Origin of the sequence: Kosakonia oryzae, assembly GCF_001658025.2 — a bacterium.
Lineage (GTDB): Bacteria > Pseudomonadota > Gammaproteobacteria > Enterobacterales > Enterobacteriaceae > Kosakonia > Kosakonia oryzae.
The window spans coordinates 230,686-456,107 of record NZ_CP014007.2 but is presented as its reverse complement, the minus strand read 5'-3'; the positions used below and the strand labels follow the sequence as shown (position 1 = coordinate 456,107).

220 protein-coding genes and 2 pseudogenes (2 of these 222 only partly in view) are annotated in these 225,422 nt (G+C 55.2%); 86 read left to right on the top strand and 136 right to left on the bottom strand.

Features of this window, described 5'->3' with window-relative positions:
- The 16 genes from rpsH to rpsJ all read right to left on the bottom strand — a co-directional run.
- A protein-coding gene (gene rpsH, locus AWR26_RS02140) for a 30S ribosomal protein S8 (RefSeq protein WP_043956332.1) crosses the window boundary here: on the bottom strand, positions 1–39 show its 5' end (the start). It extends 354 nt beyond the left edge of the window; only the first 39 of its 393 coding nucleotides appear in the window; the start codon lies at positions 37–39; its stop codon lies beyond the left edge, outside the window.
- Positions 40–72: 33 nt separating this feature from the next.
- Complete coding sequence (gene rpsN / locus AWR26_RS02135; protein ID WP_007369817.1) at positions 73–378, bottom strand: 30S ribosomal protein S14; 306 nt, start codon at positions 376–378, stop codon at positions 73–75.
- Between the two features lie 14 nt (positions 379–392).
- Positions 393–932 (bottom strand): 50S ribosomal protein L5, encoded by a 540-nt coding sequence (rplE, locus tag AWR26_RS02130; protein WP_001096200.1) that lies wholly within the window; start codon positions 930–932, stop codon positions 393–395.
- A gap of 14 nt (positions 933–946) precedes the next feature.
- Positions 947–1,261, bottom strand: coding sequence for a 50S ribosomal protein L24 (gene rplX / locus AWR26_RS02125; protein ID WP_000729185.1), 315 nt, complete (start codon positions 1,259–1,261; stop codon positions 947–949).
- A 10-nt stretch (positions 1,262–1,271) separates the two neighbouring features.
- Positions 1,272–1,643: a 50S ribosomal protein L14 gene (gene rplN, locus AWR26_RS02120; protein ID WP_004388611.1), complete on the bottom strand. Its 372-nt coding sequence runs from the start codon at positions 1,641–1,643 to the stop codon at positions 1,272–1,274.
- Between the two features lie 165 nt (positions 1,644–1,808).
- Entirely contained in the window at positions 1,809–2,063 is a 255-nt protein-coding gene (rpsQ, locus tag AWR26_RS02115; RefSeq protein WP_003031120.1) for a 30S ribosomal protein S17, read from the bottom strand.
- Positions 2,063–2,254, bottom strand: coding sequence for a 50S ribosomal protein L29 (gene rpmC / locus AWR26_RS02110; protein WP_004388609.1), 192 nt, complete (start codon positions 2,252–2,254; stop codon positions 2,063–2,065). Before rpmC ends, rpsQ begins: the two co-directional genes overlap by 1 nt.
- Positions 2,254–2,664, bottom strand: a complete 411-nt coding sequence (rplP, locus tag AWR26_RS02105; protein WP_007369814.1) for a 50S ribosomal protein L16 — start codon at positions 2,662–2,664, stop codon at positions 2,254–2,256. Before rplP ends, rpmC begins: the two co-directional genes overlap by 1 nt.
- Positions 2,665–2,676: 12 nt before the next feature.
- Positions 2,677–3,378 (bottom strand): 30S ribosomal protein S3, encoded by a 702-nt coding sequence (gene rpsC / locus AWR26_RS02100; protein WP_000529945.1) that lies wholly within the window; start codon positions 3,376–3,378, stop codon positions 2,677–2,679.
- A 17-nt stretch (positions 3,379–3,395) separates the two neighbouring features.
- A complete protein-coding gene (gene rplV / locus AWR26_RS02095; RefSeq protein WP_007369813.1) occupies positions 3,396–3,728 on the bottom strand; it encodes a 50S ribosomal protein L22 in 333 nt (110 codons plus the stop codon).
- Positions 3,729–3,742: 14 nt separating this feature from the next.
- Complete coding sequence (gene rpsS / locus AWR26_RS02090; protein ID WP_064563297.1) at positions 3,743–4,021, bottom strand: 30S ribosomal protein S19; 279 nt, start codon at positions 4,019–4,021, stop codon at positions 3,743–3,745.
- A 16-nt stretch (positions 4,022–4,037) separates the two neighbouring features.
- Positions 4,038–4,859, bottom strand: coding sequence for a 50S ribosomal protein L2 (gene rplB, locus AWR26_RS02085; RefSeq protein WP_007369812.1), 822 nt, complete (start codon positions 4,857–4,859; stop codon positions 4,038–4,040).
- 17 nt (positions 4,860–4,876) lie between these two features.
- Positions 4,877–5,179: a 50S ribosomal protein L23 gene (gene rplW / locus AWR26_RS02080; RefSeq protein ID WP_000617546.1), complete on the bottom strand. Its 303-nt coding sequence runs from the start codon at positions 5,177–5,179 to the stop codon at positions 4,877–4,879.
- Positions 5,176–5,781 (bottom strand): 50S ribosomal protein L4, encoded by a 606-nt coding sequence (gene rplD, locus AWR26_RS02075; RefSeq protein ID WP_064563295.1) that lies wholly within the window; start codon positions 5,779–5,781, stop codon positions 5,176–5,178. Before rplD ends, rplW begins: the two co-directional genes overlap by 4 nt.
- A 10-nt stretch (positions 5,782–5,791) precedes the next feature.
- Complete coding sequence (gene rplC / locus AWR26_RS02070) at positions 5,792–6,421, bottom strand: 50S ribosomal protein L3 (RefSeq protein WP_007369810.1); 630 nt, start codon at positions 6,419–6,421, stop codon at positions 5,792–5,794.
- Between the two features lie 32 nt (positions 6,422–6,453).
- Positions 6,454–6,765, bottom strand: coding sequence for a 30S ribosomal protein S10 (rpsJ, locus tag AWR26_RS02065; protein ID WP_001181005.1), 312 nt, complete (start codon positions 6,763–6,765; stop codon positions 6,454–6,456).
- A gap of 375 nt (positions 6,766–7,140) precedes the next feature.
- Between rpsJ and AWR26_RS02060 the strand changes: the two genes are divergently transcribed.
- On the top strand, positions 7,141–7,596 hold the full coding sequence (locus AWR26_RS02060) for a prepilin peptidase (protein ID WP_071892586.1): 456 nt from the start codon (positions 7,141–7,143) through the stop codon (positions 7,594–7,596).
- On the opposite strand, the gene bfr is transcribed toward AWR26_RS02060, so the two are convergent.
- The 11 genes from bfr to fkpA form a co-directional block, all read right to left on the bottom strand.
- Positions 7,593–8,069, bottom strand: coding sequence for a bacterioferritin (gene bfr, locus AWR26_RS02055; RefSeq protein ID WP_007369807.1), 477 nt, complete (start codon positions 8,067–8,069; stop codon positions 7,593–7,595). The two genes, AWR26_RS02060 and bfr, sit on opposite strands and share 4 nt — an antisense overlap.
- A 71-nt stretch (positions 8,070–8,140) precedes the next feature.
- Positions 8,141–8,335, bottom strand: coding sequence for a bacterioferritin-associated ferredoxin (gene bfd / locus AWR26_RS02050; RefSeq protein ID WP_064563293.1), 195 nt, complete (start codon positions 8,333–8,335; stop codon positions 8,141–8,143).
- Positions 8,336–8,497: 162 nt separating this feature from the next.
- The gene (gene tuf, locus AWR26_RS02045) at positions 8,498–9,682 is read right to left on the bottom strand and encodes an elongation factor Tu (RefSeq protein ID WP_064563291.1); all 1,185 of its coding nucleotides are present in this window, start codon (positions 9,680–9,682) and stop codon (positions 8,498–8,500) included.
- 69 nt (positions 9,683–9,751) lie between these two features.
- The gene (fusA, locus tag AWR26_RS02040) at positions 9,752–11,866 is read right to left on the bottom strand and encodes an elongation factor G (protein WP_064563290.1); all 2,115 of its coding nucleotides are present in this window, start codon (positions 11,864–11,866) and stop codon (positions 9,752–9,754) included.
- A 98-nt stretch (positions 11,867–11,964) separates the two neighbouring features.
- Complete coding sequence (rpsG, locus tag AWR26_RS02035; RefSeq protein ID WP_007369802.1) at positions 11,965–12,435, bottom strand: 30S ribosomal protein S7; 471 nt, start codon at positions 12,433–12,435, stop codon at positions 11,965–11,967.
- A 97-nt stretch (positions 12,436–12,532) separates the two neighbouring features.
- Positions 12,533–12,907, bottom strand: a complete 375-nt coding sequence (rpsL, locus tag AWR26_RS02030; protein ID WP_043956330.1) for a 30S ribosomal protein S12 — start codon at positions 12,905–12,907, stop codon at positions 12,533–12,535.
- Between the two features lie 124 nt (positions 12,908–13,031).
- A complete protein-coding gene (tusB, locus tag AWR26_RS02025) occupies positions 13,032–13,319 on the bottom strand; it encodes a sulfurtransferase complex subunit TusB (RefSeq protein ID WP_064563285.1) in 288 nt (95 codons plus the stop codon).
- Between the two features lie 7 nt (positions 13,320–13,326).
- Complete coding sequence (tusC, locus tag AWR26_RS02020; RefSeq protein WP_064563283.1) at positions 13,327–13,686, bottom strand: sulfurtransferase complex subunit TusC; 360 nt, start codon at positions 13,684–13,686, stop codon at positions 13,327–13,329.
- Positions 13,686–14,072, bottom strand: coding sequence for a sulfurtransferase complex subunit TusD (gene tusD, locus AWR26_RS02015; protein WP_043956327.1), 387 nt, complete (start codon positions 14,070–14,072; stop codon positions 13,686–13,688). Before tusD ends, tusC begins: the two co-directional genes overlap by 1 nt.
- Positions 14,072–14,794, bottom strand: coding sequence for a helix-turn-helix transcriptional regulator (locus AWR26_RS02010; protein ID WP_043956326.1), 723 nt, complete (start codon positions 14,792–14,794; stop codon positions 14,072–14,074). Before AWR26_RS02010 ends, tusD begins: the two co-directional genes overlap by 1 nt.
- Before the next feature lie 152 nt (positions 14,795–14,946).
- Positions 14,947–15,816, bottom strand: coding sequence for an FKBP-type peptidyl-prolyl cis-trans isomerase (gene fkpA, locus AWR26_RS02005; RefSeq protein ID WP_064563281.1), 870 nt, complete (start codon positions 15,814–15,816; stop codon positions 14,947–14,949).
- A gap of 238 nt (positions 15,817–16,054) precedes the next feature.
- Between fkpA and AWR26_RS02000 the strand changes: the two genes are divergently transcribed.
- Entirely contained in the window at positions 16,055–16,273 is a 219-nt protein-coding gene (locus AWR26_RS02000; protein ID WP_043956324.1) for a protein SlyX, read from the top strand.
- Between the two features lie 164 nt (positions 16,274–16,437).
- Here AWR26_RS02000 and slyD read toward each other — a convergent pair whose 3' ends face one another.
- The 4 genes from slyD to kefG all read right to left on the bottom strand — a co-directional run bounded on the left by slyD (position 16,438) and on the right by kefG (position 19,687).
- A complete protein-coding gene (slyD, locus tag AWR26_RS01995) occupies positions 16,438–17,025 on the bottom strand; it encodes a peptidylprolyl isomerase (protein WP_007369795.1) in 588 nt (195 codons plus the stop codon).
- Positions 17,026–17,119: 94 nt separating this feature from the next.
- Complete coding sequence (locus AWR26_RS01990) at positions 17,120–17,320, bottom strand: YheV family putative zinc ribbon protein (RefSeq protein ID WP_007369794.1); 201 nt, start codon at positions 17,318–17,320, stop codon at positions 17,120–17,122.
- A 10-nt stretch (positions 17,321–17,330) separates the two neighbouring features.
- The gene (gene kefB / locus AWR26_RS01985; protein ID WP_064563279.1) at positions 17,331–19,136 is read right to left on the bottom strand and encodes a glutathione-regulated potassium-efflux system protein KefB; all 1,806 of its coding nucleotides are present in this window, start codon (positions 19,134–19,136) and stop codon (positions 17,331–17,333) included.
- Entirely contained in the window at positions 19,136–19,687 is a 552-nt protein-coding gene (kefG, locus tag AWR26_RS01980; protein ID WP_043956322.1) for a glutathione-regulated potassium-efflux system ancillary protein KefG, read from the bottom strand. Before kefG ends, kefB begins: the two co-directional genes overlap by 1 nt.
- 178 nt (positions 19,688–19,865) lie before the next feature.
- Between kefG and AWR26_RS01975 the strand changes: the two genes are divergently transcribed.
- Both AWR26_RS01975 and AWR26_RS01970 read left to right on the top strand, forming a co-directional pair.
- Positions 19,866–21,770, top strand: coding sequence for an ABC transporter ATP-binding protein (locus AWR26_RS01975; RefSeq protein WP_064563276.1), 1,905 nt, complete (start codon positions 19,866–19,868; stop codon positions 21,768–21,770).
- A 27-nt stretch (positions 21,771–21,797) separates the two neighbouring features.
- Positions 21,798–22,730 (top strand): LysR family transcriptional regulator, encoded by a 933-nt coding sequence (locus AWR26_RS01970; RefSeq protein ID WP_064563274.1) that lies wholly within the window; start codon positions 21,798–21,800, stop codon positions 22,728–22,730.
- Positions 22,731–22,834: 104 nt separating this feature from the next.
- Here the strand turns inward: AWR26_RS01970 and mdcH are convergent, their stop codons facing one another.
- From mdcH to AWR26_RS01920, 10 genes are all read right to left on the bottom strand, one after another.
- Positions 22,835–23,731, bottom strand: coding sequence for a malonate decarboxylase subunit epsilon (mdcH, locus tag AWR26_RS01965; protein ID WP_064563272.1), 897 nt, complete (start codon positions 23,729–23,731; stop codon positions 22,835–22,837).
- Positions 23,731–24,348 (bottom strand): malonate decarboxylase holo-ACP synthase, encoded by a 618-nt coding sequence (locus AWR26_RS01960; RefSeq protein WP_064563270.1) that lies wholly within the window; start codon positions 24,346–24,348, stop codon positions 23,731–23,733. The genes mdcH and AWR26_RS01960 overlap by 1 nt, the downstream gene beginning before the upstream one ends.
- A gap of 2 nt (positions 24,349–24,350) precedes the next feature.
- Positions 24,351–25,310 (bottom strand): AEC family transporter, encoded by a 960-nt coding sequence (locus AWR26_RS01955; RefSeq protein ID WP_064563268.1) that lies wholly within the window; start codon positions 25,308–25,310, stop codon positions 24,351–24,353.
- Positions 25,311–25,436: 126 nt separating this feature from the next.
- Positions 25,437–26,237, bottom strand: coding sequence for a biotin-independent malonate decarboxylase subunit gamma (mdcE, locus tag AWR26_RS01950; RefSeq protein ID WP_064563266.1), 801 nt, complete (start codon positions 26,235–26,237; stop codon positions 25,437–25,439).
- Positions 26,234–27,070 carry a biotin-independent malonate decarboxylase subunit beta gene (locus AWR26_RS01945; protein WP_064563264.1) on the bottom strand — a complete coding sequence of 279 codons (837 nt, stop codon included), beginning with the start codon at positions 27,068–27,070 and terminating at the stop codon, positions 26,234–26,236. Before AWR26_RS01945 ends, mdcE begins: the two co-directional genes overlap by 4 nt.
- The gene (gene mdcC, locus AWR26_RS01940; RefSeq protein ID WP_035888973.1) at positions 27,063–27,362 is read right to left on the bottom strand and encodes a malonate decarboxylase acyl carrier protein; all 300 of its coding nucleotides are present in this window, start codon (positions 27,360–27,362) and stop codon (positions 27,063–27,065) included. The genes AWR26_RS01945 and mdcC overlap by 8 nt, the downstream gene beginning before the upstream one ends.
- A 9-nt stretch (positions 27,363–27,371) precedes the next feature.
- Entirely contained in the window at positions 27,372–28,229 is an 858-nt protein-coding gene (locus tag AWR26_RS01935) for a triphosphoribosyl-dephospho-CoA synthase (protein WP_064563262.1), read from the bottom strand.
- The gene (gene mdcA / locus AWR26_RS01930) at positions 28,229–29,884 is read right to left on the bottom strand and encodes a malonate decarboxylase subunit alpha (RefSeq protein ID WP_043956313.1); all 1,656 of its coding nucleotides are present in this window, start codon (positions 29,882–29,884) and stop codon (positions 28,229–28,231) included. The genes AWR26_RS01935 and mdcA overlap by 1 nt, the downstream gene beginning before the upstream one ends.
- Before the next feature lie 245 nt (positions 29,885–30,129).
- Positions 30,130–31,113, bottom strand: coding sequence for a 5-bromo-4-chloroindolyl phosphate hydrolysis family protein (locus tag AWR26_RS01925; RefSeq protein WP_064563260.1), 984 nt, complete (start codon positions 31,111–31,113; stop codon positions 30,130–30,132).
- 15 nt (positions 31,114–31,128) lie between these two features.
- Positions 31,129–32,253 (bottom strand): toxic anion resistance protein, encoded by a 1,125-nt coding sequence (locus tag AWR26_RS01920; RefSeq protein ID WP_064563258.1) that lies wholly within the window; start codon positions 32,251–32,253, stop codon positions 31,129–31,131.
- Positions 32,254–32,430: 177 nt separating this feature from the next.
- Between AWR26_RS01920 and AWR26_RS01915 the strand changes: the two genes are divergently transcribed.
- From AWR26_RS01915 to AWR26_RS01905, 3 genes are read left to right on the top strand one after another with little or no spacing between them, the layout of a single operon-like run.
- Positions 32,431–33,450 carry a hydrolase gene (locus AWR26_RS01915; protein WP_043956311.1) on the top strand — a complete coding sequence of 340 codons (1,020 nt, stop codon included), beginning with the start codon at positions 32,431–32,433 and terminating at the stop codon, positions 33,448–33,450.
- Positions 33,447–33,665, top strand: a complete 219-nt coding sequence (locus AWR26_RS01910) for a YheU family protein (RefSeq protein WP_064563256.1) — start codon at positions 33,447–33,449, stop codon at positions 33,663–33,665. Before AWR26_RS01915 ends, AWR26_RS01910 begins: the two co-directional genes overlap by 4 nt.
- Before the next feature lie 55 nt (positions 33,666–33,720).
- A complete protein-coding gene (locus tag AWR26_RS01905) occupies positions 33,721–34,590 on the top strand; it encodes a phosphoribulokinase (protein ID WP_064563254.1) in 870 nt (289 codons plus the stop codon).
- A gap of 29 nt (positions 34,591–34,619) precedes the next feature.
- Here the strand turns inward: AWR26_RS01905 and AWR26_RS01900 are convergent, their stop codons facing one another.
- Complete coding sequence (locus AWR26_RS01900; protein ID WP_007369771.1) at positions 34,620–35,024, bottom strand: OsmC family protein; 405 nt, start codon at positions 35,022–35,024, stop codon at positions 34,620–34,622.
- Positions 35,025–35,336: 312 nt separating this feature from the next.
- Between AWR26_RS01900 and crp the strand changes: the two genes are divergently transcribed.
- Both crp and AWR26_RS01890 read left to right on the top strand, forming a co-directional pair.
- Positions 35,337–35,969 carry a cAMP-activated global transcriptional regulator CRP gene (gene crp / locus AWR26_RS01895; protein ID WP_000242755.1) on the top strand — a complete coding sequence of 211 codons (633 nt, stop codon included), beginning with the start codon at positions 35,337–35,339 and terminating at the stop codon, positions 35,967–35,969.
- A 47-nt stretch (positions 35,970–36,016) separates the two neighbouring features.
- Positions 36,017–38,095, top strand: a complete 2,079-nt coding sequence (locus tag AWR26_RS01890) for a YccS/YhfK family putative transporter (protein WP_064563252.1) — start codon at positions 36,017–36,019, stop codon at positions 38,093–38,095.
- Here AWR26_RS01890 and argD read toward each other — a convergent pair.
- The 6 genes from argD to AWR26_RS01860 all read right to left on the bottom strand — a co-directional run bounded on the left by argD (position 38,085) and on the right by AWR26_RS01860 (position 42,882).
- Positions 38,085–39,305, bottom strand: coding sequence for a bifunctional acetylornithine/succinyldiaminopimelate transaminase (gene argD / locus AWR26_RS01885; RefSeq protein ID WP_064563250.1), 1,221 nt, complete (start codon positions 39,303–39,305; stop codon positions 38,085–38,087). The genes AWR26_RS01890 and argD overlap by 11 nt on opposite strands.
- 87 nt (positions 39,306–39,392) lie before the next feature.
- Complete coding sequence (gene pabA, locus AWR26_RS01880) at positions 39,393–39,956, bottom strand: aminodeoxychorismate synthase component 2 (protein ID WP_064563248.1); 564 nt, start codon at positions 39,954–39,956, stop codon at positions 39,393–39,395.
- A gap of 30 nt (positions 39,957–39,986) precedes the next feature.
- Complete coding sequence (locus tag AWR26_RS01875; protein WP_064563246.1) at positions 39,987–40,589, bottom strand: putative adenosine monophosphate-protein transferase Fic; 603 nt, start codon at positions 40,587–40,589, stop codon at positions 39,987–39,989.
- Entirely contained in the window at positions 40,579–40,749 is a 171-nt protein-coding gene (locus AWR26_RS01870) for a YhfG family protein (protein WP_064563244.1), read from the bottom strand. The genes AWR26_RS01875 and AWR26_RS01870 overlap by 11 nt, the downstream gene beginning before the upstream one ends.
- A 106-nt stretch (positions 40,750–40,855) precedes the next feature.
- Positions 40,856–41,428 carry a peptidylprolyl isomerase A gene (gene ppiA, locus AWR26_RS01865; protein WP_064563241.1) on the bottom strand — a complete coding sequence of 191 codons (573 nt, stop codon included), beginning with the start codon at positions 41,426–41,428 and terminating at the stop codon, positions 40,856–40,858.
- 155 nt (positions 41,429–41,583) lie between these two features.
- Complete coding sequence (locus tag AWR26_RS01860; RefSeq protein ID WP_064563238.1) at positions 41,584–42,882, bottom strand: cytosine deaminase; 1,299 nt, start codon at positions 42,880–42,882, stop codon at positions 41,584–41,586.
- Positions 42,883–43,121: 239 nt separating this feature from the next.
- On the opposite strand from AWR26_RS01860, the gene nirB reads away from it, so the two are divergent.
- The 3 genes from nirB to cysG all read left to right on the top strand — a co-directional run bounded on the left by nirB (position 43,122) and on the right by cysG (position 47,459).
- Positions 43,122–45,665, top strand: coding sequence for a nitrite reductase large subunit NirB (gene nirB, locus AWR26_RS01855; RefSeq protein ID WP_064563236.1), 2,544 nt, complete (start codon positions 43,122–43,124; stop codon positions 45,663–45,665).
- On the top strand, positions 45,662–45,988 hold the full coding sequence (nirD, locus tag AWR26_RS01850) for a nitrite reductase small subunit NirD (protein ID WP_007369761.1): 327 nt from the start codon (positions 45,662–45,664) through the stop codon (positions 45,986–45,988). Before nirB ends, nirD begins: the two co-directional genes overlap by 4 nt.
- Before the next feature lie 106 nt (positions 45,989–46,094).
- On the top strand, positions 46,095–47,459 hold the full coding sequence (gene cysG, locus AWR26_RS01845) for a siroheme synthase CysG (protein WP_064563233.1): 1,365 nt from the start codon (positions 46,095–46,097) through the stop codon (positions 47,457–47,459).
- A gap of 44 nt (positions 47,460–47,503) precedes the next feature.
- On the opposite strand, the gene trpS is transcribed toward cysG, so the two are convergent.
- The 12 genes from trpS to AWR26_RS01785 all read right to left on the bottom strand — a co-directional run bounded on the left by trpS (position 47,504) and on the right by AWR26_RS01785 (position 57,503).
- Positions 47,504–48,508, bottom strand: coding sequence for a tryptophan--tRNA ligase (trpS, locus tag AWR26_RS01840; protein WP_007369759.1), 1,005 nt, complete (start codon positions 48,506–48,508; stop codon positions 47,504–47,506).
- Positions 48,501–49,259, bottom strand: coding sequence for a phosphoglycolate phosphatase (gene gph, locus AWR26_RS01835; protein WP_064563231.1), 759 nt, complete (start codon positions 49,257–49,259; stop codon positions 48,501–48,503). Before gph ends, trpS begins: the two co-directional genes overlap by 8 nt.
- Entirely contained in the window at positions 49,252–49,929 is a 678-nt protein-coding gene (gene rpe, locus AWR26_RS01830; protein WP_064563229.1) for a ribulose-phosphate 3-epimerase, read from the bottom strand. The genes gph and rpe overlap by 8 nt, the downstream gene beginning before the upstream one ends.
- A 47-nt stretch (positions 49,930–49,976) precedes the next feature.
- Positions 49,977–50,798 (bottom strand): adenine-specific DNA-methyltransferase, encoded by an 822-nt coding sequence (gene dam / locus AWR26_RS01825; protein ID WP_043956299.1) that lies wholly within the window; start codon positions 50,796–50,798, stop codon positions 49,977–49,979.
- A gap of 67 nt (positions 50,799–50,865) precedes the next feature.
- Complete coding sequence (damX, locus tag AWR26_RS01820; RefSeq protein WP_064563227.1) at positions 50,866–52,161, bottom strand: cell division protein DamX; 1,296 nt, start codon at positions 52,159–52,161, stop codon at positions 50,866–50,868.
- Positions 52,162–52,249: 88 nt separating this feature from the next.
- The gene (aroB, locus tag AWR26_RS01815; RefSeq protein WP_064563225.1) at positions 52,250–53,338 is read right to left on the bottom strand and encodes a 3-dehydroquinate synthase; all 1,089 of its coding nucleotides are present in this window, start codon (positions 53,336–53,338) and stop codon (positions 52,250–52,252) included.
- A gap of 55 nt (positions 53,339–53,393) precedes the next feature.
- On the bottom strand, positions 53,394–53,915 hold the full coding sequence (gene aroK, locus AWR26_RS01810) for a shikimate kinase AroK (RefSeq protein ID WP_002920267.1): 522 nt from the start codon (positions 53,913–53,915) through the stop codon (positions 53,394–53,396).
- A 286-nt stretch (positions 53,916–54,201) separates the two neighbouring features.
- The gene (gene hofQ, locus AWR26_RS01805) at positions 54,202–55,434 is read right to left on the bottom strand and encodes a DNA uptake porin HofQ (protein WP_071892579.1); all 1,233 of its coding nucleotides are present in this window, start codon (positions 55,432–55,434) and stop codon (positions 54,202–54,204) included.
- Positions 55,349–55,747: a HofP DNA utilization family protein gene (locus AWR26_RS01800; protein ID WP_064563221.1), complete on the bottom strand. Its 399-nt coding sequence runs from the start codon at positions 55,745–55,747 to the stop codon at positions 55,349–55,351. Before AWR26_RS01800 ends, hofQ begins: the two co-directional genes overlap by 86 nt.
- On the bottom strand, positions 55,737–56,198 hold the full coding sequence (locus AWR26_RS01795) for a HofO family protein (RefSeq protein WP_064563219.1): 462 nt from the start codon (positions 56,196–56,198) through the stop codon (positions 55,737–55,739). The genes AWR26_RS01800 and AWR26_RS01795 overlap by 11 nt, the downstream gene beginning before the upstream one ends.
- Positions 56,182–56,718 carry a PilN domain-containing protein gene (locus tag AWR26_RS01790; protein WP_064563217.1) on the bottom strand — a complete coding sequence of 179 codons (537 nt, stop codon included), beginning with the start codon at positions 56,716–56,718 and terminating at the stop codon, positions 56,182–56,184. Before AWR26_RS01790 ends, AWR26_RS01795 begins: the two co-directional genes overlap by 17 nt.
- A complete protein-coding gene (locus AWR26_RS01785) occupies positions 56,718–57,503 on the bottom strand; it encodes a hypothetical protein (RefSeq protein WP_064563215.1) in 786 nt (261 codons plus the stop codon). Before AWR26_RS01785 ends, AWR26_RS01790 begins: the two co-directional genes overlap by 1 nt.
- 119 nt (positions 57,504–57,622) lie before the next feature.
- Here AWR26_RS01785 and mrcA point away from each other — a divergent pair, with 119 nt between their 5' ends.
- On the top strand, positions 57,623–60,175 hold the full coding sequence (gene mrcA, locus AWR26_RS01780) for a peptidoglycan glycosyltransferase/peptidoglycan DD-transpeptidase MrcA (protein ID WP_064563213.1): 2,553 nt from the start codon (positions 57,623–57,625) through the stop codon (positions 60,173–60,175).
- Between the two features lie 66 nt (positions 60,176–60,241).
- On the opposite strand, the gene nudE is transcribed toward mrcA, so the two are convergent.
- Positions 60,242–60,802: an ADP compounds hydrolase NudE gene (gene nudE, locus AWR26_RS01775; RefSeq protein ID WP_007369747.1), complete on the bottom strand. Its 561-nt coding sequence runs from the start codon at positions 60,800–60,802 to the stop codon at positions 60,242–60,244.
- A 315-nt stretch (positions 60,803–61,117) separates the two neighbouring features.
- Here nudE and AWR26_RS01770 point away from each other — a divergent pair, with 315 nt between their 5' ends.
- The 5 genes from AWR26_RS01770 to pckA all read left to right on the top strand — a co-directional run bounded on the left by AWR26_RS01770 (position 61,118) and on the right by pckA (position 67,251).
- Complete coding sequence (locus AWR26_RS01770) at positions 61,118–63,250, top strand: intracellular growth attenuator family protein (protein ID WP_064563211.1); 2,133 nt, start codon at positions 61,118–61,120, stop codon at positions 63,248–63,250.
- Between the two features lie 63 nt (positions 63,251–63,313).
- Positions 63,314–63,991, top strand: coding sequence for a GMP/IMP nucleotidase (gene yrfG / locus AWR26_RS01765; RefSeq protein ID WP_064563209.1), 678 nt, complete (start codon positions 63,314–63,316; stop codon positions 63,989–63,991).
- A complete protein-coding gene (gene hslR / locus AWR26_RS01760) occupies positions 63,991–64,392 on the top strand; it encodes a ribosome-associated heat shock protein Hsp15 (protein ID WP_007369744.1) in 402 nt (133 codons plus the stop codon). Before yrfG ends, hslR begins: the two co-directional genes overlap by 1 nt.
- Before the next feature lie 24 nt (positions 64,393–64,416).
- Positions 64,417–65,295, top strand: coding sequence for an Hsp33 family molecular chaperone HslO (gene hslO / locus AWR26_RS01755; protein WP_064563207.1), 879 nt, complete (start codon positions 64,417–64,419; stop codon positions 65,293–65,295).
- Between the two features lie 336 nt (positions 65,296–65,631).
- Positions 65,632–67,251, top strand: coding sequence for a phosphoenolpyruvate carboxykinase (ATP) (gene pckA, locus AWR26_RS01750; protein WP_064563205.1), 1,620 nt, complete (start codon positions 65,632–65,634; stop codon positions 67,249–67,251).
- A 45-nt stretch (positions 67,252–67,296) separates the two neighbouring features.
- Here the strand turns inward: pckA and envZ are convergent, their stop codons facing one another.
- Positions 67,297–68,649 carry a two-component system sensor histidine kinase EnvZ gene (envZ, locus tag AWR26_RS01745; RefSeq protein WP_064563204.1) on the bottom strand — a complete coding sequence of 451 codons (1,353 nt, stop codon included), beginning with the start codon at positions 68,647–68,649 and terminating at the stop codon, positions 67,297–67,299.
- Positions 68,646–69,365, bottom strand: a complete 720-nt coding sequence (gene ompR / locus AWR26_RS01740) for an osmolarity response regulator transcription factor OmpR (RefSeq protein WP_001157751.1) — start codon at positions 69,363–69,365, stop codon at positions 68,646–68,648. The genes envZ and ompR overlap by 4 nt, the downstream gene beginning before the upstream one ends.
- A 227-nt stretch (positions 69,366–69,592) precedes the next feature.
- Here ompR and greB point away from each other — a divergent pair, with 227 nt between their 5' ends.
- The 5 genes from greB to feoC all read left to right on the top strand — a co-directional run bounded on the left by greB (position 69,593) and on the right by feoC (position 75,824).
- On the top strand, positions 69,593–70,066 hold the full coding sequence (gene greB, locus AWR26_RS01735; RefSeq protein WP_035888949.1) for a transcription elongation factor GreB: 474 nt from the start codon (positions 69,593–69,595) through the stop codon (positions 70,064–70,066).
- 99 nt (positions 70,067–70,165) lie between these two features.
- Positions 70,166–72,505 carry a Tex family protein gene (locus AWR26_RS01730; RefSeq protein ID WP_064568938.1) on the top strand — a complete coding sequence of 780 codons (2,340 nt, stop codon included), beginning with the start codon at positions 70,166–70,168 and terminating at the stop codon, positions 72,503–72,505.
- Positions 72,506–72,994: 489 nt separating this feature from the next.
- Positions 72,995–73,222 carry a ferrous iron transporter A gene (gene feoA, locus AWR26_RS01725; protein ID WP_064563202.1) on the top strand — a complete coding sequence of 76 codons (228 nt, stop codon included), beginning with the start codon at positions 72,995–72,997 and terminating at the stop codon, positions 73,220–73,222.
- Between the two features lie 32 nt (positions 73,223–73,254).
- Complete coding sequence (gene feoB / locus AWR26_RS01720; protein ID WP_064563200.1) at positions 73,255–75,573, top strand: Fe(2+) transporter permease subunit FeoB; 2,319 nt, start codon at positions 73,255–73,257, stop codon at positions 75,571–75,573.
- Positions 75,574–75,584: 11 nt separating this feature from the next.
- Entirely contained in the window at positions 75,585–75,824 is a 240-nt protein-coding gene (feoC, locus tag AWR26_RS01715) for a [Fe-S]-dependent transcriptional repressor FeoC (protein WP_064563198.1), read from the top strand.
- A gap of 33 nt (positions 75,825–75,857) precedes the next feature.
- Here feoC and bioH read toward each other — a convergent pair whose 3' ends face one another.
- Entirely contained in the window at positions 75,858–76,628 is a 771-nt protein-coding gene (bioH, locus tag AWR26_RS01710) for a pimeloyl-ACP methyl ester esterase BioH (RefSeq protein WP_064563196.1), read from the bottom strand.
- Positions 76,629–76,666: 38 nt separating this feature from the next.
- Between bioH and gntX the strand changes: the two genes are divergently transcribed.
- The 3 genes from gntX (at position 76,667) to gntT (ending at position 79,740) form a co-directional block, all read left to right on the top strand.
- Positions 76,667–77,341 (top strand): DNA utilization protein GntX, encoded by a 675-nt coding sequence (gene gntX, locus AWR26_RS01705; RefSeq protein WP_064563194.1) that lies wholly within the window; start codon positions 76,667–76,669, stop codon positions 77,339–77,341.
- 58 nt (positions 77,342–77,399) lie between these two features.
- A complete protein-coding gene (nfuA, locus tag AWR26_RS01700) occupies positions 77,400–77,975 on the top strand; it encodes a Fe-S biogenesis protein NfuA (RefSeq protein WP_007369733.1) in 576 nt (191 codons plus the stop codon).
- A 448-nt stretch (positions 77,976–78,423) separates the two neighbouring features.
- Positions 78,424–79,740, top strand: coding sequence for a gluconate transporter (gntT, locus tag AWR26_RS01695; RefSeq protein WP_064563193.1), 1,317 nt, complete (start codon positions 78,424–78,426; stop codon positions 79,738–79,740).
- Positions 79,741–79,807: 67 nt separating this feature from the next.
- Here gntT and malQ read toward each other — a convergent pair whose 3' ends face one another.
- Both malQ and malP read right to left on the bottom strand, forming a co-directional pair.
- Positions 79,808–81,895 carry a 4-alpha-glucanotransferase gene (gene malQ / locus AWR26_RS01690; protein WP_064563191.1) on the bottom strand — a complete coding sequence of 696 codons (2,088 nt, stop codon included), beginning with the start codon at positions 81,893–81,895 and terminating at the stop codon, positions 79,808–79,810.
- A gap of 9 nt (positions 81,896–81,904) precedes the next feature.
- Positions 81,905–84,298, bottom strand: coding sequence for a maltodextrin phosphorylase (gene malP / locus AWR26_RS01685; RefSeq protein ID WP_064563189.1), 2,394 nt, complete (start codon positions 84,296–84,298; stop codon positions 81,905–81,907).
- Between the two features lie 581 nt (positions 84,299–84,879).
- Between malP and malT the strand changes: the two genes are divergently transcribed.
- Complete coding sequence (gene malT, locus AWR26_RS01680; RefSeq protein WP_043956278.1) at positions 84,880–87,585, top strand: HTH-type transcriptional regulator MalT; 2,706 nt, start codon at positions 84,880–84,882, stop codon at positions 87,583–87,585.
- On the opposite strand, the gene AWR26_RS01675 is transcribed toward malT, so the two are convergent.
- The 3 genes from AWR26_RS01675 to glpE are packed head-to-tail and all read right to left on the bottom strand — an operon-like array spanning position 87,586 to position 89,579.
- Positions 87,586–88,344, bottom strand: coding sequence for a DeoR/GlpR family transcriptional regulator (locus AWR26_RS01675; RefSeq protein WP_007369728.1), 759 nt, complete (start codon positions 88,342–88,344; stop codon positions 87,586–87,588).
- Between the two features lie 17 nt (positions 88,345–88,361).
- Positions 88,362–89,192 (bottom strand): rhomboid family intramembrane serine protease GlpG, encoded by an 831-nt coding sequence (glpG, locus tag AWR26_RS01670; protein ID WP_064563187.1) that lies wholly within the window; start codon positions 89,190–89,192, stop codon positions 88,362–88,364.
- Positions 89,193–89,249: 57 nt separating this feature from the next.
- On the bottom strand, positions 89,250–89,579 hold the full coding sequence (glpE, locus tag AWR26_RS01665; RefSeq protein ID WP_043956275.1) for a thiosulfate sulfurtransferase GlpE: 330 nt from the start codon (positions 89,577–89,579) through the stop codon (positions 89,250–89,252).
- A 189-nt stretch (positions 89,580–89,768) separates the two neighbouring features.
- Here glpE and glpD point away from each other — a divergent pair, with 189 nt between their 5' ends.
- The gene (glpD, locus tag AWR26_RS01660; protein WP_064563185.1) at positions 89,769–91,274 is read left to right on the top strand and encodes a glycerol-3-phosphate dehydrogenase; all 1,506 of its coding nucleotides are present in this window, start codon (positions 89,769–89,771) and stop codon (positions 91,272–91,274) included.
- Between the two features lie 93 nt (positions 91,275–91,367).
- On the opposite strand, the gene glgP is transcribed toward glpD, so the two are convergent.
- The 6 genes from glgP to asd all read right to left on the bottom strand — a co-directional run bounded on the left by glgP (position 91,368) and on the right by asd (position 102,180).
- Entirely contained in the window at positions 91,368–93,815 is a 2,448-nt protein-coding gene (gene glgP, locus AWR26_RS01655) for a glycogen phosphorylase (RefSeq protein ID WP_064563183.1), read from the bottom strand.
- Positions 93,816–93,834: 19 nt separating this feature from the next.
- On the bottom strand, positions 93,835–95,268 hold the full coding sequence (gene glgA / locus AWR26_RS01650) for a glycogen synthase GlgA (RefSeq protein ID WP_064563181.1): 1,434 nt from the start codon (positions 95,266–95,268) through the stop codon (positions 93,835–93,837).
- 91 nt (positions 95,269–95,359) lie between these two features.
- Positions 95,360–96,643: a glucose-1-phosphate adenylyltransferase gene (glgC, locus tag AWR26_RS01645; protein WP_043956271.1), complete on the bottom strand. Its 1,284-nt coding sequence runs from the start codon at positions 96,641–96,643 to the stop codon at positions 95,360–95,362.
- A gap of 14 nt (positions 96,644–96,657) precedes the next feature.
- Positions 96,658–98,634, bottom strand: a complete 1,977-nt coding sequence (gene glgX / locus AWR26_RS01640; protein WP_064563179.1) for a glycogen debranching protein GlgX — start codon at positions 98,632–98,634, stop codon at positions 96,658–96,660.
- Positions 98,631–100,817 (bottom strand): 1,4-alpha-glucan branching enzyme, encoded by a 2,187-nt coding sequence (gene glgB, locus AWR26_RS01635; protein ID WP_064563177.1) that lies wholly within the window; start codon positions 100,815–100,817, stop codon positions 98,631–98,633. The genes glgX and glgB overlap by 4 nt, the downstream gene beginning before the upstream one ends.
- Positions 100,818–101,073: 256 nt before the next feature.
- Positions 101,074–102,180 carry an aspartate-semialdehyde dehydrogenase gene (gene asd / locus AWR26_RS01630; RefSeq protein ID WP_064563176.1) on the bottom strand — a complete coding sequence of 369 codons (1,107 nt, stop codon included), beginning with the start codon at positions 102,178–102,180 and terminating at the stop codon, positions 101,074–101,076.
- Positions 102,181–102,355: 175 nt separating this feature from the next.
- Between asd and AWR26_RS01625 the strand changes: the two genes are divergently transcribed.
- From AWR26_RS01625 to AWR26_RS01615, 3 genes are all read left to right on the top strand, one after another.
- Positions 102,356–102,949, top strand: coding sequence for a YhgN family NAAT transporter (locus AWR26_RS01625; RefSeq protein WP_007369718.1), 594 nt, complete (start codon positions 102,356–102,358; stop codon positions 102,947–102,949).
- A gap of 70 nt (positions 102,950–103,019) precedes the next feature.
- Positions 103,020–103,202 (top strand): type II toxin-antitoxin system HicA family toxin, encoded by a 183-nt coding sequence (locus AWR26_RS01620; protein ID WP_064563174.1) that lies wholly within the window; start codon positions 103,020–103,022, stop codon positions 103,200–103,202.
- Positions 103,203–103,226: 24 nt separating this feature from the next.
- Positions 103,227–103,664, top strand: coding sequence for a type II toxin-antitoxin system HicB family antitoxin (locus tag AWR26_RS01615; RefSeq protein ID WP_043956268.1), 438 nt, complete (start codon positions 103,227–103,229; stop codon positions 103,662–103,664).
- Positions 103,665–103,743: 79 nt separating this feature from the next.
- Here the strand turns inward: AWR26_RS01615 and gntU are convergent, their stop codons facing one another.
- The 5 genes from gntU to AWR26_RS01590 form a co-directional block, all read right to left on the bottom strand.
- Positions 103,744–105,084 (bottom strand): gluconate transporter, encoded by a 1,341-nt coding sequence (gene gntU / locus AWR26_RS01610; RefSeq protein ID WP_064563172.1) that lies wholly within the window; start codon positions 105,082–105,084, stop codon positions 103,744–103,746.
- Positions 105,084–105,614 (bottom strand): gluconokinase, encoded by a 531-nt coding sequence (gntK, locus tag AWR26_RS01605; RefSeq protein WP_035888931.1) that lies wholly within the window; start codon positions 105,612–105,614, stop codon positions 105,084–105,086. The genes gntU and gntK overlap by 1 nt, the downstream gene beginning before the upstream one ends.
- Before the next feature lie 137 nt (positions 105,615–105,751).
- Entirely contained in the window at positions 105,752–106,747 is a 996-nt protein-coding gene (gene gntR, locus AWR26_RS01600) for a gluconate operon transcriptional repressor GntR (RefSeq protein ID WP_043956265.1), read from the bottom strand.
- 106 nt (positions 106,748–106,853) lie between these two features.
- On the bottom strand, positions 106,854–107,549 hold the full coding sequence (locus AWR26_RS01595) for a pirin family protein (protein ID WP_064563170.1): 696 nt from the start codon (positions 107,547–107,549) through the stop codon (positions 106,854–106,856).
- A gap of 123 nt (positions 107,550–107,672) precedes the next feature.
- Positions 107,673–108,710 carry an oxidoreductase gene (locus AWR26_RS01590; protein ID WP_064563168.1) on the bottom strand — a complete coding sequence of 346 codons (1,038 nt, stop codon included), beginning with the start codon at positions 108,708–108,710 and terminating at the stop codon, positions 107,673–107,675.
- A 315-nt stretch (positions 108,711–109,025) separates the two neighbouring features.
- Here AWR26_RS01590 and yhhY point away from each other — a divergent pair, with 315 nt between their 5' ends.
- Positions 109,026–109,517, top strand: coding sequence for an N-acetyltransferase (gene yhhY, locus AWR26_RS01585; protein WP_064563165.1), 492 nt, complete (start codon positions 109,026–109,028; stop codon positions 109,515–109,517).
- 35 nt (positions 109,518–109,552) lie between these two features.
- On the opposite strand, the gene ggt is transcribed toward yhhY, so the two are convergent.
- Positions 109,553–111,313 carry a gamma-glutamyltransferase gene (ggt, locus tag AWR26_RS01580; protein ID WP_064563163.1) on the bottom strand — a complete coding sequence of 587 codons (1,761 nt, stop codon included), beginning with the start codon at positions 111,311–111,313 and terminating at the stop codon, positions 109,553–109,555.
- 123 nt (positions 111,314–111,436) lie between these two features.
- On the opposite strand from ggt, the gene AWR26_RS01575 reads away from it, so the two are divergent.
- On the top strand, positions 111,437–111,853 hold the full coding sequence (locus tag AWR26_RS01575; RefSeq protein WP_064563161.1) for a DUF2756 family protein: 417 nt from the start codon (positions 111,437–111,439) through the stop codon (positions 111,851–111,853).
- Here AWR26_RS01575 and ugpQ read toward each other — a convergent pair.
- The 10 genes from ugpQ to livK form a co-directional block, all read right to left on the bottom strand.
- Complete coding sequence (gene ugpQ / locus AWR26_RS01570) at positions 111,847–112,587, bottom strand: glycerophosphodiester phosphodiesterase (protein ID WP_064563159.1); 741 nt, start codon at positions 112,585–112,587, stop codon at positions 111,847–111,849. The genes AWR26_RS01575 and ugpQ overlap by 7 nt on opposite strands.
- A complete protein-coding gene (locus AWR26_RS01565) occupies positions 112,584–113,657 on the bottom strand; it encodes a sn-glycerol-3-phosphate import ATP-binding protein UgpC (RefSeq protein ID WP_064563158.1) in 1,074 nt (357 codons plus the stop codon). The genes ugpQ and AWR26_RS01565 overlap by 4 nt, the downstream gene beginning before the upstream one ends.
- Position 113,658: 1 nt before the next feature.
- Entirely contained in the window at positions 113,659–114,504 is an 846-nt protein-coding gene (gene ugpE / locus AWR26_RS01560) for a sn-glycerol-3-phosphate ABC transporter permease UgpE (RefSeq protein WP_043956258.1), read from the bottom strand.
- Positions 114,501–115,388: a sn-glycerol-3-phosphate ABC transporter permease UgpA gene (ugpA, locus tag AWR26_RS01555; RefSeq protein ID WP_064563156.1), complete on the bottom strand. Its 888-nt coding sequence runs from the start codon at positions 115,386–115,388 to the stop codon at positions 114,501–114,503. Before ugpA ends, ugpE begins: the two co-directional genes overlap by 4 nt.
- A gap of 101 nt (positions 115,389–115,489) precedes the next feature.
- Positions 115,490–116,806, bottom strand: a complete 1,317-nt coding sequence (gene ugpB, locus AWR26_RS01550; RefSeq protein WP_064563154.1) for a sn-glycerol-3-phosphate ABC transporter substrate-binding protein UgpB — start codon at positions 116,804–116,806, stop codon at positions 115,490–115,492.
- 364 nt (positions 116,807–117,170) lie between these two features.
- Entirely contained in the window at positions 117,171–117,884 is a 714-nt protein-coding gene (gene livF / locus AWR26_RS01545; protein WP_043956256.1) for a high-affinity branched-chain amino acid ABC transporter ATP-binding protein LivF, read from the bottom strand.
- A gap of 1 nt (position 117,885) precedes the next feature.
- Positions 117,886–118,653, bottom strand: coding sequence for a high-affinity branched-chain amino acid ABC transporter ATP-binding protein LivG (livG, locus tag AWR26_RS01540; protein WP_064563152.1), 768 nt, complete (start codon positions 118,651–118,653; stop codon positions 117,886–117,888).
- On the bottom strand, positions 118,650–119,927 hold the full coding sequence (locus AWR26_RS01535) for a high-affinity branched-chain amino acid ABC transporter permease LivM (RefSeq protein ID WP_064563150.1): 1,278 nt from the start codon (positions 119,925–119,927) through the stop codon (positions 118,650–118,652). The genes livG and AWR26_RS01535 overlap by 4 nt, the downstream gene beginning before the upstream one ends.
- A complete protein-coding gene (livH, locus tag AWR26_RS01530) occupies positions 119,924–120,850 on the bottom strand; it encodes a high-affinity branched-chain amino acid ABC transporter permease LivH (RefSeq protein ID WP_043956253.1) in 927 nt (308 codons plus the stop codon). The genes AWR26_RS01535 and livH overlap by 4 nt, the downstream gene beginning before the upstream one ends.
- 54 nt (positions 120,851–120,904) lie before the next feature.
- Positions 120,905–122,014: a high-affinity branched-chain amino acid ABC transporter substrate-binding protein LivK gene (livK, locus tag AWR26_RS01525; protein ID WP_064563148.1), complete on the bottom strand. Its 1,110-nt coding sequence runs from the start codon at positions 122,012–122,014 to the stop codon at positions 120,905–120,907.
- A 427-nt stretch (positions 122,015–122,441) separates the two neighbouring features.
- Here livK and panM point away from each other — a divergent pair, with 427 nt between their 5' ends.
- Positions 122,442–122,825, top strand: coding sequence for an aspartate 1-decarboxylase autocleavage activator PanM (gene panM, locus AWR26_RS01520; RefSeq protein WP_064563146.1), 384 nt, complete (start codon positions 122,442–122,444; stop codon positions 122,823–122,825).
- A 181-nt stretch (positions 122,826–123,006) separates the two neighbouring features.
- Here panM and AWR26_RS01515 read toward each other — a convergent pair whose 3' ends face one another.
- Positions 123,007–124,110 carry a branched-chain amino acid ABC transporter substrate-binding protein gene (locus AWR26_RS01515; RefSeq protein ID WP_007369697.1) on the bottom strand — a complete coding sequence of 368 codons (1,104 nt, stop codon included), beginning with the start codon at positions 124,108–124,110 and terminating at the stop codon, positions 123,007–123,009.
- 241 nt (positions 124,111–124,351) lie between these two features.
- Positions 124,352–125,617 (bottom strand): 4-aminobutyrate--2-oxoglutarate transaminase, encoded by a 1,266-nt coding sequence (locus AWR26_RS01510; protein ID WP_064563145.1) that lies wholly within the window; start codon positions 125,615–125,617, stop codon positions 124,352–124,354.
- Between the two features lie 103 nt (positions 125,618–125,720).
- On the opposite strand from AWR26_RS01510, the gene pdxR reads away from it, so the two are divergent.
- Entirely contained in the window at positions 125,721–127,214 is a 1,494-nt protein-coding gene (gene pdxR / locus AWR26_RS01505; protein ID WP_064563143.1) for a MocR-like pyridoxine biosynthesis transcription factor PdxR, read from the top strand.
- A 56-nt stretch (positions 127,215–127,270) separates the two neighbouring features.
- Here the strand turns inward: pdxR and rpoH are convergent, their stop codons facing one another.
- The 4 genes from rpoH to ftsY form a co-directional block, all read right to left on the bottom strand.
- On the bottom strand, positions 127,271–128,128 hold the full coding sequence (gene rpoH / locus AWR26_RS01500) for an RNA polymerase sigma factor RpoH (protein ID WP_007369694.1): 858 nt from the start codon (positions 128,126–128,128) through the stop codon (positions 127,271–127,273).
- Positions 128,129–128,398: 270 nt separating this feature from the next.
- A complete protein-coding gene (ftsX, locus tag AWR26_RS01495; RefSeq protein ID WP_064563141.1) occupies positions 128,399–129,457 on the bottom strand; it encodes a permease-like cell division protein FtsX in 1,059 nt (352 codons plus the stop codon).
- Positions 129,450–130,118 carry a cell division ATP-binding protein FtsE gene (gene ftsE, locus AWR26_RS01490; protein WP_064563139.1) on the bottom strand — a complete coding sequence of 223 codons (669 nt, stop codon included), beginning with the start codon at positions 130,116–130,118 and terminating at the stop codon, positions 129,450–129,452. The genes ftsX and ftsE overlap by 8 nt, the downstream gene beginning before the upstream one ends.
- 2 nt (positions 130,119–130,120) lie before the next feature.
- Positions 130,121–131,491 (bottom strand): signal recognition particle-docking protein FtsY, encoded by a 1,371-nt coding sequence (ftsY, locus tag AWR26_RS01485; protein WP_064563137.1) that lies wholly within the window; start codon positions 131,489–131,491, stop codon positions 130,121–130,123.
- Positions 131,492–131,680: 189 nt separating this feature from the next.
- On the opposite strand from ftsY, the gene rsmD reads away from it, so the two are divergent.
- The gene (gene rsmD, locus AWR26_RS01480; protein ID WP_064568937.1) at positions 131,681–132,286 is read left to right on the top strand and encodes a 16S rRNA (guanine(966)-N(2))-methyltransferase; all 606 of its coding nucleotides are present in this window, start codon (positions 131,681–131,683) and stop codon (positions 132,284–132,286) included.
- Positions 132,276–132,545, top strand: coding sequence for a DUF1145 family protein (locus AWR26_RS01475; RefSeq protein ID WP_175518634.1), 270 nt, complete (start codon positions 132,276–132,278; stop codon positions 132,543–132,545). Before rsmD ends, AWR26_RS01475 begins: the two co-directional genes overlap by 11 nt.
- Before the next feature lie 24 nt (positions 132,546–132,569).
- Here AWR26_RS01475 and AWR26_RS01470 read toward each other — a convergent pair whose 3' ends face one another.
- Positions 132,570–132,929, bottom strand: a complete 360-nt coding sequence (locus AWR26_RS01470) for a DUF2500 domain-containing protein (protein ID WP_064563132.1) — start codon at positions 132,927–132,929, stop codon at positions 132,570–132,572.
- Positions 132,930–133,058: 129 nt separating this feature from the next.
- Between AWR26_RS01470 and AWR26_RS01465 the strand changes: the two genes are divergently transcribed.
- Positions 133,059–133,685: a lysoplasmalogenase gene (locus AWR26_RS01465; RefSeq protein ID WP_064563130.1), complete on the top strand. Its 627-nt coding sequence runs from the start codon at positions 133,059–133,061 to the stop codon at positions 133,683–133,685.
- A 75-nt stretch (positions 133,686–133,760) separates the two neighbouring features.
- A complete protein-coding gene (gene zntA, locus AWR26_RS01460) occupies positions 133,761–135,980 on the top strand; it encodes a Zn(II)/Cd(II)/Pb(II) translocating P-type ATPase ZntA (protein ID WP_064563128.1) in 2,220 nt (739 codons plus the stop codon).
- Here the strand turns inward: zntA and tusA are convergent.
- Complete coding sequence (gene tusA / locus AWR26_RS01455; protein WP_007369684.1) at positions 135,977–136,222, bottom strand: sulfurtransferase TusA; 246 nt, start codon at positions 136,220–136,222, stop codon at positions 135,977–135,979. The genes zntA and tusA overlap by 4 nt on opposite strands.
- 188 nt (positions 136,223–136,410) lie before the next feature.
- Here tusA and AWR26_RS01450 point away from each other — a divergent pair, with 188 nt between their 5' ends.
- Positions 136,411–137,076, top strand: a complete 666-nt coding sequence (locus AWR26_RS01450) for a 7-cyano-7-deazaguanine/7-aminomethyl-7-deazaguanine transporter (RefSeq protein ID WP_007369683.1) — start codon at positions 136,411–136,413, stop codon at positions 137,074–137,076.
- Positions 137,077–137,148: 72 nt separating this feature from the next.
- On the top strand, positions 137,149–137,706 hold the full coding sequence (locus tag AWR26_RS01445; protein WP_043956241.1) for a DcrB family lipoprotein: 558 nt from the start codon (positions 137,149–137,151) through the stop codon (positions 137,704–137,706).
- Between the two features lie 93 nt (positions 137,707–137,799).
- Here AWR26_RS01445 and AWR26_RS01440 read toward each other — a convergent pair whose 3' ends face one another.
- Entirely contained in the window at positions 137,800–138,996 is a 1,197-nt protein-coding gene (locus tag AWR26_RS01440; protein ID WP_064563125.1) for an MFS transporter, read from the bottom strand.
- A gap of 146 nt (positions 138,997–139,142) precedes the next feature.
- Here AWR26_RS01440 and AWR26_RS01435 point away from each other — a divergent pair, with 146 nt between their 5' ends.
- The 20 genes and pseudogenes from AWR26_RS01435 (at position 139,143) to acpT (ending at position 156,310) form a co-directional block, all read left to right on the top strand.
- Positions 139,143–140,192, top strand: a complete 1,050-nt coding sequence (locus AWR26_RS01435) for an AI-2E family transporter (RefSeq protein WP_064563123.1) — start codon at positions 139,143–139,145, stop codon at positions 140,190–140,192.
- Positions 140,193–140,626: 434 nt separating this feature from the next.
- A complete protein-coding gene (locus tag AWR26_RS01430) occupies positions 140,627–141,016 on the top strand; it encodes a hypothetical protein (protein ID WP_064563121.1) in 390 nt (129 codons plus the stop codon).
- Positions 141,017–141,089: 73 nt separating this feature from the next.
- Complete coding sequence (locus AWR26_RS01425) at positions 141,090–142,148, top strand: methyltransferase (protein ID WP_064563119.1); 1,059 nt, start codon at positions 141,090–141,092, stop codon at positions 142,146–142,148.
- A 75-nt stretch (positions 142,149–142,223) separates the two neighbouring features.
- On the top strand, positions 142,224–142,946 hold the full coding sequence (locus AWR26_RS01420) for a beta-ketoacyl synthase chain length factor (protein ID WP_064563117.1): 723 nt from the start codon (positions 142,224–142,226) through the stop codon (positions 142,944–142,946).
- Positions 142,925–143,745, top strand: a pseudogene (locus AWR26_RS01415) (lysophospholipid acyltransferase family protein). Before AWR26_RS01420 ends, AWR26_RS01415 begins: the two are co-directional and overlap by 22 nt.
- Positions 143,726–143,983, top strand: a complete 258-nt coding sequence (locus tag AWR26_RS01410) for a phosphopantetheine-binding protein (protein WP_007369675.1) — start codon at positions 143,726–143,728, stop codon at positions 143,981–143,983. The pseudogene AWR26_RS01415 and the gene AWR26_RS01410 overlap by 20 nt, the downstream one beginning before the upstream one ends.
- A 12-nt stretch (positions 143,984–143,995) precedes the next feature.
- Positions 143,996–144,247: an acyl carrier protein gene (locus AWR26_RS01405; RefSeq protein ID WP_064563115.1), complete on the top strand. Its 252-nt coding sequence runs from the start codon at positions 143,996–143,998 to the stop codon at positions 144,245–144,247.
- Positions 144,248–144,253: 6 nt separating this feature from the next.
- Positions 144,254–144,835: a COG4648 family protein gene (locus AWR26_RS01400; protein WP_407658770.1), complete on the top strand. Its 582-nt coding sequence runs from the start codon at positions 144,254–144,256 to the stop codon at positions 144,833–144,835.
- Positions 144,832–146,190, top strand: a complete 1,359-nt coding sequence (locus AWR26_RS01395) for an AMP-binding protein (RefSeq protein WP_064563111.1) — start codon at positions 144,832–144,834, stop codon at positions 146,188–146,190. Before AWR26_RS01400 ends, AWR26_RS01395 begins: the two co-directional genes overlap by 4 nt.
- Entirely contained in the window at positions 146,177–146,530 is a 354-nt protein-coding gene (locus tag AWR26_RS01390) for an ApeI family dehydratase (RefSeq protein WP_064563109.1), read from the top strand. The genes AWR26_RS01395 and AWR26_RS01390 overlap by 14 nt, the downstream gene beginning before the upstream one ends.
- Positions 146,521–148,224 carry a glycosyltransferase family 2 protein gene (locus AWR26_RS01385; protein ID WP_064563107.1) on the top strand — a complete coding sequence of 568 codons (1,704 nt, stop codon included), beginning with the start codon at positions 146,521–146,523 and terminating at the stop codon, positions 148,222–148,224. The genes AWR26_RS01390 and AWR26_RS01385 overlap by 10 nt, the downstream gene beginning before the upstream one ends.
- A gap of 2 nt (positions 148,225–148,226) precedes the next feature.
- On the top strand, positions 148,227–148,649 hold the full coding sequence (locus AWR26_RS01380; protein ID WP_064563105.1) for an acyl-CoA thioesterase: 423 nt from the start codon (positions 148,227–148,229) through the stop codon (positions 148,647–148,649).
- The gene (locus AWR26_RS01375) at positions 148,646–149,251 is read left to right on the top strand and encodes an outer membrane lipoprotein carrier protein LolA (protein WP_064563103.1); all 606 of its coding nucleotides are present in this window, start codon (positions 148,646–148,648) and stop codon (positions 149,249–149,251) included. Before AWR26_RS01380 ends, AWR26_RS01375 begins: the two co-directional genes overlap by 4 nt.
- Positions 149,220–151,541 (top strand): MMPL family transporter, encoded by a 2,322-nt coding sequence (locus AWR26_RS01370; protein ID WP_064563101.1) that lies wholly within the window; start codon positions 149,220–149,222, stop codon positions 151,539–151,541. Before AWR26_RS01375 ends, AWR26_RS01370 begins: the two co-directional genes overlap by 32 nt.
- Positions 151,538–152,122: a DUF3261 domain-containing protein gene (locus tag AWR26_RS01365; RefSeq protein ID WP_064563099.1), complete on the top strand. Its 585-nt coding sequence runs from the start codon at positions 151,538–151,540 to the stop codon at positions 152,120–152,122. The genes AWR26_RS01370 and AWR26_RS01365 overlap by 4 nt, the downstream gene beginning before the upstream one ends.
- 1 nt (position 152,123) lies before the next feature.
- Complete coding sequence (locus AWR26_RS01360; RefSeq protein ID WP_064563097.1) at positions 152,124–153,293, top strand: beta-ketoacyl-[acyl-carrier-protein] synthase family protein; 1,170 nt, start codon at positions 152,124–152,126, stop codon at positions 153,291–153,293.
- Complete coding sequence (locus tag AWR26_RS01355) at positions 153,290–153,766, top strand: ApeP family dehydratase (protein WP_064563095.1); 477 nt, start codon at positions 153,290–153,292, stop codon at positions 153,764–153,766. The genes AWR26_RS01360 and AWR26_RS01355 overlap by 4 nt, the downstream gene beginning before the upstream one ends.
- Positions 153,763–154,494: a 3-ketoacyl-ACP reductase FabG2 gene (locus tag AWR26_RS01350; RefSeq protein WP_007369663.1), complete on the top strand. Its 732-nt coding sequence runs from the start codon at positions 153,763–153,765 to the stop codon at positions 154,492–154,494. Before AWR26_RS01355 ends, AWR26_RS01350 begins: the two co-directional genes overlap by 4 nt.
- Positions 154,491–155,720: a beta-ketoacyl-ACP synthase gene (locus tag AWR26_RS01345; RefSeq protein ID WP_064563093.1), complete on the top strand. Its 1,230-nt coding sequence runs from the start codon at positions 154,491–154,493 to the stop codon at positions 155,718–155,720. Before AWR26_RS01350 ends, AWR26_RS01345 begins: the two co-directional genes overlap by 4 nt.
- A gap of 2 nt (positions 155,721–155,722) precedes the next feature.
- Positions 155,723–156,310, top strand: coding sequence for a 4'-phosphopantetheinyl transferase AcpT (gene acpT / locus AWR26_RS01340; protein WP_064563091.1), 588 nt, complete (start codon positions 155,723–155,725; stop codon positions 156,308–156,310).
- Here the strand turns inward: acpT and arnF are convergent.
- The 8 genes from arnF to AWR26_RS01300 form a co-directional block, all read right to left on the bottom strand.
- Positions 156,264–156,665, bottom strand: coding sequence for a 4-amino-4-deoxy-L-arabinose-phosphoundecaprenol flippase subunit ArnF (arnF, locus tag AWR26_RS01335; RefSeq protein ID WP_064563089.1), 402 nt, complete (start codon positions 156,663–156,665; stop codon positions 156,264–156,266). The genes acpT and arnF overlap by 47 nt on opposite strands.
- Entirely contained in the window at positions 156,662–157,000 is a 339-nt protein-coding gene (gene arnE / locus AWR26_RS01330; RefSeq protein WP_007369659.1) for a 4-amino-4-deoxy-L-arabinose-phosphoundecaprenol flippase subunit ArnE, read from the bottom strand. Before arnE ends, arnF begins: the two co-directional genes overlap by 4 nt.
- Positions 156,997–158,655: a lipid IV(A) 4-amino-4-deoxy-L-arabinosyltransferase gene (arnT, locus tag AWR26_RS01325; protein WP_064563087.1), complete on the bottom strand. Its 1,659-nt coding sequence runs from the start codon at positions 158,653–158,655 to the stop codon at positions 156,997–156,999. Before arnT ends, arnE begins: the two co-directional genes overlap by 4 nt.
- A complete protein-coding gene (arnD, locus tag AWR26_RS01320) occupies positions 158,652–159,554 on the bottom strand; it encodes a 4-deoxy-4-formamido-L-arabinose-phosphoundecaprenol deformylase (RefSeq protein WP_064563085.1) in 903 nt (300 codons plus the stop codon). The genes arnT and arnD overlap by 4 nt, the downstream gene beginning before the upstream one ends.
- A gap of 2 nt (positions 159,555–159,556) precedes the next feature.
- On the bottom strand, positions 159,557–161,536 hold the full coding sequence (gene arnA / locus AWR26_RS01315; protein ID WP_064563083.1) for a bifunctional UDP-4-amino-4-deoxy-L-arabinose formyltransferase/UDP-glucuronic acid oxidase ArnA: 1,980 nt from the start codon (positions 161,534–161,536) through the stop codon (positions 159,557–159,559).
- The gene (gene arnC / locus AWR26_RS01310) at positions 161,533–162,516 is read right to left on the bottom strand and encodes an undecaprenyl-phosphate 4-deoxy-4-formamido-L-arabinose transferase (protein WP_064563081.1); all 984 of its coding nucleotides are present in this window, start codon (positions 162,514–162,516) and stop codon (positions 161,533–161,535) included. Before arnC ends, arnA begins: the two co-directional genes overlap by 4 nt.
- A gap of 1 nt (position 162,517) precedes the next feature.
- On the bottom strand, positions 162,518–163,654 hold the full coding sequence (gene arnB, locus AWR26_RS01305) for a UDP-4-amino-4-deoxy-L-arabinose aminotransferase (RefSeq protein WP_064563079.1): 1,137 nt from the start codon (positions 163,652–163,654) through the stop codon (positions 162,518–162,520).
- Positions 163,655–164,080: 426 nt separating this feature from the next.
- Positions 164,081–164,587 carry a phenolic acid decarboxylase gene (locus AWR26_RS01300; RefSeq protein ID WP_007369652.1) on the bottom strand — a complete coding sequence of 169 codons (507 nt, stop codon included), beginning with the start codon at positions 164,585–164,587 and terminating at the stop codon, positions 164,081–164,083.
- Between the two features lie 98 nt (positions 164,588–164,685).
- Here AWR26_RS01300 and AWR26_RS01295 point away from each other — a divergent pair, with 98 nt between their 5' ends.
- The 7 genes from AWR26_RS01295 to nikR all read left to right on the top strand — a co-directional run bounded on the left by AWR26_RS01295 (position 164,686) and on the right by nikR (position 170,940).
- Positions 164,686–165,543, top strand: coding sequence for a LysR family transcriptional regulator (locus AWR26_RS01295; protein ID WP_064563077.1), 858 nt, complete (start codon positions 164,686–164,688; stop codon positions 165,541–165,543).
- Positions 165,544–165,668: 125 nt separating this feature from the next.
- Positions 165,669–167,237: a nickel ABC transporter substrate-binding protein gene (nikA, locus tag AWR26_RS01290; protein WP_064563075.1), complete on the top strand. Its 1,569-nt coding sequence runs from the start codon at positions 165,669–165,671 to the stop codon at positions 167,235–167,237.
- Positions 167,234–168,175, top strand: a complete 942-nt coding sequence (gene nikB, locus AWR26_RS01285; protein ID WP_064563073.1) for a nickel ABC transporter permease subunit NikB — start codon at positions 167,234–167,236, stop codon at positions 168,173–168,175. The genes nikA and nikB overlap by 4 nt, the downstream gene beginning before the upstream one ends.
- Entirely contained in the window at positions 168,175–169,008 is an 834-nt protein-coding gene (gene nikC / locus AWR26_RS01280) for a nickel ABC transporter permease subunit NikC (RefSeq protein ID WP_064563071.1), read from the top strand. Before nikB ends, nikC begins: the two co-directional genes overlap by 1 nt.
- Positions 169,008–169,772 (top strand): nickel import ATP-binding protein NikD, encoded by a 765-nt coding sequence (nikD, locus tag AWR26_RS01275; protein ID WP_064563069.1) that lies wholly within the window; start codon positions 169,008–169,010, stop codon positions 169,770–169,772. Before nikC ends, nikD begins: the two co-directional genes overlap by 1 nt.
- A complete protein-coding gene (gene nikE / locus AWR26_RS01270) occupies positions 169,769–170,554 on the top strand; it encodes a nickel import ATP-binding protein NikE (RefSeq protein WP_064563067.1) in 786 nt (261 codons plus the stop codon). Before nikD ends, nikE begins: the two co-directional genes overlap by 4 nt.
- Complete coding sequence (gene nikR / locus AWR26_RS01265; RefSeq protein ID WP_007369644.1) at positions 170,542–170,940, top strand: nickel-responsive transcriptional regulator NikR; 399 nt, start codon at positions 170,542–170,544, stop codon at positions 170,938–170,940. Before nikE ends, nikR begins: the two co-directional genes overlap by 13 nt.
- On the opposite strand, the gene AWR26_RS01260 is transcribed toward nikR, so the two are convergent.
- Positions 170,941–172,032 carry an iron-containing alcohol dehydrogenase family protein gene (locus AWR26_RS01260; protein ID WP_064563065.1) on the bottom strand — a complete coding sequence of 364 codons (1,092 nt, stop codon included), beginning with the start codon at positions 172,030–172,032 and terminating at the stop codon, positions 170,941–170,943.
- Positions 172,033–172,257: 225 nt separating this feature from the next.
- Here AWR26_RS01260 and purB point away from each other — a divergent pair, with 225 nt between their 5' ends.
- From purB to AWR26_RS01240, 4 genes are read left to right on the top strand one after another with little or no spacing between them, the layout of a single operon-like run.
- Positions 172,258–173,625, top strand: coding sequence for an adenylosuccinate lyase (gene purB, locus AWR26_RS01255; protein WP_064563064.1), 1,368 nt, complete (start codon positions 172,258–172,260; stop codon positions 173,623–173,625).
- Entirely contained in the window at positions 173,622–174,149 is a 528-nt protein-coding gene (locus AWR26_RS01250; protein ID WP_064563062.1) for a GNAT family N-acetyltransferase, read from the top strand. Before purB ends, AWR26_RS01250 begins: the two co-directional genes overlap by 4 nt.
- 11 nt (positions 174,150–174,160) lie before the next feature.
- Positions 174,161–175,306, top strand: coding sequence for an amidohydrolase (locus AWR26_RS01245; RefSeq protein WP_064563059.1), 1,146 nt, complete (start codon positions 174,161–174,163; stop codon positions 175,304–175,306).
- Positions 175,303–176,625: an MmgE/PrpD family protein gene (locus AWR26_RS01240; protein ID WP_064563056.1), complete on the top strand. Its 1,323-nt coding sequence runs from the start codon at positions 175,303–175,305 to the stop codon at positions 176,623–176,625. Before AWR26_RS01245 ends, AWR26_RS01240 begins: the two co-directional genes overlap by 4 nt.
- Here the strand turns inward: AWR26_RS01240 and AWR26_RS01235 are convergent.
- Genes AWR26_RS01235 through AWR26_RS01220 form a run of 4 tightly spaced genes read right to left on the bottom strand, consistent with a single transcriptional unit; the run spans position 176,622 to position 181,474 of the window.
- Complete coding sequence (locus AWR26_RS01235; RefSeq protein ID WP_064563053.1) at positions 176,622–178,898, bottom strand: molybdopterin-dependent oxidoreductase; 2,277 nt, start codon at positions 178,896–178,898, stop codon at positions 176,622–176,624. The two genes, AWR26_RS01240 and AWR26_RS01235, sit on opposite strands and share 4 nt — an antisense overlap.
- Positions 178,899–178,900: 2 nt before the next feature.
- Entirely contained in the window at positions 178,901–179,662 is a 762-nt protein-coding gene (locus AWR26_RS01230) for an amino acid ABC transporter ATP-binding protein (RefSeq protein ID WP_064563050.1), read from the bottom strand.
- The gene (locus AWR26_RS01225; RefSeq protein WP_007369636.1) at positions 179,655–180,581 is read right to left on the bottom strand and encodes an amino acid ABC transporter permease; all 927 of its coding nucleotides are present in this window, start codon (positions 180,579–180,581) and stop codon (positions 179,655–179,657) included. The genes AWR26_RS01230 and AWR26_RS01225 overlap by 8 nt, the downstream gene beginning before the upstream one ends.
- On the bottom strand, positions 180,581–181,474 hold the full coding sequence (locus AWR26_RS01220; protein ID WP_064563047.1) for an ABC transporter substrate-binding protein: 894 nt from the start codon (positions 181,472–181,474) through the stop codon (positions 180,581–180,583). Before AWR26_RS01220 ends, AWR26_RS01225 begins: the two co-directional genes overlap by 1 nt.
- A gap of 222 nt (positions 181,475–181,696) precedes the next feature.
- Between AWR26_RS01220 and AWR26_RS01215 the strand changes: the two genes are divergently transcribed.
- Positions 181,697–182,491, top strand: a complete 795-nt coding sequence (locus tag AWR26_RS01215) for an SDR family NAD(P)-dependent oxidoreductase (protein ID WP_064563044.1) — start codon at positions 181,697–181,699, stop codon at positions 182,489–182,491.
- Positions 182,492–182,526: 35 nt separating this feature from the next.
- Here the strand turns inward: AWR26_RS01215 and AWR26_RS01210 are convergent, their stop codons facing one another.
- From AWR26_RS01210 to AWR26_RS01175, 8 genes and pseudogenes are all read right to left on the bottom strand, one after another.
- Positions 182,527–183,525, bottom strand: coding sequence for a GNAT family N-acetyltransferase (locus AWR26_RS01210; protein ID WP_064563041.1), 999 nt, complete (start codon positions 183,523–183,525; stop codon positions 182,527–182,529).
- Positions 183,526–183,624: 99 nt separating this feature from the next.
- Positions 183,625–184,602 (bottom strand): AEC family transporter, encoded by a 978-nt coding sequence (locus AWR26_RS01205; RefSeq protein ID WP_064563036.1) that lies wholly within the window; start codon positions 184,600–184,602, stop codon positions 183,625–183,627.
- Between the two features lie 142 nt (positions 184,603–184,744).
- On the bottom strand, positions 184,745–185,260 hold the full coding sequence (locus AWR26_RS01200) for a hypothetical protein (RefSeq protein WP_064563033.1): 516 nt from the start codon (positions 185,258–185,260) through the stop codon (positions 184,745–184,747).
- Positions 185,261–185,466: 206 nt separating this feature from the next.
- Positions 185,467–185,718: pseudogene (locus tag AWR26_RS01195) on the bottom strand (RHS domain-containing protein); the annotation flags it as partial.
- A gap of 433 nt (positions 185,719–186,151) precedes the next feature.
- Positions 186,152–186,769: a hypothetical protein gene (locus AWR26_RS01190; protein WP_064563026.1), complete on the bottom strand. Its 618-nt coding sequence runs from the start codon at positions 186,767–186,769 to the stop codon at positions 186,152–186,154.
- Positions 186,770–186,777: 8 nt separating this feature from the next.
- Positions 186,778–191,286: an RHS repeat-associated core domain-containing protein gene (locus tag AWR26_RS01185; protein ID WP_064563023.1), complete on the bottom strand. Its 4,509-nt coding sequence runs from the start codon at positions 191,284–191,286 to the stop codon at positions 186,778–186,780.
- A gap of 3 nt (positions 191,287–191,289) precedes the next feature.
- Complete coding sequence (locus AWR26_RS01180) at positions 191,290–191,703, bottom strand: DcrB-related protein (RefSeq protein WP_064563021.1); 414 nt, start codon at positions 191,701–191,703, stop codon at positions 191,290–191,292.
- The gene (locus tag AWR26_RS01175) at positions 191,703–193,625 is read right to left on the bottom strand and encodes a type VI secretion system Vgr family protein (protein ID WP_064563018.1); all 1,923 of its coding nucleotides are present in this window, start codon (positions 193,623–193,625) and stop codon (positions 191,703–191,705) included. Before AWR26_RS01175 ends, AWR26_RS01180 begins: the two co-directional genes overlap by 1 nt.
- Positions 193,626–194,148: 523 nt before the next feature.
- Between AWR26_RS01175 and AWR26_RS01170 the strand changes: the two genes are divergently transcribed.
- On the top strand, positions 194,149–194,853 hold the full coding sequence (locus AWR26_RS01170; protein ID WP_064563015.1) for a GNAT family N-acetyltransferase: 705 nt from the start codon (positions 194,149–194,151) through the stop codon (positions 194,851–194,853).
- A 44-nt stretch (positions 194,854–194,897) separates the two neighbouring features.
- On the opposite strand, the gene AWR26_RS01165 is transcribed toward AWR26_RS01170, so the two are convergent.
- From AWR26_RS01165 to AWR26_RS01150, 4 genes are all read right to left on the bottom strand, one after another.
- A complete protein-coding gene (locus AWR26_RS01165) occupies positions 194,898–196,007 on the bottom strand; it encodes a phosphoserine transaminase (protein ID WP_043956192.1) in 1,110 nt (369 codons plus the stop codon).
- A gap of 27 nt (positions 196,008–196,034) precedes the next feature.
- Positions 196,035–197,261: an ATP-grasp domain-containing protein gene (locus AWR26_RS01160; protein WP_064563011.1), complete on the bottom strand. Its 1,227-nt coding sequence runs from the start codon at positions 197,259–197,261 to the stop codon at positions 196,035–196,037.
- A 313-nt stretch (positions 197,262–197,574) separates the two neighbouring features.
- A complete protein-coding gene (locus AWR26_RS01155; protein WP_064563008.1) occupies positions 197,575–198,987 on the bottom strand; it encodes a hypothetical protein in 1,413 nt (470 codons plus the stop codon).
- 171 nt (positions 198,988–199,158) lie between these two features.
- Positions 199,159–200,349: a BaiN/RdsA family NAD(P)/FAD-dependent oxidoreductase gene (locus tag AWR26_RS01150; protein WP_064563005.1), complete on the bottom strand. Its 1,191-nt coding sequence runs from the start codon at positions 200,347–200,349 to the stop codon at positions 199,159–199,161.
- A gap of 227 nt (positions 200,350–200,576) precedes the next feature.
- Here AWR26_RS01150 and pitA point away from each other — a divergent pair, with 227 nt between their 5' ends.
- Positions 200,577–202,073: an inorganic phosphate transporter PitA gene (gene pitA / locus AWR26_RS01145; protein WP_064563000.1), complete on the top strand. Its 1,497-nt coding sequence runs from the start codon at positions 200,577–200,579 to the stop codon at positions 202,071–202,073.
- Between the two features lie 73 nt (positions 202,074–202,146).
- Here the strand turns inward: pitA and uspB are convergent, their stop codons facing one another.
- Complete coding sequence (gene uspB, locus AWR26_RS01140; RefSeq protein ID WP_007369618.1) at positions 202,147–202,482, bottom strand: universal stress protein UspB; 336 nt, start codon at positions 202,480–202,482, stop codon at positions 202,147–202,149.
- Positions 202,483–202,932: 450 nt separating this feature from the next.
- Here uspB and uspA point away from each other — a divergent pair, with 450 nt between their 5' ends.
- Positions 202,933–203,370, top strand: a complete 438-nt coding sequence (gene uspA, locus AWR26_RS01135) for a universal stress protein UspA (RefSeq protein WP_064562997.1) — start codon at positions 202,933–202,935, stop codon at positions 203,368–203,370.
- 66 nt (positions 203,371–203,436) lie between these two features.
- Here the strand turns inward: uspA and rsmJ are convergent, their stop codons facing one another.
- From rsmJ to AWR26_RS01120, 3 genes are all read right to left on the bottom strand, one after another.
- Positions 203,437–204,189, bottom strand: a complete 753-nt coding sequence (rsmJ, locus tag AWR26_RS01130) for a 16S rRNA (guanine(1516)-N(2))-methyltransferase RsmJ (RefSeq protein ID WP_064562994.1) — start codon at positions 204,187–204,189, stop codon at positions 203,437–203,439.
- Positions 204,190–204,193: 4 nt separating this feature from the next.
- A complete protein-coding gene (prlC, locus tag AWR26_RS01125; protein ID WP_064562991.1) occupies positions 204,194–206,236 on the bottom strand; it encodes an oligopeptidase A in 2,043 nt (680 codons plus the stop codon).
- Positions 206,237–206,390: 154 nt separating this feature from the next.
- On the bottom strand, positions 206,391–207,662 hold the full coding sequence (locus AWR26_RS01120; RefSeq protein WP_064562988.1) for an acid phosphatase: 1,272 nt from the start codon (positions 207,660–207,662) through the stop codon (positions 206,391–206,393).
- Between the two features lie 193 nt (positions 207,663–207,855).
- Here AWR26_RS01120 and AWR26_RS01115 point away from each other — a divergent pair, with 193 nt between their 5' ends.
- Together AWR26_RS01115 and gorA are read left to right on the top strand one after the other, a co-directional pair.
- Positions 207,856–208,698, top strand: a complete 843-nt coding sequence (locus tag AWR26_RS01115) for a 23S rRNA (adenine(2030)-N(6))-methyltransferase RlmJ (RefSeq protein WP_043956184.1) — start codon at positions 207,856–207,858, stop codon at positions 208,696–208,698.
- 82 nt (positions 208,699–208,780) lie between these two features.
- Entirely contained in the window at positions 208,781–210,133 is a 1,353-nt protein-coding gene (gene gorA / locus AWR26_RS01110) for a glutathione-disulfide reductase (RefSeq protein ID WP_064562985.1), read from the top strand.
- A 182-nt stretch (positions 210,134–210,315) separates the two neighbouring features.
- Here the strand turns inward: gorA and AWR26_RS01105 are convergent, their stop codons facing one another.
- The 3 genes from AWR26_RS01105 to AWR26_RS01095 form a co-directional block, all read right to left on the bottom strand.
- Positions 210,316–210,921 (bottom strand): histidine phosphatase family protein, encoded by a 606-nt coding sequence (locus AWR26_RS01105; RefSeq protein ID WP_064562982.1) that lies wholly within the window; start codon positions 210,919–210,921, stop codon positions 210,316–210,318.
- An 82-nt stretch (positions 210,922–211,003) separates the two neighbouring features.
- Positions 211,004–211,084: a damage-inducible type I toxin DinQ gene (gene dinQ / locus AWR26_RS01100; RefSeq protein ID WP_139227969.1), complete on the bottom strand. Its 81-nt coding sequence runs from the start codon at positions 211,082–211,084 to the stop codon at positions 211,004–211,006.
- 373 nt (positions 211,085–211,457) lie between these two features.
- Positions 211,458–212,351, bottom strand: a complete 894-nt coding sequence (locus AWR26_RS01095; RefSeq protein ID WP_074922581.1) for a LysR family transcriptional regulator — start codon at positions 212,349–212,351, stop codon at positions 211,458–211,460.
- A gap of 132 nt (positions 212,352–212,483) precedes the next feature.
- On the opposite strand from AWR26_RS01095, the gene aguB reads away from it, so the two are divergent.
- Both aguB and aguA read left to right on the top strand, forming a co-directional pair.
- Entirely contained in the window at positions 212,484–213,368 is an 885-nt protein-coding gene (aguB, locus tag AWR26_RS01090) for an N-carbamoylputrescine amidase (RefSeq protein ID WP_007369608.1), read from the top strand.
- 3 nt (positions 213,369–213,371) lie between these two features.
- A complete protein-coding gene (gene aguA, locus AWR26_RS01085) occupies positions 213,372–214,454 on the top strand; it encodes an agmatine deiminase (protein WP_064562977.1) in 1,083 nt (360 codons plus the stop codon).
- 33 nt (positions 214,455–214,487) lie between these two features.
- Here the strand turns inward: aguA and AWR26_RS01080 are convergent, their stop codons facing one another.
- Positions 214,488–214,916 carry a GNAT family N-acetyltransferase gene (locus tag AWR26_RS01080; protein ID WP_227122151.1) on the bottom strand — a complete coding sequence of 143 codons (429 nt, stop codon included), beginning with the start codon at positions 214,914–214,916 and terminating at the stop codon, positions 214,488–214,490.
- 275 nt (positions 214,917–215,191) lie between these two features.
- Here AWR26_RS01080 and AWR26_RS01075 point away from each other — a divergent pair, with 275 nt between their 5' ends.
- Positions 215,192–216,841, top strand: a complete 1,650-nt coding sequence (locus AWR26_RS01075; RefSeq protein WP_064562975.1) for an alpha,alpha-trehalase — start codon at positions 215,192–215,194, stop codon at positions 216,839–216,841.
- 69 nt (positions 216,842–216,910) lie between these two features.
- Here the strand turns inward: AWR26_RS01075 and AWR26_RS01070 are convergent, their stop codons facing one another.
- A complete protein-coding gene (locus tag AWR26_RS01070) occupies positions 216,911–218,500 on the bottom strand; it encodes an STY4199 family HEPN domain-containing protein (protein ID WP_064562973.1) in 1,590 nt (529 codons plus the stop codon).
- Between the two features lie 157 nt (positions 218,501–218,657).
- Between AWR26_RS01070 and AWR26_RS01065 the strand changes: the two genes are divergently transcribed.
- Together AWR26_RS01065 and AWR26_RS01060 are read left to right on the top strand one after the other, a co-directional pair.
- On the top strand, positions 218,658–219,194 hold the full coding sequence (locus AWR26_RS01065) for a GNAT family N-acetyltransferase (RefSeq protein WP_064562972.1): 537 nt from the start codon (positions 218,658–218,660) through the stop codon (positions 219,192–219,194).
- Positions 219,195–219,262: 68 nt separating this feature from the next.
- A complete protein-coding gene (locus AWR26_RS01060) occupies positions 219,263–219,661 on the top strand; it encodes a YdeI family stress tolerance OB fold protein (RefSeq protein WP_064562969.1) in 399 nt (132 codons plus the stop codon).
- A 44-nt stretch (positions 219,662–219,705) separates the two neighbouring features.
- Here AWR26_RS01060 and AWR26_RS01055 read toward each other — a convergent pair whose 3' ends face one another.
- On the bottom strand, positions 219,706–220,464 hold the full coding sequence (locus AWR26_RS01055) for an SDR family NAD(P)-dependent oxidoreductase (protein ID WP_064562966.1): 759 nt from the start codon (positions 220,462–220,464) through the stop codon (positions 219,706–219,708).
- A gap of 118 nt (positions 220,465–220,582) precedes the next feature.
- On the opposite strand from AWR26_RS01055, the gene AWR26_RS01050 reads away from it, so the two are divergent.
- From AWR26_RS01050 to AWR26_RS01040, 3 genes are all read left to right on the top strand, one after another.
- Complete coding sequence (locus AWR26_RS01050; RefSeq protein WP_043956174.1) at positions 220,583–221,482, top strand: LysR family transcriptional regulator; 900 nt, start codon at positions 220,583–220,585, stop codon at positions 221,480–221,482.
- A 54-nt stretch (positions 221,483–221,536) separates the two neighbouring features.
- On the top strand, positions 221,537–222,568 hold the full coding sequence (gene yhjD / locus AWR26_RS01045) for an inner membrane protein YhjD (RefSeq protein WP_064562963.1): 1,032 nt from the start codon (positions 221,537–221,539) through the stop codon (positions 222,566–222,568).
- Between the two features lie 273 nt (positions 222,569–222,841).
- Positions 222,842–224,158 carry an MFS transporter gene (locus AWR26_RS01040; RefSeq protein WP_064562960.1) on the top strand — a complete coding sequence of 439 codons (1,317 nt, stop codon included), beginning with the start codon at positions 222,842–222,844 and terminating at the stop codon, positions 224,156–224,158.
- A 37-nt stretch (positions 224,159–224,195) separates the two neighbouring features.
- On the opposite strand, the gene AWR26_RS01035 is transcribed toward AWR26_RS01040, so the two are convergent.
- Positions 224,196–225,422 carry the 3' portion of an AsmA family protein gene (locus AWR26_RS01035; RefSeq protein WP_064562957.1) on the bottom strand. 828 nt of this gene lie beyond the right edge of the window, so the window shows 1,227 of its 2,055 coding nt (coding positions 829–2,055); its start codon lies off the right edge, out of view; its stop codon occupies positions 224,196–224,198.

Here is a 225,422-nt window from a genome sequence, read left to right as displayed (position 1 = left end):
ACGGGTCAGCATATCCGCGATCGGATCTTGCATGCTCATCTGTCTTTACTCCCGTGATTCAATTGGTGACAATTACCAGCTAGCCTTTTTCAGACCCGGGATTTCACCGCGCATAGCGGATTCACGGACCTTAATACGGCTCAACCCGAACTTCCGCAGGAAACCATGCGGACGACCAGTTTGACGGCAGCGGTTACGCTGACGAGACGGGCTGGAATCACGCGGCAGACTCTGCAGCTTGAGAACAGCATTCCAACGATCTTCGTCGGAAGCGTTCACATCAGAAATGATCGCTTTCAGTTCAGCGCGTTTCGCGAAGTATTTTTCAGCTAAAGCTACGCGTTTAACTTCGCGTGCTTTCATTGATTGCTTAGCCATGAAGTAACCCTACCTTACTTGCGGAACGGGAAGTCAAAGGCAGCCAGCAGAGCACGGCCTTCTTCATCAGATTTCGCAGTAGTGGTAATGGTAATATCCAAACCACGCACGCGGTCGACTTTATCGTAGTCGATCTCTGGGAAGATGATCTGCTCACGGACACCCATGCTGTAGTTACCACGACCGTCGAAAGACTTAGCGGACAAGCCACGGAAGTCACGGATACGCGGTACAGCAATAGTGATCAGGCGCTCAAAGAACTCCCACATGCGTTCGCCACGCAGAGTCACTTTACAGCCGATCGGATAGCCCTGACGGATTTTGAAGCCCGCAACAGATTTGCGCGCTTTGGTGATCAACGGTTTTTGACCGGAGATAGCTGCCAGATCAGCTGCTGCGTTATCCAGCAGTTTCTTGTCAGCGATCGCTTCACCAACACCCATATTCAGGGTGATCTTCTCGACCCGAGGGACTTGCATGACAGAATTGTAGTTAAACTCAGTCATGAGTTTCTTAACTACTTCGTCTTTGTAGTAATCATGCAGTTTCGCCATCGTACTACTCCAAATTACTTGATAGTTTCGCTATTAGACTTGAAGAAACGGACTTTTTTACCGTCTTCGAATCTAAAGCCTACACGGTCAGCCTTGCCGGTTGCCGCATTGAAGATTGCAACGTTAGAAACCTGAATTGCAGCTTCTTTTTCAACGATGCCACCTGGTTGGTTCAGGGCCGGAACCGGCTTCTGATGTTTCTTAACCAGATTGATACCTTCAACAATGACCTTGCCGGAAGACAGGACATTTTTTACTTTACCGCGCTTACCTTTATCTTTACCGGTTAACACGATAACTTCGTCATCACGACGGATTTTAGCTGCCATGATTCGCTCCTTAGAGTACTTCTGGTGCCAGAGAGATGATTTTCATAAACTTCTCAGAACGAAGTTCACGAGTAACCGGCCCAAAAATACGCGTACCGATAGGCTGCTCGCTGTTGTTGTTCAGAAGAACACAAGCATTACCATCGAAGCGAACGACAGAACCGTCAGGGCGACGAACACCCTTCTTGGTGCGCACCACTACCGCCTTCAGCACATCACCTTTTTTGACCTTACCACGCGGAATTGCTTCTTTAATGGTGATCTTGATGATGTCGCCTACGCCTGCGTAGCGACGGTGCGAGCCACCCAGAACCTTGATACACATTACGCGACGTGCACCGGAGTTGTCGGCGACGTTCAGCATAGTCTGTTCTTGGATCATTTCAGTGCTCCGCTAATGTCAACTACTACTGAAGACCCTAAAATCAGGGTCGTTAAAAAGCCCCATATCGAGGGCGCGGCATTATAACACCGGATCTCGGATATGGGTAGAAAAAATAAACGGCTCATCGCTGAGCCGTTTATTCGTTTGAGAACGCGTACTGTATTACAGAACAGCTTTCTCTACAACGCGAACCAGCGTCCAGGACTTAGTCTTGGACAGCGGACGGCATTCGCGGATTTCAACCACGTCGCCAGTGCCGCATTCGTTGTTCTCGTCATGTACGTGCAGTTTAGTCGTACGTTTGATGAATTTACCGTAGATCGGGTGTTTCACGAAACGCTCGATAGCAACAACAATGGATTTCTCCATTTTGTCGCTAACAACACGACCTTGCAGAGTACGGATTTTATCGGTCATTACGCACCCGCCTTCTCAGTCAGTAAAGTCTTAACGCGTGCGACATCACGACGCACTTGCTTCAACAGGTGAGTCTGTTGCAGCTGGCCACTTGCAGCCTGCATACGCAGGTTGAACTGCTCGCGCAGCAGGTTAAGCAGCTCGGTGTTCAGCTCTTCAACGCTCTTTTCACGCAGCTCTTTTGCTTTCATTACATCACCGTCTTAGTTACAAAGGTGGTTTTAATCGGCAGTTTTGCTGCTGCCAGCTCGAAGGCTTCACGGGCCAGCTCTTCCGGAACGCCGTCCATTTCATACAGGACTTTACCCGGCTGAATCAAGGCAACCCAATATTCCACGTTACCTTTACCTTTACCCATACGAACTTCCAGCGGCTTCTCGGTGATCGGTTTGTCCGGGAATACACGGATCCAGATCTTACCCTGACGCTTAACAGCACGAGTCATAGCACGACGTGCTGCTTCGATCTGACGAGCGGTCAGACGACCACGGCCAACAGCTTTCAGACCGTAAGTGCCGAAGCTCACATCCGTGCCCTGCGCGAGACCACGGTTGCGGCCTTTGTGCACTTTACGGAATTTTGTACGCTTTGGTTGTAACATCAGCGACGCTCCTTATTTACGGCCTTTACGCTGCTGCTTTTTAGGTTGAGCAGCCGGTTTTTCCGGTTGTTCAACTGCAGCCATACCACCAAGGATCTCACCTTTGAAGATCCACACTTTTACGCCGATTACACCGTAAGTGGTGTGCGCTTCGGAGGTGTTGTAGTCGATGTCAGCACGCAGAGTGTGCAGCGGAACGCGACCTTCACGGTACCATTCGGTACGTGCGATCTCAGCGCCACCCAGACGGCCGCTAACTTCAACTTTGATACCTTTAGCGCCCAGACGCATTGCGTTCTGTACAGCACGCTTCATAGCACGACGGAACATAACACGACGTTCCAGCTGAGAAGTGATGCTATCAGCAACCAATTTTGCGTCCAGTTCAGGTTTACGAACTTCGGCGATATTGATCTGAGCAGGAACGCCAGCGATATCCGCTACGACCTTGCGCAGTTTTTCAACGTCTTCACCTTTTTTACCGATAACGATACCCGGACGAGCAGTGTGAATGGTCACACGGATGCTCTTAGCCGGACGCTCGATAACGATACGAGATACAGACGCTTTAGCCAGTTCCTTAGTCAGGTACTGACGTACTTTAAAATCGCTGTCCAGGTTGTCAGCGAATTCTTTGGTGTTCGCAAACCAGGTAGAGTTCCATGGTTTTACAATACCCAGGCGAATACCATTAGGATGTACTTTCTGACCCATTGCTAGTCTCCAGAGTCTCAGCGATCGGACACAACCACAGTAATGTGGCTGGTGCGCTTCAGGATGCGATCTGCACGACCTTTCGCACGCGGCATAACGCGCTTCATGCTCGGGCCTTCGTCTACGAAAATTTTCGCAACTTTCAGATCGTCAATGTCAGCGCCATCGTTGTGTTCAGCGTTAGCAATGGCAGATTCCAGAACTTTCTTGACCAGTACAGCCGCTTTCTTGTTGGTGTAGGTCAGAATATCCAGAGCCTGCGACACTTTCTTACCGCGAATCAGGTCAGCAACAAGGCGAACCTTCTGAGCAGAAGAACGAGCATGGCGATGTTGAGCTAAAGTTTCCATCTCTTCCTCCTACCTTATTTCTTCTTCGCTTTTTTATCAGCAGCATGGCCGCGATAAGTACGAGTCGGTGCGAATTCACCCAGTTTGTGACCGACCATTTCGTCGGAAATAAATACTGGAACGTGCTGACGACCATTATGGACAGCGATGGTCAAACCGATCATGTTAGGAAAGATCGTTGAACGACGGGACCAAGTGCGCTGGGGCTTCTTGTCTCCGCTTTCCACCGCTTTCTCTACCTTCTTCAGCAAGTGCAGGTCAATAAAAGGACCTTTCTTGAGAGAACGTGGCATGGCTTATCCTCTAAAATTATTTGCTACGGCGACGTACGATGAATTTATCAGTACGCTTGTTGCTGCGGGTCTTCTTACCTTTGGTCTGAACGCCCCACGGAGTTACCGGGTGCTTACCAAAGTTACGACCTTCACCACCACCATGTGGGTGGTCTACTGGGTTCATCGCAGTACCGCGAACGGTAGGACGAACACCACGCCAGCGTGCAGCACCTGCTTTACCCAGAACGCGCAGCATATGCTCAGCATTGCCAACTTCGCCCAGAGTAGCGCGGCACTCAGCTTCAACTTTACGCATTTCACCAGAACGCAGACGCAGGGTGACATAAGCACCGTCACGCGCAACGATCTGAACGTAAGTACCAGCAGAACGTGCCAGCTGACCGCCTTTACCTGGTTTCATTTCTACGTTATGAACGGTAGAACCAACCGGGATATTGCGCATCGGCAGGGTGTTACCCGCTTTGATTGCAGCATCAACGCCAGACTGAATCTGGTCGCCAGCTTTCAGGCCTTTAGGGGCCAGGATGTAACGGCGTTCGCCGTCTTTGTACAGAACCAGCGCGATGTTCGCGGAACGGTTCGGATCGTACTCAAGACGTTCAACAACTGCCGGGATACCATCTTTGTTGCGTTTGAAGTCAACAATACGGTAAGCCTGCTTGTGGCCACCACCGATATGACGAGTGGTGATACGGCCATTGTTGTTACGACCACCGGATTTGCTGTTTTTTTCCAGCAACGGAGCAAAAGGTTTGCCCTTGTGCAGCTCAGGGTTAACCACTTTAACTACGTGGCGACGACCCGGAGATGTCGGTTTACATTTAACAACTGCCATTGTATTACTCCTCCGACTTACTCAGCGCCGCCAACGAAGTCCAGATTCTGGCCTTCTTTCAGGGTGACGTAAGCTTTTTTCCAGTCGCTACGACGACCGATACGCTGTCCGTGACGTTTAACTTTCCCTTTAACTACCAGGGTGTTAACGACTTCGACTTCGACTTCAAACAGTTTCTGCACAGCAGCTTTAATTTCTGCTTTGGTCGCGTCTTTAGCAACTTTGAGAACGATGGTGTTAGTTTTTTCCATCGCAGTAGACGCTTTTTCAGAAACGTGCGGTGCACGCAGCACCTTCAGCAGACGTTCTTCACGAATCATGCCAGCATCTCCTCAACTTGCTTAACAGCATCAGCAGTCATTACGACTTTGTCGAAGGCGATCAGGCTAACCGGGTCGATACCAGTCGCGTCGCGAACGTCAACCTTGTGCAGGTTGCGCGCGGCCAGGAACAGGTTCTCGTCCAGCTCACCGGTGATGATCAGCACATCTTCCAGAGCCATGTCTTTCAGTTTCTGAGCCAGCAGCTTGGTTTTCGGTGCTTCAACAGAGAACTGCTCGACAACGATCAGACGCTCCTGACGTACCAGTTCGGACAGGATGCTTTTCATCGCGCCGCGGTACATCTTTTTGTTAACTTTTTGACTGTGGTCCTGCGGACGCGCAGCGAAGGTCACGCCACCAGAACGCCAGATCGGGCTCTTGACAGAACCGGAACGAGCTTGGCCTGTACCTTTCTGGCGCCACGGTTTTTTACCGGAACCAGTTACTTCAGCACGGGTCTTCTGAGCACGAGTACCCTGACGAGCACCAGCTGCATAAGCTACAACAACCTGGTGTACCAGCGCTTCGTTAAAGTCACGACCGAAGGTAGTTTCGGAAACAGTCAGCGCGCTCTGCGCGTCTTTCAATACTAATTCCATTGCTATCTCCTCACGCCTTCACAGCTGGTTTAACGATCAGGTCGCTACCGGTTGCACCCGGGACAGCACCTTTAACCAGCAGCAGGTTGCGCTCAGCGTCAACACGTACTACGTCCAGGCTCTGAACAGTTACACGCTCATTACCCAGCTGACCTGCCATTTTCTTGCCCTTGAACACTTTGCCCGGAGTCTGGTTCTGACCGATAGAACCCGGAACGCGGTGAGACAGGGAGTTACCGTGGGTAGCGTCCTGGGTACGGAAGTTCCAGCGCTTAACGGTACCTGCGAAACCTTTACCTTTAGAGGTGCCAGTTACGTCAACTTTTTTAACTTCAGCAAACAGCTCAACGCTAATTGCCTGACCTACAGTGAACTCTTCGCCATCAGCAAGACGGAATTCCCACAGGCCGCGGCCAGCTTCTACGCCAGCTTTAGCAAAATGGCCAGCTTCCGGCTTGGTTACACGGTTAGCTTTTTTAGCACCGGTGGTAACCTGGATAGCGCGGTAGCCATCGTTAGCCAGATCTTTAACCTGAGTAACGCGGTTTGCTTCAACTTCGATTACGGTTACTGGGATAGATACGCCATCTTCAGTGAAGATGCGGGTCATGCCCACTTTTTTACCGACTAAACCAATCATTGTTTCAACCTCTCAATCGCTCGATGACCTGATTAACCCAGGCTGATCTGCACGTCTACACCGGCAGCCAGGTCCAGACGCATCAGAGCATCAACGGTTTTCTCGGTTGGCTCAACGATGTCAACCAGACGCTTGTGAGTGCGAATTTCGTACTGATCGCGCGCGTCTTTGTTAACGTGCGGGGAGATCAGAACGGTAAAGCGCTCTTTGCGGGTCGGCAGCGGGATCGGACCACGGACCTGCGCACCAGTACGCTTGGCAGTCTCGACGATTTCCGCGGTTGATTGATCGATCAGACGATGATCAAACGCTTTCAGGCGGATACGGATTCTTTGGTTCTGCATGAGACCAGAGCTCCAATTATTTATAGACGAAAATAATTACTCCTCACACCCATTACGATTGATGGGGGAGTGTAATCGTTCATAACATAGCCCCCCGATTGGGGGCATTGTTAGCAGCTAAAAACACTGCCGGGGTTCAGATTGAACCCGCCGTCAATTACGACAAGCCCGCGCATTATACGTAAATCTGGGCTGGACGCAAGTGCCGTTTAGAAAATAAGCAATATTGCGCGCAACTTCGCAGAAGAAATGTCGTTGCAATCAATCAGACGATATTTCTGGCGAGTTCTCTCGTGATTTTGCAGAAATACATTATGCAGTCATCCACTCCTTCGCCACTCTCCGGGTACGAGATCACTCTTTACTTGAGGCAAAATGCTCTTTCTCTTTATCTATTTATTCCTGAACTTGCTACTCGTCTGGCATGACATTCGTAGCGGTCTGCTCCCTGACCGTTTTACCTGCTCTTTATTATGGGCCGGGCTTTGCTGGCACAGCCTTTCCCATATGGCTTTTTTGCCATATGCCGTATGGGGAGCAATCGCCGGCTATTCTGCTTTTGCTGCTGTCTACTGGGGTTATCGCCTGTGGCGTGGCCGGGAAGGAATGGGATATGGAGATGTAAAATACTTTTCTGCGCTGGGGGCCTGGCATGGTTGGGAAAGTTTGCCCACTCTGGTTGTCATTGCATCTTTGTTGGCCTGTTGCGTCGCAGGAATCAGATGCATCTGCACTCATAACTGGCAGCCATTAAAAAACCCGCTGCCGTTAGGTCCATTTTTGGCGGCCGCGGGTCTGCTGACTGGATACCCAACACTGGTATCGTTTTAATCTTCAACTTTGATTTGCGATTGGAGATAGTTCTGAATACCAATTTTCGCAATCAGATCGAGTTCTGTTTCGAGCCAGTCAATATGGTGCTCTTCTTCGGCGAGAATATTGATCATCATATCGCGGCTGACGTAATCATGAACGCTATCAGCATAGGCAATGGCTTCGCGCAGATCTTTTGCGCCTTCCAGTTCCAGCCTGAGGTCAGATTGCAGCATCTCTTCGACATCTTCCCCTATTCCGAGCTTGCCCAAATCCTGCAAGTTCGGTAATCCTTCAAGAAACAAAATACGCTCGATGTACTGATCAGCATGTTTCATTTCATCAATGGATTCGTGGTATTCAACGTCGTTGAGGCGCGTCAGCCCCCAGTTTTTGAACATTCTCGCATGGAGAAAGTATTGGTTTATTGCGACAAGCTCATTTCCCAATAATTTATTGAGATAATTTATGATTTTAACATCACCTTTCATTATGTAGTCCCTCCGCTTCCACTTATTGAAGCGTAGATGCGCCTACAGGGATGTCAAAAAAAGATAGTGCCTTAAGCGATCTCTTGATATTCCGGCATCTGTGTAAGTTCGTTCTGCATAATCTCTCTTGCCGCACGAACACACTTACCGCATTGATTTCCCACCGGAACAAATTTGCGAAGCTGCTGAAATGATTGGGGGTGGAACTGGCGAACTGCCTGACGAATTTTTTTATCACTTACACCATTACACAAACAAACGTACATGAATCACTCCCGTTCACTTTATGCACAGAAGTCTAAATGAGAATGGTTACGATTACAATAGCACGATCGTAAAGGTACATCGGCAGAAAAGATAAAATTGTGACCAAATAACAGATAGCAAAAAGGGCGCCGAAGCGCCCTTTTTCATTCAAAGCTAAATAATTAGCTGACAACTTTTGCTACAACACCCGCGCCAACGGTACGGCCGCCTTCACGGATTGCGAAACGCAGACCTTCGTCCATCGCAATTGCGTGAATCAGGGTAACAACCATTTTGATGTTGTCGCCCGGCATTACCATCTCCACGCCTTCCGGCAGTTCGATGGTGCCTGTCACGTCAGTTGTACGGAAGTAGAACTGCGGACGGTAACCTTTGAAGAACGGAGTGTGACGGCCGCCTTCGTCTTTGGACAGGATATAAACTTCAGATTCAAATTTGGTGTGCGGATTGATGGAACCCGGCTTCGACAGTACCTGACCACGTTCGATATCTTCACGTTTGATACCACGCAGCAGAATACCCACGTTCTCGCCCGCACGACCTTCGTCCAGCAGTTTGCGGAACATTTCAACACCAGTACAGGTGGATTTCGCGGTAGGTTTGATACCCACGATTTCAACTTCTTCACCTACTTTGATGATGCCGCGCTCTACACGACCGGTAACAACGGTACCACGGCCGGAGATGGAGAATACGTCTTCGATCGGCAGCAGGAACGGCTTGTCAATCGCACGCTCCGGTTCCGGGATGTAGGAATCCAGGAAGCCAGCCAGTTCGATGATTTTCGCTTCCCACTCTGCGTCGCCTTCCAGCGCTTTCAGAGCAGAACCGTGAACGATCGGCGTGTCGTCTCCCGGGAAATCGTACTGAGACAGCAGTTCGCGAACTTCCATCTCAACCAGTTCCAGCAGCTCTTCGTCATCAACCATGTCGCATTTGTTCAGGAACACGATGATGTACGGAACGCCTACCTGACGAGCCAGCAGGATGTGCTCGCGGGTCTGCGGCATCGGGCCGTCAGTCGCAGCAACAACCAGGATCGCGCCGTCCATCTGCGCAGCACCGGTGATCATGTTTTTAACATAGTCGGCGTGCCCCGGGCAGTCTACGTGCGCGTAGTGGCGAGTCGGGGTGTCATATTCAACGTGAGAAGTGTTGATGGTGATACCACGAGCTTTTTCTTCCGGCGCGTTATCGATCTGATCGAACGCGCGAGCAGAACCACCGTAGGCTTTTGCCAGAACGGTAGTGATTGCAGCAGTCAGGGTAGTTTTACCATGGTCAACGTGGCCGATTGTGCCGACGTTAACGTGCGGTTTTGTACGTTCAAATTTTTCTTTAGACACGGCTTTATTCCTTACTATAGTGCTCTCCCCTTCGGGAGAGAGCACGGACTTTGGTTTTAACCCTGAGGCTTATTTACCACGGGCTTCGATTACGGCCTGAGCAACGTTGTTCGGTGCATCATCATACTTCAGGAATTCCATAGTGTATGATGCACGACCCTTGGTCAGAGAACGCAGCTGGGTTGCGTATCCGAACATTTCAGACAGCGGCACTTCAGCATGAATCTTAACGCCAGTGACTTCAGATTCCTGACCGCGCAGCATACCGCGACGACGGCTCAAGTCACCGATAACGTCACCGGTGTTCTCTTCCGGAGTTTCTACTTCAACCTTCATGATCGGCTCAAGCAGAACTGGTTGCGCTTTCTTAAAGCCTTCTTTAAAGGCGATAGACGCAGCCAGTTTAAACGCCAGTTCAGAGGAGTCAACGTCGTGGTAAGAGCCGAAATGCAGACGAATACCAATATCTACTACCGGGTAACCAGCCAGCGGGCCAGACTTCAGCTGCTCCTGGAAGCCTTTATCAACGGCAGGGATGTATTCGCCAGGAATTACACCGCCTTTGATGTCGTTGATGAACTCGTAACCTTTCGGGTTAGAGCCCGCCTCCAGTGGGTAGATGTCGACAACAACATGACCGTACTGACCGCGACCACCAGACTGCTTGGCGTGTTTGCCTTCGACATTGTCAACTCTTTTGCGAATCGCTTCACGGTAAGCAACCTGAGGTTTACCGACGTTCGCTTCAACGTTGAATTCACGTTTCATACGGTCAACGATGATGTCGAGGTGCAGTTCACCCATACCAGCGATGATGGTCTGGTTAGATTCTTCGTCAGTCCATACGCGGAATGACGGGTCTTCCTTCGCCAGACGGCCCAGAGCCAGACCCATTTTTTCCTGGTCAGCTTTGGTTTTCGGTTCTACTGCGATGGAGATTACCGGTTCCGGGAATTCCATACGTTCCAGAATGATCGGGTTATCCGGGTCACACAGAGTGTCACCAGTGGTCACGTCTTTCAGACCGATAGCAGCAGCGATATCGCCTGCACGAACTTCTTTGATCTCTTCACGCTTGTTAGCGTGCATCTGAACGATACGACCGAAACGCTCACGTGCAGCTTTCACGGAGTTCAGGGCAGTATCACCAGAGTTAATCACACCAGAGTACACGCGGAAGAAGGTCAGGTTACCAACGAACGGGTCGGTAGCAATTTTGAACGCCAGCGCAGAGAACGGCTCTTCGTCGCTTGCGTGACGCTCAGCCGGAGTATCTTTACCATCGTCCAGGATACCGTTGATCGCAGGTACGTCAGTCGGGGACGGCAGGTAGTCAACTACCGCATCCAGCATCGCCTGAACACCTTTGTTCTTGAACGCAGAACCACAGGTTACCAGGATGATTTCGTTGTTCAGAACGCGCTGACGCAGAGCAGATTTGATTTCCGCTTCAGTCAGTTCTTCACCACCCAGGTATTTCTCCATCAGCTCTTCAGAAGCTTCAGCAGCGGATTCGATCAGATTCTGGTGCCATTCTTCAGCCAGATCCTGCATGTCAGCCGGGATATCTTCGTATTCGAAGGTTACGCCCTGGTCTGCATCGTTCCAGTTGATGGCTTTCATTTTCACCAGGTCAACAACACCGGTGAAACCTTCTTCAGCACCAATTGCCAGCTGCAGCGGAACCGGGTTCGCGCCCAGACGGGTTTTGATCTGACCAACAACTTTCAGGAAGTTAGCGCCCATACGGTCCATTTTGTTAACGAACGCGATGCGCGGAACTTTATATTTGTTAGCCTGACGCCATACGGTTTCAGACTGCGGCTGAACACCACCAACTGCGCAGTAAACCATTACCGCACCGTCAAGAACACGCATGGAACGTTCTACTTCGATGGTGAAGTCAACGTGCCCAGGGGTGTCGATGATGTTAATGCGATGCGGTTCATACTGCTTCGCCATACCAGACCAGAATGCAGTAGTTGCTGCGGAGGTAATGGTAATACCACGCTCCTGCTCCTGCTCCATCCAGTCCATGGTTGCGGCGCCGTCATGAACTTCACCGATTTTGTGGTTTACACCGGTGTAGAACAGAATACGTTCGGTAGTCGTGGTTTTACCGGCGTCGATGTGCGCACTGATACCGATGTTACGGTAGCGTGCGATGGGTGTTGTACGAGCCATTTGATTCCTCGTTTGTCTCTTAGGCGCTCAGATTTAAGTTGCCAAACGGCGGACGACTTACTGGAAGCGCCCGCCTGGTGACTAAAACTCCGAAGGGATTACCAACGGTAGTGTGCGAACGCCTTGTTGGCTTCGGCCATACGGTGAACGTCTTCACGTTTCTTAACTGCAGTACCTTTGTTGTCTGCAGCATCAGAAAGTTCGTTCGCCAGGCGCAGAGCCATGGATTTATCACCGCGTTTACGAGCAGCTTCAACGATCCAACGCATTGCCAGGGCATTACGACGAACCGGACGAACTTCAACCGGAACCTGATAAGTAGAACCACCAACGCGGCGAGACTTAACTTCGACAGTCGGACGCACGTTTTCGAGGGCTACTTCGAAAGCTTCCAGTTCATTTTTACCAGAACGCTGAGCCAGGGTCTCCAGCGCGCTGTATACGATTGCTTCTGCAGTAGATTTTTTACCGTCTACCATCAGGATATTTACAAATTTAGCCAGCAGTTCTGATCCGAACTTCGGATCCGGCAGAATTTTACGCTGACCAATAACACGACGACGTGGCATGGAAATACTCCGTTGTTAATTCAGGATTGTCCAAAACTCTAAGAGTTTAGTTTGACATTAAAGTTAAAACAGTTTGGCCTTACTTAACGGAGAACCATTAAGCCTTAGGACGCTTCACGCCGTACTTGGAGCGAGCCTGCTTACGGTCTTTAACACCAGAGCAGTCGAGCGCGCCACGAACAGTGTGGTAACGAACACCCGGGAGGTCTTTAACACGACCGCCACGGATCAGGATCACGGAGTGCTCCTGCAGGTTGTGACCTTCACCACCGATGTAGGAAGTCACTTCGAAACCGTTGGTTAAACGAACACGGCATACTTTACGCAGTGCGGAGTTCGGTTTTTTCGGGGTGGTAGTATATACGCGAGTACATACGCCACGTTTTTGCGGGCATGCTTCCAGCGCAGGCACGTTGCTTTTTGCAACTTTGCGAGTGCGTGGTTTGCGTACCAGCTGGTTAACTGTTGCCATTAAATAGCTCCTGGTTTTAGCTTTTGCTTCGTAAACACGTAATAAAACGACCTCATATAATATGAGGACGCAGAATTTTATGGCTGTGCTGAAAAGGTGTCAAGAAATATACAGCGATCCCACATTACCAATGCATCTGAACGGCGTGTTTTACCGTCAGGCTAACGAAATCAGTATAGCCAACCCTGACAACACTGCTCGAAATTTGACCGTTCAATCCGCGTGCTTGCACATCATCATTTAACGCATGAATGGTTACGGGGGCATTTAGCAATAAAGGAATATAACGGCTGCCTTCCAGCGCCGCCGTGACGCCATCCGATAACAGCAGTAGATCATCGCCAGAGCGCAACATGCGCAACAGCGCCGCCATATCGCATTGCCAGGGAGAGTGGGACAAAGTATGCAGCATAGGCGCCTCAAAACGTCAGTACGACAGTGTACTCATCGAGCTGTTCACGCAGCGCTTCCGGCTCCAGCTGTTGCGCAGGTAAGACGAAAGCCGCCTCCTCACCGAGACCGCGTTCGCGTAGCGAGGCCGCACACAGCCAGCACTGTTCAATGTCGTACAAAGGAAGGACTTTAAAGGTGGCGATGTAATCACGCGCCAGAATCGCATCCGGCTGCTGCCCGGCTAATAGCTGAAACACGCCGTCGCCGATAAAAAACACGCCAATCCCGTCGGTGAATGCCGAGGTCGCGAGTAAGGCATCCAACCCTTCACGCCCGGAGGATGAACCGTGCGGCGCGGAAGTAAAGACAAATGCAATACGCTTCATCAAAACTGCACCACCCGATCGCAAGAGAGCGCAGCTTCCGCCAGCGCGCCCAACCCGGTGAGTGAAAAACCTGCCTGTAAATTTGCGGCAGGCAGCGCTAATCGCTCAGCTTCATTGTCATCAACCACGCCACGGCGCAGTGCGGCGGCGACACAGATATGCAATTCGACCTGCTGTTCATCATGCAAACGCTGCCAGGCGCGTACAAGATCAAACTCATCGCTGGCGGGCGCCGTAAGCGCATTTGCGTTATTTACCCCTTCACGATAGAAGAAGACGCTGCTCAGCGTATGTCCGGCTTCCAGCAACGCCAGCGCAAATTGATAAGCGCTACTGGCTTGCTGAGTGCCGTACGCCGGGCCGGTGACCATCAGGGCAAAACGCATTAACGATCCTGTCCGGAAAAATCACCGCTTTTGAACTGGCGGATGTAAAGATAAACGGTATGTTTCGAGATATTCAGTCGATCGGCTACCTGGTTAATCGCATCTTTAATGTCGAAGATACCCTTCTCATAAAGGTTCAGCACAATCTGGCGATTCTTGGCATTATTGGAAACGTTGCGATCGGCATTAACCTCTTCGATGGTGAACTCCAGAGTTTGCATCACCAAATCTTCTACCGAAGAGGCAAAGTTGACGGACGAGCCAACATCCGGAGTTTCCGGCGGGATAAAGGTGTTCATGATTTGCGAGAACGGCACATCAAGGTTCATGTTGATGCACAGCAGGCCAATCACCCGGTGATCGCGGTTACGGATAGCGATAGTCACTGACTTCATCAGCACGCCGCTTTTCGCGCGTGTGAAGTAGCATTTGGAGACGCTACTGTCGGCACCGGTCATATCGTGCAGCATGCGCAGGGCAAGGTCGGTAATCGGCGAGCCAATTTTACGTCCTGTGTGTTCGCCGTTCGCAATGCGGATAGCGGAACATTTCAGGTCTTGCAGGGAGTGCAGAACGATTTCGCAGTGTGAGCCAATGAGCATCGCTAACCCGTCCACCACCGCCTCGTAGGATTTAAGGATATCGAAGTCGGTCTGATCGAAAGGACGTTGATCCAGTAAATCAAGTTCACTGGTTTCGTTGGTTAATAGCGACCTGGACATGAAAAAAAACACTCCTTTTCAGGAGCCTGTCGTTAACTTTTCAGGGCAGGCTCAGTATTTATATGGGGATATAAATTAATACATCGTACGTTAAGATTATATCCTTACTACAAAAAAAAACGCCGCCCGGAGGCGGCGTTTTTTTCACACTGTTACTTGGTGCCAGTATCGGCAGCTTTCGCATCAGCAGGTTTATCTGCGGCAGCCGGAGCAGCATCTGACGCGGCAGCATCCGCTTTCGGCGCAGCGGCGTCAGCTTTCGGAGCCGGTTTGATATCCAGCAGCTCTACGTCAAACACCAGCGTGGAGTTAGCAGGAATCCCCGGAACGCCGGTTTTACCGTAAGCCAGAGCCGGTGGGATCACCAGCTTGATTTTGCCGCCTTTCTTGATGTTTTTCAGGCCTTCAGTCCAGCCCGGGATCACGCCGTCGAGGCGGAAGGAGAGCGGTTCGCCACGGGTATAGGAGTTATCGAACTCTTTACCATCAATCAGCGTACCTTTGTAGTTCACAACAACAGTGTCGCTGTCTTTCGGCGCATCGCCAGTCCCTTCTTTTTCGACTTTGTACAGCAGGCCGGAATCAGAGGTTTTCACACCTTTCTCTTTGGCGAAGGCGTCACGGAAGGTTTTACCTTTCGCTTCGTTGTCAGCAGCGTCTTTCTCCATACGTTCTTGCGCGGCAGTTTTCACGCGCGTTTCGAACGCTTGCAGCGTTTGTTCAATTTCCTGGTCGCTCAGTTTGCTCTTATCAGCAAACGCGTCCTGAACGCCGGCGATCAGCTGGGCTTTGTCCAGTTTGATGCCCAGTTTTTCCTGCTCTTTCAGGGAATTTTCCATATAGCGGCCCAGAGACGCGCCCAGCGCATAAGCAGATTTCTGGTCGTCATTTTTAAATGCCGCTTTGCTGTCAGCTGCAGCAGCAGTCTCTTTCTTCGCCGTCTCCGCAGCGAAAGAGATCGGTGCATGAAGAGCAACGGCCATTGTGGTCGCCAGCAGCGTGACTTTAAACAGTGATTTCATCCATTTCTCCAGGGGCCGGGGCATCTCGCCCCAGGGTTAAACATTAAAGTAAGAAGCGTACTATAAAGCGTTGCGGTAGAAATCAACATAAGGACACTACCCGAATTCACCTGTTTTCTGACTATTTTTGTTTAAATTAGTTTCTGATTTTCTGACGTAATGCTGTACCGCATGACAAACTTCAGTAAAATTCGCCCGGTTTATGAAATTTGAGCCGGAAGCAGACCCGAGGTGAAGAATGCAAGAGCTAACAACAGAAGCGCGACTGGCTGAACTGGAGAGCAAACTGGCTTTTCAGGAGATAACGATCGAAGAGCTAAACCAGACGGTTATTGCCCACGAACTGGAGATGGCAAAACTGCGCGAGCATCTGCGACTGATGGCAGAAAAACTCAAAGCCAGCCAGCCTTCTCATATGGCATCGCCGTCAGAAGAAACGCCGCCGCCCCATTATTAAGGCGTAAAAAAAGCGGGTTTCCCCGCTCAGTGCATAAATCCCTAAGTATTTCGTGTTGCAGGCAGGCGGCAAACTTGAAAATCCCCGGGAGCATAGAAAACTATGTGGCCGGGGTTTGAAAGTGAAGCCAACGCGCCTGCAGTGCGAAAGACGACAGGATTTTATTAGTGGCAACCGCAGCCGCCGTTACCACCGCAACCACCTTTACCATGGTCATGACCATGATCGTGGCCGTGACCGCCGCAGCAGCCGTCGTGATCGTGGTCGTGGTCATGATCGTGGCCATGCGCACCGTGAACGTGGCCATGAGCCAGTTCTTCTTCAGTCGCTTCGCGGATCGCGACAACTTCAACGTTGAATTTCAGGTTCTGGCCAGCCAGCATGTGGTTGCCATCAACCACAACGTGGTCGTCTTCGACTTCGGTAATTTCTACCGGTACTGGGCCCTGGTCGGTTTCTGCCAGGAAGCGCATGCCAACCTGCAGCTCGTCAACGCCCATAAAGACGTCTTTCGGTACGCGCTGCACCAGGTTTTCATCGTACTGACCGTAAGCGTCGTTCGCGCCAACCGCCACATCGAATTTATCGCCGACTTCGTGACCGTCCAGCGCGTTTTCCAGACCAGAGATCAGGGAACCGTGACCGTGCAGATAGTCCAGCGGCGCACTCACCGGAGACTCATCAACCAACACACCGTCTTCTGTACGTACCTGGTAAGCCAGGCTGACCACCAGGTCTTTTGCTACTTTCATGATATCTCCTGAGCGTGGGAAAATTACTGGCGCAGATTGTAGCGGAATTCTGCACCCGTGTACCCTTTAGCTTAAAAAAAGCTGCCCGATATGGCTAGTCCGGATGAAAAATCCCAATAACTTGCTCATCTTTGCGAACATGATCGCGGGCTTCTTTATCGGCTTCACGCATCTGATGTCCGCACTTAACGCACTCAACTATATCGACATTATTTTCACGCCACATCGCCAGCGAATCCTTCGCCTGGCATGAAGGACAAACCGCCCCGGCAATAAAACGTTTACGTACAGCCATTCGAATCCCCTTATTCAAACTCGTCCCAGCCATCCAGCTGGCGACGCTCTTGTTGCATTTCACGCTGGAAAATCTCCTCCAGCTCGCGCCGCGCTTCGCGTACGCGGGAAATTTGTAGTGTATCGGTATGCACCGGCATCAGTTCGCGCAGCATACGCATATCCAGCCGTTTAAAATGCAGTTGCGCGCGCTGCGCCTGGTGAGGATGCATCCCCAGCGAAATAAGTGCCTTGCGCCCCAACTCCAGCGCACTGGAGAAGGTTTCGCGGGAAAACTGCGTCACGCCGGCCTGCAGCAGCTCGTGCGCTTCCACACGCCCCCGCGCCCGCGCCAAAATGGCCAGATGCGGGAAATGTTGCTGACAGATTTCCACCAGTTTCATCGTATCCAGCGGATCGTTGCAGGTAATAACGATGGATTGTGCTGATTCCGCACCCGCCGAGCGTAGCAGTTCCACCTGTGTCGCATCGCCGTAATAAACTTTATAACCGTACTTACGCATCAGGTTAACGGCGCTGATATCCCGCTCCAGCACGGTAATGCGCATCTTATTCGCCATCAGCAAGCGGCCAATCACCTGACCAAAGCGACCAAACCCGACGACAATCACCTGCGGTTTGTCATCTTCCACCCACGGCGCTTCGTCTTCATCTTCCGGCGTGTTAAAGCGCCATGAGAGCAGCTTATCGATGCCGCGCATCAGTAACGGCGTGGTCATCATCGACAGGGTGACAGTGACCAGCAACAGCGCCATCTGATCGTGCTGAAACAAGCGCTGGGATGAGGCAGAAGAGAAGAGCACAAACGCAAACTCTCCCCCCTGGCTAAGCACGCCGGCAAACTGCATTCGCTCCGAACTGCGCAGTCCATACACGCGCGCCAGCACGTACAGCACCAGCGTTTTGATCACCACTAGCACCGCAACACTCATCACCACCCATAACAGGTGGGTATAAAGCACACCCAGATTCAGCGCCATACCGACAGAAATAAAGAACAGACCGAGCAGTAAACCTTTAAACGGCTCGATAGCGATTTCCAGTTCGTGGCGATATTCGCTCTCTGCCAGCAGCACACCGGCAATAAAAGTACCGAGCGCCATCGACAGCCCCAGCGCATCCATAAACAGCGCCGAGCCGAGCACCAGCAACAGCGTTGCTGCAGTAAAAACCTCGCGTACGCCTGAACCGGCGATAAAGCGAAACACCGGGCGCAACAGATAGCGCCCGCCAATCAGCATGCCAGCAAAGGCCAGCACCTTCATGCCGACCTTCATCCAGTCAAGATGATCGTCGCCATTTCCCGCCAGCAGCGGCACCAGTGCCAGCGCCGGGATCACCGCTAAATCCTGAAACAGCAACACAGAAAAACCCAGTTGCCCGGATTCGCTGCGATTCATGCCTTTATCGCGCATCAGTTGCAGCGCCATCGCCGTCGATGACATCGCAAGGCCGATACCGCCAACTACGGCGGCCTGCCAGGCGAATTGCGTCAACATCAGCAATCCGGCCAGAATCGCCGCGCTCAGCAGCACCTGCGCGGCACCGACACCGAAAATCGAGCGCCGCAATTCCCAAAGTTTGGCCGGATTCAGTTCCAGCCCGATGATAAACATCAGGAACACCACGCCCAGCTCGGAGAAGTGGAGAATTTCGTCAACGTCGCTGATAAACCCCAGCCCCCATGGGCCAATGGCAATCCCCGCCAGCAGATAACCAAGCACGGCGCCAATGCCAAGCCGGGCAGCCAGCGGTACGGCGACGACAGCAGCGAAAAGAAACAGCACACCGGCCAGTAGCAGCGCGGAACCCTCCATCAGCGACCTCCTGGCGACAGCGGCGACGCCAGCCAGTCGCCGTAAGCTTTGGCGTGATTCGCCAGTTCCTGCGGCGGCTGCCTGCGCGCCCAATAAACAATGATCGGGCTAAGCCAGTGCATACGGCACATGGCGGCAGTCAGCTCAAACGGGCGCAGAATGTCATTCATTGAGTAGCGATTCAGGCCATCATGACGATAAGCCGCCTCCGGCTCGCCGGTGGTGACCACGCTACGCCAGTACTTTCCCGCCAGTTGATTCCCGCCAATACCGCTGGCAAAACCGCGGCTTAACACGCGATCCAGCCACTCTTTGAGCAATGCCGGACAGCTATAGGTATACAGCGGGTGCTGAAAGACGATCACGTCATGCTCGCGCAGCAACGCTTGTTCATAAGGAATATCGATAAAGAAATCGGGATAGCGCGCGTAGAGATCGTGCACCGTGACATTTTGGAGCTGCATTGCCGGTTTAAGCAAAACCCGATTAGCCACCGAGTCCTGAGATTCCGGATGGGCATACAGCAGCAACACTTTGGCTGTCTGCGACATCATTCCCCTCCCGGGTGTCGTACCTGTTATTCTTCCGGCGCGGCCGCTTTTGCCCGCCCAGAATGATTTTGTCTATCGCCTTCATTTTGGGCTACCATTGCGGCCCCGGTACGGCATTTGGCCGTAACCTTACATTATCATAATGACAAATTAACATAGTCTGAACATACGGCGCCTTATGATTGTTTTCTCCTCGTTACAAATTCGTCGCGGTGTGCGTGTCCTGCTGGATAACGCCACGGCCACCATTAATCCGGGCCAGAAAGTCGGTCTGGTGGGTAAAAACGGCTGCGGCAAATCAACGCTGCTGTCGCTGCTAAAAAACGAGATGAGCGCCGATGGCGGCAGCGTCACGTTTCCGGGCACCTGGCAACTGGCGTGGGTGAATCAGGAAACCCCGGCCCTGAACGAGGCGGCGATAGACTATGTGATAGACGGCGATCGTGAATATCGCAAACTGGAAGCCGAGCTGAACAGCGCCAACGAGCGCAATGACGGCCATGCCATCGCCACGGTACATGGCAAACTCGATGCCATTGACGCCTGGACTATCCGTTCCCGCGCCTCCAGCCTGTTGCACGGGCTGGGCTTTACCAACGAGCAACTCGATCGCCCGGTAAGCGACTTCTCCGGCGGCTGGCGCATGCGTCTGAACCTCGCGCAGGCGCTGATTTGCCGTTCAGATTTACTGCTGCTCGATGAACCGACCAACCACCTGGATCTGGACGCGGTGATCTGGCTGGAGAAGTGGCTGAAGAGCTATCAGGGCACGCTAATTTTGATCTCCCACGACCGCGATTTCCTCGATCCGGTGGTCGACAAAATTCTGCATATCGAACAACAAAGCCTGTTCGAATATACCGGCAACTACAGTTCGTTCGAGCGCCAGCGTGCAACGCGTCTCGCCCAGCAGCAGGCCACTTACGAAAGCCAGCAGCAGCGCGTGGCGCACCTGCAAAGCTTTATTGATCGCTTCAAAGCGAAAGCCAGCAAAGCCAAACAGGCGCAGAGCCGTATCAAAATGCTTGAACGCATGGAGCTGATTGCGCCAGCGCACGTTGATAACCCGTTCCATTTCAGCTTCCGCGCGCCGGAAAGCCTGCCGAACCCATTACTGAAAATGGAAAAAGTGAGCGCGGGCTACGGCGATCGCACCATTCTGAATGCCATCAAGCTGAACCTGGTACCCGGTTCGCGTATTGGCCTTCTGGGGCGCAACGGCGCGGGTAAATCAACGCTGATCAAAATGTTAGCCGGTGAACTGGCGCCGCAAAGCGGTGAAATCGGCCTGGCGAAAGGCATCAAGCTGGGTTATTTCGCCCAGCATCAACTGGAGTTTTTACGCGCGGATGAGTCACCGCTGCAACACCTGGCGCGCCTGGCACCGCAGGAGCTGGAGCAGAAGCTGCGCGATTATCTCGGCGGTTTCGGTTTTCAGGGCGACAAGGTTACCGAAGTGACGGAACGCTTCTCCGGTGGCGAAAAAGCGCGGCTGGTGCTGGCGCTAATCGTCTGGCAGCGCCCGAACCTGCTGCTGCTCGATGAACCGACTAACCACCTGGATCTCGATATGCGCCAGGCGCTGACCGAAGCGTTGATCGAATTCGAAGGCGCGCTGGTCGTCGTTTCGCACGATCGTCACCTGCTGCGCTCTACGACTGACGATCTCTACCTGGTGCACGACGGCAAAGTGGAGCCGTTTGAAGGCGATCTGGAAGATTATCAGCAGTGGCTGAGCGACGTGCAGAAGCAGGAAAGTCAGCCCGCAGAAGCCGCAAAAGATAACGGCAACAGCGCTCAGGCACGTAAAGATCAAAAGCGTCGCGAAGCGGAACTGCGCACGCAAACCCAGCCGCTGCGTAAAGAGATCGCCCGGCTGGAAAAAGAGATGGAAAAACTCAACGCGCAGTTGGCGCAGGCCGAAGAGAAGCTCGGCGACAGCGGGCTGTACGATCAAAGCCGTAAAGCCGAGCTGACCACCTGCCTGCAACAACAGGCGACGGCGAAAGCCGGTCTGGAAGAGTGTGAAATGGCGTGGCTTGAAGCGCATGAGCAGCTGGAAGCGATGCTGCAAGGGGAATAACGGGCGATAACAGCGGGCGAGAGAGTTATGAATCTGGATATCACTAACGACATTACGTTTCGCAAGCTGGGCATTTTCATGACGTTTATGGAAAAGGGAAATATCGCCCGCGCGGCGGAAACCCTTAACCTGAGCGGCGTCAGCGTGCATCGCGCGCTGCATACGCTGGAAGAAAATGTGCGTTGCCCGCTGTTCGTGCATAAAGGGCGCAACCTGCTCCCGCTGCCTGCGGCCTGGACGCTGATGGAGTATTGCCAGGAAGTCATGCAGTTGATGGAGCGCGGGCTGGATGAAGCGCGGAAAACGGCGGGCGTCGGTCAGGGCCGTTTACGTGTTGGCACGCTTTACTCGCTGACGCTGGAAACCGTGCCGAGGCTTATTATGGGCATGAAATTGCGCCGTCCGGATCTGGAAATGGATCTGACTATGGGGTCAAACGAGGCGCTGCTGCATATGCTGGAAGAGGGGACGCTCGATGCCATTCTCATCTCAATCTCCGGCAGTGAACTCGACCACAATAATTTCGAAATGCTGCCGCTGTTCCATGACGATATCTTTCTTGCTGCGCCAGCCAGCGCCACGCTGAAAAGCGACGACTTTGCCGATCTGCGCGATTATCGTACGCAAAAATTCGTCTCGCTGGCCGAAGGGTTCGCCACTTACGCCGGCTTCCAGGAAGCGTTTCATATTGCTGGCTTCGAGCCGGAAATTGTCACCCGCGTAAACGACATTTTTTCCATGCTCAGCCTGGTGCAGGCGGGCGTGGGTTTTTCCCTGATGCCGGGAAGAATGAAAAAGGTGTACGAAAGCTCCCTGCAGTTGCTGCGTCTCGCCGAGCCGTATCAGATGCAACAGTTGATCGCCATTGTCTTCGCCCGCAACCGCGAGCACGATCCCAATTTACTGGCGCTGGCCGCCGAAGGGCGAATGTACGCCCGCAGTCTGGGGGATAGCGCCTGATTTTTGCCGGATGGTGGCTGCGCCTTATCCGGCAATCAACCTTCACCGCAAGCCGTTCGCTAACCTGCAAGCCCGATACGCGGAGCGCCATCGGGCAAGCGAACTTATCCACGCAGCCGCTTAGCCAGATGCAGCGCGACATCCGCACCACTTCTTTCCAGCGAAATGCATTCGCCGTTCCACGCCGCCTGGCGCGTCAGACAGGTCAGAATACCGCCCGGCGGCATCTCAATCGCCAGCCTTGCGTCGCGTTCATTCGCGGCAACCATCGCCTCCTGCCAGCGCACGGTGCGCGCCATATTACGCGCCAGATCGTCAGCAATTTTTTCCGGCTGCCACAGCACACGACCAGTACTGCCGCTTAAATAAGCGCATTGCGGCCGGTTCAGCGTGACGTGGGTAAAGGCCTGCGCCAGTTTTTCCGCGGGCGCAGCCAGCAGTTCACAATGCGAAGGCACGCTGACCGCCAGACGCTGCGCTTTGTTTGCGCCTTTGGCCAGCGCACGCTGCGCGACCAGCGCCATCGCCTCATCACTACCGGCGATGACAATCTGCGTTTCCGCGTTCAGGTTGGCGATATACGCTCCGCTCCCTTCGAGCAGCATTTCCACGACAGGCAGCGTCAGCCCCATAATTGCCGTCAGGCCGTACCCATGCGGCCAGGCCTGTTCCATCAAGTCGCCGCGCAGCGCGACAAGCTGCAAGGCATCGCGGAAATCAAGCGCTCCGGCCACGACGGCAGCGGGAAATGCGCCAATCGATAATCCACAGGTAATATCCACTGTCATGCCCCGGCGCTGTAGCTCCCGCGCCCAGGCGACACCGGAAATCAGCAGCGCCAGTTGTACGGCACGCGTATGTTCTAATGCCTGCGGCGTATCGAGTGAATCCACTTCCGCGCCTAATATTTCACGCGCTTGCGCCAGTTCAGTGCCAGGCAGCCCGTGCAACATACCGGGACGCTGCGTCCCCTGCCCCGGAAAGGTAAACAGAATTTTCATTACGCCTCCCTGTACCACGGATCGCTGACCAGCCGCGGCCCATGATTGGTTTTCAGCATTGCCCGCCCATCGCGTAACCACTCCGCCAGCGCAAAACCGCTATTCGGCGTCTCAATCTGGGTATCCGCCCGGCACAATCCACCGCTCAGTTGCTGTTGCCAGCGTAAAAGATCATCGGGGGAAAGCGGCTGCGGAGCGCGGATCAGCAGGTCAAGATCGCTGGTCGCATGGATAACCGGAATCCCCGTCGCCAGCGCGTAGCCGGTGCTGCCGGTCACGCCCCATATCCACGGCCAGTTCTGCTGCGCCAGTTGCGCAGCCAGTTGCACCGGCGGCTGAGAAATAAAGGGGGAACGAAGCAGTTCCAACGGTGCGACAAGCTGCTCTGGTGAGACGATGCGGGTAATGCGCTCTGGCCTCACCCACCCCGCAGCGCGCTGATCGCGTCGCAAACCGCGCACGCCAACGGGGATTCGCCCGTCCTGAACAACATCACGCCGCACCACTACCGGTAAACCGGCATGCCACACTTCATCGACCCAGGGTTCAGTTACCCCTTCCAGCGCATCGCGTGCGCCAAGCCAGAGAAGATCGTGCGGGCGTAATGTTGTGGTCATGATTACATTCCTGAAGTCAGCGAGATAAACAGCGGCAGCGACAGGATACACAGTACAGAGCTTAACAGCAGTACCGCTTCCGCATCCGGCGACTGCACGCCAAAGCGGTTACCAAATACCACGCCGAAGAAACCAGCCGCCAACGCAATCATCAGGATCGCGGTGATAGCGACAGAGCCATGCAGGCCCAGCACCAGCACAATCCCCCAGGCGATAGCAGGCTGGATCAGCAGTTTGGTGATCGTGGCGGAGATAACCATCGTGTTGATAGCAAGTTTACGCGCCGAGAGGATCACCCCGGTCAGGAACAGCGCCGCAGCGGTCGCAGACAGGCCAAGCGGTTTGATGGAAGCCAGCAGCAGTTCCGGCATTTTGAGACCAAACGCTGAAAGCACAACCCCCAGCAGCGGTCCCCAGACAATCGGTTTTTTCACCGAACGCCACATCAGCACCGGCAGCATTGCCAGCGTAGAACCTGTGTTGCCGCCTTCCGCACGCGCTTTTTCACGTTCGAGGATCAGCAGGCAGAACGGCGTCATCAGTACCGAACCGCAGGCAATGGAAACCGCGACGGAAAGAGACGTTGCAGACCCTTCGCCCAGTACGCTACCGAGGATCGGCAGCCCCAGCGCAGCGTAGTTTGGCAGCGCCACTGTCAGGGTTAATACCGCAGCATCCTGCGGCGATTTTTTGAAGACAGAGACCGCCAGGAAGTAGATAGCCGCGTAGGTGATCCACATCGCGAGAACCAGCACCACAATCAGCGGCGACTGGGCGATGATACCGGCCCACGGCGTTTGTACGGTCGCGCTAAACAGCGCGGCGGGCAAGGCAAAATCCATTACGAAGATATTCAGCAGGGAAACGTTCTTGTTGTCGACCATTTTGGCCTTCCCTGCCCAGAAACCCAACAGCATGATGACAAAAATGGGTGCGAGGGCATGAACAATTACATAAGTCATAGATCACCTATAAGCCTTTAAGAAAAAAGAGAAATAGCGCGATGGTTATTATTTTCAGATGCAGAATGCCGCGTGGGCGCGGCGCACGCGCCCACGGGTTTGCTATCTGGCAGGTTTCTTTTTTACTTACCAGCTTGCTTTCATGCGTTCGCGCACAAGAGCGGAGCTGCGGCGGTTGTCAGCACCCAGACGGTTTTTCAACGTGGTGTCCTGACGAGCGTCTTTGATTGCCTGTTGCAGAGTGTTCTTCACCTGCGCCAAATCGCTTTCTGAAGGCGCATCCGGATTGCTGATGTTCAGCAGATCCGACAGCAGCCCCAGCGTGGCATAGTTGCTAATGTCGTAGGCCATCGGCGGAATGGTCGCCGCCAGTTTTTCCAGCGCTTCCACGGTACGCAGCGTAATGCGTGCCGCCGAGTCTTTACCCATTGCGTGGATCAGCACACCGGAATCGTTAAATGCGATCAGGCGGTTGGCCTGGTAGCCGTGAGCCAGAAACGCCCCGGACATCGCTTTACCGACGATCATACCAATCACCGGGTGGCCCGCCAGACGCGCATTGGCATACGCCGCAGCCGCGCCAGCCAGCGCCTGGTGAATACCAAATGCCTCTTCGCGACGGCCGTAAGCCTGGCTTGGCACGTCAATCACCGCAATGATCGGGCGTTTCATGCTGCTGTTCGCATCGGCAGCGACCGTTTCGCTGACCACTTTCGCCAGCGTCCAACCCTCCAGCAAACCGACTTCGCCTTTCGCGGCACGCGGGTAGTGGTTGTTGGCGTCCGGCACCACGGCGATAAAACGCACCGCTTCACCGTTCACCTGACCATCAGCGGCCTGTACGGACGGGCACAGCCCGCTCAGACGTTGCGCATTCGGTGCCAGTTTTTCCAGCCATAAGGCACCACGGCTGACTGTCGTGTTCATGCTTTACCCTCCCCGGCAAATAACGCGTTGATCTGTTCGGCATCCGCTTGTTTACGGGTGTCGAACCGGGTCAGACGTTGCAGATAATCGTCGTAGTTATCGGTGCGGTGTTTCGCCGGAACACCTTTAGCAAGGGCGTCATTCATCGCGTTTTTCACCGCGTTCACGCCGTCGCCGACCAGCGCATCCACCAGCCCGCTGCGATAACGCACTTCACCGCCGGTCATGCTCCAGATAAACGGACGGTCGCGGGAGTCGTACTCTTCAATCCCCGCTTCCTGCTCAATCACCTGCGGGCCGTTCAGACCGAGACGCGCTTCGCGAGTCACAATCAGATAGCTACACAGCGCGGCGGCGATAGACATCCCACCGAAGCAGCCCACCGTACCGGCAACAATACCGACAACCGGGGTATAACGACGCAGGTCAACGATCGCCGCATGAATATCGGCAATCGCCGCCAGGCCGAGGTTGGCTTCCTGCAGGCGAACGCCGCCGGTTTCAAGGCACAGAACCGCCTGTGTCGGGATCCCTTTGCGGTTATCTTCTGCCGCCAGTTCCAGTGCCGCCGCCATTTTCGCGCCGGAGACTTCGCCCATACTGCCGCCCTGGAACGCGCCTTCAATCGCCACGACAACAGCCGGTTGACCATTGATGGTGCCTTTGGCGACTACCATGCCGTCATCTGCCTGCGGAACAATGCCCTGCGGCCCTAACCACGGGGAGATAATGCCCTCAAACGGATCCAACAATTCGCGGTAGCTGCCTTCATCCAGCAGCGCCTGCGCGCGCTGACGCGCTTTGAGTTCGATAAAACTGCGATCGTCACGCATAGCTCACCTCTTCGAATACCTGTTCGATACGGATGCGCGCCACACCGGGCGTCGCGCCGAAATCGTGAATCACAAGCTGGCCAGCGGGCAGCGTGCTGACCAGCCCCAGACGGGTGAACAGCGCTTCCCAACGTCCACGGCTGTTGTCCACGGAGGTGGTGATATCGATTGTCAGTGTCTGCCCCTGGTCGGCGGTGAATAACACCTCCATATCCCCGGAGCCTACAACGCCTGCCAGTGCTTTACCGCGCAATACGCGGCCGGCAGGCACAGTGATCGTGATATGTTCCATAACTTCCTCTTAATTCGCTAAATAAGGCGTGGTCAGGCGATCGAGAAACAGTGTGGCGGCCAGTAAATCCGCCGCGCCGCCGGGTGAAGCGTTCAGCGCCAGCATTTGCCTGTCGAGGTCAGCCAGCGCTTGCCAGCCGTGCGGATGGGCAACACCGCCTGCCTGCAACACATGCCGTGCGCCTGTGCGCATCGTCTCCAGCCCTTCCAGACCGGCGCGCGATAAAACACAGGTGTCGCTGAGCGAGGTCATGATCGCCATCAACGCATCCAGCCGTGCGGCAGTTTCGTTGCCGCCGCGCTGGCGGCTTTGCTGCAACTGCGGCAGCGCCAGCTTCATGATGTGTGGAAACGCCTGCTGCGCTTCTTCGCGCGCGCCGGGCACCCGATAACGGTGGGTGGCGCGCAGGCCTTTACTGAACACTTTCGGCGCGGCCTCGTCCGGCAGTTGCGCCAGCTTTGCGGCGGTGGCGGTGATCGCCTCAGCCGAACCGCTGCCGCCGAGCATGGCGACAGCGCTAACCAGCAACCCCAGCGCCCAAATAGCCCCACGGTGTGTATTCACACCGCCGGTTGCTGCCATCATCTGCTGCTCGCCTTCACGGCCCAATCGCCCGATGGTTTGTCTGAGCGCCACATCCACCGGCCGTAACCAGCTCTGTTGCGCCAGCGCCTGAAACGTGGGGGTCAGGCTGTGCGCGGAACGCTCCATCAGTTCAAGCGTTAAATCGTGGTGCGCACCCTTCCCCCGACTGTCCACCAGACCGGGCTTGGGGCTTAATCGTGCTTCGTCAATCAGACTCTGTGTGGCGGCTCGCGCCAGCCAATCGGCACCGCCTTCAGCTTCAATCCGTGGCAGAAGTTTCATTACCAGCTCCGGAATTTCGCAGGTGGGTTGTAAAGACCGCCGGACCATTCCACCAGGTCCGCCACGCTGCTGGCTGCCAGCAACGAACGGGTAGCGTCAGTACGACGAATGCCCATATCTTCCGGGTAAACTACTTTGCCGCTCTGACGAAGTTGCGCCACGCGTTTGGCGTCAACACCCAGACCGATATCGGTGATACCGGCCACCGCCGCTACCATCGCTCGGCGCTCTTCGATGCTTTCTGCACGATAGAGGTAAGCGATCCCCTCTTCGGTCAGTACGTGAGTCACGTCATCGCCATAGATCATGACGGGTGCCAGCGGCATGCCGGAGGTTTTCGCCACTTCAACAGCGTCGAGTTTTTCCACAAAAGTCGGTTTCGCCCCGGCCTGGAAGGTTTCGACCATCTGCACGACCAGTTTTTTACCGCGTTGCATCGGATCCGGTTCGGTGATCATGTTCAGCCAGGCAGGTGTTGCATGGCGACGACCGTGCGGGTCATGCCCCATATTTGGCGCGCCGCCGAAGCCGGAAAGACGACCGCGGGTAACCGTGGAGGAGTTCGCCAGCCCATCAACCTGTAACGTGGAGCCGATAAACATATCCACCGCGTACTGGCCCGCTAACTGGCAGAACGCACGGTTGGAACGCATTGAGCCGTCAGAACCGGTGAAGAAGACGTCCGGACGCGCGCGAATATACTCTTCCATCCCCAGTTCGCCGCCGAAGCAGTGCACGCTTTCCACCCAGCCGCTCTCAATCGCCGGGATCAGCGTCGGATGCGGGTTCAGCGTCCAGTGTTTACAGATTTTGCCTTTCAGACCGAGCTGTTCGCCGTAGGTTGGCAGCAGGAGTTCAATCGCCGCCGTATTGAAACCGATACCGTGGTTCAGCGACTGCACCTGATGTTCTGCGTAGATGCCTTTGATCGCCATCATCGCCATCAGGATGTGTTCTTGCTTGATCAGACGCGGATCGCGGGTAAACAACGGTTCGATAAAGAATGGTTTGTCCGCCACCACCACGTAATCGATCCACGAGCCAGGGATATCGACGCGCGGCAGATCGCATTCGTCATCCACCAGTTCGTTGACCTGGGCAATAACAATGCCATCGCGGAATGCGGCCGCTTCCACCAGCGCTGGCGTATCTTCGGTGCTTGGGCCGGTGTAGAGGTTACCTTTACGGTCGGCTTTGTAACCGGCGATCAGCGCCACGTTCGGACACAGGTCAACGTACAGGCGGGAGTAAAGTTCGATGTAAGTGTGGATGGCGCCGATTTCCAGCAGGCCATCTTCCAGTAGCTGCGAAATACGCAGGCTCTGCGTACCGGAGAAAGAGAAATCGAGCTTGCGAGCGATGCCTTTTTCGAAGATATCAAGATGTTCGCTACGGCCGACGCTCGGCATAATCATATGCAGGTCGTGCACTTTCTGCGGATTAACTTCAGCGAGCGAGCGGGAGAGAAAATCCGCCTGCTTTTGGTTGTTCCCTTCGAGAACGACACGGTCGCCGGGGGCGATCAGTTTTTCCAGCATGGCGACAAGGTCGCCGGTCGGCAGTACCTTGCCCTGCACGGGAATGGACGCCAGGCGACGCTGTTTCTCGCTGCGCCGTGTGTTCCATACCTGTGCTGGCGTTTGCCCAGATAACATTGTTAACCTCCTGATTCAGCTCATCATTTTGACTTGCTTAACACTGAACTCAGTGTGCGCGTTGCTAAGAGAAGCATCAATTAAGGAGGCGATAAAATCATTAGTCTGAAAGTAATAATCAACGAAACAATTTGTGATGTGGATCAGTTTCGCCGGGTACGAAAAGTATTATGGAGCGAGGGATGAGAGTGGGTGACGGCAGAAGAAAAAGGCCTGCACCCGCGCTATTGCGGGTACAGGCGCTTTTATTTCACATAGCCGTCTGTTTTAAGAAGTTTATCCAGCGTTCTGAGCTCTGAGTCAAAATCGTCCGTGTCGTTTTCCAGCAGCGCCTGATGCTGCTGATGAAAAGCACTTCTTAAGCGGATCAACATATCCAGTTGATCTTGTGTTGTCTTTTGGCGCAACTCATCGTCTATCAACTGCTTTGAAAGGGACTGCCCCTGCGTCACGATCATTTCAACGCCTGGCAAGTAGCGATCCAAAAACCGCCGTCCGGGCACTTCATCCCGCTCGTCAGTCTTCATGCACACCACAATCTGCTGCGCCGAATGAATGATTTGAGCAAGCTCAACCAGCAGCGGTCCTGGCAGATCGCTAATACGTTCCAGACGAGATATCCGCTGCGCCAGCGCTTTATCCGAATCAGCAAGCTTTTCTTTCTCTCTTTCCGCTTCGGCAAACATTGCCAACCGGGCCTGTTGCCGGCGGGCGTTAACTTTCAGCGCCTGCTCGTACAGGAGGCATCCGGCAAATATCAAGGCAAACAGCGTCAGGTAAACAGGATGCGCGGTGTATTCATAGATCGAGCCATAACTCAACGCGGCCGAGAACCATAAAAACAGATACCAGAGGTGGATTTTACCCAGTTTGCTCCACCAGCTTCTGTAGATGTGCACCAACAGCGCCATTGTTCCTGCCCAAAATGGCAGCGCTATCGCATCGCCCACAAAAAGCCAGCAAAAGCCCGCCAGCATCCCGACACCCAGCGCGGTACGATCGAAGAACAACGTGCGGCAGAGCAAAATAAAACAAAACCAGTCCACCACAGCGAAGCTCGTTTCTATCCCGCCCGCTTCACTACCCAGCCTTGTATTAGCCTGCGTGGCGTACGGAGCAAAATAGGCGGAATACATCCCTCCAATGAAAAACATAAATAGCTGGAGAGAGACCCGATTCAAACGCTTGCTATAAATAGCGTCCAGCCGCATTCCTGCTTTATCGAACATCCTCTTTCTCCCGCCTTACTGCTGACGCACCGCGCCGTTGGCAATAGACGCCAGGCGGCTGCGCAGATCGTTTTCCATCGTGACCAACTCTTTTTCCACCTCGGCTCTGCGCTGGCGCGCATCGGTAGCGATCTTCACCGAGTCTTCAATGGTGCTAAGCAACCGCGTCTGCACCTCACGCAGGGTTTCGATATCCACTACCGAACGCTCCACTTCACGCGCCGTTTCCAGCGTTCCGGTTTGCAGCATTTCCGCATTGCGGCGCAGTAAGTCGTTGGTCGTATCGGCAACATCTTTTTGCAGCTTTGCCGCCTGACGCTGAGTCTGTAATGACATTGACAGCGCAATCTGGCTCTTCCAGACAGGAATAGTAGAAAGAATGCTGCTCTGGATCTTTTCCGCCAGGGACTGGCTGTTACTTTGCATCAGGCGGATTTGCGGCGCGGACTGCATTGCAATGGTGCGCGACAGCATCAAATCATGCAGACGACGCTCAAAGCGCTGGATGCTCTCCAGCAGATCCCGAAGGCGCTGCGCGTTCATCGGATCGCTTGTCGCCTGCGCCTGCAAAGCGGGTAGTTCGTTCTGTTTGATCTGCTCCAGCTTTTGCTTGCCGGCAATAATATGCAGCGTAATTTGCTGAAAAACGTCGCGGTTACGATCAAAGAGGATCTCCAGAACGGAAATATTACGCAGCAGATCTACCATCGCTTCATTCAGCTTTTCGGTGATGGTATCGACCTGCTTCGCCAGCGTCTGGTACTCCAGCATGGTGCGCTCGATGCGGTTAAACAGCGATCCCAACAACGGCAGTGAAGCGAGGAAACCCGGTTTTTGCTCGAAGGCGCTGATATCCACCTGCTTGATTTTCATCAGTAGATCGGTCAATTGCGCGCCAATCACGCCAGCGTCTTTCGCCCGGACTTCCTGCATCAGCGATTCGGAAAACTGCGAGATGCTGTTCATGGTTTTGGCGCCAAAGGCCAGCGAGAACACCGGATCGTTAATATTAATTTCTTCAACAATATTCTGGATTTGCGTTTGCTCGGCTGGGGTTAAATTTTCACTGCCGGGTAAGTCGTTAATTGCCTGATTGAGTTGCTGTGGTGCCGCAAGGTCAAGCGAGGTATTTTCCGTCATCCAATGAGTCCTCAATGAGTGAAAAGCGGACAGCAGTAATGGAATAAAATTGCTGATTTATTAAATCGTTATAAGGCTGTCCGTAGAGCGTAATACGGTACAACAGCAGCAAAGTATTAAACAGCTTAAATATTCGCAAGTATAATAAGCGTCAGTTTCTTGAGATGATTTAACACGATGGCAGATATTACACCTGCAAATCTTCTTGAAAATCAGGAAGATTCGCACAACTTTCATCCGATGCCGGGTGCGCGGAATCCGCATCTACAAACGATGCTGCCTCGCATTCTACGCCGCCGCTTACAGTTTGATCCCTGGTGGCAGCGCCTGGAGCTGCCGGACGGCGACTTCGTCGATCTCGCCTGGAGCGAAGAGCCCGGGCAGGCAAAACACAAACCGCGTCTGGTCGTGTTTCACGGGCTGGAAGGTAGCCTGCATAGCCCGTATGCGCATGGTCTGATCCATGCGGCAAAAGAGCGCGGCTGGCTGGGCGTGGTGATGCATTTTCGCGGGTGTAGCGGCATTCCCAACCGCCTGAACCGCATCTACCACTCCGGTGAAACCGAAGATGGCACCTGGTTTTTACGCTGGCTGCCAGAAACCTTCGGCCCGGCACCGACCGCAGCGGTAGGTTATTCGCTGGGCGGCAATATGCTCGGCTGTCTGCTGGCCAAAGCCGATGATTCTCTTCCCGTTGATGCAGCCGTGATCGTCTCTGCGCCATTGATGCTGGAAGCGTGCAGCTATCATATGGAAAAAGGGTTTTCCCGCTTTTATCAGCGTTACCTGCTAAATTTGCTGAAAGCGAACGCCGCACGCAAATTAAGAGCCTATCCTGGCTCGCTGCCGACAACGCTGCCAGCACTGCGGAAAGTGCGGCGTATTCGCGAGTTTGACGATCTGATCACCGCCAAAATTCACGGCTTTGCTGATGCGCTGGATTACTATCGCCGCTGTAGCGCCATGCCGCAGTTGCCGTTGATCCGCAAACCGACGCTGATCATTCACGCCAAAGACGATCCATTTATGGATCATAACGTTATTCCGGACGCCGGGTATTTACCGCCGAATATTGAGTACCAACTGACAGAACACGGCGGTCATGTCGGGTTTGTCGGCGGTACGCTGCGCCGACCAGAAATGTGGCTGGAAAAGCGCATTCCGGATTGGCTTTCCACCTGGCTGAGAACATCATGATTATTCCCTGGCAAGAGATTGACGCCGACACGCTGAACAATCTGATTGAGAGCTTTGTCTTGCGCGAAGGCACCGATTATGGTGAACATGAACGTTCGCTAGAACAAAAGGTCGCTGACGTTAAACGTCAACTGCAACGCGGTGAAGCTGTACTGGTGTGGTCGGAACTGCACGAGACGGTAAATATTATGCCGCGTGGGCAGTTCCACAATTAACCGGGTAGATGGCGGCTGACTATACTGCAAACACAGTTTTATTCAGGGAGTTGCTATGTCCGCCAAACATCCGGTCATCGCCGTTACTGGCTCCAGCGGCGCGGGAACCACCACGACCAGCGTCGCCTTCCGTAAAATCTTCGCCCAGCTCAACATGCATGCCGCAGAAGTGGAAGGTGACAGCTTCCATCGCTTTACCCGTCCGGAAATGGATATGGCGATCCGCAAAGCCCGCGATCTTGGGCGGCATATCAGTTACTTTGGCCCGGATGCCAATGACTTTGGCCTGCTCGAACAGACCTTTAGCGAATATGGCCAGAGCGGAACCGGGCAAACGCGTAAATATCTGCATACCTACGATGAAGCGGTGCCGTGGAATCAGGTTCCGGGCACGTTTACGCCCTGGCAACCGCTGCCGGAACCCACCGACGTGCTGTTTTACGAAGGGCTGCACGGCGGCGTAGTGACACCGCAAAATGACGTGGCGCGGCACGTTGATTTACTGGTTGGCGTGGTGCCGATCGTCAACCTGGAGTGGATCCAGAAACTGATTCGCGACACCAGCGAACGTGGGCACTCCCGTGAAGCGGTGATGGATTCGGTGGTTCGCTCGATGGAAGATTACATCAACTTTATCACCCCGCAGTTTTCCCGCACGCACATCAACTTCCAGCGCGTGCCGACGGTCGATACTTCTAACCCATTTGCCGCAAAAGGCATTCCGTCGCTGGATGAAAGCTTTGTAGTCATTCACTTCCAGAATTTGCAGGGCATTGATTACCCGTGGCTGTTGGCGATGCTGCAGGGTTCGTTTATTTCCCATATGGATACGCTGGTGGTACCGGGCGGCAAGATGGGGCTGGCGATGGAATTGATTATGACGCCGCTGGTGCAACGGCTGATGGAAGGGAAAAAGATTAAGTAGCCCGGCAAGCCTGGCGCCGGGCCAGGGCATCAGGCTTCGATAACCTCGTAGGAGTGAGTGATCTTCACGGCCTTCTCCAGCATCAGCGCTACGGAGCAATATTTTTCCGCCGACAGATCCACCGCGCGGGAAACCGCCGCGTCTTTCAGCGCCTTACCGGTGACGATAAAGTGCAGATTGATGTGCGTAAACAGACGCGGTGCCTCTTCACGGCGCTCGGAAGTCAGCTTCACTTCGCAGTCGGTCACGTCGTGGCGCCCTTTCTGCAGGATGGAAACGACGTCGATTGCACTGCAACCGCCCGCCGCCATCAGCACCATCTCCATCGGGCTTGGCGCTTTATCCCCGGAATTACCGTCCATCAGAATTTGGTGGCCAGATGCGGACTCACCCAGGAAGGTCAACCCTTCAACCCATTTCACACGTGCCTGCATTTTATACACTCCGGAGTAGTAATTTTCTCCACAGATTACGCGTACATAACAAAACTCGCAACGGAAGGCGACCTGCGTCATGCTGAAGCGAGACACCAGGAGACAGGCGTGAAAACCTATGCTAAAACAATCTGGATGCTACAAAGATAAATGGATGTTACGCATGTATGCATGACATCGTAGATTAGAGGCCGCAGATAACGCTGACGGCCCACTTCTCAGGACATGAGAAGCTTTGATTGCAACCCCGCAAGCAGGCTGAAACCTATATCCCCGCTTTCGGAGCCAGCTTATAACAGAGGATAACCGCGCATGGTGCTTGGCAAACCGCAAACAGACCCGACTCTCGAATGGTTCTTGTCTCATTGCCACATTCATAAGTACCCGTCGAAGAGCACGCTGATTCACCAGGGTGAAAAGGCGGAAACGCTGTATTACATCGTTAAAGGCTCAGTGGCAGTGCTAATCAAGGATGAGGAAGGTAAAGAGATGATTCTCTCTTACCTTAATCAGGGTGATTTTATCGGTGAACTGGGCTTGTTCGAAGAAGGTCAGGAGCGCAGTGCCTGGGTACGCGCCAAGACCGCTTGTGAAGTCGCCGAAATTTCCTACAAAAAATTCCGTCAGCTTATCCAGGTGAACCCGGATATTCTGATGCGTCTCTCCGCGCAGATGGCGCGTCGCCTTCAGGTGACCTCGGAGAAAGTCGGCAACCTGGCGTTCCTGGACGTAACGGGCCGTATCGCGCAGACATTGCTTAATCTGGCAAAACAGCCGGACGCAATGACTCACCCGGACGGCATGCAGATTAAAATCACTCGCCAGGAGATTGGCCAAATCGTTGGTTGCTCCCGTGAGACTGTCGGCCGCATCCTGAAAATGCTGGAAGATCAAAACCTGATCTCCGCCCACGGCAAAACCATCGTGGTATACGGAACACGTTAATCCGTAAAACGGCGCATCGTTTACCCGGCGCGCCGTTTTCTCTCCTCATGTGGCGCAGGCTGATTTATCACCCCGAAATCAACTACGCACTGCGACAAACGCTGGTGTTATGTCTGCCTGTGGCGATTGGCCTGCTCGTCGGCCATCTGCAACAGGGTCTGCTTTTCTCACTCGTTCCCGCTTGCTGCAACATTGCCGGTCTCGACACGCCGCATAAGCGCTTCTTTAAGCGCCTGATGATTGGCGGCTGTCTGTTTGCAGGTAGCAGCCTGGCGGTGCAATTGTTGCTGGCGGAAGATCTTCCGCTGCCGCTGATCTTTACCATGCTGACTCTGCTACTGGGCGTCACGGCCGAGATCAGCGCATTGCACGGGCGTTTATTGCCCGCCTCGCTGATTGCCGCCATCTTCACGCTCAGCCTCGCCGGGAATATGCCGGTGTGGGAGCCACTGCTGATCTACACGCTGGGCACGCTATGGTACGGGCTGTTTAACTGGTTCTGGTTCTGGATGTGGCGAGAACAACCACTGCGCGAATCGTTAAGTTTGCTCTACCGGCAACTGGCTGATTATTGCGAAGCCAAATACAGCCTGCTGACGCAGCATGCCGATCCGGAAAAAGCCCTGCCGCCGCTGCTTGCACGCCAGCAAAAAGTGGTGGATATGATTAGCCAGTGCTACCAACAGCTGCATATGCTGGCGGCCAATCAGCATAACGACTACAAACGCCTGCTGCGCGTTTTCCAGGTCGCGCTGGATTTGCAAGAGCATATTTCCGTCAGCCTGCACCAGCCGGAAGAGGTACAAAAGCTGGTTGAACAAACCCACGCCGAGCAGGTGATTCGCTGGAATGCGCAGACCGTCGCCGCCCGTTTACGCGTGCTGGCGGACGACATTCTCTACCATCGCTATCCGACGCGTTTCACAATGGAGAAGCAAATCGGCGCGCTGGAAAAAATCGCCCGCCAGCACCCGGATAATCCGGTAGGCCAGTTTTGCGCCTGGCACTTTAGCCGCATCGCCCGCGTACTGCGTACGCAGCGTCCTCTGTACATCCGCGATCTGATGGCGGAGAAGCAGCGTCGATTGCCATTGCTCCCGGCGCTGAAAAGCTATTTATCCCTGAAATCTGCCGCGCTGCGTAATGCGGCGCGCATCAGCGTAATGCTCAGTATTGCCAGCCTGATGGGCAGCGCCCTGCATCTGCCGAAGCCCTACTGGATCATGATGACGATTATGTTTGTCACGCAAAATGGTTATGGCGCGACACGCGTGCGCATTGTCCACCGGGCGGCAGGAACCCTTGCCGGGCTGGTGATCGCCGGGATCACGCTGCACTTTCATGTTCCGCTCGGTTTTACGCTGACGGCCATGTTATTGATTACGCTGGTCAGCTATCTGATTATCCGCAAAAGTTACGGCTGGGCGATGGTCGGTTTTACCATTACCGCGGTGTACTCATTGCAACTGCTGACCTTAAATGGCGAAGAATTTATTGTCGCGCGGCTAATCGATACCTTAATTGGCTGCCTGATCGCCTTTGGCGGTATGGTCTGGTTGTGGCCGCAATGGCAAAGCGGCTTGCTGCGTCAGAATGCCCACGACGCGCTGGAAACAGATCAGCAGGCGATTCGCCTGATCCTCAGCGATGACCCGCAGCCAACACCGCTCGCCTGGCAGCGTATGCGCGTCAACCAGGCACATAATGCACTTTTTAACTCGCTCAATCAGGCAATGCAGGAACCCGGCTTTAACACCCGCTATCTGGAAGATATGAAGTTGTGGGTCACACACAGCCAATTTATTGTCGAACATATCAATGCGATGACCACGCTGGCGCGCGAGCATACGATGCTGACGCCGGAACTGGCGCAGCGCTATTTGCAGTCCTGTGAAATTGCGCTGCAGCGTTGTCAGCAGCGGCTGGAGTATGACGGGCCGGGAGAGTCCGGTGACGTCAATATTCTGGAAGCGCCGGAAACGCTGACCCACGGGCCAATGAGCACGCTTGAACAGCATTTACAACGGGTTATCGGGCATCTGAACACCATGCACACCATTTCGTCAGTGGCATGGCGTCAGCGCCCGCATCACGGCATTTGGCTAAGCCGACGTCTTAACCATTAACCACTTTCTCGACTGCGCTGGCAAAGCGGCGCATCCCTTCATCAATATCCTGCTCGTCAATAACCAGCGACGGTGCAAAGCGCATGACGTCCGGACCGGCGTTCAGCACCATTACGCCCGCCTCTGCGGCAGCATAGAGAAAATCACGCGCGCGGCCTTTAAACGGCGCAGTCAATTCAGCGCCAACCAATAGTCCCATGCCGCGAATTTCGCTAAAGAGTTGATATTTTTCGCCGATCTGCTGCAAATGCTTGACGAAAAGCTGGCGTTTAGCATTCACACCGTTGAGCACTTCCGGCGTGTTGATAATGTCAAAAGCCGTTCCCGCAACCGCGCAGGCCAGCGGATTGCCACCATAGGTGGAGCCATGTGAACCGGCGTGGAACACGCTGGCGATCTCATTGGTCGTCAGCATCGCGCTGATCGGGAAACCGCCCCCCAGCGCTTTCGCACTGGTCAGAATGTCCGGCGTTACGCCATAGTGCATATAAGCAAACAGATCGCCGCTACGGCCCATGCCGCATTGCACTTCATCAAATACCAGCAGCGCTTTGTGCTGATCGCACAGTTCGCGCAGACCCTGCAAAAACTCCGGCGTTGCTGCCGTAACACCGCCTTCGCCCTGGATCGGCTCGACCACCACCGCGCAGGTATGATCATCCATGACAGCTTTCACCGCGTGCAGATCGTTGAATGGCACATGAATGATGTCGGCCGGTTTCGGGCCAAAGCCATCGGAATATTTCGGCTGACCACCCACCGTGACGGTAAACAGCGAACGACCGTGGAAGGCATTGTGGAAGGCAATAATTTTGGTTTTATACGGACTATGGCGAGTAGATGCATAAAAACGCGCCAGCTTAAAGGCGGTTTCGTTCGCTTCCGTGCCAGAGTTCATAAATACCACGCGTTCGGCAAAAGTCGCGTCAATCAGTTTACGCGCCAGACGCAGAGCCGGTTCGTTGGTGAACACATTGCTAATATGCCACAGCGTTTCACCCTGCGTTTTCAACGTTTCTACCAGCGCGGGATGACAGTGACCTAACGCAGTTACCGCAATTCCACCTGCAAAATCAACATACTCTTTACCCTGCTGATCCCACACACGACTGCCTTTTCCCTTCACCGGGATAAACTCGGCCGGTGCGTAAATTGGCAGAATCACTTCATCGAAGTTTGCACGCGTTACCGCGTCTTGCTGAGTTGCCATGTCTTGCCCATCCAGTTTTTTGTCGCATTGATTATGAAAATATAATCACGAAATATGCATAAAAAATCACTGCATGGCAACCAGAAATCACCGTTTGAGGAAGTTTTCCAGTAACTGGTGGCCCTGCTCGCTAAGAATGCTTTCCGGGTGAAACTGTACGCCTTCCAGATCCCACTGCCGGTGGCGAATCCCCATTATTTCCCCGCTTTCCGTGCGTGCAGTGACTTCAAAGCAGGCGGGTAGCGTAGGCGGGTCAATCACCAAAGAATGGTAACGGGTGACGGTTAACGGATTATTAAGCCCGGTAAATACGCCGCGGTTGTTATGGGTAATGGGCGATGTTTTGCCGTGCATCACTTTTGCCGCACGGACAATCTTCGCGCCAAAAACCTGGGCAATCGCCTGATGACCAAGACAGACGCCCAGCAGAGGAAGTTTGCCTGCATAATGGCGAATGGCTTCCAGCGAAATACCGGACTCATCCGGTGTACAGGGACCAGGCGAGATAACGATTTTTTGCGGTGCCAGCGCGGCAATATCCTCAAGCGCCAGCTCATCGTTACGCCTCACCTCCACCCTTGCGCCCAGTTCGCAAAAGTATTGATACAGGTTCCAGGTGAAGGAGTCGTAATTGTCGATAAGCAGGATCATAGCGGCCTCGGTAAAATAAACCGCGCTAGTTTACTCGCTTTCGACAGCTTCGCTTACCACTTTACGGAAGATGGCGCATAGCGGATCTAAATCCCCCATCGCTCCGGCCTGGTTCGCCGCGCTCCAGCGTTCAGGCACGATACCGCGCCAGTCCAGAATGTAACCGGCATGCAGCGCAAGCTGTTCAAAAAAGATGCGCTGTGCGATGCCATTGCCGAGACGGAAGGGATGCAGCACATTGATTTCACAGTAATAGTGTGCAAGCCGTTCAATAAACGCATCCGAAGAGAGGCCGCACAGCCACTCTTCCTCTTCCAGTTGCTGCATCAGTGCGTTGCCCTCTTTTTCGATGTATTCGAAATGGCAAAAACGCGTATCGCCCTCGTAAATATCCACTTCCCGGAACTTCCCGGCCCAGTCGAACACATCCTGGTAAAGGTGATGATGAATAGCGCACAGATGCGGAAGCCCGCGCGCCAGCGGCCCCAGTTCGAGCGTCGCTGCGCGTAGTGCCGTCAGCTCATAAGCGGCTTGCTCCAGACGCTGCGCCTGGTGAATACCCAGCAGGTTGCGCATCATATTCAGGCCTGGGTAGAGGTACGGATCGCGGCCATCGCCAAATTTATCGCTCATAGTGCCTCCGGAGTTCTGCAAGTCGAATGTTGGCTTCTTCGGCGGTGAGCGTCACCAGCGCAGTGTCCACGCCTTCCAGTCGTCGGCTGGCCTGGAAGTTCACATTACGCTGCTGCTCCCAGAGACGGGATTTTTGCCTGTCGGTGAGTTTTTTCGGCATAGCGCCTCCCTGTTTGCACATGTAGTTGCCCAAATTATAAGCAGCAATTTAACGTTACGCAGGGAAGCAAACTAAGCACGGGCGAAAAACCCGTGCGAAAGGAGTGTTACGGCAGCACTTTTGCGGAAAGGATAACAACCGGTTTTGACGGGACATTCTGGTACGGGCCGACATCGTGCGTAGGCACCTGAGAAATTTTATCCGCCACATCCATCCCTTTCACGACTTTACCAAATACCGCATAGCCGAAATCACGCTGGCCGTGGTCAAGGAAAGCGTTATCCGCAACGTTGATGAAGAACTGGCTGGTTGCGCTGTCTTTATCCGCAGTACGCGCCATTGCAATGGTGCCGCGCGTGTTACGCAGGCCGTTGTCAGCTTCGTTTTTGATCGGCGGGTTAGGCTGTTTTTGTTGCATCTGCTCGTTGAAACCACCGCCCTGCACCATGAACCCCGGGATCACACGATGAAACGTCGTGTTGTTGTAGAAACCGTTGTTAACATAATCAAGGAAGTTTTTCACCGACACAGGGGCTTTCTGGTTGTTCAGCTCCAGTTCGATATTACCTGCGGAGGTGGTGAGCAGAACATGGGGGTCGCCTTTTGCAGCTATCGCAGCAGGGGAAAGAGCAGAAAGGGCAAACACAGCCACAACAGCCGCCAGAGTCGATTTAACCATAGGGTTTCCTTAACGAAGTGCAGTAAAGAAAGCGAGTGGCTTGATTCTAAAGAGCAGTCAGCCAGCAGGCCAGCCTTTTACTTAATTTTACGTATTTGGAAACATATGTAACATCAGACCGCTCACAATCGCAAGATACGGTCTGACGCCACAGGTTACCGGGTGTGATAACGGCTAAACTGAACCTCTTCACCGCCGCTATCCATCTTCACCCAACTTTGCGCAGGCTGCGTACTGGCAATCACTCGCCCCTGACGAATAGACCATCTCACCGGTGCCTGGCAACGCACAGCATCAAACCCGCTTTCCACCGGCAAAATAATCATATTGGCCGGGTTGCCGGGGACAATACCGTACTGCGTCAGACCGAAAGTTCTGGCGCTGTTATGGGTGATTAAACGCAGCCCCTGATCAATTTGTTGATAGCCCATCAACTGGCAGACATGCAGCCCCATATGCAGCACCTGCAGCATATTGCCCGTACCGAGCGGATACCAGGGATCAAACACATCATCATGACCAAAGCAGACGTTGATCTCCGCCGCCAGCAGCTCTTTCACCCGCGTAATGCCCCGACGTTTCGGATAATCATCAAAACGCCCTTGCAGATGAATATTGACCAGCGGATTGGCAACGAAGTTGATGCCGGAAAGCTTCAGCAGGCGGAACAGCCGCGAAGTATAAGCGCCATTATAAGAGTGCATGGCGGTGGTATGACTGGCCGTCACACGCGGGCCGATACCCATTTTTAGCGCCAGTGCAGCCACCGTCTCGACAAAACGCGACTGCTCGTCATCGATCTCATCACAGTGAATATCCAGCGGACGGTCATATTTTTGCGCCAGTGCGAAGGCAATATGCAGCGATTCCACGCCGTACTCGCGGGTAAACTCAAAATGCGGGATCGCCCCGACAACATCGGCACCCAGATGTAACGCCTCTTCCAGCAACTCCGCACCATTGGGGTAAGAGAGAATGCCTTCCTGTGGAAACGCGACAATCTGCAGATCGATCCACGGCGCGACCTCCGCTTTCACTTCCAGCATCGCTTTCAGTGCGGTCAGGGAAGGATCGGAGACATCAACATGGGTGCGCACATGCTGCACGCCATTGGCCATTTGCCACTTCAGCGTCTGCCAGGCGCGTGCTTTCACATCCTCATGGCTAAGCAACGCCTTGCGTTCCGCCCAGCGTTCAATCCCCTCAAACAGCGTGCCGGACTGGTTCCAGTTCGGTTCACCGGCGGTTTGCGTAGTATCAAGGTGGATATGCGGTTCGATAAACGGCGGCAGCGCCAGGCCGCCGCGAGCATTCAGCACTTCGAGGCTATCGCTATGCGTTGCGCCCATCGGCGTAATTTCGCCAAAGCACCCCTGCTCAATGGCGATTTGCCACAGCCCTTCACGATCGGGTAAATGCACATTCTGAACCAACCAAAGCGGTGTTGCCGACATAGCATGCCTCCGTGTTTTCGTCAGATATCTTGTATCAGAGACGCGAGCAAAAACCCGCTTTTTTTTGCACACATTTAACGCAAACCATAAAAGCCATGGATATCCGCAACTTATAAAAACCAAGAAAAATCAATGAGCTACTCATTAAGTGGTAGGCGAAGATGTATTTGATGCACATCAATAAGTAGGGGGGCTGAATCGTTAAGGTAGGAGGTAATAGAAAAGAAATCGAGGCAAAAATGAGCAAAGTCAAACTCGCTATTATCGGTAACGGCATGGTCGGCCACCGTTTTATTGAGGATCTCCTCGATAAAACCGACGCCGCTCAGTTCGATATTACTGTCTTTTGTGAAGAGCCGCGTAAAGCCTACGACCGCGTCCATCTCTCATCCTATTTTTCTCATCATACTGCCGAAGAGTTGTCGCTGGTTCGCGAAGGTTTTTACGAAAAACACGGTGTAAAAGTGCTGGTAGGCGAACGCGCCATTACCATCAATCGGCAGGAAAAAGTGATCCACTCCAGCGCCGGGCGCACAGTCTATTACGACAAGCTGATCATGGCGACCGGCTCCTATCCGTGGATCCCTCCGATCAAAGGCTCGGAAACGCAGGACTGCTTCGTCTACCGCACCATTGAAGATTTAAACGCCATTGAAGCCTGCGCGCGTCGTAGCCGTCGTGGCGCGGTGGTCGGCGGCGGCCTGCTGGGCCTGGAAGCCGCTGGCGCGCTGAAAAATCTCGGCGTCGAAACGCATGTGATCGAATTCGCCCCGATGCTGATGGCCGAGCAACTCGATCAGATGGGCGGCGAACAGCTGAAGCGTAAAATCGAAAGCATGGGCGTGCGCGTTCACACCAGCAAAAACACCAAAGAGATCGTGCAGGAAGGCAGCGAAGCGCGCAAAACCATGCGCTTTGCCGACGGCAGCGAGCTGGAAGTGGACTTTATCGTCTTCTCAACCGGTATCCGACCGCGCGACAAGCTGGCGACGCAGTGCGGCCTGGAAGTGGCGCAACGTGGCGGTATCGTGATCAACGATAACTGCCAGACCTCCGATCCGAACATCTACGCCATCGGCGAATGCGCCAACTGGAATAACCGCGTGTATGGCCTGGTCGCGCCGGGTTATAAAATGGCGCAGGTCGCTGTAGATCATATTCTGGGTACGCAAAATGCCTTTGAAGGCGCGGATCTCAGCGCCAAACTGAAGTTGCTCGGTGTTGATGTGGGCGGTATCGGCGATGCGCATGGCCGTACGCCGGGTTCTCGCAGCTATGTTTATCTCGACGAAAGCAAAGAGGTTTACAAGCGCCTGATCGTCAGCCCGGATAACAAAACCCTGCTCGGCGCGGTGCTGGTGGGCGACACCAGCGATTTCGGCAACCTGCTGCAACTGGTGCTCAACGCCATCGAACTGCCTGAGAATCCGGATGCGCTGATCCTGCCTGCACATGCCAGCAGCGGCAAACCGTCAATCGGTGTCGATAAGCTGCCGGACAGCGCGCAAATCTGCTCCTGCTTCGACGTGACCAAAGGCACGCTGATCGCCGCCATCAATAAAGGCTGTCATACCGTTGCTGCGCTGAAAGCCGAAACCAAAGCCGGTACCGGCTGCGGCGGTTGTATCCCGCTGGTGACGCAAGTGCTGAACGCAGAACTGGCAAAACAGGGTATCGAAGTCACCAACAATCTGTGCGAGCACTTTGCCTACTCGCGCCAGGAGTTGTATCACCTGATCCGCGTGGAAGGGATTAAATCCTTCGACGAGCTGCTGGCGAAATACGGTAAAGGCTACGGCTGCGAAGTATGTAAACCGACCATTGGTTCGCTGCTCGCTTCCTGCTGGAACGAGTACATCCTGAAACCACAACATACGCCGTTGCAGGACACCAACGACAACTTCCTCGCCAATATCCAGAAAGACGGTACGTATTCGGTGATCCCGCGCTCCGCAGGCGGCGAAATCACGCCAGAAGGGTTGATGGAAGTGGGCCGTATCGCCCGTGAATTTAACCTGTACACCAAAATCACCGGTTCGCAGCGTATCGGCCTGTTCGGCGCGCAAAAAGACGATCTACCGGAAATCTGGCGTCAACTTATCGACGCCGGTTTCGAAACGGGCCATGCGTACGCTAAAGCATTACGTATGGCGAAAACCTGCGTTGGCTCCACCTGGTGTCGCTACGGCGTTGGCGACAGCGTTGGCTTTGGCGTCGAACTGGAGAATCGCTACAAAGGCATCCGTACGCCACACAAAATGAAATTCGGCGTTTCCGGTTGTACCCGCGAGTGTGCGGAAGCGCAGGGGAAAGATGTCGGCGTTATCGCCACCGAAAAGGGCTGGAACCTGTATGTTTGCGGTAACGGCGGTATGAAACCGCGCCATGCGGATCTGCTGGCTGCCGATCTCGACCGTGAAACCCTGCTGCAATACCTCGATCGCTTTATGATGTTTTACATCCGCACCGCCGACAAGCTCACCCGTACCGCTTCCTGGCTGGAGAGCATGGAAGGCGGCATTGAGTACCTGAAAAGCGTGATTATCGACGACAAGCTGGGCTTTGACGCGCAACTGGAAGAAGAGATGACCCGCCTGCGTGAAGCGGTAATTTGCGAATGGACAGAAACCGTGAACACGCCTGCTGCCCAGACGCGCTTCAAACACTTTATCAACAGCGATCGCCGCGACCCGAATGTGCAAGTGGTACCGGAACGCGAACAACATCGCCCGGCAACGCCCTATGAACGTATTCCGGTCGTATTAGTGGAGGAAAACGCATGAGCCAGTGGAACACTATCTGCAAAATCGATGACATCGTGCCTGCCACCGGCGTCTGCGCGCTGGTAAACGGCAAACAAGTCGCCGTTTTCCGCCCGCGCCATGACGATCAGGTTTTTGCCATCAGTAATATTGATCCCTTCTTTGAAGCCAGTGTGCTTTCGCGTGGGATTATCGCCGAGCATCAGGGCGATCTATGGGTGGCAAGCCCGCTGAAAAAACAGCGTTTCCGTCTGCGCGATGGCCTGTGTATGGAGGATGAAAGCCGTTCTGTCGCGCATTTCGACGCGCGAGTAAAAGAGGGCGAAGTCCAGATCAAAGCCTGACTCTCCAGCGGGAGCGCAACGCTCCCGCGCCTTCAAGATTCCCTTAACTTCCGCAGTTCTCTTGCTGGTATGCTACGTCGAACAACAACAATACCGAGGTAATGTCGTGGATCATTTGCCCATTTTCTGTCAATTACGCGATCGTGCATGCCTGCTGGTTGGCGGCGGCGATGTTGCCGAACGCAAAGCCCGGCTGCTGATGGACGCAGGCGCCCGGCTGACCGTTAACGCACTCGCGTTTACGCCGCAGTTTACCGTCTGGGCGGCAGAAGGCATGCTGACGCTGGCGGAAGGCGCGTTCGAAGAGACGCTGCTTGATGATTGCTGGCTGGCTATCGCCGCCACGGATAACGAAGCCGTTAACCAGCAGGTCAGCGCTGCGGCTGAAGCGCGCCGCATCTTCTGTAATGTGGTCGATGCTCCCACGCAGGCGAGTTTTATCATGCCGTCAATTATTGACCGCTCACCGCTGATGGTGGCCGTCTCCTCCGGCGGCACTTCGCCGGTACTGGCGCGTTTGCTGCGTGAGAAGCTGGAATCGCTGCTGCCGCAGCATCTCGGCCATGTTGCCCACTTTGCCGGTAAGCTACGCAGTCGCGTAAAGCGCCAGTTCGCCAGCGTCGGCGAACGCCGCCGTTTCTGGGAGAAACTGTTTGTTAACGACCGGCTGGCGCAATCTCTGGCGAACCAGAATACTTCGGCGGTAGAGAAAATCACCGAACAATTGCTGACCGAACCGCTGGATAACCGTGGCGAAGTGGTGCTGGTGGGCGCAGGTCCTGGCGATGCCGGATTGCTGACGTTGAAAGGTTTGCAGCAGATCCAGCAGGCCGATGTGGTGGTCTACGATCGTCTGGTTTCCGATGAGATCATGAATCTGGTGCGCCGCGACGCCGATCGTGTCTTTGTCGGTAAACGCGCAGGCTATCACTGCGTGCCGCAGGAAGAGATCAACCAGATCCTGCTGCGCGAAGCGAAGCAGGGCAAACGCGTTGTGCGTCTGAAGGGCGGCGATCCGTTCATTTTCGGCCGCGGCGGTGAAGAGCTGGAAACCTTGTGCCATGCAGGAATTCCCTTCTCCGTTGTACCGGGGATTACCGCGGCATCCGGCTGTTCGGCCTATTCAGGCATTCCCCTGACGCACCGCGATTATGCGCAAAGCGTACGGCTGGTAACGGGGCATCTGAAAACTGGCAGCGAGCTGGACTGGGCCAACCTGGCGGCAGAAAAACAGACGCTGGTGTTTTATATGGGCTTAAATCAGGCCGCCACCATTCAGGCACAGCTCATTGAACACGGTATGCAGACCGATATGCCAGTGGCGCTGGTGGAAAACGGGACCTCGGTACAGCAGCGTGTGGTGAGTGGTGATTTATCGCAACTCGGCGAACTGGCGCAGCAGGTGGAAAGCCCGGCGCTGATTATTGTGGGTCGCGTCGTGGCGCTACGCGATAAGCTGAAGTGGTTTTGAAATAAATTGCCGGATGGCGGCTTCGCTCATCCGGCAATTATCAATTACGGTTTGGCGACAAAGCCAATCGCTTCGTAGACTTTCTTCAGCGTTTCAGAGGCGCGTGCGCTGGCTTTCTCGGCCCCCTCTTTCATCACCTGCTGCAGGAAAGCTTCGTCATTGCGGTAGCGATGATAACGCTCCTGCAACTCGGTCAGCATGCCGGAAACCGCTTCCGCCACTTCGCCTTTCAGATGACCGTACATTTTGCCTTCGAAGTGCTGTTCCAGCTCCGGAATGCTCTGGCCGGTAACGGCGGAGAGAATATCCAGCAGGTTGGAAACGCCCGCTTTGTTGGCGATATCATAACGCACAACCGGCGGCTCGTCGGAATCGGTCACCGCGCGTTTGATTTTCTTCACCACGGATTTCGGATCTTCCAGCAGGCCAATCACGTTATTACGGTTATCGTCCGACTTAGACATTTTCTTCGTCGGCTCCAGCAGTGACATCACGCGCGCACCGGATTTCGGAATGAACGGTTCCGGCACTTTAAAGATATCGCCGTAGATTGCGTTAAAACGCTGAGCGATATCGCGGCTCAGTTCCAGATGCTGTTTCTGATCTTCCCCAACCGGCACCTGATTGGTCTGATACAGCAAAATATCCGCCGCCATCAGTACTGGATAATCAAACAGACCGGCGTTGATGTTTTCCGCATAGCGAGCAGATTTGTCTTTGAACTGCGTCATACGGCTCAGCTCACCAAAATAGGTGTAGCAGTTCAGCGCCCAGCCCAACTGGGCATGTTCAGTCACATGCGACTGAACGAAAATAGTACTTTTCTGCGGATCAATACCACAGGCCAGATACAGCGCCAGCGTATCCAGCGTCGCTTTACGCAGCGCCTGCGGATCCTGACGCACGGTAATTGCGTGCTGGTCAACGATACAATAAATACAGTGGTAGTCGTCCTGCATGTTTACCCACTGACGCAGCGCACCCATATAGTTGCCAATGGTTAGTTCACCTGAGGGCTGTGCGCCACTAAAGACGATGGGCTTAGTCATTTTTCATTTCCTGATGTTCAATATGCGAAAGCCCAAATGCGGGCAGTAAGTCCTTAAAGTGATCAAAGACGAGGTCTGGTTCGCTCAGGGTGATCGCTTCGCCGTAGTTATAACCGTAAGTCAGGCCCACAGAAACGCTGCCTGCCGCTTTCGCCGCCAGGATATCGTTACGCGAATCACCCACGAAAAGTAGCTCGTGAGGCTGAATATTGAGCTTTTTACACACCAGAAGCAACGGTTCCGGGTGCGGCTTTTTGTTCACCACATCGTCGCCGCCGGCGACAAACGAGAAGAATTGTGCGATATCAAGCGCTTCCAGCAGTGGAGCGACAAACGGCGTCGGTTTGTTGGTCACCAGCGCCAACGGCATGCCTTTGGCGTGCAGCGCCGCCAGGGTGTCAGCCACATCCGGAAACAGAAAACTGCCCTCTTCCACCGTCTCTTCGTAATAATGATTAAACAACTTACGCAGCATGCGAATCTGCTCTCCCTGCGCAACATGCTCTTCAATGTCTGGCTTGCCCTGCGCAGCACGCTGAATAGAGCGTTCCTGGCGCGACCAGTGGAATGCGCGTTCCATCAGCACATCCGCGCCGTTACCAATCCAGGTCACCACGCGCGCTTCACCGGCCTGAGGGAGTTCCAGCGCATACAACGCGCTGTCTACGGCGGCCGTCAACCCCGGCGCGCTATCCACCAGCGTGCCATCCAGATCGAACGCCACACCTTGAATTGACTGCAATTTATCCATGACTTACCTTCGCCAGTTCGCTACGCATTTCATCAATAACCTGTTTGTAATCCGGCTTATCAAAAATTGCTGAACCCGCCACGAACATATCCGCACCAGCAGCGGCAATCTCGCCGATATTGCTGGCTTTAACCCCGCCATCGACTTCCAGACGAATATCAAAACCGGAAGCATCAATGCGGCGGCGAACTTCGCGCAGTTTATCCAGCGTATGCGGAATAAAGGACTGACCACCAAAACCGGGGTTCACTGACATCAGTAGGATCACATCCAGCTTGTCCAGCACATAATCCAGGTAGCTCAGCGGCGTCGCCGGGTTAAACACCAGCCCCGCTTTACAACCCTGCTCTTTGATCAGTTGCAGCGTGCGGTCAACATGCTCGGAAGCTTCGGGATGAAAGGTAATGATGCTCGCACCTGCGGCGGCGAAATCCGGCACCAGGCGGTCAACCGGTTTCACCATCAAATGCACGTCGATAGGCGCGGTGATGCCGTAGTTGCGCAGCGCTTTGAGCACCATCGGCCCGATAGTCAGGTTCGGTACGTAATGGTTGTCCATCACATCGAAGTGGACAACGTCGCCGCCAGCGGCCAGCGCGTTGGCAGTGTCTTCGCCCAGGCGAGCAAAGTCAGCCGATAAAATCGAAGGGGCAATCAAATACTGTTTCATCCGCATCTCCTTGAGAAAATAGGGTCTGGCAACGCGGCGAAAGCGAGTTAAGGTGTCGCCGGGCGATAGAGCGCCAGCAATTCATCCACCTTTTTACGTGTGCCGCCGTTACTGCTGATACTGCGGCGCACTTTCACCACATGCAATTTTGCCTGATGATACCACTCACGCGTCAACGCAGTGTCGTGGTTGGAAATCAATACCGGGATCCGGTTCTGCACCAGATTCTCAGCAATGGCGGCAAGGTGCGCCTGCTGCTCCAGACTGAAACTATTTGTGTGGTACGCCGTAAAGTTTGCCGTTGCAGAAAGCGGGGCATAGGGCGGATCGCAGTAGACGACTGAATTTTCGTCAGCGCGCGCCATGCTGTCGGCATAGGATTCGCAGTAAAAAAAGGCATTCTGCGCTTTTTCCGCGAAGTGATACAACTCCGCTTCCGGAAAATAGGGTTTCTTATAGCGACCGAACGGCACATTAAATTCGCCCCGCAGGTTATAACGGCACAGGCCGTTATAACCATGTCGGTTGAGGTACAAAAACAGCAGCGCGCGCCGGAACGGATCCTGGCACTGGTTAAATTCCTCACGCAGCTGATAGTAAATCACCGACTGGTTCGTCGCAGGCATGAACAATTCGCGCGCATGCTGAACGTATTCATCAGGGCGGTTTTTGACGATGTTATAGAGACTAATCAAATCGCTGTTGATATCAGCGAGGATGTAGCGGGAGAACGAAGTGTTAAGAAACACCGAACCCGCGCCGACGAACGGCTCGATCAGGCATTCACCCTTTGGCAGATGCCTTCCGATATCGTCCAGCAGGGGGTATTTCCCCCCTGCCCATTTCAAAAAAGCGCGATTCTTTTTCATGCTGACTGATTACTTACACTCTCTCCGGCTGTGGAGAAAGCTCCGACAGCATCCTGCGCTTTAAACATTACTTCAGATCGGCCTGAACCTGATGGAGCGGCTTGGCCCACGGGTTTTTCGCCTGCACATCAGTGGGAAGCGTAGCAACTGCGCGTTTTGCATCATCTTTTGATGCATACACGCCGCTTACCAGCACATACCACGGCTGGCCGTTACGCGTCGTCTGATAAACCACGAAGTTTTTAAGATTTTCTTTCTTCGCCCACGAATTCAGGTTGTTGTAATTCGATGAACTGCTAAGTTGCAGCGTGTAATGACTGCCCGGAGCCGATTTCAGCGCGCCAACATTCCCGGTTGAGACTGCGCTGCTTGCAGCAGGTGCGGAAGATGCGGCATTGGCCGCTGGCGCGGTGGCCTTCGGCTGTTGTACCGGCTCAGCAGTCGCGGCCGTTGTCGTTGTCGCAGGTGCTTTCACCGGAGCCGTTATAGCAGTCTCAGTGCGTTTTGGCGGCTGGGCAACCGGTTTTGACTCGGCTTTCGCGACCGGTGCTTTAACGACCGGTTTTGGCTCAATCACCATCTGTTTACGCTCAGGGCGAGTTGCAGACGGATGATTTTCTGTCGTCTGCCGCGCGTTGCCGTTATGCACAGGCGCTACCGTTGCAGGTTCTGTTGGCAACGTGGAGCTGACCGCATTGTCAATCTGCGACTGGCTTTGCGGCTGCGACAGCGCGGTGTTCAGATCGCCCTGAACTTCCACACGCTGCTGTCCCGCAGGCGTTGCAGGCGATTCACCCTGAGAGGGCGTCGAGGAGATCGGCGGTAAGGTAACATCCTGCGGTGCCGGTGCATTGCCAGCAGGTTGCTGGGCTGGCGATGTGCCGGCAGCGGGCTGCGCGTTATTCGCCTGGTTAGCGGCGGCGGAGCTATCCGCACTGCCATTGTTACCGGAGAGATCGATATTCTTCTCTACCGGAGCATTCTGTTCATTGGCCGTGGAAGGCGCAGGGGATTTCAACGCAGAACCGATACCGATAATGAGCAACAGTAGCACCAGAACGCCAATGCCCATCATCATGTACTGGCGCGAAGCAGGTTTCGCGGCAGCCGCTTTCTTACGCTTGCGCGGACGACGTTCTTCACGCTCTTCGTCCAGAGCATCTTCTTCTTCGTCGTAGCCCTCTTCTTCGCGCTCATCACGCGCCCGGCGGGTACGCGAAGGACGGCGGTCGTCGGCATCGAGATCAATATCATCGAAATTGATCTGCGGTTCATCGACACGATCGGAAGATTGACGAGAACGACCAGTACGACGATCGCTGGGATCGGTTTTCAGCTCGTCTTCTGGTTTGTATTCATCCATTTAACACCCCACACAAAGGCGTATGCCACGACATGCATAGCGCCCGAAGTTAAACGTCACGCAAGAGGTGACCTGACCTTTCTAATAGTTACGCCTGCTGACAATCAGCAATAGCGCCAAGTACTACGTCGTGCGACACTCCGCCGCGGACTTCACTCTTCCCTATTGCCAACGGGAGCACTAAGCGCATTTCCCCCGCCAGCACTTTTTTATCGCGCATCATATGTGGCAGATAGGCTTCAGCCGCCATTTCATGCGGCCCCTGCACTGGCAAGCCAGCACGCTTGAGCAGCACTTTGATACGCTGCGTGTCTGCTTTGCTGAACTGACCAAGACGCTCAGAAGCATGTGCCGCCATCACCATGCCAGCCGCGACAGCTTCACCGTGCAGCCAGTTACCGTAGCCCATTTCCGCTTCAATAGCATGGCCGAAGGTATGCCCCAGATTCAGTAAAGCACGTAAGCCGGTTTCCCGCTCATCGGCAGCGACAACTTCAGCTTTCAGCTCACAGCAACGCCGGATGCAGTATGCCATCGCCGGACCGTCGAGACGCAGAAGCGCATCCATATTCTGTTCCAGCCAGTCAAAGAACTCACCGTCAAGAATAATGCCGTATTTGATCACTTCCGCGAGACCGGAGGAGAGTTCACGGGCCGGAAGGGTTGCGAGGCAATCAAGGTCAATAACGACAGACGCTGGCTGGTAGAACGCGCCGATCATGTTTTTGCCAAGGGGGTGGTTTACTGCCGTTTTACCGCCAACGGAGGAATCAACCTGAGACAGAAGCGTGGTTGGAACCTGAATAAAGCGTACGCCGCGCTGATAGCTGGCCGCTGCAAAACCGGTTAAATCACCGATTACGCCGCCACCCAGGGCAACCAGCGTCGTGTCACGCCCATGTGGTTTTTGCAACAAAGCAGTAAATACGGTATCCATCACCGTCAGGCTTTTATATTGCTCGCCGTCGGGAAGAATCACGCTATCGACCTTCACGCCAGCCTGTTCAAGAACGTGGCGGACCTTATCAAGATAGAGCGGAGCCAGTGTTTCATTAGTGACCAGCATCACCTGATCACCAGACTTCAGAGGCGAGAAGGAAGCTGGATCGTTAAACAAACCAGCCGCGATGGTGATAGGGTAACTACGTTCCCCGAGAGTGACTGTGATCCTCTCCATGACGCGACATCCACCTTAGTTGCTTAAACCCGCAGGCCTGTGTATTAAGCCAGAATTAGTTGCTTTCCAGCATATGGATAATCTGGTTTGCGACCACTTTAGCGCTCTGGTCGTCAGTGCGAATGGTCACGTCTGCAATCTCTTCGTACAGAGGATTACGTTCGTCAGCCAGTGCTTCCAGTACTTCACGCGGTGGTGCGTCCACTTGCAGAAGCGGGCGTTTTTTATCACGTTGAGTGCGAGCCAATTGCTTTTCGATAGTGGTTTCCAGATACACCACTACGCCACGGGCGGAGAGACGATTACGGGTTTCGCGAGATTTCACAGAACCACCGCCAGTCGCCAAAACGATGCCCTGTTTTTCCGTCAGCTCATTGATGATTTTTTCTTCGCGATCGCGGAAACCTTCTTCACCTTCAACATCGAAGACCCAGCCCACATCAGCTCCGGTTCGTTTCTCAATCTCTTGATCAGAATCGTAAAATTCCATATTGAGTTGTTGAGCTAACTGACGCCCAATAGTGCTTTTGCCGGCACCCATAGGCCCAACCAGAAAGATATTGCGTTTCTCTGCCATTTTTTCGGTACTACTAAGACTATTCGTTGATGATAAACCCGCTTCGCAGATACCCAGCGTAGCAGGACATGAACTGAAACCTCATATGCGATAGTGCGAGAGTCAGATCGAAAATTATCTCAGTACTCCGGCTTGTTTGGCAACTGAATAAACACGTTATCCTTCACGCTGCTTGCTATACGACGGAGACCACTGACGCTCAAATCGGTACTCCTTGTAAGCTAAATCATCTCTCACGTCAAACACCTGGACCAAGTTCCGAAGAAAAAGGGGGATTACGGCAGGTTTAATGTACCGCAGCCAACCTGGGGGTAATAAATACGACCAGCTCTCGCCGTTCGCTATCCTTCCCATCCTGACGGAATAGCCGGCCAATGCCAGGCAGAGACCCAAGCCCCGGAATTTGGTTTTTATCCGTGGTGCGCTTTTGCGAAAAAATTCCGCCAAGCGCCAGCGTGTCGCCGCTTTTAACCTCCACCAACGTTTCAATTTCCTGTTTATCAATCGCCAGGGCCTCCCCTCCGGACTGTTGCAGCACCTGGCCAGGCATATTCTGACTGATACGCAGCTTCAGGCGAACGCGTTTATCAGGCAGCACAGTTGGCGTCACTTCCATCCCCAGCACAGCCTCGCGAAATTCGACCGAGGTATTATTTTCGCCGTTGGCAACCTGATAAGGAATTTCGCTCCCCTGTTTGATGCTGGCTGGCTGCCGGTGTGAAGCCAGCAGACGTGGACTGGCGATAATTTCCAACTGCTGCTTTTGCTCCAGCGCGGAAAGCTCCAAATCGAGTAAGCGGGCATTAATACTGCCGATATTGAACCCCACGCGCGTACTGGCATCGGGAACAGAGAGGTCCGCAGATAATGCGTTTATCTGCCCCCGCGCTGTTTCGGCGCTCTGCGCCAGCCCCCATTTAACACCCAGCTCGCGCAGGCTTTTTTCATTGATGGTGACAATATGCGCCGCCAGCTCAACCTGTTCGACCGGTAAATCCATTTGCACCACCCATTTTTCGAATGTTGCCAGCCCCTCTTTATTATCCCGGATCAGCAAGCGGTTAAGCCGCGAGTCCACGGTTATGGCGCCTTGCGGGCTAAGCAGTTTTCCTCCCGCTTTTGCCAGCTCTTCGGCGTCCGCATAGCGCAACACGATGCTGCGCGTTTGCAGCGGGGCATTCTGTTTTTGTCGGGCCTGCCGGGCATCCTGCTCTGCCTGTTTTTGTTGCTGCCACGACGCGGAGTGAACCTGCCAGATTGTCCCCTTCTGGCTAAGCGTTAACCCGGCGCTTTCTGCCACGGTTTGCAACGCCTGCCGCCAGGGAACATCGGTTAAGTGCAGCGACAACGTGCCGCTGACGTCTTTCTGGATCACCAGATTTTGCTTTTCAATCTCGGCCAGCGCCTGTAGCACCTGTACAACCGGCACATCATCAACGGTCAGCGTGACGAGCTGCGTTGTCGCTGTGCTGGCGTACGGCAGGGCGAAGAGCATGAAGCCCGTTATCCATTTTTTCATTCTGAGTTCCTTCTCGTTTCCAGCGCCACTGCGCCGGGATGCAATCCTTACCTGTGGAAATGTGCAGTTCATCCACGGTGAAAGAAACAACGCGCCAGCCCGTTGGCAACAACTCGCCCGCAGCGACCCGATGCCAGTGTTCACTGGCATCACGCAATATGCCCACCGCATGCTTGCCCTGAATCATGCCGTGAAACTGCCATTGATTCAGTTGGGCGAGCTGGCAGGTATCCGGCGGTGGTTGGAAAGGGTCGCGCATTCCGCTCAACAGCAGGCATAACGCACAGGCAAAAACCACGCGTTCAGCGATCATCGTCATGCTCCAGTTGCAGGGTAAAACGCAACAAATCAGTGCCAGCTGCCAGCGAAAATGCCGGAACCTGCATGCCGTAACTGGCAAGGCGCGCAAAAGTTTCTGTCACCGGTTCCCAGCGAGTTTCCAGTACCAGCTCTCCGCCATTTTTTCCAGGCTGCCAGCGGATGAGTTGCCTGTTGGTCTCCTGAAAATCCAGAGGGCTAAAAGGCTGCGCGGCGGGTAAGGGCTCGCTTTCTGTTGGCGGGAATAACGCACGTAGAGCGCGCCACTGATCCTGTAATGCGGCCTGTTGCCCGCGTAGCTGAATGATTAACTGCGCCTGCGCCGCACTAAGCGGAGAAATGGCTAACCACCACAGCAAAAGCAAGCTGCAAATCATGCTGAGCAGCCAGCATGCCGTACGTTGCCACGGCGATAACGCAAACCAGAAATCAGCGTTCAGGGACATCCTTGTTCTCCTTATTAAGCTGGTAGTGAAATTGCCAGCGCCCCTGTGCATCCCGCTCCATTGCGCCAGTTGGTTGTAACTGAAACCCCGCGATGCTGCGCAGTTGCTGTTCAAGCACACCTAATGCCCGAACTGAGCGGGCAAAGCCTGATAGCGTCAATTGGTTTTGCTGCCAGCGCAGTTGCGTCAGCCAGGCGTTCTGCGGGAGATTTGCGGCCAGGCTAAGCAAGCGGGGCTGCCATGCCTGCGTATCCTGCCGCCGCTGTTTGCGAACCTGCTCCCTGCGCCACGCCTCTTGGCGCGCCAGCAAAGGTTTTTCACCCGCCTTCAGCGAGGCCAGCAACGCAGCATCGGCTTGCTGCCAGAGAGCTCGCCCGTGAAGTTCGACTGCTACCGATGCTCGCCAAAGCAAGCCAACGCCGCCTGTCAGCAGTAGGCTGGCGATAAAAACGCTCATCCAGAAACGCACTCTGCGCCGCCGCCGGTATTGCCGCCAGGGCAGAAAATTCACGCCAGCCATCAATATCCCCTGGCGACGGCCAGCCCGAGAGCGACAGCATAGCGATCTCCTGCTGTCGGCAACGGCGGCTGGCGCGAAGGTACCGCGCTCCAGCAATCAAAGCCGCCGGGTGAATCGCTGCACTGCACAATTTCATCAGCAGGCAGCCCCAGCACGCTGGCTAACTGAATAGCGCTATCGGCGTCCTCCTGCGCACGACGGCCCCAGCTCTCTTTCGTTGCCCATAACCATTGCCGTTCGTCGCGCCACACCAGGCAACGAGCAGGCGGAACGAGCCAAGGCAGTAAAGCCTGCAACGCACTGGCATCGGGCGTAATAGAAGAGAGGTGCAGTGAGAGGGCCTGCGCCATATCGAGCAGCACCGCCACATCTTTATTCTGCGCCGCGGTCACGCCATAGGTTTTTCCCGGCTCATCTTCCGTAAAATCAAAGCAGAGCTCGTTTTCCGCCATTTCCAGTTCGCGTGCCATAGCCTGTGATACCCAGCGGTTAAGCGCCTCTTCACGCAGCGCAATAGCCGGACGTGGTAGCTTTTTTTGCAGGGTTTGTCCGGCGGGAAAGGCCAGCCGGACACAGTGCCGTTGCGGTAAAGATTGTCGCCAGGGACGCAGCGCGGCAAGAAGCGGCTCGGGTGTTTTAATACGCCCTTGAACAATCGTTCCGGCAGGTAAAGGAAAGTGCCACCAGCGGCGTAAAGCCTGACCGCCACGAGCGGCGGCAAGCGCCACAATAAAGATTCCATCTTGTTGAATATGCAGCCCAATTTGCCAGTGCCTGAATGCCATAAGTTACGATCTCCTTATCGTCTGCGGGGATGACGCTATATCAATGCATCAGGCTTGCCTTTATACTACCGCGCGGTTGTTTATAAACTGCCCAAATGACTCTTAATGGGAAATCTCCAGTGAAGTTCGTAAAGTATTTATTCATCCTTGCAGTCTTTTGCATTCTGCTGGGAGCAGGCTCGATTTACGGTCTGTACAAATATATTGAGCCACAGTTACCCGATGTCGCGACGCTCAAAGACGTCCGGTTACAGATTCCAATGCAGGTATACAGCGCAGATGGCGAATTGATCGCGCAGTATGGTGAAAAGCGCCGTATCCCGCTGACCCTGAGCCAAATTCCGCCAGAACTGGTAAAAGCGTTTATCGCGACTGAAGATAGCCGTTTTTATGAGCACCATGGTGTTGACCCGGTGGGGATTTTCCGTGCCGCCAGCGTCGCGCTCTTCTCCGGTCATGCATCACAGGGAGCCAGTACCATTACGCAGCAGTTAGCGCGTAACTTCTTCCTGAGCCCGGAACGCACCATGATGCGTAAAATCAAAGAGGTGTTCCTGGCGATCCGTATTGAGCAGTTGTTGAGCAAAGACGAGATCCTTGAGCTTTACCTCAACAAAATCTACCTCGGTTATCGCGCTTATGGCGTGGGCGCTGCGGCACAGGTCTATTTTGGTAAGTCAGTCGATCAACTGACGCTAAGTGAAATGGCGGTCATCGCCGGTCTACCGAAAGCGCCATCGACTTTTAACCCGCTCTATTCCCTTGACCGGGCAACCGCACGTCGTAACGTTGTGCTGGCGCGTATGGAAAGTGAAGGCTATATCACTGAACAGCAAGCCGACCAGGCGCGCAGCGAGGCGATAGACGCAAACTACCATGCGCCGGAAATCGCCTTCTCCGCCCCTTATCTTTCCGAGATGGTGCGTCAGGATATGGTCGCCCGTTATGGCGACAAAGCCTATGAGGATGGCTACCGCGTTTACACCACCATTACGCGTAAAGTGCAGCAGGCTGCGCAGGACGCCGTACGCAATAACGTGATGGATTACGACATGCGCCACGGCTATCGTGGTCCGTCGAATGTGTTGTGGAAAATCGGTGAACCCGCGTGGGACAGTAAAAAAATCACTGACTCGCTGAAAACGCTGCCGACTTACGGGCCGCTCTCTCCGGCGGTCGTCACCAGCGCAAATCCCCAGGAAGCCGTGGCGATGATGGCTGATGGCACATCGGTTTCATTGCGCATGGACGGCATCCGCTGGGCTCGCCCTTACCGCTCAGATACGCAGCAAGGCGCCACGCCACGTAAAGTGACGGATGCCGTACAGGCCGGGCAACAGATTTGGGTGCGCCAGGTCGATAACGCCTGGTGGCTGGCACAGGTGCCGGATGTGAACTCTGCGCTGGTCTCTATCAACCCGCATAATGGCGCGGTACTGGCGCTGGTCGGCGGCTTTGACTTTAACCAGAGCAAGTTTAACCGTGCAACCCAGGCGCTGCGCCAGGTGGGTTCGAACATCAAGCCGTTCCTGTACACGGCGGCGATGGATAAAGGTCTGACGCTGGCAAGTATCCTCAACGATGCCCCGATTTCCCGCTGGGATGTGGGTGCAGGTTCCGACTGGCGGCCAAAGAACTCGCCGGATGAATATGCCGGTCCAATCCGTCTGCGCCAGGGGCTGGGGCAATCGAAGAACGTAGTGATGGTACGTGCAATGCGTGCGATGGGCGTTGATTATGCCGCAGAGTATTTGCAGCGCTTCGGTTTCCCGGCACAAAACATTGTGCATACTGAATCGCTGGCGCTGGGCTCAGCCTCATTTACGCCGATGCAGGTGGCAAGAGGCTATTCGGTGATGGCGAACGGTGGGTTCCTGGTCGATCCGTACTACATCACGAAAATCGAAAACGATCAGGGCAATGTGCTGTTTGAGGCGCGCCCGAAAGTGGCCTGCGCCGATTGCGACATTCCGGTGATTTACGGCGAAACGCCGAAATCAAATGTGCTGGAAAACAAAGATATGGAAAACGTCGCCACGTCGCTGGAGCAGCAAAACAGCTCGGTGCCGCAGCCACAACTGGAGCAGGCAAACCAGGCGCTGGTTCAGCGCAGCGGCGGTGAAGAGTATGCGCCGCATGTAATTAGTACGCCGCTGTCGTTCCTGATTAAAAGTGCGCTGAACAGCAACATCTTTGGCGAACCTGGCTGGCAGGGTACGGGCTGGCGCGCGGGACGCGATCTCAAGCGTAACGATATCGGCGGTAAAACCGGCACCACCAACAGCTCGAAAGATGCCTGGTTCTCCGGTTATGGTCCGGGCGTTGTCACTTCCGTATGGATCGGTTTTGACGATCATCGTCGCGATCTGGGGCGAACCACTGCTTCCGGCGCGATCAAAGATCAGATTTCCGGCTACGAAGGCGGTGCGAAAAGCGCCCAGCCAGCCTGGGATGCTTACATGAAAGTGGTGCTGGATGGTGTGCCGGAAGATCCGTTAACGCCGCCGCCGGGCGTGGTCACCGTCAACATCGACCGTAGCACCGGGCAGTTGGCCAGTGGTGGCAGCAGCCGTCAGGAGTACTTCATAGAAGGAACTCAGCCGACGCAGCAAGCAGTACATGAAGTGGGCACGACGATCATTGATAATGGGGAAACGCACGAGCTGTTCTGATAGCGCGTGAACCCAGGAAAGCAAAAAGGGCGCTGCGGCGCCCTTTTTATTTATGATTTTGTGCCGTCAGAGCCGACCCTGCCCTTTTAGCCATTCACGCACTAAAAACAGCGCGCTGACATTGCGGGCTTCATTGAAATCCGGGTCTTCCAGCAAATCCATCAAGTGCTTCAGCGGCCAGCGCACCTGCGGCAGCGGCTCCGGTTCATCGCCCGGCAGCGACTCCGGATAAAGATCTTCCGCCACGATAATGTTCATCTTGCTGGAGAAATAGGAGGGGGCCATACTGAGTTTTTTCAGGAAAGTAAGCTCTTTTGCGCCAAATCCTACTTCTTCTTTTAACTCACGGTTCGCCGCTTCGTATATACTCTCACCGGGATCGATAAGCCCTTTGGAAAACCCCAGCTCGTAAGATTCGGTTCCAACGGCGTATTCGCGGATCAGAATCAGGTGCTCGTCCACAATCGGCACAATCATTACTGCTTCGTGCGTAGAGGGACGCATGCGCTCGTAAACACGGCGCACACCGTTGCTGAACTCCAGATCCACGCTTTCAACGTTAAAAAGTCGTGAAGAGGCGACCGTTTCTACGTTAAGAATGGTGGGTTTTTGCAATGATTTGCTCATTATTATCGGTCTTTGCAGAGAAACTTACGTTATTGTGCGACACTACGCACTGTTTCGGCAATGTCAATCGCCGCTAATTTACATTCTTGTAACCTCTCTGAAAGCAACCCCAATTTATCAAAAAAGTCAATAGGTTGATTTAAAACTAAGAATTTGCTGATATTCCCGCTTGGGTGGTTTTGCTATTCTTTCTCGCAATGGTATGCGCTTAAAAATTCTCAAGTAATTTCTTGCTTACAGCGGCCAGCCACATTAAATGTTTACAGGAAGGGTGCAACTGACTACACCTGTTAGAAAAAGTAAGATGGGGAAAGCATGAGCACCATTTTGATTTTTTTCGCTGCTATGCTGGCCTGCGCATTCCTCGCTGGATGGATTTTCAGGTTCAGGTCTCAACGCCGGTACAGGTTGCCTCATTTACAGGCATTTACCGGCGCGACAACCCGTAAACTCTTGCCAGAGGAGCGCGATGCTGTTGAGCGCTACCTGGACGCGCTTTCCCGTATACAAAATACGCCAGGCCCAACGGGCGCTACGGCTGCGCCGGTCTCCATCAAACTCAATGCTCAAAGCAACACCGTCCTGTTTGTCTCGCACTCGATCACGCGTTATGGCATCACCACCGATGCTCCCAACAAATGGCGCTACTATCTCGATTCTGTCGAAGTGCATCTGCCGCCCTCCTGGGAGCAATACATTACCGATGAGAACAATGTTGAGCTGATCCGCACCGATTCCATGCCGCTGATCATTTCGTTAAACGGCCATACGCTTAGCGAATATATGCAGGAAGAGCGCAGCGGCGAGCTGGAGCTCGTATCGTCCACACGTTCCGCTATTCGCGGCGAAGAGACAGAACAGATAGAGCTGCTGAATATTCGCCGTGAAACACCGGAAGAGTACTCATTAAGCCGCCCGGATGGTATGCGTGAAGCGTTGCTGATCTGCGCCTCTTTTTTACTCTTTTTCTTCTGTCTGGCGGCGCCGGAGGTTTTCGTTCCGTGGCTGGCGGGCGGCGCCGTGATGCTGTTCGCTGCGGGGATGTGGGGGCTGTATGCGCCGCCGGCGAAAAACACGCTGCGCGAAATTCATTGTTTGCGCGGTACGCCAAAGCGCTGGGGGCTGTTCGGTGAAAACAATCAGGAGCAGATGAATAACATCTCTCTGGGGATTATCGATCTGATTTATCCCCGCCACTGGCAGCCCTTTATCACTCGCGATCTCGGTCAGCAAACAGATATCGATATTTATCTGGATCGCCATGTTGTTCGCCAGGGACGCTTTTTGTCCCTGCATGACGAAGTGAAAAATTTCCCGTTGCAGCACTGGGTGCGCAGTGCGGTGATCGCCACCGGTTCGCTGGTGGTGGTGGCGATGCTGCTGATTTGGGTGCCGCTGGACATGCCGATCAAATTCACCGTTTCGTGGATTAAAGGCGCGCAAACTATCGAAGCGAGCAGCGTTAATCAGCTTGAATCCGCCGGATTGCGCATCGGCGATACGCTGCGGATCAGCGGTACCGGCATGTGCAACATCCACACGCAAAACTGGTCATCGCGCCAGATATCGCCATTTACGCCGTTCGACTGTTCGCAGATTATCTGGAATAACGCCCCCCCACTGCCCTTGCCGGAATCGGATACCGTGACCAAAGCCACTGCACTTGCACAAGCAGTGAGCCGTCAGCTACACCCGACAGCCGAAGATGATTCACGTGTTAGCCCGGTGCTACGCTCAGCTATTCAAAAGTCGGGTATGGTCTTGCTGGATGATTTTGCTGATATCGTACTGAAAACCAAAGATTTATGCTCAGCAGAAGATGATTGTCTGAGGTTAAAAAATGCACTGGTAAACCTCGGAAACAGTAAAGACTGGGATACGCTGACCAAACGCGCCAGCGATGGCAAGCTGACCGGTGTTAACGTGCTACTGCGTCCGGTGAGCGCCGAATCTCTGGATAATCTGGTGACCACCTCAACCGCACCTTTTATCCTGCGCGAGACAACCCGTGCCGCACAGGCGCTGAACAGCCCGGCGCCGGGCGGGTTCCTGATTATTAGCGAAGAGGGTAACGAGCTGGTGGATCAGCCCTGGCCGCCAATTGCGCTGTATGACTACCCGGCGCAGGAACAGTGGACCGAGTTTCAACGGCTGGCGCAGATGCTGATGCAGACGCCGTTCCACGCTGAAGGGATCATTACCAATATCTATACCGACGCCAACGGTACCCGGCACATTAGCCTGCACCGCATGCCGGATGCTACGGGCTTGTGGCGCTACGCCGGAACAACACTACTGCTGTTTGCCATGGTCATTTGTTGCCTCTATAACGGCGTGCTGGCGCTGCGTCGCTACCAGCGTAACCGTACGCGCCTCGAAGAGATTACGCAGTATTACGAAAGCTGCCTGAATCCGCGCCTGCTTCCTACGCAGGACAGCCTTACCTGATAACCATCCGCAACGTGAGCTGTGTTAATCTGTCGCGCACGTTTTCCCCTGGCTGGAGTTTTAATGCACCTTGATATTGCATGGCAGGACGTTGATACCGTTCTGCTGGATATGGACGGCACTTTGCTTGATCTGGCGTTTGATAACTTTTTCTGGCAAAAACTGGTGCCAGAAACTTTCGCCGCTCAGCAAGGGCTAACGCCAGAGGAAGCGCAGAACGTTCTTCGCCAGGAGTATCACGCAGTGCAGCATACGCTAAACTGGTACTGTCTGGATTACTGGAGCGAACGTCTCGGACTGGATATTTGTGCGATGACGACACAGCAAGGGCCGCGCGCAGTGCTGCGTGAAGATACGGTGCCTTTTCTGGATGCGCTGAAAAAAAGCGGTAAGCGCCGTATTCTGCTGACCAATGCGCACCCGCACAATCTTGCCGTCAAGCTTGAGCATACGGGTCTGGCTTCGCACCTTGATTTATTACTTTCCACCCATACATTTGGTTATCCGAAAGAGGATCAGCGCCTGTGGCAGGCCGTAGCGAAAGAGACCGGGCTATGTGCCGAACGGACGCTGTTTATCGACGACAGCGAACCGATTCTCGATGCAGCAGCAACCTTTGGCATTCGTTACTGCCTTGGCGTGACGAACCCGGATTCCGGGCTGGCAGATAAACGCTATCTGCGCCACCCTGGAACCAATGACTACCGTTATCTGATCCCCTCACTTCTCAAGGAGATGTGATGAAACAGCAGCCCGCGCAAGAAGTCCGTCTGGATAAATGGCTGTGGGTGGCGCGTTTTTATAAAACCCGCGCCCTCGCCCGCGAGATGATTGAAGGCGGCAAAGTGCATTACAACGGTCAGCGCAGCAAGCCGAGTAAAATCGTCGAGCTGAATGCCACGCTCACGCTGCGCCAGGGAAACGACGAACGTACCGTGGTCGTCAAAGGCGTGACGGATCAGCGCCGCCCGGCAACTGAAGCCGTTGAGCTGTATGAAGAGACGGCTGAAAGTATTGAGAAACGTGAAAAAATGGCGCTGGCGCGTAAGCTGAACGCGCTGACAATGCCGCACCCCGATCGCCGACCGGACAAAAAAGAGCGCCGCGATCTGCTGAAATTTAAATCTGGTGGCAGCGAGTAACGCGCACCTGCAAGAGAGATAATCATGGCCAATCAAGACCAATTACACCGCTATCTGTTTGAAAATTATGCCGTGCGCGGCGAACTGGTGACTGTTTCCAACACCTGGAAACAGGTACTGGAAAACCATAACTATCCGCTGCCGGTAAAAACGCTGCTCGGTGAACTGTTGGTTGCGACCAGCCTGCTGACCGCCACCCTGAAATTCGCCGGCGATATTACCGTGCAGTTGCAGGGCGATGGCCCGATGAATCTTGCGGTGATCAACGGTAACAACCGCCAGCAAATGCGCGGCGTTGCCCGCGTGCAGGGCGACGTCCCGGCCGATGCCGATCTGAAAACGCTGGTGGGTAACGGCTATCTGGTGATCACCATTACGCCGGAAGAGGGCGAGCGTTATCAGGGCGTGGTTGGCCTCGAAGGCGATACGCTGGCGGCGTGCCTGGAAGATTACTTTATGCGTTCAGAACAGCTGCCGACCCGCCTGTTCATCCGCACGAGTGAAGTGGATGGCCAACTGGCGGCTGGCGGTATGCTGCTGCAGGTACTGCCCGCGCAGGAAACCCAGGCCAACGATTTTGAACACCTGGCGGTTCTGACTGAAACGGTAAAAGCGGAAGAGCTGTTCTCCCTGGCGGCAGAAGATGTGTTATGGCGTCTGTACCATGAAGAAGAGGTCACGCTGTACGATCCGCAGGACGTTGAATTTAAATGCACCTGTTCGCGTGAACGATGCGCTGCGTCGCTGAAAACGCTGCCGGATGAAGAAGTGGACAGCATTATTGCCGAAGAAGGTGAAATCGATATGCACTGCGATTACTGCGGCAATCACTATCTGTTTAATGCGATGGATATTGCGGAGATCCGCAATAACGCCTCTCCGGCCGACCCGCAGGTTCATTAATTCCCCTTCCCTCATGCCGCCCTCGGGCGGCATTTTTTGCATTACACGTCACGTTTCCGCTAAAATCACAAATGTAATCCTTACGTAATTTTCTTTCATGAAAGCGATTACACTCACAAAGTGACGGTTAAAAATATCGGCTTATAGCCTTTTGGGAACATTTTCCCGATTATTGTCACTGTTTTTGCCACAATACATCTCGCTAATTGACGCAAATAACAGCGTTTTGCAGAAGTCAGCTTTATCGGGATTCGAAAATCTATGAACATCGTCCGGGTAAGCGGCGATAAACAACCCTACAATTTCAGGCAGTACAATTGGCTAAGGAGTAGTGACATGCGCGTTAAGAGCTTAACCCCGCAAGATCTCAAGGCTTATGGTATCAACGATGTTCAGGATGTCGTCTACAACCCCGATTACGATACGCTGTATCAGGAAGAGCTCCGTCCAGACCTGGAAGGATTTGAGCGTGGTGTGCTGACGAATTCTGGTGCTGTCGCCGTCGACACCGGTATTTTTACCGGCCGTTCGCCAAAAGATAAGTACATTGTCCGAGATGAAACCACCCGCGACACCGTGTGGTGGGCCGATAAAGGCAAAGGCAAGAACGACAACAAACCGCTCTCGCCGGAAGTCTGGAAGCATTTAAAAGGCCTTGTGACGGAGCAACTCTCCGGCAAGCGTCTGTTTATTATCGATGCGTTTTGCGGCGCGAACCCGGACAGCCGTCTTTCAGTCAGATTTATCACCGAGGTCGCCTGGCAGGCGCACTTCGTCAAAAACATGTTTATTCGCCCGACGGATGAGGAGCTGGCAGGCTTCAAGCCCGACTTTATCGTGATGAACGGGGCGAAATGCACCAATCCACAGTGGCAGGAGCAGGGCCTCAACTCGGAGAATTTCGTTGCCTTTAACCTGACCGAACGCATCCAGTTGATCGGCGGAACCTGGTACGGCGGCGAAATGAAAAAAGGGATGTTCTCGATCATGAACTACCTGTTGCCGTTAAAGGGGATCGCCTCGATGCACTGTTCTGCTAACGTCGGCGAGAAAGGCGACGTTGCAGTCTTTTTCGGCCTTTCCGGCACCGGCAAAACGACCTTGTCCACCGATCCGAAACGTCGCCTGATCGGCGATGACGAGCACGGCTGGGATGACGACGGCGTCTTCAACTTTGAAGGCGGCTGTTACGCCAAAACCATCCGGCTTTCGGAAGAGGCTGAACCGGATATCTTCCACGCCATCCGCCGCGATGCGCTGCTGGAAAACGTCAGCGTCCGCGACGACGGCAGCATCGATTTTGATGATGCGTCGAAAACGGAAAATACCCGCGTGTCGTATCCGATTTACCATATTCACAACATCGTCAAACCCGTGTCGAAAGCCGGTCACGCCACGCGAGTGATCTTCCTGACCGCTGACGCGTTCGGCGTATTACCGCCGGTGTCCCGCCTGACAGCCAGCCAGACGCAGTACCATTTTCTCTCTGGCTTTACCGCTAAACTGGCCGGAACAGAGCGCGGCGTGAACGAGCCGACGCCAACCTTCTCCGCCTGCTTCGGCGCAGCATTCCTGTCGCTGCACCCGACGCAGTATGCTGAAGTGCTGGTAAAACGGATGCAGGCTGCTGGTGCGCAGGCGTATCTGGTGAACACGGGCTGGAACGGAACCGGCAAACGCATCTCCATCAAAGATACGCGGGCGATTATCGACGCGATTCTGGATGGTTCGCTGGACGATGCGGAAACCCTCACCCTGCCGATGTTCAACCTGGCGGTGCCGACATCGTTACATGGCGTTGATTCTCGCATTCTCGATCCGCGCAATACGTACGCATCGCCGGAACAGTGGCAGGAGAAAGCGACGCAGCTGGCGAAGCTGTTTATTGAGAACTTTGATAAATATACCGATACCGCAGCCGGAGCGGCGCTGGTCAGCGCCGGACCGAAACTGTAATTCGGCTACGCAAGAGAAACAAAACCCGCCATCCGGCGGGTTTTTTTATGCGTCTTTGGAGGATCCGCTCAGGCGAACAACCGGGATTGGCAGCCAGGCGCGAATCGACAATCCGCCGCGCTCGCTGGTGCCTAACTCCAGCAGGCCGTTATGGTTATCGATGATTCGCTGTACGATAGCCAGCCCTAAACCGGTGCCGCTGGTACTACGTGCGCTGTCGCCGCGAACAAACGGCTGGAACAGATGTTCACGCTGTTCAGGTTTAATCCCCGGCCCGTCATCCTCAACCTGGAACCAGGCGCGATTCAGTTCAGTGCCGCTGCTAACCTTGATCCAGCCGTTACCGTAGCGCGCCGCATTCACTACCATATTGGCGACTGCACGCTTAATGGAGAGCGGGTGCATGCGTACAAAAATCTCGCTGTCGTTCAGACCCGTTTCGATCTCACGTTCGTAACCGCTTTCGGCGGCAATGACCTCACCCAGCACGGCATTCAGATCCGCCACTTCCATCGGCATCTCCTGGCCGGTACGCAGGTAATCGATAAACTGCTCGATGATCGCGTTACACTCTTCGATATCTTTATTAATCGATTCAGAGAGATAACCATCTTCTTCCGCCATCATCTCCGTCGCCAGACGGATACGCGTCAGCGGCGTGCGCAAATCGTGGCTCACCCCGGCCATCAGCAGCGTGCGATCGTCCGCCAATTGTTTCACCCCGGCGGCCATCTGATTAAAAGCGCGGGTAACGGAACGAACTTCTGACGCGCCGTATTCACGTAGCGGTGGCGGAATATGCCCTCGCCCAACCTTCAGCGCCGCATGTTCAAGATCCACCAGCGGTCGGTTCTGAATACGAATAAAGAGCCAGGCGCCGCCTATCGCCAGCAGCATAATTGCCAGCGTGTAGCGGAACAGCGGCGAAAAATCGCCCTGGTGGATCTCCGTCAGCGGCACGCGCACCCAGATATTGGGCGACAGCCACGTTTTCAGCCACACCACCGGAGAGCTTTTGTTCACTTCAACGCGCACTTCGGTCGGGCCGCCGAGCTGCTGCGCCATCTGCTGACTTAAGAATTCATAGTGCTGCGCCCAGCGCAGACCCGCGTCTTCCGCCGCTTCATTGGAATAGAGAGAAATGCCCAGTTCGCGGTAAATTTCGCGACGAAACGCCGGTGGCACCACCAGTTGCGTCCCATCCTCCAGTTGCAATTTGTCGGTCATCAGCATACGAACTTCGTAAGCAAGCACCTTATTAAACTGCTGGAGGCTGGGCAAAATGGCGAAATTCAGCACCACAAGGTATGTCGTCACCAGGCTGACGAACAGCAAAGTGACGATAAGCAACAGCGTTCGGGCAAATGAACTTCGCGGCGAGAAGCGCACGCGCATCATGCTTTAGAACCGTCCGGCACAAATACGTAGCCCAGGCCCCAAACGGTCTGGATATAGCGCGGATGCGCCGGATCTTCTTCCACCATGCGGCGCAGGCGGGAGATCTGCACGTCGATGGAACGTTCCATCGCTGAATATTCACGGCCGCGCGCCAGATTCATCAGCTTGTCGCGGGAGAGCGGCTCGCGCGGGTGGCTAACCAGTGCTTTCAGCACGGCAAACTCACCGCTGGTTAACGGCATCGGCTCATCTTCACGGAACATCTCGCGCGTGCCGAGGTTCAGTTTGAACTTACCAAACGCAATTACCGCTTCTTCCTGCGACGGCGCGCCCGGCAGTTCATTCGCCTGACGACGCAATACCGCGCGGATACGCGCCAGCAGTTCACGCGGGTTAAACGGTTTCGGAATATAGTCGTCGGCGCCGATTTCCAGGCCAACAATACGGTCCACTTCTTCCCCTTTTGCCGTCACCATAATGATCGGCATCGGGTTGCTCTGGCTACGCAGGCGGCGGCAGATGGAGAGACCATCTTCCCCCGGAAGCATCAGATCCAGCACCATCAGGTGGAAAGATTCACGGGTTAACAACCGATCCATTTGTTCGGCGTTCGCCACGCTACGAACCTGGAAGCCCTGCTCGGTAAGGTAACGCTCAAGTAATGCGCGCAGACGCATGTCGTCATCCACTACCAGAATCTTATAATTCTCTTGCATTGTTTATACTCCCAAAGGTTCCGAAATTTCTGTTTCCGTATTCTAAAAAAGTGCGCGTTAACGACCAGCGAAATCTGGTATAAATTCTAGTCGAAATTGTTACAAAGCATATTTAACAGCAAGTTATATGCATTCAACGTCACATAAAACATGATTAATCCACACTTTACGCAATACCGTTTGTAAAGTCTGTACATCAAAGCGTGTCACAAACAGAAGGCCGAAGTATGAAAACGCCCCTGATCACCCGCGAAGGTTATGACAAACTGAAGCAGGAACTCGATTTTCTCTGGCGTCAGGAGCGCCCGGAAGTCACGAAAAAAGTGACCTGGGCGGCAAGCCTGGGCGATCGCAGCGAAAACGCTGATTATCAGTACAACAAAAAACGCCTGCGCGAAATAGACCGCCGGGTTCGTTATCTGACGAAATGCCTGGAAAACCTGAAAATTGTTGATTATTCACCGCAGCAGGAAGGCAAAGTCTTCTTTGGCGCATGGGTGGAGATCGAAAACGATGACGGCGATACTCTGCGCTTTCGCATCGTTGGCTACGATGAGATCTTTGGCCGCAAGGATTACATCTCTATCGATTCGCCGATGGCCCGCGCCCTACTGAAAAAAGAAGCGGGTGATGTGGCGGTCGTACAAACACCGGGCGGCGAAGCTACCTGGTACGTCAACGAAATCGAATATGTGAAATAACCGCCACAGAACAATCCAGGAACCACCCCGGCGACTGGCATTTTACAGTGCCAGTCCGTATAACTATCCGCTGATTTTGTTCAGAAGATGATGAAAGAAATGATGAATGATTCGCTCTGCCGCATTATTGCGGGTGAACTTCAGGCACGAACCGAACAGGTGGAATCCGCCGTTCGCCTGCTTGATGAAGGGAATACCGTGCCGTTTATCGCGCGCTACCGTAAAGAGGTCACCGGCGGTCTGGACGACACGCAATTGCGTCAGCTCGAAACCCGCCTTGGTTACCTGCGCGAGCTGGAAGAGCGCCGCCAGGCAATCCTGAAATCGATTGGCGAGCAGGGCAAACTCAGCGATGAACTGGCGAAAGCCATCAACGGTACGCTGAGCAAAACCGAACTCGAAGACCTCTATCTGCCTTACAAACCGAAGCGTCGCACGCGCGGGCAAATTGCGATTGAAGCCGGTCTCGAACCGCTGGCAGACCAACTGTGGAATGACCCGTCGCAGGATCCGGAAACGCTGGCCGCCACGTTTGTTGATGCGGATAAAGGTGTTGCTGACAGCAAAGCGGCGCTGGATGGCGCGCGTTATATCCTGATGGAGCGCTTTGCTGAGGATGCGGCCCTGCTGGCGAAAGTCCGTGACTATCTGTGGAAAAACGCCCATCTCGTGGCGACGGTGGTCAGCGGCAAAGAGGAAGAAGGCGCGAAATTCCGCGACTATTTCGATCATCACGAACCGGTTTCTACTGTTCCTTCGCACCGCGCGCTGGCGATGTTCCGCGGGCGTAATGAGGGCGTGCTGCAACTGGCGCTGAATGCCGATCCACAGTTTGACGAGCCGCCGAAAGAGAGCCACTGCGAGCAGATTATTATCGACCATCTCGGCCTGCGCCTGAATAACGCCCCGGCAGACAGCTGGCGCCGTAGCGTCGTGAGCTGGACGTGGCGCATTAAGGTCCTGATGCATCTGGAAACAGAATTAATGGGTACCGTGCGCGAACGCGCGGAAGATGAAGCGATTAACGTCTTCGCCCGTAACCTGCACGATCTGTTGATGGCCGCGCCGGCCGGGCTGCGCGCAACGATGGGGCTCGATCCGGGCCTGCGTACCGGCGTAAAAGTGGCGGTGGTCGATGCCACCGGCAAACTGGTCGCAACCGACACGATTTATCCGCACACCGGGCAGGCCGCGAAAGCGGCGGTTACTGTGGCGGCGCTGTGCGAGAAACACAACGTCGAACTGGTGGCGATCGGTAATGGTACGGCATCGCGCGAGACCGAGCGTTTTTACCTCGATGTGCAGAAACAGTTCCCGAAAGTGACCGCGCAGAAAGTGATTGTCAGCGAAGCGGGCGCATCAGTCTACTCCGCCTCTGAGCTGGCGGCGCTGGAGTTCCCGGATCTCGACGTTTCTCTGCGCGGCGCGGTGTCTATCGCCCGCCGTTTACAGGATCCACTGGCTGAGCTGGTGAAAATCGACCCGAAATCAATCGGCGTTGGCCAGTATCAGCATGACGTCAGCCAGACACAACTGGCGCGTAAACTCGATGCGGTCGTTGAAGACTGCGTGAACGCCGTCGGCGTTGATCTGAATACCGCCTCGGTGCCGCTGCTGACGCGCGTGGCTGGTTTAACCCGCATGATGGCGCAAAATATCGTCTCATGGCGCGATGAAAACGGTCAGTTCCAGAACCGTCAGCAACTGCTAAAAGTGAGCCGCCTTGGGCCGAAAGCCTTTGAACAGTGCGCAGGCTTCCTGCGTATTAACCACGGCGACAACCCGCTGGATGCTTCCACCGTTCACCCGGAAACCTATCCGGTGGTCGAGCGAATTCTGGCGGCAACCGCACAATCCCTGCGCGATTTGATGGGTAACAGCGCCGAGTTACGTAAGCTGAAACCGTCCGAGTTTACCGACGAGCAGTTCGGCGTGCCGACCGTCACCGACATCATCAAAGAGCTGGAGAAACCGGGCCGCGACCCGCGTCCGGAGTTCAAAACCGCGACCTTCGCCGAAGGCATCGAAACCATGAACGATCTGTTGCCGGGCATGGTGCTGGAAGGCGCAGTGACCAACGTCACCAACTTTGGCGCGTTCGTTGATATCGGCGTGCATCAGGACGGGCTGGTGCATATCTCCTCGCTGGCGGATAAGTTCGTTGAAGATCCGCATACGGTGGTGAAAGCGGGCGATATCGTGAAGGTGAAAGTGTTGGAGGTCGATCTGCCGCGTAAACGTATCGCATTAACCATGCGTCTGGACGAACAACCGGGCGACAGCAACAGCCGTCGCGGCAGTGGTAATGGTGCTAGTCGTGATGCCGGTAACCGGAACAGCGCGCGTCCGGCGAAATCACCGCGGGATCGCAGCCCTCAACCCGGCGGCAACAGCGCAATGATGGATGCGCTGGCGGCGGCGATGGGTAAAAAACGCTAATCATCTCCCCCTCTCCTACGGGGAGGGGTATTTTTCTGTGCAACCCCTTTGAAAAACGTATTTTCTTTTATCATTTCTACGCGCAATGATTATTAACGCATTATTTTTATTGATAATTTATATTCAAAATTATTAACCCATTTCTGTCATTGTATTATTTATATGCAGCACCTGACCCGCCATTTTCTCGTCGCATCACTTTTAAATATCAATAAAACATTATGTCTGGCGAATAAATAACAAACATTTCTTATGTGTTAATAATTTGTTTCGCTGCACAAAATACTATACGTGCTAATTATTGAGCTGCATCAAATTAAAATCGAATTGTGGTTTTGTTTAGTGCGCAGGTGCATTTTTATTATTGAAGATAAAAACTATTCTCATTACCATTGTTCGCATTGATTATTCTTTACTCTCTCTGGCTTACCGTGCGCTGTGTCTTCGCACGGCAAATATTGGTTCGCAGCAAGAAAATAAGTAGGCGCTATGCAATTCTCTCCTGAAAGCGTGTGGAAAATTACCGGCTTCTCACAGCAAATAAGCCCGGCCTGGCGGCAAAAACTATTGTCATTGGGTATGTTGCCCGGCTCATCTTTTAATGTGGTACGGGTGGCGCCATTAGGCGATCCCATTCATATCGAAACCCGCCGCGTTAATTTAGTGTTACGGAAAAAAGATCTCGCTTTTCTCGAACTGGAAGCGATTTCCCGTTAACCGGTCAGCTATGACATAGAGTGCTAAGCAAAATGAAAAAATTGACCATTGGTTTAATTGGTAATCCTAATTCTGGCAAGACGACATTATTTAATCAGCTAACGGGGGCTCGCCAGCGGGTTGGAAACTGGTCTGGCGTGACGGTAGAGCGCAAAGAGGGATTTTTCACCACAACCGATCACCAGGTTACGCTGGTTGACCTGCCTGGCACCTATTCGCTGACCACCATTTCGGCGCAAACATCGCTGGATGAGCAGATTGCCTGTCACTACATTTTGAGCGGCGATGCCGATCTGCTGATCAACGTGGTGGATGCCTCGAATCTTGAACGCAATCTTTATCTGACACTGCAACTGCTGGAACTGGGCGTGCCGTGCATCATCGCCCTTAACATGCTGGATATCGCGGAAAAGCAAAAAGTGCGCATCGATATTGATGCCCTTTCAGCCCGTCTTGGCTGCCCGGTGATCCCGCTGGTATCAACCCGTGGTCGCGGCATTGAAGCGCTGAAGCTGGCGGTGGATCGTCATCGCGCAAATGACAATATCGAACTGGTGCATTACGCCCAACCGCTTTCCCATGAAGCCGACGCGCTGGCCGCGCAAATGTCGGATGAGCTTCCGCTGCAGCAGCGCCGCTGGATGGGCCTGCAAATCCTCGAGGGTGATATCTACAGCCGCGCGAACTCGGGCATCAACAACCAGCAATTCGACGCTGCACTCGCCCGCCTGAAAGAGGGGATGGACGATCCGGCGCTGCATATTGCCGATGCGCGTTATCAATCAATTGCCGCCATCTGCGATACCGTCAGCAACACGTTAACGGCCGAGCCGAGCCAGTTTACCGCAGCCGTTGACCGCATTGTGATCAACCGCTTTTTGGGTCTGCCGATCTTTCTGTTCGTCATGTATTTGATGTTCCTGTTCGCCATCAATATTGGCGGCGCGTTCCAGCCGATCTTCGACGCCGGTTCAGTGGCGATTTTTATCCATGGCATTCAGTGGCTGGGCGCCACGCTGCACTTTCCGGAATGGCTGACAGTCTTCCTGGCACAGGGGCTTGGCGGCGGGGTGAATACCGTACTGCCGCTGGTGCCGCAGCTTGGCATGATGTACCTGTTTATGTCATTCCTCGAAGATTCCGGCTATATGGCGCGTGCGGCTTTTGTGATGGATCGGCTGATGCAATCGTTGGGGCTACCGGGAAAATCCTTTGTGCCGCTGATTGTTGGTTTCGGCTGCAACGTACCGTCAGTGATGGGTGCCCGTACGCTGGATGCGCCGCGTGAAAGGTTAATTACTATCATGATGGCGCCGTTTATGTCCTGCGGCGCGCGCCTGGCCATTTTCGCCGTCTTCTCGGCGGCATTTTTCGGCCAGCATGGTGCGATCATCGTCTTCTCACTCTACGTGCTGGGGATTGTGATGGCGATCCTCACCGGCTTGATGTTGAAATTTACCCTGCTGCGCGGTGAAGCCTCGCCGTTCGTGATGGAGCTTCCGGTCTATCATGTACCGCATCTGAAAAGCCTGCTGCTGCAAACCTGGCAGCGCCTGAAAGGCTTTGTGCTCCGCGCGGGTAAAGTCATCATTATCGTCAGCATTTTCCTCAGCGCGATGAATAGCTTCTCGCTGGATGGCCGTACGGTACATAAAATCGATGAATCTGCGCTGGCATCGATCAGCCGGGTATTTACGCCGTTGCTGGAGCCGATTGGCGTGCATGGCGATCACTGGCAGGCCACCGTCGGCCTGGTTACCGGCGCGATGGCGAAAGAAGTGGTCGTGGGTACGCTGAATACGCTCTATACCGCCGAAAATATTGAGCAAGCCAGCTTTAATCCGGCGGAATTCAGCCTGAGCGGCGAACTGATTGCCGCGCTGGAAGACACCGTGAAGAGCGTGCGCGATACCTTCAGCCTGAGCGTGCTGGCCAACCCAATCGAAGCCAGTAAAGGCGACGGTGAAATGGCAACGGGCACGATGGGCGTAATGAGCCAGAAATTCGGCAGCGCGGCCGCCGCTTACAGCTACCTGATTTTCGTCCTGCTTTACGTGCCGTGCATTACCGCGATGGGCGCAATCGCCCGCGAAGCGAGCCGCGGCTGGATGGGCTTCTCGGTGCTGTGGGGGCTGAATATCGCCTACTCACTGGCAACGTTGTTCTATCAAAGTGTCACCTTTGACCAGCATCCATTCTACAGCCTGACCTGCATTCTGGCGGTTCTCCTGTTTAACGTAGTAGTGATTGGCGCGCTGCGCCGGGCCAGAAGCCGGGTGGATATCAGTACGCTGACTACGCGTAAAACTGTCGCCAGTTGCTGTGACAGCCCGGCGGGCGACTGCCATTAAGGAGTGAAGCAATGGCATCATTACTTGAGATTCGCGATCTGCTGGCGCTTCGGGGCAGAATGGACGCGCAGCAGTTGAGCAGCACGCTGCGCACGCCCAGAGCGATGATTGATGCCATGCTGAGTCGCATGGAAGCGATGGGTAAAGTGATGCGTGTTCAGGAAGATGCTACCGGTTGTTTGACCGGTAGCTGTAAACAGTGTCCGGAAGGAAAAAGCGCCTGCCAGCAGGAGTGGTGGACACTGTGCTGAAGGCCCGATAAGCAGCACGCTACCGGGCGGCTTTCACAGCTTCGCTTTTAACGCCAGCAGGGTTTCGCAGAATTCGGCCGGATGCGAGATAAAAGGCGCATGCGCCGCTTTCGCAAACACAATCGATTCGCTTGCAGGCCACATCTCATCCAACACCGGTACGATTTTGCGCGGCACCAGCCCGTCGAGCCGCCCGTAGAGGCGTAAAAACGGCAGCGTCAGCGATGATAATGCTTCACGCAAATCCGCTGTTTTCAGGATCTCCAGCCCACCGTTCAGCACCTCAGCAGAAGGCATTTCCAGCGACAGCACGGCGTTTTTTAGCTGGCGCGCGTCCTGCCTTGCGGTTTCCGTTCCCAGCGTTTGCAGCGCGAGAAAACGTTCGACGGTACGTTGAAAATCCTCACTCAACTGATGCTGAAAACCGGCCAGCACTTCGGGTTTAATGCCCGCCCATTCGCCCTGTGCGCTGAAGCACGGCGAGGAGGCAACCGTCACCAGCGCGCTTACACGCTCCGGTGCCTGCAACGCTACGCGGCTGGCCACCAGCCCGCCAAGGCTCCAGCCCAGCCAAATCGCCCGTTCCGGCGCTTGCGCCAGAACAATATCAACCATCTGCCCAAGCGATAACGGGCTAAATCCCGTACTTCTGCCGTAGCCCGGTAAATCGACCAGATGCAGCGTAAAATGCGCACTCAGTTCCGGAGTTATGCAATCCCATACCTGGGCATTCAGTCCCCAGCCGTGCAGCAGCACAAGATGACAATCGCCTTCACCTTTGGTTTGCCACCAAATGTCTTTCATCCGCTATCGTTCCCTTTCTTCACACAAGGAGGTGGAACATGCTAACAGTGCCGGGCTTGTGCTGGCTATGCCGAATGCCGTTAATGCTCAGTCACTGGGGGATCTGTTCGGGCTGCGCCCGCGCGATGCAAATGCAGGGAAAAATTTGCCCTTTGTGCGGTTTACCTGCCGCTCATGAAAATGTTCCCTGCGGCCGTTGCCTGCAAAAACCGCCGCCCTGGCAGCGGCTCATCGCGGTGGGTGACTACGCGCCGCCGCTCAGTACGCTGGTACAGCAGTTTAAATTTCATCCGCGCCCGGAGCTTGCCAGCCCACTGGCGCGACTATTGCTGTTGAGGGTGATACAGAGCGGTAAATGTCCGGTACCGGACCTGCTTCTCAGCGTTCCGCTACATGCCCGACGCCAGTGGCGGCGCGGGTTTAATCAAAGCGATTTACTGTGCCGACCGCTGGCGCGCTGGCTGTCATGCCGCTATTCGCGCACGGCGCTTAAGCGTCTGCGGGCAACGCCGGTGCAGCATCATTTAAGCGCCAGGCTACGCAGGCAGAACCTGAAAAATGCTTTTCGCCTTGAATTGCCAATAGCCGGGCTCCATATCGTTCTGGTGGATGATGTCGTCACGACTGGCAGCACTGTTGCGGAGATCTCCCGGCTGCTTTTGCGCAGCGGCGCAGCGACTGTTCAGGTCTGGTGCCTGTGTCGAACCTTGTAGACCCTCGATGATGGGCGTATTATAACCAAGTAAAATAGTCAACTATTAGGCCATTGCTATGATCCGTATTTCCGACGCTGCCCAGGCGCACTTTTCCAAACTGCTGGCAAATCAGGAAGAAGGGACACAAATCCGCGTATTTGTGATTAACCCAGGTACGCCAAACGCTGAATGCGGCGTCTCTTATTGCCCGCCAGATGCGGTTGAAGCGACCGATACCGCGCTAAAATTTGAACAACTGGTTGCCTATGTCGATGAACTGAGCGCGCCGTATCTGGAAGATGCGGAAATTGATTTTGTGACCGATCAATTAGGTTCCCAGCTCACGCTGAAAGCGCCAAACGCTAAAATGCGTAAAGTTTCCGACGACGCGCCGCTGATGGAGCGCGTTGAATACCTGCTGCAATCGCAGATCAACCCGCAGCTGGCTGGCCACGGCGGCCGCGTCACCCTGATGGAGATCACCGACGAAGGCTACGCCATTCTGCAATTTGGCGGCGGCTGTAACGGTTGCTCCATGGTCGATGTCACGTTGAAAGAGGGGATCGAGAAGCAGCTGCTGACTGAATTCCCGGAACTGAAAGGCGTGCGCGATCTCACCGAGCACCAGCGCGGCGAGCACTCCTACTACTAAGCCTGTTCGGCAGAGTATTGCCCGGTAGCGTGAAAACGTGCCGGGCCTGCCTGTTATCAGGCTCAACCAACCGGCGCGCTAATCCTCCGCACAAGGGTTATCTTCAGCACATCTCACCTGCACCCGATCCGCTTTCTACCTGTTATCTCAGGCTGTTACCCGTATCTTTGCGCGCGTTTCCTGCCCTTTAAAGCAAACTAGTTCCCCGGCGTTAATATGACGCATGTCTCAGATCTCACATTTAGATCGGCGGGGTGATTCTCTTTTCAAGGATGTTACCCGTATCATTCCAGCCAGCACCAACAAGATAAAAACATCCGACTACAATTTTTAGCAATGGATGTCCAGCCGTAATGGTGCCGCAGTTCGCCCTTCCCGGTTCGGGAGCTTTTAGCGGCTGCCAAGAAACACTGACGTTACCCATAACAAATTAAAGGCCAGGTAAATCATGCCATTAGTCATTGTCGCTATCGGTGTTGTCCTCTTACTCCTGTTAATGATCCGTTTCAAACTCAACGGATTTATCGCTCTGATTCTGGTGGCGCTCGCCGTCGGGATGATGCAGGGCATGCCGCTGGATGCCGTTATCAAATCGATTAAAGCGGGCGTGGGCGGTACGTTGGGCAGTCTTGCGCTGATCATGGGCTTCGGCGCCATGCTCGGTAAACTGCTGGCAGACTGCGGTGGCGCACAGCGCATCGCCACTACGCTTATCGAAAAGTTCGGTCGTAAACACATTCAATGGGCCGTTGTGCTGACCGGTTTCACCGTCGGTTTCGCGCTGTTCTATGAAGTCGGTTTTGTGCTGTTGCTGCCGCTGGTATTTACCATCGCCGCCTCTGCACGCATTCCGCTGCTGTACGTTGGCGTACCGATGGCGGCAGCCCTCTCTGTGACGCACGGCTTCCTGCCGCCGCACCCGGGCCCGACAGCTATCGCCACCATCTTCCATGCGGATATGGGTAAAACACTGCTGTACGGCACGCTGCTCGGTATCCCGACCGTGATCCTCGCAGGCCCGGTCTATGCGCGTTTCCTGAAAAACATTGATAAGCCGATCCCGGAAGGTCTGTACAACTCTAAAACCTTTACCGAAGAAGAGATGCCAGGCTTTGGCGTCAGCGTCTGGACTTCCCTGGTGCCGGTGATTCTGATGGCGCTGCGCGCGGTTGCGGAAATGCTGCTGCCGAAAGGCCATGCGATTCTGCCTTATGCAGAGTTCTTCGGCGACCCGGTGATGGCAACCATGATCGCGGTACTGATTGCGGTCTTCACTTTCGGTCTGAACCGCGGCCGTTCTATGGATGACATCAACGACACGCTGACCTCATCCATCAAAATCATCGCCATGATGCTGTTGATCATCGGCGGCGGCGGCGCGTTCAAACAGGTGCTGGTTGATAGCGGCGTGGATAAATACATCGCTGCCATGATGCATTCCACGAACCTCTCTCCGCTGTTTATGGCCTGGTCAATTGCTGCGGTACTGCGTATTGCGCTGGGTTCCGCAACCGTTGCAGCTATTACCGCAGGCGGTATTGCCGCACCGCTGATCGCGACCACCGGCGTCAGCCCGGAACTGATGGTGATTGCCGTTGGCTCCGGTAGCGTGATTTTCTCTCACGTTAACGATCCGGGCTTCTGGCTGTTCAAAGAGTATTTCAACCTGACCATCGGTGAGACCATGCGTTCATGGTCGGCGCTGGAAACCATTATCTCGGTGTGCGGCCTGGTGGGTTGTCTGCTGCTGGGAATGGTGGTCTGATTTTCAATTGCCCGGTGGCGCTTACGCTTACAGGACAACAAAAAGCCCGGATATCCGGGCTTTTTTATTAACGTTTTCTTCCGGCTTTGCGCCGTCGGTCGAGATCTTTAATCAGCTTGTTAACCTTCTCATCGCTAAACATCGCTTCCAGCGATACCGACAGCTTACGTCGCCAGTTTTTGTACTGATAACTGGTGCCCGGAATGTTCACCGGCCCCGGCATGTCCAGCCAGTCTTCCGGCTGCAACCCCAGTAATGCGCTGTTGCTGTCGGCAATATAGCGCTGCATCCCGCGATTGAGGATTGCCGTCATCGGCATGCGCGACGCTTTATGCCCGGCGCGTTTCGGCAGGCAACCATGCTGATGCAGCGCATCCAGCAGCCCCTGCTTCGCCCGTTCGCGATCCTGATACAAACCGCGCAGTACCTCTTCGTCGGGATATAACCCCAGCGTTTTGCCGAGGGTTAAATCGCCGCTCTCCCAATAACCGCGCAGGGTCGGAAGATCGTGCGTCGTCGCTACCGCCATCGACTGCTGCGGCCAGGCCTGCGGCGCACGGAAGTTTTTCTGATGATCGTTTTCGAAGTAGAGCACTTTGTAGGAGTAGACGCCGCTGCTACGCAGCTTGCCGACAATCTCTACCGGCACGGTTCCCAGATCTTCGCCAATCACCATGCACTGATGCCGCTGGCTTTCCAGCGCCAGAATGGCCAGCAGGTCATCCACCGGATATTGCACGTAAGCACCGTGATCCGCCGTTTCGCCGTACGGGATCCACCACAGACGCAGCATCGACATAACATGGTCGATACGTAACGCGCCGCAGCTGGTCATATTGGCACGCAGCAGATCGATAAATGGCGCATAGGCGCGCGCACGCATTACGTGCGGATCCATCGGCGGCAGCCCCCAGTTTTGCCCAAGCGGCCCCAGAATATCCGGTGGCGCGCCGACGGAAGCTTTCAGACAGTACAGCTCACGATCGCACCAGGTTTCTGCACCGCCTTCCGCCACGCCGACCGCCAGGTCGCGGTAGAGGCCGATGGGCATCCCATTGTGTTGGCTGGTTTCCCAGCACTCCGCAAATTGGGTATAAGCCAGCCACTGCAACCAGAGATAAAAATCGACCTCATCAGCATGCGCCTTGCAGAAGGCTTTTACCTGCGGGCTGCGGGTAGATTGAAACCCTTCCGGCCATACCGGCCAGCCCCAGCGCAGCACATCTTCTTTCACCTGATTCGCATGCAGCGCGTCAAACGCAGCCTGCCAGTAAAGGCTTTCGCCCTGCTGTTCAACAAAGCGGCGAAACGCGGCTTGCTGCGCGTCATCATCCGCACGCTGGCGGAAACGCCGCCATGCAAGGCTCAGCGCCGCCAGCTTCAGCGCCGTCACCGAGGCGTAATCCACCCACTCCGCATCGCGCGCGGCGCGCAAGGTTTGTTGAGTAGTGGGAAGTTGCCACCACGCCTGCACCTCTTCGCTGTCGCGGAAATCCGCCACTGCGTTAACGTCGATATAGATAATATTCAGCCAGCGCCGTGATGAAGGGCTATAGGGACTGGCGCTCTCCGGATTCGCCGGGTAGAGCGCGTGGATCGGATTGAGGCCAATAAATGCCCCACCGCGCTGCGCCACATCGCCGAGCATCTTTTTCAGGTCGCCGAAATCCCCTATCCCCCAGTTATCATTTGAACGCAGGGTGTAGAGCTGAACACAGGCGCCCCACAACTTTTTACCTTCCAGCAGAGCCTGAGGCTCATAGCAGCGGGCAGGTGCGATGATCAACCGGCACTGCCAGCGCTGCGTCTGCTGTTCCAGCGTCAGCGTGTGATAGCCCAGCGCCAGACCGCCTGGCAACGGCAGATTTTCTCCGCCGTTGACCTGGCCCTGGTACTGCTTGCCAGCTTCTGTGACCAGTTGCCACTGGAAACTCCCTTTGCCTGCCACCGGCAACGTTTTCTTTTTGCCGTGGATAAATACCTGCACGGCAGGAACCGGCGGTACGCTGAGCGCCGTTGCGTTTGCAGCGTGCATTGCCGCCAGCAAACGCTGTTTTGTCTGCGCCGTAATGGACTGCGGCTTACCGTGCGCATTGATGTAGTTTGGGCTGATCCCCGCCGCCAGTGCGGCCTGTTCCAGACGTTTACTCTCCATCGCGCTTCCTTAGCGTTTTGCCTGCCAGATGCGGGTTTGATAATCGCGGATTGAGCGGTCAGAGCTAAACATACCGCAGCGCGCCGTGTTCAGGATCGCCGCACGAGTCCAGGCTTCCTGGTCGCGATAGAGCACATCCACCTGCTTTTGCGCCTCCACATAGGCCGCAAAATCCGCCAGCACCAGGTAGGGATCGCCCCCCTGTTTGCCAATGCTATGCAGCATCTGGTCAAAAGCATGTTTATCCCCATCGCTGTACTTCCCGCTTTCAAGCTCCTTCAGCACCGCATCCAGCAGCTTATCTTTTTTACGCCATTTCAGCGGATCGTAGCCTTTGGCTTTCAGCGCTTTCACCTGCTCCACCGTGTGGCCGAAGATAAAGATATTCTCTTCGCCAACCTGCTCAGCAATTTCAACGTTCGCGCCGTCCAGCGTACCGACGGTCAGCGCGCCATTCAGCGCCAGCTTCATGTTGCCAGTACCAGAAGCCTCTTTGCCCGCCGTGGAGATCTGCTCCGATACATCCGCCGCCGGGATCAGCTTCTCCGCCGCCGAAACACAGTAATCCGGCAGGAATACCACTTTCAGCTTGTCACCGACCTTCGCATCGTTGTTAATCACTTCCGCCACTTTGTTGATGGCAAAGATAATGTTTTTCGCCAGGTAGTAGCCCGGCGCAGCTTTGGCGCCAAACAGGAAGACGCGCGGCACGCGGTCGGCTTTCGGGTTTTCGCGAATCTCTTTGTACAGGGCGAGAATATGCAGCAGCCCAAGGTGCTGGCGTTTGTATTCATGTAGACGTTTGATCTGGATGTCGAACAGCGCCTGCGGGTTGATCTCAATACCGGTACGGGCTTTGACGAACGCCGCCAGCCGCACTTTGTTTTGCTGTTTAATCTCGCGATACTGCTTGCGGAATGCCGCGTCGTCGGCGTACTTCTCCAGATTGATCAACTGATCGAGATCGTTGGCCCACTCTTTTTTCAACGTTTTGTCGAGCAGCGCGGCCAGTAACGGGTTGCACTGCTTGATCCAGCGACGCGGCGTGATGCCATTAGTGACGTTATGGAATTTGCCCGGCCAGAGCTGGTGATATTCAGGGAACAGATCCTTGACCACCAGATCCGAATGCAACGCCGCCACGCCGTTAACCGCAAACCCGCCCACCACGCAAAGGTTCGCCATGCGAACCTGTTTGTGATGCACCACCGCCAGTTTTGCCCATACCGCGTCGTCGCCCGGCCAGGTTTTCTCGACCAGCAGCTTAAATTTGTCGTTGATCTGTTTGATGATTTGCATGTGCCGCGGCAGTAGCGCTTTGACTAACGTTTCATCCCAGCACTCCAGCGCTTCCGGCATCAGCGTATGGTTGGTATAGGCAAACGTCCGGCTGGTGATCGCCCAGGCATCGTCCCAGCTTAGCTGGTGCTCGTCGAGCAGCACGCGTAGCAGTTCCGGAATGGCGATAGTCGGGTGCGTGTCGTTAAGCTGGATCACTTCGAAATCCGGCAACTGCGCCAGTTTGCGCCCTGCCAGATGGTGACGACGCAGAATATCGGCAATCGAACAGGCGCACTGGAAGTATTGCTGCATCAGACGCAGCTTTTTCCCGGCCTGGTGGTTGTCGTTCGGGTAGAGCACTTTTGTCAGCTTTTCCGCGTCGATCCCGGTTTGCTCGGCGCGCAGGAAATCACCGTCGTTGAATTTGGTCAGATTGAAAGGATGAGCATGTGTCGCCTGCCATAAACGCAGCGGCTGCGTCACGCCGTTACGGTAGCCAATAACCGGTAAATCCCAGGCTTCGCCAATCAGCGTAAAAGCGGGCTGCCACTGTCCGGATTTGCTCACCTTGCCGCCAATCCCCACCTGCACATCCAACTGCTCGTTATGGCGGAACCACGGGTAGCTGCGGCGATGCCAGTCGTCCGGGGCTTCATGCTGTTGCCCATCAACAAAAGACTGGCGGAACAGACCGTACTGATAATTGAGGCCGTAGCCGGTCGCCGACTGGCCAACCGTCGCCATCGAGTCGAGGAAACAGGCCGCCAGACGCCCCAGACCGCCGTTACCCAGCGCCGGATCGATCTCCTCTTCCAGCAGGTCGGTCAGGTTGATGTTGTGTTCCTGCAATACCGCGCCAACATCCTGATACCAGCCCAGGTTCAACAGGTTATTGCCCGTCAGGCGGCCAATCAGGAATTCCATTGAGATATAGTTAACGTGGCGCTGCCCTTTCGCCGCTTTCGGCGCGGGCTGCGCCGCCAGCAATTCTGCCAGCGCACCGCTCACCGCTTGCCACCACTGCCGGGTTGTCATGTCACCGGCAACCTGAATCCCTAAACGCTGCTGCTGGCGCGTGAGCGCCGCTGCAAATTCCGCTTTATTAAACGTTGGCTTTGACATAAAGAATCCGGGTCCTGTAATGAAGTAAATCGACGTTTGCGTTAGTGTGCCTGGCTCGGTTTATGACTTCCTCATCCTGCCAGGGATTAGCCGGGGAGGAGCAGCGGGGATGAGCAAAAAGTGTGATCGCCGCCACCTAAAGGTAGCGTTTTTTTCGCACGTTATTCAATCAAATTGACTGGAAATTGTTCAATAAAAATGAAATATCGTTTCGGGGGAAATTAGTTTTAGTTACGCATTAAAAGCAGAAAAAATAATATTCACTTCACTATCGCTAATCAATTTTTGCTATTAGTGCGTTTTGTCTGATATGCCGGTTAATAATGTGAACAAACCCTTACTACATGTATAACTATTAAGCCCTCTGCCATGCGTAGCGCGCCAGCCGTGCCCCGGCTATTTTTCGTCTTTTTCTCCTTAACTATTCATGAAATAAATAGAAATGTGACATAGTGCAAATTCACAATCGTTAGATCCGGACATAACTTGCAATATTTCTTCATCTGACCGACCTTATTAGTATTAATTACGAAGCGCAAAAAAAATCACCCCCTCCGTTTTCGCACAGTGAAGTGATAACTATGTTGATTCCGTCAAAATTAAGTCGCCCGGTTCGTCTCGACCACACCGTGGTTCGGGAGCGCCTGTTGGCTAAACTTTCCGGCGCGAACAATTATCGCCTTGCGCTGGTGACCAGCCCTGCGGGTTACGGAAAAACCACGCTCATTTCGCAATGGGCAGCCGGAAAAAATGATGTCGGCTGGTTCTCCCTCGATGAAGGGGATAACCAGTTGGAGCGTTTTGCCAGCTACTTTATCGCTGCGGTTCAGCAGGCGACGGGCGGGCATTGCGTCAGCAGCGAGGCGATGGCGCAAAAACGCCAGTACGCCAGCCTGCAATCACTCTTTTCCCAGTTGTTCGTTGAATTGACAGAGTGGCAGCGTCCACTGTTTCTGGTCATCGACGATTATCATCTGATCACCAACCCGGTGATTCATGATGCAATGCGTTTCTTTTTACGCCATCAGCCGGAAAACCTGACGCTGATTGTGCTGTCGCGTAATTTGCCGCAGTTAGGCATCGCCAACCTGCGCGTACGTGAACAACTGCTGGAAGTAAGCAGCCAACAGCTCGCCTTTACCCATCAGGAAGCAAAACAGTTTTTTGACTGCCGCCTGACGTCGCCGATTGAAGCAGCAGAAAGCAGCCGCCTGTGCGACGACGTTGCTGGCTGGGCGACAGCGCTGCAGCTTATCGCCCTCTCCGCGCGGCAAAACCACAGCGCCCCGCATCAGTCCGCACGCCGTCTTTCCGGCATTAATGCCAGCCATCTCTCCGATTATTTGGTGGATGAAGTGCTGGATAATGTCGATATCGATACGCGTAAGTTTCTGCTGAAAAGCGCCCTGCTGCGTTCGATGAACGACGCGCTGATCGTCCGCGTGACCGGTGAAGAGAACGGGCAAATGCGGCTCGAAGAGATTGAGCGCCAGGGGCTGTTTTTACAACGTATGGACGATTCCGGCGAATGGTTCAGTTACCACCCGCTGTTTGGCAATTTCCTGCGCCAGCGCTGTCAGTGGGAACTGGCGACTGAATTGCCGGATATTCACCGCGCCGCGGCGGAAAGCTGGATGGCGCAAGGTTTCCCCAGTGAAGCCATTCACCACGCGCTGGCGGCCGGAGACGGCATTATGCTGCGCGATATTCTGCTGCATCACGCCTGGGGGTTGTTTAATCACAGCGAGCTGAGCGTACTGGAAGAGTCGCTGAAAGCGCTGCCGTGGGAAAGCCTGCTGGAAAATCCGCGTCTGGTACTGTTGCAGGCCTGGCTGATGCAAAGCCAGCACCGTTACAGTGAAGTGAATACGCTGCTGGCGCGCGCCGAGCAGGAGATGACCACACAAATGGACGCCTCGTTGCACGGTGATTTCAACGCCCTGCGCGCCCAGGTAGCGATTAACGATGGCGATCCGGTGGAAGCGGAACGGCTGGCGATGGTGGCGCTCGACGAGTTGCCGCTGGCTAACTATTACAGCCGTATCGTAGCGACCTCCGTACATGGTGAAGTGCTGCACTGCAAAGGCGAGCTGACCAGTTCGCTGTCGGTGATGCAGCAAACCGAGCAGATGGCGCGTCGCCACGATGTCTGGCACTACGCGCTGTGGAGCCTGATCCAGCAAAGCGAAATCCTGTTCGCGCAGGGGTTTCTGCAGGCGGCCTGGGAGACACAGGAAAAAGCCTTTACGCTGATCCGCGAGCAGCACCTTGAGCAACTGCCGATGCATGAATTTTTGCTGCGCATTCGCGCCCAGTTACTGTGGGCGTGGGCGCGGCTTGATGAGTCCGAAGCGGCGGCGCGCCAGGGGATAGAAGTGCTCTCCGCCATGCAGCCGCAGCAGCAGTTGCAATGTCTGGCGTTGCTGGTGCAAAACTCGCTGGCGCGCGGCGATCTGGATAATGCCCGCAGCCATTTGAACCGGCTGGAGAATCTGCTCGGCAACGGTCAATACCACAGCGACTGGGTGTCGAATGCCGATAAAGTACGGGTGATCTACTGGCAGATGACCGGCGACAAAAAGGCCGCCGCGCAGTGGCTGCGCCTGACGCCAAAACCGGAGTTTGCCAATAACCATTTCCTGCAGAGCCAGTGGCGCAACATCGCCCGTGCGCAGATCCTGCTGGGCGAGTTTGATCCCGCAGAGATGGTGCTGGAAGAGTTAAATGAAAACGCGCGCAGCCTGCGCTTGATGAGCGACATCAACCGCAATTTGTTGCTGCTCAACCAGCTTTACTGGCAGGCCGGGCGCAAAAACGACGCGCAGCGCGTGCTGCTGGAAGCGCTGCAACTGGCTAACCGCACCGGATTTATCAGTCATTTTGTGATTGAAGGCGAAGCGATGGCACAGCAGTTGCGCCAGTTGATCCAGTTGAACACGCTGCCGGAGCTCGAACAGCATCGCGCCCAGCGTATTTTGCGCGACATCAACCAGCATCACCGGCATAAGTTCGCGCATTTCGATGAGAATTTCGTCGAACGCCTACTGACGCATCCGGATGTGCCGGAGCTTATCCGCACCAGCCCGCTGACCCAGCGCGAATGGCAGGTGCTGGGGCTGATCTACTCTGGCTATAGCAATGAACAGATTGCCGGCGAGCTGGACGTCGCCGCGACGACCATTAAAACTCACATCCGCAATCTTTATCAGAAACTGGGCGTCGCCCATCGTCAGGATGCCGTGCAACACGCACAGCGGCTGCTGAAAATGATGGGCTACGGCGTGTAATTAGCACAGCTCCAGTTGCACGTTGTTGTGGTTGATCACCTGTAATACTCCGGCTGGCGGCATGGCATCGGTGTACACCGCATCCACAAGGCCAATGCTGCCCATATTCACCATCGCGTTACGGCCAAATTTCGAGTGATCAACCACCAGCATGACGTGACGCGAGTTTTCAATGATCGCGCGCTTGGTGCGCACTTCGTGGTAGTCGAACTCCAGCAGCGAGCCATCCGCATCAATGCCGCTAATGCCGAGGATGCCGAAATCGAGGCGGAACTGAGAGATAAAATCGAGAGTCGCCTCGCCAACGATGCCGCCGTCGCGGCTACGCAGTTCGCCGCCCGCGAGGATCACGCGGAAATCCTCTTTCTTCATCAGGGTATTCGCGACGTTCAGGTTGTTGGTCACAATGCGCAGATCGCTGTGTTCCAGCAGCGCATGGGCGACGGCTTCCGGCGTGGTGCCAATGTCGATAAACAGTGTTGCGCCGTTCGGGATCTGTTCTGCTACCTTGCGGGCAATACGCTCTTTTTCCGCCGTCAACGTTGATTTGCGATCGTGCCAGGAGGTGTTCACCGAGCTGGAAGGCAGCGCCGCGCCGCCGTGGTGACGCAAGATTTTGTTTTGATCCGCGAGGTCATTCAGATCGCGGCGGATGGTCTGCGGGCTGACGGAAAATTGTTCAACCAGCTCTTCGGTACTGACATATCCCTGTTGTTTAACCAGTTCAATAATCGCGTCATGACGCTGTGTTTGTTTCATGAAATGTCCCTGGATAATTATGTTCGTTTCCGCACATTCTGCGAGTCCACCAGCGCCATCGCCAGCCCAATCACCATGCCAGCCGTGTGCGCACCGGTAGCAATCTCAAAGCCCATTACGCCGAACCACTCGGCGACCATCAGCGCGACCGTAAAAATAAACAGCCCATTCGGTAATGCCACCTGAGGAACCGGATCGCGTACGCCGTGCAGCCAGACATAACCAATCAGCGCATACACCACGCCGGATAAACCACCAAACCACGGGCCGGTAAGTTGGTGCTGCACAAAACCGCTTAATAAGGCGCTAATCAGGGTAATAACCACCAGTTTGCCGGTGCCGAGACGCTTTTCAACGGCTCCGCCAAGATACCACCACCAGAAGAGGTTGAAGAGGATGTGTACCAGCGAAAAATGCATTATTGCGTGCGTGAAGTAACGCCAGACCTCAAACTGCACGCTAGCATCCCACGGCCAGGCGAGCCACATCATCACCGTCTGATCGCCAATCACGTTCATCACCACGAAGACAAACACGCAGAGCGCGGTCATCAGTAGCGTCAATGGCCCGCCGCGTTCGCGAATGGCCGCCGTCAGGGGAAAACGACGATAGCGCAGACCGCTGTTGACCTGCCCGGATTGCCAGCTCGCGGCCAGATAGCGCGGGTCGGCTGGATTTTCGATAAAGCGCGCCAGTTCAATTTTGACGCGCTCAACCTGGCTCTCATCTGCCAGCCAGATATCGCTTTGCTCGTGATGTTGAATAGTGAGGATCACGCCCTGGGTCTGCATATAATCGACAAACGCCTGGGCGACGCGAGGGTTAGTAAAAGAGGTAATCATCAACATGGCGGGCGTCGCTTAATCCATACAAAGAGAGACAGTATAGCGGCACGGGACGGATGCCTAAAGCGTACCGTGTTCGACTTCCGCCGGGAAATGACGGTGCCAGGCGTCGAAACCGCCGTCCACACTGTAGACCTGATCATATCCTTGCTGGAGCAGATATTGCGCCGCCCCTTTGCTGCTGTTGCCGTGGTAACACATCACCATCACCGGGGTATCGAAATCGTTGTCGCGCATAAACGCGCCCAGCGTATCGTTGGTCAGATGAAATGCGCCCGGCGTATGCCCCATCGCGAAGCTTTGCGGATCGCGGATATCCACCAGCACTGCCTGCTGCTGATGCAATTTCTGATGGGTTTCTTCTACGTTAATGCATTCAAAGTGATCCATGACGTTCTCTTAATTGACACAGGAAATGGCTATTCTCCCGTCAAGTGTACGTCGTGACGGCGGGTAAACGCCATTATGTTATGCATATCACTCTAAATTGTTTTTTTGATGTTACCAAAAGCGCGTTCCTTTGCTATCATGAGCGATAACGAACATTTATGAGCTTTAACGAAAGTGCGTGAGGGCAGCATGGAAACCAAAGATCTGATTGTGATAGGCGGGGGCATCAACGGTGCCGGTATCGCGGTAGACGCCGCAGGGCGTGGTTTATCCGTGCTGATGCTGGAAGCGCAGGATCTGGCCTGTGCGACATCCAGCAACAGCTCCAAACTGATTCACGGTGGCTTGCGCTATCTTGAACACTACGAATTTCGCTTGGTGAGCGAGGCGCTTGCCGAGCGTGAAGTGCTGCTGAAAATGGCACCGCATATCGCTTTCCCGATGCGTTTTCGTTTGCCACACCGCCCGCATCTGCGCCCGGCGTGGATGATTCGCATTGGTCTGTTTATGTACGACCACCTTGGAAAACGCACCAGCCTTCCGGCTTCAGCCGGTTTGCGTTTTGGCTCAGAATCGGTGCTAAAACCGGAAATCGTGCGCGGTTTCGAATATTCCGATTGCTGGGTGGATGACGCGCGTCTGGTACTGGCGAATGCGCAGATGGTTGAGCGTAAAGGCGGCAAAGTATTGACGCGCACCCGCGCCACCAGCGCACGCCGTGAAAATGGGCTGTGGATTGTTGAAGCGGAAGATATCGATACCGGAGAAAAATATAGCTGGCAGGCGCGCGGTCTGGTGAACGCCACCGGTCCGTGGGTCAAACAGTTCTTCGACGACGGTATGCATCTGCCTTCTCCGTACGGTATTCGCCTGATCAAAGGCAGCCATATTGTGGTGCCGCGCGTTCACTCGCAGAAGCAGGCCTATATTCTGCAAAACGAAGACAAACGTATTGTCTTTGTTATTCCGTGGATGGATGAGTTCTCCATTATCGGCACCACCGATGTGGAGTACAAAGGCGATCCGAAACACGTTGAGATCGATGAAAACGAGATCAACTACCTGCTGAAAGTCTATAACGCGCACTTTAAAAAACAGCTCACGCGCGACGATATCGCCTGGACTTATTCCGGCGTGCGCCCGCTGTGCGACGACGAATCCGATTCGCCACAGGCCATTACCCGCGACTATACGCTGGATATTCACGATGAGAACGGCCAGGCGCCGCTGCTGTCGGTGTTCGGCGGCAAGCTGACCACTTACCGCAAACTTGCCGAACATGCGCTGGAAAAACTGACGCCGTACTACAAAGGCATCGGCCCGGCGTGGACAAAAAATTGCGTGCTGCCAGGCGGCGATATCAGCGGCGATCGCGACGACTACGCGGCGAAACTGCGCCGTCGCTATCCGTTTATCAGTGAATCACTGGCGCGCCATTTTGCCCGCACCTACGGCAGCAATAGCGAACTGCTGCTGGCAAACGCCACCCGCATTGAAGATTTGGGAGAACATTTCGGTCACGAGCTGTATGAAGCCGAACTGCGTTACCTGGTCGAACATGAATGGGCGCGCCGCCTTGATGATGTGATCTGGCGTCGTACGAAGCTGGGAATGTGGCTGAGCGCCGAAGAGCAATCCCGTGTGGCGCAGTGGTTAACGCGTCATAACAAAGCGGAATTATCGCTGGCGTCGTAATGGTTGTGCCGGATGGAGGCTACGCCTTATCCGGCCTGCAGAGTTCTGCATATTTGCAGGCCCGGTAAGCATCACGCTACCGGGCCTGCATCGTTACAGGCGTACCGGATCGATATGCCAGATATATTCGGCGTACTCCTGAATCGTACGATCCGACGAGAAATACCCCATATTGGCGATATTATGCATCGCTTTGGTGGCCCACTCTTCCGGGTGGCGATACAGCTCATCCACCTTATCCTGGCAATCGACATAACTGCGGAAATCCGCCAGCACCTGGTAATGGTCGCCAAAGTTGATGAGCGAATCCACCAGATCGCGGTAGCGACCAGGCTCGTTCGGGCTGAACTGACCGGTGGCGATTTGCGTCAGCACCTGATGCAGTTCTTGATCTTTTTCGTAGTATTCGCGCGGCGAATAACCTTTGCGTCGCAGCGCCTCAACTTCATCCGCCGTATTGCCGAAGATAAAGATATTCTCCGCGCCGACATGCTCCTGCATCTCAACGTTGGCACCATCCAGCGTACCAATTGTCAGCGCGCCGTTAAGGGCGAACTTCATATTACTGGTACCAGAGGCTTCCGTCCCCGCCAGGGAAATCTGCTCTGACAGATCCGCCGCCGGAATGATCACCTGCGCCAGGCTGACGCTGTAGTTCGGGATAAACACCACTTTCAGCTTGTCGCCGATTTGCGGATCGTTATTGATCACCTGTGCCACATCGTTGATCAGATGAATAATATGCTTCGCCATGTAATACGCCGAAGCGGCTTTCCCTGCGAAGATATTGACGCGCGGCACCCAATGCGCGGTGGGATCGTCCTTAATACGGTTGTAACGCGTGATGACGTGCAGGACGTTCATCAACTGACGTTTATATTCATGGATACGCTTGATCTGCACATCGAACAGCGCTTTTGGATTCACCACCACATTAAGTTGATGGGCAATGATATCCGCCAGCCGCTTTTTGTTCTCCAGCTTGGCCTGCCGCACCGCCTGGTTAACCAACGGATAATCGATATGCTGCTCCAGCTCGCTCAACTGGCTGAGATCGGTACGCCATGTACGACCAATATGTTCATCCAGCACGCTGGAAAGCGAAGGGTTGGCCAGCGCCAGCCAGCGTCGCGGCGTCACGCCGTTGGTAACGTTGAGAAAACGCATCGGGAAAATAGCGGCAAAATCGGCAAACAGCGACTGAACCATCAGGTTAGAGTGCAGCTCAGACACGCCGTTGACTTTATGGCTGATCACCACAGCCAGCCACGCCATACGCACGCGGCGGCCGCTGGATTCGTCAATGATCGACGTCCGGCTCAGCAGCGCAGTATCGTTCGGGTACTGCTCCTGCAAGGTTTTCAGGAAATAATCATTAATTTCGAAGATGATTTGCAGATGACGCGGCAAAATTTTGCCCAGCATATCCACCGGCCAGGTTTCCAGCGCTTCGCTCATCAACGTATGGTTGGTGTAAGAGAAGACCTGACAGGTGACTTCGAATGCTTCATCCCATTCGAATTTATGTTCGTCGATCAACAGGCGCATCAGCTCCGGAATCGACAGCACCGGATGGGTGTCGTTGAGGTGAATGGCGATTTTATCCGCCAGATTGCTGAAGGTTTGATGCAATTGATAGTGGCGGCTGAGGATATCCTGCACGGTCGCTGAAACGAGGAAATACTCCTGCCGCAAACGCAATTCACGCCCGGAATAGGTGGAATCGTCCGGGTAGAGCACGCGGGAGACGTTTTCCGAATGGTTTTTATCTTCCACCGCCGCAAAGTAGTCGCCCTGGTTAAATTTACCGAGGTTAATTTCGCTACTGGCCTGCGCATTCCACAGGCGCAGGGTGTTGGTCGCATCAGTGTCGTAACCGGGGATGATCTGGTCGTAGGCTACCGCGAGGATCTCTTCGGTTTCCACCCAACGGCTGCGCTTACCCTCCTGCTGAACACGCCCGCCAAAACGCACTTTATAGCGCGTATTGTGGCGTTTGAATTCCCACGGGTTGCCGTATTCCAGCCAGTAGTCCGGCGACTCTTTCTGCCGCCCGTCAACGATATTTTGCTTAAACATGCCGTAGTCATAACGGATGCCATAGCCGCGGCCGGGCAAACCCAGCGTCGCCAGCGAATCCAGGAAACAGGCCGCCAGCCGCCCGAGACCACCATTGCCGAGGCCGGGGTCGTTCTCTTCATCAATCAGCTCTTCAAGATCGAGCCCCATCTCTTCCAGCGCATTTTTCACGTCGTCATAAATACCGAGCGAAAGCATGGCGTTGGAGAGGGTGCGGCCAATCAGAAACTCCATCGATAAGTAGTAGACCTGGCGGACTTCCTGGGAAAGTTGCGCGCGGGTGGAACGCAGCCAGCGCTCCACCAGACGATCGCGAACGGCGAACAGCGTGGCGTTCAGCCATTCATGGCGGTTAGCAATAGCCGGATCTTTACCGATGGTGAACATCAGTTTATAGGCAATCGAATGTTTTAATGCCTCAACACTCAATGTCGGTGAGGCATAAGTAAATGGTGCATTCATATAAGTGATTCCTGGAAAACTATTTCAACCGAAGGTAAAGATCGCGATAAGACTGCGCTGCGACCTGCCAGCTAAAATCCATGGCCATCGCCTGGCGCTGTACAAAACGCCAAAGCGAAGGCCGGGACCACAACACGAAAGCACGCCTGATCGCCCTTAACAGCGACCAGGCATTACTGTCTTCAAAAGCAAAACCGGTGGCGATGCCATCCGCCAGATTTTCCAGCGAACTGTCGGAAACAGTATCCGCCAGCCCGCCGGTTCGCCGCACCAGCGGCAACGTCCCATACTTCAGACCGTACAACTGCGTTAAGCCGCACGGCTCAAAACGGCTCGGTACCAGAATGACATCCGCGCCGCCCATAATGCGGTGGGAGAACGCTTCGTGATAGCCAATCTGTACGCCGACCTGACCCGGATGCTCCGCCGCTGCCGCGAGGAAACCTTCCTGCAAGACCGGATCGCCCGCGCCCAGCAGCGCCAGTTGGCCGCCCTGTTCCAGCAGGCCTGGCAAAGCTTCCAGCACCAAATCCAGCCCTTTCTGGCTGGTCAGACGGCTGACCACGGAGAACAGCGGAACTTTGTCGTTGACCTTCAGCCCCATGGCGATTTGCAACTGACGTTTGTTCTCCGCTTTCTCTTCCAGCGTATCCCGCGTGTAGCGCGCACCGAGAAGCAGATCCGTCGCCGGATCCCAAATCTTCTCATCCACGCCGTTCAGAATGCCGCTGAGGCGGCCCTCCTGCTGGCGCTGGCGCAGTAACCCTTCCATACCATAGGCATATTGCGGCTCGGTGATCTCCCGGGCGTAGGTGGGGCTAACGGCGGTAATATGATCCGCGTAATACAGCCCCGCCTTCAGAAATGAAATTTGTCCATTAAACTCCAGCCCGTGCATGTTAAAGAATGACAATGGCAACTGGATGTCATTCATATGCTGGGCAAAAAACATTCCCTGGTAGGCCAGGTTATGGACGGTAAAAACCGACTTTGCCGGGTGCCCTTTCGCCGCCAGATAGGCCGGAGCCAGCCCCGCATGCCAGTCGTGCGCATGAACTATATCCGGGCGCCAGAAAGGATCCAGCCCGGTTGCCATCTCGCTGCCCACCCAACCGAGCAACGCAAAACGCAATACGTTGTCAGTATAGGCAAATAAATTGGTATCGTGATAAGGACTGCCGGGGCGCGCATATAAATGCGGCGCGTCGATCAGGTAGATCCCTACTCCGTTAAAATGCCCAAACAGCAACGCGATGGGCCCGGCGAAGGTCTCCCGGCGGGTAACCACCTGAGCATCGCTCACGCCACGGCGAATATCCGGGAATGCAGGCAACAGTACGCGTGTATCAACACCACCGGCGATTTGCGCCGCAGGCAATGCACCAATAACGTCCGCCAGACCTCCGGTCTTCAGCAACGGAAACATTTCAGAACAGACATGTAAAACCTGCATTATCGCTCCTGTTCAAATCCATACGGCAAGGATGGCCGTCAGGGGGGAAACAGTGCGCGGACCTCTTCCGCGCAAGGTTTCAATTCACTTTTCAGCCTTGCAGTTTGCGTAGCATCTCTCGCGTTACCAGCACGATGCCCTCTTCGGAGCGGTAAAATCGGCGCGCGTCTTCTTCTGCGTTTTCACCGATCACTGTGCCTTCCGGGATCACACAACCTCTGTCGATAATGCAGCGGCGCAAGCGGCAGGAGCGCCCTATCCATACCTCCGGCAACAATATCGACGAATCGATGTTGCAGAAAGAATTGACGCGTACGCGATAGAACAACACCGACTGCACAACGACCGAGCCTGAAATAACGCACCCGCCAGAAACCAGCGAGTTGAGCGTCATGCCGTGGCTGCCCGATCGATCCTGAACAAATTTCGCCGGCGGCAGAGATTGATTATAGGTACGGATAGGCCAGTTTTGATCGTACATATCCAGCTCTGGCATCACCGACGCTAAATCGAGGTTCGCTTTCCAGTAAGCTTCAAGCGTTCCCACATCGCGCCAATAAGGTTCTGAATTCGGATCCGATTGCACACAGGATTGTGGGAATGGATGTGCATAGGCCATGCCAGATTTGACGATTTGCGGAATGATGTCTTTACCGAAGTCGTGGCTGGAGTTCTCGTTTTTATCATCCTCCTCCAGCAGGTCGTACAAATATTCAGCATCAAAAATATAGATCCCCATACTGGCCAGCGCTTTGCTGTCATCGCCGGGCATAGAGGGCGGATTCGCCGGTTTTTCGACGAATTCGACCACCTTGTCCTGCTCATCAACCGCCATCACGCCAAAGGCAGTTGCTTCGTGAATGGGCACCGGCAAGCAGGCCACGGTGCAACGCGCCCCTTTTTCGACATGGTCGAGCAGCATGCGCGAGTAATCCTGTTTGTAAATGTGGTCACCCGCCAGAATGACGATATATTCCGCGCGGTAGCGGCGAATAATATCGAGGTTCTGCGTCACCGCATCTGCCGTGCCGCGATACCAGTTTTCGCCATGCACACGCTGCTGGGCAGGCAATAAGTCGACAAACTCGTTCATCTCGTTATTGAAGAAAGACCAGCCGCGCTGAATATGCTGAACCAGCGTGTGGGATTGGTACTGGGTAATAACCCCAATACGGCGGATACCGGAGTTGATGCAGTTGGAGAGCGCAAAATCGATGATGCGGAATTTACCGCCGAAGTGAACCGCCGGCTTGGCGCGTTTTTTGGTTAAATCTTTCAGGCGCGTCCCGCGCCCGCCCGCCAGAATCAGGGCGACTGATTTCAAGGGCAACTGGCGCGCTAACATTGTAGGGTCGTTCTTATCTAATCTCACCATGACAGACTCCGTTTTTATGACCGCTGAAATACGCAAACTCCATGCGCAGGCCCATGCCAGGCAGTTATCACTACCGGATTGTCCTCTCCGGCAAAGGGAGGAATGGCGTGCCAACCCCCTTGAGGCAAAACCATTTCTGCAACATCGCTGGTTGCGTTAATGGCGATTAAAACCGTATTGGAGAGCAAAATTTGTAAGCGCAGAGCACCGTGCTGCCACGCCTGCGCCGTCAATGGTTGTCCGGCGTGATCCAGCCAGGCTACGTTGCCGTCTCCTTCTTCCCACCAGACGTTGCGCGTCAAAGCGGGGATCCGTTGACGTAGCTGGATAAGTGCGGCAGTGAAGTGCATGAGCCCGCTATCCGCGTGCTGCCAGCTCAACCATGTCAGCGCGTTATCCTGGCAGTACGCATTATTATTACCGTGCTGGCTGTGCCCCAGTTCATCTCCGGCCAGCAGCATCGGCGTTCCCTGAGAAAGCAGCAGCGTGGTCAGCAGGGCATGCACGCTGGCGCGCCGCCGTTCGACCACATCCAAACTGCCACCCAGACCCTCGTGTCCATGATTATTGCTGTGGTTATTGTCGGTACCGTCGCGATTGTCCTCACCGTTCGCCTCGTTATGCTTGTGGCTGAAACAGACGCAATCACGCAAAGTAAAACCATCGTGCGCGGTGATCAGATTGACCGAAGCCGACGGCAAGCGGCCCGCACGTTTAAACAGATCGCTGGAAGCAGCAAACCGCCCGGCCAGCTCCCCCAGCGACAACGACTGTTCCAGCCAAAAACGGCGCGTCGCGTCGCGGAAATGATCGTTCCATTCGGCAAACGGCGCGGGGAAATTCCCCACCTGGTAGCCGCCAGGGCCGATATCCCACGGCTCGGCGATCAGTTTCAGATCGCAAAGCAGCGGATCGTTTTTGATCGCGGTAAACAGCGGCGCCTGCGGATCGAAATCCGGTGTGCGTCCCATGATTGTCGCCAGATCGAAGCGGAAACCGTCAACGTGGAAGGTCTCCGCCCAGTAACGCAGGCAGGCATGCGCATAGTCCACGCCTGCGGGGTGGCTCAGATTCAGCGTGTTGCCGCATCCGGTCCAGTTGTGATAATCGCCATCTTCTCTGATCCAATAATAGGTACTGTTATCAATGCCGCGCAGGGAGAAAGTCGGCCCGTCGAGATCGGTTTCGGCGCTGTGATTAAGCACAATATCGAGGATCACTTCGATCCCCGCCTGATGCAGCGCCCTCACCGCTTCGCGAAATTCATTGATGGTCTGTTGCGGATCGCTGGCATAGTGCGGATGGAGCGCAAACAGCGCCAGCGGGTTGTAGCCCCAGTAATTAGAAAGCCCCAGCCGTTGCAGGCGCGGCTCACTGGCAAAATGGGCGACGGGCAGCAGCTCCAGCGCGGTGATGCCAAGCTGCTTAAACCAGGCAACCATCAACGGATGCCCCAGCGCCTTATAGGTGCCACGAATATTTTCCGGCAACTGAGGATGAAGCCAGGTGAGCCCTTTGACGTGCGCTTCGTAAATGACGGTGTTGCCCCACGGCGTGCGCGGCGGCACATCGTTTTGCCAGTCGAACGCGTCATGCACCACTACGCTGCGCAAGCCAAGCGAGGCATTATCGTGAGGATCCGGCGAATCATGGCCGCCGTGGAACAGCGGGCTGTCAACGGCCTCGCCGTCAACGCGCTTCGCGCAGGGGTCAAGCAAAAGTTTTGCCGGATTAAAACGGTGGCCTTGCGCCGGTTCCCAGGGGCCATGCACCCGGTAGCCATAGTGCAGGCCGGGTTTTGCGCCGCTGAGAAAACCGTGCCAGATATCCCCGGTGCGGCCGGGCAGATCGACGCGCTGTTCGTTACCTTCGTCATCGAACAGGCACAGCTCGACGCGCTCCGCATGGGCGGAAAACAGCGTAAAATTAACGCCGTCCGCCTGCACTTCTGCGCCGGGCGGCAACGATTGCCCCACCGTCAGCTTCGTCATTCCCCCTCCCGCACCAGCCAGATGGTCGCCAGCGGCGGTAACGTCAGTAACAGCGAGTGCTCACGCCCCCGGTTAGCAATCGCATCGCTGTGTACCACGCCGCCATTACCGGTATTACTGCCGTGGTAGTGCATCGAATCGGTGTTTAACTCCTCGCGCCAGCGGCCAGGCTGATTGATACCAAAGCGATAATCGTAGCGCGGCACCGGGGTAAAGTTACTGGCGACAATGATTTCGTTACCCTGCCTGTCGCGCCGGATAAAGACAAACACCGACGCTTCATGATCATCCACCACCAGCCACTCAAAACCGTACGGGTCAAAATCCACCTCATGCAGCGCTTTGTGGTGACGGTAGAGATGGTTCATGTCGCGCACCAGCCGCTGTACGCCGTGGTGCCAGTTATCGCCGCCCTCAAGCAGATGCCAGTCCAGGCTGCCGTCGTGGTTCCACTCGCGTCCCTGGGCAAATTCGTTGCCCATAAACAGTAATTTTTTGCCAGGGAAGGCCCACATCCACGCGTAGTAAGCGCGCAGATTGGCAAATTTTTGCCAGGCATCGCCGGGCATTCTGTCGAGGATCGATTTCTTGCCATGAACCACTTCGTCATGGGACAGCGGCAGGATAAAGTTTTCGCTGTAGTTGTAGAGGATGCCGAAAGTGAGTTTATCGTGGTGGTACTTGCGATAGACCGGATCGAGCTTCATATAGTCCAGCGTGTCGTGCATCCAGCCCAGATTCCACTTGTACCAGAAACCCAGCCCGCCCTGAGAAGGCGGCCGCGAAACGCCGGCAAAATCGGTGGACTCTTCCGCCATACTGACGACGCCCGGTGCCTGCTCGCCGAGGATGCGGTTGGTGTTACGCAGAAATTCAATCGCTTCCAGGTTCTCGCGTCCACCAAACTCATTGGGGATCCACTCGCCCTCTTTGCGGCTGTAGTCGCGGTAGATCATCGAGGCCACCGCATCGACGCGCAGCGCATCTATCCCGAAGCGTTCGATCCAGTAGAGCGCATTGCCTACCAGATAGTTACTCACTTCGCGACGCCCGTAGTTATAAATCAGTGTGTTCCAGTCCTGGTGATAGCCTTCACGCGGATCGCTGTGCTCATACAACTTCGTTCCGTCAAACTCAGCCAGGCCAAAATCGTCCGACGGAAAATGCCCCGGTACCCAGTCGAGGATCACCCCCAGCCCGGCAGCATGGGCGGTATGAATAAAGTGCAGAAAATCATCGCGAGTACCAAAGCGGCGGGTCGGTGCGTATAGCCCGGTCGGCTGGTAGCCCCAACTGCCATCAAAGGGGTGTTCATTCACTGGCATCAATTCAAGGTGGGTAAATCCCATCCATTTGGCATACGGCACCAGTTGATCGGCCAGTTCACGATAGCTGAGCCAGAAGTTGTTGTCGGTATGGCGACGCCAGGAACCCAGATGCACCTCATAAATACTGATTGGCGCATCAAACTGGTTTGCCTGCTTGCGCTCCTCGCTCTGCGTTTTCTTGCCCGGCAGACCGCAGATCAATGAGGCACTGTCCGGGCGCATCTGGGCTTCAAAGGCGTAAGGATCGGCCTTAATCCTCAACCTGCCATTTGCATCAAGGATCTCGAATTTGTAGAGCTGACCGTTGAGCGCGCCAGGGATGAACAGCTCCCAGATCCCGCTTTCACGACGCAGGCGCATCGGATGGCGGCGACCGTCCCAGTAGTTGAACTGCCCAACTACCGAAACCCGCTGCGCATTTGGCGCCCAGACGGCGAATCGTGTTCCGACCACGCCATCCATCGTATCCGCATGCGCACCCAGCGTTTCATAGGGGCGCATATGGGTTCCTTCACTGAGCAGCCAGCTATCCAGATCCTGCAACAGCGGGCCGAAACGGTAGGGATCATCAATCAGATTCTGCTGGCCATGCCAGATCACAGCAAATTGATAACGGAAAGGATTTTTGCGGCGCTCCATCACGCCGCTGAAGAAGCCCCGTGAATCCAGGCACTCCAGTTGTCCTACTTTGCGCCCGGTTTTCGGCTCAATAACCCACACTTCAGTGGCGTCAGGCAACAGAGCGCGAACTTCAATACCGGCATCGGTACAATGCATGCCAAGAACGGAAAAAGGGTCGGCAAAATGGCCGGAAATTAGTGCATTAATCACGTCTCTGTCGATATGAACAGACATGGCTTTCATCCTGTTATGGTGGTATCGCGCTTTCCACCGCCGTTTCACGCGGTTGCGATACTTTTGAACCTGAACGGAGCAGCACAAATGTGCGCATCCTCTATGCTCCGTCCCGCTTTCAGGTAAGGCGTTCAGACACCTTACTTAAAGCATAGCCAACACTTTTCAACTCCTGAGAAAATAAACACATCAACCACATTTTCCGGCAAAAACTCATAAAAAAAGGTGCCGAAGCACCCTTTTTTTTATTTTTCGCTTACGCCAGTTGGCGCAACATTCGACGCAATGGTTCCGCCGCGCCCCACAATAGCTGGTCGCCAACGGTAAAGGCAGAGAGGAACTCCGGCCCCATGTTCAGTTTGCGCAGACGGCCAACCGGCGTGGTCAGCGTGCCGGTGACAGCCGCAGGCGTCAGTTCGCGCATGCTGATTTCGCGATCGTTCGGCACCACTTTTGCCCACGGGTTGTGCGCAGCCAGCAGCTCTTCCACGGTCGGAATCGACACATCTTTTTTCAGTTTGATGGTAAACGCCTGGCTATGGCAGCGCAGCGCGCCGATACGTACGCACAGACCGTCAACCGGAATGGTGGACGCCGTGTTGAGAATTTTGTTGGTTTCGGCCTGGCCTTTCCACTCTTCGCGGCTCTGGCCGTTGTCGAGCTGTTTGTCGATCCACGGAATCAGGCTGCCCGCCAGCGGTACACCGAAGTTATCCACCGCCAGTTCGCCGCTGCGGGTCAATGCCGTGACTTTGCGCTCGATGTCGAGAATAGCCGAAGCCGGATCCGCCAGTTCTGCCGCCACATGGTTGTGCAACTGGCCCATCTGCGTCAGCAGTTCGCGCATATGACGCGCGCCGCCGCCGGAAGCCGCCTGGTAGGTCGCTACCGAGACCCATTCCACCAGATCGTTGGCGAACAGACCGCCCAGCGACATCAGCATCAGGCTGACGGTACAGTTGCCGCCAACAAAGGTTTTGATGCCGTGGTTCAGGCCGTCATTGATAACCGCCTGGTTAACCGGGTCGAGGATAATAATGGCGTCATCTTTCATGCGTAAAGAAGATGCTGCGTCGATCCAGTAACCTTGCCAGCCGCTTTCACGGAGCTTTGGATAGATTTCGTTGGTATAATCGCCGCCCTGGCAGGTGACAATGATGTCGAGTGCCTTCAGCGCTTCCAGGTTGAACGCGTCCTGAAGCGTACCTGCTGCATGGCCGCCAAACGCTGGTGCAGCCTGCCCAAACTGGGAAGTGGAAAAGAAGACAGGGCGAATGGCGTCGAAATCGCGCTCCTCAACCATGCGTTGCATGAGTACAGAGCCGACCATTCCACGCCAGCCGATAAAACCAACATTTTTCATAGCGAAAGTTCCTGCAGAGGTATGTGCTGAAGATGTGTACCAGTATCCCACTGGGCCAGTGCTCACATTACAAAATGCAGCCAAAGTCGCAAGTGAAATTAATCAATGATAGCGAATGCATCAGAAATGCGGCTAATTACTGCCAGTTGGCCGCCAGCGTCAGGGATAATAATAAATGAGTGAAATCATCTCCGCAGCAGTGTTGTTGATCCTGATAATGGATCCGTTAGGCAACCTGCCCATTTTTATGTCGGTGTTAAAACATACCGAGCCGAAACGCCGCCGGGCGATCATGATCCGCGAACTGCTGATCGCCCTGCTGGTGATGTTTATCTTCCTGTTTGCCGGGGAGAAAATCCTCGCGCTGCTCAATTTACGCGCGGAAACAGTGTCGATTTCCGGCGGCATCATTCTGTTCCTGATCGCCATTAAGATGATTTTCCCCAGCGAAACCGGCAGTAGTTCGGGCCTGCCGGCCGGTGAAGAACCGTTTATCGTGCCGCTGGCGATTCCGCTGGTCGCTGGCCCTACGCTGCTGGCAACGCTGATGCTGCTTTCACATCAGTATCCAAACCAAATGAGCCATCTGGTGATTGCGCTGTTAATCGCCTGGGGTGGAACGGTCGCCATTTTGCTGCAATCGACGCTGTTTTTACGCCTGCTCGGCGAGAAAGGGGTGAACGCGCTGGAACGTCTGATGGGGCTGGTTCTGGTGATGCTCGCCACCCAGATGTTCCTCGACGGCATTCGGGTGTGGATGAAGGGTTAAGCCCGGCACACCTCCGCTCTTTCTTTGTGTGTATATGTGTGTATAATGATTTTTGGGTTAGGGAGGACCTATGAAATCTGCTGACCTGTTGAAAGAACTGATCGCCGCCGGTTGTGTTCTTCAGCGGCATAACGGAGGGAGCCATCACATCTGGTGGTCGCCCATCACGGGGAAAACCTTCCCCGTACCGCATCCAAAGAAGGATTTACCTCTGGGAACGGTCAGATCAATCAAAAAAATGGCGGGGATCTAATCCCCGCCGACTATGGAGGTAACTATGTTTTTCTCTGTCGGGGTTGAATCACCTAAAGATGCCGATACCGCGTATGGCATTGCTGTTCCGGCTTTCGATCAATTCGACTACGGCTGTGTTTCCGCTGCTGATGAGCAGATTGATATCCCGGTGATGGCTCGTGAGGCGATTCTCAGCATTGTTGAAGAGATGATGCTAAGCGGCGCGCATTCGGTGGAGGATATAACCGATGCTGGCTACATGGTGTATGCCGCGAACCCGGATTATGCACACTGCGACTCCTGGTTCATGATTGACGTCGATTTGACAGGATTTGAAGGCAAGCAGCAGCGGGTGAATATCACCTTACCGGATGTGCTGATTAAGCGTATCGATGGCTTTATTCAGGATAAACGCGCTGTTTATAAAGATCGGAGCCATTTTCTTGCGCAGGCAGCTCGCCACGAACTGGCGAATAAGTAGCGCTTGTCGCGCCCACAGGAAATAAAAGAAGTAATGACTATTTTGGCCCGGTAAGCATCTCACCACCGGGCCATGCAGTTTAACTCAACAGCGTGAAAGCAATCATCCCGATAATTGCACCGGTGGTGCCGAGGATGGTTTCCATCATGGTCCAGGTTTTCAGCGTTTGCGCTTCGCTTGCACCGGTAAAACGGCCATACAGCCAGAAACCGGCGTCGTTCACGTGGCTCACCACGATGGAACCGCCCGCGATACAGATGGAGAGTGCCGCCATCTGCGCGCCGTTGAAGTGCAGTTGTTCGATAACCGGCATCACCAGACCAACCGCCGTCAGACAAGCAACGGTTGCTGAACCCTGAATGATGCGCACCGCCGCCGCCAGCACGAAGCAGGTAATGGCGATGGGTAGACCCAGGCCGGTCAGCGCTTCACCCAGAGCCGGGCCGACGCCGGAATCAACCAGCACCTGTTTGAACACACCGCCCGCACCGATCACCAGCAGAATAATGCCCGCCGGTTGCAGCGCGTGGCCGCAGATTTCCATCACGCGATCTTTCGGCATCCCCTGGCGCATCGCCAGGCCGTAAATCGCCACCAGGCACGCCACGAGGATCGCCGTGAACGGGTGACCGATAAATTCCAGCCAGTCATACAGGTTGCTGCCTTCGGTAACGAAACGCGCAGCGATGGTTTTCATCCCCACCAGCACCAGCGGCAGCAGGATCAACGACAAGCTGAACGCGAATGACGGCATTTTGCCCTCGCCAAGATGCGGCTCGCTCACGTCATCAGGAATGTGCAGTTCGACATAACGGCTGATGAAGTTGCCCCATAGCGGACCGGCAATCAGCATGCCCGGAATGGCCGCGCACAGGCCAATCAGGATCATCCAGCCGAAATCAGCGTGCATCTGCGAAGCCAGCAGCATCGGCGCTGGCCCCGGCAGCAGAAACGCCGCAGCAGCCGCAACACCGGCAAACAGCGGAATCACCAGTTTCACCAGGTTGGTGCCCGTATGGCGCGCCATTGAGAAGGCCACGCTAATCAGCAGCACAATCGCCACTTCAAAGAACAGTGGCAATGCGCAAATCAGCCCGGCCAGACCAATCGCATAATGCGCGCGGCTGTGGCCGAAAGATCTCAGCATCTTGACGGCGATTTGGTCCACCGCCCCGGTTTCATGCAGAATTTTGCCGAACATGGCGCCAAGCGCGACCACAATTGCCAGAAAACCGAGCGTTCCGCCCATCCCTTTTTCCATGGTCTGCGCGATCTTAATCAGCGGCATACCGGAAAAGAGCCCTGCACCAATGGAAACCACCATCAAAGCGACGAAAGCGTGCATACGCGCTTTCATCACTAAAAACAGCAGCAACAGCACGGAGCCGGCTGCTGTTAAAACCAGCGTTAATGTACTCACTACGCATTGCCTTTGTTAATAATCTCAATGGTGCTGGCAACAACACCCTCCAGCGGCTGGTCGATATCAACGACCAGAACATCGCGCTCGTCTGCACCCGGCTCTTGAAGGGTGTCAAACTGCGTTACCAGCATTTGCGTTTTAAAGAAGTGGCCTTTACGCGCCTTCAGACGGCTCTCGATAACCTCGAAATCCCCTTTCAGATAGATGAAGGAGAGGTTCGGGTTACCGTCGCGCAGCAGGTCGCGATAGTGCTTTTTCAGCGCCGAGCACACAATCAGCGACACTTTATTAGTGCGCTGCATGGCGAAAGCGGCATCGTTCAGCGCCTGCAACCACGGTTTGCGGTCGTCGTCGTTAAGCGGTTCGCCGGAGGCCATTTTCATGATATTGCTGCGCGGATGGAGGAAATCGCCATCGAGAAACGCGGCATGTAACTGATGCGCCACTTCGCTGGCGACAGCAGATTTACCACTGCCTGAAACGCCCATCAGGACATAAATGTGGTGATCAAAGTTCGTCGTGCTCAAGGGTAGCCCCCACAAAGTGCAAGAGTGAATTGTTACGGGTAACTGTTATCGGTAACATTGTCCTGCTGGGGTCTGGGAGAAGCAATATCCATTCGTGCCAGAGATAAATAAGTGTGAGCTACTTCAAATTTGTCAGACTAAATAGATCCACCTGGTGACAAAGTGAAACCTAAATCTAACATTTTCGGCGTAACTGCTTCACCGCGAATGCGCGCCAGTAAGCGCTCTGCGCCAATGCGCCCCATGCGCTCACGTGGCGTCAGGACGCTCGCCAGACGTGGCTCCATCACCTGGCCGATATCGTGGCCGTGGAACCCGGCAATCGCCATATCTTCCGGGATCCGCAGCCCCAGACGCTGGCACTCGAACGCGGCGCCGACGGCAAGGTCATCGTTGGTACAGAAAATCCCGTCCAGTTGCGGGTACTCGCGGCGCGCCTGACGCATCAGTTCTATCCCTGACGTATAAGAAGATGACTGCTCCATCATGACGCTATACGGCGTCAGCCCGGCATCCAGCATCGCCTGCTCGTAACCCTTCTGTTTGATGATAGTACGTTCGTCCAGACGTGCGCCGAGATACGCCACGCGCCGGTGTCCGCGTGCGAGAATGGCGGCGGTCATCTGCCGTGCGGCTTCGAAGTTGTCAAAACCCACCGCGATATCAATGCACGGCGAGCGGCTGTCCATCAGCTCCACCACCGGAATACCCGCAACCTGAATCATCTTCAGCGTGCGCGCGGTGTGTTTGCGTTCAGTGAGGATCAGCCCGTCGATATTCCACGAAAGCATCGATTCCAGACGTTCCTCTTCCATCTCCGGTTTATAACCGTAGTGGGCAAGCATCGTCTGATAGCCGTGCGCATCAGTCACGCTTTCAATACCGCGTAACACTTCAGCGAAAACCTGGTTGGTCAAAGAGGGAAGCAGAACGCCAACAGCCCGGCTGGTAGCATTGGAGAGAATATCGGGAGCGCGATTGGGAATATAACCCAGTTCATCAAGCGCAGCGGCGATTTTGCCACGTAATGCCTCGGAAACCTGTTCCGGGTTACGTAAGAAACGGCTGACCGTCATTTTGGTCACGCCAACGCGATCGGCCACATCCTGAAGTACGGGTCTTTTCTTTTTCATCGTCCTGACATTTTTATCTGAGAGAGAGTTTCTCAGTTTATCACGGACAATGCGCAACCTTCCGGTAATAACCGAAAGGTTGCATTATTTATTCAACTAAATCAGATCAAACTGGCGGCAAATCGAATAGCAGAATTTCACTGTCGCTATCGGCATGAACCGAAATAGCCTGCTCATCCCAGATTGCCAGACCATCGCTGGTAGTCGCTTTGGTGCCGTTAATGGTCACGCTGCCTTTCACTACCTGGATCCAGACGCGGCGTTCGGCGGCAATCTGATGGACAGACTGCTCATCTTTCAACAGCGCCCAGCGGTACAGCTCCATATCCTGGTTCACTTTCAGCGAACCGTCGCGGGCATCCGGCGAAAGCACAAGCTGTTTGCCCTGCAGGGCGTCGAAGCGGCGCTGTTCGTAACGCGGCGTGATACCTGTTTTTTCCGGAATGATCCAGATTTGGTACAGACGCAGACGCTCGGTATTGCTCGGGTTGTACTCAGAGTGACGCACCCCGGTACCGGCGCTCATAATCTGGAATTCGCCAGCGGGCACCTGCTCTTTATTGCCCATGCTGTCCTGGTGTTCAACCGCGCCTTCCAGCACATAGGTCAGGATTTCCATATCTTTGTGCGGATGCGTACCAAACCCCTGGCCCGGATCGATCACGTCATCGTTAATCACGCGAAGCGCTGAGAAACCCATGAAATTCGGATCGTAATAGTCGGCAAAAGAGAAGCTATGCCAGGAATCCAGCCAACCATGATTTGCGTGGCCGCGGTCGTTTGCTTTACGTAAATAGATCATCTTTTTTACCCCCGTATGTTTTCGATGGGGTAAGTGTGGACGCAAACGTCAGGCAATCATAGAGGGTGAAAATTGACTCCTCTGTTCAAAAAAAATGAACAACTCCAGAGGAGCCATTTATGGTTATTTCGCGAGGGTTATCGTGGCCGGAGAGGCCTGCTCAAAGGCGCGTTCGAGCAGCTCAAGGTTGGTGAGAACTTCAGATTCCTTGACGTAATTTGGCGCTCCGGTTGTCAGCGTCTGATAGAGCGCATCATAGACGCGGCCATAGTCGCCGGTTTCCGGCCTAACCTCTTCGCGCACCGTTTCCCCCGCCGCATTCACATACTCCAGAATGCCGATACTGTTGTCGGCGGCAAAGCCCGGTTCCCCCGGCATGATATTGGCTTTCAGGCTGGTTTCCTGCTGATCGATACCGTATTTGATAAACGACCCTTTCGTACCATGCACAATAAATTTCGGGTAATCGATTTTTACTAGATGGCTGGTTTTCACGATGGCTTTTAAATCGCCATAGAAGAGCTGAGCTTCAAAGGTATCGTCCGGATTGGCCTTGTTGCGCAGGCTGCGAATATCGTAGGCCGCATGATCGGGGCGGCCGAACAGCGAGATAATCTGGTCCATGGTATGCACGCCGAGGCCATAAAATGAGCCATCCTGCGGCAAGCCGGGTTTGGTTTCCGCCACCGGGCGATAATAGTCAAAGTGGCTTTCAATTTCAACAATATTGCCGAGCTTACCGCTTTCGATCGCTTTTTTAGTGGTCAGGAAGCAGGAGTCAAAGCGGCGGTTCTGATACGGCGAAACCGTCAGGCCTTTGCTTTTCGCCAGTTCAAACAACGTGATTGCTTCCGCCATCGTCGGGGTAAACGGCTTCTCCACCAGCACGTTTTTCCCCGCTTCCAGCGCGCGCTTCGCATAGTCGAAATGGCTGTCGGCGTGAGTACAGACAATCACCAGTTTTACCTGCGGATCGAGCAGGATGTCGTCCAGATCGCTGGTGAAATGAATATGTTGATACGCGGGATGTTGCTCTTCCGGTTTTGCATGGCGGCGAAAGATGTGCGCCACTTTCCAGCTCGCTTTCCGGTTAAGAACATAGGGAAGATGATAACGGGTCGTGCTTTTGCCAAACCCGATAAATGCGCAATGTAGAGTCATGATCCAGTCCTTGTTGAGGTGACTGTCACTACCATAGCGCAACTTCGAAAGCCGTGCCCCTCGCCCTTTTCTCAAAAGGCAGCCGTTGGCAAATGACGGGCAAAAAAAAGCCAGCACGCGGCTGGCTAAGAAATACTGGAAGCAATGTGAGCAATGTCGTGCTTTCAGGATTACCGCAACGGTTTCCCTGAATGCATGGCAATAATAATCATTATCATTCGCACTTGTCTACACCTTTTTGCAAAAAAATGGCAGTTGACGCTTTTTATGAATGCCCGGAAGGTATGAGTAAACCTAACCAAACGGAGAAGCAGGATGAGTGAGATAGTGATACGCCATGCCGAAGCGCGCGATGCCGAAGATTTACGTCAGTTCTATGCGCTACCTGAGGTGTATCACAACCTGCTACAGCTACCGCATCCACCTGCCGAACTCTGGGAAGATCGCCTGAAACCACAGCCAGGACGCCGTCAACTGGTCGCCTGCATTGATAATCAACTGGCCGGAAACCTGACGCTGATGGTGGAACAAAACCCGCGCCGCAGCCATGTTGCCACCTTTGGCATGGCGGTTTCGTCGGCGTTTCATAACCGTGGCGTCGCCAGTGCGCTGATGCGCGAGATGATCAACCTGTGCGACAACTGGCTACGCATCGACAGAATTGAGTTAACCGTGTTTGTTGATAATGCTCCGGCGCTGGCGGTGTACCGCAAATTCGGTTTTGAAATTGAAGGCACCGGTAAACGTTATGCGCTGCGTAACGGCGAGTTTGTCGATTCGTACTTTATGGCGCGCATGAAAGGCTAAGCCATTCCCTCTCCCCGGCGGGAGAGGGAAATCATTCAATATCCGGCCGTTAAATCATCCACCGAGCGCGGATCTGACGCGCCATACAGCGTACCGTCCGGCGCCACCATAATGCTCTGCGTGCTGCCCATCGCCTCTTTCACCGCCACTTTTTGCCCTCTCTGTTCCAGCAGTTTCAGCGTATCCGGGCTAAAGCCTTTTTCGACGCGCAGCTCATCCGGCAACCATTGATGGTGGAAGCGCGGTGCGTTGGTGGCTTCCGCGACGTTCATCCCGAAATCGATGGAATTCACCACCATTTGCAGCACCGTGGTAATAATCCGGCTGCCGCCAGGGCTGCCGGTCACCAGCCAGGTTTTACCGTCTTTCAGCACAATGGTTGGCGACATCGACGACAGCGGCCGTTTGCCCGGCCCAACGGCGTTCGCATCGCCGCCTACCAGACCATACACGTTTGGCACGCCGGGTTTGGCGGAGAAGTCATCCATTTCGTTGTTCATCAGGATGCCGGTATTACCAGCCACAATGCCGGTGCCAAAAACCGTATTCAGCGTATAGGTGACGGCCACCGCCGTGCCCTCTTTATCCACCACCGAATAGTGCGTGGTTTGGTTGCTCTCGTAGGGTTCGAGCTTGCCGGGGCGGATCTGGCTGGAAGGGCGGGCTTTATTGAGATCAATCTGCGCGGCAATCGATTTGGCATACGCTTTGTTGGTCAGCGCCTGCCACGGCACTTTGACGAAGTCCGGATCGCCGAGATATTCGGAGCGGTCGGCATAAGCGTATTTTTCCGCTTCGGTCATCACCTGTATGGCATCGGCGCTGCCAAAGCCATATTTCGCCAGATCGAAGTTCTCCAGAATATTGAGGATCTCAACGATATGGATCCCACCGGAAGAAGGAGGCGGCATGGAGTAAACCTGATAGCCGCGGTAGTCGCCGCTGATCGGTGTGCGCTCCACGGCTTTGTAATTGGCTAAATCTTCTTTGGTGATCAGCCCGCCGTTTTTGCTCATCTGCTGGGCGATTTGCTCAGCGATAGCGCCTTTGTAGAAGGCGTCCGGCCCTTTTTCCGCAATCATCTCCAGGCTTCTGGCCAGATTGCTCTGCACCAGTTTGTCGCCCTTTTTCAGCGGTTCGCCATCCTTCCAGAAGATCGCTTTACTGTTTTCATGATTTGGTAGCACTTCACTGCCGTAGGTTTTCAGATCGTTCGCCAGCGCATCGTTGACTACAAAGCCCTGTTTCGCCAGTTTAATGGCAGGCTGCACCACTTTCTTCAGCGGCAGCGTACCGTACTTTTCCAGCGCCATTGAGAAACCCGCCACCGTGCCGGGCGTTCCGGATGCCAGATGCGAGGTCAGGGATTTTTTGCTGTCCGGGTTACCCTGATCGTCAAGGAACATATCGCGCGTGGCGGCGGCGGGCGCCATTTCCCGGAAATCGATCGCCGTGACCTTCCCCTCTTTGGTACGAATCAACATAAAACCACCGCCGCCGAGGTTACCGGCCTGCGGGTGCGTGACCGCCAGCGCATAACCCACCGCGACAGCCGCATCAACAGCATTACCCCCCTGCTTCAGAATATCGACGCCGACGCGCGTCGCAGCTTCATCCACCGAAGCCACCATGCCTTGCTTCGCAACCACCGGGTGGAAGACATCGGCTTCAACACCGTACGAGACCGGCGGTGGCGCGGTTGCCTGCCCTTCCGGCGGCGCAGCCGCAACGCTAAAACACCCTCCCGCTGTCAGCGCGGCAATCAACACCCAACGCGCAAACTTCTGTTTCATCATCGTCATTACTCCCGAGTAAGGGGCTACAGTTCCCGCTTAAGCCTGGTTCACAACTCTTAAAAAATCATTTTCATGAATGAAAGCAAGTAAACTGAAAGAAAGCCTCAACAGGAGGGAACAACGATGAAACATTTACTGATTCTGGCGGCTCTGCTGCCTTTTAGCGCCTTTGCACAGCCGCTAAACCCGACGAATAACCCAAACCAGCCGGGGTATGTGATCCCCAGCCAACAGCGGATGCAGACGCAAATGCTCAACCAGCAGCAACAGCAGCAGGGCATGCTAAGGCAGCAGCAGCAGACGCAAAGCCGCCTGCAACAGCAAAATCTGCAAACGCAAATGGATAACAACTCACAGCGGATTAAACAGGCGCAGCCCGGCGCGCTTAACCAGGGCCAGCAGGTGCTGCCGAATACCGGTAGCGGAATGTTAAGCGGCGGAACGGATTCTGGCGGGATGACAACGCAGCAGCACATGCTGCCGCAGAATCAAAACGGCAGCATGCTGCAAAGCACGCCGCCGTCGACGACCGCTCAATAACGGAAGTTCGGCCCGATATCGTCGATTTTATCGGTGCAGATGCTGTCCACGCCCCAGCGCAACAGCTCGGCAGCGCGCGCGGGCTGGTTTACGGTGTAAACCAGAATGTGTAAGCCCGCGTCGCGCAACATGCGCACCCGCGCTTCATCCAGCAGTTTGTGATTGAGATGGATGGAGACGCATCCGAGGCGCGTGGTCAGCTCCTGCCAGTCATCGCGCCACTCATCAAGCAACAGGCCGCGCGGCAGTTCCGGTGCGGCTTGTTGCGCGGCTTCCAGCGCATCGATTTCAAACGAAGAGAGCAATGGCGCGGTCATGCCTGCCCATAATTCGCGGGCGGCCAGCGCCACCACTTTGCCGGTCAGCGGACCGGTGCCGGTGGTGGGTTTGATTTCGATATTCGCCATCATGCCGTGCTGACGGCAGCGCTCCGCCACCTGTGAAAGCAGCGGCAGCGGCTCGCCTTTGAATTCACCGCTAAACCAGCCGCCGGCATCCACTTTCAGCAAATCATTCCACGCCAGTTCGCCCGCCACGCCCCAGCCATTGCTGGTACGCTCAAGGTTGTCGTCATGCAGCAGGAAAATCTCGCCATCTTTCGACAACTTGGCATCGAACTCAATCATGGTATGCCCGTAACTCGCGCCGACGTCGATTGCCGCCAGCGTGTTTTCCGGTGCCAGTTTCCCGCCGCCACGATGGGCGACAATATGGGGATAAGGCCAGTTACTCATACGCGTTGTCCTGTTTCACCATCAAATAAGTGCAGGTGATTTTCCGGCAGATGCAGCCACAACGTGCTGCCCACAGCCGGGCGTTCGTAATGCGATAAACGAACCACCAGCTTCTGCTCGCCCCAGCGACCATGCGCCAGATTATCTGCACCGAGCATCTCCAGCGTCTCCATCACCAGCGGAACGCCACCTTCGGCCTGTGAGCTTAACGCAATATGTTCCGGGCGGATACCCAGCGTCATTTTGCGCCCGGCGTAGCCGCGATAGTACCAGTTGATCGGCAACGCCATACCGCTTCCCAGATCAAAATGGGTGCCCTCGCTATTGATGCGGCCCTCCAGCAGGTTCATCGCCGGGCTACCGATAAAGCTCGCCACAAAACGGCTGGCGGGTTTTTCATACACTTCCACCGGCGTACCAATTTGTTCAGCCACGCCTTTATTCATCACCAGCACGCGTTGCGCCAGCGTCATCGCTTCAACCTGATCGTGCGTGACATACAGCGAAGTGGTGTTCAGGCGACGATGCAGTTGTTGTAACTCCAGACGCATCTGCACGCGCAATTTAGCATCGAGGTTCGACAGCGGTTCATCAAAAAGAAACACCGCCGGATCGCGTACAATGGCGCGGCCCATTGCTACTCGCTGACGCTGGCCGCCGGACAACTCGCGCGGACGGCGCTTCAATAAACCATCCAGTTCAAGAATACGCGCCGCCTCCGCCACCCGACCGGCAATGTGCGCTTTGCCCATACCGCGAATTTTCAGCCCCCACGCCATGTTCTCTTCCACACTCATATGCGGGTAGAGCGCATAGTTCTGGAACACCATCGCAATACCGCGATCTTTCGGCTCCTTTTCGGTCACGCGCTGGGTGTCGATCCAGATATCGCCGCTGGAGACGCGCTCCAGCCCGGCAACCATACGCAGCAACGTTGATTTCCCGCAGCCCGACGGGCCAACCATCACGATAAATTCACCGTCCGAAACGTCCAGCGTCAGCGGTTGAATCACCTGTGTTTTGCCGCTGTCCCAGCTTTTGGTTACAGCCTGTAATTTTAAACCTGCCATCTTATTTCTCACTGTCCACTAAACCACGCACAAACGCGCGCTGCATGGCTAAAACGATAACGACCGGGGGGATCAACGTCAGCAGCATCGCTGCCATCACCTGGTTCCATTGCGTGGTGCCTTCACCGCTGGCAATCATGCCTTTCACGCCTGCCACGGCGGTGCCGAGGTTTACGTCGTTGATAATCAACAGCGGCCACAAATACTGGTTCCAGCCGTAGATAAAGGTGATCACGAACAGCGCTGCCAGGTTGGTTTTGGAAAGCGGCAGCACAATGTCGCGGAAAAAGCGCATTGGCGAGGCGCCATCAATGCGCGCGGCTTCCAGCAGTTCATCCGGCAGGGTCATAAAGAACTGGCGGAACAGGAATGTTGCGGTGGCCGACGCCATCAGCGGCAACGTCAGACCGGTGTAGCTGTCGAGCATTTTCAGGTTGGCGATCACTTCTACCGTCGGGAAAATACGCACCTCGACAGGCAGCATTAAGGTGATGAAAATCATCCAGAAGAAGAGGTTACGCAGCGGAAAGCGGAACCAGACGATGGCGAAAGCCGACAGCATCGACACCGTGATTTTGCCCACCGTGATCGCCAGCGCCATGATGAAGCTGTTGGTCAGCATCAGCCAGAATGGCGCGCTGTTTACGCCGACGCCGTTCATCCAGATGTTGCGCAGGTTTTCCCACAGGTGAGTACCGGGAATTAAGGTCATCGGTGTGTCATAGACGGCGTTGATATCCAGCGTCGCGGTCACGAAGGCGACATACAGCGGAAACAGCACCACGGCGACACCGAGAATAAGCATGATATGGCTGAACAGCGCCAATCCGGGGCGATTCTCAATCATTGGTAGCGCACCTTACGTTCAACATAGCGAAACTGGATAACCGTCAGCACAATTACCAGCACCATCAGCACCACCGACTGCGCCGCCGAAGCAGAAAGATCCAGGCCGACAAACCCTTCGCGGTAGATCTTATAAATCAACGTCGTGGTTGCCTGCACCGGGCCACCAGCGGTCGCGGCATCAATCACCGGGAAGGTATCGAAGAAGGCGTAAACGAGGTTCACCACCAGCAGGAAGAAACTGACCGGCGCGATGAGCGGCAGCGACAGTTTGAAGAAGCGGCGAACCGGCCCGGCGCCATCAATAGCCGCCGCCTCGACCAGCGAGCGGGGAATCGATTGCAGCGCAGCGAAAAAGAACAGGAAGTTGTAGCTGATCTGCTGCCACACCGAGGTGAAAACCACCAGAAACATCGCCTGGCCGCTGTTTTGCGCGTGGTTCCAGTTGTAGCCGAACTGTTCCAGAAAATGGGTAATCAACCCGCGCCCGGGGTTAAACAGGAAGATCCACAGTACGGCGGCAACGGCTGGCGCAACCGCATAAGGCAGCAACATTAGCGTCTGGTAGATACGGCTGCCGCGCACCACGTTGTCCACCAGCGCCGCAAAAAACAGCGAGACAAACAGGCCGCTAAAGGTCACCAGCGCGCTAAAACGCATCGTGGTCCAGAACGAATCCAGATAGTAGCCGTCATGAAACAGTGCGATAAAGTTGTCCAGCCCGACAAACTGGCTGGAAAGCCCGAACGGATCCACGCTTTGTACCGAGTACCACAACGCTTCGCCCGCAGGCCAGATAAAGAAAATAATGGTGATGATCAGTTGCGGGGCAACCAGCAAATAGGGCAGCCAGCGCGAGCGGAACACCGGACGGGATGATGACATTGCGATTTGCTTCCTGAACCGTGTCGGGCGGCGCTCCGCTTATTCGGCCTGCAAGCATGTGCAGGCCGGGTAAGGCAAAGCCACCACCCGGCATTTCTACATTAGGACTTCGTTGACTGCTCGAAACGGCGCAGCAGTTGGTTACCACGCTCAACGGCAGAATCCAGCGCCTGTTGCGGGGTTTTCTTACCGGTCCACACGCTTTCCAGCTCTTCATCGACAATACTGCGGATCTGCGGCATGTTGCCCAGACGCAGACCTTTGGTGAAGGCCAACGGCGGCTTGTTCAGCATCTGACGCGTCGCGATATCAGCGCCCGGGTTTTTGTCATAGAAGCCCTGCTTGCGGGTCAAATCGTAAGCGGCAGTAGTGATCGGCAGGTAACCGGTTTTCTGGTGCCATTCGGCAGCAATTTCCGGTTTCGTCAGGAAGTCGAGGAACTGCGCCACGCCTTTGTAGGTCTCCTTATCTTTACCCTGCATCACCCACAGGCTGGCTCCGCCAATGATGGCGTTCTGCGGCGCGCCTTTCACGTCAGCGTCGTAAGGCATCATGCCCACGCCGTAGTTGAATTTGGCGTAGTGACGAATATCCGCCAGTGAACCGGAAGAAGCCGTGGTAATGGCGCAATCACCGTTGTAAAACTTCTCGGTAGATTCGTCTTTACGCCCGAAGTAGCTGAAATCGCCCTTCTTGTTCAGCTCTTCCAGCATGGCGATATGTTTCACCTGCTCTGGCTTGTTGAACTCCAGCACCGCATCAGTACCGTCGAAGCCGTTATTTTTGGTCGCCACCGGCAGACCGTGCCAGGCGCTGAAGTTTTCAATCTGGATCCAACCCTGCCAGCCGCTGGCGTAACCGCATTTCATTCCGGCCGCTTTCAGCTTCTCGGTATAAGCGGCCAGATCCTGCCAGGTTTTTGGCGGCTGTTCCGGATCTAAACCGGCTTTTTTGAAGGCGTCTTTGTTGTAGTACAGCACCGGCGTGGAGCTGTTAAACGGCTGAGAAAGCAGATGGCCGGATTTAGAATCGGTGTAATAACCGGCAACAGTTGGCACGAACTGGCTTTCATCAAAGTTGATACCGGCATCTTTAAATACTTGATACACCGGCTTGATCGCTTTGGACGCCATCATGGTGGCGGTACCCACTTCATAAACCTGCAAAATGGCAGGCGCGTTACCGGTACGGAACGCAGCGATACCTGCGCTCAGGCTCTGCTCATAGTTGCCTTTGTAAACCGGAACAATTTTGTAATCCGGGTGTGTGTCATTGAAACGTTGCGCCAGGGAGTCAACTTCTTTGCCTAACTCCCCTTCCATCGAATGCCAGAACGGAATGGTGGTTGCAGCCATGGCGTTGCCTGCAAAAACTAACCCCATAGCCAGACCCAAAGCGGTATGCCGTAACGTTGTCATTGTGATCTCTCTTGTTATGCGGGATGCGCGATATCACGCGTTTTTATGCTCGCGAGGTAACATGACACGCTCGAATGACAGAAAAATAACCTTTTAATTACAATCAGATGACAGTCAAGCGTCAGGGAAATGTCGCGAAGATGATGGTACGGTGACGGAAAAATGGCGGCTCATCGGCGATTCATGACGCCGCCCGTAAAGGTAAAAAGGCTTCTCTGTCGCAGAGAAGCCTTTTTATTACATGAATCGCCCGGTGATTCAGCCTGTCAGGTATATCGACAAGCCGCCAGAGTACTTGCCAGCATAAAGTGTGATAAAAAAACCGGCCCCTGGAGGCCGGTTTAAATTCGGTTACTTCAAGGCATTACCCGCCGAGATAAGCGCTGCGCACCGCTTCGTTCGCCAGCAGCGCGTCGCCGGTATCTTCCAGCACCACGTGGCCGTTCTCCAGCACGTAACCGCGATCGGCGAGCTTCAGCGCCTGGTTGGCGTTCTGCTCCACCAGGAAGATGGTCATTCCCTCTTTACGCAGTTGCTCGATAGTGTCGAAGATTTGCTGAATGATGATGGGCGCCAGGCCCAGCGACGGTTCATCCAGCAGCAGCAAACGCGGCTGGCTCATCAGCGCGCGGCCAATCGCCAGCATCTGCTGCTCGCCGCCGGACATGGTGCCCGCACGCTGAATACGCCGTTCATGCAGACGTGGGAACAGCGCATAAACCCGCTCAATGCGGCTCTGGAACTGTTCGCGATCGGCGAAGAAACCGCCCATCGCCAGGTTCTCTTCCACGGTCATCCGTGAGAAGACGCGACGCCCTTCCGGCACAATCGCCACCGCTTCACGCATGATTTTCGCGGTCTGCCAGTCGGTGATCTCTTTGCCGTCAAATACAATGCGCCCGCTGCTCGCGCGCGGATCGCCGCACAGGGTGCCCAGCAGGGTGGTTTTGCCCGCGCCGTTTGCGCCGATCAGGGTCACGATTTCCCCCTGATTAATGTGCAGACTGACATCGTGCAGCGCCTGAATCTTGCCGTAGTGGGCGCTGACTTTGTCAAAAGATAACATCACTTTTTCCATCTTATGCCTCACCCAGGTATGCGCGGATCACGTCCGGATTGTTACGGATCTCTTCCGGCGTCCCGTTCGCCAGCGGCGTCCCCTGGTTCACCACATAAATCCTGTCGGAAATCCCCATCACCAGTTTCATATCGTGCTCAATCAGCAGAATGGTGGTGTTGTGGTTGTTACGCAGCTCGACGATCAATTCGTCCAGCTCTTTGGTCTCTTTCGGGTTCAGACCGGCCGCCGGTTCGTCGAGCATCAGGATCTCCGGCTGCGTTACCATGCAGCGGACGATCTCCAGACGACGCTGATCGCCGTAAGCCAGGTTACTGGCCTGGCGGTTAGCGTGGGCTAACAAACCGATACGCTCCAGCCACACTGCGGCGCGATCCAGCGCTTCACTTTGCGCGCGGCGGAACGCCGGGGTTTTCAGCAGGCCAGAAAAGACGCCGGTTTTCAGTTGCTGATGCTGGCCAACCAGCAGGTTCTCAATCACCGTCATTTCACGGAACAGGCGCACGTGCTGGAAAGTACGCACCACGCCCATCCGCGCGATTTGCTGGCCCGGCAACCCTTCGAGGTGCTTATCACGCAGCATAATGGTGCCGCCGGTCGGTTTATAGAAACCGGTCAGGCAGTTAAATACGGTGGTTTTCCCCGCACCGTTCGGACCAATCAGCGAAACGATCTCTTGTGGATGCAGATCCAGCGCGACGTTGTTCACCGCCAGCAGACCGCCGAAGCGCATCATCAGACCGTTTACGGATAACAATGGCTGACTCATGCCTGCTCTCCTTTCGCTTGCCCGTTTTTCAATTTCAACTGCGGACGGGTCATCGGCAGCAAGCCTTGCGGACGCCAAATCATCATCAGTACCATCAAACCACCCAGCATCAACATGCTGTATTCATTGAAATCACGCATCAACTCGCGGGAAACCACCAGCAGGATGGCCGCGAGAATAACCGCAAACTGTGAGCCCATACCGCCCAGCACCACGATCGCCAGCACAAAGGCAGATTCGGCAAAGGTGAAGGATTCCGGGCTGACAAAACCCTGGCGGGCAGCGAACAGCGTTCCGGCAAAACCGGCAAACGCGGCGCTGATGGTAAAAGCGGTCAGCTTGATGCGCGTCGGATTCAGGCCCAGCGAGCGGCAGGCGATTTCATCTTCACGCAGCGCTTCCCACGCGCGGCCAAGCGGCATACGCAGCAGGCGGTTAATGACAAACAGCGTGACCACAACCAGCAACAGCGCGACCAGATAGAGGAAAACCACGCGGTCGTTCGGATCATAGGACACATGGAAGAAGTTGCTGAAAGTATCCCAGCCGCCTTCACGCGCGGTACGGCTGAATTCCAGGCCGAACAGCGTCGGTTTCGGGATCTGGCTGATGCCGTTCGGGCCACCGGTAATTTCGGTGTTATTCAGCAGCAGGATACGCACGATTTCACCGAAGCCGAGCGTCACAATCGCCAGATAGTCGCCGCGCAGACGCAACACCGGGAAGCCCAGCAGGAACCCGGCAGCAGCGGAAACCAGCCCCGCCAGCGGCAGGCAGGTCCAGAAACCCAGCCCGTAATAGTGGTTCAAGAGCGCGAAGGTATAGGCACCGATGGCGTAAAAACCGCCGTAGCCCAGCACCAGCAGGCCGGAAAGCCCCACCACTACGTTCAGCCCAAGGCCGAGGATGATATAAATCATCGTCATGGTGGCGATATCCACCGTGCCGCGCGATACAACAAACGGCCACGCCACGGCGATAACCAGCAGCGCCAGCAGGAACAGTTTCTGTTTTACCGTCGAGCCATCAATTGCCGGCAGAACGAATTTCGGACCGGAAACACCGCGCAGGCTTTTCTGTAACAGCGGTCGCAGCAACTGGAAGAAAAAGACTACTGCAGTACCGATGATGATCCACTGCCAGCGGATATCCGCCGCGGTGTTCACCACCAATTTGGTGCCATCCAGCTCAAGCTGGACACCCATAAAAACGCCAGCCAGCACGAAGAACATTGCGGCGGAAAGCAGCGCCATCGCAAAATGCATCGGTTTCATACTTTTTCCACCTCCGGGCGGCCGAGGATACCGGTAGGCATCACCAGCAGCACCACGATCAACAGCGCGAACGAGACCACATCTTTATATTCCGTACTGAGATACGCAGAGCAGAGCGATTCGGTAACGCCGAGGATCAGCCCGCCGATCATCGCACCAGGAATGCTGCCAATACCGCCCAGCACCGCTGCGGTGAACGCTTTCATCCCGGCCATAAAGCCGATGTAGGGGTTGATCACGCCGTAGAACTGGCCCAGCAATACGCCAGCCACCGCCGCCATTGCGGCACCGATCACGAAGGTCAGCGCGATAACGCGGTCAGTGTTAATCCCCAGCAAGCTGGCCATTTTCAGATCTTCAGCACAGGCGCGGCAGGCGCGGCCCATACGGGAGTAGCGGATAAACAGCGTCAGCGCCAGCATCGCCACGAAAGTCACAATCCAGATCACCAACTGCATGGTGGTGATGGAAGCAGAGAAGTTTTCGCTGCTGCCGACAATCCACTGGCCGTTGAACAGGCTCGGCAGCGCCACATCGCGCGAACCTTCGGTCAGGCTGACGTAGTTTTGCAGGAAGATGGACATGCCGATGGCGGAGATCAGCGCAATCAGGCGCTTGGAGTTACGCACCGGGCGATAGGCCACCCGTTCGATGCTCCAGCCGTATGCGCTGGCGATCACGATGGCGCCAACAAAACCGGCGGCGACCAGCAGCCAGCTACTGTCGATGCCCATCATCATCAGCGCGGCGATGATCATAAAGGAGACATAACTACCGATCATGTAAACCTCGCCGTGGGCGAAGTTGATCATGCCGATAATGCCGTAAACCATGGTGTAACCAATGGCGATCAATGCATAGGTGCTTCCCAGCGTTACGCCGTTAAACATCTGCTGCACAAAATAGAGAAACTGCTCGGACATAACTTAACCTTCTTAAAACTTCCTGGGCATTGCGCCCTGGAAGCGGGATGACAGTTATTTCGCCACAGAGGACGAACCATCGGCGTGCCATTGGAAGACGCCAAACTCAAATCCTTTCAGATCGCCTTTTTCATCCCAGTTCAGCGGCCCAATCACGGTTTTAGCCCCGTTGGCTTTTAAATCTTTGATAAGCGTCAGCGGATCGTCGCTGCCGGTACGCTCCAGCGCGGTCGCCAGCGATTGCACGGCGGCGTACGTGATCCACACATATGGCCCGCTCGCATCTTTCTTCTGCGCTTTCAGGGCATCGACGATGCTCTGGTTCGCCGGATCCTGGTCATAGCGCTTCGGCATAGTCACCAGCATGCCTTCCGCCGCATTGCCCGCGATGTTAGACAAAGACGCGTTACCCACGCCTTCCGGCCCCATAAACTGGGTTTTCAGTCCACTGGCGCGCGCCTGGCGCAGCATTTGTCCCATCTCCGGGTAATAACCACCGTAGTAGACAAAATCGATATTTTCTTTTTGCAGACGGGCGATAAGCGCGGAGAAATCTTTCTCCCCGGCGGTGATGCCATCGAAGAAGACAATGTTTGCGCCGCCAGCTTTCAGCCCTTCCTGCACGGAACGCGCAAGACCTTCGCCGTACTGCTGCTTATCGTGAATAATGGCGATACGCTGTGGTTTAACCGAATTCAGAATGTATTTCGCGGCGGTCGGCCCCTGTGAAGAGTCCAGCCCGGCAGTGCGCATAATGTGCTGATAGCCGCGCTGAGTCAGTTCCGGGTTCGTCGCGCCTGGCGTGATCATCAGAATACCTTCGTCTTCGTAGATATCGGATGCAGGCTGCGTGGAGGAGGAGCAGAGATGGCCAATCACATATTTCACACCGTCGTTAACGATTTTGTTCGCGACGGCAACAGCTTGTTTCGGGTCACAGGCGTCGTCGTATTCAACAGCAACCAGTTTGTCGCCCTTGATTCCGCCTTTGGCGTTGATATCGTGGATAGCCTGGCGCGCGCCGTTAAATTCCATGTCGCCCCACTGCGCAACAGGACCGGACATCGCCCCGACAACCGCCACTTTAATATCCTTCGCCACGGCCGCGTGAGACATCGCAAGTGCAACCATTCCCGCGATTAATGTCTTCGCGTTCCTTTTCATTGTTGTAAATCCCCATTCGTGATGTCGTGTAATAATTTTGTTTTTTTATGGTTAAAAAGCATTCTGTACTTTTAATGCACAACGCTATTTTTACCAGCGCCTTTAATGGTTTAGCGCAGTTTTTTGGCAAAAACCAGACTAAATCCTCTATTTTTCAGGCGATTAAGCACAGATAATATTCTGTATTTAATCGGAGATAAACAAAAAAAGTCCCATTGCCAGCATAAAATAATGGTACATAAAGCGGAATAAATCACTACCAATCAGGTTAAAATGCTGCCTGTTTTTCGATCCCTGATGTTTCACACTGGCTGAGCGTCTGCGGCAAAATTATTCACCTGTCGAATGAAAACTAAAAAACTCTCCCTCCCCGGCCGATGAAATTGATTACACTCACACTATCTTTTGCGTTTTGGACAAGCTGTACATGAAATTGACTATCATCCGACTGGTCACTTTTACCGAGCAGGATCATATTGATTTAGCGAAAGTCTGGCCGGAATACTCCCCCGCATCCCTTGAAGTGGATGACGACCACCGCATTTATGCGGCCCGCTTTAACGATCGCCTGCTGGCCGCCGTGCGCGTAACCCTGCGCGGCACCGAAGGCGCGCTGGATTCGCTGCGCGTGCGCGATATCACCCGCCGTCGCGGCGTCGGGCAGTATCTTGTTGAAGAAGTGATTCGTGATAATCCCAGCATTACCAGTTGGTGGATTGCCGATATTGGTGTCGAAGATCGCAATGTGATGGCGGCATTCGCTCAGACGCTGGGCTTTACCGCGCAGGAAAATGGCTGGGAAAAACGATAAAAAATGCCGGGTAGCGTCTGCTTGCCCGGCATAGAAAATAACGATCTTCTGACCAGGAATTCCGTGGCGCAGGAAGGCGGCAAGTTCGCTTATCCCCGGAAGCTTACTGAAGTAAGTGACCGGGGTAAGTGAATGCAGCCAACGCATCTGCGGCGCGAAAGGCGACGGTCAGTTCATAAAATTACTTAGCGTCAGTCGCCGTACCGTTCGCGTGCCAGGTAAACACACCAAACTCAAAGCCCTTCAGATCGCCCTTCTGATCCCATGACAGCGGACCCATCACGGTATCAACAGTGTGCCCTTTCAGGTAAGTGGCAATCGCGTCCGGTTCCGCAGTCTGGTTCAGACCTGCCGCCAGAGACTGTACGGCTGCGTAGGTGGTCCACACGAATGCGCCGCTCGGATCCTGTTTCTTCGCTTTGATAGCATCAACAATCGGTTTGTTCGCCGGGATCTGATCGTAGTTCTTCGGCTTCGTCACCAGCATGCCTTCTGCTGAATCGCCCGCGATGTTAGACAGGGAGACGTTCGCTACGCCTTCCGGACCCATAAACTGAGTTTTCAGGCCAGCCGCGCGTGACTGACGCAGGATCTGACCCATTTCCGGGTGATAGCCGCCGTAGTAAACGAAATCGATGTTCTCTTTCTTCAGACGCGCCACCAGCGTGGAAAAATCTTTCTCACCGGCGGTGATACCGTCAAAGAACACCACGTTGGCGCCGCCTTTTTTCAGGCCATCCTGCACCGCACGCGCCAGACCTTCACCATACTGCTGTTTGTCGTGGATGACCGCGATGCGCTGCGGTTTCACTTTATCCAGAATGTATTTCGCCGCGGTCGGGCCCTGATCGGAATCCAGACCAGTCGTGCGCAGCGTCAGTTTGTAACCGCGCGCGGTCAGCTCCGGCGCTGTCGCCGCAGGCGTGATCATCAGAATACCTTCGTCTTCATAAATATCAGACGCAGGCTGAGTAGAAGAGGAGCACAGGTGACCGATAACATATTTGATGCCGTCGTTGACCACTTTGTTGGCTACTGCAACCGCTTGTTTCGGGTCACACGCATCGTCATATTTTACCGCTACCAGTTTGTCGCCTTTGATGCCGCCCTTCGCGTTGATGTCTGCGATAGCCTGCTCAGCGCCGGTAAATTCCTGGTCGCCATACTGCGCAACCGGACCGGACATCGCACCGACAACGGCAACTTTAATATCTTTGGCGAATGCCACGTTGCTCATTGCTAACGCAATACATCCTGCCAGTAACGCTTTGCCCTTCATTTTCATCCTGAGTTTCCCCATTGTTATGGTTATTGCATTTGTTGTGATGTTGTTATGCGGCACATTATTTTGATTACCATCATAAGCAAAGAATATGATAGTAGTTATTAGACATTCTGCCCGTGCCTTAGCAGCATACTCTGCTAAAACATACCCCATTTTTCAGAATATGGAATAACAATTTTGAAGGTTATGCGACAGAGTGATGACACGCTGTAAAAAAGCCGCCCATAAGGCGGCTGAATAATTAGCGGGTCAGCGACTGGTGGATAATATCCAGCGCTTTGCGGAACTGAACTTCCGGAATGGTTAACGGATAGAGGAAACGGATCACGTTGCCGTATATGCCGCAACTCAGCAGCAACACACCTGCCGCCAGCGCCTTATCCTGTACCTGTTTGGTAAATTCAGGCGATGGCGCGCCGGTACTGGGATCGTTAAATTCCACGGCCACCATCGAACCCTGCGCGCGGATATCCGCAATGTACGGGCACTGCGCTTTTGCCTGCGTCAGCACTTCCACCAGATGTTTGCCCAGATGGTTAGCGCGTTCACAGAGGTTTTCTTCGTCGATCACATCCAGCACCGCGTGTGCCGCAGCCACCGCCAGCGGGTTACCGGCGTAAGTGCCGCCCAGCCCGCCAGGCGCAGGCGCATCCATCACCTCTGCGCGCCCTGCTACCGCAGACAGCGGCAACCCGCCCGCCAGGCTTTTCGCCATGGTGATCAGATCCGGTTTAACATCGTAATACTCGGTCGCGAACAATTTGCCGGTACGGGCAAAGCCGCTCTGCACTTCATCAACAATCAGCAGAATGCCGTGGTTGTCGCACAGTTTGCGCAGCGCGTTCATGAAATCCGCTGGCGCCACGTTAAAGCCGCCTTCGCCCTGGACCGGCTCCAGCAGGATGGCCGCAACCTGATCCGGTGCGATATCCGCTTTAAAGATGCGTTCGAGACTTTTCAGCGCATCTTCGGTACTGACGCCGTGCAGCGCATTCGGATACTGCGCGTGGTAAATCGAGCCGGGGAACGGACCAAACCCGATTTTGTACGGTGCGACTTTCCCGGTCAGCGCCATGGTCATAAACGTACGACCATGAAAACCGCCGCCGAAGGTAATCACGCCAGCGCGTTTGGTGTAAGCACGGGCAATTTTCACCGCGTTCTCCACCGCTTCCGCGCCGGTTGAGAAAAACGCCGTTTTCGCTGGGCCATCAACTGGCACGCGGTCATTAATACGTTCCGCCAGCGAAACATAGCTTTCGTAAGGAACGATTTGGTAAGCGGTGTGCGTAAATGCCTGCAACTGCTTTTCCACTGCGGCCATCACTTTCGGGTGACGATGCCCGGTGTTAAGTACTGCGATACCAGCGGCAAAGTCGATGACCTCATTGCCCTCGACATCCCACAATGTGGCGTTTTCTGCTTTTTCCGCATAAAAGCCGCACATCACTCCAATACCGCGCGGCGTCGCCTGTAAACGGCGCTGATGTAGTTCGTTATTCTTCACCTGATTACCCTCGTCTGTGTTCGTTGTTGCTGCGTCTGTTGTGAAAACATGACATAAGTGGTTCTATAATCGAGTACCAGTTTTGAATAATTGAGGGATCCAATTGCGCTCACTCGTCTCTGACTTGCTGCAGCTGCGTCTGGACGAGCAGCACGAAGGCAAGCTGCATAAGAAATTATATAACGCGATTCGCCTGTCGATACTCGACGGTAGCCTGCCGACACAAAGCCGCCTGCCGCCGAGCCGCGATCTAGCCGCGCAACTGAATCTGTCGCGCAATACGGTGCTGACGGTGTATGAGCAGCTACTGGCCGAAGGCTATGTTGTTTCCCGTACCGGCAGCGGCACCTTTGTGGCCGGCACCGTCCCGGACAGCCTGCTTTCCGCGCCCATGACAGCGGGCGAAAAACTCAGCGCCAGCCTGCCTTCACAGCTTTCCGCCCGCGGTCAGCATCTGCTGAGCCACAGCAATGCCAGCGCGCGCCAGTGGGGCGCGTTTCTGCCTGGCGTCCCGGATATCAACGCGTTCCCGCATGCGCTGTTGCGAAAAATACAGTCTCGCGTAAGTCGAAAACCGCAGGCAATACAGCTTTCTTATAGCAACGCTGGCGGCAGCATCGCGCTGCAGCAGGCGCTGGTGGAGTATTTGCGGGTCACGCGATCGGTTCGCTGTAGCGCGGAGCAGATCCTGATTACGGAAGGCATTCATCAGGCCATCGATCTGGTATCGCGCATGCTGTGCAATCCGGGCGATCTGGCGTGGATTGAGGAGCCAGCCTACTGGGGAATTCGTAATGTGCTGGCGGTAAATGGCGTTAACTTGCAGGCCATCGAAGTTGACAGATCCGGGATGAACCCGCCGGAACCAGGCGATGTGCCGCCGAAACTCATTTTCGTCACGCCCTCGCACCAGTATCCGCTGGGCTGCGTGATGAGTCTGGAACGCCGCCAGCGGCTATTAGCGCTGGCGCGGCAAACCGGTAGCTGGATTATTGAGGATGATTACGACAGCGAATTTCGCTTCTCGGGCCAGCCCATTCCCGCTTTGCAGGGGTTGGTGGACAATGCGCCGGTGATTTATACCGGTACGTTCAGTAAAACGCTCTACCCTGGGCTGCGGCTCGGTTATCTGGTGTTGCCGCGTCCGCTGATGCAGGCGCTTAAAACTGCGCATGCCGAACTCTATCGCGGCGGGCGTTTGCTGGATCAGGAAGCGCTGGCGCAGTTTATCCGTGAGGGGCATTACACGGCGCATATCCGCCGGATGCGGTTGCTGTACGCCCGACGCCGCGCGCGGCTGGCGCAACTTATCACCGATTATCTTGGCAAAGAGGCGCTTAGCGAGTTTAACGATAATGCCGGGCTGCATCTGGTGCTGTCGTTGCCTGCTACCTGCGATGACGTGGCGCTGGCGCAAACGGCTAACGCGCGTGGCATTCTGGTGCGGCCGCTTTCGCGTTATTACAGCGGCGACACGCCAGCGCGCGGCCTGTTGATGGGATTTGCAGCGATGGAGGAAGAGGAGATGGAGCCGGTGTTTGCCGGGCTTGCAGAACTGATACGCGAAGCGCCGGGAAGCAAAAACGCAGCGCGTTAAAAAAAACAAAAAGCCGGGCGAGGCTTGCGCCGACCCGGCTTGTTCACTGCTTACGCTTACGCTTCGATAGCAGCGCGCAGTTTTTTCATCGCGTTCTTTTCCAACTGTCGTACGCGCTCGGCGGAAACGCCGTAGCGGTCGGCCAGCTCCTGCAGCGTGGACTTGTTCTCTTCGTCCAGCCAGCGGGCGCGGATGATCTGCTGGCTGCGTTCGTCCAGCCCTTTCATTGCGTCGGTCAGCTTGTTAGCGGCCTGCTCTTCCCAGTTGTCGTCTTCAATGCCATCGGCAAAGTTCGACGATTTATCCTGCAAATAGAGCACCGGAGCCATCGGCTGGCTGTCCTGGGCGTCATCGTCCGGGGACATATCAAACGTCATGTCCTGCGCCGCCATACGCGATTCCATTTCACGCACGTCTTTGCTGGTCACACCCAGTTCACGGGCCACCATTTCGACTTCGTCCTGGTTAAACCAGCCCAGACGCTGTTTCGCTTTACGCAGATTAAAGAACAGTTTGCGCTGTGCTTTGGTGGTTGCCACTTTCACGATACGCCAGTTGCGCAGCACATACTCGTGGATCTCAGCTTTGATCCAGTGCACGGCGAAGGAAACCAGTCGCACACCCACTTCCGGGTTGAAGCGACGCACAGCTTTCATCAGGCCGATATTACCTTCCTGGATAAGATCCGCCTGCGGCAGACCATAGCCCGAGTAATTACGAGCAATATGAACAACAAAGCGCAGGTGAGACAGAATCAGCTTTTTCGCTGCTTCCAGATCGCCCTGGTAATGCAGCTTTTCAGCCAGTGCCCGCTCTTCATCAGCCGTCAACATCGGCCATGCGTTAGCGGCCCGGACGTAAGATTCCAGGTTACCAACAGGGGCTAAAGCTAAAGTTTGCATTTCTTTGGTCATTCAAATCCTCTCAATTTACTTTCCACTGGCGGCGGTCTGTCCCCATCAGGCAACAAACATGCCAGTCCTTATGAGCAACGAGATTAGCATTCACACTTTTATCAGACAGTGATTTTATCCACAAGTTCCATGTCGCCTTGTGAATAAATTACGCACAAATTGTGACAACTGGATGAAAAAGCCGGTGCAAGGAAAACATCAGAAAGGGGCGATACGCTTTCCCTGCTACGGGAATACTTCATTGCAGGGAAAGAGTATACCAGAGTTTTTTTAATCGGGAGTAAAGTGACGTAAATGTTGCACCGTCGCCAGCCAGGCAGCTATCCAACCGATCATCGAACAGACCAGCAGCAGCAATAAGCACTCGTCAAAAGACAAGCCGCTTAGCTCGAACTGCGTGCCGAACACTTTCGCCACTTCGGTAACCGCCGAGGAGAGCCGCATCACCAGAATCTCCGACAGGATCAGCGATAAAAACGCGCCGGAGAAGCCGAGCAACGCGCCGCCATACAGGAACGGGCGCAGGATAAAACCGTCCGTTGCGCCGATCAATTTCTGCACGTTGATGGTATCGCGGCGGGCAAAAATACTCAGCCGCACGCTGTTGCCGATAACCAGGAAGACGGCCGCCACCATCAGTACGCCGATCATCGCCGACACGCGCCCGACCAGCCCGGTCAGCGACGCCAGACGCGCAAACCAGCTATCGTCCATACGCACTTCATCAATGCCCTGGAGATGAGAGATGCGATCGCGCAGCGTATTCAGCGAATCCGTGCTCTGAAAATCCAGTTTCGGAACCACTACCGCCACGGCGGGCAGCGGGTTCTCTTCCAGCATATCCAGCGCACCGCCAAACCCGGACCAGTTACGGAACTCGCCAAGCGCATCTTCGCGGGAAAGATAGTTCACCTTCTCCACGCCCTGTTCGGACTGGAGCTGGGCCACCACCTGCTGAGCGGCGTTATCATCCAGCGTTTTGTCGAAATAGACGGTGATTTGCGGCGACGGATAGTACTGCGACGCTGCCTGGTTGACGTTTTTGTAGACCATATAGCAAACGCTCGGCAGCGTCAGCGAGATGGCAATCACCATCACCGTCAGGAACGTCGCCAGCGGTTTGCTTTTCAGATCCTGCAACGCGCCGTGCCAGGCATAGCGAACCTGCTCGTTAAACACATTGGTTTTACGTGATGGCGGTTTGTTTGTCGCTTTGCCACGTCGTGGAGTACTGCGATTACCCTCGCCGGAGCCAGCGGCGGATTTACGGAAACGGTCAAGCCGGCTGCTAAACTGCCGGATATGATTTAATGCGTCGCGCTTATTCACCCGCCTGGCCTCCATGCAAATGGCCATCGCTCAGGGTCAGCATGCGGTACGAACGCCGGGAAATCAGCCCCAGATCGTGGGTCGCCATCAGTACCGTAACCCCAACGCGGTTAAACTCTTCAAACAGACGTAAAATCCCTTCCGACAAAGCGTCGTCCAGGTTACCGGTCGGTTCATCTGCCAGCAGCACAGCCGGTTTATTCACTACCGCGCGGGCAATGCCGACGCGCTGCTGTTCACCGCCGGAAAGCTGAATCGGGAAGCTTTTCGCTTTATCAAGCAGCCCGACCTTATCCAGCGCCGCCGACACACGACGACGAATATCATCACCGCTCGCGCCAGCGATGATCAGCGGAATCGCCACGTTGTCATACACGGTGCGATCCATCAACAGATGGTGATCCTGAAAAATCATGCCGATCTGGCGACGCAAAAATGGCACTTCACGGTTCTTCAGACGGCTAATGTCGTGGCCGCTGAACAGGATTTTCCCGGTGCTTGGCCGCTCAATCCCACAGATAAGCTTCAGCAGGGTACTTTTCCCCGCGCCGGAGTGCCCGGTCAGAAAGGCCATCTCGCCTGGTTGCAGGTGGAATGTCACCCCCTGCAACGCTTGTCTCCCACCGAGATAGGCTTTGCTGACATGTTCAAAGCGAATCATTGTTAATCCTCTCGGGCAAAAAGCGCCTCAATAAAATCGCCCGCGTTAAACGGACGCAGATCTTCGATACGTTCGCCGACACCAATGTAGCGGATCGGAATACCGAACTGATCCGCCACCGAGAAAATCACGCCGCCTTTGGCGGTGCCGTCGAGTTTGGTCAGCGTGATGCCGGTAAGACCCACAGCTTCGTGGAACAGTTTGGCCTGGCTTATCGCATTTTGCCCGGTGCTGGCATCAATCGTCAGCATCACTTCATGGGGAGCATCCTCGTCCAGCTTTTTCATGACGCGGACAATTTTCTTCAGCTCTTCCATCAAATGCGATTTGTTCTGCAAACGCCCGGCGGTATCGGCAATCAGCACATCAATATTGCGCGCTTTCGCCGCCTGAATGGCGTCAAAAATGACCGAAGCGGAATCCGCGCCGGTATGCTGGGCAATCACCGGAATATTGTTGCGCTGGCCCCAAACCTGCAACTGCTCAACCGCTGCCGCGCGGAAGGTGTCGCCCGCCGCCAGCATCACCGATTTGCCCTGCTGCTCAAACTGACGCGCCAGCTTGCCGATGGTGGTGGTTTTACCCACGCCGTTAACGCCAACCATCAAAATAACAAACGGCGTTTTGCCTTCAATATTCAGCGGCTCATCAACCTTCGCGAGGATGTCGCTCATTTCCTCTTTCAGCAAACCATAAAGTGCTTCCGCATCGCGAAGCTGCTTACGGCTTGCGCCTTCCGTCAGGTTGGTGATGATTCTGCGCGTGGTCTCAACGCCAACATCCGCAATCAGCAGTTGCTCTTCCAGCTCTTCAAACAGATCATCATCGATTTTTTTACCGCGAAACAGACTGATAAATCCGGAACCCAGATTTTCTTTTGTTTTCAGCAAACTGCGTTTCAGACGAGCGAAGAAACCCTCTTTTGTCGGTTTCTCTTGCTCCTGCACCGCGTCCTCCGGCGGCACAACCATCACCGCTTCTTCCGCGGCTTCCGCCGCCAGCGCCTGCGCGTCCAGCTCTTCATCGCTCAGCGGCGCATCTTCTTCTACCAGCGGTTCAGCTTCCGTCTGCCACTCTTCCGCGCCGATCTCCTGCTCTGCGACCTCTTCCGGCAGCGGCAGTTCTTCATGTTCAACCTGAAGCGCCTGCTCTTCGACGACGGGCTCCGGCTGCGCCTCTTCGTGCGCCAGCTGTTCGCTGACCTCAACGACCTCTTCGGCAAATTTTTCGCTGTCGGCGGCAGGTTCAGTTGCCGGTGTCTCTTCGACCGGCTGCTCAGTTACCTGCTGTGGTTCGGTTTGCGCCTCTTCGGCCTGTTCTTTCTGCCCAAAGCCGAGCCAGGAAAAAAAGCCACGTTTCTTCTCATTTGCCATTGGCGACTACACTCCCGCTGTTGATTCATGGCGCAGCCCGTCTTACATGACAGGGACTGAAAACATTTGTTAATTAGTCGGATAGTCTAACACTTTCCGCAACTCGCATCACGGCCTGAGGATTAGGGTTTAACGTCCTTCGTCAGACCGCTAGAATAGCAGGCCGAAATGATGAGCAAAGCGAAAACCATGAAGAAACCTAACCGTGCCGCGAGCGGCCAGATACGCATTATTGGCGGGCAGTGGCGGGGCCGCAAATTACCGGTTCCGGATAGCCCCGGCCTGCGTCCAACCACCGATCGCGTGCGGGAAACCTTATTCAACTGGCTGGCGCCATCGATGGTTGATGCGCACTGTCTTGATTGCTTTGCCGGAAGTGGCGCATTAGGGCTGGAAGCGCTCTCGCGCTACGCCGCCAGTGCGACCCTGCTGGAAATGGAGCGCAGCGTCGCGCAGCAGTTACAGCAAAATCTGGCGACGCTAAAAGCCGTCAACGCCAAAGTGGTGAATACCAATACGCTGGCCTATTTAGCAGGCCAGGGCACGCCGCACACCATTGCCTTTATCGACCCGCCGTTCCGTAAGGGGATGCTGGAAGAGACAGTCCGCCTGCTGGAAAACAACGGCTGGCTCGCCGATGACGCATTAATTTATATCGAAAGTGAAGTCGAAAATGGCTTACCGCCGGTGCCAGCGCACTGGCTTCTGCACCGGGAGAAAGTCGCGGGCCAGGTCGCGTATCGTTTATATCACCGCGAAGCACCACAAGGAGAGAAGCATGCCGCTGCTGATTAATCTGGGACGCCTGCTGATGCTTTGCGTCTGGGTCTTTCTGCTCTGGAACCTGATCCAGCCGTTTCCGCGCCCGTTGAACATTTTCGTCAACGTCGCGCTGGTCTTTACCGTTTTCATGCATGCCTTACAGGCGACCATGCTGAAAACCGCGCTGCCGAAAGAGGGCCCGCAAATGAGCAAGGCTGAACAGATCCGCATTTTCCTGTTCGGCGTGTTTGAGCTATTGATTTGGCAGAAAAAACTGAAAGCGAAGAAGTAATGTTATAGCCCGGAAGCGTCGCGCTTATCGGGCTTGTTCAAAGCCGACAAAACGCGAGCCTTTATAGCTCAGTACGCCTTTATCACCGACCGTCAGCGCATGATATTGCTGCGCATCGACGCGGAAAACCATCTCCAGCCCACCGCTTTGTGGTTTGAAACGCGCTTCATAACGCATGGCGCTGCCCGCCGGGATCTCCTGCTGCTGACGCGTGCGGCGATCGTTGAGCGGTTTTTCCCGCTTACTGCTCACCACCACGTTTTTTTGCTGTAACGGAGCGGCATCGTTTTCCGCCTTTTCCCGCCGCTGTTGAACATAGCGAAAAGAAGCGAGTATGACGATCAAGCCAATGACAAGAATGAAAAAAAGCGGTGGTTTACTCATGGCTGCACCCTGTCAGAAAAAGCGGAATTGAGCTTATCGCGGGTGAAATAGCATTGTCATCCTCCTTTTTCCGCCACTACACTGAACAGGAGAGATTTACGCAACAATAACAGATACAGGGACTTAATTATGCTGTGGTCATTTATCGCTGTCTGTTTGTCCGGCTGGTTGTATGTCGATGCGTCTTATCGCGGCCCGACCTGGCAGCGCTGGGTTTTTAAACCCGTTACCCTACTGCTCCTGCTGTTACTGGCCTGGCAAGCGCCGATGTTCGACGCCATCAGTTATCTGGTGCTGGCTGGCCTCTGCGCCTCGCTGGTGGGTGATGCGCTAACTTTGCTGCCGCGGCAAAAAATGCTCTACGCCATCGGCGCTTTTTTCCTCGCCCATCTGCTTTACACCATCTACTTCGCCAGCCAGATGACCCTCTCCTTTTTCTGGCCGTTGCCGGTGGTGTTGCTGATTATTGGCGCGTTGCTGTTAGCAGTGATCTGGACGCGCCTCGAAGAGCTGCGCATGGCCGTATGTGCCTTTATCGCCATGACGCTGGTGATGGTCTGGCTGGCGGGCGAACTGTGGTTCTTCCGCCCTACCAGCCCTGCGCTGTCGGCGTTTGTCGGTGCGGCGTTGCTGCTGCTCGGCAATATTGTCTGGCTGGGGAGCCACTACCGTAAACGCTTCCGTGCCGATAATGCCATCGCTTCGGCTTGCTACTTCGCCGGACATTTTCTGATCGTCCGTTCGCTGTATATTTAAAAGGCTTGACTCTGGAGTCGACTCCAGAGTGTATCCTCCGGTTAATGAGAAAATTATCATTCACCGGAGGATGCCATGCCGACCCCCACTTCGCCCGCCGACACGAAAAAAGCCCCACAGTTTGCGGCCATTAAACTGCGCCCGTTGCCGGAGAAACCGCAATCCTGCTGCGCTGATGGTGCCTGCGAAAGCAAGGTGCAACCGGTGCTGAGCGCGGAAGGCGAACGCTATAGCTGGCTGGTTTCTGGTATGGACTGCGCCGCCTGCGCCCGCAAAGTGGAAAATGCCGTCCGCCAGGTTGAAGGCATTGGCCAGGTGCAGGTGACTTTTGCGACAGAAAAACTGATCGTTGTCGCCGATGGCGATGTGCGCGAACGCGTCGAGCAGGCCGTTCAGCAGGCTGGCTACCAGCTACGCAGCGAGAACAGCACGCCCGAGCCCGCCCCTTCGCGGTTGCGGGAAAATCTGCCGCTGATTGTTCTGATGGTAATGATGGCGCTCAGTTGGGCGCTTGAGCAGTTCAACCATCCCTTTGGCCAGACGGCTTTTGTCGCCACCACGCTGGTCGGCCTGTGGCCGATTGCCCGCCAGGCGCTGCGCTTAATCAAAAGCGGTAGCTGGTTTGCTATTGAAACGTTGATGAGCGTGGCGGCGATTGGCGCCCTGTTTATTGGCGCAACGGCGGAAGCAGCGATGGTATTGCTGCTATTTTTGATTGGCGAACGTCTTGAAGGCTGGGCGGCCAGCCGCGCACGTCGCGGCGTCAGCGCACTGATGGCGCTAAAACCGGATACCGCCATCCGCTTGCGTAACGGTGAGCGCCAGACGGTCGCCGCCAGCGAGTTACAGCCGGGTGATACCATTGAAGTGCCTGCGGGTGGGCGTTTACCCGCGGACGGCAAGCTGGTGTCGGCATTTGCCAGTTTTGATGAAAGTGCCTTAACCGGCGAATCGGTACCGGTGGAGCGCACTTGCGGCGAATCAGTACCGGCCGGTGCCACCAGCGTCGATCGGCTGGTGACGCTGGAAGTGGTATCGAAGCCCGGCGAAAACGCTATCGACCGTATCCTCAAGCTGATTGAAGAAGCCGAAGAGCGTCGCGCGCCAATTGAACGCTTTATCGATCGCTTTAGCCGCATCTATACACCGGCGATTATGGCAGTAGCGCTGCTGGTCGCAGTTATACCGCCGCTGCTGTTCGCTGCGCCGTGGTTACCGTGGATCTACAAAGGGCTGGCATTGCTGTTGATTGGTTGCCCGTGCGCGCTGGTGATCTCTACACCAGCCGCCATTACTTCCGGGCTGGCTGTCGCCGCACGGCGTGGCGCGTTAATCAAAGGCGGTGCGGCGCTGGAGCAACTTGGTCGCATCCGCCAGGTAGCCTTTGATAAAACCGGCACGCTGACCATTGGCAAACCGCAGGTTGTCGCGGTCACGCCGCTGGCGGGGATTGACGAAGCGGAACTGCTGGCGCTCAGCGCCGCCGTTGAACAGGGTTCCACTCACCCGCTGGCGCAGGCTGTTGTAAAGGAAGCACAGCGCCGCCAGTTGCCGATTCCGACGGCGCAAGCACAGAGAACGCTGGCCGGAAAAGGGATCGAAGCACAGATTGACGGGCAATATATTCGCATCAGCGCACCGGATAAACTGTCGCAAGGAATGCCAGCGAGCGCGCTGTTAGCGCATATTCATCAGCAGGAGAGCCTCGGCCAGACCGTTATTGTGGTTGAGCGCGATGGCGAAGCGATTGGCACGCTGGCGCTGCAGGATACGCTGCGCGATGACGCCAAAGAAGCGGTTGCCGCGCTGCATGCGCTGGGCGTTCAGGGCGTGATCCTGACCGGAGATAACCCGCGCGCGGCGGCGGCAATCGCCGGGGAGCTGGGGCTGGATTTCCGCGCCGGACTGTTGCCGGAAGATAAAGTGCAGGCGGTACAGGCGCTGAATCAGCGTTCACCGCTGGCGATGGTAGGCGATGGCATCAACGATGCGCCCGCCATGAAAGCCTCAACCATCGGGATTGCGATGGGCAGCGGCACCGATGTGGCGCTGGAAACGGCGGACGCGGCATTAACGCATAACCGCCTGATTGGCATTGGGCAGATGATCCGCCTGGCGCGTGCGACGCATAACAACATTCGCCAGAACATTGCCATGGCGCTGGGTTTGAAAGCTATCTTTCTGCTGACGACGCTGCTGGGAATGACCGGGCTGTGGCTGGCCGTGTTGGCGGATACCGGCGCAACGGTGCTGGTGACAGCCAATGCGTTGCGCCTGTTACGCAGCAAAGATTAGTGGCTTTTACGCACCACGTACCGATACGGCAGTGATTCGGTTTGCCCGGCGACCAGCTCGTGTTCCATAAAACGGCAAAAGCCGGGAATATCGCGGGTGGTTGCCGGATCGTCGGCGATAATCAGCAATGTTTCGCCAACCTGCATATTGCGCACGGTTTTGCGCACCATCATTACCGGCTCCGGGCAGCGTAAACCCTGCGCATCCAGCGTATGGTCAGCAGTGGAAAAGAAATCGGTCATCTTCATCTCGCAAGGGAAAAAACCGCATTAGTTTACGCCGCCTTTTTTGTGACGCAAGCAAGGTTAACGATTGCGTTAAAATTAACCATTGCATCCGGCAATAGTTGCAGTATCATGCGGCGGCTCTGCGTGGCAGAGCACAAAAAAGTACTGGGTTCCCTCACCCCATTTACCAAAAAGGTCACAATATGACGCAATTTTCATCCTCTCAGCGCATGAAAGCGCTGGTCTGGCTTTCGCTTTTTCATCTGCTGGTGATTATCTCCAGTAACTATCTGGTGCAGCTGCCTGTCGCCATTTTTGGTTTCCAGACCACCTGGGGCGCATTCAGTTTCCCGTTTATTTTCCTCGCGACAGATTTAACCGTGCGCATTTTCGGCGCACCGCTGGCAAGACGTATTATTTTCGCCGTGATGGTGCCCGCGCTGCTGGCCTCTTACGTAATCTCTTCGCTGTTCTATATGGGAAGCTGGCAGGGTTTTGGCGCGCTGGCGCATTTCAACCTGTTTGTCGCCCGTATCGCCAGCGCCAGCTTTATGGCCTATGCGCTGGGGCAAATTCTCGACGTGCATGTGTTTAACCGCCTGCGTCAGAATCGCCGCTGGTGGCTTGCGCCTGCGGCTTCCACCGTATTCGGAAACGCCAGCGACACCGTTGCGTTCTTCTTTATTGCTTTCTGGCGCAGCCCGGATGCGTTTATGGCGCAGCACTGGACGGAAATCGCGCTGGTGGATTACAGCTTTAAAGTGCTTATCAGCATTGCCTTCTTCCTGCCGATGTATGGTGTGTTGTTGAATATGTTACTGAAAAGGCTGGCAGACAAATCTGAAATTAACGCGTTGCAGGCCAGTTAAGAGTACCGCTAAGCAGATGTGATAAGATGGAGCGCTGAGCCGTTATGGCTGTTTATTGAAAGGAAGAAGTCAATGCGCAATCTGGTTAAATATGTCGGTATTGGCCTGCTGGTCGTCGGGCTGGCTGCCTGTGATAACAGCGACAGCAAGAAGCCGGTTCAGGCCGCTTCGGCTGAAAGCAATGCAACGGGCCAGCCGGTAACGCTGCTTGACGGCAAACTCAGCTTCTCGCTGCCGGCGGATATGACCGATCAGAGCGGCAAGCTGGGCACCCAGTCTAATAATATGCACGTCTACTCCGACGCCACCGGCCAGAAAGCGGTGATCGTCATCGTTGGCGACAACACGCAGGAAGATTTAGCGGCGCTGGCGAAACGCCTGGAAGATCAACAGCGTGGTCGCGACCCGCAGTTGCAGGTTGTGACCAATAAAGCGATTGAGATCAAAGGCCAGACGCTGCAACAACTCGACAGTATTATCTCGGCTAAAGGTCAGACGGCCTGGTCTTCCGTGGTGCTGGGCAAAGTGGATAATAAACTGCTGACCTTGCAGGTCACGCTGCCGGCGGATAACCAGCAGCAGGCGCAAACCGCCGCAGAAAACATCATCAATACCATCGTGGTGAAATAATCTCGCTGCGAGGGGTAACAAGGGAACCTGCAGGTTCCCTTTTTTATTGCCGGATGGCACTGTCGGCCCGATAAACAAAACGCTAGCGGGTAATCATCCCACCAACACCGGCTTTTGTTTTAATCGCCAGGCCAGCAGCAAGGCGATTGCCACCAGCCCTGCCGCCGCCAGATAAATCGACGACACGCCCGCCCATGCCATCAGCAACCCTGCCAGCGGGCCGGTAATACCCAGCGACAAATCCATAAACACCGTATAGGTCGCCAGCGCAGAGCCCTGGTTATTCTGCGGTACCGCTTTCACGGCTACGACACCCAACGCCGGGAACACCAGCGAGAAACCGGCACCGGCAAGGAATACACCGAGTTTTGCCATCCACGGCTCTACCGCCAGCCCCACCAGTACCAGGCCGAGCGTTTCGACCACAAAACAGATCATCGATACATTCAGGCCGCCAAAACGGTTGATGCCGTTAGGGAACAGCAAACGTGCGCCAACAAACGCACAGCTAAACAGCGTCAGGGCAAATGCCGCGCCGTCCCAGCCTTTGGCCGCGTAATAGAGCGTGATGAAGGTCGCTATCACGCCAAACCCTGCCGAACCCAGCGCCAGTGCCATGCCGTACAGCCAGACGCGCCCCAGCACTGCGCGAAACGGTAGTGGTTTGCCTTTGCTGGCCTTCACCCTCGCTCGCGGTAATGCCAGCACAATCGCCAGCAACGCAATGCCCATAATGGTTAATGACAGCCCCTGTAACCCGCCATAGCGGTAGCAGAGGACGCCGAGCGGCGCACCCAGCGCCATTGCGCCGTAGGTGGCAATCCCATTCCACGAGATCACGCGACCAATATGAATGGAGCCAACAACGCCCACGCCCCACAACGTCGCGCCGGTTCCGGCAAAGCTCTGACCGATACCCAAAATCACACGCCCGAGGCACAACAACACCAGGCTTAATATGCCAGGGCTGCTGCCCATTGCCGCCAGCAAATAACTGAGACCGCTAAGAAAGGCACCGCACAGACCAAAGATAACGACCTTTTTCGGTCCCAATAAATCGGCATAGCGCCCGGCATGCGGTCGGCTGAGCAGCGTGGCGAAATATTGCAGGCTGATCACTAACCCGGCCCAGAAGGCGCTATAGCCCATCACATCATGGACATAGCCAGGCAGAACCGCCAGCGGCAGTCCAATGGTGAGATAACTGGCAAAGTTAAAAATAACGACGGACAAAATCCGCAGATTGAGGCGCAATCCGCTAAGCGCCGGTTCAGCGGCATTTTCAGGCATGAAGTTTGACCCAGAGATTCACAACAGTGTTTCACTATTATCACGTCAGGGCGCAGAAATCAGCACCCACTTTAAGAATATCTCTGTCGGGCGAAGACGTTACGGAGCACTACACTTAACGGGCATGATGACAAAAGGAATGCCGAATGACACAACCTCAACCGGACCAGGCAGGTCTTCATATTCTGTTAAAACTGGCAGCACTGGTGGTGATCCTTGCCGGGATCCATGCCGCCGCTGATATTATTGTGCAACTGTTGCTGGCGCTCTTTTTCGCCATCGTCCTTAACCCACTGGTGAGCTGGTTTATTCGCCGCGGCCTGAAACGCCCGGTCGCCATTGCAATTGTGGTGCTGGTGATGCTGATTTTCCTCACCGCGCTGTTCGCGGTGCTTGCCGCATCGGTGAATGACTTTATGACCCTGCTGCCGAAATACAATCGCGAGTTCACGCGCAAATTTCTCCAGTTGCAGGATGCCATGCCGTTTCTCCGGCTGCATATGTCGCCAGAGCGCATGCTGCAGCGCATGGATTCCGATCGGGTAATGACTTTCGCAACGTCCATGGCGACCCAGCTATCGAACGCGATGGCCAGCATTGTGCTACTGGTGATGACCGTGGTGTTTATGCTGTTTGAAGTTCGCCACGTTCCCTACAAAATGCGTTTTGCTCTGACCAACCCGCAGGTGCATATTGCCGGGCTGCACCGCGCGTTAAAAGGCGTCTCTCACTATCTGGCGCTGAAAACGCTGCTCAGCGTCTGGACCGGTCTGATTGTCTGGCTGGGGCTGGTGTTACTGGATATTCAGTTTGCGTTAATGTGGGGCGTGCTGGCTTTTCTGCTCAACTATGTCCCCAATATCGGCTCGGTGCTCTCCGCGATCCCGCCGATGATTCAGGCGCTGCTGTTCAATGGCGCTTATGAATGCTTGCTGGTTGGCGTGCTGTTCCTGGTGGTGCATATGGTGATTGGCAACATTCTTGAGCCGCGCATGATGGGCCACCGTCTCGGGATGTCCACGCTGGTGGTGTTCCTGTCATTGTTAATTTGGGGATGGCTGCTCGGCCCGATCGGTATGCTCCTGTCAGTACCGCTGACCAGCGTCTGTAAGATCTGGATGGAAACCACCACCGGTGGCAGCAAGCTGGCGATTTTACTGGGGCCAGGCAGACCGAAAAGCCGCCTGCCCGGGTAAAGTGTCTACCAATGGGGCGATTTTTATATCTGTAGTCCCGGTTACTAATATGGAGAAAATAAAAACGCCCAGGTTCTTATGGGCGTTTTTATTTTTAAATCCCGCATAAGATAAATCGCAAAAATTTACCTTAAGATGACATAATAAATATAACAAATATATAACGTAATTAAATAGACACTTATTAACCAGGAAACTCAGCAGCCCTCTATTCTACTAACCTTTGGGGTTCTCATCCCTTAATAAAAGCTACCGTTGCGCAAAACATAATGGTATTTTACTCCCGTGAATTCATGCGCGTTCTGTAAAGTCATATGATTCCATCATAAAAATCAAGGTAGTCTCATTTACCTTCAGAACAACATCATTATTTCGCCTTAGCTTACGATATTAAATGTGTCACCAATCTTATATTTATTTGATACGGAGTTCTCATGAAAAAGATTGTTCAATTACTGACTGCGATTGCTGTCGTAGGTGCGCTGACGGGCTGCGCGCGTACAACCAGCATTCATAATATTAACACTCCGGTCAGTGCGGGCCATTCTCAGGCGCAGGTTCGTGCTGCGATTCTGAAAGCGGGTCAACAACGCCAGTGGATCATGACCGATGCGGGCCCAGGCGTAATCAAAGGCCGTATGCAAAGTCGCGACCATGTTGCAGAAATTCGCATTAACTACTCGGCAAACAGCTATTCAATAAACTACGAAAATAGCCTGAATCTGAAAGCCTCGGACGGTAAAATTCATAAGAATTACAACCGCTGGGTTAACAACCTCGACAAAGATATTCAGCTGAATTTGTCTGCAGGCGCTGCGCTTTAATTGTCATTCTGCCTAAAGTCGGACCGGGAACGGTCCGATAATCAATGTGCTCTTAATTAAGGTTGTGCACACCATGTATGAACAGGATCCATTCAGCGCGCTGGAAGCGATAGCTGAAGCGCAGCGTATTGCTTTCGCCCCAATGTTATTTCAGACCGCAGTCTGTTTGCGGAGATTTGGGCTGCTGGAATTTCTGGATAAACAAGGAAAGCGGGGTGCCACGCTTGATGAGGTTGTCGAAGGTTGCGAAGCAGATGAGTACGCTGCCAGCGTGTTGCTCGACATGGCACTTAGCGGACGAATTATCACCCAAAGTGAAGATCGTTTTTATATCGCGAAGGTTGGACATTTCCTACTGCATGATCCAATGACGCGCGTGAATATGGATTTTTCCCAGGATGTTTGCTATCAGGGGCTTTATTTCCTTGAAGAGGCTTTAAGGCACGGAAAACCCGCAGGATTGCGCGTATTTGGCGAGTGGCCAACGATTTATCCGGCTTTATCGCAATTACCAAACCCGGCCCGGGATAGCTGGTTCGCTTTTGATCATTATTATTCCGATGCGGCATTTACAGCGGCGCTGCCACATATATTCGCCAGCCAGCCTGTAAGTCTGTACGATGTTGGCGGCAATACCGGAAAATGGGCGATGACCTGCTGCAAATATGATGCAAATGTCACGGTAACCTTATTAGATTTGCCTGAACAAATTGCACTGGCACAGAAAAATGTTAATGCCGCAGGACTTTCAGCACGGATTCATTTTCATCCGGTCGATATGCTTAGCGAAGCGCCACTACCCAGTGAAGCTGATATCTGGTGGATGAGTCAATTCCTGGATTGCTTTTCTCCGGAACAGATTGTTCGGATATTAAGCAAAATAGCGGGCGTCATGAAACCGGGTGCCAGGCTGTGTATCATGGAGCTGTTCTGGGATGCGCAAAAATTTGATGCTGCCGCATTCAGCTTGAATGCAACCTCGCTGTATTTCACCTGTATGGCGAACGGTAACAGCCGTTTTTACAGTGCGGAGAATTTTCTGCGCTATCTGGAAATGGCCGGATTCAGCATTGAAAAACGCCTCGATAATCTCGGGGTTGGGCATACTTTATTGATATGTCATAAAAAATAAGACAGAGCGGCAATGGTGCCGCCGTGATGCCTGACGGGCATCAATGGAAAAACCGTTTTTCGCGGATACGCGTTGATGAAATTTGCACTAAACATTACGGATTGGTTGGCCAGGGCGCCGGGTTTGAGCGAAACAACACAGTGGCAACAGTGGTCGCTGAGTAGTGGCGCCATCGATGCTGCGCTACCGCAGGCAAAACTGGCCGCGTTGCCGATGATGACCGCGCGCCGCCTCAGTTCTGGCAGCCGTCTGGCTGTCGAATGTGGCATGACGCTAATGCGCCAGCATGCGGTGGATGCCGTCGTGTTTAGCAGCCGTCACGGTGAACTGGAACGCAACTATCGCATCCTGCAAGCGCTGGCGAGCGGACAGGATATTTCTCCTACCGATTTTGCCATGTCAGTGCATAACTCCGCGGTGGGTAATCTTACCATCGCCATGGAACAGCCGATTGTTTCATCCTCCGTTTCAGCCGGGCTCGACACTTTCCAGCAGGGGCTGTGTGAAGCGATCTGCTTCCTGCAGGCTGGCTATAAACGCGTGTTAATGGTGGATTTCGACGGCAATCTGCCGGCATTTTATCATCCAGGATTGCCTCCAGATATGCCCACCTGGGCCTATGCCGTTGCGCTGGTTATCGAAGCAGGCGACGCCTTTCAATGCATCAGCGAAGTGGCAGAAGGGAATGGCGAACCCCGATTGCCGCAAAGCGTGCAGTTTTTGCAGCATTATCTGCGTAATGAATCTGCTTTCAGCATTGCTGGCGAGCGTCTTAACTGGCGCTGGAGCCGCGCATGAGCCGTCTCAACTGGCTGTGGCGCTTACTCATGACCGGGCTGTGCTTTGCGCTGTTCGGCATCGGTGGCCTGCTGCTGTCGTTAGTCTGGTTTAATCTGCTGATCGTCGTGGTGCGTAACAAAGCAAAGCGGCGTATGTTGGCGCGCCGCAGTATTGCCGCCAGTTTTCGTCTGTTTTTAAACACCGCAAAGTTTACTGGCGCGCTGGATTACCGTATTGAGGGAATTGAAGCCCTGCGCAGCGAGCGCGGTTGCCTGGTCATTGCGAACCACCCGACGCTGATCGATTACGTTTTACTGGCCTCGGTGATGCCGGAAACTGACTGTCTGGTCAAAAGCGCGCTGCTTAACAACCCCTTCGTTAGCGGTGTCATTAAAGCCGCAGATTACTTGATCAACAGCCAGGCAGACACACTGTTGTCCGCCTGCGAACAACGCCTTCGACAAGGCGAAACCATATTAATTTTCCCGGAAGGCACGCGTACACGCCCCGGCGAAAAAATGACACTGCAACGTGGCGCGGCAAACATCGCCGTGCGCTGCGGTTGTGATTTACGCATCGTGGTTATCCACTGTAGTGAACATCTGCTGGACAAACACAGCCGATGGTATGACGTCCCACCACGCAAGCCGCTCTTTACCGTTAAAGTGCGGGAGCGCGTGGCAATAAAACAATTTTATGATGCGGAATCGCAAGAACCGGCGCTGGCGGCAAGACAGCTTAACCGGCATCTTCTGCGTCAATTAACATCAGGTTTTGCACCTTTTTAGGAACGGATGATGCAACAGCTCTATCTTGAAATTAAAAATCTTATTATCAGCACATTGAATCTGGATGAACTCAGCGCCGATGACATCGAAACCGAGAGCGCGCTCTTCGGCGATGGGCTGGGACTGGACTCCATCGATGCGCTCGAACTGGGTCTGGCGATCAAAAATCAATACGCGGTGGTACTTTCAGCGGAAAGCGAAGAGATGCGCCAGCATTTCTACTCTGTCGCCACGCTGGCATCTTTTATCCAGTCTCAACGCGCATAAAACGGATTCGCTATGACCGAGAAAAACGAAATTTATCAGGAAGTTTCTGCACTTCTTAGCAAGCTGTTTGAAATCGACCCGCAGGATATCTCTCCCGATGCCCGTCTGTACGAAGATCTGGAGCTCGACAGCATTGATGCCGTCGACATGATTGTGCATCTACAGAAAAAGACCGGTAAGAAAATCAAACCGGAAGAGTTCAAAGCCGTGCGCACCGTACAGGATGTTGTCGATGCCGTAGAACGTCTTCTGCGCGAAGAATAAGCCACCGTGTCTGGATCTCGTCTGGAAACGGGACTGAAGCTGATCGCCGCGTTATTGATGCTCTGCTGGCCCTTTGTGGTCTGGTTCGGCCTTGCGCATAACAGTCTGCACTGGTTGCTCCCTTTGATGGCCGTCATGCTGCTTTTCCGTTTGCGGCAAGCCCGACAAGCGCTGGCGCCGATGCGCTTTGTTACGCGCAGCGTGGCGCTGACCGGTATCGCGTTGTGCGCAACAAGCTGGCTGCTAAAAACGCATCAGCTCTTGCTCTATTACCCGGTGACCGTCAGCCTCATCATGTTGCTGGTATTTGGCTGTTCACTGTGGAGCAACATGCCGCTGGTTGAACGCCTGGCGCGCCTGCGTACACCTGATCTGCCTGAGTCAGCCGTACGCTATACCCGCCGCGTCACGCAGGTCTGGTGTGTTTTTTTCATGGTAAATGGCGGGATCGCGCTGTTTACGGCGCTGTACGGCGATATGCGTCTGTGGACGCTCTGGAATGGCATGATCTCCTACCTGCTGATGGGGTTACTGATGGCAGGTGAATGGCTGATACGCCGCCAGCTGATTAAACGAGAGATGCAATGAAGACTCTTCCTTTCACCGCCTGGCTAAGCTATTCGCGGGCCAATGACACGCCTGTCGCCTGGCTTGGCGACAGGACGTGGACGCTGGAAGACCTGCGCCACGATGTCGCTCAGCTTATGGTATGGCTACAGAAGCACGATGAGGAACGCTGGGCGCTGTGCTTTGAAAACAGCTACCTGTTTATCGTTGCGCTACTGGGCACGCTGCATGCCGGAAAAATCCCGGTGATCCCCGGACACTGCCGGGAATCGCTGCTGGCTGAGCAAAAATCACTCTTTCAGGGCGTCCTGAGCGATCACGCTTTACGCTGGGATGGCCCACATTCGGTGGTGAAGGCAAACACGATACACACAGTGCAAACATACGCATTTCCGCCACTTCGTGAAGGGGCATTTATCGAGCTGTTTACTTCAGGCTCGACCGGACAACCGCGCCGTGTCATCAAACCTGTCGCCTGCCTCGATCGCGAAGCGACGCTCCTGGCCGCGCGTTTTGGTGACAAGCTGGCGGGCTGTCGTGTCGTCGCGTCGGTCGTGCCGCAACATTTATACGGGCTGACATTCCGCATCTTCCTGCCAATGTCGCTCGGGCTGCCGCTCCATGCCGCAATGCTCTATTACGCCGAGCAATTGGCCGCACTGGAAAGCCACCATCGCTATGCGTTTATCAGCAGTCCCGCATTCTTAAAACGCCTTGATCCCAGGCTCGCGCCGCCGCCGTTAGCCATCATTCTCTCGGCTGGCGGAAAGCTGCCATGGTCAGATGTTCAGGAAACCGCCGTCTGGTGTGGTATTCAACCGGATGAGATTTATGGCAGCACGGAAACGGGAATTCTGGCCTGGCGGCACCGCCAGCAGGATATGATCCCGTGGCAACCTTTCCCGGGCGTCACGATTGTGCCGGAAGGCGACGCATTTCGCGCGCATTCACCGATTATTCCCGAACCGGACGGTCTGCTGCTTGACGATATCCTGATCGCTGATGGCAGCGGGACGTTCCACATCGCCGGGCGTCGTGGGCGTGTCGTTAAAATCGAAGAAAAGCGCATCTCACTCAGCGAAATAGAAAAACGTGTACTTGCGCTTGAAGGGATTCGGGAAGCGGCAGCACTCCCCATCTCCCGTGGCGGACGCCAGGGCGTTGGTGTGCTACTGGTGCTGGAAGAAGAAGCACGCCGCCAGTGGCTTAATTGCGACAGCAAAGCAATGGAACTCGCCTGGCGAAGGGCGCTGATTCCGTGGCTGGAGCCGGTGGCAGTGCCGCGCTACTGGCGCATCCTGGAGGAAATTCCCGTCAACAGTATGAACAAGCGTGTTTATGCGCAACTACAGGAGTTATTTCATGAAACCTCATGAAGTTGAACGCCGCCTGGTGTCGCCCGCTCACGCAGAAATCGACATCCAACTGGAGAAGGATCTGTTCTGGTTCCGCGGTCATTTCGCGGTTCAGCCGCTACTGCCCGGCGTGGCACAGCTCGACTGGGTGATGCATTATGTGACGCTGATGCTCGCGCCCGGCTACCGTTTCCACAGTATTCAAAACGTCAAATTTCAGGCACCGCTACTGCCGGGAGATAGCGTCACGCTGATACTCGACTGGCAGGAACAGAAGCAGCAACTGAGCTTTAGCTACCAGCGCCATGCGGGCGAAGAACGCCATACCTGTAGCAGCGGGAAGATTCGCTTATGTCAGTGACATTTAACCCGTGTGTGGTCATTCCTTGCTATAACCACGGCGCAATGATGGCGCGTGTGATTGAACGCCTGCAACCGACAGGTCTGCACTGCTTTATCGTCGATGACGGTAGCGATGACACGACACGTCAGGTACTGGAAACGCTGGCCAAAGAGCACGAAACACTGACTCTGACGCGTCTTGCGCAAAACGCCGGTAAAGGCGAGGCGGTGATTCGTGGTTTACAACATGCTGCCCGCGCGGGTTTTACCCACGCAATCCAGGTGGATGCCGACGGGCAGCATGCGATTGAAGACATTCCCAAACTGCTGGAGCTGGCCAGACAGCACCCGCAAGCGCTGATTTCCGGCCAGCCTATTTATGATGACTCCATTCCCCGTTCGCGGCGCTATGGCCGTTGGGTCACGCACGTGTGGGTATGGATAGAAACGCTCTCTTTGCAATTGAAAGACAGTATGTGCGGTTTTCGCGTCTACCCCATCGCCTCAACGCTACATCTTGCTGAACGCGTTACGCTGGGCAAGCGTATGGATTTCGACACTGAAGTGATGGTTCGCCTCTACTGGCAGGGAACGCCCAGCTACTTTGTTCCGACACGCGTGACTTATCCGCAGGACGGGCTCTCTCATTTTGACGCGTTTAAAGACAATGTCCGCATTTCGCTGATGCATACCCGGCTCTTCTTCGGCATGCTGCCGCGCATTCCTTCGTTACTGTTTCGCCGCTCCGGTTCGCACTGGGCGCAGCAGCAGGAGAGGAAAGGATTATGGGGGATGCGCTTTATGCTGCTGGTCTGGAGAGTTCTGGGACGACGCGCATTCTCACTGTTGCTCTATCCGGTTGTTGCCGTCTATTGGATTAGCGCGGGTAACGCACGTCGGGCATCACAGCTCTGGCTGGCACGCGTATGCACCACCCTGGCGCTGCGTGGGCTGGCAGCACCGGCAAAACTCAATAGCTATCATCACTTTCTGCGTTTTGCCGAAGCCATGCTGGATAAAGTGGCAGGCTGGCGCGGCGAGCTCCAGTTAGGTCGCGACGTTGAATTTGCGCCTGGTGCTGAAGCGGCGATGGGGCTGGACGATAACAAAGGCAAGCTGTTGCTGGCGTCACATCTGGGCGACGTTGAAGCCTGTCGTGCATTGGCGCAGCTACATAACAGCAAAGTGATCAATGCGCTGGTGTTCCATGAGAACGCACAACGCTTTAAACAGATCATGCAGGAGATGGCTCCCGAAGCCGGAGTGCACCTGATCCCGGTAACGCATATCGGCCCGGACACCGCCATGCTGCTGAAAGATAAGCTCGATAAAGGCGAATGGGTGGCTATTGTCGGCGATCGTATTGCCGTTAATCCACAGCGCGGTGGCGACTGGCGGGTATGCTGGAGCACCTTTATGGGCCACGCTGCGCCCTTCCCGCAGGGGCCGTTTATTCTGGCGGCGGCGCTGCGTTGCCCTGTGCTGTTAATGTTTGCCCTGCGTCAGAACGGCAAATTACGTCTGCATTGCGAACACTTTGCCGATCCGCTGCCCATGCCACGCGCAACCCGGCAAGCGGCGCTGCGTGCTGCCGTCGATAACTATGCTTCACGCCTTGAGCACTACGCCCTGCAATCACCACTCGACTGGTTTAACTTTTTTGATTTCTGGCGGTTGCCCGACCACGTACCGCAAGCCATGGATAAGGAGTAAAGGTGTTAAACGATCCCCGTTTTACCGCCGAGGTTGCGCTGAGCGTTCCCTTTCATGACGTCGATATGATGGGCGTCGTGTGGCACGGAAACTATTTTCGCTATTTTGAAATAGCGCGCGAGGCGCTACTGAATCAATTTGATTACGGCTACCGCCAGATGAAAGCTTCGGGCTATTTGTGGCCGGTCGTGGATACACGGGTGAAATACCGCGATGTACTGACATTTGAACAGCATTTCCGCGTGCGCGCCCGAATCGAAGAGTTCGAAAACCGCCTGAAAATCGCTTACGAAATCTTCGACGCCTCCAGCGGCAAACGTACCACCACCGGTTACACCATTCAGGTGGCGGTGGAGGAGAAAAGCAGGGAAATGTGCTTTGTCAGCCCGGCCATTCTGTTTGAACGTATGGGAGTAACACCATGAAATACTGGCCTCTGCTGGTGCTGTTTTTCGCCCCACTCGCCAGTGCAGTGACGCTGGAAGAGTTGCAGCAGCGCTTTACCCAGCAACCCATAGTACGTGCGCATTTTACCCAAACCCGAACCATTAAAGATCTGCCGCAGCCGCTGCGATCGCAGGGCGAGATGCTGATCGCGCGGGAGCAGGGATTATTATGGGATCAAACTACGCCGTTCCCGATGGCGCTGATGCTGGATGACTCGCGGATGGTGCAAATCATCAACGGTCAGCCGCCGCAGGTGATCACCGCGCAGAACAATCCGCAAATGTTCCAGTTTAACCATCTTCTGCGGGCGCTGTTTCAGGCCGATCGCGCGGTGCTTGAGCAGAACTTCCGCATCGACTTTAAAGACGCAGGTGCAGGTCGCTGGACATTGAAACTGACGCCGATTACCACGCCGCTGGATAAAATTTTCGCCTCCATCGACCTGGCCGGGGAGCAATATCTCGACAGCATTCGCCTGAATGATAAACAGGGCGATCTCACCGATATCGCTTTTTCCCAACACCGACTCACGCCCACGACGCTGACCGATGACGAACGCCAACGTTTTGCCACACACTAACTCCCCGCGCCCGGCGCTGCTCTGGAGTGCGGTATGTCTGGTGTTGCTGGGCATATTGCTGGTTCTGCTTCCTAAAGCGCGAATGAACAGCAGCGTGCTGGCAATGCTGCCAACGCAGACCATGGGCGCGCTGCCCGCGGCATTGAATGACGGTTTTATGCAGCGCCTCGATAAACAGCTGGTCTGGCTAGTCAGCCCTGGTAAACAAGCCAGCCCAGAGGCGGCGCAATACTGGCTGACGCTGTTGCGCCAATCGCAGGCTGTTAATCATCTGAAAGGCGCGATGGATGCAGAGAACCAGCAAGCGTGGGGGGCATTTTTTTGGCAGCACCGTAACGCGTTGCTCGACAGCGCAACCCGCGCACGTCTACAAAACGACGGCGAGGCGCAGGCGCAATGGGTGCTGACTCAGCTCTACTCGGCCTTTTCCGGTGTATCAGGTAAAGAGCTACAAAACGATCCGTTGATGTTGATGCGCGGTGCGCAATTGGCGATGGCGCAAAATACGCAGCGACTGCGGCTGATGGATGGGTGGTTAGTCACACAGGACAATGACGGCAATTACTGGTATCTGCTCCATGGCGAGCTGGCAGGCTCCTCCTTTGATATGCAGCAAACGCACCAGTTTGTGACCACGCTTGGCTCGCTGGAAAAGCAGTTGAAGACGCGCTTCCCGCAGGCGCAACTGCTGTCTCGCGGCACCGTATTCTATAGCGATTACGCAAGCCAGCAGGCAAAACGCGATATTTCGACGCTGGGGATCGCGACGATCGTCGGCGTAATGCTGCTGATTGTTGCCGTGTTCCGCTCTCTGCGCCCACTGATGTTATGCCTGATTTCTATCGCTATTGGCGCGCTGGCAGGAACGGTGGTCACGCTACTGATATTCGGTGAGTTGCACCTGATGACGCTGGTGATGAGCATGAGCATCATCGGTATCTCTGCGGATTATACGCTCTACTATCTGACCGAGCGCATGGTGCACGGCGCAGACGCGTCGCCATGGCAAAGCCTTACCAAAGTGCGCAATGCGCTGCTGCTGGCGCTGGCAACGACGGTCGCGGCGTATCTGATCATGATGTTGGCGCCGTTCCCTGGCATTCGCCAGATGGCAATTTTCGCCGCCACCGGTCTTAGCGCCTCGTGCCTGACCGTTATTTTCTGGCACCCCTGGCTGTGCCGTGGTTTGCCGGTGCGCCCCGTTCCGGCAATGACCTTGTTACTGCGCTGGCTGGCCGCCTGGCGGCGCAATAAAAAACTCTCCGTGGGGTTACCGGCGCTGCTCGCTCTGGTCTCGCTTGCCGGGCTGGCGACATTGCGTATCAATGACGATATCAGCCAGTTGCAGGCGTTGCCGCAGGATATTCTTGCCCAGGAGAAGGCCATTACTTCGCTGACCGGACAGAGCGTCGACCAGAAATGGTTTGTCATCTACGGTCAGACGCCTCAGCAAACGCTGGAACGGCTGGAGTCCTTTATTCCGCAACTGGAACATGCCCGGGAGAAGGGGACAATTTCCGGTTTTCGTTACGTTCCCGTCAATTCGCTTGCGCGCCAGCAACAGGATCTAAGGTTACTCAAAAATGCGGCTCCTACCGTTGCACAAACCTTGCAGAATGCCGGATTGCAGGCGGTTACACCCGATCTCAGCCCAATGACGGTTACGGTCGAGGAGTGGCTGGCCAGTCCGGCCAGTGAAGGCTGGCGTTTGCTATGGCTGACCCTGCCTGACGGGCAAAGCGGCGTACTGGTTCCCGTTGATGGTGTAAAAGACAGCGCAGCGCTAAGCACATTGGCAGAGGCGAAAGCGGGCATCGCATGGGTGGATCGGAAAAGTGCTTTCGATACGCTTTTCGCGATCTACCGTCTGGTCCTCACCGGGCTGCTCTTTGTCGCGCTGGCGGTGATTGCGGCAGGTGCAGTACTCCGTCTGGGCTGGAAAAAAGGACTTATCAGCCTGGTGCCGTCAATTCTGTCGCTCGGATGCGGGCTGGCCGCGTTGTCGCTCAGTGGCCATTCGCTCAACCTGTTCTCCCTGCTGGCGCTGGTACTGGTGCTGGGGATTGGAATTAACTACACGCTATTTTTTAGTAATCCTCGCGGCACGCCGCTCACATCCCTGCTGGCGATTGCGCTGGCGATGGCCACGACGCTTCTCACTCTAGGTATGCTGGTCTTCAGCGCCACTCAGGCGATTAGCAGTTTCGGTATTGTGCTGGTAAGCGGCATCTTTACCGCCTTTTTGCTTTCACCGCTCGCAATGCCGGGTAAAAAAGAGAGAAAACGATGATCCGCACCCTCTGGACTGGCGTGGCACTGGCCACTGCCCTGCTACTCACCGGCTGCAGTCACACAACGCGCTCCTCCGATAACGCTCGCCCGCAAGCATGGCTGGAACCGGGTACACGTATTACCTTGCCTGCGCCGGGCATTACCCCGGCGGTCAATTCCCAGCAGCTACTCACCGGCAGCTTTAACGGGCAAACTCAGTCACTGCTGGTAATGATGACTGCAGACGATAAAAAAATTACGCTTGCCGGGCTCTCTTCCGTGGGCATTCGTCTGTTTCTCGTGACGTATGACGAACGTGGCATTCATACCGAGCAATCCATCGTCGTACCGCAATTACCACCGGCAAGCCAGGTCCTGGCCGACGTGATGATCAGCCACTGGCCTATCGCTGTCTGGCAGCAGCAACTGCCAAAAGGCTGGACGCTAACTGACATAGGTGACAAACGTGAGCTGCGCAATGCACGCGGGAAGCTGGTGACGGAAATCACTTATTTACAACGCAAAGGCAAGCGCGAACCCATTAGCATTGAGCAGCACGTTTTTAAATACCACATCACCATTCAATATCTGGGTGACTGAGATGATCTACATTTCCGCCATCGGCATGATTAATGCGCTGGGCCACACGTTTGATGACATTGCTGCCAATATGAGCCGCGGCGTTGCGCCGGGGATGATCCCCCGTAAAGGCTGGTTACAGGGCGATGAAGAAGTGATGCTCGGCGGTGTGGATGCCGCACTTCCGTCGATTCCTGAGGCGTGGCAAGCACATCGCAGCCGTAACAACCAGCTTTTACTGGCCGCGCTGGAGCAGATCCAACCGACAGTGGATGAGGCGATTTCCCGTTATGGTCGCGATCGCGTCGCCGTCGTATTGGGCACCAGCACATCGGGTCTCGATGAAGGAGATAGACACGTTCGTTATCTGCATAACGGCGAAGAGAGTCTGGCATGGCGCTACCCGCAGCAGGAGCTTGGCGATCCTTCGCGCTTTTTAAGCCGCTGGTTGGTGCTCAATGGCCCGGCATTTACCGTTTCCACCGCCTGTTCATCCAGCGCCAGAGCAATCATTAATGGTCAGCGCCTGATTAATGCGGGGCTTGCTGATGTTGCCATCGTTGGCGGCGCGGATACGCTCAGCCGGATGCCGGTCAATGGCTTTAACAGTCTTGAATCCTTCTCCCCGACCTTATGCCAGCCGTTTGGCCGTGACCGTTGCGGCATCACCATTGGTGAAGCCGCCGCGCTGATGGTATTAACCCGTGAGCCGCAGGCGCTGGCGCTGCTTGGCTGCGGGGAGTCCAGTGACGCCTGGCATATTTCTGCGCCACATCCGCAAGGAGAAGGCGCGATCCGCGCAATAAATATGGCGCTCGCCCAGGCCAACCTGACGCCAGACGATGTGGGCTATATCAATCTGCATGGCACCGCCACGATCCTTAATGATCAAATTGAATCGCATGTCGTACATACGCTGTTTGGCGACCGTACACCGTGCAGTTCCACCAAACATCTGACCGGCCATACCCTTGGCGCGGCCGGTATCACCGAAGCGGCGCTAAGCGCACTGATTCTGCTGCGCGATCTTCCGTTGCCGCCCCAGAATTTCAGCCAATCTCCGCGGGATACAACCTTACCGGAGTGCGGCCTGCTGAGCCAACCACAGCCACTTTCGCGCCCGGTGATTTTATCTAACTCCTTCGCCTTCGGCGGAAACAATGCCAGCATTTTGCTAGGGAGAGTGCCATGAGCCATTACCTTACCCCGGGTGCCTATTTACCTCACGACGCACCAATGATCCTGCTGGCTGAGGTTATCGCCGTCGAAGCTGATAGCGCCCACTGCCGCGTGGCCGTCGATAAGAATGGTGTTCTTGCGCCGTTTATTGATGCCGCAGGCAACTTGCCTGGCTGGTATGCGCTGGAATTGATGGCGCAAACTATTGGCGTCTGGTCGGGTTGGCATCGCCAGCAACGCGGTGCTGACAACATTGCTCTCGGTATGGTGCTGGGAGCGAGAGAATTAACCTGCGTGGCGGGCTCATTTCCCGCGAATACCGTGCTGGATATCCACGTTAAATTGCTGATGCAGGATGAACGTTTCGGCAGCTTCGACTGCACCATTCAGACACAGGCCGCCACACTGGCTTCGGGCCGGGTCAATACCTTCCAGCCAACAAAGGAAGAGTTAACGTCACTTTTTACTCAAGGGAAAACGGCATGAATCGTTCAGTATTGGTCACCGGTGCCAGCAAAGGCATCGGTCGCGCCATCGCCCAACAACTTGCCGCTGATGGCTTTACGATTGGCGTGCATTATCATCGCGATGAACAAGGTGCGCAGCAAACGCTGCACGCGATTGAACAGGCTGGAGGAAGCGCGCGACTGCTCAGCTTCGATGTGGGCAACCGCGAGCAGTGCCGCGACGTACTGGAGAGCGAAATCGCCCGCTACGGCGCGTGGTACGGAGTGGTCAGCAATGCCGGAATTGCACGCGATGCAGCCTTTCCGGCGCTGAGCGAAGAGGACTGGGATGCGGTCATCCATACCAATCTCGACAGTTTTTACAATGTGATTCAACCCTGCATCATGCCGATGATTGGCGCCCGCAATGGCGGACGTATTATTACGCTTTCGTCGGTCTCTGGCGTGATGGGCAACCGTGGCCAGGTCAACTACAGTGCGGCAAAAGCAGGGATCATTGGCGCAACCAAGGCGCTGGCGATTGAACTGGCGAAACGCAAAATCACTGTCAACTGTATTGCGCCGGGCCTGATTGATACCGGGATGATCGACATGGAAGAGGCGGCGCTGAAAGAAGCGATGAGCATGATTCCCATGAAGCGTATGGGCCAGACGCAAGAAGTCGCCGGACTGGCCAGTTATTTAATGTCCGACATTGCGGGTTATGTCACCCGTCAGGTGATTTCCATTAATGGGGGGATGCTATGACGCGTCGCGTAGTCATTACCGGTATGGGCGGCGTCACCGCCTTTGGTCAGAACTGGCAGGATGTCGCGAAGCGCTTACTGGCCTACGAGAATGCCGTACGGAAAATGCCGGAATGGCAGATTTACGATGGGCTGCATACCCTGCTGGGCGCACCGATTGACGACTTCGCGCTGCCGGAGCATTACACCCGCAAACGCATCCGTGCGATGGGCCGTGTATCCCTGCTTTCCACGCGCGCCAGCGAACTGGCACTGGAGCAGGCCGGGTTAATCGACGACCCGGTGCTGACCAATGGCAGTACCGGTATTGCTTATGGCTCATCGACCGGCAGTACCGGCCCGGTGAGTGAGTTTGCGACTATGCTGACGGAAAAGCACACCAACAACATTACGGGCACCACCTATGTGCAAATGATGCCGCACACCACCGCCGTTAACACCGGGCTATTCTTCGGCTTGCGCGGTCGGGTTATTCCCACTTCCAGCGCCTGCACTTCAGGCAGCCAGGCAATAGGTTACGCCTGGGAAGCCATTCGCCACGGTTATCAGGATGTAATGGTCGCAGGCGGTGCGGAAGAGCTATGTCCGTCGGAAGCCGCCGTGTTTGATACGCTATTTGCCACCAGCCAGCGCAATGATGAGCCGAAAACCACGCCGTCGCCTTTCGATACCCGCCGTGATGGCCTGGTGATTGGTGAAGGTGCAGGCACCCTGATTCTGGAGGAGCTGGAACATGCAAAGGCGCGCGGTGCCACCATCTATGGTGAAATCGTCGGCTTTGCCACCAACTGCGATGCCGCACACATCACGCAACCCCAGCGGGAAACCATGCAAACCTGCATGCAACAGGCACTCAAAATCGCCGGACTTAGCGCGCAGGATATTGGCTATATTTCCGCACACGGTACGGCTACCGATCGGGGCGATATCGCTGAAAGCCAGGCCACCGCTGCGATCTTCGGTAACACAGTGCCAATCTCCTCATTAAAAAGTTACTTCGGCCATACGCTGGGCGCCTGCGGTGCCCTGGAAGCCTGGATGAGCCTGCAAATGATGCGTGAAGGCTGGTTTGCGCCGACGCTAAACCTGAATACGCCAGATGAAAATTGCGGCGAACTGGATTATATCCGTGGCGAAGCAAGGCATATTGATTGCGAATTCCTGCAAAGCAATAACTTTGCGTTTGGCGGGATAAACACGTCAATCATCATCAAACGCTGGGCGTAACAATGTATCGTGTTGTACTGGGTTCGATCTCTGAACTGTGCGCAGGTTCGATCCCGCCCGCGTTACAATTGCAAGCACCAACAGGCGCTCGGCACAATCGTTGGCTTGCCGGGCGAATGTTGCTGAGCCGCGCGATCTCCCCGCTGCCGGAGATAGTCTATGGTGAACAGGGGAAGCCGGGGTTTCCCGGCGATTTTCCCTTCTGGTTTAGCCTGAGCCACAGCGGCGATCACATTGCCCTGCTGGTCAGCGATGAAGGGGAAGTCGGCTGCGATATTGAAGTGATTCGCCCCCGCAGCAACTGGCGTAGTCTGGCGAATGCCGTTTTTAGCCAGGCGGAACACCGTGAAATCGAACAGGAGCATCCGGAACAACAACTGGATGCTTTCTGGCGCATCTGGACACGAAAGGAAGCCATCATCAAACAACGCGGCGGCAGCGCCTGGGAGATGGTGAGCGTTGATAGCTGTAACCCCCTGAATCTGCATCTGAGCCATTATCAAGGCCCGGCACTGAGCCTTGCCGTCTGCACAACCACACCTTTTACGATCTCTGCCGACCAGCTCGAGACCGCCCAGGCAGAAAAATAACCAGCACACCGGCGACAATCAGCAGCACGCCAAGCCCGCCGCGCAGAGAGAAGGGTTCATGCCAGCCGGGCAACCAGATAGCGGCGACCCACACCAAAATGTAACTCACGCTGAGCAGGGCATAAGCTTTGCTCAGCGGCAAACGGTGCAGCGCAAAATACCAGCACCCCATCGACGCCAGGTAGCCGAACAGCCCGGCAATCAGCGCCAGCGTCCCTTTCTGCGGCTGAAGCAGCACCGATACAAACTCCCACGAGAGACTCACCGGCGGCAGTGAAACCATCGCGTAACGCAGCAATAACTGCGCGACGCTGACCAGCAGCACGCTTGCCAGCGCCCATACCATGCCCCTCATCGCGTACTCCCCAGCAGCACAATACCGGCAATGATCAGCGCAACACCCACCGCATGACGCGCGGTAACTCGCTCATGCCAGATAAAGCGCGCGGCCAGCGTAACCCAGACAAAATTGAGGCTCAGCATCGGATACGCCACGCCGACCGGAATACGCTGGAGCACCAGCAGCCACAGCGCCATACCGGCGCCCAGCGATGCCAGCGCCAGCCCCAGCCACAGGCCGAGATGCCTGCCGCGATGCCCCGGCGGCGCGGGGCGTGTCGCCTGTTTCTGGCACAGTTGCCCTACGCAGCTCAACAGGCTGGCGAGGAGGAGCCAGATCCAGCTTGTCATTGTGGATAGTACTGAATAAAGACCATACGCCCCTGCACATAGACGTTATCAGGTTTCGGGATCGGCAAGCGGGTGAAATCATCCGGTTTAGACTGGTGCAATACCAGCGATATCACGCCTTGCTGACGGTGTTGTGCCAGCCAGTCGGTAAAACCATCCTCACTGACAAAGCGGCCCTGCCCGTCAGGATACGCCATCCCGTAGGTAAGCTCACCCTCCGTACCAAAGAGAATAATATCTTTGCGCTTCAGCTCCCACGCCAGACCGGCGGCAACCCCGACGTTATCGGCCAGCACATAGCGGCTGGGGGTCAGCGAGTCATTGACGAAGTTAATTAAAAATTGCGGCTGTTTGGAATCCATCACTTTGTCCGGGATAACAATACCCACCAGCAGTGCAACCCCCAGCGGACACAGCGCGGCGTACGACCAGCGCTCGTGGCTGGCGCGCAACGTAAACAGCCCGACCAGCAACCAGCAGAAAAAGGCAAATGCTGCCAGCGCCGCTTTATACACTTCGATCGGCATCCATACCGGATGCTTTAAAAAGCCCCACGGCGACACCACCAGCGCGGCAACCGTACCGATCAAACCAAAAGCAATGTTGATCCAGGCGTTAATGCGCAGCGCCCGGCCATGCTCTTTGGCTACCGCCACTGCATAGCGCGCCATCAGGATCGCCAGTGGTCCGAAACACGGCAGAATATAGGTCGGCAATTTCCCCTTCGCGATGCTGAAGAAAATCAGCGGCATCACCACCCAACCCAGCAGATAGAAAGCTTCGCGCAGCCCCTCTTTACGCGCCAGCCAGCCCGTTTTCAGCGCGCCAGGTAACAGCGCGAGCCACGGCAGCGAACCGGCAACCAGAAACGGAATGTAATACCAGAACGGTGCTTTGTGCTGCGCGTCCTGCTGGGCAAAACGCTGAATATGCTCCACCCAGAAGAAGTAGCGCCAGAAATCCGGCTCGCGGGCAGCAATCGCCAGCCCCCAGGGCAGCACAGTCACGACGCAGCAGATCACCGCCAGCCAGCCCCAGAGCAGCACCTCTTTCCAGCGTTTCTGCACAATCACCCACGGCAGCACACCGATCACCGGCACCGCCAGCGCGAGGAACCCTTTGGTCATCACCCCCATGCCGCAGGCAACGCCCAGCAGCACATAGCCGCCAAACTTACCGCGCAGCGTGGTGGCCTGCGACGCAAGCCAGAAGCTGAACATCGCCAGTGTCATCCATAGCGTGATCATCGGGTCGAGCACCGCATAAGTGCCGATGCCGTAAACCAAAAACGCCGTCAGGAATATGACGCCGGAGAGCACTGCAATCCGTTTGTCGCGCCACATCTTCCATGCCAGCCCGCCAACCAGCAGCCCCGACAGCGCAATCGAGAAGATGGCACCGAAACGCACCGCGAAGTTATTGTGACCAAACAGCCACTGGCCAATATTGTTGATCCAGTAACCGGCTATCGGTTTTTCGAAATAGCGCAGGCCGAGGAAATGCGGCACCACCCAGTCGCCGCTGTGTAGCATCTCCCGGCTGATTTCCGCATAGCGGGTTTCATCAGGCTGCCAGAGCAAACGATATTCAATGGGAATGAGATAGTAGAGGGCAAATAGCGCGAACAGCACCAGCGTAAAATAACGGGATTTCATGACCCTGAACTCAACAGTTGTTGGCAACCCAGCCAGCCTTCCCGGCCGGCCACTTCTCCACGCACGACTTTGCCGACCGGCAACGTGGCTACATCATCCGGCAATAGCTGGCTCAACGGGCAAAAGACGATTTGCTCGCGGGCCGCCATTGTCAGTAATTCATCAAATCCATCCGCGCCGATGATCCCTTCTACTTCAGCATGAATGGTATAAACCGGTGTCCCGTTATCACGATGGATACAGTCGAGAATATAGCGATTGTATTCTGTGGCGCTTACCGTGGTGCCAACCACTTCATCCCATGTCGGCAACGTCACCGGGATCTGCGGAACCGCACAGGTGTTGTCCGTCAGCTGCGGGCGAAACGGCTGCGTACCGCGACAATCGCTGTTATAGCGGAAGTCGAACGCAGACTTTGCTTTCACCACCCGCTGATCGGCGCGCCAGCCCGCAACGGCTGAACAGGTCACCGAACGACCGATAATCACTTCCAGCGCCAGCAGGCCGCGTTCGATCTCCGCCTCTAAACGCTTTTGATCCCATACGCCGCTCCAGCGCTGCCAGCCGTGGTGATCCCAGGCGTGCAGCCCGACTTCATGGCCCTGCGCGGTCTGGCGAATAATTTCCGCATTCCCTTCGCCGATTAACCGTCCCGGCCAGGCCGTTCCGGCCAGCAGGATATCCCAGCCGTAGAGCGATGCCGCGCGCGAGCGCAGCATCTTCCACAGAAATTTCGGCTTAAGCAGGCGCCAGATATGGCGCCCCATGTTGTCCGGCCCGACGCTAAAGAAAAAGCTCGCCTGAATATGGTGCTTTTTTAACAGCTCCAGCAGGCGCGGTACGCCATCACGCGTGCCGCGAAAGGTATCGACATCAATGCGTAAGCCGACATATTTCATGCTTATTTCTCATCCGTCAGTTCGACGGTGCGCAGGAAGAAGTCCAGCGTCTCGTCAATGGTCTGGCGCATATCCACGGTCGGTTCCCAGTGCAGGCAGCGTTTCGCGTTACGGATGCTCGGTTTGCGGTGCTCAACATCCTGGTAACCTTTGCCGTAATAGCTGCTGCTTTCCACTTCGCGGAAACCGGCGAACGGCGGGAAACGATCGCGCAGCGGGTGTTTCTCAAAGCTCGCCAGCAGCATTTCGGCCAGCTCTTTGATGCTCGCTTCGTTATCCGGGTTACCGATGTTGATGATCTCGCCATCGCAACGACCATCTTTGTTTTCGATAATGCGGAACAGCGCTTCGATACCGTCGCTAATATCGGTGAAGCAGCGTTTTTGTTTACCGCCTTCGATCAGCTTGATCGGCGAACCTTCCACCAGGTTGAGGATCAGCTGGGTGATAGCGCGGGAGCTACCGATGCGCGCGGCGTTCAGGTTATCCAGGCGCGGCCCCATCCAGTTAAACGGACGGAACAGGGTGAATTTCAGACCGTGCTTGTCGCCATATGCCCAGATCACGCGGTCGAGCAGTTGTTTCGATACCGAGTAAATCCAGCGCTGTTTGTTGATCGGGCCGACCACCAGGTTCGAATTATCTTCGTCGAAATTCTTGTCGGTACACATGCCGTACACTTCGGACGTCGACGGGAAAATGATGCGTTTATTGTATTTCACGCAGTCACGGATGATTTTCAGGTTCTCTTCGAAATCCAGCTCGAACACGCGCAGCGGGTTGCGGGTGTATTCGATTGGCGTAGCGATCGCTACCAGCGGCAGCACCACGTCGCATTTTTTGATGTGGTACTCGATCCACTCGGAGTGAATGCTGATATCGCCTTCGACGAAGTGGAAACGCGGGCAGCCGAGGAAACGGCTGATCGCATCCGATCCGATATCCAGGCCGTAGATCTCGTAATTGTCATCACGCAGCAGACGCTCGGTCAGATGGTTGCCGATAAAGCCGTTCACGCCAAGGATCAGCACGCGGGTACGGCGTTTTACCGCCACCACCGGTTTGCTGGTCAGCAATGCACCAGCGACCAGCCCCAGCGACTGCGCCAGTTGTGCGCCCTGCATATAAACGCCGTTGTCGGCCTGGCCGGTCAAAATTTCCAGTGCGCCTTCGCCACAGGCGACAACCAGCGGCGCAACGGACAGCACAGTGCCTGCGCGGGCCGGGCTGAGATCGGTACGCACGCGGGATTTCCAGACGATAAATTTATGGGTGCCGGCAAAGCTGTAAGCGCCCGGCCACGGATCGGAAACAGCACGCACCAGGTTTTGCAGCGTCTGCGCCGGTTTTTCCCAGTCAAGACGGCCATCTTCCGGCGTGCGGCGACCAACATAGCTGGCTTTGCTTTCGTCCTGCGCGGTTTCGCTAAAGCGCTGCGCTTTGATGTCGGGCAGCACGCTGCTCAGCATCGCTTTTGCCGCCTCGGAGAGCTTACGGTGCAGCGAGAGGGCTTCATCATTTTCTTCAATCGCCACGCGCTGCTGCGCGATAATCGCGCCCGCATCGGCCCGCGCGACCATGCGATGTAGGGTGACGCCGGTTTCCGTTTCACCATTCACCAGCACCCAGTTCAGCGGTGCGCGACCACGGTAAGCCGGCAGCAGAGAGCCATGCAGGTTGAACGCGCCAAAACGCGCAGTGTTGAGGATGTTTTCGCACAGCAAGTTGCGGTAGTAGAACGAGAAGATCACATCCGCATTGAGGTCGCGAATACGGTCCACCCACAGCGGGTGGTTAACATCCTCCGGTGCGTAGACCGGAATGCCGCGCTCAGCGGCAATGCGTGCCACGGAGCCAAAAAAGTGGTTTTCGTTCGCGTTGTCAGGGTGAGTAAAAATCGCCGCAATCTCAAATCCGGCATCCAGTAACGCCTGTGTACCAACACATCCCATATCGTGGTAAGCAAAAACTACGGCTTTCATTGATTTTTTTCCTCTTGCGAATCATCAGATTCTTGACGGACAACACGTTGAATAAAGTAGCGGGGACGAGCGCGCACATCGTTGTAGATACGGCCGATATACTCCCCAAGCAGCCCCATGCCGATAAACTGCGCGCCGATAAAGGTGAACAGGATGGCGAAGAGCATAAACACCCCTTCCCCTGCCCACTGCGGGCCAAACGCCAGACGCAGCACCACCAGCAGTACCGCCAGCGAGAAGCCCGCCAGGGCAATCACGCTGCCGAAGACGCTCAGCAAGCGCAGCGGCGTGGTGGTCAGGCAGGTCACCAGGTCGTACATCAGATTGATCAGCCGCATAAAGCTGTATTTCGAATCACCGAACTCACGTTCGGCGTGCTGCACCGGGATCTCAACCGCCCGGCGGGCAAAGGTGTTGGCGAGGATTGGGATAAAGGTGCTGCGCTCGTGGCAATGCAACATGGCATCGACAATATGGCGGCGGTAAGCGCGCAGCATGCAGCCGTAGTCGCCCATTGCTTTACCGGTGGTGCGCTGGATCAGGCGGTTGATGGTGCGTGACGCCATTTTGCGGAACAGGCTGTCCTGGCGGTGCTGGCGCACGGTACCGACCACGTCATAACCCTCATTGGCTTTCGCCACCAGACGCGGGATCTCTTCCGGCGGGTTTTGCAGATCGGCATCCAGCGTGATGATCAGATCGCCGGTGACATGGCTGAAACCGGCCATGATCGCCGAGTGTTGGCCGTAATTGCGGTTCAGCAACACAGCAACAACACGGCTGCCTGGCTGTTGGGCCGCAGCGGTTAACATCTGCGCGGAGTCGTCGCTGCTGCCGTCATCAACCAGCAGAATTTCGTAATCAATGCCCAGCAGATTGCAGCTCGCCGTAGTGCGGCGAATCAGTTCCGGCAGGCTCTCTTGCTCGTTGTAAACCGGGATAACCACGGAAACTTTTTCGACAAGCGGTAAGGTAAACATATCAGCGCCCTGCAATGTTTTTGAGCGCATCAATGACGCGGGTTGAGTCGTCATGGGTCATATCCGGGAAAAGCGGCAGGGAACAGATACGCGCGCTGTTCCACTCCGTATTGGGTAATACAATCGGGAAGCGTTCGCGGTAGTACTTCTGCGTATGTGCCGCGCGAAAATGCAGGCCAGTGCCAATGCCCTGCGCTTTCAGGGTTTCCATCAGTGCGTCGCGGGAAATACCGCAACGTTGTTCATCAACGCGAATAATAAACAGATGCCAGGCGTGCTGATGCGGCCATGACGGCAGCGCCAGCGGCTGGAACGGGGTATCAGCCAGTTCCAGTAAATAGCGTTGAGCAATCTCCTGGCGGCGGGCATTGGCCGCTGGCAACTTGCCAAGCTGCACCAGCGCAATGGCGGCGTTGATATCGGCCAGGTTGTATTTAAAGCCAGGGGAGATCACTTCCGCCTGCGGCGCGCGGCCGTGGGTCTGTCGATCGTAGGCATCCACGCCAAGCCCGTGGAATTTCAGGCTGCGAATACGGTTGGCCAGTTGTTCGTCGTCTGTCACCACTAACCCGCCTTCAGCGGAGGTCATGTTTTTAATGGCGTGGAAGGAAAAAATCGCCGTACCGCGCGAACCTACATGCTGACCTTTGTAGTAAGTTCCGGCCGCGTGCGCTGCATCTTCAATCACCGGAATACCGTGCTTCTCGCCAATGGAGCGAAGAGCATCAATATCAGCAGGCGCGCCCGCATAATGGACAGGAATAATGGCTTTGGTTCGTGGCGTAATCGCCGCTTCAATCGCTTCAGGGGTGACCATCAGCGTATCGCGATCGACATCGATCATCACCGGCGTCGCGCCGAGCAGGACGATCATGTTGAGAGTGGAAACCCAGGTCATCGACGGGGTGATCACTTCATCACCCGCGCCAATCCCCAGCGCCATCAGCGTGACGTGCATTCCGCCTGTCGCAGAACTCACCGCAATCGCATGGCGATTACCGGTCAGCGTGCAAAAAGCCTCTTCCAGCGCCTGGTTTTTCGGACCTGTCGTGATCCAGCCGGAAGAGAGCACTTGCTGAATGGCTGCGAACTCTTCATCTCCCATTGACGGGCGCGAGAACGGTAAAAAATCACTCATCATTTTTCCTTGGCGTCAAAGACGCATAAACAGACCGCCACAAAGACACTTTGCGGCTAGTGAGTAAAATGGCGGATGAATGTTAAACCACAATATAATGACTGCAATTTTTATGCATTAATCATCATTCACAGTTGGTTGGTAGATGTTACCAAGGAAATATTAGGACAAGATTAAGAAAGCTGGGATGTGACAAATTTAACAAATATAAAAAATATTTATTTTACAATGCATTAAATTAATGGAATAAAAAATTAAGCTGTGATTATTGTCAAAAAACTGAAACAATTAACGCCTCTGCGTTGTATACAAAGGCGTTTTCCTTGTTATTTAAACGGAACATCAACAAAAGCGGAAAAAATTAATATTGATATGCAATTAATTATTTCTATCGTTACTGTTTAAATATATTTTCTGAATACGGAATCAGGACAAATTCTGCGGAAAATTAGCCGGTAATTCGCTGGCGGCGCAGTCTATCACGCTATCGTTATTCGCACCGCAATCGCGCACAAACGTAATGGTGGCGAATTCGTCGATCACTTCGGTCGGATAAGCCGGGCCCGCCGCGCGGTAAGACTCCATCAGCGGAATGTGATCGTTCTGGAAGCAGACGGTTTTTTCCGGGTTGTTGATCACCCAGCGCGGGAAGAAGATGGTGCCGTGGAACAGGCGATCGCCGAGATTCACAATCAGGCTGACATCGGTGCCGGTCGGTTCAGTCCAGGAAATTTTATAAATACTTTCCCCCACGCGAACAATATACGCATGCTGGTTTTTCACCCAACGGTTCGCCACGATGCCGCTATGAATACGGTAATCAAGGGTTTCGCCGTTTTTCACGTAGATCTCGTAATTCCAGCCATTATCGTAGGTATAAACCAGATGTTTGCCGATAAAACCGCTCAAATCATGTTTATCAAAGGTGCTCATTTTTCATCTCCTCTGTTCGATAAGGTGATCCTACACTCGTAAAAATCCAATGAATAACGCTATATTTGCATCACATTCATTCAATTTTTAGATGAGTTATGCACAAGACCACGCTGGAACAATGGACGCTGCTGCAAAAAGTGGTGGAGCTGGGCAGCTTTGCCAAAGCCGCCGACGAAACGCACCGCAGCCAGTCATCCGTGAGCTACAACCTGGCGCTATTGCAGGAGAGGCTGGGCGTTGCCTTGCTGGTCCAGGAAGGGCGTCGCGCGGTGCTGACACCCGCGGGCGAATTGCTGCTCAACCAGGTGAAACCGCTGCTCAAAGCCTTCGACTGGGTCGAAACCCGCGCGGCAACGCTGCGTAACGGCATGCGCACCCGGCTGGATCTGGTAGTGGATAACATCTTTCCCCGCGCGCGCCTGTTCGCCATCCTGCGCCAGTTCCAGCAGCGCTATCCGCAAACCCAGGTGCGCTTGACCGAGGTGCTGGAAAACGCCTCTAACGAGCTGCCGGTGTATGCGCAGGCGGATGTGATGGTGCTGACTCGCCGCCAGGACACCACCGGGCGCGGCGAATGGCTGATGAATATCGATTTTGTCGCCGTCGCGCACCGCGATCACCCACTGGGCGCGGCGCAACAGGTGAGCGAAGAGATGCTGGCCGAGTGGCCGTTAATCCGCATTGCCGAGAGCGATGCCCGGCAAAACCAGAGTGCGCAAGAGTCATGGACCTTTTCCACCATCGATGCGGCAATAGAAGCGGTGCAGTATCAGGTCGGCTATGGCTGGTTGCCAGAAGAGCGCATTCAGCCTTTGCTGACAAACGCCGTGCTGAAAGTACTGCCGCTCAGCCACGGCGCGCGACGCGCCACGCCGCTGCATCTGATCGTAAAAAAAGATCTCGCGCCGCTGGATGAACAAGTTGAGATGCTGTTGCGGCTATTTAAGGCATAGCCCCGCGCGCCGGGAGATAAATCCATATGATTCGCATGGCTTTTGATCCAGGACAGGCCATTAGTATGATGAATAAATAAAATCGTCATACCTTCTCGCCACCGACTTTCGTCAGGGAATTCAACGTGTCCTTCTTTCGCCACGCCGCCGCGCTGCTGTTATGCGCCTCTTTTGCCGCCTGGGCGGCGCTACCCACATTGACCACCGCCTGGCCGGTGAATGTCGGCCCGCTCAACCCGCACCTTTACACGCCGAACCAGATGTTCGCCCAGAGCATGGTGTATGAACCGCTGGTGAAATATCAGGCTGACGGCAGCGTAAAACCCTGGTTGGCCACCCACTGGACGCACTCGGAGGATGGCAAAACTTGGGTGTTTACCCTGCGCGACGGCGTGCAGTTCTCCAACGGTGAGCCGTTTAACGCCCAGGCCGCCGCAGAGAACTTCCGCGCGGTGCTCGCGAACCGCCAGCGCCATGCCTGGCTGGAGCTGGTAAACCAGATAACCGACGTCAAAGCCCTGAGCGCCAGCCAGTTACAAATCACCCTGAAAAGCGCCTACTATCCATTTCTGCAAGAACTCTCCCTGCCCCGCCCGTTTCGCTTTATCGCCCCGTCGCAGTTTAAAAACCAGCAAACCATGAACGGCATCATCGCGCCGATCGGCACCGGGCCGTGGGTGTTGCAGGAATCCCGGCTCAATCAATACGACGTCATGGTGCGTAACGAACGTTACTGGGGTGAAAAACCGGCCATCGGCAAAGTTGTTATCAAGGTGATTCCCGATGCCACCAGCCGCGCGGTGGCGTTCGAAACCGGTGATATCGACCTGCTTTACGGCAACGAAGGGCTGCTGACGCTGGATACCTTCGCCCGCTTCAGCCATAACCCGGCCTGGCGTACGCAGCTTTCCGCACCGGTAGAAACGGTAATGCTGGCACTTAACTCCACGCGTACGCCCACCAGCGAGCAGGCGGTACGTGAAGCGCTGAACTACGCGGTGGATAAAAAAACGCTGATTGATGGCGCGCTCTACGGCACGCAGCAGGTTGCCGATACGCTATTTGCGCCAACGGTGCCTTACGCCAATGTTGGGCTACAACCCCGCAGCTACTCGCCGGATCGGGCGCGGGCATTGCTGGAAAACGCTGGCTGGACACTGCCCGCCGGGAAAACCATCCGCGAAAAAGCCGGTCAGCCGCTGCATATCGAACTGGCGTTTATCGGCACCGACGCGCTGAGCAAATCGATGGCGGAGATAATCCAGGCCAACCTGCGCCAGGTGGGCGTCGAGGTGGCGCTGGTGGGGGAAGAGGAGAGCAGCATTTACGCCCGTCAGCGCGATGGCCGTTTCGGTATGATTTTCAACCGGAGCTGGGGCGCACCGTACGATCCGCACGCCTTTATGAGTTCTATGCGTGTACCGTCCCATGCTGATTACCAGGCGCAGCGCGGCCTGGCGGATAAAGCCATCATCGACCGCGAGATCGGCGAGGTGCTGACCACCCGCGATGAACACGCGCGCCAGGCGTTGTACCGCGATATTCTTACTCGTCTGCACAACGACGCGGTTTATCTGCCGATCAGCTATGTATCAACGATGGTGGTGGCAAAACCAGAACTGGGTGTGATTCCGTTCGCGCCAATTGCTTCTGAGATCCCCTTCGATCAGATTTCGCCGGAGGCGGCGCAATGAGCCGTTATTTACTTCGTCGTCTGCTTATCCTGATCCCGATGATCCTCGCCGCATCGGTGGTGATTTTCCTGCTGCTGCGCCTCGGTACGGGTGATCCGGCAATGGACTATTTGCGCCTTTCCAGCCTGCCGCCAACGCCGGAGATGATTGCAGCCACGCGGGCGCAGCTTGGTCTCGACCAACCGCTGGCCGCGCAATATCTCCACTGGCTGTGGCGCGCGCTGCACCTTGACTTCGGCATCTCCTACGCCACCCAGCGCCCGGTGCTGGACGACGTGCTGCACTTTCTGCCCGCCACATTGCTACTGGCGGGCGCGGCGCTGGCGCTGATTTTGTTCATCTCGGTGCCGTTCGGTATCTGGGCGGCACGCCATCGCGACGGTCTGCCGGATTTTATCGTGCGCGCGATTGCCTTTCTCGGCGTGTCGATGCCCAACTTCTGGCTCGCTTTTTTGCTGGTGATGTTCTTCTCGGTGCACCTGCAATGGCTGCCTGCACTGGGTTACGGCGGCTGGCAGCACCTGATTTTGCCTGCGCTGTCGATCGCGCTGATGTCACTTTCGATCAACGCTCGTCTGCTGCGCGCCAGCATGCTGGAAGCGGCGGGCCAGCGCCATGTCACCTGGGCGCGGCTGCGTGGCTTAAACGAAAAGCAGACCGAGCGCGGGCATATCTTGCGTAACGCTGGTTTGCCGGTGATCACCGCGCTGGGCATGCATATTGGCGAACTGATTGGCGGCACGATGATCATCGAAAACATCTTCGCCTGGCCCGGTATTGGCCGCTATGCAGTGTCGGCGATTTTTAACCGCGACTACCCGGTGATCCAGTGCTTTACGCTGGTGATGGTGGTGGTGTTTGTTCTGTGCAACCTGGTGGTGGATCTGCTGAGCGCCGCGCTGGATCCCCGCATTCGCCATCATGAAGGAGCGCACTAATGCATTTTTTTCTTACCGCGCGCTGGTCGGTTCGTGTCGCGATGCTGATCCTGCTCGTGCTGTTAGTGATTGCGCTGACCTGTCAGTGGTGGGTGCCGTTCGATCCGCAGGCGGTTGATCTGCCTTCGCGCCTGCTGCCGCCCGACAGCCAGCACTGGCTCGGCACTGACCACCTCGGGCGCGATATCTTCTCCCGGTTGCTGGCCGCCACCCGCGTGTCACTCGGCGCGGTGATGATTTGCCTGCTGCTGGTGCTGGCGTTAGGGCTTGTGGCGGGCGGCTGCGCCGGGCTGCTGGGCGGGCGCGTCGATCAGGCGATTATGCGCGTGGCGGATATTTTCATGACCTTTCCCACATCGATCCTGTCGTTTTTTATGGTCGGCGTGCTCGGCACCGGGCTGACCAATGTGATTATCGCCATCGCCCTTTCCCACTGGGCATGGTACGCGCGCATGGTGCGCAGCCTGGCGATCTCCCTGCGCAGCCGGGAGTATGTACTGGCGGCGCGCTTAAGCGGTGCAGGCTACTTGCCGCTGTTTCGCGACCATCTTGCGGGCGCGGTAATCCCCTCGTTACTGGTGCTGGCGACGCTGGATATCGGACATATGATGCTGCACGTGGCAGGCATGTCATTTCTTGGGCTTGGCGTGACCGCGCCCACGCCGGAATGGGGCGTGATGATCAACGATGCGCGGCAGTTTATCTGGACGCAGCCTCTGCAAATGCTGTGGCCGGGGCTGGCGCTGTTTATCAGCGTGATGGCGTTTAATCTGCTGGGCGACGCCCTGCGCGACCACCTCGATCCTCATCTGGTTACGGAGCACGCACACTGATGCCTGGACAACTCTCTCTGGAGAATCTCACCCTGCATGCCGAACGGCCGCTGGTGCAGGAGGTTTCGCTGACGCTGCAACGCGGGCGCGTGCTGGCACTGGTTGGCGGTAGCGGCAGCGGGAAATCACTGACCTGCGCGGCAGCGCTCGGCGTGTTACCTGCTGGCGTGCGGCAGGTAAGCGGCCAGTTGCGGCTGGATGCACAGCCCGTCAGCCCGCAGGCCTTGCGCGGCGTTACCGTCGCCACGGTGATGCAAAACCCACGCAGCGCCTTTAACCCGCTGCGTACGATGGCCGCGCATGCGCGGGAAACCTGCCATGCGCTTGGCAAACCTGCCGATGACGCGACGTTAATTGCCGCGCTGCGCAGCGTCGGGCTTGAAGCACCGCAGCGCGTGCTGGGTTGTTATCCCTTTGAGATGAGCGGCGGCATGTTGCAACGTATGATGATCGCCATGGCGCTGCTCAGCGATGCACCGTTTATCATCGCCGACGAACCCACCACCGATCTCGACGCCGTGGCGCAAGCGCACATCCTCGATCTGCTTGATGAAATCGTACAACAGCGCCAGCCCGGTATGCTGCTGGTGACGCACGATATGGGCGTGGTTGCCCGTCTGGCCGATGATGTTGCAGTGATGGATAACGGGCGAATTATCGAACACGGCCCGGTGACAGCGCTGTTTACCGCGCCGCAGCATCCCATCACCCGGCAGTTAGTGGCGGCGCATCTGGCGCTGTACGGCATGGAGCTGACGCAATGAATATTCTTGAGGTTAAGGGGTTATCCCATCGCTACCAGCAACAGCCAGTGTTGCAACAGCTCTCCCTGCAACTTAAGCGCGGCGAAACCGTGGCGCTGCTCGGACGCAGCGGTTGCGGCAAAAGTACGCTGGCGCGGCTGTTGGTCGGGCTGGAAGCGCCGCACGCAGGCGAAATTTTCTGGCAGGGCGCGCCGCTTTCCCGGCTGAATGCCCGTACACGTAAAGCGTTTCGCCGCGATATTCAGATGGTGTTTCAGGATCCGCTCAGCGCGGTGAATCCACGTCAGACGGTGCGCGAGATCCTGCGCGAGCCGCTACGCCATTTACTGGCGCTTAACAGAGCGGAGCAGCAGGCGCGTATCGCGCAGTTACTGCAAGCTGTAGAGCTGGACGAAGCGTTGCAGCATAAACGCCCGCCGCAGCTTAGCGGCGGCCAGCTTCAGCGCGTCTGCCTGGCGCGGGCGCTGGCGGTAGAGCCGGGGTTATTGATCCTCGACGAAGCGGTCTCCAGCCTTGATGGCGTGCTGCAAGCCGGAATGATTAAACTGCTGAAGCGCCTGCAACAGCGGACCGGCCAGGCGTGCCTGTTTATCACCCACGACCTGCGGCTGGTCGAACGTTTTTGCCAGCGGGTGATGGTGATGGAAAACGGCAGTATTGTTGAAACCGTGGAGGTTGCCGCGCCGCTGCGCTTTACCTCCACCGCAGGCCAGGCATTACAACAGGCGGTGCTACCCGCCTTCCCCTCCCCACGACAAAGAAGAGCGCTATGCAACGCGTAACCATTACCCTTGACGATGATCTGCTGGAAACGCTGGATAACCTGAGCGAACAGCGCGGCTACAACAACCGCTCGGAGGCGCTGCGCGATATTCTGCGCAGCGCACTGACGCAGGAATCGACACAGAACAGCGAGCAGCAGGGCTATGCCGTGCTCTCCTACGTTTACGAGCATGAAAAGCGCGATCTGGCGAGCCGCCTTGTCGCCACGCAGCATCACCATCACGAGCTTTCTGTCGCCACGTTGCATGTGCATATCAGTCACGACGACTGTCTGGAGATCGCCGTGCTGAAAGGCAAAATGGGCGATGTGCAGCATTTCGCCGACGATGTGATTGCCCAGCGCGGCGTGCGCCACGGCCATTTGCAGTGCCTGACAGAAGAATAATTACACGGCGTAGCGCGGAGTGAAAAACTGCTCCGTCTGGCGCAGCGCGCGCTCAATACGCGCCGGATCGAGGGAAAACGGCAGGTGATCGGCCGCCGCCTTCGGGAAACTGATACTGCGCGCCACTGCCTGAATCACCGCCAGGCGGATCTCCTTTAACGGCGCCAGCGTCAGCGGCGCATCGTACTGGCGCAGCAGCGCCAGTAGCGTGGCATCCGGCGTGTCGCTGTCCTGCTCCAGAAACGACTGTACCAGCAGGCTGTAACCGACGCGTTCGCCGTGCAGCCAGTCGCGCAGTGCCGGTTCATAGGTCAAACGGTTATGAATCGCGTGCGCCACGCCGGGCGTGGGAATTTCACCACGAATACTGTTGGCCATTCCGGCAACCGCAATATTGGCGTCAATAACGCTGATCAGCGCATCGCTAACAAGGTGCGCCTGATTATCCCGCAACGCCTGCTGTCCGTGTTTTTCATAAATATCCACCGCCAGCCGCGCGGTCTGTACTTTTAATTGCAGCGATAAGTTATCCGGCGTGTGCTGTAAATAGGGGCGGAATTCATACCATTTTGCTAGCGCATCAACGATGCCCGCTTTTAAATAACGCACATCGCTTTGCGCAATAATTTCGCTGTCCACCAGCACCAGCCGCGGCAATGTTTTTAATGGCTGGCTGCGTATCTGCCCACCCTCTTCGGTGTAAAACACCGACAGCGGCGACCAGGCCGCGCAGGTTGATGCCACCGTCGGAATGGTGATCGATGCGCCGCCGTCAAGAGCATCCGCCACCGCTTTGGCGGTATCCAGCACGCGCCCGCCGCCAACGCCAACGATATACTGCACGCCCAGTTTGTGCGCCCGTTTAACGTAGTGCGCCACGCGTTCATCGGTACAGTAACCGGTCATGATCTCCGTCTGCCATGCGATGCCGCTGCTGCGCAAACTGTTTTCCAGAGCCGGATTCACCCGCGCCCAGGCCTGCGCGCTGGTAATAATTAAAATATTTTGCGTCAGCGGCGCAATATATTCCCCTGCATCATGACGAATACCTGCGTGATGAAACCAGGTGTGCGGCGTTTTTATTGCAAGCATGAGATTGTCCATATTGAGAGGGATTAACAGCCGTTATTCCCTCATGCTACAAAAATAAAAATAAAAAACAATCTTTGCCATTTCCTGTATTTTCATATCGATAGAACAATATTAGCTATAGCGACAAATACCTTGCCGCCGATATATTCATCCGTGAAGATGCTGAGCAGAAAATAAATTTAACCATGCTTCTTTTTCATTTTTCACCGACAGGTAACAGCGTCTATGTCATCGCATCCCATCGATTTTCTGATTATCGGCAATAACTTCGCCACGCCGGAAATGCGCGCCATCTGGTCGGAGGAAAACCGTCTTCGCCAGCAGGCCGCCGTGGAAGTGGCGCTGGCCCGCGCTCAGGGCGAACTGGGCATTATTCCCGCGCAGGCGGCGCAGGAGATCGCCGAGCGCGCGCAACCGCAGGCGCTGCAACTGAGCGATATCGCCACGCTGGCCGCGCAAATGAAACACTCGTTTATGCCGACCCTGACGGCGCTGCAACAGCAGATTGGCCCGGCGGGCGAGTATCTGCATTACGGCGCGACGACGCAGGATATTGTCGATACTGGCACGATCCTGCAACTGCGCGATGCGCTGACCATTATCCGCCGCGATACGGTGGGGGTGGCACGCGCGCTGCGTCAGCTTGCTGAACGGCATCAGCGCACGCTGATGGTCGGCCGCACCCACGGCATGCAGGCATTGCCCACCACGTTCGGTTTTAAGGTCGCCGTCTGGCTGGATGAATTTCTGCGCCACCTGACGCGCATTGATGAAATCAGCCCGCGCGTGCTGACCGGCAATATCAACGGCGCGATCGGCACCAATGCGGCGCTGGGCGATAAAGGCCCGGAAGTGGAACGCCGCGCACTGGCGCTGCTGGGGCTGGCAAGCCCGAATATCGGTTGGCAATCGGCGCGCGATCGCCTGAGTGAATTCGCCTCGCTGGCGGTGCTGATCAGCGGCTCGCTCGGCAAAATTGGCAATGAACTCTATAACCTGATGCGCACCGAAATCGGCGAAGTTGAAGAGCCGTTCAGCGCCGGGAAAATCGGCTCCACCACCATGCCGCATAAACGTAATCCGGCGGCGATTGAAGGGCTGGCCAGCCTGACTGCGCCGGTGCGCCACAGCGCCGGGCTGATTTTTGAATCGATGCACGTTGAGCATGAACGCGACGCCATGAGCTGGCGGGCCGAATGGCTGGCGCTGCCGGAGATTTGCCTTTATCTCTCGGCGCAACTGCAAAATGCGCAGGGCATTCTCAGCGGCCTGACGGTCAACGAAGCGAAAATGCGTACTAACCTGGATATTCAGGCCGGGCTGCTGCTCTCTGAACGCGTGATGTTTGAAGCGGGAAAAACCCTCGGCAAACAGACCGCACATCACCTGGTTTACACCTGCTCGATGGCCGCTTTTGAGACTGGTCGCGATTTTAAAAGCGTGCTGGCAGAGCAGCCGGAAATCGCGGCGGCGATCAGCGGAGCCGATCTCGATGCGTGGCTTGATCCGGCGCGTTACCTCGGCAGCGCGGTGGAAAAGGTAAATGACGTTCTGCGTGCCGCCGATCGCTCCGCATTACTGGAGCCGCAATGAGCGAACACTACCGCCAGCTTACCGCTGCCGACAGCGAGATCTACCTGACGTTGATGCTGGAAGCCTACGCGCAGGTGAAAGCGCTGGGGATCCATTTTGATGCCGCCACCACCAGCAAGGCGCAGGTGACGCAACACCTGCAACAGCACGGCGTCTGGGGGCTGTTTATCGATGACGATCTGGCCGCCTCGATCACCTTGCGCTACCCGTGGGGACCGCTGCCGGGGCCATTTGGTCTGCCGCATATTGGCTGGTTTGGCGCGCATCCGCGCTATCGCGGCGAGCAGCGCGGGCGGCAAATCTACGACTGGGTGGAAACGCATATTCTGCGCGAGCAGCTTCGCGCCCCGGCGGTATCGCTGGGCACTGCTATCAGCCATCCGTGGCTGATCCCGTTTTATCAGCAGTATGGTTTTGAGCCTTCCCATGAAGCGGATCTGGGCAAAGGCCATATCACATTGTTTATGAAGAAAATCCTTGATAACGCCGCCCACAGCGCGTGGCTGGCACGTCAATCTCCCTGATGAGTAACCCTATGACTGATATCGCTGCATTATCCGGCTGGCTGACCGACTTTCGCCATGAATTACACCGTTTCCCTGAACTCTCTAACCAGGAGTTCGCCACCACCGCCCGCCTGCGTGCCGCGCTGGAAAAACACCAGATTCGTATTCTGCCGCTGGATTTAGCCACCGGGCTGGTCGTTGAACTGGGCGGCCAGCAGCCTGGCCCGCTGGTGGTGCTGCGTGCCGACATCGATGCGCTGCCGATTGACGAAAAATCCGGCGTGCCGTTCAGCTCTGAGCATCCCGGCGTAATGCATGCCTGCGGCCACGACTTCCACAGTGCCAGCGCGCTCGGCGCGGCCATTCTGTTAAAAGCGCAGGAAGCGGAACTCCCGGGCCGGGTGCGCATTCTGTTTCAACCGGCGGAAGAGACGGGCCAGGGTGCGCCAGCGGTGATTGCCGCAGGCGCGCTGGATGGCGCAACGGCGATTTTTGGTATTCACAACGATCCGGCGCTGCCGGTTGGGGTAATGGGCAGTAAAGCCGGGGCACTGACCGCCGGGGTTGACCGTTTCCGCATTGATATTACCGGCACCGGCAGCCACGCCGCGCGGCCGCACGAAGGTAATGATCCGGTGGTGATTGCCGGGCAGCTTATCACCACATTGCAAACCTTAATCAGCCGCAATGTTCCCTCCGATGAAAATGCCGTGCTGTCGATTACCCAGGTTCACAGCGGCAGTACCTGGAACGTAATCCCCGACTGCGCCTGGCTGGAAGGTACTGTGCGTACCTTTAGCCAGACGGTACGCGAGCAAATCGAGCAGCGCCTGCGTGATGTGCTCTCCGGGCTGGGCGCGGCGTTTAACGCGCAAATCACCCTCGACTGGCAGCCCGGGCCGCCGTCGGTGGTCAACAGCGAAACGTGGGTTGATCTGGCGCTGGAAACCGGACGGCAGAGCGGTTTTGACGCCCGGCGCATTGCCGCCAACCCGATCGGTGAAGACTTCGCGTTTTACCAGCAGCATCTGCCCGGCGCGTTCATCATGATCGGTTCCGGCGGCCCTTATGCCCTGCATCACCCGCAATTCCGCGTTGATGACGCCGCGCTGTTTCCGACGTCGCAATGGCTGGCAAATCTGGCCGTGCAGGCGCTAAAAAAGGCCGCCGCATGAGCGAACTGACCCAAGCCGTTGCGCGGCTGATTGTTGACGCGCAACCCGACGATAACGCGCGGGAGCAGGCGCGACGCGGCGTGCTCGATTTCTTTGCCGTCGCGCTGCCGCTGGTGAACGGCACGCTGCCCGACACCACGCTGCTGGCGTTGCGCAAAATTTGGCCGGGGCAGGATGCCCAGTCACGCGCATTGCGTCTCGGCTACAGCGGTCATGCGCTGGACTTTGATGATTTTCACCCGGATTTTCGCGGCCACGTCGGAACGGTTATCCTCCCGGCGCTGCTGGCGCTGTCGGCGGCAGACGATATAACGGAGGGGCCGCGTTTTCTCGATGCGTTTGTGCTGGGGGTCGAGATGGCGGGTCGCCTCGGGCTGGCGGTGGGCAGCGGCCATTATGTGCAGGGGTTTCACAATACCGGTACGCTGGGCGTGTTGGCTGCAGCCGCCGCCTGCGCACGGCTGATTAATGCCAGCGCAGCGCAGACGGCGAATATCCTCGCCATTGCCGCAAGCCAGGCCGCCGGGCTGCGCGTGCAGTTCGGCTCTGATATCAAACCGCTGCACGCCGGGCTGGCAGCAAGAGCGGCGATTACCGCCGTGCAGTTGACACAGCATGGCGTGGAAGCGAAAACCGACGGCGCGCTGGCCGGTTTTCTCGCGGCTTATAGCCCGGCGACGGCCGATCCGGCAAAACTGACCGCTGGCTGGGGCGCGCCCTGGCGCATTATCACGCCGGGGCTGGAATTCAAACCCTGGCCGACCTGTAGCGGCACCCACGGCGCGGCGCTGGCGGCGCTGGATCTGCGCGCGCGGTGGCTGGCGGCGGGATTTTCTGTCGAACATTTATTTGCTGAGGTGGAACAGATTGCGGTGGCCTTTCCGCCCGGCGGCGATGTGGCGGCGTTTATTCGCGCACCCGCGAACGGTGTTGAAGCCCGTTTCAGCCTGGAATATGTGGTTGCCGAATGCCTGCTGGAAAACGACTTACCGCTCGGCAGCTTCGCGCCCGGTGCGGTAAAAGCCCGCACCGCCGAGCTGGCGGCCCGCATCATCCGTACGCCGGATAACAGTGCTCCGCCCGATGCCCTTAACCCGTCAGCGCGTTTTCATCGCCTGACTTTAACCACCCGCTCCGGCGCGCAGTTTACCGCGCACGCTACGCGCCAGCAGTTACTGGCGCAGGGGGTGGATCTAACGGAGAAGCTGCGCCGCTGCCTGCCGCAGGTGGATGATGCCACCCGCGAACACTGGCTCGCGCTAACACGGCTGGAAAACGCGCACGCGTTACCGGCATTACAGGCATTGCTGCTGGTTTAGAGCGGCGCAAAGGCCTGCACTTCGCCGACATCGCCGGTGAAGAGGGAAACCTGCACCACGGTGATCTGCCCGCTGCAACCCTGGCCTAATGATGAGGTGCCGATATCGCGCGTTAACACGTTGGGGTTGCCGTGGCGGCACAGTGGACGCTGCGCCAGCGGATCGACGGGATCGTACCAGGCGCCTGTCGGAAGCTGGACGACGCCGGGCATAATATCGTCGGCAATCCGTACCGCTGCCAGTACCGCACCGCGCGTGTTATGCAGCATTACAATCGCGCCCTCGTCAATACCGCGCGCGGCGGCGTCTATCGGGTGCATCGTACAGACCTCTTTCCCCTGCTTTTTGTGCCGTGCGCTGTGCCGCCCGTAATCAAGCTGGCTGTGCAGGCGGGTGGCGGGTTGATTGGCGATCAGCCACAGCGGATGCTGGGCGTCGGGCTGCTCGTCCGGCGTCAGCCACACCGGCAGACCGGGGCAATCCGGGTAATTAAAGCTGGCAATGGTCGCCGAGTAGATCTGGATTTTCCCGTCCGGCGTTGGCAGCGGATGCGCATCAGGATCGGCGCGAAAACGGCGCATCAGCCGCCCGCCGTCGTCCACCTGCGGCAGTTGCAATATGCCTTCCCGCCAGAAATCGTCAAACGCGGGCGTGGAGACCCCTTCCTGCGCCAGTTTCTCCTGCATTTGACCGTACAGATGTTGTAACCACTCGCGCACCGTCCGGCCTTCGGTAAACGCCTCTTCACGCCCCAGACGGGCGGCAATATCACGGAAAATAGCAAAGTCATCCCGCGCATGTCCCCACGGCTGCGCCACCGGATGCATGGCGAACAGATAGCGATCGGTCGGCGCACCGCCAATATCTTCACGCTCCAGCGTCATGGTGGCGGGCAAAATCAGATCCGCATGGCGGGCCGTGGCCGTCAGGCTGTGCTCATGAACGATTAAGGTATCCAACTGGCAAAACGCATGGCGCAGCCGCGCCAGATCCTGGTGGTGATGAAACGGATTGCCGCCCGCCCACCACGCTAATTTGATGTGTGGATAACGGCGACGCACGCCGTTGAAGTCGAACGGCTCGCCGGGATTGAGCAGCATATCGGCAATGCGCGCCACCGGAATAAGATCTTCCACGCCGTTGACGCCCTGCGGTAGCGCAGGAAACGAGACGCGGTTAAACGCTTTGCCGTAATGCCCCAGCGCCCCCAGCGCATAGGCGTATCCGCCGCCGGGCAGACCAGGTTGCCCCAGGGCGGCGGCCAGCACCAGGCCCAGCCATACCGGCTGCTCGCCGTATTGCGCCCGTTGCAGGGAGTGAGCGACCGTCACCAGCACCCGTTTACCGTGCAGACGCCGCGCCAGCGCGACAATCTTCTCCGCCGGTACGCCACAAATAGCTTCTGCCCAGGCGGCATCGCGCACGGTGCCATCCTGCTCGCCGGATAACGAAGCCACCAGCAGCGGCCAGCCAGTGCAATAACGGGCAAGAAACGCTTCATCGCTCAGCCCTTCGCGCCACAACGTGTGAAGCAGCGCGAGGATCAAGGCAGCATCGGTGCCCGGACGTACCGGCAGCCACTCACCGGCAGCTTCCTGCGGTAAATCGCTGCGCAGCGGGCTAACGGAGATAAACGTCGCGCCACGCGCGGCGGCCTGGCGCATATAGCCGCGCTCGGTATGTTCACTCATCCCACCGCTGGCGACCTGCGAGTTTTTCAGCGCCAGCCCGCCAAACGCCAGCACGATATCACTGTGTTCGGCGATCTCGCGCCAGCTTACGCCGCGCCGGGCGATCTCATCCTGCGGAGCAACAATATGCGGCAGAATGACGCAGGCGGCGGCGGAACTGTACGACCACACCGAGCGCACATAACCGCCAATAGTGGTGTTGAGAAAGCGATGAAGCTGGCTTTGCGCATGGTGAAAACGCCCGGCGCTCGACCAGCCGTAAGAGCCGCCGAACACCGCCTGCGGGCCAAAATTATCCGCTACGCGTTTCAATTCATTGGCCGCCAGATCTAGCGCCTGCTCCCAGCTAATGGCGATGTACTCATCCGCGCCGCGACGCGCATCCGGGCCAGGGCCATTCTCCAGCCAGCCTTTACGCACCATCGGCTGCGTGACACGCGCCGGGTGGCGCAGCGTATCAGCAAGGTTTTCCAGCAGCGGGCTGGGATCGGGATCGCCGGGAAACGGCGTAATTTGCAGTTCGTCGCCGCTATCGGAGGCGGTGAATGCGCCCCAGTGCGAGCTGTGGGTAACAGAAGCCATAATTACAGCACCGTAGAGAGGAAATGGCTGACGCGGGCGTTGGCGTTATTCTCCAGCAACTGGCGTGCCGGGCCGGAAGCGATGATTTTGCCTGACTCCATAAAGACGATGTTGTCGGCCACTTCGCGGGCAAAACCGATCTCATGAGTGACGATGACCATCGTGATGCCGGAGTGCGCCAACGCTTTGATCACCTGCAACACTTCACCCACCAGTTCCGGATCCAGCGCCGAGGTTGGTTCATCAAACAGCATCACTTCCGGGTCCATCGCCAGCGCTCTGGCAATCGCCACGCGCTGCTGCTGACCGCCGGAAAGTTGCTGCGGCCAGTCGTTTTCCCGCCCCGCCAGCCCTACCTGCTGCAACAGCAAACGCGCTTTCGCCACCGCCTGCGCGCGCGGCTGTTTCTTCACGCGGATCGGCGCATCGATAATGTTTTGCAGCACCGTGCGATGCGGGAACAGATTAAATTGCTGGAACACCATGCCAATGCGGCTGCGCTGACGGGCGATTTTACTGTCGCTGACTTCAAACAGCGCCCGGCCTTTTTGTTCATAACCCACCAGCTCTCCGCCGATACGTATGGTGCCCGCATCGAGTTTTTCCAGATGGTTAATGCAGCGCAGCAGCGTAGATTTCCCGGAACCCGACGGGCCGAGGATCACGGTAACCGAACCGGCATCGACATCCAGATCGACACTATCGACCACCGTCTGCCCGGAGAAGCGTTTGGTAATGTTGCGTAATTCGATGGCTTCAGCCATTGCTCACTCTCCTGGCATTCAACAGATAAACCGGCAGCTTACGGGCAAACCAGACTTTTGCTTCCACGCGTTTCACGCCGCGCGAGAAGTAGCGCTCGACATAAAACTGCCCGACCGACAACACCGAGGTGAGCAGCAGATACCATGCCGTTGCCACCAGCAGCAGCGGGATCACTTCATAGGTGCGCTGGTAGATGATTTGTGCCGAGTAAAGCACGTCCTGCAAGGAGATCACCGATACCACAGCGGTGGTTTTGAGCTGACCAATCACTTCGTTACCGGCAGGCGGTAGAATCGCGCGCATTGCCTGCGGCAGCACGGTATGGCGGAAAATCTGCCCGCGCGAATAGCCGAGCGCCCGCGCAGCTTCCAGTTGGCCGTTACCGACGCTCTGAATTCCGGCACGAATAATCTCCGCCGCATAGGCCGACTGGTGCATCACCAGCGCAATGACCGCCGCGCTGAATGGGCTTATCAGCGCGTTCGCCGGAGAACTGTAGAGTTCGCCAATCCCTGGCAAGGTTACTGAAATCGTTGGATAGAGCGCCGCAATGTTGTACCAAAGGAACAGTTGCACCAGCATCGGCACGCCACGGAAAAACCACGTGTAGCCCCAGCTAACAGCGACCAGCACCGGATTCGATGAAAGGCGCATCAGCGCCAGCACAGTGCCGCCGGCAAAGCCCAGTACCACCGAAATAGCGGTTAGTTGCAACGTCATCAGCACGCCGCTGAGGATGGACTCTTCGGTGAAGCTTTGCGCCACCACGCCCCACTCAAAACGCGGGTTATTGAAAACAGAGTGCAGCAGCCCTGCCAGCAGCAGCAAAACGAACAGGGCGCTGAACCAGCGCCCGTAGTAGCGTTTTCCGATGATGCGCAGTTCATCCTGCGATTGTGAAGCGGTGGTGTGCGCCATTAGAAAATCTCTTCGTTACGTTTGGACTCTTTTACCGCGCCAAAACCGATCGACCAGTGGTCGAGGATCTTCTGGTAAGAGCCATCTTTGATCAGGGAGTTGAGCGCGGCCTGAACGGCCTCTTCCAGCCCGGAGCCTTTCGGGAAAGCGATAGAAACCGGTGCGTCGTTAACGCTGATTTGCCCGCTCATGGTCAGCGGTTTCACTTTGCTGACCTGCCAGGTCAGGCCTTCATAAGGGCCAAAGAACATCGGCACGCGGCCGCTGACCACCGCCTGTACACCTGCCGGGCGATCCGGGAAGACGGCGACTTTAATCGGCGGTTTACCCTGCGCTTCACAGGCTTTGCTGCCTTCGTTCAGGCGGTTGATTTGCGTGGTGCCAGCCCCGGCGCCAATCTCTTTGCCGCACACCTGGGTGAGTTCGGTGAAGGCGGGAATATTGGCATCCTGGCGGGAAATAATGCCTAAGCGCGAGGCGTCGTAATAACTGACAAAATCAACCTGCTCAAGGCGTTTTTGTGTGGCGTTAATATTGGCGAGCGCCACATCGTAGCGGCCTGATTTCAGCCCCGGAATAATATTGTCGAAACCGCCGGTATCGTGCCATTGCACTTTCACACCGAGACGTTCGGCAACGGCGGTCATAATATCGATTTCACGCCCGGCCAGCGTTTTATTATCTTCCTGATAAAACGTGGTTGGCGGCGTATTTGGATTGGTACCGGCAATAATATAACCACGCTTTGCAATATCGGCAGGTAATTTCGCGTTTAATGTTTTATCCGCCTGAATCGTAAATGTTGGATGCGCGGGTACGCTCTCTTCTGCCGCACTGGCCTGCTGCACGCCGCTTATTGCAAGGAGAAGGGAAAATATGCCGTATTTATTCATCTGTTTGTCGGTCCCCTGAAATGAGCAAAAAAAAATCAATATATTTTGTGCAATCCATTCTGGTAGAGCGCTGAAAACGAGGGAACGAATAAAACCGGAAAAGCAATGCCGGGAATGGCATAAGCCAGCCTCCACGCGTAATGGCGCAACAATTGACAACGGTTCTGCGGCGCAGGTGCTAGCCTTAGTTATTTGTAAAATCTAACTGGCAAGGAGCGGACGATGAAGATTGAGCTGCACGATAAAGTCGCGCTGGTCACCGCCTCAACGGGCGGGATCGGCTTTGCAATTGCGAAAGGTCTGGCCCAGAGCGGTGCGGAAGTGATCCTGAACGGACGCAGCGAAGGGTCAGTCAATAAGGCGAAAGAGGCGCTAACGAAGCAGGTGCCGGGCGCGCGTCTGCGCACGGCGATTGCCGATCTCGGCTCGGCGCAGGGCGTGGAAACACTGCTGAAAGCAGCGGCGGAAGCCGACATTCTGGTCAATAACGCCGGGATTTACGGCCCGCAGGATTTTTACGCTACCGATGATGAAACCTGGGAAAAATATTGGCAGACCAATGTGATGTCCGGCGTGCGCCTTTCCCGCGCGCTGTTGCCGGCCATGGTGAAAAAAGGCTGGGGCCGCGTGGTGTTTATCTCTTCGGAATCGGCGCTGAATATTCCGGCGGATATGATTCATTACGGGGTGACGAAAACTGCGCAGCTCTCGCTGGCGCGCGGGCTGGCAAAATTCGTCGCCGGTAGCGGTGTGACGGTTAACAGCGTACTGCCGGGGCCGACGATGTCGGACGGTTTTGCCGATATGATGAAAGACGAGATCGAGAAAACCGGTAAATCGCTGGAAACGCTGGCGAAAGAGTTTGTGATGGCGCACCGCCCGAGCTCGGTGATCCAGCGTGCGGCTACCGTCGAAGAGGTAGCAAACATGGTGGTTTACGTCTGTTCAAAACAGGCTTCGGCCACTTCCGGCGCGGCGCTGCGCGTTGATGGCGGCGTGGTGGACGATATTGTCTGAGCCGGTGGCTGCCCTCAACCCGGGCAGCCACTGTTTCAACTAAGCGTTTTCACCAGTACTTCGAACAGCAAACCGGGCCGGGTCGGAATGCCAAACCGGGTATCATCCACCGGAAACGGCTCGGTTTCCCCGGTGCGGTGATAACCGCGACGCAGATACCAGGCCAGCAGCGACTCCCGCACCTGCAACACCGTCATCAGGACACGTTTCCCGCCGCGCGCCCGACACCACTGTTCCGCCGCTTCCAGCAGGCGTCGGCCATACTGCGCATTCTGCTGCGACGGCGCAATCGCCAGCGATCCGAGATACCACACGCCGTCCTGCTGCGGCTCTACCCAGACGCAGCCATCAATGCCGCTGGCGGTTTTCCAGACCAGCAACGTCGCCTGCGGTTTGCTCGCCAGTTCTTCACGTAGCGTTTGCTCGCTAATGCGATCGCCATCCAGCAAACCCGCTTCGGTTGTCCAGCCTGCTTCCTCGCCACCGCTGCGGTAAGCGCGGTTCAGTAATGTGACGACATCGGCGATTTCGTCTTCCCTCACGGGGCGAACATCGAGTTTGGTGTAACGCGCGCCGCGAACCGGCAACGGGCGTTCGGCAAGGCGTTTTTCAAGCTGCGCGATCTGCTCGATAAAGTTGCCCGAAAGGCCGGCCGTCAGCTCCTGAACCACTTTGCCCAGCAGCGGCCATGCCATCTCTTCGCCCCGCACAATGGCGTTTGTCCCCTCGTCCGTTAAGCGAATAAACGATTTTCGCCGATCCTCACCGTCACTCTGGCGGGTGACTAACCCGGCGCGGATCAGGCGGTTGATACTGCTGGTCATCGCAGGCTGGCTAACCCGCGAACAGCGGGCCAGTTCGCCAATCGTCAAACCAGGCTGGCGATAGAGCGCCAGCAAAACCGGGTACAGCCCGGCCGGTACATGAATCCCGGTATTTTGTACCAATACACTGGCTTCCGCCTGCAACTGCTCGGCCAGCCGTTTTAACCGGCTACCGAGAAAGGCGTAAGGCATATCAGAGAGAATATCCATTAGTCACCCGCAGAAATATATAACGACTTATATAGATCGTTATATATACATACATACGGCAAATGAATTCAAGTCCTGAAGACGCAAGAGAGAGAATCTTCAGGGCCAGTTGGGGTAGAAATGGGCCATCAAAATCATAAACAGCGGCGTCGTTACGGTAGAGAACAGCGTGGAAAGCAGCATGCTGGTTGCCGTTGCGCCCTGCAATACCTGGAACTTTTGCGCCATCAGATAGACATTGATCCCCACCGCCATTGAGCCTAACAGCACCACCACCTGGCTTTCCTGACGCGGCAGATGCAGCAGATACGCTATCGCCCAAATCAGCCCCGGCATCAGGATCAACTTCAACAGGCAGATAGCGCCGCTTTCGCGCAGCCCTTTGCGGATTTGATAGCGCGACAGGCTCATGCCGAGGGTGATGAGCGTCAGCGGCGCGGCCACCTGCGCCACCATGCTGACCGGGCTATCGAGGAAAGTGGGCACCGGGCGATGCAGCAGAAAGCTCCAGGCAAAACCGGTGAAAATGCCGATGATAATCGGGTTACGCAGTACGCTGAGCAGCGTTTTGCCAATCCCGCGCAGCGAGAAGCTGCCGTTCTGCGCCCACTCCACTGACACGGTGACCAGCGTCCACAGGATCAGGCTGTTAAACACTAAAACCAGTGCCACCGAAGCGAGACTCGCCGGGCCAAGCAGGATTACCGCGACCGGAATGCCGAGCATCACGTTGTTAGAGAAGATGCCCGCAAGGCCAAATACCGAAGCAGAAACCGAATCGAGGCGGAATACGCCTTTCGCCAGAATCCGCCCGATAACGTAGATCACAAAGCAGGTGCCGAAATAAGCAATCAGCAACCGCACATCCACCGCCGGGCTTTCGTAGAATTTACTCATTACTTTGAACAACATGCAGGGGATCGCCACGTTAAAGCAGAAGCGGTTTAACCCCTCATTGACCGATTCCGGCCAACCAGCAAAGCGCCCCAGCGAGTATCCCAGCGCAATCAGTAAAAAGAGCGGCGCAGAGAGCAACAGTTGCTGCACAAGCTGGCCGAAAAATTCAGCTGTATCCATCCCTTACCCTGTTGATATTGATAAAAGTGATTTTCTCTTTGTTTTCCGCAGTATAGGGGATGGTTTTGCGTACGTCTGCTTGCCTGACATCCGTTTTGTGAGAAATGGCTTGCGCCTGGAAATCTCAAAAAAGGATGTGGAACTAAAACGGGGGGCTTACAATTACTCCCAACTTTTTTAATTGTTTCTTCGCGCTATTACTTATTGCATCATTATTAGCGGCACTAAGTAACTTTAATTTTTCAATAGCATCTTTATTATTTATTTTTGCCAAGGTTCTTATACATTTATCTGCCAACACGAAATCTTCATCATAATCACGATAACTGAGCTTTAATAATGCTGCGTAATATAGAGAATTTACACTTGACGCACTCTTATAAAAATCCAATAGTCTAACCAATTCTTCATGCTTTTCATGCCAATCATCTGTAATCAAATCATTTAAGACATCAATGCATTTGAATTCATAACTTACCACAGCAGCAAGATATAGCAATAGATCAACGAATTCACCATCCTTCGCTTCACGGGCTAAAATAAGTTCGTTGCATATATCTAGTTCTCCATGCGCTTCATTGAATTTATTAAGAAATCTTGAAAAGTCAATATCGTTTTTCATTAACGAAATAATCAAATTTTTCTTTTCAGGTATCATTTATATTAATTTAACCCCTCAAAACTCTGAATGCCATTATTGAATATATCTAACGCTTTACCTTTTCCTGGGCCGATATTTATTTGGTCGTCTTCAGATTTGAAGAATGCATTATTTTTCTTTCCATCTTTTACCCACTTCTGGCATATCAGGATAGGTCATCCGGGTCAGTGCTGCTGAATCTTTAACATTTCTAGATTTTATGCGCTGAACGCGCCGCGCCAGACGATGTCGCCGTTACTGTCGGTGACCGATTGCGGCAACCCGTTGATTTCGCTGTGATACCAGTAAATTTCCGCGTACTGCTGTCGGCTGTCGACGCGCGCCAGCGGCTCGTAGCTGTTTTCCGTGTAGATATACTGCACGGCGGCTTCCGGGTCGCGGTCGCCAGTTTCGCCCACCATTTGCAGCCTGGACCATGCGTACTGCGTGCGTTCCGGCGTGCGGCTGTGGTGTCGCCTTCGATATGACCTGGCTGACCGACTGAATAAGCAGTTGCCTCTATCCCCCGATAAATGTATTTTTCACACCGGAACTTACCACTTCCTATAAGAAAACTATAAACAGGTTAAAACTCAACTGGCATTATTCCCTGCAGTTAAAATTCTTGTTATCAAATCGATATCGTCCAATATTCGAGAGACCATAGCTTATCTTACAGAAATTCTCTATAAAAACTTAAAGATATGATAGTTCAATAAGTTAATAAAGCAGATATTATCTTATTGAATCTGCATATTCTGAAATGAATTACATTCATCTATCTGACGAACATGAGACACTTGTCTTACACCAGGCTCTACAAATACATTTCAGTATAATAATACCTGTTAACATAATAAATAAGGCCAGTTTTTTCTGGCCATTAAAAGATAAATATATATAGCATTATTATTTTACTTTATATATTATCTGAGATGAGCCATTTTCATATTTATTTATCACCTCTATAAGCTTGTGACTTTCATTATATTTCAGTTCAACAACTCTCGTTGTGCTGGAATCAGTTGCGCAATCCCTTTCGCTAATAATAATATGGTTCAGAATGTTATCTTCAAACTTAAAATCCCACTGTCCTTCCCCTATAGAACTTTTTATCAATAAAATTGAATTTTCATGCTTATTAAAGAATCGTGAAACCGTCTTTAACCTGAAGGTCCCAACTTTTTGGAATGAGATACGTTCTGAATAATCATTGTAATAAAAATAAAAAGTCCTGCTGGTAACACGATCTCCGGCAAGCACATCCTCTGTCATTATTAAAGAACCACTATGATCAAATACATTCCTTTTTACATCTTTTGTAATTTCCTTAGGAAGGCTCAATTCTTTGCCTTTTTTCAGACCAAAAATTTCATTCTCAAATGGAAAAAACTCCACTAACACATTATCAGAATACTTAGTAACTGCTTTATTCTTTTCAACATTGTTAAGAAACTCTTCATGTTTAACTTTCTGCTCTTGTTGCAAAAAGCCATAAAAATCAATTAAATCAATCATTTCTTTCATAATCCACCCTAATAATTAAAATCGCCCTTCATAATTAATTGACGGATATTTTCCAGGCCATCGACAAACTCATCGGCATCTTTTGCATTGATCAATCTTTCATAAACATTTTGCTTATAGGCATCAGTATGAATTCTGCTATGGGCTGGACTACTTACATTCGCGAGTATCTTCTCTTTAGAACTCGTTGGTAAAAAGACGCCGTTATAAGATTGGTTTACATGTAAATCAAAGTCATCCATTTTTAGACGCAAAGCAACCATGCGTGGGTCAGTTGAATTAGACATAACAATATGATGAGCAGCATTTTTATATCCAGGCGTAACCATACCATCCAGCGTCATATTTTTCCTTAATGTGGCCGCATCACTCGAACAACTCATCAACCCCAGCGGATCCACCCACACCAGCGGGTCAACCACATAGGTATACGTATTCAACCCACCCAGCAACCCTATCGGGTCCATCTGGGTGTAGCAGCCGCCGGTCGGGTCATAGTAGCGAAACGTGTTGTAGTGCAGCCCGGTTTCGCGATCGAGGTACTGTCCCTGGAAGCGCAGGTTTTGTGGGGTGTCCCACCTCAGCGCGTCGTTTTCCCGCTCCGTGCGTCCCCATGCGCTGAACGCGCCGCGCCAGACAATATCGCCGTTACTGTCGGTGACCGATTGCGGCAACCCGTTGATTTCGCTGTGATACCAGTAAATTTCTGCATACTGCTGGCGGCTGTCGACGCGCGCCAGCGGCTCGTAGCTGTTTTCAGTGTAGATATACTGCACGGCGGCTTCCGGGTCGCGGTCGCCAGTTTCGCCCACCATTTGCAGCCCGGACCATGCGTACTGCGTGCGTTCCGGCGTGCGGCTGTGGCGTCGCCACACCTGCTTCTCCGTGCGGCGGCCCAGCGCGTCGTAACGGTATTCCGCTTTGCTGAACTCCGCGTCGCCTTCAATGATGACCTGGCTGATGCGCTGCTCATCGTCATAACTGAAGCGCTGCACGATACCGCGATGCGTATCGTGGCGTTCCGTCATGCGCCCGAAGCCGTCATATTCACGGCGCACGCCGTCGAGGCGTTTTAACAGGTTGTCCCAGACCGGCGGCAAATCCGCTGTTGTGCGGTTGTCTGCCGCGTCATACCAGAAACGCTCTTCTCCGGAAGGCTGAATGCTCTGCGTCATGCGTCCTGCCGCATCGTATCCCCACAGAGACTGGCGATATTTATCCGCAGGCGTCGGCGGCGCGCCATCGGTGTACATCTGGCGGATGATCTGATCGGCCCGATCCCACTGGTAGCGGCGCTCAAACACCAGCCGCTGGCGCACATTATCAACGCAGCGCCGCTGGCTGATGCGCCCGGCGATGTCGTAGTGCGTTTCCAGCTCCACCGCCCCCGTGGTGCGGCGGGTTTCCCGGTGCAATTTGTCGCGCTGGTAACTGGCAACCGACAGCGTATTCCCGCCAACGGCAAGCTGCATCTCCAACAAATGTCCGGTACCGTAGCGCAGATACTGCAACTGCCGCCCGTCCGGGAAAGTGGTCGCGCTGAGGTTGCTTAACGCATCGTACTGATGCAGATACGCGCCGGAATGGTTCTCTTCCCCCACCAGATCGCCGAGTTTATTGCGGCGGAAAATCACCACCTCGCCATTTTCTGGCTCGCGCCGGGCAATCATCGCCTGCCGCCACGCGCTGTACGGGAAACGGTGAATTTCAGTGGTCAGGGCGTTGTAGCGATACTCGGTGCGGTGTTGCTCGGTTTCCCGCGCCACCATGCGGCCGATCGCATCGTACTCATAATTCGTCACCAGCGGCGACAAACCGCTACCGCTGGCGGGATGACGCACCAGCGTCGCCACCTGCTGCATGGCATTGTACTGATACTCCGTCTGCCGACCGGCGTAATCGTGCTGGCGGGTCAGCAAGCCTTCAGGCGTATAGTCAAAGCGCCATTGCTGGTTGTTAGCGTTGGTCAGCGTCACCAGGCGGCCCGCACGGTTGAAGCGAAAACGCGTCACCTGCCCGGCGGGATCGATAGCCTCAATCACCTGGCCGCGCACATTGAGCGTCACTTTACGCTCCAGCAGGCCATCAATGTTCTGCCCGCACAGCAGCCCGGCGTGGTTATAGCTGAACAGGGTTTCTCGCCCGTCGGCGCGGATCCAGGTTTGCAGACGGCCTGCCGGGCTCCAGATATAGCGTTCGCTGTTGCCGAGCGGATCGGTGGTGCTAATCAGTTTGCCGGAAGCGTCGTACTGGTTACGGCTCTGGTAACCGGAACAATCCTCTTCACGGATAAGCTGGCCGAGCGCGTCCCACCAGAAACGGTGGCTGTTCTCCAGCGCATCAATGCGCCGCAGCAAATCGCCCTGCGCGTTCCACTCAAAGCGCGTTACGCCGCCTTCCGGGTCGGTCAGCTTCACCACATCGCCCGCAACGTTGTATTCGTATTGCCAGATTGCGCCATCGGGCAGCACTTCTTTCAACGGAAAGGCGTACAGCGGATGCCAGCTGGTCAGCGTCGTGCGGCCCAGCGGATCGCGCTCCATGGTCAGATTGCCACGCGCATCCCACGCATATTCCCAGTTCGCGCCATCCGGCTGCACCATCGCCAGCAGTTGTTCGGAGTTGCCCGCCCAGCGAAATTGCCAGTTGCCGCCGTGCGGATCGGTGTAAGCGGTGATGCGAAACAGTTCATCCCAGTGATGTTCGCTTGAGACGCCTTCGTCGTTGCTGACGCGCGCACGGCGCTGTGTTTCGTCGGCATCGATGCGCCAGCGTTCCAGCACCTCGCCCCCATCGTCAAGCACCTGGTACGCCTCAACGCGCCAGTGCCGCGAGTTGGCGTCGGGCCGCCACTGGTACTGCACTTTCAGCCCGGTGGCGTAGGCGTGCCAGGCCATCATCTCGCTGGCCTGATCCCAGCCGAACTGGCGGGTGACGATGCCGTCGGCGTCGGTGACGGCGATCAATTGCCCCTGCTCGTTAAAACGGTAAGAGACCAACAGATGACGCGCGCCATCGTACACCTGATAAACCGCACACAGGCGGCCGGAGAGCGCGTCATACTCCAGCTCAACGTCCAGCGCTTCGTTATCGCCGGAGATGCGCACCAGTTGCCCGCGCTCGTTCCAGCTAAAGTGCTGTACGTTTTCATGGCGGTCATAAATGCGCTGAATGCGCCACTCGCCAGGACGCGTTGGGTCCGGTTCGTACAACTGGTGCTCGCCGTCATTTTGCTGAATGACCATCGCCCCGTTCGGGCTACAGAACAGCTTAATGCCATCTTCCTGGTAATCGATCATGTCGCCCGGCTGCACATTTCCCATGCCCAGCTCACGGCCAGTCATATCGAGGAAGATCAGCTGATTATCCGCCCGCCGGTAGAGGCGGGTTTCAAACGGCAGCATCCAGCCGGTGCCGAGCATGCCGGTTGACAGGTTGCGGCTGTGGTAAATGCGCTGCCAGTAGAGCGGCATTCTGTCTGGCAGCACGAAATCGAGATCCTCTTCTTTGCTGAGGATTTTCGCGCCGGTAAGGATATTGACCGGATGCACGGTGTTTACTGCCGCCGCCAGTACCGGCATCACCCCCGCCGAAGCGACATAAGCGCCAAGCGGACAGATAATTTCCCGCATCAGGCGGTTTACGATCAGCCGGTTACAGCCCATTTTGATAAGCGAGGGGATAATCGCCACGACCGCGCTGCCAAGCAGGTTGCCCGCGAGGTAAGCCAGTTGGTTTTTACCGCTGTGGATATCGCGCACGGTGATGGTGTCGCCACCGATACGCACGCGCGGGTTTTCGCTGACTTTGATTTCCGCTTCGCAGGTGCTGAGGTGACCATTGCGGGCAGCGGGCTGGTTGTTGATCAGCACCGCTTTTGAACCCTGGGCGATAAAGTTGCTGCTGGTAACCATATGGCCTTTTTTGCAGGCCACGTTATCGTGCGGCGCGGGAGACGCATACGGGCTGGCGCTCTCCACCAGCGGCTGCGTCAGGTCGTTCCAGGTGTTTTTGCCCCACTGTTTGACATCGTCGAGGGTTAGCTTGCTGGCGCGTTCAGCTATCGCCATCAGCGCTTCGCCCGGCATCAGCGCCGTTTTCAGCGTTGCGGCGACGCCCGCCAGCGCCATCATGCCGAACCCGGCCCAGTCGAAGCTGCTCTCATCCGCAGAAGCGGTCGCATTCAGGTAATCGCGATCGACGGTACCAGCGGCACGCGCCGCCTTTTTACCCATGATCAGCACGTTATCCGAGCCAGAGATAATTTGCGCATCGGGAGGCCCAGGGTCTATCAGGCTATCGACGAGTTTTCCCGCTGCATTGCCCACGCTCTCCAGCGCACCGCTGAACATCAAGCCAGCCACCGCCACACCGGCGACGACGATACCGATAGGCGTGGTAGCGGCAATAAAGATCGCGGCGACAATCGCTCCTTCCACTAACCCGCCGACAAAATCCGCCAGCGCGGAGCTATGGATCAGCGGGTCATCAATGCGCGCTGCAAGGTAATCCGTCATCCGTTACGCCCCCGGCTGCACACCGCTTTTTACCGCCGTCCAGAACGCCTCTGCGTCGGCATCAAACGGGGCGACACGGCTGAGCGTGAACGCCATCAGGTGATCTTCCACGCGGGCGACGGCGAGTTTTTCATACACGGTAACGTGTTGATTTTCAAAACGCAGCGCGACTTCACGGGCGGGCAGCCCGCCGATGTCGCTATCCTGCACCTCGTCCAGCACCACCTTTTTCATGCTGCGCTTCACTTTCGCCAACTGCTGCTGGAGGAAATTCTCTTCCTCGCCGGGTTTGATATCCCACGCGCGGGTGATGACGAGCGTTGCGCCCTGCTCTTTGAATTTCAGCACATTGATGCTGTGATCCTGATACGCGCCCGGTAACGCCAGCACGCCTTCAGAGAGTGTAAACGTCGCCATTATTTATCCGTCCCTTGATTAAATGCGGCTTTTACCGCGGCCTGAATTTGTTCCGGTGTCGGCTCGACAGTTGGCAGGCTCTCTGGCCGTGTAATATTGAGATCCAGCGTGCCGCCGGTGTTGATTTCACCATTGCTCAGCGCATCGATGCTGAAGTTCAGACATTGCAGTGAAACCGTGCCGTTGGCGCCAAGCGTCAGCACCGATTTGCCCGCCACCAGCATGATGCCGCTGTCGGAAGCCTGCACCAGCGCGCCCTGCACTTTTTGGGTAAAACCGCCGCCGACCAGTTGTTCATGCGCCAGTTGCGTGGCCTGGGTATGCGATCCCGCCACTGCGCCGGTGTAATCCCGCGTCACGTTTACGGTCTGCGAGCCGCCAACGGTATGCGTTTCGTCGTTTTTCACGTTGGTATCAAGATTGCGCTCGGCCTGGATCCACACCTGCTCCTCCCCGGCTTTATCTTCAAAGCGCAGGGCGTTGGCGTTATCGACTGAGCCATCTTTCGAACGGCTGAGGAAGCCCATTTGCGTCGCAGCAGCAGGCAGCGCCCACGGCGGCATGCTGGCTTCGTTATAGACGCGCCCGGTGATAATCGGCCGGTCCGGATCGCCGTTGATGAAGTCGATCACCACTTCGTCGCCGACGCGTGGAATTTGTACGCCGCCAAAGCCCTGGCCCGCCCAGGCGCTGGAGACGCGCACCCAGCAGGAGCTGGTGTCGTCGCCCTTCGCCAGCCGATCCCAGTGAAACTTCACCTTCACCCGGCCATATTTGTCCGTCCAGATGCTTTCGCCCTGCGGACCGACGACGCGCGCAGTTTGCGGGCCATACGTTCGCGGCCAGGCGGTTTGCTGTGCGGGGCGGAAGACCACCGAGGAGGGAATGACGCTGAAATCAATGCGGTGCACCGTCTGGCTATCTGCACCGCTGGCATAGCGGTTCTCTTCGAAGTTGTAATGCGCGGCGGTCACCAGATATTCGCCGTTATCATTGAAAAACGCGGCATTGGTCAACTGGAAAGTGCTGCCTGGCACGATACCGATCGCCGTGGCGGTGCCTTCGATTTGCTGATGTTCGACCTGCCAGCGCTCCTGACGGATGCGGGCATAAAATTCGCCGTGGCCATGCTCGACAAAACGCCCCGGCCAGTCGTATACGTCAATGCTGCCCGGCTGCGGCGATGAAGGGTTCTGCCGTGCCTGGAACAACCATGCGTTAGGCTTGCGGAAATCATAATCATCAAGGCTGTAGATGCCCGGCGTGACGCTATCTTCCAGCGCCCACTGGCTGATGCCCTCTTCATCCGTGCTGCCGCCGGACGGCGTCTGGTGATAGGGAATGATTTCATAGCCGCTGAACGGTTGATGTTGCGTGGCGGCGTCGGTCAGCACCAACGTGTGTTTGTCTGCTTCATGCTTAAAGTGGTAAGCAATCCCTTCCAGCTCCATCAGGCGGCTGATGAAATCGAAGCTGCTCTCCTGGTACTGCACGCAATATTCCCAGACGCGGTAACTGCCGCTCAGCTTATCTTCCAGATTGACCTGGTATTCGCCAAGCAGGGTTTTGACGATTTGCGGCACCGTCTGCCCCTGGAAGATGCGCAGGTTGCGGTCGCGTTTCATTGGCCACAGATCCGGCTCGACGGTAAGCTGATAGACAGCGTAGCGTGTCCCGCTCAGTTCCACCGCGCTGACTGCCACGCGGGTGATTTTGCCGTTGAAGTAGCGGGAGCCGGAAAGCGATTGCGTGGGCACGGTAACGGTGACCGCTTTGCCGAGCAACTGGCTGCGATTCATGCGCGCGTCGGTGCCCAGCAGTTGCAGGTTGAATGCAAACGCTTCGGATAACGCCTCACGACCTGAAAATTTCCAGAAAAGCAGTCCTTCGACGGGTAACTGAACAGTAATACGATTGCTCATAAATCGGATCCTGACATAACGGCGCAAGCCGCTCCGGGCTTCGCCTGTAAGTTTAATGTTACGGAATAATTGACACGCTACCGCAAAATTTCTGTGAATGTAAAAGGACGTTATTGTCTGATTTTTCGGCGCGAGAAATGCCAGGAATAGTCCTAATCAGGTATCTAAAAACCAGAAAACCCGCCAATTTTTAGAGGGTTAGCCACGTAGCACAATCTGGAAATAATACTTATACGAAATTTTTATGACATTTACTCACGCGGAAACGTGTCATACAGGTTTTATTTACCACAGATAAAACCAGACCGGTGATAACGTTTTCTCGCCTCTTCTCGCGCTTTCACATTAAAAATGAGACAGCCGACCAGAAACACGGTATAACGTTTTCATTACCATCGCATCCTTATTTTTTACTTATCTTAAATTAAGCCATTATATGCCCAAGGCATAGACCCTACGAATATTTAATACCCATTTAATGGTCGTTAAGCAGGATTAAATTAGTACTAAACTGGAGGGAATAATGGAAACGTATAATCAGTATGGACAACGTATTGGTCAGGAATTTTCGGAATGGACAAAACGGGCGATGCCCGAGAAAGTCGCTCTTACTGGTCAATACTGTAACGTTGTTCCACTGGCGGTTGATCACGCCGAAGACCTCTTCCCGGAATGGCAGAGCATCGACGACGATCGCGACTGGACCTACCTTGAGGATGTCAGGCCAAAGGATATGACGGCCTGTTATTCCTATTTAAGAAATCTGTCTACACACAAAGAAAGAATTTATTACGCCGTACAGGATAAAGCCGATCAGCAAATAAAAGGGATATTTTATGTCGGTAAATTTGATCCGGAGAATGGCTCCTTCGATATTGGCGGCGTTAACTGGACGCCATTAATGAAAAGGACGCGCATGAGTACCGAAAGCCTTTATTTGGTTCTGGCTTATTTCTTTGATCAATTAAAATACCGCCGCTGTGAATGGCGCACCAGCAGTTATAATACGGAAGCGATTAAATCGGCAGAACGAATTGGTTTTGTGAAAGAAGGCGTATTAAGGGATAAGCGCATTCGCAAAGGCCATCTGACGGATATTTCAGTGTTCTCGATTACCTTACGGGAATGGCCGGCGATCTCGTCAATGATAACTGGCTGGCTGCGCACAGATAACTTCGACGACCGTAGCCGCCAGCTGCACAAGCTGGCGTCGTTTCGCCGCTACTGAGGTTGCCATGCGTTGGCTTACCGCGCAACGCATGGCTTTAGGGCTTATTTTCCGTGCTGTTTGAAACGGAAATCTTCCATAAAGTTGCTCAGTTTTTCCACCGCACCAAGCGTCAGCGCGTTATAGATCGAGGCACGGATGCCGCCGATCGCGCGGTGTCCCGTCAGGCCAGAGAAACCCGCCAGCTCCGCTTCCTGCAGGAATTTATCCTCCAGCGCCGCCGTTGGCAGTGTAAACGCGGCGTTCATATCTGAACGGAAGGCCGCATCTCCCCAGTTACGATAGAAACCGTCGCTGTTATCAATGGTGCTGTAGAGCAGCGCCGATTTCTGCTGGTTGATGCGCGCCATGTTTTCCAGGCCGCCAATATCATTCAGCAACCAGCGGGTCACCAGCATCACCACATAAATGGCGAATACCGGCGGCGTATTCAGGTTAGAGTGCGCTTCCACCTGGCGACGATAATCGAGAAACGCTGGCAGGTTAGTCGGGCCGTTTTGCACCACGCTGTCGCGAACCAGTACGATGGTCACGCCCGCCGGGCCGATGTTTTTCTGCGCGTGGGCATAAATCAGCGAGAATTTACCGGCATCGCACGGTTTGGAGAGAAAATCAGAGGACATATCGCAAACGCGCGGCACATCATCGCGGCCCAGCACGCGATCGAACTGTAAGCCTTCCACCGTTTCATTGGAAACATAGTGGATGTAAGGTGCGTCCGGGGAGAAATCCAGCTCTTCGTCGGTCGGCAGACGACGGTAACCCTCTTTTTCACCGCTCCAGATCACGCGTACCGGCCCTTCGCGCATAGCTTCGGTGATCACTTTGCGGCTCCAGTAACCGGTATCGAAATACTCAGCCGGGTGCTTTTTGCCGCGCAGCATGGTCATTGGCACCATCGAGAATTGCTGCGTTGCGCCGCCCTGTAAAAACAGAATGTGATAATCCGCAGGCAAACCCAGCAGCGTGCGAATATTATTTTCGGTTTCGCGTACCACATTTTCAAACCATGCGGAGCGATGGCTGATACCCAGAATCGACAGGCCCACTTCCGGGACATTAATAATAGCCTGTTGTACCTGGTTTAATACGACGTCAGGTAATGCGCCCGGCCCGCCGGAGAAATTAAGGGTGTTGTTAGGATTTAATGACATGTTATTTCCTGAGTCATAGTTATCGTTTTAAAGGGCCTGACCGGCGTACTTAAGCAGCATTTCCCGCATCGCGGTTTTCACTTTCAGCATGTGAATTTGCTTATTCGGGAACATCTCTTCATCGTCCATCGCATGAACAACCATTGCCGGATCGATTTCAAAAATCAACAGTTCGCCGTCGCGCGTTTCAGCGCAGTCGATGCCGATATACTCCAGCCCGGTACGCTGGCTGATAGCATTCAGCGCTTCGCGATGACGTTCAGCAAAGTCAGAAAACTCATTGAAGAAACGGCCTTCCTGCGCACGTTTGTCCGCATCTTCGTACATCCCGGCGTTAACGTAGTGGATCATCCAGTGCGAAGAGACGCCCATATGGCAGGCGAACGGTTTACCGTCGATCAGCACCACGCGCATTTTGCGGAACAGGCCATCTTCGCCGCTGTAATCGACAAAGCGCGAAACGAAAAACTCCTCCCCGGCCGTCTCTTCCAGGTAGGCTGTAATGGCCGCGGCAGAGTCGATTTTTTGCAGGCCGTGACCGCCGTGGCTGCCTACCGGGCGAACAATAATCGGGAAGTCGTGATCAGCGACGATATCTGCCAGCGCTTTCTGACCACAAGCGACATCATGCAGCGCCTGGCGGGAAACATGCAGCGCCGGACAAATCACTAAACCAGGGACATTTTGCAGCAGCAGGCTGGCGTTATGACGCTCAGACGTCGGGACGTTTTTCGGCGGGTTCAGTACCGGTTTTGGCCAGTTACGCAGAGCATATTCAAGGCGCAGCAGCACGGATTCCTGCTCATCGCTGGCACCAATTGCCACCATAACCACGTCATGTTCCGGCACCGGTGCCGTCAGCGGATTGTCGTTCAGCGGATCGACGTAGTAATAGATGAGGTCGATATCGCTGTCTTCCATCAGGCAGTCGAGCGGGATATTTGCCGAGAGATTGCCCGGCACCATTAACATCAGCAGGCGTAATTTTGTCGGCTGACGCGCCGGCCAGTGATAAACGCGCTGCATATCCAGCGCCTGCGCCTGGATTTGCAGGCCCAGTTCTTCGTGCTTCAGGCTCATCATCGCGGTCGCGAGATTCATCCATAACACGGCATCTTCAGGGGCATTCTGCGCCTGCGCGATCATCTCCTGCGTGGCCGAGGTGAAATCAACACCCGCAATACTCATACGCAAAAAAGGCGCCATTCCGAGGAATCGCGCCGACGAAACGCCTGATTCGGTCGTTAGTGGCATGGTGGTTAATCCTGTTTGTATGGTGCATATCGCTTATGATGCGACATAACGCCAATAAACAATTCGCGGAATAGCGGCCTTAGTTGTCGGGATAACTGAGCGTAAACCGGCCAAATCAGTGACGCGGTGAATAAGTGAAAGTAAAAAGAAAGAGTAATACTCGAAAAATAATTAATAAAAACAATCGGTAAATAACGGCACGGCTGACAGGAAATATAATGAAATATTTCCTGTCAGCCGCTTCGTTACTACAGATAAATCGTGCGTATCTGGGATATGAAAACCTGAGCCTTTCGGCTCAGGTTGATTCGGGTTAGCGTGTTATCTGTAGATCTTTGATGGTGACAGGCAGCTCCGCGCCGTCTTTCCACTGCGTTAATGGCATAAAGACGTTGTAATCGACAAGCCAGGCCAGCGTCTGTTTCTCGCCTTTATTGTCACTCTCCATTTCGCATGCGACTTTCCAGTAGCGCCCACTCAGTGCACTGCTGATCTGGCGAGCCTCATCGCTACCGGTCACTTCGCAATGGCGGTTGATCGCGGTTTTGTCGCCCGTTTTGCCCTTCGCAGGCAGCACCGTATCAAAGGTAAATTTCTGTCCCTGATGCAGCGGGAAACGCAGGTTGGTGTGTAATTCGCTGATGATACTCGGCGAACTATCCAGGCTGATACCGCCTTTTAATTGCCCAAGGTTACCCAGAGTCAGGCGCTGTGCCTTAAACACGTTGTAATTTTCCAGCAGCAGCATCAACCCATTGGGTTGAACATCCAGCTCCATCGGCACGCCTTCATCACTCCCCCAGAGCAGGGTCCATTTCATTTTTTTGAAGCGAGGCGTCGCCCACGGATTCACAATCTGCTGCGCCTGTTTGTCTATCTCCACAGGCAGCGGGAATTGCGCCAGCCATTGTGGCGAATTGCTGCTCATATCCGGCAGCATCGGACCAAGCGTAGAGGAGACGCTTTTTTTCTTCGCCTGGGGAACATAAGCCCCTTCCCCTTTAAAAGCAGAAGGCGTGCTCATTGCGCATAGCTGCTTAAACGCCGCAGCGGTGGCGGGCGTATTGGTAAAATCCGCCGCCCGGCGCAGCGCTGCTTTCCCGCTCAGGCTATCGGATACATAACCTTCCGGCGTCATATCCAGCCCGGCGAGCACGCTGTCTTTATTGGTTGCGCAGTTATAAGCGTGTACTTCGATTTTCATATCGAATGGCGCGTCATACGGCGGATCGTACTGAATCTCGTTGTATTCGAAGCCGATTTTCGCAATCAACAGATCCTTAGCGCGGATAACCGAAGCAGTATCCAGCAGGATCGGCGTGTCATATTGCGATTTTTTTTCAATGTAGACCCAGTTGGCATTTTTCAGCCCGGGAGATTTGCAGAGGCTGGCGGCGACATCATTCAGTTCGTTGTTCGGGCTGGGGGCGGCATAACGTCCGTAGCTATCGCCATAAAAGCGGCGCACGACCGCCTCTTGATCGTCGAGCATTTCCCAGTACAGTTTCACCGCTTTTTGCGTGGAGCAATCGAAGCCGTCCCAACGGTTAATGTTTTGCCCATCTTCAAAAACAATATGATTCATTGCCGTAATGCGATCGTTAAGTCGAATCATTAGCAGCGGATTTACCGTGCTGCTAACGACTTTTTTGCCCTGCCCGTCAGCCGCATGGCTGCTTAACGTCACGGCCAGTAATGCTGGCAGAAGAAACTTGCCCGTTTTCATTTTCATTCCTTTGTCAGCGCAAATGGAGTAGCGCAATAGAGGTGTAGTGATGAAGTTATCGGCAGCAGGCAGGAAATATAAAGGTCTTAAAGGGGAGGCTGAAATTCACCAAAAATGATAGTAATGGATGAACCGAATAGTGTGATTCACCCATCAGGCAACGCCGCCAGCTTACTCTGCCAGCGCCTGCGCGCAGGCCCACGCGCTGGACCACGCCCACTGGAAGTTATAGCCACCCAGCCAGCCGGTGACATCCATCACCTCGCCGATAAAGTAAAGCCCTGGCACATTGCGGGCTTCCATCGTGCGGGAAGAGAGTTCGTGGGTATCAACGCCGCCCAGCGTCACTTCCGCAGTACGGTATCCTTCCGTGCCGTTCGGCTGAACGCGCCAGTGCGTGAGTAATTCGACCAGTGACTCCTGTTCGCGGCTGTTAAGCTGCCTCAGCGTGACATCCGGGATCTGTTCTAACTGCTGCAAACATTCGACCAGCCGTTTCGGTAACTGCATCGCCAGCGTGTTTTTCAGGCTTTGATTCGGGTGCGCTTCGCGCTGTTCATCCAGGAAGCTTGCCAGATCGCACTCCGGCAACAGATTAATGCTGACGAATTCGCCCGGCTGCCAGTAGCTGGAAATTTGCAGAACCGCCGGACCTGAAAGCCCGCGGTGAGTAAAGAGCAGATTTTCCCGGAAAACCGTACCGTCTTCAGCGGTAATCACCGAAGGCACCGACACGCCGGAGAGCGTCTGCATCTGCTCCAGCAGTGGCTTATGCAGAGTAAAAGGCACCAGACCGGCGCGTGTTGGCAGCACTTTCAGGCCGAATTGTTCGGCGATTTTGTAGCCAAATGGTGAGGCGCCAAGCCCCGGCATCGACAACCCGCCGGACGCAATGACCAGTTTCGCGGCCTGTACGCTGTCGCCATTCAATTGCAGCGTGTAACCCTGATCATCGCGCGTCACGCTCAGCACTTCGCTGCGCAGGCGCTGTGTGACATGGCCTTTTTCGCACTCGGCCACCAGCATATCGACAATCTGTTGCGCCGAATCGTCGCAGAAAAGTTGCCCTAACGTTTTCTCATGCCAGTCGATACCGTGCTTGCCGACCAGATCGATAAAATCCCACTGGGTATAGCGCGCGAGAGCAGATTTGCAAAAATGCGGGTTCTGGCTCAAATAGGCTGCGGGTTCGACGTAAAGATTAGTGAAATTGCAGCGACCGCCACCGGACATCAGGATCTTGCGCCCCGGTTTTTTGCCGTTATCCAGTAACAGCACACGACAGCCCGCCTGCCCGGCCAGCGCTGCACAGAACATGCCCGCCGCACCCGCGCCGATAACAATGGCATCAAACCTTTCCACACCTGCACCCTCATAAAAAAATCGTGGCGAATTGTAAAGAGTTCACGCTGGTCACACCAGCGCGGAGAGAGCGAAAAACAACATGGCATTGAAAAATATACGATAATTTCAAAGCTTCAGCGGAATGTAAGAAATAATGTCAAAAAAAATACATATTTCACTTTGCCGACACCGCTAATGTCCCTGATAATGCGCCGCGTTCATGACCTCAAAATGGCTTAACGTCTATGCTACATTTGTTTGCTGGCCTGGATCTTCATACCGGGTTATTACTCTTGCTTGCTCTGGTCTTTGTTCTGTTCTACGAAGCAATCAATGGCTTCCATGACACAGCAAACGCCGTGGCAACCGTAATTTATACACGTGCTATGCGTTCTCAGCTGGCGGTGGTGATGGCGGCGATATTTAACTTCTTCGGCGTTTTGCTGGGCGGGTTAAGCGTTGCCTATGCGATTGTGCATATGTTGCCAACCGATCTACTGCTGAATGTCAGCTCCGCGCACGGCCTGGCAATGGTCTTCTCCATGCTGCTGGCGGCGATTATCTGGAACCTTGGTACCTGGTATCTGGGTCTGCCAGCTTCCAGCTCCCACACCCTGATTGGCGCGATTATCGGTATTGGTTTAACCAATGCGCTGATGTCCGGCACTTCAGTCGTGGATGCCTTAAATATCCCGAAAGTGCTGGAGATCTTCGCCTCCCTCATTCTTTCACCGATTGTTGGGCTGGTGATCGCAGGCGGCCTGATATTTATCCTGCGCCGCTACTGGAGCAATACCAAAAAACGCGCGCGTATTCATATGACGCCAGCTGAACGCGAGAAGATCGACGGTAAGAAAAAGCCGCCGTTCTGGACGCGTATCGCCTTGATTCTTTCCGCTATCGGCGTGAGTTTCTCCCACGGCGCGAACGATGGCCAGAAAGGCATCGGCCTGATTATGCTGGTGCTGATTGGCGTTGCGCCCGCGGGCTTCGTGGTAAATATGAACGCATCAGGTTATGACATTACTCGTACGCGTGATGCCGTCAACAACGTGGAAACTTACTTCCAGCAACACCCAACGCTGCTGCAAAAAGCGACCGGCGTTGATCCGCTGATTCCGGCACCAGAAGAGGTGAACACGCAACCTGGCGAATTCCATTGCCATCCGGGTCGCGCAATTGTGGCGCTGGATCGGGCAAAAGTGATGCTGACTGGTATCGAAAACTACGAGCAGATTCCGCTGGAGCAGCGCGGCCAGCTGCGCCGTATTATGCTTTGCCTCTCCGATATTACGGATAAAGTGGCGAAGCAGCCGGATATCAGCGCCGACGACCAGCGTCTGCTGAAGAAACTGAAAGGCGATATGCTGAGCACAATTGAGTATGCGCCAATCTGGATCATCATGGCGGTAGCGCTGGCGTTAGGTATTGGCACAATGATCGGCTGGCGCCGCGTGGCGACCACCATCGGCGAGAAAATTGGTAAGAAAGGTATGACCTACGCCCAGGGAATGTCCGCGCAGATGACTGCGGCGGTGTCTATCGGGCTGGCCAGTTATACCGGGATGCCGGTTTCCACCACGCACGTGCTCTCTTCTTCCGTGGCCGGGACAATGATTGTCGACGGCGGCGGTTTGCAGCGCAAAACCGTGACCAATATTCTGATGGCCTGGATCTTCACTCTGCCAGCCTCGATTATTTTGTCCGGCGTGCTGTACTGGCTCTCGCTGCATCTGATTTAACGCAGCGAAGACGCAATAAAAAACGGGTCAGGAAACTGGCCCGTTTTTTTTTATTCTCAGATTAGCGCCGCGCTCAATGCCAAATCATCAGCGCAATCAGGCTGATGACCACCAGGCCACACAGCGAGCTGGTTAAAATAAACTGACGGCGAACGCGCTCACAGCGGCGGATGAATTCGTCATCATGGTGATCGCGATAGCGCTGGGCATAGATATACCAAACCAGACGCATCTGCTTACTGGGCTGGCCGTGCGCGGTAAAAAAGCCGCCGCCATCCACGTACTGATAGAGTAAGGGATCACAACCACGAAGTACCACTAACAGCGCGCGTAGCGATGAGTAATAACGCGCCATGTTAACCAAACACACCACACATAAAGCCCAAAACAGCGCAACAGTGTTGATCACCATATCCCCTCCCCAGCGATCGCCCGCGAAGAAAGACTCCGGAACGCTCGCGCCTGGATACCCAACCAAGTCTGACAACGAATAGTGTTACCAATCCCCGAACGGGAAGACAAGCACAGGCGGAGTCCCGCAATTGACCGCGTTTCCTTACGCGGATAACTGGGGGACGCCGTCTGTTTCCGTACGGTTTATTTATAGTGTAGGAGATCCGTTTATTTTTTTGCCACAAGCTTAATCACCATCAATGTATATAGCTGTAAATATTACTTAAGTGATTCGTGATCCAGGTTAATTGACGGTGCTATAAGAGCGTTATAAGGTAGAAATATCTACAAAAGATCCTTAAGGCCGGGCGCTACGCTCACGTGAAACGCAGGATGCGGGCGCAGTGCAACTGTATCAGGGGCATAGCCCCAATGGTCATCGACAACTTATGGAAGGAGTAACACTATGGCTTACACACATATCCTCATCGCAGTCGATCTCGCCCCCGAAAGCAAATTGTTGGTTGAGAAAGCAGTATCCATGGCGCGGCCATACAACGCGAAGGTTTCCCTGATTCATGTCGATGTAAACTACTCCGATCTTTATACCGGTCTTATCGACGTTAATCTCGGCGATATGCAAAAACGTATTTCCGATGAAACTCACCAGGCGCTGACCGAACTCTCCACAAACGCGGGTTATCCGATTACCGAAACTCTGAGCGGCAGCGGCGACCTGGGCCAGGTACTGGTTGATGCGATTAAAAAATACGATATGGATTTGGTGGTATGCGGCCATCACCAGGATTTCTGGAGCAAACTGATGTCCTCCGCGCGCCAGCTGATCAACACGGTTCACGTTGATATGCTGATTGTCCCGCTGCGGGATGAAGAAGAGGATTGATATTCCCGCTAACGATTAGCCGTTAGCCTGAACATAGCCCGGTACGCGCAACGCGACCGGGCTTTTTTATTCCCCGGAACCGGGATAGATATCGAAACGATGGCTTTTGGTCACCACCGCCGATTGCGTGGCAACACCGGCCAGCGGCGGCGCATAATCCGGGCGTTTCACCACTACGCGCTTGATGGCAAGCTTGCGCGCAGGCTCCAGCAAACCGTCGGCGTCGAGATCCGGGCCAACCAGCGACTGGAATACCCGCATCTCCTTCTTCACCAGCGCGCTCTTTTGCTTATGCGGGAACATCGGATCGAGATAAACCACCTGCGGGCGCGGCGTGATATCCGCCAGGCTCGTCAGACTGGAAGCGTGAATCAGTTGCAGCCGTTCGCGCAGCCACGGGCCGATTTCCGCATCCGCATAGCCGCGATGAAGACCATCCTCCAGCAGCGCAGCAACGACCGGATTACGCTCCAGCATCCGCACGCGGCAACCTACCGACGCCAGCACAAACGCATCGCGCCCCAGCCCTGCCGTGGCATCCACCACCTCCGGTAAATAGCTGCCTTTGATGCCAACCGCTTTAGCGACGGCTTCACCGCGACCACCGCCAAATTTACGCCGGTGCGCCATACCGCCCGCGACAAAATCGACAAAGATGCCGCCCAGTTTCGGCTCATCGCGCTTACGCAGTTCCAGATGCGTCGGCGTTAACACCAGCGCCATCAGGTTGTCGTCATCCGCCTCCAGCCCGAAGCGGGCCGCAAGAACAGATAAGGCGCCGTCTCCGGCGCCTGTTTCATCCAGCAAACAGATTTTCACTGCATCAGCCTTCGATACCGTAATGCTCAAGCATGGCGTCAATCTGCGGCTCGCGACCACGGAAGCGTTTGAACAGCTCCATCGGCTCTTCCGAGCCACCGCGGGTCAGGATGTTATCGAGGAACGACTGCCCGGTTTCGCGATTGAAAATGCCTTCTTCTTCAAAGCGGGAGAAGGCATCCGCCGCCAGCACATCGGCCCACAGATAGCTGTAGTAACCCGCCGCATATCCGCCAGCGAAAATATGGCTGAAGGCATGCGGGAAGCGGCCCCACGACGGCCCCGGCACCACGGCGACCTGGCGTTTGATTTCGGCCAGCGTTTCGAGGATTTTTGCCCCCTGCTCTGGGATGAATTCGGCGTGCAAGCGGAAGTCGAACAGGCCGAACTCCAGCTGACGCAGGATAAACATCGCCGCCTGATAGTTTTTCGCCGCCAGCATTTTGTCCAGCAGCTCCTGCGGCAGCGGCTCGCCGGTTTCATAATGGCCGGAGATAAACGCCAGCGCTTCCGGCTCCCAGCACCAGTTTTCCATAAACTGGCTCGGCAGCTCGACCGCATCCCACGGCACACCGCTGATCCCTGCAACACCGGCGGTTTCAACGCGCGTCAGCATATGATGCAGACCGTGACCAAACTCATGGAACAGGGTGATCACTTCGTCATGGGTGAACAGCGCCGGTTTGCCGTTGACCGGGCGGTTAAAGTTACAGGTGAGGTAAGCGACGGGTTTTTGCAGCGAACCGTCGGCGCGGCGCATCTGGCCAACGCAGTCATCCATCCACGCGCCGCCACGTTTGTGCTCGCGGGCATAGAGATCGAGATAGAAGCTGCCGCGCAGCTCGTTGCTCTCATCGTAAAGTTCGAAGAAACGCACGTCCGGATGCCAGACATCAATATCCTTGCGCTCTTTGGCGGTGATGCCGTAAATACGTTTCACCACTTCAAACAGGCCGTTCACCGCGCGGTTTTCCGGGAAGTACGGACGCAGTTGCTCATCGCTGATGCTGTAAAGATGCTGTTTCTGTTTTTCGCTGTAGTAACCGATATCCCACGGTTGCAGCTCATCAACGCCGAATTCGGCTTTAGCGAAGGCGCGCAGTTGCGCCAGCTCTTTTTCGCCCTGCGGACGCGCGCGTTTGGCGAGATCGGTTAAGAATTCCAGTACCTGCGCCGGGTTTTCCGCCATTTTGGTGGCCAGCGATTTAAAGGCATAGCTTTCAAAACCGAGCAGTTGCGCCAGCTCGTGACGCAGCGCGAGGATCTCGGCCATGATCGGGCTGTTATCCCACTTGCCCGCATTCGGCCCCTGATCGGAAGCGCGGGTGCTGTAAGCGCGATACATCTCTTCACGCAGCGCCTGGTTATCGCAATAGGTCATCACCGGCAGATAGCTCGGGATATCCAGCGTCAGCAACCAGCCTTGCTGCTCTTTGGCTTCTGCCTGCGCTTTCGCTGCCGCCAGGGCGCTTTCCGGCATGCCGGAGAGTTCAGATTCGTCAGTAACCAGCTTGCTCCAGCCCATAGTGGCATCGAGCACATTGTTGCTATAGAGGTTGCCGAGTTCAGAGAGACGTGAGGCGATTTCGCCATAGCGCTGCTGTTTCTCTTTTGGCAAGCCGATGCCCGACAGTTTGAAGTCGCGCAGCGCATTATCCACAGATTTTTTCTCCGCCACACTCAGCGCAGCGTAATGCGGGCCGTCGCGCAGATCGCGATAGGCGTTGTACAGCCCTTCGTTCTGCCCGACCCAGGTGCTGTACTCCGACAGCAGCGGCAGCGTTTGTTCGTATGCTTCGCGCAGTTCCGGGCTGTTTTTCACTGAATTCAGATGGCTGACCGGCGAGAAGAGACGGCCAAGGCGATCGTCTACTTCAGCCAGCGGCTGACAAAGATTGTCCCAGGTGTAGGGACCGCCCTGCGCAACAACGCGCTCCACTGCGCTCCGGCAGTCGTCCAGCGCTTTGGTCACCGCAGGAACAACATGCTCAGGAAGAATTTTAGAAAAAGGGGGGAGCACAAAAGGCGTCAATAATGGGTTGGTCATAGCGCAGTCCTTGGTATGAAGTATTGGTTAAGAATGGGGCCAAGTCCCGCAGATTTCAATCCCGTGCGCTCCGCGTGCCAGGGTATCGCTGCGATAAGCCACAACGAAGAAAACGCCCGGCGGCATTGCGCTCGCCGGGCATTACGCACAAACCTCAGCGGGATTTATGCGCCATCTCATAGGCCGCAGACAGGTTCAGGCGCTGCCAGAAGCTCTGTTCATCGTTATCGCCAGAGAGCGGGTAACCCGCCGGTATCGCCGTTTTCACCATCAGCGCACGGCGCTGGCTGGCGGAAAGATTCGGCAACGCCGCTTCCAAAAGCACATCAGCCCCTTCCGGTACTTTCAGTTTTTTCTCTGCCCCTTTCTGCTGCGGCAAATTGTAAGTCATGGTGAAACGGTAAAAATCGCGCATCGCCGGGTCGCGATACGGATCGTCTTTTCCGGCGCTCTGCGCACATTGCGCAAGCGACGTGCCGCACTCTTTTTCCAGCGCGGCACGGAGCTGGTCGCGGGCTTCATTAAACAGGGCGCGGTATTTCGCATCATTCAGGTAATGCGCGACGTTACGCTCCGCCACCATCCGTGAACCGATGACATCCAGCGGGTAGTGCACGCCCAGCACCACGCGGGAATAACCATAGCGCGCGCCGCGCGTCAGCAGAGCGTCAAAACGTTCCGGGATCATCTCCGCCATCAGCAGCGAATCGGTATAACCGGTATTGGTATGGCCGCTGGGGAACGAGCCGCCATCCGCGGTATAAGCTTTGTTATCCTTCACCACCACGTCGTCCGGCACCAGGTGGATGCTGTTGTTCTGGATCAGGAACGGGCGCTTATAGTCGAAATGTTTTTTCGCCGCGCCGGTGCTCACTTCGCTGGCTTTGATTAACGCCGCCGCTTTGCCTAATTCGCCTTTGTCATAGGCGGTGAGGAAAGCGTTGCCCAGTTTTGGCCCCAGCGCATCGGCAATAAAATAGAGATAGCTGATTCCCTCAGCATCAGCCAGCGCCTGACGGCGCAAACCCTGCGTGGCATCGCGGTTAATTGCCTCAACGGTATGCAGGTTGGCATCCAGCACCGGCTTTGGCAGAGCGCTAAAACTGGCGAGCAGCGCGATGCCCGCCTGTTGATTCGTTTTAGTCTGGAAATCATAACCGCGCGCTTTCAGCCAGGCGCTGTCCGCCTGTTTAGCGCTCTGCGCGGAGTGCTCCAGTTGATCGCGAGTCAGTGCTGCCGCATTACCCTGCAAGGCCTGGCGCAGCCCGGCCAGTGATTGTGCTTCCAGCGCAACATATGCCTGGCTGTCCGAGGCTGGCGTGGTGGTATTGGCGATATCGCGCGCCTGCACCAGCGGAATATCTTTTGCCATCGCCTGGTGAGCCAACAGCAGCGCGGCAGTTAAAAGAGTGAGACGGATTTTCATTTTTTATCCTTTTATTCAAACAATTACCTTGCCTGAACCTGACGCTAGCGCGGCAGTTTGACACTTTCATGACACCGTTATGTTTTGAAACCTTTTCCGCTGAAATGAAACAAGCCCGCGGTGCAGCGGTAATCTGCGGCAATCTACGGTAAACTGTGCAGAATCTCGTTTATTTTCCGGAATCTCAGTCCCCATGCTCAGTTATCGCCACAGCTTTCACGCTGGCAACCACGCCGACGTCCTTAAACATACCGTTCAGAGCCTGATCATCGAAGCGCTGAAAGAAAAAGAGAAACCGTTTCTCTATCTCGACACCCATGCGGGTGCCGGGCGCTATCAGCTTTCTGGCGAACATGCGGAGCGCACAGGCGAATATCTGGAAGGCATCGCCCGCATCTGGCAGCAGGACGATTTACCGGCCGAGCTTGAGCCGTACATGAATGCAGTGCGCCACTTCAACCGCGGCGAGCAACTGCGCTATTACCCGGGTTCACCGCTGATTGCCCGTGAATTGCTGCGCGAACAGGACAGCCTGCAATTAACGGAACTGCACCCGAGCGATTACCCGCTGCTGCGCCAGGAGTTCCAGAAAGACAGCCGCGCCCGCGTTGCACGCGCCGACGGTTATCAGCAATTGAAGGCCAAACTGCCGCCGGTTTCCCGCCGTGGTCTGATCCTTATCGACCCGCCGTATGAGATTAAAACCGACTACCAGGCAGTAGTGAGCGGTATTCAGGAAGGCCATAAACGTTTTGCCACCGGTGTTTACGCATTGTGGTATCCGGTGGTGCTGCGCCAGCAGATCAAACGCATGCTGCGCGATCTGGAAGAGACCGGCATTCGCAATATTCTGCAAATCGAACTGGCCGTGCGACCGGATAGCGATCAGCGCGGCATGACGGCTTCCGGCATGATCGTCATTAACCCGCCGTGGAAGCTGGAAGCGCAGATGAACAACCTGCTGCCGTGGTTGCACAGCAAGCTGGTGCCTGCCGGTACCGGGCACACGCTGGTTCACCAGATCGTGCCGGAGTAATCGCAGCCATCGGTGGAACCTTTCGGGTTGCGCGTTACAATCGCGACAATTTTCGACTTCGTTCAGGATTAAGGAAAAAACCATGAGCAAACATTACGACTACATCGCCATTGGCGGCGGCAGCGGCGGTATTGCATCGATCAACCGTGCAGCCATGTACGGTCAAAAATGCGCGCTGATTGAGGCCAAAGATCTTGGCGGCACCTGTGTGAACGTAGGTTGTGTTCCGAAAAAAGTGATGTGGCACGCCGCACAGATCGCCGAAGCCATTCATCTCTACGGCCCGGACTACGGCTTTGACACCACCGTCAACCATTTCGACTGGAGCAAACTGGTTGCCAGCCGCAGCGCTTACATCGACCGTATCCATACCTCGTACGAGAACGTGCTGGGTAAAAATAACGTCGATGTGATCCGTGGTTTTGCCCGTTTTGTTGATGCCAAAACCGTGGAAGTGAACGGCGAAACGATCACCGCCGATCATATTCTGATCGCCACTGGCGGCCGTCCGAGCCACCCGGACATTCCGGGCGCGGAATACGGTATTGATTCCGATGGTTTCTTCGCCCTGCCCGGGCTGCCAAAACGCGTTGCCATTGTTGGCGCAGGGTACATCGCCGTTGAGCTGGCGGGCGTGGTGAACGGTCTTGGTGCTGAAACGCACCTGTTCGTGCGTAAACACGCGCCGCTGCGCAACTTCGATCCGCTGATCACTGAAACGCTGGTCGAAGTGATGGCGGCGGAAGGCCCAACGCTGCATACCCACGCGATTCCGAAAACGGTAGTGAAAAACGCTGACGGCAGCCTGACCATCACCCTGGAAGATGGCCGCTCGCAAACCGTTGATTGCCTGATCTGGGCGATTGGCCGTGAACCGGCGACCGATAACTTCAACCTTGCTGCCACTGGCGTGAAAACCAATGACAAAGGTTATATCGAAGTCGATAAATTCCAGAACACCAGCGTGCCGGGGATTTACGCGGTGGGCGATAACACCGGCGCGGTAGAGCTGACTCCGGTTGCCGTTGCCGCTGGCCGTCGTCTCTCTGAACGCTTGTTTAACAACAAGCCGGATGAGCATCTCGACTACAACAATATTCCTACCGTTGTGTTCAGCCATCCGCCAATTGGCACCGTCGGTTTAACCGAGCCGCAGGCGCGCGAGCAGTACGGCGACGAGCAGGTGAAAATCTATAAATCGTCATTCACCGCGATGTATACCGCCGTCACCTCTCATCGCCAGCCATGTCGCATGAAGCTGGTCTGCGTCGGCCCGGAAGAGAAAATCGTTGGTATCCACGGTATCGGATCCGGCATGGACGAGATGTTGCAGGGCTTTGCGGTTGCGCTGAAGATGGGCGCCACCAAAAAAGACTTCGACAACACCGTCGCCATTCACCCGACGGCAGCAGAAGAGTTTGTCACGATGCGCTAAGCATCAGCGGTAAAACGACACGCAGAAGCCCCAAATGGGGCTTCTTTTTTGCATCGGTGTCGCCTGCATCAGATGAGCGGAGAAATGCGTATCGCCAGGGCGGAATGTTAGTCAGAAAGCGAACCGTCACTGATGCAAGAAATCACCCACTTTTTAACAAGCAAGCTGAACCACAAAACGTATCACGCGGGCAGCCTCAATAAATGGCTGGCGATTCCCCAGCGCATCACCCGCCAAGATTTCTCCTCTATCGCCAACAGTGAAAAGCTGGCATTCGGGTGGTGGTAACGCGCGACACTGCTCAGTGAATTTTCCATCAGCTGCGCGATAACCGCCTGAATCACATGACCATGCGAGACCAGTGCCACCGTTTCCTGCGAGCAGACATCCGGCAACCTGTGCAGAAAAGTGCGCAGCCGCTGCGCTGCCTGCGCCAACGATTCGCCCTGCGGCGGACAGAAATGTTCATCGTCGATAAACGGCGGATATGCGCGCTGTATTTCGCTCAGGCTGCGGCCTTCAAGCTCGCCAAAATGCTGCTCCTGTAGCGCGTCGTGCAACTGAAAATCGCAGGCGAAATGCGCGGCTATGCGCGCCGCCATCTGCTGTGCCCGGCCTGCCGGAGAGGAGATAACAGCGCCAGGCGTTACTCCCTCGGCCTGCAACCCGGCAATCAGTGCGTTGCACTCTTCCTGCCCGCGCAATGTCCACGGGCTATCGAGCCGCCCCTGGATAATTCCGGCGCGGTTCCACTCGGTTTGCGGATGGCGAATTAAAAACACGTTCATTTGCGAAGCTCACGGCTTATCGGCCTGAAATATTAAAAGGCAGGAAGTGGTTAACTCCCTGCCCTTAGGTACGTTTCCGTTATCAGTTCAGCAACTGAAGTAGATAACGGATCAATTCCAGCAGCGCGATTAACGCTCCCAGAATGATGATTGCTTTATCAATCCCCCGTTTTCTCCATAAAACGGAGTGAGAACGCCGCTGCTTACTCGTGGACTGCCTGTCACAGAGGTTGATCTCAGTGTTAGTCAGAGACAGTTCTACTCCGGCCAGAGCACCCGATGCGGCACCACCCGTACATCCGGCCAGGACTTAAAAAGCGTAAAAGTGGCCCCGGAGTAGTCTTGTCACCAGCACTAACGGGCAGATTATAACCACCCTCAGGGCATCCGACGAGTTCAAAATTTGCTCGCTTATCCCCCTTGTTTTATACTGCAGCGGTTAGTCAGAGACAGTTCAAAACCGGCCAGAGCAGTTGGCTGTTCCGGATGTAAAAAAGCCGACCTCACCAGTCGGTTTTTTTTCGCCTGTAGATTCGCTAAACCTGCACCGCCTTCAACTCATTGATCAGCCACTGCACCGCAGGCTGATAATCATAAAGCCGGTGGGTAAGCAGCAGTAAATCGTAAGAGGGCGCGCCGTCCGGTAGCGCCATAATGCGCAGCGGCATCATCTTTGCCAGCTCCTGGGCGATACGGAACGGAACGCACATCAAATAACCGGTCGCGACGGCCACACGTCCTCCCACAGCATAACTTTGCACTACCGTTGCCAGCGGGCGGTAGAGATGCTGCGACAGCAGCCAGCTATCAATATGATCCGCGCCAGAGCTGACCGCCGGCAAATGGATCTGTGACTCGCTGACCAGATGTTTAAGCGTCAGCGTTTCCGGCAAATCGGTGCGCTCCACGGAAGCGATCGCCACGAAATGGTCGGAAATCAGCGGGTATCGATTAAAGTAGTGCGGAATATGCTGCACGGTATCAACGCCGATAAACGCGTCGAGCTGCCCTTTTTCAACCCGTTCGACCTTGATGGTTTCCGAAAGAATATCGACCGACAACCGCACATTCGGGGCGATGGTTTTAAAGCGGGCGGTCAGCACCGGCATAAACATAAATTCGAAGTAATCCACCGCGCCAATGTAAAAAGTATGCGCATCGCGGGCGGGATCGAAGTGGCTTGGCCCGCGTGTGGCGGTATCCAGCTTGCTGAGCGCATTCTCAATCACCGGGATCATCATCGCTGCGTACGGCGTCGGCTCCATGCCGTTGCGCGTGCGGATAAACATTTCGTCTTTGAGCTGCTCGCGCAGACGGTTCAACGCATGGCTAAACGCAGATTGTGAAAGATTGGCCTTCTGCGCCGCCCGGGTCACGTTTTTCTCTTTCGCCAGGATCGGCACCAGCCGCAGCAAATTCAGATCGACCACCACTATGCACCCTTTTCATGTTTTCATGATAACAATACATTTTATGCATAACGAAGATCGTTGCTATAGTTTGCAGCAAAAGAAGTGCGGATGATTTGCACTGTCTGAACCGAGACCAACGGGAGAGAATTGATGAGAAATGTAACTGTTGCCGCGACCCAGATGGCTTGCACCTGGGAACTGGAAAAAAACGTACAGAACGCGGAACGTTTAGTTCGCGAAGCGCACCGCCAGGGCGCACAGGTGATCCTGATCCAGGAGCTTTTTGCTGCCCCTTATTTCTGCATCGATCAGAGCCCGGAGCACTACGCGCTGGCGCAGGAAGTGGCGACCAGCCCGCTGATTAAGCATTTCTCAGCGCTGGCGAAAGAGCTGGAAGTGGTGCTGCCGCTGAGCTTGTTCGAAAAATGCAATAACGCGTACTACAACTCGCTGGTGATGATCGATGCCGACGGCAGCGTGCTGGACACCTACCGTAAAACCCATATTCCGAATGGTCCGGCTTACCAGGAAAAACAGTTCTTCATCCCTGGCGATACCGGATTCAAAGTCTGGAACACCCGCTACGCCAAAATCGGCGTCGGTATTTGCTGGGATCAGTGGTTCCCGGAAACCGCGCGTTGCCTGGCATTGCAGGGCGCAGAGCTGATCTTCTACCCGACCGCGATCGGCTCTGAACCGGCCTACCCGGACATCGACAGCCAGCCGCACTGGACCCGCGTTCAGCAGGGCCACGCTGCCGCCAACGTCATTCCGGTGATTGCCTCGAACCGTATCGGCACCGAAGCCAGTAAATACATTGAAGGCCTGGAAATGACCTTCTACGGTTCTTCATTCATCGCCGATCAGACCGGTGAACTGGTAGCGCAGGCCAATAAAACCGACGAAGCGGTGCTGGTGCACACCTTCGATCTGGATGCCGTTGCCGCACAGCGCGCCTCCTGGGGTCTGTTCCGCGACCGCCGCCCGAACATGTACGGCGCCATTGCCACCTCTGACGGCAGCGTGAGGAGCTAAGCGATGGCGCAGCTGACCACGCCCGTAAAAGACGGGTTCGCAATGCCGGCAGAGTGGGCTCCGCATCAGGCCGTATGGATGATCTGGCCTTATCGCACCGATAACTGGCGCGCCAATGCCGCACCAGCCCAGCAGGCGTTTGCGGCCGTGGCAAAAGCGATTTCCCGCAATACGCCGGTCATCATGGGCGTTCCTGCGGCGGAAATGGCGAAAGCGCGCAGCACTATGCCAGCGGAAGTGACGCTGGTTGAAATGGAGAGCGATGACGCGTGGATGCGTGATACCGGCCCGACCGTAGTGCTGAATCCGGCGGGCGAACAGCGTGGTATTAGCTGGACGTTCAACGCGTGGGGCGGTCTGAACGGCGGGCTTTATGCCAGTTGGGATCGCGATCAATTAGTGGCGGGCCAGGTGGCGAATTACCACCAAATGCCATGCTACAACACAGATTTAGTGCTGGAAGGCGGTTCCATTCACGTTGACGGTGAAGGCACTCTGTTGACCACCGCCGAGTGTCTGCTGAACCCTAACCGCAACCCGAATCTGAGCCAGGCGGAAATCGAGCAACAACTGCGCGATTATCTTGGCGTGTCGCAGATCATCTGGTTGCCGGAAGGCGTGTTTAACGATGAGACCGACGGTCACATCGACAACATGTGCTGCTTCGTGCGCCCCGGCGAAGTGGCGCTGCACTGGACTGATGACCAGAATGACCCGCAGTACGCCCGCTCCGCGGCGGCGTTGCAGGTGCTGGAAAATACCAAAGATGCGCAGGGTCGTACGCTGAAAGTATGGAAAGTCCCGTCGCCGCCGACGCTGTACGCCAGTGCGGAAGAGACCAATGATGTGGAAAAAGGCACGGCGATTGAGCGCCACGAAGGCAATCGTCTGGCGGGTTCCTACGTCAACTATCTGGTCAGCAACCAGCAGATTATCTATCCGCAGTTGCACCCGGCCACCGATGGCGCGGCGCAGGCGCTGTTTGAGGAGATGTTCCCGGATTTCGTCATCACTGGCGTTCCGGCGCGCGAAATTCTGCTCGGCGGCGGTAATATTCACTGCATTACCCAGCAAATCCCGCGTTGATCCACAGCCCGGCGGTGAATGCCGTCGGGTGTTTTACAACGTGCGCGACATCCGAATGTACTGCACCTCTTTTTTATAAAACGTCTCGCCTTCTGGGGTAAAACCGAAGCGCGTATAAAATCCTGCCGCTGAAGTTCTGGCGTCCAGCGTGACCGTTTTCACCCCGTCCTGCATCAGCTTATCCAGCACCGACTGAAACAGAAAACCACCAAAACCCTGCTGCTGATACGCCTGCAAGGTAGCGAATTTGCGGATCTGGCAACGCTTCTCGCCGATGATGAACACCGACAGACAACTCACCACCTGAGCATTGAACAGCACGCCAAAATGTGTCGCGCTTTCGTCGCCCTCCACGCGTGAAGCATTGCGTTCCAGATGCGGCCACAGCACCGCCTGGCGAATATCCAGACATTGCTCTAACGTAATAGTGGCGAAATTCACGGGTTCTCTCTCCATCATCATGGGGCTTCCGGGCAATGTAAGCATGCAGGGGCGATTATTCATAAATCGTTGCAAATTGATTACTCTGAAAGCCGCCGCTGCGTTATCCGAGCTGTTTTGCGTATTTAACAAAATTAATCAATGAGTTGCTTAATTTTTGCTTTCGCACAACGGGAAACAAAACGTGATCTAACGCACATTTCATCCCCCAGAGATCGAAGCGAATGTCTACGCTTTATAGATAGCCGGGACACACCCGTCATTTTTTACGACGACATCCGGAGGCCAGAGCCACTATGTTCAACCAGAAACTACAAAGCGCAGAAAACGTCGAGTTTATCATCGAAGAAGAGCTTCTCTATGAAACCGATCCGTGCGAGTTAAAACTGGATGAAATGATTGAAGCGGAGCCGGAACCCGAAATGATCGAAGGGCTGCCGGCGTCCGATGCGCTGACGCCTGCCGACCGTTATCTTGAATTGTTTGAACACGTGCAGTCGTCACGTCTCTTTGCCGACAGCAAAACCTTCCCTGACTGTGCGCCGAAACGGGATCCGCTCGACATTTTGATTCGCTATCGCAAAATCAAACGCAAACCCGAGTTCGACCTGAAACAGTTCGTGAAAGCGCATTTCTGGCTGCCGGAAAATACGACTAAGGCGTATGTTTCCAATCCGGAGCATTCGCTGAAAGAGCATATCGACAATCTGTGGCCGGTGCTGACCCGCGAACCGCAGGATCATATTCCGTGGTCGTCGCTGCTGGCGCTGCCGCAGGCGTACATTGTGCCAGGCGGTCGATTCAGAGAGACCTACTACTGGGACTCTTACTTCACCATGCTGGGGCTGGCGGAGAGCGGTCGCGACGACCTGCTGCGCTGTATGGCCGATAACTTCGCGTGGATGATCGAACGCTACGGCCATATTCCGAACGGCAACCGCACTTACTATCTGAGCCGTTCGCAGCCGCCGGTTTTCGCTCTAATGGTCGAGCTGTTTGAAGAGGATGGCGTGCGCGGTGCGCGGCGCTACCTTGAGCATCTGCTGATGGAGTACGCTTTCTGGATGGATGGCGCTGAATCGCTGGTGCTGAACCAGGCTTACCGCCATGTTGTGCGGATGCCAGACGGTTCGCTGCTCAACCGTTACTGGGACGATCGTGATACGCCGCGAGATGAATCCTGGCTGGAGGACGTGGAAACCGCCCGCCACTCCGGTCGCCCGGCGAACGAAGTTTATCGCGACTTGCGCGCTGGTGCCGCCTCCGGCTGGGATTACTCCTCCCGCTGGCTGCGTGACGCGCACCGGCTGGCGAGCATTCGTACCACGCAGTTTATTCCCATCGATTTGAACGCCTTTTTGTTCAAACTGGAAAGCGCAATCGCCAATATTTCCGGGCTGAAAGGCGACCGCGAGCGTGAAGCGGAATTCCGTCAGAAAGCGAGCGATCGCCGGGCGGCGGTTAACCGCTATCTGTGGGATGAGGAGAATGGCTGCTACCGCGATTACGACTGGCGCCGTGAAGCGATGGCGCTGTTTTCCGCCGCCAGTATCGTGCCGCTGTATGTCGGTATGGCGACGCATGAACAGGCGGATCGGCTGGCAGAAGCAGTGAAAAACCGCCTGCTCACACCGGGCGGTATTCTGGCGACGGAATATGAAACCGGCGAACAGTGGGATAAACCCAACGGCTGGGCGCCGTTACAGTGGATGGCGGTGCAGGGCTTTAAGCTTTACGGTAACGATGCGCTGGGTGACGAGATCGCCCGCAGTTGGCTGCAAACGGTGAATCACTACTACCAGAATCACCACAAGCTGATCGAGAAGTACCACATTGCCAGCAGCACGCCGCGCGAAGGGGGCGGGGGTGAATACCCGTTGCAGGACGGTTTCGGCTGGACAAACGGCGTGGTACGCCGGTTAATCGGGCTGTACGGCGAACCGTAACGTTCGCCGAACTTCGTCGATTGCGCCATCAGGATAACCGCCTGATGGCGCTTCGCTTATCAGGCCACCTTAATCGATGGCGTTATAAATAGCGGTCTGAATATCCGCCCATTTACGGTTTTCGTCATTCGGCTCTGCCTGGTAACGCAACTGCGCCTGTTCCATTTCATAACGCTGACGGTCAACCACCGGTTTTATGGTGCAAAACGCCTGCAAATAACTTTTGCCGATCGATGACAACCCTTTGTTATTCGTCGCCATTTCATGGGTCAACGTGCTGATAAACCGACGGCAGGGGCGATTCTCATCCATTTGAATCCGGTAACGCAGCAGCATATCCAGCACCTCGATATGATTGTCCACCACCGCCTGCTCCGTCCACGACAGTTTCCAGTTCATTCCGGTACGCAAAAACAGCGACACCACGCGCGTATCGTTACGATCGATTGCCGAGCGGAAGTTGTTCTCGTCGCGCGGCAGCCCCATGCGGCTCAGCTCCTCTTTCGGCGAGATTTTTTCCTTATCCTGCGAAATGGGCACCGTTATGCCGCTTCCGCGCGCCATCGGTGCCTGAACATCACTGAGGAACAGCCAGAAGCCGCCAATCGCCACGATCAGCGCCACCACGGCCACCGAGCCCCATAACATGCTGACAAACAGCTGCTCCCGTTCTTCGCGGCTACGTACCGCGCGTTTAGCTGGTCTGTCGATACTGTCACGCATTGGCATCGCATCACCTCCTGCGGCGCGGTCTTTTTTCCGTGCCTGCTCCCAGAAAGCGTCTAAGTTATTGCCCGCCTCGCGCAATATTTCGGCGGGATTGGTTGTGGTGCGCCCCTCTTCCCATGCGCGTTGTACCGGTCCTGTAATCTGCGGATAGTAGCTATCCAGTAAACTGAGTTGATTGGAGGTCAGCGGCTGTCCCGCCACGACCAAAGCGCGCATGTGCCGCACATCGTCGAGGAACGTGTGCAACGTTTTACGCGTTTCCAGATACAGACTTAATACCGCGTTATCGTTAAACAAACGGGCGTAATGCTGGCTGAACTCTTTTTTATCCACCAGCAATAATGCCAGCTCGCTAAAGCGCATCCCGCTCAAAATATCGTTGTGATCGCCCAACCGCAGCCAGCGGCGCACATGATCGGCACCAAACTGCGTTTTCAAATGGTTACGCAGACGTTCCGTATCCGGCCACGCCTGCGCCACCAGCGAGGCGATCATCATCTCCAGCGCGCGCAGTTGCTGCTGACCGCGCTTCTGCTGGCTCTCCTCCACTTTTAGCGAGGTGCTGTAGCTGAGTAACGGCTGCCGGGTGCGCAGATTTTCCAGCGCGCTAACAAAACGGAGCGCGGCAATCAGTTGATTTTCCGTCACGTTCTGCCCGCTCTCATAGCGCGGGACAAGCTGCTGCAAGTGACGGAGCTGCAAAGTGAACTGTGTTAATTCCGCATCGTTGAGTTTTAGTCGTTTAGCCACCGCGCCCCAGCCACCCATGCTCAGACGCGCAATATCAAGTTGTTCTAAAAACCAGCGCGGATCTTTACCCTCGTCGAAACGGACATTCAGTAATAACAGAATTTCGACGGACGCCTGGCGAATCACGGCAATGCATTTTTCAAACTGTTCACCCGTATTAACTGGGGCGTTACTTGTCATTATTTTCCTTTAAGTACAACTGAAGAAATAATTATCTGGCCATTGTTAGCGCTGAATTTTTTCTTTAATTACGTGTAGTTAAAAGATAGACCACTTAAGGATTATGATCAGTGATACTGGTTTCAACGCCTGAAAAAAATAGCCGGAGACATTCATCATGCTTATATTTCATACGCCCAGATTGATCTGTTCACCGCTGTCTGAAGAGGACTGGCCCTTTTTTCTTGCGCTGCAACAACACCCCGATGTGATGCGTTACGTTTCGGATACCCGCAGTGAACAGGAGATCCGCGCGGCATTTGACGCCCGTCTACCTGAATGGCACCCCGGTAGCCCGCACTGGCTCTGTTTGCTGGTACGCGATAACGCCACCAACGCGCCGCTGGGGGTGACCGGTTATATTCATCGTGAGGATGATTGCGCCGAAGTGGGGTTCCTGTTTGCGCCACAAGCGCAGGGCAGAGGTTACGGTCAGGAATCCCTTACCGCCCTGTGTCATTACGCATTTAACCAGGGCGGTATTCGTCGTCTGGTCGCCACAGTCACCGCCGGGAATCTGGCTTCGCGCCGCTTACTGGAAAAAACAGGGTTTGTACTGGAAGGCGAACTGCGGGAGGCCTGGTGGCTGGCGGGAGCGTGGCATAACGACTGGCTGTTTGGCTTACTGCGCCATGAATATACAGAAAAAGGCTAATTTACCAGCACATCGCACGCCCTTCTGCCAGGCTTAAAGACGTGTTCCGGCAACTGACAGGAGAAGTTATGAAGAAAACTGTGCTCACCCTCTGTGTAGCAACACTGTTCTCCATGACGGCATTCGCCGAAGATTCACCCGGTCTGAAAACCGATAAAGCCCCGCCGCCACCGCACAAGATGGAGGATGGCTACCGTGGAATGGAAGATGCGCGAAGCTCCACCATCAAAGACGTAAAAGCCATGCATGACGGCGCATCCGTCTCGCTGCGCGGCAACCTGGTGAAAAAGGAAAGCGAGGATCACTACCTGCTGCGCGATAAAACAGGCGAGATAAACGTGGTGATTCCGCTGGCGCTATTTGACGGCAAATCCGTATCGCCGGATGAACTCGTCGGTATCAGCGGCTCGCTGGATAAAAAACAGCAGCCCGCGTTTATCCGGGTTACACATTTTCAGAAACAGTAGCCGATGCGCGCCCGGCAGCCAGAAACCTGCCGGGCGTCGTCATTTTACAGGAACATACCGCCAGAAACTTCCACACGCTGCGCATTCATCCAGCCCAGCTCATCGCTCAGCAGCGCCGCCATCGCATCGCCAATATCGTCCGGCAGGCCTACGCGCCCCAGTGCGGTTTGCGCAGCGAGATACTGATTAATCTGCTCGTTGTCGCGCACCTGGCCGCCGCCAAAATCGGTTTCGATAGCGCCTGGTGCGATGATATTCACCGCAATTCCGCGCGCGCCCAGCTCTTTCGCCTGATAGCGGGTCAATACTTCCATCGCCCCTTTCATTGACGCATAAGCGGCATATCCTGGCTGGCAAAAACGCGCCAGACCGCTGGAAACATTGAGAATGCGACCGCCATTTTTCAGCAACGGCAGCAGATTCTGCGTCAGGAAGAACGGTCCTTTAACGTGGATGTTCACCAACTGGTCAAACTGCGCTTCGGTGGTATCGGCAAACGCCGCGTGAATGCCAATTCCAGCATTGTTCAATAAATAATCGAACGTCTCACGCTGCCAGACCTGTTTCAGCTGTCCATGGACTTCACGGGTAAAGGCAGCAAAACTCGAAATATCGCCGACGTTCAACTGTAATGCCACGGCTTTCACGCCTTTTTCTTCAATTTCGCGTACGACTTTCTGTGCTTCTTCGGCGTTGCTGTTGTAGGTCAGGATAATGCCCGTTCCCTTCGCTGCCAGCTTCAGGGCCGCATTTTTACCCAGCCCGCGGCTGCCGCCAGTCACTAATGCAATAGGTTGTGTCATAAGAAACCTCGTTTTCGCTGATGTGGAGAGTGAGAAAAGCTTATTAACTGACACAGAAACAATAAAGGTGCTAAATTACGCTTCACTGTTTCACACACGACAACAATAGAGTGTCGGTATGGATAAAATTTACGCAATGCAACTGTTCATCCGCGTCGCGGAACTGGAGAGTTTTTCCCGGGCGGCGGATTCAATGGGATTGCCTAAAGGTAGCGTATCTCGCCAGATTCAGGCGCTGGAAACCCATCTCGGCACCCAGTTGTTGCACCGCACTACCCGCCGGGTACAGCTGACGCAGGACGGGGCGGTCTATTACGAACGGGCAAAAGATCTGCTGGCGAATATGGATGAGCTGGACGGCCTGTTTTTACATGACCCATCCAGCATCAGCGGGCGATTGCGCGTGGATATGCCGGTCGGCGTGGCGAAGAATCTGGTGATCCCGCGCTTGCCCGCTTTCGTGCAACAGTATCCCGGTATTGAACTGGAACTGAGCAGCAGCGATCGGCTGGTGGATATTATCCGCGAAGGTTTCGACTGCGTGGTACGCGTTGGCACGCTGAAAGATTCCGGTTTAATCGCCCGCCAGCTGGGGCGGTTGTCGGTCATTAATTGCGCCAGCCCCGATTATCTGGCGCGATTCGGTTACCCGGAGAGCCTGGATGATTTGTCCTCGCATGCGCTGGTGCATTACGCGGTAAACCTCGGTACGCGTCCGCAAGGTTTTGAAGTCTGGCAGGATAAGCAGACGCGGTGGGTAAAAACCGGCGGCATTCTGACAGTCAACAGCACCGAAACTTATCAAGCCGCCTGCCTTGCCGGGCTGGGGATTATTCAGGTGCCGCGCGTCGGCGTGCGCGAAGCGCTGCGCGCCGGAAAGCTGGTGGAGATCCTGCCGCAATATCGCGCCGAGCCGATGCCGGTCTCGCTGATTTACCCGCACCGCCGCAATCTCTCCCGCCGCGTACATCTGTTTATGGAGTGGCTGGTGACGGCGCTGAAGGATTATGTCGATTAGCGCCAGGCTATAATTTCCGTTACAGACATATTCAGGAGAAGGAAAAAAGCGCTGATGACGCCGGAAAATCATGAAAAACGCCCGACGCAAGATCTCGACTATGAACCCGTAAGGAAGATGACGGAACAGCCTGCACAGCAGAAGAACGCCACGGAAGGAAAAGTCAGCAGCACGCTGGCGACCGTGACCGACACGGTGCAAAAACTCCAGCGCCTTCCCGTCATTGCGCACCTGATCCGCGCCGCAGAACGCTTTAATGATCGTATGGGAAACCAGTTTGGCGCGGCCATCACCTACTTCTCTTTTCTGTCGATGATCCCGATCCTGATGGTCTCGTTTGCTGCCGCCGGTTTTGTGCTGGCCTCGCATCCCACGCTGTTGCAGGACATCTTCGACAAAATTGTGTTGAGCGTCAGCGATCCGACCATGGCGGCAATGCTGAAGAACACCATCAATATCGCCGTACAACAGCGCACCACGGTCGGAATTGTCGGGCTGGCCATCGCCCTCTACTCCGGCGTGAACTGGATGGGCAACCTGCGCGAGGCAATCCGCGCCCAGTCGCGCGATGTCTGGGAGCGCAATGCCCAGGACGCGGAGAAAATCTGGGTGAAATATTTCCGCGACTTTATTTCGCTGATTGGTCTGCTGGTAGCCCTGATCGTCACGCTGTCGATCACCTCGATTGCCGGTTCGGCGCAGCAGATGATTATCTCGGCGCTTTATCTCGATAATATCGAGTGGCTAAAACCGGCCTGGCGGCTGATTGGCCTGATGATCTCCATATTCGCCAACTATCTGCTCTTTTTCTGGATCTTCTGGCGCTTGCCGCGTCATCGCCCGCGCAAAAAAGCGCTGATCCGCGGCACCTTTATCGCTGCCATTGGTTTTGAGGTGATCAAAATCGTAATGACCTGGACGCTGCCATCGCTGGTGAAATCGCCCTCCGGCGCGGCGTTTGGTTCGGTACTCGGACTGATGGCGTTCTTCTACTTCTTTGCCCGCCTGACGCTGTTCTGCGCCGCATGGATTGCCACCGCGCAATACAAAGGCGATCAGCGCATGCCGGATAAAACCCGCCACTAAATTCACGATCGGGCTGAGTGAAAATGTAAAATATCAGCCCGATCTCACTTTTTAGCATGAAAATCCAGGTCGTAACTTTTATTTAACCGAAAACCAGTTTTATCCACTAATTTATAAAATGTGTGAAGCATTTCATGGAAGAGAAATCGCACGTGTGAAAATTATCCGCTTTTTGCGCATTTTTCACGCGATTTACCGTTTTGTTACAGATTGAAATGTCGCTTTTGCTGTGGCTAATATGGCTGTTCGTTCGCGCAAAAATAAGAAAATTCTATGCAAGCTACAGCTACCACTTTCGACAACGAGCAGGAAAACCCACCAGTAAACTCACGCAATAAAGTCGTCGTTGCTTCTCTGATCGGCACCGCCATCGAATTCTTCGACTTCTACATTTACGCGACCGCTGCGGTGATTGTGTTCCCGCATATCTTCTTCCCGCAGGGCGACCCAACGGCAGCCACGCTGCAATCGCTGGCGACCTTCGCCATTGCCTTTATCGCACGCCCGATTGGCTCTGCGGTGTTCGGCCACTTTGGCGACCGCGTTGGCCGCAAAGTGACGCTGGTGGCGTCGCTGCTGACCATGGGCATCTCTACCGTGGTGATCGGCCTGCTGCCGGGCTACGAAACGATCGGCGTAATGGCGCCGTTGCTGCTGGCGTTGGCCCGTTTTGGCCAGGGTCTGGGGCTTGGCGGCGAGTGGGGCGGCGCAGCGCTGCTGGCCACGGAAAACGCCCCGCCGCGCAAACGCGCGCTGTACGGTTCTTTCCCGCAGTTGGGGGCGCCAATCGGCTTCTTCTTCGCGAACGGCACATTCCTGCTGCTTTCCTGGCTGCTGACCGACGAACAGTTTATGAACTGGGGCTGGCGCGTACCGTTTATCTTCTCTGCGGTACTGGTGCTGATCGGCCTGTATGTGCGCGTTTCGCTGCATGAAACGCCGGTGTTCGCCAAAGTCGCGGCAGCGAAAAAACAGGTCAAAATTCCGCTGGGTACGCTGCTGACCAAACACGTCCGCGTGACGGTGCTGGGTACCTTTATCATGCTGGCAACCTACACGCTGTTCTACATCATGACGGTCTATTCAATGACATTCAGCACCTCGCCGCAGGGGCTTGGCATGCCGCGTAATGAAGTGCTGTGGATGCTGATGATGGCAGTGATTGGCTTCGGCGTGATGGTGCCGGTGGCGGGCCTGCTGGCCGATGCGTTTGGCCGTCGCAAAAGCATGGTGATCATCACCACGCTTATCATTCTGTTCGCGCTGTTTATCTTCCCGCCGCTGCTGGGTTCCGGTAACCCGGTGCTGGTGATGACTTACCTGCTGATTGGCTTAAGCCTGATGGGGCTGACTTTCGGCCCGATGGGCGCACTGCTGCCGGAACTGTTCCCGACCGAAGTGCGTTATACCGGTGCGTCATTCTCCTATAACGTGTCGTCCATTCTCGGCGCGTCCGTGGCACCGTATATCGCCACCTGGTTGCAGGCGAATTATGGCCTGATGTATGTCGGGTTCTACCTGGCGGCCATGGCCGGGTTAACGCTGATTGCCCTGCTGCTGACCCACGAAACTAAACACCAGTCGCTGTAATCTTTTCCCCTCTCGCCACCGGCGAGAGGGTCACTTCTTAATGTTTCATCTGCGTCAAAATCGTCTGACACTGATTTTGCTCCCCTTCTGAGGGCGAGATCAGCGCCAGCAACGCTGCCGCTGGCGTCACTAATGTCGCCAGCGCCGCGGCGACTGCGCCGCGCGCAATCAGCGGCCCGGCTTTAACCCCGGCCTGCGGATTTTTAAAGCTGCCGCGCACATACAGCGGCGAGCGCAGCGTCACGATGCGAATGCCTTTACTCTCCGGATCAATGGTTAAATCCAGTTGCTCAGAGGCAAAGCTGGCGGTACCGGTGACATTAATCAGCGCATTTTCGGTGTCAAAAGCGAAGATTTGCGGACGCGCCACGCCGTTCGTCAGATCCAGATTTGCCGCCGCGCAGTTGACCCGCACTTCGTCATCGCCAAACAACTGGCCGATAACATAGTTGCCCACGTTCAGGCCGAGGATCTCCATCAAATTGCGGCTCACCAGCCCGTCGTTCATCAGCAGCTTGAGATTGCCGTTACTGGTGCCGAGCAGCGCGGCGACCGAGTTCCCCACGCCACGAATGTCTGCATCGCCATTCATCTCGCCGAGTGTTTTTTGCATCAGTTCGACGTTCGGCATCAGCTGTTTCAGCTTCAGCCGCCGCGCCTGGATCTCTGCGCGGCCCTGCATCGGTTTTTTATCCCCTTCAAAATGGAGGTTCGACGAAATAGTGCCGCCCGCAAGGCCGAATTTCAGCGGTTGCAGGCGCAGGTCGGCGTTGTTGAGGATGATGTGCGTGGAGAGGTCGCTGAGGGGTAAGGTTGAACCATGCTCGATACGGCGGCCTTTAAAGCGGACATCGGCATCCATCACATCCCATTTATCGGTTTCAAAGCGATCGTACGGCAGCACTTTGCCCGCCGGTTGCACCGTTTTTTCCCCTTTTTGCTGCTCACTGCGTCCGGAGTGCTGCGCCCCTTTGCCGGAATCCACACCAATGAGCGGCCCCAAATCCGCCAGCCGCAACTGGCGCGACTCGACATCACCTTCCAGTTTCGGGCGCGGTTTACCGGTGGTGTACTTGAGCGAACCGTGAATATCGCTGTCGCCGATATGGCCGTTGAAATCGCGGTAATCAAATGTCGAGCCTTTTTCATTGCCGATCTTCGCCACCAGATGACCATCGGTCTCAAACGGCGGCGTATCCGGCAACAGCACGCCGGTTAAGTCATACAGATCGCCCAGCGAATCACCGCCGAACTTCAGTTGCAG

What these genes read in the sequence shown, in the direction of transcription:
- pabA (WP_064563248.1), bottom strand. Translation starts at nt 39,956, where the DNA reads ATGATCCTGCTTATCGACAATTACGACTCCTTCACCTGGAACCTGTAT.
- AWR26_RS01565 (WP_064563158.1), bottom strand. Translation starts at nt 113,657, where the DNA reads ATGGCAGGTTTAAAATTACAGGCTGTAACCAAAAGCTGGGACAGCGGC.
- AWR26_RS01235 (WP_064563053.1), bottom strand. Translation starts at nt 178,898, where the DNA reads ATGGCTTCTGTTACCCACAGCTCGCACTGGGGCGCATTCACCGCCTCC.
- panM (WP_064563146.1), top strand. Translation starts at nt 122,442, where the DNA reads ATGAAATTGACTATCATCCGACTGGTCACTTTTACCGAGCAGGATCAT.
- nikD (WP_064563069.1), top strand. Translation starts at nt 169,008, where the DNA reads ATGCCTGGACAACTCTCTCTGGAGAATCTCACCCTGCATGCCGAACGG.
- fkpA (WP_064563281.1), bottom strand. Translation starts at nt 15,816, where the DNA reads ATGAAATCACTGTTTAAAGTCACGCTGCTGGCGACCACAATGGCCGTT.
- AWR26_RS01425 (WP_064563119.1), top strand. Translation starts at nt 141,090, where the DNA reads ATGTATGAACAGGATCCATTCAGCGCGCTGGAAGCGATAGCTGAAGCG.
- pitA (WP_064563000.1), top strand. Translation starts at nt 200,577, where the DNA reads ATGCTACATTTGTTTGCTGGCCTGGATCTTCATACCGGGTTATTACTC.
- ompR (WP_001157751.1), bottom strand. Translation starts at nt 69,365, where the DNA reads ATGCAAGAGAATTATAAGATTCTGGTAGTGGATGACGACATGCGTCTG.
- AWR26_RS01185 (WP_064563023.1), bottom strand. Translation starts at nt 191,286, where the DNA reads ATGACGGATTACCTTGCAGCGCGCATTGATGACCCGCTGATCCATAGC.
- hslO (WP_064563207.1), top strand. Translation starts at nt 64,417, where the DNA reads ATGGCCAATCAAGACCAATTACACCGCTATCTGTTTGAAAATTATGCC.
- arnE (WP_007369659.1), bottom strand. Translation starts at nt 157,000, where the DNA reads ATGACAAGCTGGATCTGGCTCCTCCTCGCCAGCCTGTTGAGCTGCGTA.
- yrfG (WP_064563209.1), top strand. Translation starts at nt 63,314, where the DNA reads ATGCACCTTGATATTGCATGGCAGGACGTTGATACCGTTCTGCTGGAT.
- AWR26_RS01200 (WP_064563033.1), bottom strand. Translation starts at nt 185,260, where the DNA reads ATGATACCTGAAAAGAAAAATTTGATTATTTCGTTAATGAAAAACGAT.
- AWR26_RS01945 (WP_064563264.1), bottom strand. Translation starts at nt 27,070, where the DNA reads ATGCGTGACGATCGCAGTTTTATCGAACTCAAAGCGCGTCAGCGCGCG.
- rplB (WP_007369812.1), bottom strand. Translation starts at nt 4,859, where the DNA reads ATGGCAGTTGTTAAATGTAAACCGACATCTCCGGGTCGTCGCCACGTA.
- gph (WP_064563231.1), bottom strand. Translation starts at nt 49,259, where the DNA reads ATGGATAAATTGCAGTCAATTCAAGGTGTGGCGTTCGATCTGGATGGC.
- rplE (WP_001096200.1), bottom strand. Translation starts at nt 932, where the DNA reads ATGGCGAAACTGCATGATTACTACAAAGACGAAGTAGTTAAGAAACTC.
- AWR26_RS01795 (WP_064563219.1), bottom strand. Translation starts at nt 56,198, where the DNA reads ATGTCCCTGAACGCTGATTTCTGGTTTGCGTTATCGCCGTGGCAACGT.
- rsmD (WP_064568937.1), top strand. Translation starts at nt 131,681, where the DNA reads ATGAAGAAACCTAACCGTGCCGCGAGCGGCCAGATACGCATTATTGGC.
- AWR26_RS01295 (WP_064563077.1), top strand. Translation starts at nt 164,686, where the DNA reads ATGCACAAGACCACGCTGGAACAATGGACGCTGCTGCAAAAAGTGGTG.
- AWR26_RS01230 (WP_064563050.1), bottom strand. Translation starts at nt 179,662, where the DNA reads ATGGCTGAAGCCATCGAATTACGCAACATTACCAAACGCTTCTCCGGG.
- AWR26_RS01625 (WP_007369718.1), top strand. Translation starts at nt 102,356, where the DNA reads ATGAGTGAAATCATCTCCGCAGCAGTGTTGTTGATCCTGATAATGGAT.
- AWR26_RS01215 (WP_064563044.1), top strand. Translation starts at nt 181,697, where the DNA reads ATGAAGATTGAGCTGCACGATAAAGTCGCGCTGGTCACCGCCTCAACG.
- argD (WP_064563250.1), bottom strand. Translation starts at nt 39,305, where the DNA reads ATGGCAACTCAGCAAGACGCGGTAACGCGTGCAAACTTCGATGAAGTG.
- fusA (WP_064563290.1), bottom strand. Translation starts at nt 11,866, where the DNA reads ATGGCTCGTACAACACCCATCGCACGCTACCGTAACATCGGTATCAGT.
- asd (WP_064563176.1), bottom strand. Translation starts at nt 102,180, where the DNA reads ATGAAAAATGTTGGTTTTATCGGCTGGCGTGGAATGGTCGGCTCTGTA.
- AWR26_RS01575 (WP_064563161.1), top strand. Translation starts at nt 111,437, where the DNA reads ATGAAACATTTACTGATTCTGGCGGCTCTGCTGCCTTTTAGCGCCTTT.
- arnB (WP_064563079.1), bottom strand. Translation starts at nt 163,654, where the DNA reads ATGAGTGATTTTTTACCGTTCTCGCGCCCGTCAATGGGAGATGAAGAG.
- AWR26_RS01040 (WP_064562960.1), top strand. Translation starts at nt 222,842, where the DNA reads ATGCAAGCTACAGCTACCACTTTCGACAACGAGCAGGAAAACCCACCA.
- AWR26_RS01055 (WP_064562966.1), bottom strand. Translation starts at nt 220,464, where the DNA reads ATGACACAACCTATTGCATTAGTGACTGGCGGCAGCCGCGGGCTGGGT.
- AWR26_RS01870 (WP_064563244.1), bottom strand. Translation starts at nt 40,749, where the DNA reads ATGCCGAAAAAACTCACCGACAGGCAAAAATCCCGTCTCTGGGAGCAG.
- dam (WP_043956299.1), bottom strand. Translation starts at nt 50,798, where the DNA reads ATGAAAAAGAATCGCGCTTTTTTGAAATGGGCAGGGGGGAAATACCCC.
- AWR26_RS01190 (WP_064563026.1), bottom strand. Translation starts at nt 186,769, where the DNA reads ATGAAAGAAATGATTGATTTAATTGATTTTTATGGCTTTTTGCAACAA.
- damX (WP_064563227.1), bottom strand. Translation starts at nt 52,161, where the DNA reads ATGGATGAATACAAACCAGAAGACGAGCTGAAAACCGATCCCAGCGAT.
- AWR26_RS01440 (WP_064563125.1), bottom strand. Translation starts at nt 138,996, where the DNA reads ATGCCTGAAAATGCCGCTGAACCGGCGCTTAGCGGATTGCGCCTCAAT.
- zntA (WP_064563128.1), top strand. Translation starts at nt 133,761, where the DNA reads ATGCCGACCCCCACTTCGCCCGCCGACACGAAAAAAGCCCCACAGTTT.
- AWR26_RS01390 (WP_064563109.1), top strand. Translation starts at nt 146,177, where the DNA reads ATGAAACCTCATGAAGTTGAACGCCGCCTGGTGTCGCCCGCTCACGCA.
- prlC (WP_064562991.1), bottom strand. Translation starts at nt 206,236, where the DNA reads ATGACCAACCCATTATTGACGCCTTTTGTGCTCCCCCCTTTTTCTAAA.
- AWR26_RS01070 (WP_064562973.1), bottom strand. Translation starts at nt 218,500, where the DNA reads ATGACAAGTAACGCCCCAGTTAATACGGGTGAACAGTTTGAAAAATGC.
- mdcE (WP_064563266.1), bottom strand. Translation starts at nt 26,237, where the DNA reads ATGAACACGACAGTCAGCCGTGGTGCCTTATGGCTGGAAAAACTGGCA.
- AWR26_RS01620 (WP_064563174.1), top strand. Translation starts at nt 103,020, where the DNA reads ATGAAATCTGCTGACCTGTTGAAAGAACTGATCGCCGCCGGTTGTGTT.
- AWR26_RS01175 (WP_064563018.1), bottom strand. Translation starts at nt 193,625, where the DNA reads ATGAGCAATCGTATTACTGTTCAGTTACCCGTCGAAGGACTGCTTTTC.
- AWR26_RS01450 (WP_007369683.1), top strand. Translation starts at nt 136,411, where the DNA reads ATGACGCAATTTTCATCCTCTCAGCGCATGAAAGCGCTGGTCTGGCTT.
- AWR26_RS01360 (WP_064563097.1), top strand. Translation starts at nt 152,124, where the DNA reads ATGATCTACATTTCCGCCATCGGCATGATTAATGCGCTGGGCCACACG.
- arnC (WP_064563081.1), bottom strand. Translation starts at nt 162,516, where the DNA reads ATGTTTACCTTACCGCTTGTCGAAAAAGTTTCCGTGGTTATCCCGGTT.
- arnA (WP_064563083.1), bottom strand. Translation starts at nt 161,536, where the DNA reads ATGAAAGCCGTAGTTTTTGCTTACCACGATATGGGATGTGTTGGTACA.
- AWR26_RS01375 (WP_064563103.1), top strand. Translation starts at nt 148,646, where the DNA reads ATGAAATACTGGCCTCTGCTGGTGCTGTTTTTCGCCCCACTCGCCAGT.
- AWR26_RS01050 (WP_043956174.1), top strand. Translation starts at nt 220,583, where the DNA reads ATGGATAAAATTTACGCAATGCAACTGTTCATCCGCGTCGCGGAACTG.
- AWR26_RS01615 (WP_043956268.1), top strand. Translation starts at nt 103,227, where the DNA reads ATGTTTTTCTCTGTCGGGGTTGAATCACCTAAAGATGCCGATACCGCG.
- rpsQ (WP_003031120.1), bottom strand. Translation starts at nt 2,063, where the DNA reads ATGACCGATAAAATCCGTACTCTGCAAGGTCGTGTTGTTAGCGACAAA.
- glgC (WP_043956271.1), bottom strand. Translation starts at nt 96,643, where the DNA reads ATGGTGAGATTAGATAAGAACGACCCTACAATGTTAGCGCGCCAGTTG.
- rpsL (WP_043956330.1), bottom strand. Translation starts at nt 12,907, where the DNA reads ATGGCAACAGTTAACCAGCTGGTACGCAAACCACGCACTCGCAAAGTT.
- AWR26_RS01365 (WP_064563099.1), top strand. Translation starts at nt 151,538, where the DNA reads ATGATCCGCACCCTCTGGACTGGCGTGGCACTGGCCACTGCCCTGCTA.
- AWR26_RS01470 (WP_064563132.1), bottom strand. Translation starts at nt 132,929, where the DNA reads ATGAGTAAACCACCGCTTTTTTTCATTCTTGTCATTGGCTTGATCGTC.
- ugpQ (WP_064563159.1), bottom strand. Translation starts at nt 112,587, where the DNA reads ATGAGTAACTGGCCTTATCCCCATATTGTCGCCCATCGTGGCGGCGGG.
- AWR26_RS01535 (WP_064563150.1), bottom strand. Translation starts at nt 119,927, where the DNA reads ATGAAACCGATGCATTTTGCGATGGCGCTGCTTTCCGCCGCAATGTTC.
- tusB (WP_064563285.1), bottom strand. Translation starts at nt 13,319, where the DNA reads ATGCTGCATACTTTGTCCCACTCTCCCTGGCAATGCGATATGGCGGCG.
- AWR26_RS01790 (WP_064563217.1), bottom strand. Translation starts at nt 56,718, where the DNA reads ATGGCTGGCGTGAATTTTCTGCCCTGGCGGCAATACCGGCGGCGGCGC.
- bfd (WP_064563293.1), bottom strand. Translation starts at nt 8,335, where the DNA reads ATGTACGTTTGTTTGTGTAATGGTGTAAGTGATAAAAAAATTCGTCAG.
- ftsE (WP_064563139.1), bottom strand. Translation starts at nt 130,118, where the DNA reads ATGATTCGCTTTGAACATGTCAGCAAAGCCTATCTCGGTGGGAGACAA.
- AWR26_RS01220 (WP_064563047.1), bottom strand. Translation starts at nt 181,474, where the DNA reads ATGAATAAATACGGCATATTTTCCCTTCTCCTTGCAATAAGCGGCGTG.
- AWR26_RS01260 (WP_064563065.1), bottom strand. Translation starts at nt 172,032, where the DNA reads ATGCTTGCAATAAAAACGCCGCACACCTGGTTTCATCACGCAGGTATT.
- AWR26_RS01590 (WP_064563168.1), bottom strand. Translation starts at nt 108,710, where the DNA reads ATGACTCTACATTGCGCATTTATCGGGTTTGGCAAAAGCACGACCCGT.
- AWR26_RS01800 (WP_064563221.1), bottom strand. Translation starts at nt 55,747, where the DNA reads ATGATCGCTGAACGCGTGGTTTTTGCCTGTGCGTTATGCCTGCTGTTG.
- mdcA (WP_043956313.1), bottom strand. Translation starts at nt 29,884, where the DNA reads ATGTTATCTGGGCAAACGCCAGCACAGGTATGGAACACACGGCGCAGC.
- AWR26_RS01385 (WP_064563107.1), top strand. Translation starts at nt 146,521, where the DNA reads ATGTCAGTGACATTTAACCCGTGTGTGGTCATTCCTTGCTATAACCAC.
- nikR (WP_007369644.1), top strand. Translation starts at nt 170,542, where the DNA reads ATGCAACGCGTAACCATTACCCTTGACGATGATCTGCTGGAAACGCTG.
- ggt (WP_064563163.1), bottom strand. Translation starts at nt 111,313, where the DNA reads ATGATGAAACAGAAGTTTGCGCGTTGGGTGTTGATTGCCGCGCTGACA.
- ftsY (WP_064563137.1), bottom strand. Translation starts at nt 131,491, where the DNA reads ATGGCAAATGAGAAGAAACGTGGCTTTTTTTCCTGGCTCGGCTTTGGG.
- rpsN (WP_007369817.1), bottom strand. Translation starts at nt 378, where the DNA reads ATGGCTAAGCAATCAATGAAAGCACGCGAAGTTAAACGCGTAGCTTTA.
- AWR26_RS01420 (WP_064563117.1), top strand. Translation starts at nt 142,224, where the DNA reads ATGAAATTTGCACTAAACATTACGGATTGGTTGGCCAGGGCGCCGGGT.
- aguA (WP_064562977.1), top strand. Translation starts at nt 213,372, where the DNA reads ATGGCGCAGCTGACCACGCCCGTAAAAGACGGGTTCGCAATGCCGGCA.
- aguB (WP_007369608.1), top strand. Translation starts at nt 212,484, where the DNA reads ATGAGAAATGTAACTGTTGCCGCGACCCAGATGGCTTGCACCTGGGAA.
- AWR26_RS01115 (WP_043956184.1), top strand. Translation starts at nt 207,856, where the DNA reads ATGCTCAGTTATCGCCACAGCTTTCACGCTGGCAACCACGCCGACGTC.
- tusA (WP_007369684.1), bottom strand. Translation starts at nt 136,222, where the DNA reads ATGACCGATTTCTTTTCCACTGCTGACCATACGCTGGATGCGCAGGGT.
- ugpE (WP_043956258.1), bottom strand. Translation starts at nt 114,504, where the DNA reads ATGATTGAGAATCGCCCCGGATTGGCGCTGTTCAGCCATATCATGCTT.
- AWR26_RS02010 (WP_043956326.1), bottom strand. Translation starts at nt 14,794, where the DNA reads ATGTCCAGGTCGCTATTAACCAACGAAACCAGTGAACTTGATTTACTG.
- arnT (WP_064563087.1), bottom strand. Translation starts at nt 158,655, where the DNA reads ATGAAATCCCGTTATTTTACGCTGGTGCTGTTCGCGCTATTTGCCCTC.
- AWR26_RS01785 (WP_064563215.1), bottom strand. Translation starts at nt 57,503, where the DNA reads ATGGCATTCAGGCACTGGCAAATTGGGCTGCATATTCAACAAGATGGA.
- rplV (WP_007369813.1), bottom strand. Translation starts at nt 3,728, where the DNA reads ATGGAAACTTTAGCTCAACATCGCCATGCTCGTTCTTCTGCTCAGAAG.
- arnF (WP_064563089.1), bottom strand. Translation starts at nt 156,665, where the DNA reads ATGAGGGGCATGGTATGGGCGCTGGCAAGCGTGCTGCTGGTCAGCGTC.
- AWR26_RS01515 (WP_007369697.1), bottom strand. Translation starts at nt 124,110, where the DNA reads ATGAAAATGAAGGGCAAAGCGTTACTGGCAGGATGTATTGCGTTAGCA.
- uspA (WP_064562997.1), top strand. Translation starts at nt 202,933, where the DNA reads ATGGCTTACACACATATCCTCATCGCAGTCGATCTCGCCCCCGAAAGC.
- hslR (WP_007369744.1), top strand. Translation starts at nt 63,991, where the DNA reads ATGAAACAGCAGCCCGCGCAAGAAGTCCGTCTGGATAAATGGCTGTGG.
- rplN (WP_004388611.1), bottom strand. Translation starts at nt 1,643, where the DNA reads ATGATCCAAGAACAGACTATGCTGAACGTCGCCGACAACTCCGGTGCA.
- ugpB (WP_064563154.1), bottom strand. Translation starts at nt 116,806, where the DNA reads ATGACAACGTTACGGCATACCGCTTTGGGTCTGGCTATGGGGTTAGTT.
- AWR26_RS01960 (WP_064563270.1), bottom strand. Translation starts at nt 24,348, where the DNA reads ATGACCACAACATTACGCCCGCACGATCTTCTCTGGCTTGGCGCACGC.
- hofQ (WP_071892579.1), bottom strand. Translation starts at nt 55,434, where the DNA reads ATGAAAAAATGGATAACGGGCTTCATGCTCTTCGCCCTGCCGTACGCC.
- AWR26_RS01975 (WP_064563276.1), top strand. Translation starts at nt 19,866, where the DNA reads ATGATTGTTTTCTCCTCGTTACAAATTCGTCGCGGTGTGCGTGTCCTG.
- AWR26_RS01395 (WP_064563111.1), top strand. Translation starts at nt 144,832, where the DNA reads ATGAAGACTCTTCCTTTCACCGCCTGGCTAAGCTATTCGCGGGCCAAT.
- kefB (WP_064563279.1), bottom strand. Translation starts at nt 19,136, where the DNA reads ATGGAGGGTTCCGCGCTGCTACTGGCCGGTGTGCTGTTTCTTTTCGCT.
- AWR26_RS01080 (WP_227122151.1), bottom strand. Translation starts at nt 214,916, where the DNA reads ATGATGATGGAGAGAGAACCCGTGAATTTCGCCACTATTACGTTAGAG.
- nfuA (WP_007369733.1), top strand. Translation starts at nt 77,400, where the DNA reads ATGATCCGTATTTCCGACGCTGCCCAGGCGCACTTTTCCAAACTGCTG.
- malQ (WP_064563191.1), bottom strand. Translation starts at nt 81,895, where the DNA reads ATGGAGAGTAAACGTCTGGAACAGGCCGCACTGGCGGCGGGGATCAGC.
- AWR26_RS01245 (WP_064563059.1), top strand. Translation starts at nt 174,161, where the DNA reads ATGACTGATATCGCTGCATTATCCGGCTGGCTGACCGACTTTCGCCAT.
- AWR26_RS01075 (WP_064562975.1), top strand. Translation starts at nt 215,192, where the DNA reads ATGTTCAACCAGAAACTACAAAGCGCAGAAAACGTCGAGTTTATCATC.
- AWR26_RS01925 (WP_064563260.1), bottom strand. Translation starts at nt 31,113, where the DNA reads ATGTTCGATAAAGCAGGAATGCGGCTGGACGCTATTTATAGCAAGCGT.
- AWR26_RS01435 (WP_064563123.1), top strand. Translation starts at nt 139,143, where the DNA reads ATGACACAACCTCAACCGGACCAGGCAGGTCTTCATATTCTGTTAAAA.
- AWR26_RS01970 (WP_064563274.1), top strand. Translation starts at nt 21,798, where the DNA reads ATGAATCTGGATATCACTAACGACATTACGTTTCGCAAGCTGGGCATT.
- AWR26_RS01240 (WP_064563056.1), top strand. Translation starts at nt 175,303, where the DNA reads ATGAGCGAACTGACCCAAGCCGTTGCGCGGCTGATTGTTGACGCGCAA.
- gntR (WP_043956265.1), bottom strand. Translation starts at nt 106,747, where the DNA reads ATGAAAAAGAAAAGACCCGTACTTCAGGATGTGGCCGATCGCGTTGGC.
- AWR26_RS01465 (WP_064563130.1), top strand. Translation starts at nt 133,059, where the DNA reads ATGCTGTGGTCATTTATCGCTGTCTGTTTGTCCGGCTGGTTGTATGTC.
- AWR26_RS01410 (WP_007369675.1), top strand. Translation starts at nt 143,726, where the DNA reads ATGCAACAGCTCTATCTTGAAATTAAAAATCTTATTATCAGCACATTG.
- AWR26_RS01065 (WP_064562972.1), top strand. Translation starts at nt 218,658, where the DNA reads ATGCTTATATTTCATACGCCCAGATTGATCTGTTCACCGCTGTCTGAA.
- AWR26_RS01770 (WP_064563211.1), top strand. Translation starts at nt 61,118, where the DNA reads ATGAGCACCATTTTGATTTTTTTCGCTGCTATGCTGGCCTGCGCATTC.
- livF (WP_043956256.1), bottom strand. Translation starts at nt 117,884, where the DNA reads ATGGAAAAAGTGATGTTATCTTTTGACAAAGTCAGCGCCCACTACGGC.
- AWR26_RS01345 (WP_064563093.1), top strand. Translation starts at nt 154,491, where the DNA reads ATGACGCGTCGCGTAGTCATTACCGGTATGGGCGGCGTCACCGCCTTT.
- AWR26_RS01105 (WP_064562982.1), bottom strand. Translation starts at nt 210,921, where the DNA reads ATGAACGTGTTTTTAATTCGCCATCCGCAAACCGAGTGGAACCGCGCC.
- yhhY (WP_064563165.1), top strand. Translation starts at nt 109,026, where the DNA reads ATGAGTGAGATAGTGATACGCCATGCCGAAGCGCGCGATGCCGAAGAT.
- rpsJ (WP_001181005.1), bottom strand. Translation starts at nt 6,765, where the DNA reads ATGCAGAACCAAAGAATCCGTATCCGCCTGAAAGCGTTTGATCATCGT.
- AWR26_RS01405 (WP_064563115.1), top strand. Translation starts at nt 143,996, where the DNA reads ATGACCGAGAAAAACGAAATTTATCAGGAAGTTTCTGCACTTCTTAGC.
- mdcC (WP_035888973.1), bottom strand. Translation starts at nt 27,362, where the DNA reads ATGGAACATATCACGATCACTGTGCCTGCCGGCCGCGTATTGCGCGGT.
- envZ (WP_064563204.1), bottom strand. Translation starts at nt 68,649, where the DNA reads ATGATGCGCGTGCGCTTCTCGCCGCGAAGTTCATTTGCCCGAACGCTG.
- gntX (WP_064563194.1), top strand. Translation starts at nt 76,667, where the DNA reads ATGCTAACAGTGCCGGGCTTGTGCTGGCTATGCCGAATGCCGTTAATG.
- AWR26_RS02060 (WP_071892586.1), top strand. Translation starts at nt 7,141, where the DNA reads ATGCTCTTTCTCTTTATCTATTTATTCCTGAACTTGCTACTCGTCTGG.
- mdcH (WP_064563272.1), bottom strand. Translation starts at nt 23,731, where the DNA reads ATGAAAATTCTGTTTACCTTTCCGGGGCAGGGGACGCAGCGTCCCGGT.
- AWR26_RS01060 (WP_064562969.1), top strand. Translation starts at nt 219,263, where the DNA reads ATGAAGAAAACTGTGCTCACCCTCTGTGTAGCAACACTGTTCTCCATG.
- AWR26_RS01905 (WP_064563254.1), top strand. Translation starts at nt 33,721, where the DNA reads ATGTCCGCCAAACATCCGGTCATCGCCGTTACTGGCTCCAGCGGCGCG.
- AWR26_RS01155 (WP_064563008.1), bottom strand. Translation starts at nt 198,987, where the DNA reads ATGAAAACGGGCAAGTTTCTTCTGCCAGCATTACTGGCCGTGACGTTA.
- yhjD (WP_064562963.1), top strand. Translation starts at nt 221,537, where the DNA reads ATGACGCCGGAAAATCATGAAAAACGCCCGACGCAAGATCTCGACTAT.
- AWR26_RS01120 (WP_064562988.1), bottom strand. Translation starts at nt 207,662, where the DNA reads ATGAAAATCCGTCTCACTCTTTTAACTGCCGCGCTGCTGTTGGCTCAC.
- AWR26_RS01675 (WP_007369728.1), bottom strand. Translation starts at nt 88,344, where the DNA reads ATGAAACAAACACAGCGTCATGACGCGATTATTGAACTGGTTAAACAA.
- AWR26_RS01160 (WP_064563011.1), bottom strand. Translation starts at nt 197,261, where the DNA reads ATGCCACTAACGACCGAATCAGGCGTTTCGTCGGCGCGATTCCTCGGA.
- rplC (WP_007369810.1), bottom strand. Translation starts at nt 6,421, where the DNA reads ATGATTGGTTTAGTCGGTAAAAAAGTGGGCATGACCCGCATCTTCACT.
- gorA (WP_064562985.1), top strand. Translation starts at nt 208,781, where the DNA reads ATGAGCAAACATTACGACTACATCGCCATTGGCGGCGGCAGCGGCGGT.
- greB (WP_035888949.1), top strand. Translation starts at nt 69,593, where the DNA reads ATGAAAACGCCCCTGATCACCCGCGAAGGTTATGACAAACTGAAGCAG.
- AWR26_RS01915 (WP_043956311.1), top strand. Translation starts at nt 32,431, where the DNA reads ATGGCAGATATTACACCTGCAAATCTTCTTGAAAATCAGGAAGATTCG.
- feoB (WP_064563200.1), top strand. Translation starts at nt 73,255, where the DNA reads ATGAAAAAATTGACCATTGGTTTAATTGGTAATCCTAATTCTGGCAAG.
- AWR26_RS01445 (WP_043956241.1), top strand. Translation starts at nt 137,149, where the DNA reads ATGCGCAATCTGGTTAAATATGTCGGTATTGGCCTGCTGGTCGTCGGG.
- livK (WP_064563148.1), bottom strand. Translation starts at nt 122,014, where the DNA reads ATGAAAAGGAACGCGAAGACATTAATCGCGGGAATGGTTGCACTTGCG.
- rpoH (WP_007369694.1), bottom strand. Translation starts at nt 128,128, where the DNA reads ATGACCAAAGAAATGCAAACTTTAGCTTTAGCCCCTGTTGGTAACCTG.
- crp (WP_000242755.1), top strand. Translation starts at nt 35,337, where the DNA reads ATGGTGCTTGGCAAACCGCAAACAGACCCGACTCTCGAATGGTTCTTG.
- rpe (WP_064563229.1), bottom strand. Translation starts at nt 49,929, where the DNA reads ATGAAACAGTATTTGATTGCCCCTTCGATTTTATCGGCTGACTTTGCT.
- AWR26_RS01165 (WP_043956192.1), bottom strand. Translation starts at nt 196,007, where the DNA reads ATGTCATTAAATCCTAACAACACCCTTAATTTCTCCGGCGGGCCGGGC.
- AWR26_RS01730 (WP_064568938.1), top strand. Translation starts at nt 70,166, where the DNA reads ATGATGAATGATTCGCTCTGCCGCATTATTGCGGGTGAACTTCAGGCA.
- AWR26_RS01210 (WP_064563041.1), bottom strand. Translation starts at nt 183,525, where the DNA reads ATGGATATTCTCTCTGATATGCCTTACGCCTTTCTCGGTAGCCGGTTA.
- glgX (WP_064563179.1), bottom strand. Translation starts at nt 98,634, where the DNA reads ATGACGAAGCTGACGGTGGGGCAATCGTTGCCGCCCGGCGCAGAAGTG.
- AWR26_RS01890 (WP_064563252.1), top strand. Translation starts at nt 36,017, where the DNA reads ATGTGGCGCAGGCTGATTTATCACCCCGAAATCAACTACGCACTGCGA.
- AWR26_RS01180 (WP_064563021.1), bottom strand. Translation starts at nt 191,703, where the DNA reads ATGGCGACGTTTACACTCTCTGAAGGCGTGCTGGCGTTACCGGGCGCG.
- AWR26_RS01430 (WP_064563121.1), top strand. Translation starts at nt 140,627, where the DNA reads ATGAAAAAGATTGTTCAATTACTGACTGCGATTGCTGTCGTAGGTGCG.
- trpS (WP_007369759.1), bottom strand. Translation starts at nt 48,508, where the DNA reads ATGACTAAGCCCATCGTCTTTAGTGGCGCACAGCCCTCAGGTGAACTA.
- rpsG (WP_007369802.1), bottom strand. Translation starts at nt 12,435, where the DNA reads ATGCCACGTCGTCGTGTTATTGGTCAGCGTAAAATTCTGCCGGATCCG.
- AWR26_RS01225 (WP_007369636.1), bottom strand. Translation starts at nt 180,581, where the DNA reads ATGGCGCACACCACCGCTTCACAATCGCAGGATGAACTGCGCATCATC.
- malP (WP_064563189.1), bottom strand. Translation starts at nt 84,298, where the DNA reads ATGTCAAAGCCAACGTTTAATAAAGCGGAATTTGCAGCGGCGCTCACG.
- nikB (WP_064563073.1), top strand. Translation starts at nt 167,234, where the DNA reads ATGAGCCGTTATTTACTTCGTCGTCTGCTTATCCTGATCCCGATGATC.
- nudE (WP_007369747.1), bottom strand. Translation starts at nt 60,802, where the DNA reads ATGAGCAAATCATTGCAAAAACCCACCATTCTTAACGTAGAAACGGTC.
- tusD (WP_043956327.1), bottom strand. Translation starts at nt 14,072, where the DNA reads ATGCGTTTTGCCCTGATGGTCACCGGCCCGGCGTACGGCACTCAGCAA.
- AWR26_RS01935 (WP_064563262.1), bottom strand. Translation starts at nt 28,229, where the DNA reads ATGAAACTTCTGCCACGGATTGAAGCTGAAGGCGGTGCCGATTGGCTG.
- AWR26_RS01350 (WP_007369663.1), top strand. Translation starts at nt 153,763, where the DNA reads ATGAATCGTTCAGTATTGGTCACCGGTGCCAGCAAAGGCATCGGTCGC.
- AWR26_RS01875 (WP_064563246.1), bottom strand. Translation starts at nt 40,589, where the DNA reads ATGAGCGATAAATTTGGCGATGGCCGCGATCCGTACCTCTACCCAGGC.
- AWR26_RS01910 (WP_064563256.1), top strand. Translation starts at nt 33,447, where the DNA reads ATGATTATTCCCTGGCAAGAGATTGACGCCGACACGCTGAACAATCTG.
- livG (WP_064563152.1), bottom strand. Translation starts at nt 118,653, where the DNA reads ATGAGTCAGCCATTGTTATCCGTAAACGGTCTGATGATGCGCTTCGGC.
- rplX (WP_000729185.1), bottom strand. Translation starts at nt 1,261, where the DNA reads ATGGCAGCTAAAATCCGTCGTGATGACGAAGTTATCGTGTTAACCGGT.
- tusC (WP_064563283.1), bottom strand. Translation starts at nt 13,686, where the DNA reads ATGAAGCGTATTGCATTTGTCTTTACTTCCGCGCCGCACGGTTCATCC.
- rplP (WP_007369814.1), bottom strand. Translation starts at nt 2,664, where the DNA reads ATGTTACAACCAAAGCGTACAAAATTCCGTAAAGTGCACAAAGGCCGC.
- bioH (WP_064563196.1), bottom strand. Translation starts at nt 76,628, where the DNA reads ATGAAAGACATTTGGTGGCAAACCAAAGGTGAAGGCGATTGTCATCTT.
- AWR26_RS01900 (WP_007369771.1), bottom strand. Translation starts at nt 35,024, where the DNA reads ATGCAGGCACGTGTGAAATGGGTTGAAGGGTTGACCTTCCTGGGTGAG.
- AWR26_RS01250 (WP_064563062.1), top strand. Translation starts at nt 173,622, where the DNA reads ATGAGCGAACACTACCGCCAGCTTACCGCTGCCGACAGCGAGATCTAC.
- rpmC (WP_004388609.1), bottom strand. Translation starts at nt 2,254, where the DNA reads ATGAAAGCAAAAGAGCTGCGTGAAAAGAGCGTTGAAGAGCTGAACACC.
- acpT (WP_064563091.1), top strand. Translation starts at nt 155,723, where the DNA reads ATGTATCGTGTTGTACTGGGTTCGATCTCTGAACTGTGCGCAGGTTCG.
- AWR26_RS01170 (WP_064563015.1), top strand. Translation starts at nt 194,149, where the DNA reads ATGGAAACGTATAATCAGTATGGACAACGTATTGGTCAGGAATTTTCG.
- AWR26_RS01300 (WP_007369652.1), bottom strand. Translation starts at nt 164,587, where the DNA reads ATGAGCACCTTTGATAAACATGATTTGAGCGGTTTTATCGGCAAACAT.
- AWR26_RS01355 (WP_064563095.1), top strand. Translation starts at nt 153,290, where the DNA reads ATGAGCCATTACCTTACCCCGGGTGCCTATTTACCTCACGACGCACCA.
- glgA (WP_064563181.1), bottom strand. Translation starts at nt 95,268, where the DNA reads ATGCAGGTTTTACATGTCTGTTCTGAAATGTTTCCGTTGCTGAAGACC.
- rpsS (WP_064563297.1), bottom strand. Translation starts at nt 4,021, where the DNA reads ATGCCACGTTCTCTCAAGAAAGGTCCTTTTATTGACCTGCACTTGCTG.
- AWR26_RS01955 (WP_064563268.1), bottom strand. Translation starts at nt 25,310, where the DNA reads ATGACTTATGTAATTGTTCATGCCCTCGCACCCATTTTTGTCATCATG.
- ugpA (WP_064563156.1), bottom strand. Translation starts at nt 115,388, where the DNA reads ATGTCATCATCCCGTCCGGTGTTCCGCTCGCGCTGGCTGCCCTATTTG.
- rplW (WP_000617546.1), bottom strand. Translation starts at nt 5,179, where the DNA reads ATGATTCGTGAAGAACGTCTGCTGAAGGTGCTGCGTGCACCGCACGTT.
- AWR26_RS01370 (WP_064563101.1), top strand. Translation starts at nt 149,220, where the DNA reads ATGACGAACGCCAACGTTTTGCCACACACTAACTCCCCGCGCCCGGCG.
- nikC (WP_064563071.1), top strand. Translation starts at nt 168,175, where the DNA reads ATGCATTTTTTTCTTACCGCGCGCTGGTCGGTTCGTGTCGCGATGCTG.
- aroK (WP_002920267.1), bottom strand. Translation starts at nt 53,915, where the DNA reads ATGGCAGAGAAACGCAATATCTTTCTGGTTGGGCCTATGGGTGCCGGC.
- ppiA (WP_064563241.1), bottom strand. Translation starts at nt 41,428, where the DNA reads ATGGTTAAATCGACTCTGGCGGCTGTTGTGGCTGTGTTTGCCCTTTCT.
- nikE (WP_064563067.1), top strand. Translation starts at nt 169,769, where the DNA reads ATGAATATTCTTGAGGTTAAGGGGTTATCCCATCGCTACCAGCAACAG.
- glpG (WP_064563187.1), bottom strand. Translation starts at nt 89,192, where the DNA reads ATGTTGATGATTACCTCTTTTACTAACCCTCGCGTCGCCCAGGCGTTT.
- AWR26_RS01860 (WP_064563238.1), bottom strand. Translation starts at nt 42,882, where the DNA reads ATGTCGGCAACACCGCTTTGGTTGGTTCAGAATGTGCATTTACCCGAT.
- AWR26_RS02000 (WP_043956324.1), top strand. Translation starts at nt 16,055, where the DNA reads ATGCAAGAGCTAACAACAGAAGCGCGACTGGCTGAACTGGAGAGCAAA.
- arnD (WP_064563085.1), bottom strand. Translation starts at nt 159,554, where the DNA reads ATGAAATATGTCGGCTTACGCATTGATGTCGATACCTTTCGCGGCACG.
- AWR26_RS01205 (WP_064563036.1), bottom strand. Translation starts at nt 184,602, where the DNA reads ATGGATACAGCTGAATTTTTCGGCCAGCTTGTGCAGCAACTGTTGCTC.
- AWR26_RS01595 (WP_064563170.1), bottom strand. Translation starts at nt 107,549, where the DNA reads ATGATCTATTTACGTAAAGCAAACGACCGCGGCCACGCAAATCATGGT.
- pckA (WP_064563205.1), top strand. Translation starts at nt 65,632, where the DNA reads ATGCGCGTTAAGAGCTTAACCCCGCAAGATCTCAAGGCTTATGGTATC.
- glgB (WP_064563177.1), bottom strand. Translation starts at nt 100,817, where the DNA reads ATGTCTGTTCATATCGACAGAGACGTGATTAATGCACTAATTTCCGGC.
- bfr (WP_007369807.1), bottom strand. Translation starts at nt 8,069, where the DNA reads ATGAAAGGTGATGTTAAAATCATAAATTATCTCAATAAATTATTGGGA.
- livH (WP_043956253.1), bottom strand. Translation starts at nt 120,850, where the DNA reads ATGTCCGAGCAGTTTCTCTATTTTGTGCAGCAGATGTTTAACGGCGTA.
- AWR26_RS01920 (WP_064563258.1), bottom strand. Translation starts at nt 32,253, where the DNA reads ATGACGGAAAATACCTCGCTTGACCTTGCGGCACCACAGCAACTCAAT.
- glpE (WP_043956275.1), bottom strand. Translation starts at nt 89,579, where the DNA reads ATGGATCACTTTGAATGCATTAACGTAGAAGAAACCCATCAGAAATTG.
- glpD (WP_064563185.1), top strand. Translation starts at nt 89,769, where the DNA reads ATGGAAACCAAAGATCTGATTGTGATAGGCGGGGGCATCAACGGTGCC.
- slyD (WP_007369795.1), bottom strand. Translation starts at nt 17,025, where the DNA reads ATGAAAGTAGCAAAAGACCTGGTGGTCAGCCTGGCTTACCAGGTACGT.
- malT (WP_043956278.1), top strand. Translation starts at nt 84,880, where the DNA reads ATGTTGATTCCGTCAAAATTAAGTCGCCCGGTTCGTCTCGACCACACC.
- nirD (WP_007369761.1), top strand. Translation starts at nt 45,662, where the DNA reads ATGAGCCAGTGGAACACTATCTGCAAAATCGATGACATCGTGCCTGCC.
- feoC (WP_064563198.1), top strand. Translation starts at nt 75,585, where the DNA reads ATGGCATCATTACTTGAGATTCGCGATCTGCTGGCGCTTCGGGGCAGA.
- aroB (WP_064563225.1), bottom strand. Translation starts at nt 53,338, where the DNA reads ATGGAGAGGATCACAGTCACTCTCGGGGAACGTAGTTACCCTATCACC.
- gntT (WP_064563193.1), top strand. Translation starts at nt 78,424, where the DNA reads ATGCCATTAGTCATTGTCGCTATCGGTGTTGTCCTCTTACTCCTGTTA.
- rplD (WP_064563295.1), bottom strand. Translation starts at nt 5,781, where the DNA reads ATGGAATTAGTATTGAAAGACGCGCAGAGCGCGCTGACTGTTTCCGAA.
- purB (WP_064563064.1), top strand. Translation starts at nt 172,258, where the DNA reads ATGTCATCGCATCCCATCGATTTTCTGATTATCGGCAATAACTTCGCC.
- nirB (WP_064563236.1), top strand. Translation starts at nt 43,122, where the DNA reads ATGAGCAAAGTCAAACTCGCTATTATCGGTAACGGCATGGTCGGCCAC.
- feoA (WP_064563202.1), top strand. Translation starts at nt 72,995, where the DNA reads ATGCAATTCTCTCCTGAAAGCGTGTGGAAAATTACCGGCTTCTCACAG.
- kefG (WP_043956322.1), bottom strand. Translation starts at nt 19,687, where the DNA reads ATGTCGCAGACAGCCAAAGTGTTGCTGCTGTATGCCCATCCGGAATCT.
- AWR26_RS01990 (WP_007369794.1), bottom strand. Translation starts at nt 17,320, where the DNA reads ATGGCTGTACGTAAACGTTTTATTGCCGGGGCGGTTTGTCCTTCATGC.
- rpsC (WP_000529945.1), bottom strand. Translation starts at nt 3,378, where the DNA reads ATGGGTCAGAAAGTACATCCTAATGGTATTCGCCTGGGTATTGTAAAA.
- glgP (WP_064563183.1), bottom strand. Translation starts at nt 93,815, where the DNA reads ATGAATGCACCATTTACTTATGCCTCACCGACATTGAGTGTTGAGGCA.